Genomic DNA, 227,874 nt, shown 5'->3' with positions numbered 1-227,874 from the left:
CGCCAGCAGATGGAGGCGGAGAAAAAGCGCAGCGAGCAGCGCATTCAGGCCATTGAGGATTCTATTGCGTCCTACCGCAAAAACCTGGCGCAGCAGCTGGATCTTACCGACCGACAGATAGCGGTTTCCCGCGATAAGGTGAAAAAGCTGCGCGCGCTGCTTAAAAACAACACCGACACGTACGAAGCGTGGAAATCGGTATCGGGCAAAGGCTATGTCTCAAAGGTGGATCTCGATAAAAGCCACAACGACGTGCTCAACGCCCAGCTTAATCTGACCCTGGAGGAGAGCACCATCCTTGACCTCGAGGCGCGCAAAACCAGCCTCACCGACAGCACCCAGTCGCAAATCGACTCCCTGAGCGAGGAGCAGCTGTACGTGAAGAACCGGATCAGCGAAATCGACCGCAACCTCTCCAGCCGGGGCAGCTCAACCATGGCGATGCTGGCTCCTGCCGACGGGTACGTGGTGGCGATCAACTTCCCGCCGGGTCGGGCCATTACGCAAAACAGCGAAGTGGTGGTGGTGATCCGTAAAAATACCGCCGCGTCGATGGAGGGGTATCTCTATGTGCCTGCCACGGGCGTGGGCCGGGTGGCAAAAGGGGATAAGGTGAAGCTGCGCTTTGACTCCTGGCCGGTGGATAAATATGGCTCGGTGGAGGCAACCCTGTCTGATTTCTATGAGGTGAACATCGATGCCCATTCGGCGCTCATCCCGCTGCAGGAGGGGCAGAACTACTACCTTGCTAAAGTGCGGGTGCCTTCCTGGTTTACCGACCCGGACAAGAAAAAGCGTCTGCTGATGGGCGGGATGACGGTTAACGCCGATATCGTTATCGATCGTAAGCCGCTCATCAACCTGCTTATCGCGCCGCTGGAGCGGGTGCGCAAGCGGTTTATCGATTGACCCGATTTCATCGGTTATCGCGCTTTAACCCACATTGTTAAGTGGGGCAACGGGCTATCCTCCTTATCACACCAACCGGAGGATAGCCCATGAACATCACCCATATTCACAACGCCACCCAGCTGATTACCTACGCCGGCAGTGTCTTTTTAGCGTGACCCTGTTTTTTGCTGTTTAATGCTGATGTACCAGACGTGTTACAAGACGCAGCTCTTCCGATTAAGATATTCCACGTTACTTTCCAGAAGAAAAGGTAGTGGCATGAACAATATTGAAACGCAGTTACTTGAATCAGGTTTCACCGTAAAAGAGTTAGCGTATCTGAACCGAAACATCAGTCGTTATGGTTCATCCTTGCTCGAGGTCGTGCTTGAGTTAGGTAAGCGATTTATCATGGTTCTGTGTATTACTGCGGCTGTGGCTATGATTTTCCTGGCGCTTCTTTTTTTCGCTGAACATTACAATCTTGTTTCCGGGGGCATTTCTCTTTTCATCGTGTTGGTGATTGTCTGGTTTTTTCAACCCCCGATCGTTACCTACAAAGCCTGGCGTTACAGGAAGAAATACACGCGTTCTAACCTGACGCACTAAATTTTAAATCCAAACAGGCTTATGCAGAGCTACCCCAGCTTCTCCACCCTCGTCTCTCCCTCCACCATCGACAGCTGATACAGCGAAAACGATCTCTGTTTCTCAATCAACGTCGCCAGCTCCGGCGAGTGGCTGGTGAGCCAGATCTGCGAGTAGCGGCTGGCCTCGGCGATTAAGCTCGCAAGGGCGGGCAGCATCTGCGGGTGCAGGCTGTTTTCCGGTTCGTTCAATGCGATAAACGCCGGTGGGCGCGGGCTTAACAGCGCCACCGCCAGGCACAGGAAGCGGAGCGTGCCGTCAGAGAACTCCGCCGGTTCAAGCGGCCTGCTCAGCCCTTCGCGCTGCATCATCATCCGGAAGCGCCCGCCAGCGTTGTCGCTGTAGAACACGCAGCCGGGGAACGCCTGGTCGAGAATGCGCATCAGCAGCAGTTCGTCGCCAATCTCGACGATGGTCTGGAACGCCGCCGCCAGGTTGGCGCCGTCGCTGGCCAGCACCGGGGAGCGGAAGCCGACCTGCGGGGCGCGCATTGCCGAGCCGGATGAGACGGAAAACTCATGATAAAAGCGCCAGTTCCGCAGGGACTCGCGCATCTGCGACACTTCCGGGTAAAGGTGCGGCTCGCCGAGCTGGCCGAATACCGATTCGTTTTCATAAAGCGTGCCGCTGTGGGTCACTTTCTCGTGATGCACGTTATTCAGAAACACCGCCTGATTCCTGCGCTTCATCAGCTGGGACGACGGGCGTCGGTGCTGGCCGCTCAGCCAGATGGACTCTTCTTTGATCACCGGGTCGAGCTGGAACTGCGAAGGGTAAGGCAGCTTCTCGACAAACCCTACCTGCAGCTCGTATTCGTAGGTCTCTGTTTCAACCGCCAGGTTCATCCGTCGCAGCTGGTCGCTGCGGGTTTTGCCTGCCCAGAACACCTTCAGAATGCCGCCCTCGTTCGCCAGCGCCTGGGAGAACTGCCCCTGCGCCGCGCTGTGCATCAGGTAAATCGCCTTGTAGATATTCGATTTCCCGGTGCCGTTCGGCCCGAAAACGATGTTGAGCTGCTCCAGCTCCAGCGACATATCGCGGATGGAACGGTAGTTTTGGATGTGAAGGGTGTTAATCACACGCAGGTCCCTTTTTGCAGAACAGGCCTGTATATAATCACAGCCTTTTAGATAAAATGCAAAAAAGAGACGACAGTGAGGATGTCGTCTAAACGGGGTACTGCTTTGGGCCTCTACGGGTCAATGGGGCCTTCGCATTTTTATGATCACTTGACTGCCAGACGCAGACCCAAATCATCAGGATAGGGATCAAAGTAGTTTTGCGTCATCAGATACCGGTCGGGGTATTCGGCCAGGTAGTGCTTCAGCAGCGTGATCGGGGCAAGGATAGGCAGCTGTCCGTTGCGATAGTGCAGAATAACGTCGCGCAGCTCGCCGCGCTGGCGGGTGTTCAGCTGGTTACGGAAATAGCCCTGAATATGCATCAGCACGTTGGTGTGATTCTTCCGCGAGGCGGGTTTTTTCAGGATGGTCATCAGCTTTTCCCGGTACGCCACGAAGAAGGCGTCCAGGTCTTCCCACTCGTGCAGCGAGGCAACGAACGGGCCGATTTCACGGTAGCCCGCCTGATGGTGCGCCAGCAGCTGGAGCTTGTAGCGGCTGTGGAAGTCCAGCAGCGCGCGGCGCGTCAGGCCATTTTTACGCAGTATGTTCAGCTCGTGCAGCGCAAAAACACGCTCGACGAAGTTTTCCCGCAGCACCGGGTCGTGCAGGCGTCCATCCTCCTCAACGGGCAGCCACGGCCAGGTTTCAAGGAGGGCAGCGGTGAACAGCCCAACCCCCTCCTTGCGGCCCCGGTTGCCGTTTTCATCATACAGCCGAACGCGTTCCATGCCGCAGCTTGGGGATTTCGCGCAGACGATAAAGCCGGAGAGATCGCCGATTTTCGGCAAAAAGTCTGCCGCAAAGTCCGCCATTTTCTGCGTAACGTCTTCGTGAGGCGCATGGCTGAAGCGCATCTGCGTTTCACCGTTCGTCGTCACGATCAGGCGCAGCGCCGGGCGGGGCGTCGGCAGACCAATGGCCATTTCCGGGCAGACGGGGCGGAAATTCACCCACTGGGCCAGCTCATCCATGACGAAGCCCATACGCTTGTGTCCGCCGTCAAAGCGTACGGCGGAGCCGGTCAAACATCCGCTTATACCGAGCACAGGTTTCGTTGTCATGGTGTGGTCCTCCCGTTCATATACTTAAAACTTACACAACATGACTAATTTGTCCAAGTATTCGCGGAATTATTTTTTATATTCCTTTAAAATCAACAGGTATTAACTGCCCTTGTAGGTCGAGTAGCCGTACTGGCTCAGCAGAAGCGGAATATGCAGCTTCTCGTTGGTGCGGGTCACGGTAAACAGCACCGGGACTTCCGGGAAGAAGGAGTCCAGCTTTTTACCGTGGAAGTAATCTGCAGTTTTGAAGGTCACTTTGTACACGCCGGGCTGCATGTCCTGATCCTGCGGATAGAGCGATTTGATGCGTCCGTCCTGGTCGGTTTTACCGCTGGCAATCTGGGTCCATTTATCCTGCTCCTGCTTTTCCAGGGTAACGGTCACGTCCGACGGCGGCATACCGGTTTGCTGGTCGAGAACGTGTACGCTCAGCGTGCCAGCCGGGGCGGCGCTGAAGGCGGCAGGGGTAAAGGCCATCGCGGCCAGGATCAGCAGAGGGGTGGTTTTTTTCATGATGTTTTCCTGTGGAGTTAGTCGTCACAGGAAAACGTTAGCATTCGCAGCGCGGGAAAATATTCAACTTTTCGTGACAATTCCCACAGGAGAAAATCGTCAGAGGATAATCACCTCAAGGGAAACCTGCTGCTGCCACTGCGCCACCTGCTTTTTCCGCGCCGCGGTGAGCTTGCCGCTGGTGACCAGAAGCCATTTGCGCTCCGGGAAAATTTCCGGTGCCAGTGCGTCAGGGGGCGAGGGCAGAATGTCGATCCGGTGGCCCTGTCCGGTGCGCGTTAAGGCTTCAAGCCAGATCTCGCACGGGTCGTTCAGGTGCCAGCCGCTGAGCAGAATATTATCGCCAGGCGCTTTTTTATCACCTTCGAGGCAGAACGAGGCGTAGGCGATGATGATGCCGTCGAGAATTGCGCGCAGGGTCATGGCGGCGGCGACGTTAGCCGAAACCTGGCTGCGCAGCGGGCGGAGCACGTTCGCGACCAGTTCGGGTCTCGGGTACTCGCGTCCGGCGTCGTAAATCATCTGGCGCAGGGACTCAACTTTGCCGTCCTGCAGGCGTTGCAGCATGTTCTGTTGCAGAGTTTGCCAGTTGTTAGTTCTGCCCGGCGTCGGGCGTTCCAGCAGCGGTTTGACCTGGCCGATCGGGACGCCTTTTTTTACCCAGTCGAGGATTTTTAGCGCCTGCTGGACGTCTTCATCGCTGTACTGGCGGTGGCCGCCTTCCGTGCGCTGTGGCTTGAGTAAACCATAGCGACGCTGCCACGCCCGCAGGGTGGTGGCGGTGATGCCGCTGAGTCTGGCGAATTCGCCGATGGAGTAAGCCATGTCCGTGTCCAGAGTGGAGGAATACTCTCAATATACTACGAATTTTCCCGAACGGGATGAAGCGCCGAAACGGTGCACTACACTTAACATCCAACCGTGCAAATGAAAGGAATTCTCATGAAGCTATGGCCAGTTGTGACCGGTGTTGCCATTGCCCTGACCCTGGTCGCCTGTAAATCTCCTACGCCGCCGAAAGGCGTACAGCCTATTTCCGGTTTTGACGCCAGCCGCTATCTCGGCAAATGGTACGAGGTCGCCCGCCTGGAAAACCGCTTTGAACGCGGTCTGGAGCAGGTGACCGCCACCTACGGCAAGCGCAGCGACGGCGGCATTAGCGTGCTTAACCGGGGTTACGACCCGGTGAAGAACAAGTGGAATGAGAGCGAAGGCAAAGCGTATTTTACCGGTGAACCGACCACGGCCGCGCTGAAGGTGTCGTTCTTCGGCCCGTTCTACGGCGGCTATAACGTGATCAAGCTCGACGATAAGTACCAGTACGCGCTGGTGAGCGGCCCGAATCGCGATTACCTGTGGATCCTGTCGCGCACGCCAACCCTTCCTGAGGCGGTGAAGCAGGATTACCTGAACACCGCGCGCAGTCTGGGCTTCCGGGTTGACCAGCTGGTGTGGGTGAAGCACTAGCCCCTACTGGTAGGAAAACGTAATGCTTGCCAGGGCGTTCGCCGAGCCGGGAACCAGTTCGCCGGTGCGGATGTACTGCGCCTGGAACGGCAGCGACAGGGTTTGCGCCGCGGTGGTGCTTTGGATAAAGAACTGGTTCGTCGCGTTCGCCGCCGAGCTGTCTGGCCCCATCATCAGCGGGCCGGTGCCGTTATAGAAAAACTGCACTCCCACGCCGGACGCCGTGGAGTCGCCGGTCAGCGTCACCACCGACGAGGTATTCGACGGCGTGGTCTGATCGGTCATCACCGCGTTAACCGCCACGTTCGCATCGCAGGTCAGGCTGACGTTAAACGACCCGGAAGGGGACGTGCTGCCCACGGTGTTCAAGGTGCGGATATCAATCGTGCCTAGATCGACATGCGCGCTTTTGGTGCCCACCGTACAGCCGCTCGCCGTGACGGTGATGGTGGTAGGGTTAATAATGACCTTTGCCGTTTTGACCTCGTTGTTATACGCGGTCAGGACCGCGGCGTTGATGGTTGGGATCTGATAAACCCCTGATTTCAGCGCCGTGCCGGTCTTAATAAAGGTCACCTTGGCCGACCAGCCTAAATCGGTGGCATAGCCATTGGTACCGTCCGCCGGGTAGCTTTGTGTGATACCGCTCTGCAGCGGAATCCAGGCGGAGCCGTTGAAATCCTTCAGCCCGATGATATACCCCACCCCCGGCACGCCGGTTTCAAAAATGGTGTAGTTCACGCCATCGATGGTAACCGTCATGCCGCTTGAAATTGCGCTGCTGCTCGGCTCCAGCGTGCCTTTGGAGCAGGTAAACACCCAGCCGCACCAGAATACCTGCTGCACGCTGGCGGTGGCGCTCCAGGTCGAACCGATGATGTTGCCCGGCACTACCGAATCCGCGGGCCCGCTGTAGGTCATCGGCTGAGGGGAGAGGGTAATATCCGATTTCCACTCCATCGCCTGCACGCTGGCGCAGAGGAGTAATCCGGTGATTAAAAAAGCTAAACGCATCATTGATACTCCGTGGTCCAGGTGGCGAAAGCAGAGACGTCTCCGGCATTGACGGGCGCGCCCGTGGCGGCCAGTCGGGCATAGAAGGTCATCTCTACGCTGTCATCGCCCGGCGTGCCCCAGGCGGTGGTTTGCGTGTTCAGTGGAATCAGCGCGCTGTCTTTATCGAGGATTTGCACCGCCACGCCGGTTGCGCCGCCGTCGGCAATTTTTACCAGCTGCGGGTCGTCATCGTCCGGCGTGCCGCTGAAGCGGATTTTTACCCCGGCAAAGGTCGGCCCGCAGGCTTCAAGCCTGATCGTGAAGGGCGTTTTGATGTTGCTTACCGCGCCTGCGCGGGGGAACTGCTTAATCCCAATGGTCCCCAGCGGTACCTCCTGCTCTTTAGAATCCGCGGCGACCACGCAGGTATTGCCGATCAAATTGCCGGTGACGGAAACCAGCACGTCATAGCCGCGAACGGGGAGAGTAAAACACAGCAGGACGACGATGCTGGTCATCCGGAGCGTTACTGACATACCACCTCCTGTGAATAAAGGCCGGTGCGGGCATTATAATTTTGCTTATTTAACGCATAGTTAATGGTGCAGCGCTGGTCGCTGCTGCGGCCCCACACCGCGCTCAATGCGCCCTTAACGGGCAGGCCGGACAGATACAGGCTGCCGCCGTCGCCGACGATGCCGCTGGTTTTGTCATCACTCAGTGAGACCAGCGTGCCGAAGGGGAGCACGTCGTTGCCGTGACGCACGATAAACATCGCTTTTGCCCCCTGACGCGTGACGAGGGTGGCGCGGACCAGCGCGCCGTCGGTGGGCGTTTTGTTGACGATGGCGTTGTCCAGCTCCATGTCGTTGCCCACCGTGGTGACGTCCAGCGCAACCTGATTGACGCGATACGGCGTGGCGTACGGGATCACCGCATATCCCCGGCTGTCGGTTTTGATGCCCTTGTGATTAAGCACGGAAACGTTGCTGGCCCCGGGAGCTTTAACCAGAATATTGGTATTGCCGAGCGGCTGGCTCAGCGTCAGTCCATCTTCATGTAGCACCGCGCCGCCGCTCATCCCGTAGCTGAGGTTTTGGGAATCGCGGGTGTAGCTGTAGCCGAGGTTATAGTCCCCGCGCGCGCCTTCGTACTGTAGAGCGACATCACCGCCGTACTGTTGCTGCCTGCTGTAGCGCTGGTTAACGCTATAAAAAAGGTTCTCCTGGCCCGGCAGATAACCGCTCACGCCGGTGCTGGCGGTGGTGCCGGTAGAATCCGCATGGGTGGTCGTAAAGCGGGCGCGCGTGGCGAGCTGCGGGTTGCCAAACGGCACCGACAGGGAGAGCGCCAGAAGGTTCTCTTTCTTGTTGTCGTACAGGCTGGCGCTGCGCTGAACGCTGACGCCAAGCGACACGTTACGAAACGTGGCGTTCCACGCGACCTGCAGGCTTTGCGTGGTATTTGACGTGTTCCAGTAGGATTGCTGATCCCACGACAGCGACAGCGAGCCGTATTGGCCCATTGGCTGCGACAGCAGCAGCTGGTTTTTGGCTTTACGCGACATCCGCAGGTTATATACCGTGTCGTAGTGGGTGGTGACGGTGCCATCGTCTTCTACAATCTGCTTAGGCGTCCCGCCCGCCATCCCTTTGTACGTGGTATCGCTGAGGGTATAAAACCCCTCCGTGGAGTAGCGCAGCGAGAAGAAGTTTATCCGCGTGCCGGTGTCGTTCAGCAGCTTGCTGTAGCGCAGGCGCACGGAATCGCCGGTGTAGTGCCGATCGTCCGCCAGCTGGCTGCGGGCGTGGGTCAGGTCAATGGAGTAGGCACCAAAGCGGCCGAGGTTTTGCCCAACCCCGAAAGCCAGACCGTTATAGCGATCGGCAAACTGCGCCCCGCCGTAAAACGTCAGGCCGTACCGCCAGCCGTAGAACAGCTCGCCCTGCGCGAAAGAGGGCGACGCCTGATCGCCCATCGGGCGGTAGGTGCCGGCACCGAAGGCATATTTCACCTGACCGTTACGCACCAGGTTCGGCACGCTGGCAAAGGGAATCGTGTATTGCGTCTGGCTGCCGTCGTTCTCCTGAATGGTGACCGCAAGATCGCCACCTGACGACGTCGGGTAGAGATCTTTCAGCACAAACGCTCCCGGCGGAACGGAGGTTTGGTAGATGATGTTGCCGTTCTGGCGAACCGTCACGGTGGCGTTGCTTCGCGCGATGCCGCGGACTTCCGGCGCGTAGCCGCTCAGGCTGGCAGGCAGCATGTTGTCGTCGGTTTTCAGGGCGACGCCGCGCAGGCCCACGGAGTCGAAGACCTGTGACGAGGTATAGGTTTCACCGGCATACGCCTGGGCATTCAGGCCGGGGATATCCCTCTGCAGCCAGGTTTGCACGTGGGTAAGCTCGTTGCTCTCTTTGGTCCACGTGGTGAAATCACGCAGCCGCCACGCGCCGAGGTTGATGGCGCTGTTCAGACTTGCGAACAGCTGCCGATCGCGCGTGCGCGTCTCGCCCTGATATTCATTGTTCGAACCGTTCACCACATAATTCAGCCACGCGGCGGGGATGCCTGCCTCCCAGCTTTCCGGGCTGACGTACCCGCGCGGTAAATTGCGCATCGCACTTTGCGGTACGGTGAAGTTCAGGGTGAGCGTCTGCTGGTCAAAATCAAACCGGCTATCGGCAAATGCCTGTGTCAGGAAGATGCAGCGCTGCGCCAGCGGCAGCGCGCCGCCTTTAGCCTGCTGGCTGTCGATACCCAGCGCGGCGATTTGTTCAGGGGTGAGGCACGGCAGGGCTTCTCCCGCCGTATTTTCAGCAATGCGGAACGTGACGTTGCCTGTGAACGCGTAGTTGTTATTGATATACACGTTGAGGTTGTAGTCTCCCGGCGGCAGCGCGCTCCCGGCGTTAACCCAGGCGAGATCGGCGCTGTTTGCGCTCTCGCCGTTAAGGAACGCGGGGTTAAATTGCAGTTCGCTTTCGGCAGCCACGGCTTGCCGAATCACCAGGGAGATCACCGTGGCGCACAGGATTTTTCTTTTCACGTGGTCACGCCTTACTGTTTTTATTATTGGGATAACGACGCGCGCGTGGCGGGGGTCCATGCCCCGTAATCGTTAATGGTCTGATAGCTCATGCTGCTTGCATGGCTGAAGGCTTCGGCCAGCGTCACGCTGGATTTCGGCGGTACCATCACCGGCTGCACCGGCATACCATCAATTTTCACGTTGATAGTGGTGAGGTAGTACGGCGTTGGGTTCGTTAGCGTGACTTTCCCGGCGCGATAGGTGCCAGAAAGTTTTTTCCATGCCTCGCCTGCGCCTTGTCCGAGGCTCTCCGGGCGATAAAAGACCTTAATGCGGTTTGCCGACGCAAACTGCAGCGAATTGCCGGAACCGCTTTTGGTCTGCTGCGGAATCGCTTTGACCGTCATCCAGTAGAGCGTTTCGCGATCTTCTGGCAGGGCTTTGCCGTTAAACATGATTTTTACCGCGCTTTCGCTGGCGGGCTTCATGACGTACAGCGGTGGTGTAATCACGAAATCGTTGGTTTTTTGCCCTTTCTCGTTTTCCATCCATGACTGGATCAGGAACGTGGCGTCGGGATGCGTGTTTCTGACCTGCAGCATGGACTGGTTGGTAGCGCTGGAGTAGACCATTCGCGTTGCGCCCAACCCCACGCCGCCGGCGTACGCGGCGGTTGAACATACTGTGGCAGCCAGGCAAATCCATGTGTTTACGCGCATAGTGATGCTCCTCAAAGCTGAGTCAGGCCCGGCCAGCAGACCGGGCCTGAAAATTACGAATAGGTAACGGTGTAGGTCGCGACAGCGCTGGCATCACCCGCGGTGGCACCGCCCTGCGGCGAGTAATATTTCGCGCTGAAGTTCAGGGTGTTGGCACCCTTACGCAGCGGGATGGCCGCAGCAGGTTCACCCAGCTTCACTACGTTGCCCTGTTCGTCATAAAGACGAATCGCCACATGCTGCGCGGAGGTGGTGCTGCCGTTTGCTCCAGCGGCCAGGCTATTGGCATCGGAGGAGTCCGGCGTACCGGTGAAGGTAACGGCCACGGTTGTTGCGGCAATCGGGTTGTCTTCCGTTGAGGCCGAGGTATCGGCGATTTCGCAATCTTCCAGGGTGATGGCAAACGCTTTTGCGGTGCTGGCTTCGCTGCCTGCGGCCGCCAGCGTGGCGGTACGCACTTCGCCCATATCAACGTCAATGTTGGCGCTGCCTGCGCTGATGGCGCAGGCGGAGGTCACGACTTTGCCGCTGAAGTTCACCGTGCCGCCGCTCGCGGTTGCCGCCATGGCGGAACCGGCAGGCAGCAGAGCGGCAATGCTTAATGCCAGCAGTGAGTTGTGTTTTACGCGTGCTTTCATTTTCTTAATTCCTTTGTTTTTATTGATGAGATTTGCTCTGAAAGCGGCAGGTCTAACTGGTTAAAAAGACCAGCAAATCTGTCTTATTCCTGAGCCCGAGTTTTCGTATCGCGGAGTTTTTTAAAGCGCTTACCCGGCGATATGAAAGCTTCTCTGTTTCTGCGATGTAACTCATATCCAGTCCGTTCCTGAGTTCCTTCAAGACCCTCCACTCTCCTGGCGTCAGCGATAACGCCGTTGGTTTCTTTTGCGGGCGATAGCGGCTATCGACCATTTTTAATAATTTCGTCCGCCAGCAATAAACCGACTCATGCAGCGAGATATAGGCATCGATATCGCCTCTGATCCATTGCGATGAATGCGCAGGGGCGGAATACATACAAACAATCACGCCGGGATATTTCGCTTTGATTCTTTTCAACCCATTAAGATAATCATATCCGGTGTGGTACTTGTCAGATCCTGATAACAGGAGAATGTCAATTGGCGTAGTCGATAATACGTTATCAAGCTGCTGGAAATTCCCGGCTGTCATTTCAATCTGAGATTCCGGCGTAATGCTCCTTAATAATGTGATGATGCCCTTTCGTGCATAATGGTCGCCACCCATTAACGCGATACGTAAATGTTGTTGTGTTTCGTTCTTATTCGCCATGTTAGTCCCTCGATTTATAATAATAATAAGACAAACCGATACGGTTAAGGTTGGTCTAAGTTCTCGAAGTCATCACGCTATGCATGGAGTAGGCCTACTATACGCCGGCCATAAAAGAGGTAATCTGAATTAATCTTAATTTGTATTAATTGTCGATTTTGATACCGCTGTCGATCGGTTCCTCTGTTGATGTTTATCCTCTTTATTGCCTGTAAATAATGATAACCGGTTTTTTTTATTAATCTTTGTCTTTGTTAAATGTTGTGTAAGGGAAGTGTCTGTTAGCGTCAGTACGGGGGCTGAAGTGCTGACGGAGGATAACAATTTCCGAGTGTTATCATCGATTTATACTGATGATACCGCAGGGTAAATATCGGCAAAAATAGCGTTATCTATTGATATTAAAGGAGGCTAAGAAAACTTAAGCGTTAGCCGTTCTGTATATTTCAGACGTCCATGTCCACGCTGTTCAATTATGGTTTTTGTAGGGTTTTGTCAATGTCAAGCGTGGCGGGTTACTCCTTCTCTGCTACCGTGTTCATTCATTACTTCAGAAAAGTTAAGAGAGATGATATCCAGCCAGTCAGAGTGCGGCAGAGCAGCGTTTAACGCGCCTCACGCTTCAGTGAAGCAATAGAGAGAAGAGAGGAAAATAAGATTTTTCGCCAATGGCTGATATATACAGCATAATCTTTATCAGCCACATTAATCCTTATGTTACGTGGCGAACGTATTCAACATTCGCCGGTGTACTGACAGGCCGTCGTGAAAAACGGCGCAATTGAACGGAGAACACTCACCAAGGCTATGCATAAGCATTACATCATCAATAATATGGTTGAGTTTCATCCCGCGACCAGCACGCTGAGGGATATCGCCAGCCCCGATCGGGTTGTGGTTTTAAATTCTCCGGCAGGCCGATGTCTGTTGTTATTAATAGAAAGAGCCGGGACCATTGTCACGCAGCAGGAGTTTCTGGATATTGTCTGGCAGCGCCGCGGTATGCTGGTCTCGCCCAATACTTATTATCAAAACATCTCTATTCTGCGAAAAGGGCTGAAAAAGAGTGGTTTTGAAGTTGACCCCATTGTCACTATTCCGCGCATTGGGTTAACGCTGGCGAGCGATACGCAAATCGTGATCAAAGACGCCCATCCCCGCGCAGCAAAGCTACCTGAGGACGATGCGCCTGAGCCACGCGTCATGGCCTTGCCTGCCGCGATGCCACCGCTGTCGGCGGAACCGGTAGCCGTAACCCGCGCGGACGGGCATCGCTCCCGGTGGCTTCCTGGCATGCTGATTGCACTGCTGATGCTGGTTGGGGCAGGCATCGTGACGCACAGCAGCGCGCGTGAAAACCGCTTTATCGATGATTATCGGTTTACTGCCCTGGTCGGGGCGTGTCACGTCTACCTTGCTCAGGATATTCAGACCCAGGACGAGCGGTCAAAAGCCCTGGCGTATGTGACGCAGTTTAAGGACGCGTGCACGAGCTATCCGTGGGTGTACATCAGCTGGTACCCCCTGCTGCCACGTGCGTCCGTGATTCGGTGCGACAGATCGATGAAGGAGCCGAATCGCTGCATCTCTGACTATTTTATTGAGGAGCGCTAGCATGGCCCGTTTTCGTCAGCTGCTGTATCTGTTCACCGCATGTCTGCTGGTGGGGGTAATGCTGTCGGGTTATTACCTGTGGCACCGGTATTACGTGCAGCCTTTTTCATGTCAGGCGAACCTGATACAGCATCATCCCGAAGAGAAGCTCTCCCTGTGGCTGAATTACATCTTTGACGGCAACAGCGGGACGCTCAGCATGAATGCCGGCGTTGATAGCGATCCGACAAAAATTATCGACCGGAAAATATTCTTTCGGGTGGAGCGCAAGGATAATGTCTTTTTACTGACTTCCTTACGGCATATGAAATTTCCGGACGATAATGTTACCGATAGCTGGCTTGAAAAATATGAGCCGCAGTTCTTCGTATACCCCGAAAAAAGTATTTATATTCGGATCAATGAACAACAAAATGATAACTATATTTTCACGTTAGGAACATTACCGACATATGTATGCCGCAGTTCAAAAAATGGATGAGCGTATTTAGTAAAAAGTTATCAAAGCCGCCGTTTTCATTTATGCTTGATTTAGAGCTTAAGGATTATCTTAGGAATATAAATAGCAGCCACGCGTTGCAATAATGTTGTTCTTATTCAAATTTGGCAAGAAAATGAAAACTCTCTTTGACTCTTCCGGTGGAGGTATATCTGCGTCGGAAACGCAGCTGCATATTGGGTTACTGCTGTGGCCCCGGTATTCACTGCTAGCCTTGTCCGGCTTGCTGGAAGCGTTGCGATACGCAACCAAAGCCCATAAGAAAAAAGCATTCAAAATCAGTTTACTCAGCGAGCAGCCTGATAACCCTGTTACCAGCAGCTCCGGGGTGAGCATCAGGCCCGATGCCCCGCACGCGCCGCCGGAGACGTTTAACTATATTGCGACCATCGGCGGCGAGCTGGAGTACCTGTCGCAGGGTTATCCGGGGGACAGAGACTACCTCGCCCATGCCCACCATATGAAGGTCCCGCTGATTGGCATCGGCACCGGCAGCTTTGTGCTGGCGCAGGAGGGGTTGTTGAACGAGCGACGCGCATCGATTCACCCTTTCCACCTTGAGCGATTCCGCCAGGCGTTCCCGCAGGTTTACGCCGAACAGGGCTATGATTTTATTGACGAGGGGGATGTCCTGACCTGCCCCGGTGGGATCTCAACCATCACCCTTGCGACAGAGCTTATCCGCGCCCACGCCGGCAGTGAGATCGCCCATAGCGCCTGTCAGCGCCTTTCCCTGACGCCGCATGAGACGGCCACGCCCCGGCCTGCCAACATTGCCCTGATCCCTGACTCGCGCCTGCGCCGTGCGGTCATGATGATTGAGCAGTATCTGACGCGCCCGCTCAGCACCGCCGGGCTGGCCAGCGAAGTGGCGCTCAGCGAGCGTCAGCTTAACCGGCTGTTTCACGCCGAGTTTGGCAAAACGGCGCGGGAATTTATCCGCAGTGCCAGGCTGCGCTACGCCTGCTGGCTGCTGAAGAACTCGCAGCAAAGCGTCACGGACATTGCGCGGCGGATGGGCTTTAGCGACTGCGCGCACTTTATCCGTCACTTCCAGACCGAGTACGGCTGTACGCCTGGGGCATGGCGCACGTCGCAGAGCTAATGCCCCGATTTCGTGCTTTCTTCGTAGGGTATTACTGGCTCGCCTGGATAGACTTCCGTTAAAAGCCCAACGGAGGGAAGACGACATGAACTGGCAGCCTTTTCGCGGCGATGCACCGGCAAATATGACGATTTTCAGTGCGTCATTTCCCGACATCAGCGACCAGTGGCCAATGAAAGACGATGCTGCCCGTGAGATCGCCACCCTCGACCGGGCGCTGAAAGCCGAGCCTGCGCTCCGGCCCCCGCGCGTTGAATACGACGAGGGGGGACAGGCCGTACTTGTCCCGCAGAACCGCTATTCCGAGCAGGCCTTTCGCAACCGTCCGGCGCTTACCGCGTGGCGAACCCGGCTGGTGCCCTCCGCGCTGGCGCTGTTTGTGGTGCAAAATCCGCTGGAAGACCGCCTGCCCGACGGAACCAAAATGGACAGCGACAGCCGCCAGTGGTTTATCCATGCTAACGATGCGGTAGGCGTGCGCTCTCGCGCCCGGGTGCTGGCCGCGCTGGTGGATACGTACATTCATAATGAAAGCGAGAACAACTGGGTCAGCCTGGCGAGCGGGGCCGCTATTCCGGTACTGGAGGCGCTGCGCGAGGCAAAGCTCGACGGCCAGCAGGTGTATCTCACGCTGGTGGACAAAGACCCCGTGGCGCTCAGCTGGGCGGAAACCATGGCGGCACAGGAGGGGATTGTGGTGGGCGAGCAGCTGACCCTGCTCCGGCGCAACCTGGTCCATACCCTGGTGCGTAACGAGGACTTACTGCTGGAGCTGGGCGAGCATCAGGCCGAACTGGTCGACGCGCTGGGGATTTTCGAATACTTCAACGATACCGATGCGGTGGTTTTCCTCCAGCGCGCGCTGCGGCTGGTAAAGCCCGGCGGCGCGGTGATTGTGTCGAACATGCTGACCAACAGCCCGCAGATTGACTTTGTTCTGAGGGGTATCGGCTGGGAGGATATTCACCCGAGGTCGTTACAGCAGCTGCAGAATATCCACCTCGCGGCGGGCGTGCCGGTGGAAAACGTCACCGTGGTGGTGCCGAAGGACGGGGTGTATGCGGTGATGGAGATTAGGGTAGGGGATGAAAAACCGCACGGTCAGTTCCCTCTCCCTGAGGGAGAGGGTTAGGGTGAGGGGGGACAGGGCGCTACAATATTTACCGTTCCTCAGTTGTTCGGGTAAACCGAACAACTTCCATGAAGGATTAGCTGGTTTCTTTATTCTCACTGTATGTTGGGGATTCTAGCTTTTCATGCTCTATCTGCTGACCCGTCTCCTGAACCAACTTCCGGGCCATTTCCCTGATATGTTCTCGACTTTCAGATGTACGAGAGTTTATAACTTCATTTAAGGTCTTCAGTTTATTGCCTCCATGCTTCTGGATACTTGATTTAATCGCTGCGTTCTATGATGATCCCCCCATGAATATAGAAACTGCACTCCCCTCACACTTCGAACGTCTGGTCGCGATCTGGGAATCCTCCGTTCGCGCCACGCATCACTTTTTACAGGAAAGCGATATTGCGGCGCTGCGCCCGCTATTGCTCAACGCCTATCTGCCTAACCTTAAGGTCGTGATCGCTCGCGATGACGCAGGCGTTATTCACGGCTTTTTAGGCGTGGATGAAAACCGCATTGAAATGCTGTTTGTTGACGATGCGAGCCGCGGGAAGGGCGTCGGGAAATTGCTGCTGCAACACGCCATCGCAGAGTTTGGCGCGAACGAGGTGGACGTGAATGAGCAGAATCCGCAGGGCGTCGCGTTTTATCGCCATATGGGGTTTGAGCAGGTCGGACGCTCGGAACTGGACGGGCAGGGGAATCCATTTCCGCTGTTGCATATGCGGTTGGGTGGGCAGGCTTAACGCCCTCTCCCTCTGGAGAGGGAGTCTGCAAGCTAGTTACTGGTAATTTGCCCGATGATTACGCCTCGCACTATATCGCCATCGAAGTAATAAGAGACCGTATTACTCTGGATGAATCCATTCTGTACTGGCGTCTCCTGATAAAAAAGCATCGCTTTCTTTTTGGCGGTTTCTTTCTCGCCGAACAATGCGACTAAATTGCCATGCGTCGCATTTAATAATGGAACATTAGCGACTGAGACTCTGACAGGTTCCGTTGTTTTAGCACACTCGTGATGGATGCCATCTTTGGCTATAACTAGCGCGGTTAGCAATCCTGCACCCATTTCGTTATCAGAAATGAACCAGTAATTCGTGTCATCGTCGTCATGAAGGCAGACCCAGCGTGCGGAACTGTCTTTGTTAACTGGTGTGCTGGAGATGTCTGCCAGATGAGTAACCTCCATTTGCACGGTTTTCTTACCGATGGTGATGATTGGAGTAAGGGGCATTGTTGTTGAAATTTGCGTCAGCGAGCCGTCTTCATCGTAATATCGGGTCGCGAAGCCGGTCATTTCCGTTGCTGAGACGTGCGAACTGACTGCAACGAGTAATGGCAATAAACAAAATAAATGCTTCATTTGACAATCAATACCGTATCGTTGCTTTTCCAGATACTCCTTCTGGCACTAAGGGGAGCAATGATGCAGCCCTCTGAAGAGTCGTCGGGGTGCAAACTGCTTTTACCATGTATTTTAAATGAGTCTCTACCACACATATCATTTGTCGAGTAGGGCGTGAGGCTGAGAGTATATTTCCCAGTATGGGCTGAATTATGAGGGGACCCAATAGTGTAGGTACCTCGTGGCAGCGGTCCGCTGTTTTTTACACATTCTTGTGACGGATCGTTTTTGTAACCACTAGCTCCTGCGTAATCTGCATCAAATTGGTAGACACCATCCAGATAAAATTTATGCTCTTTTACATCATATTCCCAGGACATACTTTCTCCTTAAGCGCGTTCTTTCCATGTATCATAGTGAATGATGTTTCCATCAATGTAGTGCCATGTGATTTTTTCGTATGTCATATCAACATATTCATGGTGTGTATAGTGTTCGTTTTGCGGATGTTTAATATCAAACATGATAGGTTCAATTTGAACAACTCTTGCGTTTTCTAAAGTTGTCTTAAAGTAAGCCTCTTCAAGACCGTTATAGTTTATCCTGTAAAATATGAATTCTGCCTTTTTTAGTGTTTGCCCAGTGCACAAGGCTTTGTATAGATAAGAGGATGATGAATCAATCTCTTTCATGAATGCATAGGTACTATAAATACGTTTTGCAGTGATTTTTCCGGAGAATTTATCTATAGGCTGTTCTATAGAATGCATAAATTCAATCACTTCTATTGAACCCTCGCGATCTTTAATATCGACAGATCCATTAATCCTCCGGCCTGAATCATCCTCGAGCCATAAGTAAACAGGTATAGCCATCTCAATCTCCTTTTATAGACTGAAGGAAACTACTCTTCATTATGGATTTAAATTGTGACTTTCATTTCAAAATAGAAAAGCAAATAAAATATTGGAGTGGGACTTAACATTGCTCTTTGCAATGTATTAGTTTCTTGGATAGATTTTTTGAAATTATAACGTTGAATTATGATCTCTTTGCCATCGTAAGTTAACATAGCATCAGGTATTGAAATGATGAATGTCATCAAATATTGAACTTGTAAGTTAGCATTACATGTTGGGTTCGATTGCTTTTTGGATGTTATGGAAGAAATCTGGCATTACATATTGTTTTTTATGTTGGCTGCATGCAGCAGCCAACTTGATAACAACGGGAACGGTTATGATAATTGCAGGCTCGCCAGCGTGCTCTCGATCTAGCATAACTTTGCTTTAGTGCGTTTGTAATCGTCCAGAATCCTTTGTTCCTGCTCGTTATACGCCACCAGAACGATACACCCTTTCATGATCTTTACCGTGACCTGCTGTCCGGTATCAAAACCCGCTGCGCGCAGCCACTTGCCGGAAAGGATGATTTTCGGCGTGGACTTGTCGAAAACATTCGGGCGATATCCCACAATTAACGAACGCTCGGTTCCGGATTGGTCGGTGTCTGGGGTAGAATGCGAATCAGCCATAATCAACTCCTTGATAGTTGGTGAGGTTAGACGCTCCGGTTGTGTTCCCGCACATCGGAGCGTTGCAAATACAGGGGGGTTAGGTGGCCTCCTATATGTATCAGAGTAGATAGATAGGTGGCCTCATGTCAATCATATCGCGCGAAAAAAAACCAAAAGGCGGTGGGCAGTCTCCGCAGTTTAAGATGCGAATTGATCCGGCATTGAAGGAGCAGTTGGATGCAGTGGCGGCTGAGGAAGGGGTGAGTCTCGCCAGCTGGTTGAAGGAACTGGCGAGGGAGGCGTTACGAGCTAAGGGTATCTCACCGAAAGCATGAACATGTCAGCGTGTTTCTGTATTGAAATCAGTTATAGTATCAGGCATGACCTCATCGTTCTGATTTGATTTATTCATGGGGGCATTAGCTATGAACATAGGTAAGGCTATATCGCCAGAGAAAACTTTCTCTAGCCCTTTTAAGATATTTGCTTGTGTTGTTTCTAAATCGCCATGAGCAATTGCCTATAGCGGTCTCTTTGTAATTGTACTTTATCAAAATCGTAATTAATTGCTTGAGAAAGAGCGTAGAGCAAGTCAGTAAAAAGATCATTGGATTTGGATATCCAAATATTAATGCCTGGGTAGTCGTTAGTTTTATTTAGATGGCTATTTATAACTTTTCCAGGCATGAGTAACAGTTTGTTCTTTCTTGGTTTGATATCTGATTCTTATTATTGAGAGTTTTCTTCCATAAAACACTAAATCGATCATATTTAATGCTTGCACATGTTCTCTATGCAATCTTTGAGCTCTGGTAGACATTAGAGTTCTGAAAATCGATAAGCGGCTTTGTTTTCTTTCTCTGAATTGCTCTAATGTTTTTGTATTTGAACAGCAAGGACATGGCCTACAATAACTGCTGCTGTCATAATCATATCTTTTGATTCCATGCCAAATAATATATTCCTATTACACTTACTGAGTGATAGTTATAAAAATATTATATGCTTTAAGAATGGATAGTTGAAAAAATTAATTTATATGAATTTTGGCGGAAGATCACAGGAGTCGAACCTGCCCGGGAACGCTGGCGTCCCCAACTGGATTTGAAGTCCAGCCACCTCACCGGAGATGACGATCTTCCGCGCCTGCATTGCTACATGGAGGCGGGGCGCATTATAGCTACTTTCAGGCATTTACCACATACCCCGACACACTTTTTTCACCTCTCTTTTGACCTGTACACCCCTGTTTCAGTTAATTCCTAAGAAAATCCTCATGTTAGCCCTTCGTGCTATCAACATTTACCGCGATCACAAAAAACAAGAAACGTAATCTGCTAACCAGAAAACGCAATACCCGCTCCTGAAACAATGGTTTAAAACTCTGTAACCGGTCTCAGCGCACCCTACAGCGTGAAGGATAAAAAAAGATGAGCGAAGTATTGTCAGTAAAAGAGAAGATTGGCTACGGCATGGGAGACGCCGCCAGCCACATCATTTTCGATAACGTCATGCTTTACATGATGTTTTTTTACACCGATATTTTCGGCATTCCCGCCGGGTTTGTCGGTACCATGTTCCTGCTGGCGCGCGCGCTGGATGCGATCTCCGACCCGTGCATGGGGCTGATTGCCGACCGCACCCGCAGCCGCTGGGGCAAGTTCCGTCCGTGGATTTTGTTTGGTGCCATCCCGTTCGGGATCGTCTGCGTGCTGGCCTACACCACGCCGGACCTCAGCCTCAACGGTAAAATGGTTTACGCCGCCGTTACCTACACCCTGCTGACCCTGCTCTATACCGTGGTCAATATCCCCTACTGCGCGCTCGGCGGCGTGATCACCAACGACCCGACGCAGCGTATCTCCCTTCAGTCCTGGCGCTTTGTGCTGGCGACGGCGGGCGGCATGCTCTCCACGGTGCTGATGATGCCGCTGGTGAACCTGATTGGCGGCGACGATAAGGCGTTCGGCTTCCAGGGCGGGATCGCCGTGCTGTCGGTGGTCGCGTTCCTGATGCTGGCGTTCTGCTTCTTCACCACCAAAGAGCGCATCCAGGTGCCGCCGAGCACCACCTCCATGCGGGAAGACCTGCGCGACATCTGGCACAACGACCAGTGGCGCATCGTTGGCGTGCTCACCATCCTCAACATCCTCGCCGTCTGCGTGCGCGGCGGCGCGATGATGTATTACTGCACCTGGATCATGGGTTCGCCGGAGGTGTTCGTCGCGTTCCTCACCACCTACTGCGTCGGCAACCTGATTGGCTCCGCGCTGGCGAAACCGCTCACCGACTGGAAATGCAAGGTCAGCATCTTCTGGTGGACCAACGCCGCGCTGGCGGTGGTCAGCGTGGCGATGTTCTTCGTGCCGATGCACGCCACCGTACTGATGTTCGCCTTTATCTTCGTCATCGGCGTGCTGCACCAGTTGGTGACCCCGATTCAGTGGGTGATGATGTCCGATACCGTCGACTACGGCGAATGGACCAACGGCAAGCGTCTAACCGGCATCAGCTTTGCGGGGACGCTGTTCGTGCTGAAGCTCGGCCTGGCGCTGGGCGGAGCGATGATCGGCTGGATGCTGGCCGGCGGCGGTTACGACGCGGCAGCCAAGACCCAGAACAGCGCGACCATCAGCATCATTATCGGCCTGTTTACCCTGGCCCCGGCGGTCTGCTACGTGCTGAGCGCCATCATCGCCAAACGCTACTACACGCTGAAAACCCCTTTCCTGACCAAAATCCTGAGCGAGCTGGCGCAGAGCGCGCGCCGCAATCAGCAGGAGTTTGAAAACCTGCCGGTCAGCAAAGAATTACAGAACTAAGAGGACGAGAGTATGAAAATCAGTGATGGAAACTGGCTTATTCAACCGGGGCTGAACGTGACGTATCCGGTGCAGGTGTTCGAGGTGGAGCAGCAGGGCAATGACCTGGTGGTCTACGTGGCGCCGCGCGACGTGCGGGAACGCGCCTGGCAGCTCGATACCTTGATGTTCACCGTCCGGCTTTTCGCACCGCAGGAAGGGATTGTCGGGGTGCGCATCGAGCACTTCCAGGGCGCGTTGAATAACGGCCCGCACTATCCGCTCAACGTGCTGAAAGAGGCGAAGGTCGAGATTGAAAACAACGTGGAGTTTGCCGAGCTGAAAAGCGGTAACGTCAGCGTGCGCGTCACCAAAGGCGAGTTCTGGGCGCTGGATTTCCTGCGCGACGGGCAGCGCATCACCGGCAGCCAGCTGAAAAACAACGGCTACGTGCAGGACGTCACTACCGACCGCAATTACGTGTTTGAACGGCTGGATCTGGGCGTGGGGGAAACGGTCTACGGTCTCGGCGAGCGCTTTACCGCCCTGGTGCGCAACGGTCAGCGGGTCGATACCTGGAACTGCGACGGCGGTACCAGCACCGAACAGTCCTACAAAAATATCCCGTTCTACTTGACCAACCGCGGCTACGGCGTGCTGGTCAATCATCCGGAAAACGTCTCGTTTGAAGTCGGCTCCGAGAAGGTCTCCAAAGTGCAGTTCAGCGTGGAAGGGGAATATCTCGAGTACTTCGTGATCGACGGCCCGACGCCGAAAGAGGTGCTGAACCGCTATACCCGCTTCACCGGGCGTCCGGCGCTGCCGCCGGCGTGGTCGTTCGGCCTGTGGCTGACCACCTCGTTCACCACCAACTACGACGAAGCAACGGTAAACAGCTTTATCGACGGCATGGCCGAGCGCGACCTGCCGCTGCACGTCTTCCACTTCGACTGCTTCTGGATGAAGGCCTTTCAGTGGTGCGACTTCGAGTGGGACCCGGTGACCTTCCCGGACCCGGAAGGGATGATCCGCCGCCTGAAGGAGAAAGGGCTGAAGGTCTGCGTGTGGATCAACCCGTACATCGGCCAGAAGTCACCGGTATTCCAGGAGCTGAAAGAGAAGGGCTACCTGCTTAAGCGCCCGGACGGCAGCGTGTGGCAGTGGGACAAATGGCAGCCGGGGCTGGCGATATATGACTTCACTAACCCGGAGGCGTGCCGGTGGTATGCCGACAAGCTGAAGGGCCTGGTGGAGATCGGCGTCGACTGCTTCAAGACCGACTTCGGCGAGCGTATTCCGACGGACGTGCAGTGGTTTGACGGGTCCGATCCGCAGAAAATGCACAACCACTACGCCTTCATCTATAACGAGCTGGTGTGGAACGTGCTGAAAGAGACGGTGGACGAGGAAGAGGCGGTGCTGTTTGCCCGTTCTGCCTCCGTCGGGGCGCAGCAGTTCCCGGTACACTGGGGCGGCGACTGCTACGCCAACTACGAATCGATGGCCGAAAGCCTGCGCGGGGGGCTGTCGATAGGCCTGTCCGGCTTCGGGTTCTGGAGCCACGATATCGGCGGGTTCGAAAACACCGCCCCGGCGCACGTCTACAAGCGCTGGTGTGCGTTCGGGCTGTTCTCCAGCCACAGCCGCCTGCATGGTAGCAAATCCTACCGCGTGCCGTGGGCGTACGATGACGAGTCCTGCGACGTGGTTCGCCACTTTACGCAGCTGAAATGTCAGCTGATGCCGTATCTGTATCGTCAGGCAGCGCTGGCCCGCGAGTTCGGCACGCCGATGCTGCGGGCGATGATGCTGGAGTTCCCGGACGATCCGGCGTGTGATTACCTCGACCGCCAGTACATGCTGGGGGATGCGGTGATGGTTGCGCCGGTGTTCTCCGAGGCGGGGGACGTGCAGTTCTACCTGCCGGAAGGCTGCTGGACGCACCTGTGGCACAACGACGAAATTCAGGGCAGCCGCTGGCATAAACAGCAGCACGATTTCATGAGCCTGCCGGTTTACGTGCGCGATAACACGCTGCTGGCGCTGGGTAACAATAATCAGAAGCCGGACTACGCGTGGAACGAGGGGACGGCCTTCCAGCTGTTTAACCTGGACGACGGCGCAACGGCGGTGAGCGAGGTGCCTGCGGCGGACGGTGCGGTAGTGTTTACGTTGAAGGCATCACGTCAGGGCGACACCGTGACCTTTACCGGCGCGGGTGACGCGCGGAACTGGTCGGTCTGCTTGCGCAACGTGCCGAAGGTGAGCGGCGTGAAAGGCGGTTCACACGCGGGAAGCGAGTGGGGCATGGTGGTGAAAGCGGAGGGGGATGAGGTGGTGGTTCACCTTTAATTTCCCTCACGCTAACCCTCTCACCAAAGGGGCGAGGGAATGGTTTGCACCCTCTCCCTTTCAGGGAGAGGGCTGGGGTGAGGGTGGTGTTGAAACTACGCCACCCGTCATTGTCTGCTGCACCTGCTGTTTATCCATATTCACCGCACTTAGCTTGCCGTTCACCGTTGGCTTCAGGGGCGCATTGGCCTGCACGCTGCCGCTGGCGGTGAGCTGAATATTGCCATCGCCCGCAATCGGCAGCGCAGGCCAGCCCCATTGTTGCAGCACGCTGAGCGGCACGCCGCGCCCGTTCAGGCTCACGGTCGCCTGACGCTGCGGAAGCTGTGAAACCGTTGCAGTTGCTTCAAGTATTCCTTTCTCGGTGAACGCGCTCAGGTCGGTAATATTCACCGTGGCGGCGTTGGCGTTCAGCGCCAGCGACGGACGACGCACGTCCACGCGGTTAAAGGTTGCCGCCGCGCCGTTCAGGGTTGCGCTGCCGCCCCACACGCCCCACTGGCGATCTTTCACCAGCTGTAAATTTGCGCCATAGCCGTCCAGGGAGGTGATCTGCCACGGGAAGGCAGGATCGATGTCGATCACCAGGTTGCGGCTCAGGCCGAATTTTTGCAGCGTGACGCTGTTCAGCCATTCCGGCAGAGGCTCCATCCACAGCGTTTTCCAGTTTTCGGGCAGGGTATACTCCAGCCCGGCGATGGCAACATCGTCCAGCACCAGCGCTTTGCCGTCGCGCAGCCAGTTACCGGAGGTACGCACCATGCCGCCTTCCCAGCGGGAGGTGAACTGGCGCAGCGCTATGCCCTGCGGAGAGAATTCCGCGTTCAGGATCGGGTCGAACAGATGCAGTGAGCCGTAGATGAACTCGCTGGCGTTCATGGACAGGCGACCCTCCTGGCTCTGCCAGTCGCCTTTGCTCAGCGTCAGGTTGCGCAGGCTCAAATCAAGGTCGGTTACCGCCCAGTCCGGGCCCTGCAGCCGGGCGTCGGTAACGTCCAGACGACCAATCTGCAGAGAAGGGATCGTCGTCAGCGGCGCGAAGAACGCCATCAGCGTTTTATCACTCTGCAGGCGGATCTCATTCAGACGCAGGGTATCGATAATCCAGCTTCCGTCGGCGTTGCGCAGGGCGGAGCCGGTAAGCGAGCCGCGGGCCATATCGGCACCAATGGTGTTCAGCACCACTTCCTTACCGTTAAGCTGGCCCTCGATCAGCACGTTGGTGGCCGGTACGCCGTTCAGGGTCAGCGAGCCAGCGCTCATCTGAATCTGCGCATTTTTACCCAGCACGTTGCCCGCTTCCGGCTGCCACGGGCTGACCCCGCCCGTCACCTTTTGCGCGCTCAGATCCCACTCGGTATTGGGGCTGTTGAACGCCATATTGCTCAGCTGCAGGCGATCCGCCTGGAAGGGCAGCGGCGCGGTTTGCGGGGAGAGATTCAGCGTGCCGTCGAACAGCGTAATGGTGTCCATATGCAGCGGATCGGTGAGCTGACGGCTGCTCAGGCCAATATCAACTTTTTTGGCAACCAGCGTGGCGGGTTTACCGTCCCGACCGAAGGTGACGTTTTCCAGAATGATGTGGGAAGGCGACGAAAAGCGGTGGTTCATTTTGTCGAAACTGAGTTCGTAGTCGGTATTTACCGTCACCCAGCTGCTGACCTGAGCCGCACCCCAGCGGGTCTGGAGCAGAATATAGAGCGCCAGCATCACAATGAGCAGGGCGACAAGAAGATAGACGAGTAGCTTTCCAATAAATTTCATGGTCTTCCATCCCGCAAAACGCACATAGAGGAGTTATGCACGATTTATGCGCAATCCTCAAGGCGGGAATGGTGTAATTAGATGTCACGGCAGGCATTGACTGCCTGCCGTGAGAGAAATCAGTTTTTCTCAGGCGGGAAAACGAGGTTCAGAACGATAGCGGTGATACCGCCCGCGGCAATGCCGGAAGAGAGCAGGTTTTTCACCCAGTCCGGGGCAAACTGCAGGATCAGCGGCTGCTGAGAAACCCCCAGACCGACGGCCAGCGACAGCGCGATAATCATGATTGCGCGGCGGTTCAGCGGCTCGCGGGAGACGATGCGCACGCCGGAAGCCGCGATAGTCCCGAACATGACCAGCGTTGCGCCGCCCAGCACTGGCTCAGGAATGTGCTGCACAAAGCCGCTCACCGCCGGGAACAGGCCGAGAACGATCAGCATCAGCGCTACCACGAAACCCACGTAGCGGCTGGCCACGCCGGTCAGCTGGATCACGCCGTTGTTCTGGCCGAAGCAGGAGTTCGGGAAGGTGTTGAATACCGCAGAGACAAACGAGTTCAGGCCGTTCGCCAGCACGCCGCCTTTCAGACGCTTCATATACAGCGGGCCGGATACCGGCTGCTCGGAGACGTCGGAGGTAGCGGTGATATCGCCGATGGTCTCCAGAGAGGTGATCATAAAGACCAGCATCAGCGGCAGGAGCAGGCCCCAGTCAATGCCCAGACCGTAATAGAGCGGCGTTGGGACGGTGATCAGCGCGCTGTTGGCCGGCGCGGTGTTCTCCGGCAGCATGCCCAGCGCCCACGCCAGCAGATAGCCTGCCGCCATGGCAATCACCAGCGAGGCGACGCGCAGGTAAGGGTTACGCTGACGGTTAAGCAGAATAATGATGGCCAGCACCACGCCTGCCAGCAGCAGGTTTTTCGGTGCGCCGAAGGTGTGGTCGCTCATTGCCGCATAACCGCCGCCGATGGACGTCAGGCCCACCTGAATCAGCGACAGTCCGATAATCATGACGACCACGCCGGAAACCAGCGGGGTAATGACGCGACGCGCCAGGTGCAGAACGCGGGAGATCACCATCTCCGTGCAGCTGGCCAGCATCAGCGTGCCGAAAAGCGCCGCCATCATGGTTGGAACATCCGCCCCACCGGTTTTCAGGGCCGTACCGCCCATGATCAGCGGCGCCACGAAGTTAAAGCTGGTGCCCTGAATCGACAATAATCCCGACCCCACCGGACCCCACGCTTTAATTTGAATAATCGAGGCCACGCCGGAGGCGAAAAGAGACATACTGATGATGTGCTGCGTGTCCTGCGCCGGTAAGCCGAGCGCCTGACAGATCAGCAGCGCCGGGGTGATCACCGCAACAAACATAGCCAGAAGATGCTGGCAGGCGGCGAAAAGCGTCTGCGGCAGCGGCGGGCGGTCTTCAAGGCGGTAAATCAGTTCGCTATTTTGCTTCTGCGCAACCGGTTGCGCATCGGGCGACTCTATGGTGTTAACGGACATCAGCGGCAATCCCACGGTGGAAAAGCGGGCATTTTATCTGACCACCTGGTAAAAGCAAACGATTGCCAGCAAAAAAAGACAAGAAAATCTGCCGATGTTCGCCTGAAATCAGGCGTTGGAGTAGCGTTCGGTTTCCGGCATCCAGCGCTCAATTAGCGCTGCCGCCTGTTCGGGGTAGCGTTCGTGAATATGGCGGGCGAGGCGCTGAACCTCGGGGATCATGGCCTGATCGCGCAATAGGTCCGCGACTTTGAATTCCGCATTCCCCGTCTGGCGCGTGCCCAGCAGTTCGCCCGGGCCGCGGATCTCCAGGTCTTTTTGCGCAATGACAAAACCGTCGTTGCTGTCGCGTAGCACCTGCAGCCGCATCTGGGCGGTTTTCGACAGCGGGGCTTTGTAGAGCAGTACGCAGTGGGACGCCACCGCGCCGCGGCCAACGCGCCCGCGAAGCTGGTGGAGCTGGGCAAGGCCCAGACGCTCCGGGTTTTCGATGATCATCAGGCTGGAATTCGGGACGTCCACGCCGACCTCGATCACCGTGGTGGCGATCAGCAGATGCAAATCACCCTGTTTAAACGACTGCATTACCGCCTGTTTTTCGGCGGGCTTCATGCGTCCGTGAACCAGGCCCACGTTCAATTCCGGCAGCGCCAGCTTGAGCTCTTCCCACGTGGCTTCTGCAGCCTGCGCTTCCAGCAGCTCGGACTCTTCAATCAGCGTACATACCCAGTAGGCCTGACGTCCTTCATGCGTGCAGGCGTTGCGCACGCGGTCGATGATATCGCTGCGACGCGTGTCGGGAATGGCAACCGTTGTGACCGGCGTACGCCCCGGCGGCAGCTCGTCGATGGTGGAGGTGTCCAGATCGGCGTAGGCCGTCATCGCCAGGGTGCGCGGAATGGGCGTGGCGGTCATGATCAGCTGATGCGGGTGGAAACCCTGTTGCAATCCTTTTTCCCACAGCGCCAGACGCTGGTGCACGCCAAAGCGGTGCTGCTCATCGATAATCACCAGCGCAAGGCCGTTAAACTGCACCTGCTCCTGGAAGATGGCATGCGTGCCGACAATCATCTGCACCTGTCCGCTGGCAATGGCGTCCTGCTGCGCCAGGCGCGCTTTGCCTTTTTGCTTGCCGGCAAGCCAGCCCACTTCAATGCCCAGCGGCGCAAACCAGGCGCGGAAGTTGTTGGCGTGCTGTTCGGCCAGCAGCTCGGTCGGCGCCATCAGCGCCACCTGTTTGCCGTGGGCGATCGCACGCAGGGCGGCCAGGGCGGCCACCAGCGTTTTACCGGAGCCCACGTCGCCCTGTACCAGGCGCATCATCGGCACGTCGAGCGCCATATCGCGTTCAATCTCGGCGGTGACGCGCGCCTGTGCGCCGGTGGGTTTAAACGGCAGCGAGGCCAGCAGCTTATCTTTGAGCTCATCGCGCGGGCTTAAGGGCTGGGCATGGAAACGCTGCGCGCCCGCGCGAAGCGCCAGCATGCTCAGGTTATGTGCCAGCAATTCCTCAAGGATAAGACGCTGTTGGGCAGGGTGTTTGCCGCTTTCTAAATCGCTGAGCTGCAGCGTTGGCGGCGGGCGGTGCAGGGTACGCAGCGCCTCGGGCAGGCTCATCATCCCCTGCGCCAGCTCGGGCGGCAGCAGCTCGGTAATGGCGCAGGTATCCAGCAGCTCCAGCGCCTGATCGGTGAGTTTACGCAGCGTCGCCTGCTTGATGCCTTCCGTCGTCGGGTAAACCGGAGTGAGCGTCTCCTGCAGCTCCGGCGTGCTGAGATCGCCCTGTACCCGGTACTCCGGGTGGATCATCTCTGCGCCGTACTTCCCGCGTTTGGCCTCGCCATAGGCCAGCACCCTGCGGCCCGTCGCCAGGCTGTTTTTCATCGCCGCGTTGAAGTTGAAAAAACGCATGGTGAGAATGCCGGTGCCGTCGCTTATCTGGCAGGTCATCATCCGGCGTCCGCCGAAGGTGATATTGCAGCTCAGGACTTCGCCTTCAACGGTGGCGTAAATGGCGGGAAGGAGATCGCCAATCTTATAGAGCTGAGTACGGTCTTCGTAACGCAGGGGGAGGTGAAGCAGGAGATCCTGCACGGTGTGCAGGCCAATTTTTGCCAGCTTATTGCTTTGCGCCGCGCCCACGCCCGTCAGGCTATTGAGCGGGATGGCATCCAGCAGGCGGCCTTTCATCGCTTACCCGGCGTACTGCATGGTGGCCCACCACTCGGCATCGGCTTCAATTTCGCCCTGCGCGTTGACGTGGGGGTAAGGCAATTTTTTCTGCTTCGCAACGCGAGCCAGCACCGGATAACCACCTTCAAACAGCAGGCGTTGCTGTTCCTCTTCCGGTAGCATGCTGTTGCTGCGCTCGTACATCCCGGCGTTCTGACGCTGGCGCTGCGCTTCATACAGAATGAGCGCGGAGGCCACAGAGACATTCAGAGACTGAACCATGCCGGTCATCGGAATGATGATGTCCCGATCCGCCAGATCCAGCGCTTCCTGGGTGATCCCCGTTTTCTCCTGGCCCATCAGAATGCAGGTCGGGCGGGTGTAGTCGATCTCGCGGAAATCTACGGCTTTAGCGGACAGGTTAGTTGCAAGGATCTGCATCCCGCGCCCTTTCAGGTGCGAGACGGCTTCACCAATGGTGTGATGATTTTTGACAGACACCCAGCTGTTGCTGCCTGCCGCCGCCGAGACCGTATTGCGCATACGGCCGTCCGGCCAGACGGCGTGCACTTCATGCACACCGACGGCATCTGCGGTACGGACGATAGCAGAGACGTTATGAGGTTTATGCACCTGCTCCATGCAGACCGTCAGGTCAGGCTGACGCCTGGCGAGCATGTCGCATATACGCGCGTAACGTTTTGAATTCATACCACTAGTTTCGGTTACGGGTGACTTTAATCACGTCCGGCATGACGCGGATCTTGCGCATAATATTCGCCAGATGCACGCGGTCGCGGGCGGTCAGACGAATAAAGGCGCTGTACACGCGGCCATCTTTTTCTTCCGTATTCAGGCTTTGAATATTGGAAGAGGCCGTGTTGATTGCTGCCGTCAGATTCGCCAGGGCACCCTGGTGGTTGAACATATCCACCTTAATTTCGGTGATAAATTCCTGTGCGGTCTCTTTATCCCACTCGACCGCCATAAACTTCTCGGCTTCTTTCTGGTAGCCGCGAATGTTTCGACAGGACTCGTGGTGGATAACCAGCCCTTTACCCGGGCTGACGTGCGCAATAATCGGGTCGCCAGGAATTGGGCGGCAACATTTTGCGAACGTGATAAGCACGCCGTCCGCGCCTTTAATCGGCAGATGTCCGTGGCTTTGCGTCGTGGCAGGCACCGCTGTTGTGTCGCCTTGCTGCAGGTTCTTCGCCACCACCACGCTCATGGCGTTGCCGAGGCCAATCTCAGCCAGCAGGTCGTCAAGCGAGGCGAGCTTCATGCGCTCCAGCTCACGCTGGATGTTTTCCTGCGGGATTTCGGCCAGCTTGCGGCTGCCACCCAACGCGTGGTTGAGCAGACGACGCCCCAGGCTGACGGAATCATCACGCTTGAGGTTTTTCAGCAGCTGGCGAATTTTAGCGCGCGCTTTGGAGCTCACGACAAAGTTCAGCCAGGCCGCGTTCGGACGTGCGCCCGGCGCGGTAATGATTTCCACCGTCTGGCCGCTGGAGAGCGGCTGAGACAGCGGATAAGGTTGTCTGTCGACGCGAGCGCCCACGCAGGCATGCCCGATATCGGTATGCACGGCGTAAGCGAAGTCGACCGGCGTCGCGCCCGCAGGCAGTTCGACAATACGACCTTCTGGGGTGAAAACGTAAATCTCATCCGGGAAGAGATCGGATTTCACGCTCTCGATAAATTCAAACGAGCTGCCCGCACTCTGCTGAAGCTCCAGCAGGCTCTGCATCCAGCGCTGGGCGCGGATTTGTGCGGTCGTGCTGCTTTCGCCACCGTGCTCTTTATAGGCCCAGTGCGCGGCAACACCCATCTCCGCCATCTGGTCCATGTCTTCGGTGCGAATTTGTACTTCAACCGGCACGCCGTGTGGCCCAATCATCGAGGTGTGCAAAGATTGATAGCCGTTCGCTTTTGGAATGGCGATGTAATCTTTCATGCGACCCGGACGCGGTTTATACAGGCTGTGCATCTGCCCCAGCACGCGATAGCACGTGTCGGCGTCGTGGACGATCACGCGGAACGCGTAGATATCCATGATCGAGTGAAAACGCTGCTCTTTGAGCACCATTTTGCAGTAAATGGAGTACAGGTGTTTTTCGCGACCGCTGACGCGGCACGGGATCCCCGCTTCCTGTAAGCGCCCTTCAATCTCAGAGAGGATCTTCTGAATCATCTCTTTACGGTTACCGCGTGCGGCTTTCACCACCTCTTTAATCACGCGATAGCGGTTCGGGTACAGCGCTTCAAAACCCAGCTCTTCCAGCTCGGTTTTAATGTGATGAATACCTAAACGGTGCGCCAGCGGGCTGTAGATTTCGAGGGTTTCACGGGCAATGCGGCGACGTTTGTCCGGGCGAAGTGAGCCCAGCGTGCGCATGTTGTGGGTACGGTCAGCGAGTTTGATGAGAATGACGCGGATATCCTGCACCATCGCCATAATCATCTTGCGGAAGTTTTCGGCTTGCGCCTCTTTCTTGTCGCGGAAATTCAGCTTATCAAGCTTAGAGACCCCTTCCACCAGTTCGGCAACGCTTTTGCCAAACAGCTGTTCCATGTCCTGGTAAGTGGCTGGGGTATCTTCAATCACGTCGTGCAGCAGAGCGGCCATTAGCGTTTCGTGGTCGAGTTTCATCTCGGCCAGAATACAGGCCACCGCTACCGGGTGCGTGATATAGGGTTCACCGCTTGAACGTGTCTGGCCCTCGTGAGCGTCACGTGCAACGAGATACGCCTGCTGAAGACGCTTAATCTGGTCTTCAGGCAGGTAGGTTTGAATCAGTTGATTCAGGCTTTCAAACAGATACAAGGGCGACCCGCAGGTTTAATTAACGACGACCTTCAGCAATAGCGGTTACGGCCTGCAGTTCTGCGGCTTCCTGCTCTTGCTGCTCCTGGCGCTCACGCACGTCGAGGATCTGGTTGTTGATCAGACCTTCTTCGATTTCGCGAAGTGCAATAACGGTGGTTTTATCGTTTTCTTCCGGTACCAGCGGATCTTTACCGCCTACCTGCATCTGACGAGCGCGACGCGCGGCGACCAGCACCAGGTCAAAACGGTTACCAATTTTCTCTACAGCGTCCTGAACAGTTACGCGTGCCATACTTAAAATGCTCCACAGGTGAAGAAATGACTGGGCATGATACTGAAAGTGGGTTCAGTCTGCCAACAGTTTGGTGATTAATGCGTCATGTCGCTGCTTCTGGCGGCTCATACGCAGACGTTCTGCGCGAAGAATGGTTTTGAGATCGCTCAGCGCGGCATCAAAATCATCATTCACAATAAGGTAATCATATTCCGCGTAATGGCTCATTTCTGCAACAGCCTGTTCCATACGCTTTGCGATGACTTCTTCGCTGTCCTGACCGCGGCCACGCAGGCGGCGATCGAGCTCATCTTTCGATGGCGGTAAAATAAAGATACTGCGCGAGTCAGGCATTTTCTTGCGAATTTGCTGCGCGCCCTGCCAGTCGATATCCAGGAACACGTTTACGCCGGTTGCCAGAACCTGCTCAATGGTTTCACGCGAGGTGCCGTAGTAGTTACCGAACACTTCAGCATGTTCAAGAAACGCGTCTCTGCCGATCATCGCTCTGAACTCGTCGTGATCCACAAAGAAATAGTGTTCACCGTGCACTTCACCTGGACGCGGCGCTCGCGTGGTGTGAGAAACAGAAACCTGTGTGTCGTACAACGGTTGGGTTTTTAACAGTGCCTGAATAAGGCTGGATTTACCCGCGCCACTAGGGGCAGAAACAATATAAAGCGTGCCTTGAGCCATGAGAGTCTTTTGTATGTGTTAGCGAAGAAGTCCTACATACGGGCTTATTATACACGTCACCGCCGTGTGACGTAGCCTTTGTCACACTTTTTCCCCTGGATTATTGAATTTTGCGTACCGTTTTCAGGTTTTATCTGTGGTTTACAGCAACAAAAAAGAAATACCGGATGGCACCTCGCGCGGTGAAACGTTGTCGTTAGCGTTGTTTTAGACATCGCGGTATATCTCCTGCAACACAAAGGAGGGGTAGCGATGTGGCGATGGATAAGCGGGTTAATGCTGTTGTGGTGTGGCTATGGCGCGGCGGTGTGTCCGGTGTGGTCGCAGGCCAAAGCAGAGAAAGAAATCGCGTCGTTAAGCGCGCAAATCAAACGCTGGGATGAGGCTTACTGGAAGCAGGGCGTGAGTGAGGTCAATGACGAGATCTATGACCAGCTTAACGGGCGGCTAACGCAGTGGCAGCGCTGCTTTGGTACCGATCTTCCTGAGAATACCCTTCCTGCGCTGACGGGCAACGTAAAACATCCTGTCGCCCATACGGGAGTTCATAAAGCTGCCAGCAAAGAAGCACTTTATCAGTGGATGCGCGGCCGGGACAATCTCTGGATGCAGCCAAAAGTCGACGGCGTAGCGGTAACTCTGGTTTATCGCGACGGAAAGCTAACCCAGGCCATTAGCCGTGGAAATGGGCTAAAAGGCGAGGACTGGACTGCGCAAGTACGCTTAATTCCTTCAGTGCCTCAAGAGGTGTCCGGCGTGCTGGCAAACAGCGTCTTGCAGGGAGAGCTTTTTTGGTTGCGTGACAATCACATTCAGCAGCAGATGGGCGGCATGAATGCGCGCGCAAAAGTGGCGGGAGCGATGATGCGACAAAAGGACAACACGCTTCTGAACCAGACAGGGATATTTATCTGGGCCTGGCCGGACGGGCCAAAAGACATGCAAAACAGGTTGTCTGAGCTTTCCAGGGCCGGATTTTCTCTGACGGCACGCTATACCCTGCCGGTTGAAACCGTTGATGCCGTCGAAAAACAGCGTTCGGCATGGCAAAACACCGCATTACCCTTTGCCACGGATGGCATTGTGGTTAGGTCTGCAGACGCACCCCCTGGTGAAAATTGGTTGCCCGGAGAAGGCAACTGGGTCGTCGCGTGGAAATATCCTCCTGCGGCACGGGTCACTGAGGTAAGCGATATTCATTTTACCGTGGGGCGAACCGGCAAAATTTCCGTTGTTGCGGCGCTGGAACCTGTACAGCTGGATGATAAACAGGTGCAGCGGGTGAGTCTGGGCTCGGTGGGGCGCTGGCAGAGGCTGGATATTGCCCCGGGCGATCAGATACAGGTCAGCCTGGCCGGGCAGGGTATTCCCCGGTTTGATAGGGTGGTCTGGCGGGGGATGGACAGGCATAAAGCCGTGTCTCCGGCCTCGCGTTATCATGCTCTTAGCTGTTTTTATGCTTCGCCGGATTGCATGGAGCAGTTCTTTGCCAGGCTGACGTGGCTCAGCTCAAAGCAGGTATTTAATATTGAAGGATTAGGCGAGTCAGGATGGCGAACCCTCTGGCAGGCGCATCGCTTTGAACATCTCTTCTCATGGCTGTTATTAACCCAGTCTCAGCTGCAGGCGACACCCGGATTTTCTTCAGCGCGCGGGCTGGCGCTCTGGCATCGATTTAATCTGGTGCGTGAGCAGCCGTTTATCCGCTGGCTCATAGCGCTCGGCGTTCCGCTGACGCAGGCTTCGCTGAAGGCGATGGGTGACCTATCGTGGCAGGAGATGAGCGGGCGTAACGCAAGGGACTGGCAGACCTTGCCGGGAACGGGAGAGGAGAAGGCCAGGCAAATTGTTAACTGGATACACGCGCCAGAAATTGATGTGCTGGTCAGGTGGCTTGCTCAGCAGCACATCAACGGGTTCTGAAATCAGTGTGCGCTGTGCTTGTAGTGAAAAACGGGAAGCCCGAGCTTCAGACGCAGCGCAAGCATGCGGGCCGTAAAGCCAAACAGCAGCGTGGAGATGACCACCACATCCTGGTTAGAAACGTAATGCTGCAGGGCGATATAGAGCACCGCTGCAGCAAAGGAGATGCCCGCATACAGTTCTTTCTGGAAAACCAGGGGAATACGTTTGCAGAACATATCGCGCAGCACACCACCGAACACCCCCGTGACTACGGCAGCAATGGTGGCGATGACCGGCCCTTCGCCCATATCGAGCGCGATTTGCGCGCCGATGATCGAAAAGACGATCAGCCCCAGCGCATCAAGCACCAGGAACAGGCGGCGCAGGTGGGGCATAACGGGCGCCACAATGGTCGTTAATACGGCCGCCGTCGCCACGATAATCACATACTCAGGGTGTTTCACCCAGCCGAGCGGGTAATGACCCAGCAGGATATCGCGCACGGAGCCGCCGCCCAGCGCGGTTGCTGTGGCAATAATGATCACGCCGAAGGTGTCCATCCGGCGACGCCCGGCGGCCAGTGCGCCGGTCATGGCTTCTGCGGTGATACCAATGAGATAAAGAATGTGAAGCAGCATATATCCTCCGGTGTGAACGCGAGGAGGTTAGCGATTTGTGCGCACGATCACGATTGAAATTTTCTAAGGTGAGTCATTTGGGATAAATTTAACTAATGAATTCATTTCGCCATGATGTGCGCTAATGCCTTGTTTTCTAATGTAGATTGCCTTTCTTTTAAGGTGCGGCCATGACGTTTTTGGCGCAGCTCTGGCTTATAAAAAGTAATCTTTAATGCGCGAAAGACTTTTTATAACAATATACTCGATAATGAATTTATTAAATAAACAATTAATAAGAGTTGGCTACAATAAAAACGATTCCTTAATTATTTATTATGTGAATTATTTATAACCTTTTATTGCAATGAAAATATCTTTTAGACAAAATATGCGCCCTTTTTGATTAAAAAACATCCTACATGATTAAGTGTCTGATTAAGTTATTTATTATTACAGCGGCATTAACCAGCACCAGCGTTTTTGCCGTCAATTGCCAGCGCGCCGCAACGCCGCTGCAGAATACAATTTGTAATAATGCCAATCTGCACTGGCTGGATGACACCATGACGAACGTCTACCGGGCGATGCTGGTTTATCGTGATGCCGGGCAGGTGCATCAGGAGTTTGAGGCATGGGAGAAGTCGCTCAGTGAGTGTGCCTCAGACGACTGTATTGAGCGCGCTTACTACACCGGCATCAGCAGGATTGCTGACGTGCCGTCTGACTTCTCCTGGGAGGGGCGCTGGTGGAATACCAGTGCCGCCAACGTCAGCGGCGGTGTGATCCAGTTCAGCCATAGTGCGGACTGGTCAATCATTGCTGATATACGTATCTGGGCGGGATTGAATAAAGATGAATTCACCGCAGAAGCCCGAAAATTAAACGGTATGGTGCTGATCGATAATATGGTCGACAGCAAGCATTGTAAGGTGCTGTTTATTCCGCGGATAAGCGGCGCTATACAGGCATACAGCAATGCGGACTGGGGTTGCCGTCTGTTGATGCCCAGCGGCGCGTTTATTGATGGCCGCTATGTGAAGTCCGACCAGGATCCGCGACCGAAAGCGACCCTGCAGTCGCTGGAGATCTTCCGGGATGCGAAGGTAGACGAACGCTTCCGTGCGCTGGTGGGTGACGAGTACCAAAAGTTTGTGGATACCGCCAATATTTATATCTATCAGGACGATATTGATAACATCGGCGCAACGGTCGTATCAATGTGGGTTCGCGGCGCCGCCAATACGCGTACGGCGATTATTATGTACACCGCTAACGACATCTGGGCGGCGCGGATTGAGCCTGACGATAAGGGCAAGCTGGCGTTTTCCTACTTCAGTACACAGGGTAACGATACGGCTAAAATGCCGCGTACCCTGGCGGAATGGAAATTGCGCTACCTGTCTCAGTAAATCAGGCGAGCGTGCCCACCACGTTAAGATCGGCGTCATCCGGCACTTCATTGTAGGAAAGCACGTGTAGCCCGCTGGCAAACAGCCTTCCGTAGCGCGAGATGACCGGCCGCAGCTGTGGCGTGACCAGCAGCAGCGGCGGCAAGCCTTTCGCTTTCATCTGCTCATAAATCATCGGCATCGTATTTTGCAGCTGGGTCAGGATATTCGGGTCAACCGGAAAGCTGTCCAGCGCCACTTTTCCTGCCTGCTGCGCCTGGTTGAGCGCGTTCAGCAGCATGTTTTCCAGCTGGCTATCGATGGTGTAGGCCGCCAGCTGCGGACGCTCGCCGTTGATGCTGTGAACGATAGCGCGACGCAGCGCGTAGCGCACATCTGAGGTGAGCAGTATCGGATCTTTTGTCACCGCCGAACTTTCAAGCAGCGTTGACGCGATGGTGACGATATCCTTGAGCGACACCTGCTCCAGCAGCAGCTGACGGTAAACGCGCAGCAGCTGGCTGTAGTTGAGCGCGGCGCTTAAATCTTCTGCAAGCTTCGGTGCCTGCTGCGCCAGGCGGGCATGAAGATGGGTAATGTCGTCGTAGTTAAACAGCTCCGGCAGATGTTCGCGGGCGACTTTATTAATATGGGTTGCCACCACGCTGGCGCAATCCACCACCTGATAGCCAAGGTTCAGCGCCTTCGCTTTCTGCTCCGGGTCAATCCATACAATTGCCATCCCGTAGGCGGGGTCGGTGTCCAGCACCCCGTCGATTTCACCGTACAGTTCGGTACCGGGGATCGCCATCAGCTTGTCGGCGTTAACATCCCCTATCGCCGTGCGGATGCCGTTAATATGAATGGCGTACTGCGCAGGCTTGAGGCGGAAGTTCTCGCGGATGCGAATTTCAGGCAATAGCACGCCGCATAGCTCAGAGATCACCTGGCGCACCCCGCGCACGCGTAGCGACAGCGGGCTGCCCCTGGATTCATCAACCAAAGAGACCAGCTTATAGCCCAGATTCAGGCCTATCGGCTCTACCAGCGGAATGCTGTCCCAGGTAATCGGCGGGTTGGCGTCAGGTGCCAGCGCGTCGTTGATGGCCTCCATGTCCGTCTCTTGCGGCGCAGGTTGCACCGCCTTGCTTTGTCGCCAGGCGGCAAATAGCAGCAGAGCGGTAAAGCTCAGGAAGGCAATGTGCGGCATACCCGGCACGACCGCGAGGATAAACATCACGAATGCGGCGGTGTACAGCACCCTCGGTTTGGACAGCAGCTGGCCTTTAATTTCGTCGCTGATGTCGTTACCTTCACTGACGCGGGTAACGATGATGGCGGCGGCGGTGGCCAGCAGCAGCGACGGAATCTGGGCGACCAGGCCGTCACCAATCGTCAACAATACGTACTGGCGAAACGCATGGCTGGCATCCAGATCGTATTTAAAGATACCGATACAGATACCGCCGATCACGTTGATGATCAGCACCATGATGCCGGCGATGGCGTCACCGCGCACAAACTTCGAGGCACCGTCCATCGCGCCGTAGAAGTCCGCTTCTTTCGCCACTTCCTGACGACGCGCTCGCGCCTGTTGCTGATTGATGAGCCCCGCATTCATATCGGCGTCGATCGCCATCTGTTTGCCCGGCAGCGCGTCCAGCGTAAAGCGCGCGGAGACTTCTGAAATACGTTCCGCCCCCTTGGTGACCACTACAAAGTTAATGATCATCAGGATGATAAACACCACGAAGCCGACGACGAAGTCGCCGCCGATCACCACCTGACCGAAGGCTTCAATGACCTTACCGGCCGCTCCTTCACCCAGATGACCGTTCAGCAACACGACGCGCGTCGAGGCCACGTTCAGCGTCAGGCGCATCAGCGTGGTAATCAGCAGCAGGGTCGGGAAAACGGCAAAATCCAGCGGACGCTGCATGTTTACCGCCACCAGCAGCACGACGACCGCCAGCACGATATTGAATGTAAACAGGATGTCCAGCATCAGCGGCGACAGCGGTAGGATAACCATCGCCAGCACGCAGAGAAGCAGGACAGGCACCGCAACTTGCCCCTTGCGGAGCACGCTCAGCACGTTGTGCAACTTACTGTTCGCCATTGGCTTTTAATACCTCTTGAGGAATATCAATGTGCCTGTTCAGGCGGGGTTTTTGCTCAACGCGACCCTCGCGCCAGGATTTGAGCTGCATGACGTAGGTCAGCACGTGAGCGATGGCGCGAAACAGCTGCGCCGGAATTTGTTGATTAACGCGGGTGGTGTAGTACACCGCGCGCGCCAGCGGCGGGAATTCCACCACTTCGATGCTGTGGCTGGCACCCACTTCACGGATCCACAGCGCCACGTCGTCGATGCCTTTCGCAACGATATACGGCGCTTCCGCCTTCTGCGGGTCGTATTTCAGCGCCACCGCGTAGTGGGTTGGGTTAGTGAGGATGACGTCGGCGGTGGGCACGGTTCGCGAGATCTGCCCCATCGCCATCTGGCGCTGTAGCTGGCGAATACGCCCTTTAATCTGCGGATTACCGTCGTTGTTCTTGTACTCTTCTTTCACCTCCTGCTTGGTCATGCGCATCTTTTTGGTGAACATAAACTTGCTCAGCGGCACGTCAAGCAGGGCAAAAATAACGATAACGGCGACAAAATAGCTGACAACGTGATGGAAAATAGAGAAACCGTGCGTGATCGCCTGGTTCAGGTACAGCCGCTGCAGGTGCAGAAGATCGCCCATCTGGCTATGTACCATCGTGTAAAGCACGGCGAGGATGGTCGCGCATTTGAGCAGCATTTTGCCGACTTCCGCGTAATGGCTGGCGGAAAACATGCGCTTGATGCCGCTTATCGGGCTGAGCTTTTTAAAGTCCGGCTTGAGCTTCGTCGGGGTAAATATCCAGCCGCCCGGCACCAGGCTGGCCACGATGCAGGCCAGGGGAATCGGGGTTAACGTAGCGATAAAGCGCAGCAGCACGCTCAGGTTGAGCATCAGGAACTGGTTCAAAATGGTCGGGTTATCAAGATCCTGCGCCATCGTGCCGGCGGCGGCGAACGACTCGACGATCAGCTGTCGGTAATAGGGCAAGAACGTCGCCAGAGTGAAGAAGGACGCCATCAGCCCGACGGCCATGGTCAGATCTTTTGAACGGGGAATATCCCCCTTTTCCCGCGCTTTGCGCAGCTTCCCGGGGGTGGGTTTTTCGCTTTTATCGCCGCCGGAGGCCATCACTGCACCCTTATGGCGTCGAGTTTCGCCAGGATTTCATTGGTCAGATTGAGATAGTGATCCGGAATGTTGGTCACCAGCATTGAAATACACAGCAGCCCAAACAGCATGCTGATAGGGAACCCGAGCGAGAACAGGTTTAGCGTCGGAGATACCCGGTTAAGCAGGCCGAAGCCGCCCTGCACGATCAGCATCACGAAGGTGGTCGGCAGCGCAATCAGCGTTGCGGAGGCCATAATCCAGCCCAGACCCTGAACGACCAGCATGAGCGACGGCTGGTTAATGGCCTGCCCGATGGGCCAATAGCTGAAACCCTTGAACAGAATGGTCACCAGCAGCAAATGCCCGTCCATAATGAAAAACAGCAGGCCGCAGAAGATATAGATAATCTGTGAGATAACCGTAGTGGAGCTTCCGTTGACCGGGTCGTTCATCATCGCCATCCCGAGCCCCATGTTCATCGACAGAATATGCCCGGCCGTTTGAAGCGCCACGAACACCAGCTGCAGCGCCGTGGCGAAGACAAACCCCCACAGCAGCTGTTCACCAATCAGCAAAATACTGCGCAGGGAAATCAGTTCGTTTAGCACCACGTTATGCGGCAGCATCGGCGTAATGATGATAGCCAGCGCCAGCGCGGTGCCGATTTTGATGCGTCGGGAAAAGACGCGGTTATCGAGCACTGGCGCAAACTGTAAAAAGGCGAGGATGCGGAAGAAGGGCAGCACCAGCGCCATGACCGGCGTCCACAGCGCCTGAATATCGATTTCCATGACGCCTTAGCCCACCAGTGCCGCCGCCTGATGAAAAATCTGGACGGTGAAATCCACCAGCTGCGTCAGCATCCATTTTCCGGCGAATATCAGTACGCCCAGCGTCACGACCAGGCGCGGCAGGAAGCTCAGCGTCTGTTCGTTAATCTGCGTGGTGGCCTGGAAAATACTGACGCACAGGCCGACGATAAGGCTGGGGATAATCGCGACGGCGGAGATCACCAGCACCAGATGAATACCGGAGGCCATGATGTCGCCCGCCGTGTCCATGTTCATCATCGCTACAATCCCTGCACGCTGGAGGTGAGCGTACCGACGATCAGCGTCCAGCCGTCGCACAGCACGAACAGCATCAGCTTAAACGGCAGCGAGACGATGAGCGGCGATAGCATCATCATCCCCATTGCCATCAGAATACTGGCGACAATCAGGTCGATAACCAGGAAGGGGATGTAGATCATAAAGCCAATCTGGAAGGCCGTTTTTAGCTCGCTCAGCAGATAGGCCGGGGTGACGATGGTCAGATCCTGCTCGCGGGCATCGCCCTCCACCCCGGCGATGGTCATGACCTGCGCCATCGCTTTAGTGTTAGTTTGCGCCAGCATGTACTTTTTCAGCGGTGCTTCGGCGTTGACCAGCGCCTGTTTGAGGGTGATCTGGTCATTCTGGAACGGCTCGACGGCGTCGGCATAAATTGTTGTCCATACCGGACGCATCACCAGCAGCGTTAGCGCCAGCGCAATGCCGGTAAGGATTTTGTTGGGTGGACTCTGTTGCAGGCCCAGCGCCTGACGCAGGATCGCCAGTACGATGATAAAGCGGGTGAAACAGGTCATCATCAGCACCATGATCGGCAGCAGGCCGAGCAGGGTCATCAGGATCAGGATTTCAATTTTGACGTTGTAATCCTGCCCGGCACCGTTCGCCGTGGTGCTGAACAGCGTAATGTCACCGTTCGCCGCCAGTACCGACGGGGCAAACAGCAGGCTGGCCAGGAGCAGCAGCGAGCAGCCGCTGCGGTAAAACGCGCGGTTCATCGGGTGAGCTCGCCCAGTTCTTTTGCGTTGAACTCGATAATGCGCAGGCCGTATTTGTCGTTCAGGACGACCACTTCCGCTTTACCGAAGGGAATGCCGTTCACTTTGATATCCAGCGGCTCGCCGGCCATTTTGTCCAGCTCAATCACGGAATCGCTGTTTACCGACATCAGCTCGGCCAGCGAGATATCCACGGAGGAGACTTCCAGGGTCAGCGTCACCGGAATGCGGCTGAACAGCGCCATGCGGCGTTCGTCGGTTTGTGGCGCATGACGAATTTCAGGCTGCATATCGAGGCGGATATTGCCTTCAACGGTCTCTTCCTGCGGCATATCGCTCAGGTTCAGGTCGTCCAGGTCCAGAGACTGGCTCAGCTCATGTTGCAAATCACTCATATTACTTCTCGGTTGTCTTGTCGTGGATATCGCATAAGAAAAGCTTGCTGCGATCTTCGGCGATTGCGGCTTCAAAAATCTGTTCTTTACCGATAAACACCGGTACCGGTTCATTTATCGCGATGGGGATGATATCCCCGGGTTTGATGTCGGCAATCTGGGCAACGGTCAGGTTAAGGCTGGCGAGGCGGCCGGTCAGCTTCAGCGGCAGGCTGTCGAACAGGCGTTCAATCTGCGCCGGGCTTAAGCTCATGCTCTGCTCAACGGCCCAAGCGCTGCCGTCCGGCGCGCGCAGCGTCGCCAGCATCTGGTCGACATGATGATTGTCGAGCAGCACGGTGAAACTGCCGTGGCTATATCCGGCCAGGGTAAAGGTGATGCCCCAGACCCACTGATTAATGACCGAGGAATAATCAACCCTGATATCCAGCTCTTCACCAAACGTTTCTTTGCAAATAATCAGCGACGTGAGTTCTTGCCCCAGCTTGCTTTTAAGGCGCTCTTCCGTTTTGGTTACCGGTAAAGATTCATCGGGCGCTATATGATTAGTGTCTTTACTCAACCCATAATAATCATGAAGGACGTTGAGTAATAAAATACGGTCAATAACAAAGCCAATATTCCCGTAAGGCGTAGAGAATATTTGCGCATTCTTATAATGCTTATCAATGACAAACGTCATGGATTCTAACGCGGCGTTGACCCGTAATTTTTTCAGAAAGTAAATGCTCAGGCGTGCATCCAGGATATCAAAGCTATCATTCATTAATTTAGGTAGCTTATGCCATGGGCGACCGAGTTTACTGACATCAAGTTTTACCAGTTCAGGAAGGTTATTCTGCTGGTGGATTCTGATTCGCTCTGAAGCAGGGTACATGATTATTCCGCTTTAATAACAATTCCTGATGTGACAATAACGCGAGGATGATGACCGTTGCGACTTATCACGAAAATTTTTCTGCACGCATTTGAGTTTTGAAAACGTTGTGACGCTTATCACTGGCATCGAAGGATCGTTGCCTGTCGAAAGCCAAATGCCTTTTTATTCAGGCTGAGGATTAGACCTTTCTCTTCTTTTTAATGCAAGACGCTGAACGTTATTAATCAATTATTTCTCCGGAAGAAATCTGATTAATAACTACGATAACTTATTGAATTATAATGATTGATTTTTTAATATGCATTAAAAATAAGACAATTCTTAGGCGATACGTATACTAGGCAACATATTTTCCAGGAAGATTCCTTTCCTCGCGATAATAAATTAGGTTTTAATTTTTATTAACATTATTTAAACGTTTTCCATTATCCAGCAGGCAATGGGAAAACGGTCATGGGTGTTAATAAAGATGTAGCGAATTCTTCTTTTTTAGTTCTTTTAATGGTACTCCAGCATGAGCATTATCATTGAACGTGAAGACCGTAATGGAGAGGGCTTTATTGCCGCCTCCCCTGCCAGCGTGGGTGTGATGTCATTAGCCCGCCGCGTTGCTAAATATAATGTGTCAGTATTGGTCACCGGCGAGACGGGAACAGGAAAAGAGTGTATTGCTAAATATATTCATGAACATGCCTGCACCCGCGGTGCGCCGTATGTTGGCGTTAATTGTGCGGCGATCCCGGAAAGCATGCTGGAAGCCATTTTATTTGGCTACGAAAAAGGGGCATTTACCGGTGCGGTCGCCAGCGTGGCCGGAAAATTTGAGCAGGCCAACGGCGGAACATTACTTCTGGATGAAATTGGCGATATGCCGCTGTCACTGCAGGCAAAATTATTACGCGTACTGCAGGAGCAGGAAGTTGAGCGTCTGGGAAGCCACAAGCGTATTCCACTCGATATTCGTCTGATTGCCTCGACGAATAAAGATCTGCAGCAGGAAATTGCGGAAGGGCGTTTTCGCCAGGATCTGTTTTACCGTATTTCCGTGGTGCCTATTCATATTACGCCGCTGCGCGAGCGTAAGCAGGATATTTTGCCGCTGGTTCAGCAATTTATTGCTAAATACCGCGCCTTTCACAAAGGCGATGTGCGTCTGAGCGACGACGCCCGTAACGCGCTGCTGAGCTATGACTGGCCGGGCAACGTGCGTGAGCTGGAGAACGTGATTCAGCGGGGCATGATCCTCGGTAACGGTGACGAAATCAAAGCCGCCGATCTTGGCCTGGTAGCGCGCGTACCGCTGCCGGAAAACCCGGCAGTCGGCATGATGCCCGCCTACCGGGAGCAGGACAGCAGCTCTGCCATTCGCGACGTCAAGCTGCATGGCCGCATGGCGGAGTACCAGTACATCATCGACCTGTTAAAACGCCATAAAGGCAACAAATCGAAAACGGCGGCGTTCCTGGGCATTACCCCTCGCGCGCTGCGCTATCGCCTTGCGTCGATGCGCGACGAAGGCATTGATATTGAATGTTATTCCTGAGGCAAGAAGGAACAAATCATGGACAAAATAGCTGCCGCAGGTATTAACACCGCGCAACAGGCGCTGCTGGAACGTATGCAGCGCACGGCCTCGCTGGCGTCTGCCGGTGCGGTAAACCTCTCCCCGACGATAGCGCCAGCGAATGACGCGTTTACCCGTACGGATCCGGTCTCTTTCTCGCGCGTGCTGAACAGCGCTATCGACAACGTCGATGCGTTGCAGCACAGCGCCAGCGCAAAGCAAACCGCGATCGATATGGGACAAAGCGACGATTTAGCCGGTGCCATGATTGAGAGCCAGAAAGCCAGCGTGGCCTTTTCGGCCATGATGCAGGTGCGCAATAAGCTCAATAGCGCGCTGGACGAAGTGATGAATATTTCGCTGTAAGGTTTGTACCGTGTTAAACAAAATCAAAGCTCGTCTCCCCGCGCTCTCTCTGCCCTCTGGCGTCAACAACCGCAAACTGCTGGCGATTGCCGGCGGCGCGGTGCTGGCGCTCGGGATCGTCGCCTCGCTGTGGAACCACAATCAGGGTTACGTTGCCCTTTACGGCAACCAGGAACAGATCCCGGTTTCACAGGTGGTGGAGGTGCTGGGCGCGGAAAATATTGCCTACCGCGTTAACCCCGATAACGGCCAGATTCTGGTCAGCGAAAGCAAACTTCCGCAGGCGCGCATGGCGCTGGCGGCAAAAGGCATCAGCGCCGCGACGCCGGACGGCTACGAGCTGATGGATAAAGAAGAGATGCTCGGCAGCAGCCAGTTCATCCAGAACGTGCGCTACAAGCGCAGCCTGGAAGGCGAGCTGGCGAAAAGCATCATGGCGCTCGATCCCGTGGAACACGCCCGCGTGCATCTTGGCCTGAGCGAGTCCAGCTCGTTTGTCCTGACCAACAAACCGAGCAGCAGCGCGTCGGTGATCGTGCAGCTGCGCTACGGCAAACGGCTGGATGACCAGCAGGTGGCCTCTATCGTGCAGCTGGTTTCCGGTTCGGTGCCGGGCATGGCCCCAGGCAGCGTTCGCGTGGTCGATCAGGCGGGCAACCTGCTTTCAGACGGTATTGAAGGCCCGGATGGAAAACTCTCGGGGTCGCGCGCCGGCGACGACGTCGTGCAGCGCATCCGCGAAGATACCCGCAAGAACATCACCACGCTGCTGACCTCCCTGGTGGGCGAAGGGAACTTCCGCATCAGCGTTGCGCCGACCGTGGACTTAAGCCGCGTGGAGGAGACGCAGGAGCGGCTGGGTAAAGACCCGCGCGTGAGCGACGAGCAGATAAGCCAGGAAAACAGCACCAACGAAATGGCGTTTGGCATTCCCGGCTCGTTAAGTAACCGCCCGGTGAACCAGAACCCGCAGACGGCCGCAGCTCAGGCCACCGGCCAGGCAGCGCCTGCCGCCGCGGCTAACACCAGCACGACCACCAGCGATCCTCGCTCCCTGAGCAACCGCAGCCAGGAGCAGCGCAAGTATGCGTTCGACCGCGATATCCGTCATATCCGCTATCCCGGCTATAAGCTCGAGAAGCTGAGCGTGGCCGTGGCGCTTAATCAGACCGCCCCCGCGCTGGCAAAAATCACCCCCGAACAGTTGACCTCCATTACCCGCCTGGTGGAAAGCGCCGCCGGGATCGATAAACAGCGCGGTGATGCGTTAACGCTGGACGTGCTGGCCTTTAGCGCGCCTCAGAGCGACGGCCCGCTGGCCGAAAAATGGTGGAAGGATCCGGATATGCAGTACTGGGGGCAGAACGGCGGTATTGGCCTGCTGCTTCTGCTGACCCTGTTCTTCGGCGTCCGCCCGCTGGCCCAGCGTATGGGGCGCCGCGAGCGCGTTGTGAAAGATGTCGCACAGGACGACGCGGTGCTGCTGACGGACGAGGCGTATGTGGCTGAAAACGGGCTCTCCACGCTGTCGAAAGCGGGCTTCAACAATAATGACGATTTGCTGCCGCCGCAAAGCTCCGGCCTGGAAACCAAAGTCGAGTATCTCCAGGTTCTGGCCCAGAGCGAAACGGAGCGGGTAGCAGAAGTTCTGAAACAATGGATTAACAGCAATGACCGAAGCAATAGCAAACCGGACCAGTAGCGCCAAAGGGCGTAGCCGCCTGGAGCAGGCGGCGATCTTGCTGATGAGCGTGGGCGAAGAAGCGGCCGCGCAGGTGATGCAGAAACTCACCCGCGAAGAGGTGGTGCTGCTTAGCGAAACCATGGCGCGCCTGCACGACGTGAAGGTCAGCCACGCGCGCCAGGCGATGAACAACTTCTTTTCCGACTACAGCGAGCAGAGCGGCATCAACGGCGCGTCGCGCTCCTACCTGCGCAGCATTCTGGAAAAAGCGCTGGGCGGTGAAATTGCCCGCAGCGTGATAAACGGTATTTATGGCGACGAAATCCGCTACCGGATGGCGCGCCTGCAGTGGGTCGACATTCCCCAGCTGGCCGCGCTGATTGAGCAAGAGCACCTGCAGCTGCAGGCGGTTTTCCTGGCCTTCCTGCCGCCGGACATTGCCGCCAGCGTGCTGAGCGTGCTCCCGCGCGAGCGCCAGGATGAAATTATCTACCGCGTCGCCCGCCTGGACGACGTGAACCGCGACGTGATCGACGAGCTGGATCGCCTGATCGACCGCGGCATCGCGGTGCTCTCTGAGCATGGCTCAAAGGTGGCGGGCATCAAGCACGCGGCCAATATCGTCAACCGTATTCCCTCCAATCAGCAGCAGCTGCTGGAGCAGCTGCGCGAGCGCGATGAAAGCGTTGTCGACGATCTGCAGGACGAAATGTACGAATTCTTTATTCTCAGCCGCCAGACGCCAGCAACGCTGCAGCGCCTGATGGACGAAGTGCCGATCGAAGAGTGGGCCGTGGCGCTGAAGGGTACCGAGCCGGTGCTGCGTCAGGCCATTTTCAACGTGATGCCGAAGCGCCAGGTGACCTTGCTGCAAAGCACCACCAGCCGCATGGGGCCTGTGCCGGTCAGCCGTATTGAGCAGGTGCGAAAAGAGATTATGCAGACCCTGCGCCAGCTGGTGGAAGAGGGTGAGATCCAGGTGCAACTCTTCGCAGAACAGACGGTGGAATAACCATGTTCAAAAAAAGGAGTCCCGCGCTGGAGGCATTAACCTCCCGACGCCAGGCGGTGGTTAAGCCACGGCTGCATAAATTCCCGCCGTTACGTAAACGCTGGGCGGCATCGCAGGCCTCGGCTGAGAGCGATGCAGCGGTTATGCAGGACCCGGGTGAACATCAGCGGCAGATGGAAGAAGGCTTCCGCGACGGTATGAACCGCGGCTTTGCGCAGGGAATGGAAGCGGGCAAACAGGAAGGCTACCAGGAAGGGGCGCGACTCGGCTTTGACGAGGGGATGCGTAAAGGGCTGGCGGAAGGCAAACAGCAGGCTCGCCAGCAGTTTCTTGAGGCCGCCGCGCCGTTTGAACGTATGACCGCCGACGTTCAGCGTTTCCTCGAGAGCTATGAACAGCGTCGTCGTGAAGAGTTAATGCAGCTGGTGGAGAAAGTGACCCGCCAGGCGATCCGCTGCGAGCTGGCGCTGCAACCGACCCAGATGCTCGCGCTGGTGGACGAGGCGCTGGCCAGCCTGCCGCAGCCGCCGGAGCAGATCCGCGTGGTGCTGAACAGCGAAGAGTTCCGCCGCATCAGCGAAGCGGAGCCGGAAAAAGCCCGGGAGTGGGGGCTGAGCGCCGATCCGGCGCTGGAGCCGGGGGAATGCCGGGTGATCACCGATACCACTGAAATCGATGTGGGCTGTCAGCACCGGCTCGACCAGTGCGTGGCGGTGCTGAAGGACAACCTGCTGCCGGACGCGACCCATGAGCAGCCTTGATTTCGAACAGGCGTTACGCTCCATCGAAGAGATTGATCTGGCGCGCGTCGCCGGGCGTCTGGTGCGGGTGAACGGCATTCTGCTGGAGTGCGTGGGCTGTCGGCTGGCGATCGGCCAGCTGTGCCACGTTGAAAGCATCGATCAAGAGATGATGGACGCGCAGGTGGTGGGGTTTGACCGTGAGGTTACCTACCTGATGCCGTTTAAACAGCCGTCCGGGCTGATTGCCGGGGCGCGCGTTTTTCCCGCCGGTAAAAGCGAGGGCGTGATGATTGGCGACCAGTGGCTTGGGCGCGTCGTGAACGGCCTTGGTGAACCGCTGGACGATAAGGGCAAACTGGCCGGCGACACGCTGCTGTCGCAGCAGCTGCCGCAGATCCACCCGCTGCGTCGACAGCCGGTTGAGACGCCGCTGGACGTGGGCGTACGGGCGATCAACGGCCTGCTGACCGTCGGTAAAGGCCAGCGCGTAGGGCTGATGGCGGGCAGCGGCGTCGGTAAAAGCGTGCTGCTGGGGATGATTACCCGCTACACCCAGGCCGAGGTGGTGGTCGTGGGGCTGATTGGCGAGCGCGGGCGCGAAGTTAAAGAGTTTATTGAGAATTCGCTGCAGGCCGAGGGCCTGGCGAAATCGGTCATTGTCGCCGCACCGGCGGATGAATCCCCCCTGATGCGCATCAAGGCCACCGAGCTGTGCCACACCATCGCCAGCTATTACCGCGACAAGGGCAAAGACGTTTTGCTGCTGGTGGACTCCCTGACCCGCTACGCCATGGCCCAGCGCGAGATTGCTCTTTCGCTGGGGGAACCGCCCGCAACCAAAGGTTATCCGCCTTCTGCGTTCAGCATGATCCCCCGCCTGGTGGAGAGTGCCGGTAACAGCGGGAGTAACGGTTCGATGACGGCGATTTATACCGTGCTGGCAGAAGGCGACGATCAGCAGGATCCCATCGTCGACTGCGCGCGTGCGGTGCTCGACGGCCATATCGTGCTGTCGCGCCACCTGGCGGAGGCCGGGCACTATCCGGCCATCGACATCGGCCAGTCTATCAGCCGCTGCATGAGTCAGGTGACGACGCGCGAGCATCAGCTTGCCGCGCGCACCCTGAAACAGCTGTACGCAGAATACCAGAATATAAAGCCACTGATACCCCTGGGGGGCTATGTGGCCGGCGCCGATCCGCTGGCGGATAAAGCCGTACGGCTTTCGCCGGCCATCATGCACTTCTTACAGCAGGAAGTGCACGACGCGGCGCTGATTGAGGCCACCGTGACTGACTTACGCGCGCTGGCGCAGGCAGGATAACGACCATGAGCAAACTGATTTCTACCCTGGAACAGCTGCAGCAAATGCGCACCCGCGCCGTGGACGATCTTACGCTGAAGCTGGCCTCGCAAAAGCAGCTCTGTCAACGCTTTGAGAAGAACATTGATGCGCTGACCGCGCTGGCATCGGACACGATGATGCAGAGCGCGAACAGCGCCGCGATGATGATCAACCAGTCAAAATATAAGCAAAATATTCAGCGCGTCATCGACTGGCAGAAGCAAGAGCAGGCGCTGGCCTCACTCGAAGCGGAAAAGATCCAGGGTAACCTGCTGGCCGAAGCAAAGCGGGAAAAAAGCCTGGCGATCGTGCTGGATGCTAAACGCAGCGACCGACGGATGGAGATAGCCCGTCGAGAACAAAAAATGACCGATTCTGTTTCTGTTCAGTGCTGGCTTCGCCAACGGCAGGCCGCCGCTCGCCAACGATAAACGCTATGACGACCACACATAAAAACACGACATCCTCCCTGATGAACGCTCTGCTGGCGCGCCAGAAACGCGCGCAGCCGCTGCCGACGCCGTTTGTCAGCGTCATCTGCCCGACCTACAACCGCCGGGAGTTTCTGCCCTATCTGCTCTATATCTGGCAGTACCAGGACTACCCGGCGGACAGGCGCGAGCTGATTATTCTCGACGACTCGACCACCAGCAATGCCGATCTCATTGAGATGATGAGCGACCCGTCGCAGCCGAACGTGCGGTATATCCACAGCCCGGAGCGGCTGACGCTGGGTAATAAGCGTAACCGGCTCAACGCGCTGGCGACGGGGGAGTACATTATCTGCTTCGATGATGATGACTATTACGCGCCGGATAAGATTTCGCATCAGGTGGCGCAGATGCAGACCCACCGCGCGCTGTTTTCCGGCAGCGACCAGATTTATATCTGGTACAGCCATCTGGATAAAATCTATCTGACTCATTCCTTCGGGGCCCGTCACGCGCTCAACGGGACCTTTGGCTATCACCGTAACCTGCTGAAAAACCATCGTTATGACGATGAGGCGATGAAGGCGGAGGAGGTGGGCTTCCTGAATAACTTTACGACGCCGGTGCAGCAGATTGACCCGAAGCGAACCATCCTCTGCATCTCGCACAGCAGCAATACCTACGATAAAGATTTCATTCTGGACAGCTCAACGCCGGTCGATCTGACGCTGGAAGATTTTGTCAGCGACCCCAACCTGCTGGCCCATTACCGTCGCCTGAGCACCGCGCCGCTCGCGACCCGGGTCAACTGGTCGGCGTTTGAGAAAATCGCCGTCCTGTATGACTCGCAGCAGGAAGACCCGCTTCCGGCGTGCCGTGAAGCCCTGCTGGCGCTGGGCGCTGAGGCGGGACAGCTCTGGCCGGTGGCAAAAGCCAAGGCAGAAACGGCAGAAGCCGCCGAGCGGGCGACCCATACCCAGGTGATTTCCCATGCAAAGCTGCAGGGCTGGAAAAACGTCGTGCTGCTGGACGCGGAACTGCGCTTTGTCAGAAAAGAGAACGCGATCCACAACGTCAACAAACTGCTCAACGGGCTCGACCAGGTGGACTGGCAGATGCTGCTCCTGGGCGGCCGTTATGAAAACTTCACGCCAACCCAGTCACTGCCGGGAGTGGCACGGATCTTTAATGCGGGCTGCGCGTGCGCCTATGCGGTAAATGCCGGCTACTACGATGCGCTGCTGGATGCCTACCGTCAGGCGACGGAACAGCACGTCAGCCTCGACCGCTGCTGGGCTGCGCTAATGAGCAGAAACGCGCTGTGGCTGGGCTTCAGCCCGAGCTTCGCCTTTCTGCAGCATTACCCCGATCCCAAAAGCGGCGAGCCTGTCGACTGTACGCACTGGTTCTTCCGTAAACACCGTTAACCCGCGACTGCCAAAAGAGAACGAACATGGAACTGATTGATCATTACCTACCTGAATTTGTGTCGCGTTTTGACGCGCGGGAAGCCGCATGCGAATGTCCGGCCTGCCAGCGCGGCGGCGAGGGCTGGCCGCATATCAGCGTGAAGCTGAAAAACCAGCAGCGCGAGAGCCTGGATATCGGCTGCGCAACGGCGGCCAGCGAGATGCTGTTCAGTCCGGACGCGTTTGTTTTGCATACCGCTCAGCGGGCAGCGCAGAGTGAAGCGACCCTTTCTCCCTGGATCGCGGCGCTCAATCAGCAGTGCGTTAACCTCGCCATACACCCGGCGCTGACGCTGGAAGCGAGCCTGTACGGCATTGGCGTATTGCTCAGTAAAGCACAGCAGTATCTGGATAACGGCGACAGCGACCCGGCGCAGCTGGTGAGCATGGGAGAGCAGCTGGCTACGCTTGCGGAACAGGGCGTATTAACGCAGCAGTTCGCGATGCTGCCGCCGATTGCCGTGAACCGCACGGCTGCGCTGAACGCGATGGGCACGATGCGCCTCAACCTGAACCTGCCAATGGTGGAGAAGATGGGGATGGCGCTCAAGCTGAGCGAGCTGTCGATCATGCAGCCTGCGCGCCTCGCGGAGCGTCTGCAGACGCTGGAAGCCGAGTGGGCAAGTATCGCGCTGTTGCATGAGCATCCCTATATCCTGCGCAATATGTTGATTTATAGGCTGTATAACGATGTGTTCCCTGGCGTGAACTGTACCAACTGCGGCGAAGCGCTGCTGGGGCTGGCCCGGCAGTTCTTCCACATCAAAATGCTGTGCGCCATGCGCAGCGAGCAGGGCGCGTTAACCCAGGACGACGTGGCGCTGCTGATTAGCGCGCTTCGCGGCTGGCAGCAGGAGAATCCTTTTGTCGCCGACGAAGATAATACGGCGGATTACAGCCTGCTGTGCGGGCTGTCGCTGTTGTAACCTCACTGCGCTGGCGGCGTAAATAGTGACGAACGACCATAACGTAATCCGAAAAAATGAATAATTTTGCAGAGCCTGAATAAATGAATATGGAATTGCCTTCTCGCTTACATCGACTCTCGGAAAAAGTGCCTAAAGAAAGAATAGTGCTTTTTTTTGGGCGTGAAGAGTTTAGTGATAATACTAAATATCTTTATTTAAAGGCTCTGGAACAGCAGGGAAACTTTCGTTGTATATGGTGTAGCTGTCAGGAAACATTAATTGCAGAGCTGCAGAAAAAAGGGTTGCCTTGCCAGTTGATTTCGCAGGATACGCTATCGGAAACGATTCGGTTATTCCTCTCTGCCGCGGTTGCCGTGTTTTCGGTTAACCCTTCGCAAAGCCTGAATGGCAGCGAAGAGCTATTTTCCTGCCTTCAGGGGGCCAGACAAATTCAGCTATGGCACGGCGTATCGGTGAAACACCTTCTTTTAGAATTGGTGCAACATCTGGACGTCGGTGACTATGATTTCAGAAGGCCCCTGGATTTTGCAACCCGTGCCGATTGTGTCGTGAGTACATCCCCGCACCTGGACGCTTTTTTCCGTCGCGCCTTTGGCTGTAAGCGAATCATTCGAGCGGGGTATCCACGTAATGAGGTATTGGTTCGTCCTGCAACGGAAAATGAGTATATAGGCGCTGATATTCCGGGCAGTATTCTTAGCGAATTATTGAATCCACAGCGTAAGAAAGTGTTTTTCGCACCCACATGGCAGCGTAGTGAGAACACCCTGATCACCAATAGCATGGCATTCATCACGCAATTAGCAAAAGCCTGTAAGGTAAATAATGCATCGCTTTTTATTAAGAGCCATCCGCTCTATATAAACGATCAGGAATGTAAGGCGCTTAGTCAGAACTGCTTCTACATTAATCCAGGTCTCGATCTTTACCCGGTGATGCGTCACTTCGATGTGCTTGTTACAGATTATTCATCAATCATGTTTGACTTTCTTCTGACAGGAAAACCGGTGATGCGCTTAGACTTTAACGGTCAGACGCATCGCTCGTTTGAACCTGATTTTACGCTGATTCCTGAAGTTGATTTCGCCTGGTTGTTTACGGATGAAAACGTAGAAGACGTTCTCAATAACGCACTGTATCGTGATGATAAACAGGCTCTGAGAAAGAAAATGGCGGATTTACTGTTTACGGGAGATAATGCAGACGCCTGTTCCGGCCTTATTAATCTTCTTAACAGTGAGGTGGATTCAGTCATGGCAAATAACGCTTATTATAGCGTTGAGGAATATGATGGATGAAAAATATAATCACGTTTGGTACTTTTGACGTTTTTCACGTTGGTCATCTGAACATTCTCAGGCGAGCAAAGGCGCTGGGCGATCGTCTGATCGTTGGCGTTTCTTCAGATGCGTTAAATGTAAAAAAGAAAGGCCGCTTTCCAATTTATAGTGAAGGTGACAGGTTATCTATTATTCAGGGGATTAGATATGTTGACGATGTTTTCCTGGAGGAGTCACTGGAGCTAAAGGCTGAATACATTAAGGAACATTCTGCCGGCGTGCTGGTCATGGGCGACGACTGGGAGGGGAGATTTGATTATCTTTCCGACATCGTTAAGGTTGTGTATCTGGCACGAACGCCTTCCGTGTCGACAACGTCGGTCATTGAAATCATCCAGGACACCAGAGCCGCCTGTTGAAGGTAACCGACATCGATCAATATTGGCTCGACGTCGGCTTGTAATAAATGGGGCGTGCCGCGCTAGCTATATATCGAATCGATAATCACCTGCGCGGCTCTCTGACCCGCCATCCCGTCATTAAAGGCGTCACAGTACTCTGTTTTTATATGCTGAAGTTGGCCGGCGTGCTCCTGCCAGGGGTAGTCATCGGCAAGGTAGCGACGAAGATCGACCATATCGCGAGCGACGGGCATAAACGCTCGTACCTGCTGTTCGGGGCTATCAACGGAACTGAATGATTTTCCCTCCGCGAGCAGCGTCTCCATGCCTGGCCAGTCCAGCAGAATTATCTTTTTATCAGCATTGATAGCATCAAAGATAAACCCGCTATTATCGGTGATAACGTAATCGGCTTTTTCGAGCAGGGAAAAGGTCACAGTGCTGTCGGTGACAATGTTCTTGATGTGTCGTCTGACGGTTTTAAGGGCGATTGCTTCAGATTTTTTACACAACGTACCATGATGTAATTTTGTAATTATATTATATTCATGGTTTAACCGGCTTAGCTTTTCGGCCCAGGGAATAATTGAGCTTAGCTCACCGTAAGTCGGTGCATAGAGAATAGTCTTCTTCTCTGGCTGAATGCTGATATTTTCCGGTAACGTGTTGGCGTAATTACTATTGTGCCAGTCATCAAACCTCGGATTACCAACAATATACGTTTTATCGTCCAGCGACAGTGATTTTTTTGTATAGTGGCTATAACATAATATAGCACTGTAATTTTTATTCCAGGGTGCATGGTTCCACTGGTTTTTCGCTAACCCATACAGCGTTCGTACATGAACACTCGCGATACCCTCCAGATATTGCAGATAGTAGGGAGTGACCATACAGCTGTATTTTTTTGAGTGATTTAAGACTGCCGACAATAGCGTACAGTCGAGTCCGGCAATCTTTATCTTTTCCAGCGATGTCAGCATTTCGCTAACAAATTCCGGCTCGATTACGTCATTAATGACAAGTTCACAGCGGATGTTTTGCTTCAGCAATGCGGCAATAATATTACGGTAAACTTCAAAGTGAAACGACGTTTCCATGAAGAAACCAATGCAAATATCTTTGCTAATAATAGGCATTTTTATCATGTTATTTAGCGGGGGCGGTCGGCGATAGTACATCCTGATACAACCAATTCTCCGGCGCGCTGCTGTTCAGCAAATTCCCCAAGATCTCCTGTTGCATACTCATCAGCGCACCGTTGTAGTCGTTGGCGCGCTGGCAGGCTGTGGCCTGCTGCTGGAGTCCATACCAGAGGGTCGACACGGTTGACCGGTGGGCGGCGGGCAGACGGGCGATCAGCAGCTTCATGCCTTCGGCATTCGGGCTGATGCCCAGTTCGTTCAGCAGCGTGTGGCGCTGCCGGCTGTTTTTTGAGAGCTGCTGGTAAAGCACCATTACCTGCGCGTTGAGCGTATCCAGCGCCGCAGCATCGTGGGCGACAATATGGCGGCGCTGTGTTTCAAGCAGGGCGGTCAGGGCATGGTAGTGCTTACGATCTTCAGCCATAGCCTGAATCAGCGTTTTAACGCGCTGGGCGGCGTTAGTCATCATTACCTCTGGAAATACTTCTGCATTGCATCGGCCAGCGAATCAATATTGATGCTGATTTTGCCGCTGCTGATGGCATCTTTCATTTCGGCGACACGCGCCATGTCCACGTCAGGCAGCGCGTTTAGCTGTTTTTGTGCGTCACCCAGTACCGGATCGATAGCGGCGCTGCGCGTCACGCGGGACCCTTCCTGCGCCACGGTGCGCGTCTGTTCTGCACTGCTGGCGTTATTGATCGCGGTGGCCAGGTTGTACTGTGTTGCTGCTACTTTCATCGCTTCGCCCTCATGCTCAAAGTGTGGGTCAGGTTGTGTATGAACCTTACCCTGCGGAATCCTGCTTCCTGTGCCGTTGTCTGTAAAGAGCGGCCAGGCAGACGGAGAACTTAAACGTGGCGGCAAGATTTTTACCTGCCGCTGGCATACACCATCGTTACCACGCCACTGTCCGACACAATGGCGCTTACCACGCGTCCGCTGGCCTCATTTTTTACCTTAATGATTTCGCCTTTGCGGCCCTTCTTCATGGCCTCGCCCATCGTCCGGGCCTCCACGCCGTTTTGCGCGGCGATCATCAGCACGCGCTGGCCGCGTTCAACCAGCAGCGGTGATTCCAGCTGCGAAAGCGTAATCGGCTGTCGGTCACGGATGCGGCGTTTGGCGGTCATGCCGATGACGTCGTTCGGCTCGGTCACATACTCTCCGCGCAGGCTGCTGACGTTGAGCTTTTTGATCGTGATGCTGTCGGCGCTGATCGCCTGGCCGCGTTCGAGCGGGCTTTTAGCCACGAGCACCGGCAGATAAATATCCGGCTTCACGGTAACGGGAATATCCCAGCCGCCGGGTCCCTCACAGCGTACGTCAAAGCGCAGGCGGTTGATGTCAAGACGGTCGCCGGCAGGCAGAGAGACGGCCAGTTTTGCCGGGCATGCGGCGTACTGCGTGGCTTCAGAAGGGATAAACAGATTCATCTTCGCCTGGTAGTCAGGCCACCGACGGCGTTTGGCTTCCTGGCGAATGATGTCCGTCGCGTGCTGCTGGACGGTGGCAAAAATCTGCTTGCGTGCGCTGACGGGTTGTACGCCCTCGGCTGCGGCAAGGCCAGAAAACGACAGCAGGAAAAGCGCCGCGAGGAAGCGGAAATACCGTTTCACCCTGAGGCTAAAAAAAAGACGAAAAGCATTATAAATCATGTGATTAAAACCTTGGCATGGAAATTGCTATTAAATCGCAGAGCATGCAGGTTTTAGCATCACGAGGGTGTGAATTGTGAGTATTACTTTTGACAAAGCATTGGGCGTTCATCCACAGGCTGTAGCACTTCGACTTTCCCGAGCAGAGTTGCTTTCAGCCAACCTGGCGAACGTTGATACCCCCAACTTCCAGGCTAAAGATATTGATTTTGCCTCCGAGATGCAACGCTCACGGTCGAGTTTTTCCTTTCAGTCGACCCCGCAGGAGATGTATCGGGTGCCTTATCAACCGGCGTCGGACGGCAACACCGTTTCGCTGAACGTCGAGCAGGCCGAGTTTGCGAAGAACACTCAGGACTATCAGATGAGCCTGGCTTTTTTAAACATGAAGTTCACTGGCCTCAAGAAGGCCATTGACGGCAAGTAATCCAACGCAGGTAACCACGAAATATGGCTTTTTCGGATATTTATCGCGTATCGGGATCGGCGATGACGGCGCAAACCGTTCGTCTTAACACCATCGCCAGTAATCTCGCCAACGCAGAAACCGCCTCTGCTACCGAAGACGGCACCTATAAGGCGCGTCGCCCGGTGTTTGCGGCGGTTTATAAAAATGACGAGTTAATGAATCACCAGGCGTTAACCGGTGCCCGCGTGCAGGTAATGGATGTCGTGGAAACGGGTAATGCGGTGCAGCGTTACGAACCGCACAACCCGATGGCCAACCCCGACGGCTATGTCTACTACCCGGACGTCAACGTGGTGGAAGAGATGGCGGACATGATGTCGGCATCGCGCGGTTTTGAAACCAACGTCGATGTTCTTAACAGCGTGAAAAGCATGCAGCAAAGCCTGCTGCGACTTGGAGAAGCATAAGCATGGACATGAACGTAGACAGCGCGTACGCCAGCAGCCGTTCCGGCAGCACGACGGACGGCATTGCCAGCAACAGCACCGCCTCCGGCATGAACACCATGTTTATGCAGCTGCTGGTCGCGCAGATCCAGAATCAGGACCCGCTCAACCCCACCGACGGCACCGAGTACGTCAGCCAGCTGGCGCAGCTGACCCAGGTGCAGTCAATGGAGACGATGTCGCAGCTGATGGCGAACAACTCCGTGCTGATGGACAACCTGCAAACGCTTACTACCGGCAATCTGGTTGGGCAGCACGTCATGGTGCAGACCGACTCGGTGAACAGCGATGGTGAAAGCACGCTGGACGGACGCCTGACGCTGGAACATGCCGCTGGCGTGGTCACCGTGGTCGTGAAAGATGCCGCTGGCGTTGAACATAAAATCGAGCTGGGCAAGCAGGAAGCGGGCCAGGTGGACTTCACCTTCAATCCTGAAGAGCTGGGGCTGAGCGAGGGCAAATACACCCTGAGCGTGGTGACCGACACCGGTGAAGAGAAGGTACCGATTGAAATGGGCGGGACAGTAAACAACGTGCGTATCCCGCTCGACGGCAGCCCGACCGTGCTGAATATCGACGGTCTTGGCGAGGTTGCCTACAACAACATTAGCCAGTTTGGCACTGCCTCTAAGAACAAAGCCTGAAGTGAATCAGGATATTAATTAAACAGGAACGATTATGAGCTTTAGTATTGCAACTACCGGCCTGAATGCCATCACCGAGCAGCTGAATGCCATCTCAAACAACATCGCGAACTCCGGCACCGTGGGGTTTAAATCGGGCCGTGCGGAATTCTCCGCGCTGTACGCCGAAAGCCAGCCGCTGGGGGTGGGTGTCTCCGCCGTGACCCAGAGCATTACCAAAGGAGGAAGTATTACTTCCACCGGCACCGCGCTGGATCTGGCGATCAACGGCAATGGTTTCTTTATGGTACGCGACAGCGCGGGCACTACCGCCTATACCCGCGCGGGTTACTTCGGGACCGACAGCAGCGGGCACCTGGTAAACAATAACGGAATGTATCTTCAGGGCTATCCCGTTGATGCCAGCGGAAAGCTCCAGGTGGGGACCATCGGTAACCTGACCATCAGCAGCGGCTCTATTCCGGCGAAAGCCACCGGGAGTATTGATTTCACGGCTAATATGGACGCGCGCGCGGAAATCCCGGAAACCACGCCGTTCAGCCCGAAGGACAACACCTCCTACAACAACTCCTACACCACCCAGGTTTATGACTCGCTGGGCCGCGAACACACTCTGAATCAGTACTTTGTTAAAACGGGCGAAAACGCCTGGGAAGTTCACTACTACATGGACGACGCGCCGGTAACCAGCGGCGGCGCTGAGCAGGTGCAGAAGCTGACCTTCAACAGCCAGGGCGTTCTGACCGATCCAAGCGGAGCGGTGGGTCTGACCGCAGATATTGCGGGCGCGAACGCCATTACTATCGACATGACCTACAGCGGCACCAGCCAGTACGGTTCCGACTTCTCGGTCAGCAAAAACAAAGGCGACGGCTATGCCTCCGGCGAGCGCACCGGCCAGGCTATCGATCAAGACGGCTGCGTGTATGCGACCTTCTCCAACGGCGAACGCCTGCTGCAGGGGCAGCTGGTGCTGGCGAACTTCGCCAATCCGAACGGCCTGGCCGCGCAGGACGGCACCACCTGGGCACAAACCGCCAGCTCCGGCGCGCCGTTGACCGGCACGCCGGGCACCGGCCTGCTGGGTTCTGTCGTTTCCGGGGCGCTGGAGTCGTCAAACGTGGATCTGACCTCTGAACTTGTCGGGCTGATGACGGCCCAGCGCAACTACCAGGCGAATACCAAGGTGATCAGCACCAACGACAACATGATGAATTCGCTCTTCCAGGCGGTGTAATCGATGGATCGTCTACTTTTCACCGCCGTCAGCGGCGCGTCGCGCAGCCTGACCCAGCAGGAAATCCACGCGAATAACCTGGCGAACGTGAACACCCAGGGGTTTCGCAGCGATCTCGACAACGCGCTCACGCAGCAGATTAACGGCGAGGGATATGCCTCGCGTTATCTGGTGAAGCCCACGCAGGGCGGCGTGGATATGACGCCGGGAGCGATGCGTGAAACCGGCCGCGATCTGGATATTGCCGTGAAGGGTGACGGCCTCATTGCGCTGCGCAGCGGCACCCGCGAGGTCTATACCCGCAACGGGCAAATTGACATTAACGCCGACGGCGAGCTGTCGGTGAACGGCCTGCCGCTGGAAGGCGATAACGGGCCGATCGTGCTGCCGCCTTACTCCTCCGTCTCTATCGCTGAGGATGGGGTGATCACCATCATGCCGGAGGATGGGGATATCGCCGCACCGATGGATATTGACCGGGTGAAGCTGGTGAATATTCCGGCCAGCGAACTCAGCAAAAACGAGGCCGGTTTTCTGGTCACCCGCGCGGCGTTTAACCCGCGGGATGAAGAGGTAACGGTGGCCGCCGGGCATCTTGAATCCGCGAACGTGTCGGCCATCAGCGAGATGGTCTCCAGCATCGCGCTCAACCGTCAGTTTGAAGCGCAGATCAAGATGATGAAAGCGGCGGAAGATCTCGCTAACGCCGGTAACCGCCTGATTCGCGGCACCTGACAACACTTTTGAGGAATACAGATGAATCCCGCTTTATGGATCAGTAAAACTGGGCTAGCGGCGCAGGACGCCAAAATGACCGCCATTTCCAACAACCTGGCGAACGTCAATACCACCGGTTTTAAACGCGATCGCGCCATGTTCGCCGATCTGTTTTACCAGAATCAGCGCACGCCGGGCGGCCAGCTTGACCAGGAAAATACCTCCCCAACCGGCATTCAGTTCGGGACCGGCGTCAAGATCGTGGGAACCCAGAAAGAGTTCACCGTCGGCAGCATCCAGAACACCGGGCAGACCCTGGACGTGGCGATTACCGGTCAGGGCTTTTTCCAGGTGGAGACGGCCAATGGCGATATCGCCTATACCCGTGCCGGTAACCTGCAAAAATCGCCTGACGGCGTGCTGACCAACGCGCAGGGCCTGCCGCTGGTTCCGCAAATCGAACTGCCGGATAACGTGAAGGATCTCCAGATCGGCAAAGACGGCACTATTACCGCCACGGTGGCGGGCGAAACCGATCCGGTTGAGCTGGGCCAGCTGACGCTGGTGAATTTTGTGAATCCGGCCGGTCTCGAAGCCATGGGCGGCAACCTCTATCGTGAAACGGCCGCCAGCGGGCAGGCGGTGGAAGGCGTCCCCGGTGAAGAGGCCTTTGGTCAGCTGGAGCAGGGATCGCTGGAAGGCTCTAACGTGCAGGTCGTTGAGGAGATGGTCGACATGATCACCGTCCAGCGCGCCTATGAAATGAACGCCAAGATGGTTTCTGCCGCAGACGACATGCTGAAGTTTGTTACGCAGTCGATGTAACGGCAGAGCCGTAAAGTGAAAGAGATGAAAAAGCAGGTAGCGATCGGTTTACTGGCGCTGGTGCTGTCGGGCTGCGAAAGCCCGGCAATGCTGGTGCACAAAGACGATGCGGCGTACGCGCCGCCGGAAGATTTCGCCATGCCGGAGACGCACGTCCGCGGCGGTGGCGTCTATAACAGCGGCTATAACTGGTCGCTTATTCAGGATCGCCGCGCCTATCGCGTTGGCGACATCCTGACCGTTAAGCTGGACGAATCCACCCAGGCGAGCAAGCAGGCGCGCACCAACTTCGGCAAGAAGAACGACGTGTCTCTCGGCATCCCGGAGGCCTTTGGCCACTCGGTCGATAAGCTGTCAGGGTCGGTTGACGGCAGCCGCAACTTCAACGGCAACGCCACGTCGCAGCAGCAAAACAGCCTGCGCGGGGCGATCACGGTGGCGGTGTACAAAGTGCTGCCTAACGGCGTGCTGGCCATTCGCGGTGAAAAATGGCTGACCCTCAACCAGGGCGACGAGTACATGCGGGTAACCGGGCTGGTGCGGGCTGACGATATTGAGCGCGATAACTCCGTCTCATCACAGCGTATCGCTAACGCGCGTATCTCCTACGCCGGACGCGGCGCGCTCAGCGATGCGAATGCGGCCGGCTGGCTGGTGCGCTTCTTTAACCATCCCCTGTTCCCTATCTGACGGAGTTGCGCGTGTTTAAACGAATTTTATTGCTCCTGAGCCTGTACAGCATCGGCGTCGCCGCGCAGCCGCTGCGCGACGTGGTGGACATTCAGGGCGTGCGTGGTAACCAGCTGATCGGCTACAGCCTGGTGGTAGGGCTGGACGGTACCGGGGATAAAAACCAGGTGAAGTTCACCAGCCAGTCGGTCACCAATATGCTGCGCCAGTTTGGGGTTCAACTGCCGACCAAAATTGATCCGAAGGTGAAGAACGTCGCGGCCGTAGCCATTAGCGCGACGCTGCCGCCGGGCTACTCGCTCGGGCAAAGTATTGACGTTACCGTCTCGTCGATTGGCGATGCCAAAAGCCTGCGCGGCGGGACGCTGCTGATGACCCAGCTGCGGGGCGCCGACGGCGAAGTTTACGCCCTGGCGCAGGGCAACGTGGTGGTGGGCGGCGTGAAGGCGCAGGGCAATAGCGGCTCCAGCGTGACCATCAACACGCCGACGGTGGGTCTCGTGCCGAACGGTGGCTCGGTAGAACGTGAAATTCCGAGCGATTTTCAGCAGGAGCCGATGGTGATGCTGAACCTCAAGCGGCCGAGCTTTAAAACCGCCAACGCCGTAGCGGTGGCGCTGAACAACGCGTTTGGCGCGGGAACCGCAACCGCCCAGAGCGCCACCAACGTTTCCGTGCGCGCGCCGATGGGCGCAGGCGAGCGGGTGGCGTTTATGTCATCGCTGGAAGATGTGCAGATTAACGCCGGGAAACAGCCGCCGCGGGTGGTGTTTAACGCCCGTACCGGTACGGTAGTGATCGGCGATGGCGTGATCGTCCGCGCGGCGGCGGTATCACACGGCAACCTGACGGTGACTATTCGTGAATCCGCTAACGTCAGCCAGCCAAACGCGTTTGGCCAGGGGCAGACGGTGGTCACGCCGCAGAGCGACGTTAGCGTCAACCGGGGTCGTGGACAGATGGTCACGATCTCCGCCGGCACCAGCCTGCGCAGCATCGTGAATACCCTTAACAGCCTGGGCGCCGCCCCGGATGACACGATGGCGATTCTGCAGGCGCTGCACGAGGCGGGCGCCCTGGATGCTGAGCTGGTGGTGATGTAATGCTGAATGCGATCAACCGACAAACCGCCATTCTGCCGGGTGATATCACCGGCCAGGCGAAGCCGCAAAACCTCGAGCAGGCCGCCGAGCAGTTCGAGGCGCTAATGCTGCGCGCCATGCTGTCGCAGATGCGTAAAGCCTCCGACGTGCTGGGGGAAGACAACCCGTTCAACAGCAAGCAGCAGCGCATGATGCGTGATTTCTATGATGACAAAATGGCCTCTGAACTGGCGTCCCAGCGCAGCACCGGCATTGCGCAGATGATTGTTAACCAGCTTTCTCCGCAGGCGAAGGCCCCGCTTAAGAATGAGGTGAAAGCGGCCGCTTTACATGGACAATCGCAGGAACGTCATACGGTATCGTTCCGCAGAAACGAAGGACAGGAGTAAGCCATGAGTATGTTTGATATCGCCTACAGCGGACTGCAGGCGGCTAACATGGGGATGCTCGTCACGTCGATGAATACGAATAATTTGCTGACGCCGGGCTATACCCGTCAGGGAATTGTTCAGAGCGCCATCGGCCCGATGGGCGAAGCCGGGCTCTCGCCGGGCAACGGCGTACAGGTGAACAGCATCCGCCGTATCTCCAGCCAGTACCTGGTGAATCAGGTCTGGCAGACCAACACCAAAGCCAGCTACTTCAGCATGGGTAATGAGTACATCAGCTCTCTGGAGAAGGTGATCGGTACCGACTCGACGAGCCTCGGCAATGGCCTTGACGATTTTGTGAGTGCACTAAGCGCCCTGACGCAGGAGCCAGAATCTCCGGCGCTGCGCCAGCAGCTGTTGAACCAGGCGAAGACGCTGTCAACCCGCTTCAACAGCATGAACAATTTTATCTCCAGCCAGAAAGAGTCCATCAACACGCAGCGCGGGGCGATGGTTGATCAGATCAACACCCTGAGTAGCAACATTGCCGAGTACAACAAGAAGATTGTTGCGCTGGATTCCACGGGCGGTAACAGCAGCGTACTGCGCGATCAGCGTGACGAGCTGGTGAAGACGCTGAGCGCGATGGCGGATATCAAAGTAACTGACGACAGCAGCGGCTATACCGTCTCGTTAAGTAACGGTCAGCCGCTGGTGAGCGGTAAGACGGCGGGCACGCTGAGCACCGGTAAGGACAGCAACGGCAACACCACGCTGACGCTGAAATTTTCGACCAGCGAGTTTTCCCTGAACCCGTCAACCGGCGGTCAGCTGGGTGCGCTCTACGACTATGAAACCGGTACGCTGGGACAGATGAGTGACGCCGTACAGGGTATGGCGCAGGCGGTGGCGGATCTTTTCAACGACCAGCTGGCGCAGGGATACGATCTCAATGGCCAGCAGGGGAAACCGCTGTTCACCTTCGACGCGTCCAACCCGGCGGGCATCCTGCAGGTAAACGATTTGTCTCCCGACGAGCTGGCGCTCTCAGGCGATCCGAAAGAGCCGGGCAATGGCGACAACCTCAACGCCCTGCTTGAACTGAAAAATCAGAAAACCGATATTCCAGGCCTGGGCAATATGAGCCTGAACGAAGGGGCGGCGGCCATTATCTCGACCATCGGTATTGCCAGCAAACAGAGCAAAACGGAGATGGAGGCGGCCGTCGCGGTAAGGGATGATGCACAAACGCAGCGCGATAACATGAGCGGTGTGAATCAGGATCAGGAAGCAATGAATCTGCAAACCTATATGCAGGCTTACCAGGCGAGCATGAAGGTGATTTCCACCGGCAACCAGGTGTTTAGCGATCTGTTAAGCATGTTTTAAGCGCAACCACGGAATCTGATATATGCGAGTAAGCAGCCTTTATCTCTATAACGCCATGGCGTCGCAGATGGGTATTAATAGCACCCAGATGGGTAAGCTGATGGAACAGCTGTCGACGCAAAAGCGCGTTAACGTGCCGTCTGACGACCCGGTCACCGCCAGCCGCCTGGTGCAGCTTAACCGCGAGCAGTCGGCCATTAAGCAGTACCAGAGCAATATCACCCGCCTGAGCGGCGCGCTGTCGGTGCAGGAATCCCATATTAACGCCCTCAGCAACCAGGTGCTGTCCGTCAGCGACAAGCTGAAGCTGGCGAATAACAGTTCCCTGAGCCAGAAAGATCTGGCGGGCTACGGCGCGGAGCTGGGCTCCATGCTGGACTCGCTGGTGGCGACGATGAACAGTAAAAACGAGAACGGCAGCTACCTGTTCTCCGGGACCATGACCGACAGCAAAACCGTGACGCTGGACGACAACGGCCAGTACGTGTTTGGCGGCAACGAGAAGACCCGTGAAACCACGGTGGCCAACGGCGTGAGCATTACCGAAAACACCAATATTTCGCACGCCTTTTCCAGCACGGGTAACGATCTGGATATGCTGAACAAGCTCAAAGCGTTGAGCGAAAAGATGCAGGATCCAAACGCCAGCTATGCAGATTACAAGGACGATTTGTCCGCGATGATCGACATGACCCAGTCGACCAGCGATAGCCTGGGCGCGCTGTTTACCGATCTCGGGGGCCGTCAGAACCGCCTGACGCTGATTAACGATGCCCATACCGACGTCAGCCTGTCTAACGGCCAGCTAGAGACTGACCTTAATGAGGCTCCTGTGGCGGAGTCATACACGAAACTACAGCTGTATAACACCTCGATTCAGATCTCATATAAGGCCTACAGCATGGTCAGCAATCTCAATCTTTTCAGTTTGTTGTAAAATGATATGCAAGTCGGTTTAAAAACATCCTCATCGATTGCGACCACTCCGGGCACCACCGGGCGCGGGAGTATTGATGCTCCGCAGACCGTCGGGCGGATCAATGCACCCGACGCCGGGTTAACCCGTCATTCGTTCCCCGAGTCCGCGCTGCTGTCGCGCCGTCCGATGCGCTATAACGTGCAGCTGAATCAGCAGCTTACCGCTGTTCAGCAGGCCGACAGCTATCTGGCAAAAACGGAAACGCAGCTGCTTCAGCTGCGCCACGCGTCCGGACGCAGCGGGGACGCCGGCGCGCAGACAGCGGCGCTGCAAAAACACCTTTCGCGCCGCATGCAGCTTTCCGGCGGCACGGTGGATCGCCACCTTAACGTGTCGCTGGAGCAGAAGAATACGGTTAATTTCACCCTACCGGGCAGCGAGAAGCTCCTGTATGCGTCAGGCGGGGAAACGCTGATTTTCTCCCTGGGAGGCGGTCCGAGGGAAATGGCAGCCGTCGCGCTGCCGGAAGAGGCGACGCCGCGACAGACGATAACGAAGCTAAACGTTGGGCTGGGGCGTTTAGGGATCCATGCCAGCCAGACGGGCAGCGGCCAGCTGCTGTTCAGCGTTGATGAAAGCCAGTGGGAGCGGGTGAAGCAGCACTTTACCGTACGGGGTGAAGGCAACCTCTACCCGGCGGACGCCTTTACCGTGCTGGCGCCTCAGGCGGAAAACGCCAGCAGCGACGAGGTGATGACGCTGTCCACGCGCCGGGAGCGAGAGGGGCAAATAAAGCTGCAGGAGACCCTTAACCACATCACCGGCCAGCGCGGAAAATTGCGCCAGCAGCAGGATCGCGTCAGCGCCCGCATCAACGATATGGCGACGGTATTCAGTTCCCGGCAGGCGCTGGAAGCCTCGCGTAACCTGGGGGCGGGGCTGGCCGGCAGCGCCAGCAGTTTTAGCAAGATGTCGCAGGCGCTGGGCGCTCAGGCCAACGTGCGGCTGGCGACGGTGAAAAACCTGCTGGGATAACGCGCCCAAAAGCCCGGTTTACCGGGAGACAGGGTAGAGGAAGATCGCGCCGTTTTGCCCGACAACCAGCGACTGTTGATTAAAAGAGATGGGCTCCATCCAGTAGTTGGAGTACATCAGCTGGTCGACAAGGCCGTCTATCATCAGCCCCTTCTGCTCGGTGCTGTAATAAATGGGGGTGAGGGTAAAGTAGATCCGGCCGTTTTTTTTCTGCGTCGGCGTAAACTTCCCCTTGAGCACAAAGCGGTTATCATCCGGGCTGGTGATGTTCGTCATCAGCACGCCGCGCGTGGTTTTAAGGCTCACGTCGTAGATCTCTTTTTGCTGCGACATCAGGTCGTAGAACCCCATCTGGAAGTCATCCTTCACGTTGCCATACTGCAGCGTCGATGTCGTGGTGAAAAAGTTAAATGCCAGAGCGACGAGTGCCGCCAGAACGGCGATGGCGATCGCCTGATTACGGCGTTTTGCATGTAGCCAGTTCATGAAGCTTCCTTCGGGTTTCTCGCAGGATCAGGTTATTCAGCTGCACCGTATCGGTACGCCAGTGATAAATGGCCATCGCCAGCTGCTTGCTGTCGCATTTATTGGCCAGCGTGAAGCTGTAGTTCAGCGTCGCATTGGTGCTATGAAAGAAGATCTGCATCGTGGCGGACTGCATCTGGATCTGCTGGTTGATGGCATACAGCGAGTCCTTTAACTTGCCGTACAGATTCACGGAAATATAGGGCGGATCGCCTGCCGTCTCGACGGCATAAATATGAATGTTGCTGTAAACGCCGGCCTGGATCTCCCGGGAAACCAGATGCTCGCTGTATCCGCCAAGCAGATGCCAGCAGGCGCCAGCCGTAACGATGGCGGTGACGAACATCACCAGCAGAAAGCTGAAAATGCTGTGACGGCGTTTTTCAGGTGCCGCCACCGCTACCGGCTCGGCGCTCACCGCAGGTGCGGGTTCGTCGCCTGCGGCAGGCTGCTCCGGTTCAACCAGAGAGGCAGCATTGAGCGGCGCTTCGGCAGGCGCTGTTTCAGCCTCCGTCTCGTCTTCCTTAACGGTGGCATCGTCTTTTTCGACAAAGCAGCAATACTCGGCTTCGATCAGATAGCCTTTGCGCGGGATCGTTTTGATGATGCGCTGGTTTTTACCATCATCTTCTAATGCGGTACGCAATGCGTGAATGGCATTTGGCAAACTATTATTGCCGATGACCCGGCGTTCCCAGACCAGAGTGGTTAACTCTTCGCGGGTAAATATTTTACCGGGATCCTGAACCAAAATATCCAGCAGCTTGAGCTGATATTCCCCCAGGCGCTTTCGTTCCCCGGTGGTTAAATGGAGAATCGATCCTGAGGTGACGTCAACCAGCCAGTTGTTTACGGAGCAATAACGTTTATTCATTTATATAGTATGGATTCTTCCACCTCAGCAGTATGGCGATAATCTATTGGGCACCTGAAGGTATCAGAGATTATCCGATTGAGTTGTTAACTCCATTTAGAATTCTTAATGAATGCCGCCTGCCTGCGGGAGAGTATACGTGGGCGCTGAGGTTTTCCGTTGTCGTTCAATTTTATGCGGCACCGGAAAGGGTTTCACCTGCTTTACGCCCCTAAGGGAAGGAATAATCTTTTCCTGCCCTCTTTTTACGCGATAAAAATGTGATGCGCAACACCATTTTTAACAATATGAGAGGGAGTAAATGAACGCTATTGCCTGAACGTTAATAATAATAATTAAATAAAACTTATGTTATTTCGATGATCATAAAGTGAATATATTGTGTTGATGTCGTGATCTGTTTGATAACGATCATGATTTCAGTATGGCGCTTAAAAAAATAATAAACCGCGTTTAATTTATTTGTTTTTTGGTCGCTCTGTTAATGGTTTTATATTTTATCGTCTCGCATAAGGCAAATGAGAACGGTACTTTTTATATTAAGTATTATTAATAAAATATGAAATGGCCGGTGTCGGCAGTTAAATCACGACATAAGAATTTTAAACGCTTTTAAATCAAGCTGATAAATTCATTTTTGTTCAAATAATGAACGTTCAGATATTTTCGATTTAATCTTCGGGAGTGCCGTGTCGTCTTTACTCAGTACAACATCTGAATCACCAGGACAAAAAAAGGAATCATTATGTCATTCTCTATCTTCACCAGCGCTTCCTCCATGTCATCCATCAATGCGATGAACAAATCCAACAACATGCTGTCCACCGCAATGGAACGTCTGGGTACCGGTAAACGCATTAACTCCGCTGCTGACGATGCGGCAGGTCTGCAGATCGCAACCCGCCTGCAGGGCCAGAGCAACGGCATGAACGTGGCAAAACGTAACATCTCTGATGCGACCGCGCTGCTGCAAACCTCTGAAGGCGCGTTCGATGAGGTGAGCAACATCATGTACCGCATGAAAGACCTCGCCACGCAGGCAGCGAACGACACCAACACCCAGAAAGACCGCGATGCCATCAACTCCGAGCTGAACGACCTCAACTCTGAGCTGGGCAACATCATGAACAACACCTCTTACGCGGGTGACAAACTGTTCGGCGCCTCCGGCAAATTTGCGAAAGCGCTGAACTTCCAGATCGGTTCTTCTACTGATGAAACCATGAAGGTTGACCTGTCTAAAGAGCTGAGCGGCGGCACAGGCGCGCTGACTAACGCCAGCGGCCAGTTCAGCAAAATTCAGGCGCTGGCTGGTGCGAGCGGCCTGAATCTTACCTCCGCTGACGATGCGAAGAAACTGATGACCGCGCTGGAAGGTTCTCTGGATGACGTGGGTTCAGTACGTTCCAAAATGGGTGCAAGCATTAACCGCCTGAGCCACACCGCGGCGAACCTGGCGAACATGAAAGACAACACCGATCTGGCGCTGAGCAACATCCAGGATGCGGACTACGCCACCGAAGCGTCAAGCATGACCCGTAATCAGATGCTGGCACAAACCGGTATGTCCATGCTGAAGCAGTCCAACAGCATGTCCGGCATGGTTATGAATCTGCTGGGCTAATCCATCCCGGAATAAAGATGAAAAAAACACCGCTGCATGGCGGTGTTTTTGTATCTGCTCCTTCCTTTCCCTCTGACGGAAAAAGCGGAAGCATACATTCCTTCTCATATCTAATTCATTGAAAGTAAACAACTTAAAAATTGGCACGATAGTTGCTATGTCTAATGCATACCGTTCATAACTTGCGTGTCAGGAGAACCGACTATGTCTGATTTCGATCCCTCTCAGATGGCTACAACATTAGCAGGCTACGATATCCTTGCACTGCAAAACGCAATCAAAACGCAGAAAACGACCTATGACGCGCAGACGAAAGCGCTCGCGTCGCTGCGTACGGCCCTGACAACCTTCCGTAGCTCTATTACCGCCCTGAACGCCAGCAGCGCCAGCGTCCTGAAAAACATCGCCACCATGAACCAGGAAGGCATTGCGACGATCAGCGCCAGCGCCAGCGCGCGTAAAGGGACCTACAGCCTGAACGTCACACAGCTGGCGACCGCCCAGCAGAAAAGCTTCGCAGGGCTGGACGATGACGCCATCAAAAACGCGAGCGGTACGCTGAAGATCAACCTCAACGGTGAAAGCATTGAGGTTGATATGGACGGCCTGAACAGCCTCGCTGATTTTGCCGATGCGATTAATAAAACCGACTTCCCGAGCGCGTCGGATAATTCCTCTACCACGGCGACCAGCGCGCAGAATGGCGTCACTGCCTCGCTGATGCGCATCGACGGCAACGTTTCGCTGATGCTAAGCAGCGACCAGAGCGGCGCGAAGTACGATATCCAGCTGGACACCAGCGGGATGACGGCCGGGCAGAACATTTTCGATAACCCCCAGACGATCACAAACGGGAAAGATGCGCTGTTTACGCTGGGGGATTCGCCGACACAATATTCCAGCAGCTCCAATACGCTGGACGATTTGGTTGACGGCGTCTCCATTAAGCTGACCGGCACCACGGAGGCGAATAAGCCGCTGGTGATCTCTATCGATACCGATACCACCGAAACAAAGAATCAGATCCAGGCGTTTCTCGACGCCTACAACGCCCTGCGCGACACCCTCACGGACATGACGAAAAGCGGTACCAGCGCAGATACGCGCGGCGCGTTCGCGGGCGATGCCAGCATGTCCTCGCTTAGCAGCAGCCTGGGTAATTTGCTGCGCGGCACGTTTGGCGACCAGAACATGAGTAAGTTCGGTATTGCCGCAGATAAAGACGGCAAGCTCACCCTCGATTCTGACGTGCTGGAAAAGCAGCTCAAAAATGACCCGCAGACGGTCGCGCAGTTCTTTAACGGCAACGACGGCCTGATTAAGGCGATGGATAAGTCGCTGGATAAATACCTCAGCACCAGCAGCGGCCTGTTGAAAAGTCGCCAGGACACCCAGGATCGCCAGAAGACGGAAATCGATAACAAAACCGAAAAAATGAATACGCGTTATGAATCCTCCTACAACCGCTATCTCAAGCAGTTTACGCAGCTGCAGAAGATCATGACGCAGATGAACAACACCATGAGCATGTTTGTTTAATTCTAAGGGAACCGACGTTCAATGTACGGAAATGATCAGGAAGGCTACGGCCTGTATCAACAATCCGATCTGGCCATTCAGGCCTCGGCGGCGAATCCGCACCAGCTGGTGCTGATGCTGTTTAACGGCCTGATGGATGAGCTGGTCCGGGCCAAAAGCCATATTGTTGCCCGTCGCTACGAGCGCAAGGCGCAGAGCATCAACAAGTGCATCGACATTCTCAATGCGTTGACCAGCTCGCTGGATTTCGAAAAGGGCGGCGAGCTGGCGCTGAGCCTGGCGAACCTGTACGACTACTGCGTTTATCGTTTGTATGACGCCAGCCATAAGCTCTCGGTCGAGATTATTGACGAGGTGGAAGTGATCCTCGGCAATATCCAGGACGGCTGGCAGCGAATGGGCCAGACGGCATGAGCATGCAACACGTCATTCAGGTCTTAACGCGCGGGTTACGCCAGGCGACGGAAGATCACAACTGGTCCGCCGTGATGAACGTGGATGCCAAAATCGCCGAGCTGCTGACCGCGATCCGGGGAAAAACGCTGACAGCAGACGAGCGTCAGGCGCTGGACGAGCTGAAAAAGGTTCACCGGCAGGCGCGCGATTATTGCCAGGGCGAGAGCGATAGGGTTGAGGCCAAACTTAACCTCGCGATGCGCAATCGTGAAGGGGCGGCGGCCTACGCTCTGTTTTCTAACGATGGAGGCGTGCGCTGATGGATATCCTCAACCTGGCGCAGGGAATGGTCAACGGTTCCGGCCTGACCATGCAGGCAGAACCGATTGCCGGCCCGAAAGCGGTGGAGACCCCCGCACAGACGCCGGCGGCGTTTAACGACGCGCTGCTGAACGTGATTAATTCTCTCATGGTCGGGCAGACTAAAACGACGCGCGACACCACCGTGAGTGCGGTGCCGCTTCCACAACGCAGCGACGATGATGACGACGAGACCGCCGACGCGCCGGCGCCGGGCGATTCCCTGCTGAAGGCCGATGCCCCGCAGCAGCTGCTGGAAGCGCTGCTGATGACCAGCCAGATGCCGGTGCAGCCTTCTTCTGGCTACCTTGCGAAGGCGCAGCCCGCCGCTGACGCCGTGATGCAAAACCTGCAGCCGCAGCTGGCGGCGCAGGCACTGCCGATGGGCATTTCTCCCTCGCTTTCACCATCACATCAGGCGACGCCGGTGGGCCCTGTCGACCCCGCGGCGAGCCCGCTGCCTGCCGTACAGTCCGTCACCCCGACGCTGATGGCGGCGATGGCACCGGTGGCTCAGACGACCCTCATTACCCCGCAGCCGGGAAGCGACATTGCCGACGCCCCGACGTCCGCACCGATGCCGGTAGCGACCACAACATTGAAAATGGATCCCGAGCCCGGGCGCTGGGGGGAACAGCTGCAGCGCGCGCTGGGCGAACGTTTGCAGGTGCAGGTGAAGCAGCAAATTCAGCATGCGACTATCCGCCTTGACCCGCCGGATATGGGGAAAATCGATATTTCAATGCAGGTCGATAACGGGCGGGTGCAGGTGCAGATCAACGCCAGCCATGCCGAGGTGTATCGCGCCCTGCAGCAGACGAGCAACGACCTTCGTCAGAGCCTGACGGAGCAGAATTTTGTCCAGGTTAACGTGCAGGTGTCATCCCAGTCCGGGGGGCAGCAGCAGGGCCGAGGACAATCATTCACCGGGCAGCACAACGCCATCCTGGCGGGAGCGGAAATCGCGGCCAATACAGCGGATTCGCCGGACCTCCGACGCGATGACTCGGTACTACTAACGGTTTAAACAAAACGATATGAATGTAAAAACACTCTCTTTCGGCCTCGTTATCGCCCTCTTTACCGCCATGCTGGCGGCGGGGATGACGGTAGTGGGTACTCATTTGCTGCGCATGGATGAAGCGACGGGCAGCAGTTTCTTATCCGGGATATTCAGCAGCTCTGACAAGGGAGCCGTGGAGTTTGTGGAGATTAAAAACGTCGTGATTACCCTGAAGGGAAACGGGGAGACGGAGCGCTACCTGCTGCTGGAGCTGAACCTGGCGACCAATGGCCCGGAAGAGGCAGCGAAAGCGAAGGATATGATCCCGGCGGTGCGTGGCGCAACGGTTAGCCTGCTCTCCGATCTCGACTACGACGAAGTGCGCGCCATGAGCGTGAACCAGCTGCACGATAAGCTGCAGGCCGCCTACCGCGAGCGGTTCAAGAGCCTGAAGATGGACGTCCCTTTTAACGACGTCATCATCAGCAAAATGGTCTTCCAGTGACGGTTAAGCCGTAATGGACATGATGGACTTTATTGCGAGTGACACCCTGACGGCCGCAGACGAAGCGCGCTACGTCAGCGCCTATTTGCCGCTGGTGAACAAGGTGGTGAAGCAGCTCGCCTATCAGACCAGCAGCGTGATCGATCGCGAAGATATGGAGCAGATCGCCCTGATGGGGCTACTGACCTCTTTGCGCCGCTATGGGCACCCGGACGCGCAGTTTGCCGCCTACGCCGTGCAGCGTATCCGCGGGGCGGTGCTGGATGAACTGCGTCTGCTGGACTGGCGCCCTCGCCGCTTGCGGCAAAAGACCCACAAGCTGAACGACAGTATCCGCGAGATGGCGCGCCAGCTCGGGCGGACGCCCACATTTGAGGATCTTAACCGCCATCTGTCCATCTCGGCGGAGGAGTATCAGGAATATTTATTGCTGGACTGCGCCAAAACGATAGAGAGCCTGGATGAACTACTGGGCAATGATGCCCACACCGGGGCGCTGAATAGCCGACAGCTGGAAGACGAAGTCGTCACCAGCCGGACGCTGCGCAGCGCGCTGGCCTCGCTGGACGAGCGTGAACAACTGATTGTGACGCTTTATTACCAGCATGAGATGAGCCTGAAAGAGATCGCTCTGGTGCTTGATTTAACGGAAGCCAGGGTGTGTCAGCTCAATAAAAAAATCGCCCAAAAAATTCAGTCTTTTTTCCAGAAGTGAAAGGTTTATGCAGAAATTCTTCGGTATCGTAATCATCATGAGCTGCGTGGTTGGCGGCTTCCTCATGTCCGGCGGCCATCTCGGCTCGTTCTGGCAACCTGGTGAAATTATCATCATCCTTGGCGCAGGTTTAGGCGCCATGGTGCTGGCTAACCCTCGCGCCGTTCTGGCGGAAATGTACCGCCAGTTTCGCGGCATCATGCGCAAAAACGAATACACCAACGAGTACCAGCGCCAGCTTCTGATGCTGTTATATGAACTGCTGGAGCTGGTGCAGGACGGCGGCCTGAAGGTGCTGGACGAGCACATCGAGTCGCCGGAAAACAGCCCGCTGTTCCAGCGGTATCCGCTCATGCTCCACGATAAGGCGCTGGTGACCTTTATCTCCGATAACTTCCGCCTGATGGCGATGGGCAAGATTAACGAGCACGAGCTGGAAGGGATCCTCGAGCAGGAGCTGGTGGCGATGGAGGAAAACCTGCTGCAACCGTCCCGCTCCCTGCAGCGTACGGCGGAGGCGATGCCGGGCTTCGGGATCTGTGCCGCGGTGCTTGGGATCATCATCACCATGCAGTCTATCGACGGTTCCATCGCGGTGATTGGGGTAAAAGTGGCCGCCGCGCTGGTGGGTACCTTCCTCGGCGTCTTCTTCTGCTACTGCTTAATGGATCCGGTGGCGAACGCCATGGAACAGCGTACCAAAAAACAGCTGGCCGTGCTGGAGTGCGTGCGTACGGTGCTGGTTAACCACGTGGCCGGTAAGCCGACGCTGCTGGCGGTGGATGCGGGTCGCAAAATGCTGCCGATGGATTCCAAACCAACCTTCGCGACGCTGGACGGCTGGGTGGAACAGATGACGGGTGAAGCCTGATGCGCAGCCGCAACAAAGAACATACCACCATCATCAAACGCTCCTCGCGCAAAAGCCATGACACCTTTCATGGCGGCGCGTGGAAAGTCGCCTTCGCCGATTTTACGCTGGCGATGATGGCGCTGTTTATGGTGCTGTGGATTATGGGCGCGGTAACGGAAGAAGAACGTAAAGAGATTGTCTCGCTGCTGAACGGCGAGTCTATTTTTGAAGGCAATTCGATGACGCCTGTTACCCAGAAAGAGGGGAACGGCGGCCAGCTCGCGCTGCTTGATACGCGTCACGCCAGGAAAAAAGAGCACCTTAAAGAGCAGGCGAAGAAAGATGCCGCGCTCGCGAGCCAGAATAAAAAGACGGAGAGCCTGGAAGAGGTCAGCGCGCGTTCTCAAAACGAGATTGAAGACCTGGCGCGCATCATCATGAAGATCACGTCAGCCTACGACGCGCAGGCCAACCTGAAGATGGAAATCGTGCCGCAGGGGCTGCGTATTCTGATCACCGACGATCGGAAACGGGAGATGTTCCAGCGCAGCAGCGCGATCCTGACGCCGTTCTTCAAGCGCCTGCTCACCGAGTTTGCCCCCGAGCTGAACAAAATCAATAACAAAATCATCATCACGGGCCATACCGATGCCACCTGCTTTCGCGATCAGGAGCTTTACAACAACTGGAATCTTTCCGGCGAGCGCGCAATGCAGGCGCGTTCGGTGCTGACCCGCAGCGGCCTGGATCCCAACAAAGTTCTGCAGGTTAGCGGTATGGCCGATCAGATGCTGCTTGACCCGGAGCACCCGCTCAGTTCGGCCAACCGCCGGATTGAAATCATGGTGCTGACGCATTCGGCCAGCGATTCGCTGTATCAGTTTTTTGGCCAGCACGGTGAGAAGGTGATTAAGCCGCTGACCGAAAAACTCGCTCAAAACCCTTAATTCGACCGTCGCGCTGTGAACCTGTTCCGCCTCATCATCACCTTTGTACCTGTCCGGACTGTCACCCGGCAGGTACGCTTTTTTTTCCTTTTCCTGATGCTGATGGTAACGACAGGCTACGCCAGCGCAGCGCCAGTGCCGGTAAAAACACCGGAGGCTAAAACCGTCAGCGATGCGAAAAAGCGCGAACAGAACCGCCAGCGTCTGATGGCGAAGGCAAAAAAGCATGTGGCCGCGGTGCCAGCAGCGCCGGAGCAGAAGCGCCAGGAAATGGCGCTACGTCTGGCCGAACGCGCCAGAAACCGGGAAAGGCTGGCGATGCATTCTCGCTGGTCACCCGGTAGCCTGGGCCGCTCTGAAGCATTGTGGCGCGACGTGCAGGATGACGCCGCTATTGCGACGCGCCGTACACAAAAGTCCGTCAGCAAGCTCCGAACCGTGATCCATCGCCTGGAGAGCCAGCTCGGCAAGCCCTACCTGTGGGGAGGAAACAGCCCCAGCGACGGTTTCGACTGTAGCGGGCTGGTGTTCTACGCCTTCAATGATGTGCTGGACCGCAAGCTGCCGCGCACGGCCAACGGAATGTTTCAGGACAGCGCCCTGAAGCCCGTTCACCAGGAAAAACTGCGGCGTGGCGATCTGGTCTTTTTCAATATCAACCAGCGCCCTGGCGCGGACCACGTGGGCGTTTATCTCGGCGATGGGCGCTTTATTGAAGCGCCGCGTACCGGACTGACGATCCGTATCAGCCAACTTTCTGACAATTTCTGGCAATCACATTATCTGGGTGCCCGGCGCGTGTTTTAGGCCCGCGTAACGCCCGTTAACCCCCTTTTGGACTGAAAAATCATGACCGTAACCCGAATGAAATTCGCCATTGATGATGGCTCAACTAACGTAAAAATTAGCTGGATTGAGAACGGCACGCTGAAGACGGTGGTATCGCCGAACTCTTTCCGCAAAGACTGGAAAAGCGCGGCGCTGCTGCGCGGGCAGTCGGTGTACAACTACACCATCGGCACGACCAAATATACCTACGATGCGACGTCCGATAAGGCGCTATCCACGACCCACATTGACTATCAGTATGACGATCTCAACCTGCTGGCCGTTCACCACGCCCTGCTGCTCACCGGCATCGCGCCGTGCGACGTGGAGGTGATCGTCACGCTGCCGATCACCCAGTTCTACAACCCGGACGACTGCCAGCGCAACGAAAGCCGCATCGAGGCCAAGCGTCGTAACCTGATGCGCGACATCACCCTGAATAAAGGCGAACTGTTCCGTATTGTGGATGTCCAGGTGATGCCGGAAAGCCTGCCCGCCGCGCTTTCCCATCTGCTGAACTCCAACGTCACCGAATTCACCCGGTCGCTGGTCATCGACTGCGGTGGTACTACGCTGGATATGGGAGTGATTGTTGGCGAATTTGACGACGTCTCCGCGATTTACGGTAACAACGAAATCGGCGTCGCGATGGTCACGGATGCAACCCGAAAGCTGCTGGCTGCCGCTGACAGCGACTCCAGCTATCTGGTAGCGAACGAGCTGATTAAACGCCGCCACGACGGGGATTTTGTCAAAAGCGTCATTAACGATGAATCGCGTATCGAAGAGATCCTCGAGCGGGTGGAGATTAAGATTCAGGAGCTGGGCGACCAGGTGGCTTACGAAGCGAAGAAGTTCGCCAAGAACCCCAACCGCGTCTACCTGGTTGGCGGCGGTGCGCACCTGGTTGAATCCGCCGTCCGCGAGGCCTACGCCACGCTTGGCGACCGGGTGATTGCGATTGATAACCCGCAGAGCGCGCTGTCGCGCGAAATTTGCCTCTACCATGCCGACGCCGGGGTGGAGACGATAGCCGCGCCGCGCATGGCCGAGGTGGGCGACGATGAGTAACAGGCGCATTCGCCGCGTTGATCTCTCGCTGCATTTGTCGCCGGAGCAAACGCGCGCGGACCTGCGCGCGATGCTGGAGCTTAAAAAGTGGCATCAGGCGCTGAGCCAGGCGGGCAGTCCGGGTGATGTGAGTATGGAAATGCGTCGCTTCCATCGCAACGTTTACCTTGCCGGATTACAGCTCCAGCTGATGAGCCCGCCGCTGTGCAGCCATATTGCCGAGTCGCTGGGACGTGACGCGTTAACCCTTGATGAGCTGTGCAGCGAGCTGGCGAGTGCCGGGCTGCTGCCGGTAGCCACGGCCCCGTCAACGCCGCCTGTGCCAGAACAGCCCGCGGCAGGTGGAGATTTTAGCAAGCAGCAGTTGAGGCAGATGCGCGCGCTGATGTCGGATGCGCTACAGCGACAGGCCACGCCGGACGATGCCTCCCGTCAGGCACTGAATCAGCTGCAGGGAGAAGTGGCGCAGCTTAAGGTCCTGCTTGAACAGCAAAACCTGCTGCTGCAGCAGTTGCGCACGTCTGGCCGTGCCGTCGAGCCCGAAAGTACCAAAAAAGGGCAGGCGGAAGCGCTGGACGTGAGCGCGCTTAATGCGCCAACGGAGAAAATGAAGGAAATTCGCAAGAAGGGGATTTTTTAGAACAGGGCGTGGCTGACGAAGTGCAAAAAAAAAGACCATCATTTCCATGGTCTTTTATTTTGATAAGTCATGCGTGAAACGTTACTCGATATTCTGGATCTGCTCGCGCATCTGCTCAATCAGCACTTTCAGCTCAATCGCTGAGTTAGTGACTTCCGCATTAATCGACTTAGACGCCAGGGTGTTCGACTCGCGGTTGAACTCCTGCATCATAAAGTCGAGGCGGCGGCCTACGGCTTCTTTCTTCTTAAGAATGTTGTAGGTCTCTTTAACGTGCGCTTCCAGACGGTCCAGCTCTTCAGCGACGTCAACGCGCTGCGCCATCAGCACCAGTTCCTGTTCCAGACGGGTGTTTTCCAGCTGAACTTCCGCTTCTTCCAGCTTGGCGACCAGGCGCTCGCGCTGCCACTGCAGCACTTCTGGCATATGGGTGCGTACTTTGGCGACTTCAGCGCTTACGCCTTCAAGGCGCTGCTCAATCATCCCTTTCAGTGCCTGGCCTTCGGTTTCACGGGCAACGATAAAGTCGTCCAGGGTACCGTCGAGGGCTGCCAGGATTTCGGCGGCAATGGCATCCAGATCCTGCTCGCCGGCGGCCATAACGCCAGGCCAGCGCAGAATATCAACCGGGTTGATTTCGCCCTCATCGCTCTGCATTTTGACCCAGTTCGCCGCATTGACGAGCTGTTTCGCCAGTTTTTCGTTGAGGATCAGCTCGCCCTGCGCGCTGGCATCAGGCTCGAAACGCAGGTTACATTCCACTTTACCGCGCGTCAGGCGCGTACGGATACGCTCGCGTACAACAGGCTCAAGGCTGCGGAACTGCTCCGGCATGCGGAAATACGTTTCCAGGTAACGCTGGTTTACCGAGCGCATTTCCCATGTGGCGCTACCCCAGCTACCCTTGATTTCACGCCGGGCGTAGGCGGTCATACTGCGGATCATAGACATTCCCGTTTTTAAAGGAGAGATGGGGGGATTATAGCTTTCGGGGGCTTCTCAGGATAGGAATAAGCGTCCTTTATCCGTATAATGCGCAGCCACATTCGTTTCAAGCCGGAGAATCCATCATGCGTCCATCAGGCCGTAGCGCCAATCAGGTGCGTCCCGTCACCCTGACCCGTAACTATACAAAACACGCTGAAGGCTCCGTGCTGGTTGAGTTTGGTGACACGAAGGTTCTGTGCACCGCGTCCATCGAAGAAGGCGTTCCACGCTTCCTGAAGGGTCAGGGCCAGGGCTGGATCACCGCAGAGTACGGCATGCTGCCGCGTGCGACCCATACCCGTAATGCCCGCGAAGCGGCAAAAGGCAAGCAGGGCGGTCGTACCATGGAAATTCAGCGTCTGATCGCGCGTGCGCTGCGCGCCGCCGTTGACCTGAAAATCCTCGGCGAATTTACCATCACGCTGGACTGCGACGTGATTCAGGCAGACGGCGGCACGCGTACCGCCTCCATTACCGGCGCATGCGTTGCGCTGGCGGATGCCCTGAATAAACTGGTCGCGGCCGGTAAGCTGAAAACCAACCCAATGAAAGGCATGGTTGCGGCGGTCTCCGTGGGCATCGTTAACGGTGAAGCGCTTTGCGATCTGGAATACGTTGAAGATTCCGCTGCCGAGACGGACATGAACGTGGTGATGACCGAAGACGGTCGCATTATTGAAGTGCAGGGCACGGCAGAAGGCGAGCCATTCACCCATGAAGAACTTCTTGCCCTGCTGGCTCTGGCCCGAGGGGGAATCGAATCTATCGTAACGACGCAGAAAGCGGCGTTAGAAAATTGATTTTAAAGGCGACCAATGAGTCGCCTTTTTTTTGCCTGTAAGACAGAAAAACCAAAGGAGCAAATCCATGAAATCGTATCAGCGCCAGTTTATTGAGTTTGCGCTTAACAAGCAGGTACTTAAGTTTGGCGAGTTTACGCTGAAATCCGGGCGTAAGAGTCCCTATTTCTTCAACGCCGGGCTGTTTAATACCGGGCGCGATCTGGCACTGTTAGGCCGTTTCTATGCCGAAGCGCTGGTGGATTCCGGGATTGATTTTGACCTGTTGTTTGGCCCGGCCTACAAAGGCATTCCAATTGCGACCACCACCGCGGTGGCGCTGGCGGAACACCATGACCGCGATGTGCCGTACTGCTTTAACCGCAAAGAGGCCAAAACCCACGGTGAGGGCGGGAATCTGGTCGGCAGCGCGCTGCAGGGCCGCGTCATGCTGGTCGACGATGTCATCACCGCAGGCACGGCGATCCGTGAATCAATGGAGATTATCCAGGCCAACGGCGCGACGCTGGCGGGCGTACTGATTTCTCTGGATCGTCAGGAGCGCGGTCGCGGTGAGATTTCCGCCATTCAGGAAGTGGAGCGCGACTACAGCTGCAAAGTGACGTCGATTATCACCCTGAAAGACCTGATTGCGTATCTGGAAGAGAAGCCGGAGATGGCGGACCATCTGGCCGCGGTACGTGCATACCGGGAAGAATTCGGGGTTTAATTGCATTGCCCGGTGGCGCTACGCTTATCCGGCCTACCAATTCGTAGGCCGGATAAGGCGAAGCCGCCGTCCGGCAACGCTGTTACTGCAGCTGCGCAGCCACTAACGGCCAGCGGGCGTCAAAATCGTCCGTTGGACGGTATTTGAATTCGCTGCGCACAAAACGTGAGAGCATGCCTTCGCAAAACGCCAGTATCTGGCTTGCCAGCAGCGTTTCATCAATGCTGTATCCTTCGCCTTCACGCATTTTCTTCTCGCGCAGCACCTGACGCAGCTGGGCTTCAATACGTTCGAAAAGCTGGTTAATGCGGCCCTGCAGTCTGTCCTGCTCGAACATCAGCGCGTGACCGGTCAGGATACGGGTTAAACCCGGATTGCGTTCACCAAAGCCCAGAATTAACAGCACAATCAGACGCAGACGCGCGGTCGTGTCTTTTTCGTCTTTCAGAATCAGGTTGATGCGCGTGATCAGGCTGTCTTCAATAAATTCGATCAGGCTGTCGAACATCCGGGTTTTGCTCGGGAAATGACGGTACAGCGCCGCCTCAGACACGCCTACAGAGGCGGCCAGTTTAGCGGTGGTGATGCGTTGACTGCCATCGCTGGATTCAAGCATCAGAGCCAGAGATTGAAGTATTTCTTCGCGACGATTCCTTTTCGCGGTTTGTTTTTCTGCCATGTTACAAAATACCCCTGAAAATAAGCACTTGCCAGGCTGGCATCCACACAGCGACCGCAAACTGACGTTTGCGGTTTGTTATTGCATTATGGCGCTGTGGGATACGTCTCTGTCGGGCGGTTATTTGCGCCCTGAATGGCCGAAGCCGCCTTCGCCACGGTCGGTGGCGTCAAAGTCTGCCACCAGGTTAAATTCTGCCTGTACCACCGGTACAAAGACCATCTGCGCGATACGTTCGCCGGGCTCAATGGTGAAGCTGTCCTGACCGCGGTTCCAGACGGATACCATCAGTTGACCCTGGTAGTCAGAGTCAATCAGGCCAACCAGGTTACCCAGCACAACGCCATGCTTATGGCCCAGGCCAGAACGCGGCAAGATCACCGCCGCCAGAGACGGGTCAGCAATGTGAATGGCCAGGCCAGTCGGCACCAGGGTAGTGACACCCGGCGCCAGTTCTACGGCGTCATCGAGACAGGCGCGCAGGTCAAGTCCGGCAGAGCCGGAGGTGGCATAGGTTGGCAGCGGGAATTGCTCGCCAACACGCGGGTCCAGAATCTTAACGTCGATTTTTTTCATCATAACGGGTAACGATCTCGTCGAGTAATTGTTGGCCCAGGAGTTCCTTGCGCTCAAGCGGTAAGACTTTATCTCCATCCTGCCAGAAAAGGTGCAGTGCGTTGCTGTCGCTGTTAAATCCTTGTGTGGCCAGCGATACGTCGTTCGCGCAAATCAAATCGAGGTTTTTGCGGGTACGTTTTTGCCGGGCATATTCTTCCACATTATTTGTTTCTGCGGCAAACCCAACAACGTAAGGGCGATGGCTTTTTAGTGCGGCGACGCCGGCGACAATGTCCGGGTTTTTCACCATTTTTAGTGTTAATTCATCGCCTTGCTTTTTAATTTTAGCCTCGGCGATGGTTTCCGCGCGATAGTCCGCGACGGCCGCACAGCCGATAAATATTTGCTGATTTTGCGCGTTTGCCTGCACGGCAGCGTCCATCTCCAGCGCGGTGGTGACGTCAATCCGCTTTACGCGCGCGGGCGTAGGCAGCGAGACCGGGCCGCTCACCAGCGTGACGTTCGCGCCGCGCTTTGCCGCTGCGGCGGCAATCGCAAAGCCCATCTTACCGGAGCTGTGGTTGGTGATATAGCGCACCGGATCCAGCGGCTCGCGCGTGGGGCCCGCGGTAATCATGATGTTGAGATGTTGCAGATCGTTGACAGGCGAAAAATGGGCGGCGGCCAGCTCGACAATAGTCAGCGGGTCAAGCATACGCCCGGGGCCAACGTCACCGCAGGCCTGGCTGCCGCTGTCCGGTCCCCAGATAAGCAGGCCGCGTGAGGTCAGCGTCTCCAGATTGTGCTGGGTGGCCGCGTTGCGGTACATCTGCTGGTTCATGGCAGGCACGACGGCAACGGGCGCAGGCGTGGCCAGACAAATGGTGGAGACCAGGTCGTTTGCCATACCGGCTGCCACCCGGGCGATTAAATCCGCCGTGGCGGGAGCAAGAATGACCAGGTCTGCCCATTTCCCCAGCTCAATATGGCCCATCGCGGCTTCGGCGGCCGGATCGAGCAGGCTGTCAGATACCGGGTACCCTGAAACCGCCTGCAGGCTCAGGGGCGTGATAAAGGCTTTACCGCCTTCGGTGATCGCGACCCGCACATCTGCCCCGCGCTCGCGCAGACGACGCACCAGCTCCGGCGCTTTATAGGCAGCAATACCGCCGCTTACGCCAAGAACGATTTTTTTACCGGCCAGGCTCATCATGATTCTTTCCTGTTGGGTTTCACCAGAGAGCGGGCATTTTATCACAATCCCTAAAACGAGGTGATTTTGTCCTTCGGTCGCTTTGCGAGGCGCTACGCAAGAACGCAACGTGGTCGTCGAGCGGCTGACTGGCCTGTGGCAGCATGCGGTAAAAAAAGGAGAAGAGCATGGATGAAGAGGATGAGCAGCTTCTGCCGCGCGAAAAACTGCTGCGCTATGGCGTCACCCTGTTAAAAGACGATGAGCTGCTGGCGCTTTTTTTACGTACCGGAACGTCCGGGAAGACGGTGTTTACGCTGGCAAAAGAGCTGATAGCGCATTTTGGCTCACTGCATGGGTTGCTGACCGCCGAACTGGCGCAGTTTAAGCACGTTGAGGGGATCGGCGTGGCAAAATATGCCCAGTTGAGAGGCATTGCCGAACTGGCCCGCCGTTTTTACAGGGTCCGCATGGAGGAGGAAGACCCGATCCTGACGCCCGCGATGACGCGCGAATTCCTGCAAAGTCAGTTAACCGATGCCGAGCGTGAGATCTTCATGGTGATCTTTCTCGACAACAGAAACCGGGTGCTGAAACATAGCTGCCTCTTTGCCGGCACGTTAAGCCACGTTGAGGTGCATCCGCGTGAAATTGTGCGGGAAGCGATAAAAGTGAATGCAGCGGGCGTGATCCTCGCGCATAATCACCCCTCTGGCTGTGCAGAACCGAGCAGAGCGGACAAAGAAATCACCGAACGCATTATCAAATGCTGTCAATTCATGGACATTCGTGTGCTGGACCATTTGATAATTGGCCGCGGAGAGTACATTTCTTTTGCAGAACATGGCTGGATTTAGGCTATTTCTCGCGATCCATCGGGATCTTTGTCTGTTCGGGACTTGAGCACACCGCCGAGTCAGCGTATACTACGCCACCTTTGAGAATCTCGGGTTTGGCATTTGGGCCTGGCAATCGAGAGTTCACTTAGAACTATGCGATGACCGGGCTGTAAAGCCTGACGAGGCGCCGATACCCCATACGAAGCTCGAGCTAATTTGATTTTTGGAGAATAGACATGTCCCGAGTCTGCCAAGTTACTGGCAAGCGTCCGGTGACCGGTAACAACCGTTCCCACGCACTGAACGCGACTAAACGCCGTTTCCTGCCGAACCTGCACTCTCACCGTTTCTGGGTTGAGAGCGAGAAGCGTTTTGTCACCCTGCGCGTATCTGCTAAAGGTATGCGTGTAATCGATAAGAAAGGCATCGATACAGTTCTGTCTGAACTGCGTGCCCGTGGCGAAAAGTACTAAGTACTTAAAGAGGAAATAAATCATGGCTAAAGGTATTCGCGAGAAAATCAAGCTGGTTTCTTCTGCTGGTACAGGTCACTTCTACACCACCACGAAGAACAAACGTACTAAGCCGGAAAAACTGGAACTGAAAAAATTCGATCCAGTTGTACGCCAGCACGTACTGTACAAAGAAGCTAAAATCAAATAATTTTAGCCTCCTTGTATAGAAAAACCCCGCAACTGCGGGGTTTTTTGCATTCTGCATCTCAACGGAGGAACCATGCCTGAATTACCTGAGGTAGAGACCAGCCGCCGCGGCATTGAGCCCCATCTGGTCGGTGCGACTATTCTTCACGCGGTTGTCCGTAATGGGCGTTTGCGCTGGCCGGTGTCCGATGAGATCCATGCCCTGAGCGATAAACCCGTCCTTAGCGTGCAGCGTCGCGCTAAATACCTGCTGCTGGAACTGCCCGACGGCTGGATTATTATTCATCTGGGAATGTCCGGGAGCCTGCGCATTCTGACCGAAGAACTGCCTGCGGAAAAACACGACCACGTCGATCTGGTGATGAGCAACGGCAAAGTGCTCCGCTACACCGACCCACGGCGCTTTGGCGCGTGGCTGTGGACGAAGGAGCTGGAAGGGCATAACGTGCTGGCGCATCTGGGCCCGGAGCCGCTCTCAGACGCGTTTAACGCGGAATATCTGAAAGCGAAGTGCGCAAAGAAAAAGAGCCCGATTAAGCCCTGGCTGATGGACAATAAGCTGGTGGTCGGCGTGGGGAATATCTATGCCAGCGAATCGCTGTTTGCGGCCGGGATCCATCCCGATCGGCTGGCCTCTTCGCTGTCTGCGCAGGAGTGCGAGCTGCTGGTCAGAGTCATTAAAGCGGTACTGCTGCGCTCGATTGAGCAGGGTGGGACAACGCTGAAGGACTTCCTGCAAAGTGACGGCAAGCCGGGCTATTTTGCCCAGGAGCTGCAGGTGTATGGCCGGAAAGGCGAACCGTGCAGAGTCTGCGGCACGCCAGTTATTGCCACGAAGCACGCCCAGCGCGCGACGTTCTACTGCCGGCAGTGCCAGAAATAGCGCTACTTTAGCTTTTCCATCAACGCCTGGTGGACGTTAGCCGGCAGGAAATGGGTAACGTCCCCGTGATGGCGCGCCACCTCTTTTACCAGCGTGGAAGAGATAAACGACCACTCTTTGGAGGGCATCAGGAATACGCTCTCCAGCTCCGGCATCAGGTGGCGGTTCATGTGCGCCAGCTGCATCTCATATTCGAAGTCTGCCACCGCGCGTAAACCGCGAATAAGGATGTTTGCCTGCTGAGCGCGGGCGAAGTTGGCCATCAGATCGCTAAACCCGACCACTTCAACGTTCGGCAGATGCGAAATGGCATCGGTGGCGAGCTGGACGCGCTCGTGCAAATCGAACATCGGTTTTTTGCTGGGGCTGGCGGCAATGGCCAGGATCACCTTGTCGAACATGCACGCCGCACGGGTGATGATATCAAGATGACCGTTAGTGATCGGATCGAAGGTACCCGGATAAATCGCTTTTGTGCTCATGGCTCACGTTTTCTCTGAGTAGCCGCGGCAAAGCGCCCACAGCTCGGTGTATTTGTTGAAAGTATACTGGGCATTCACCACCGCCAGTAGCCACCCCTGTTTACCGTCCAGCACGCCACCACGCAGCAGGAGCGTTTTCAGAAACGCGCCCAGCGTATGGGTGAAGATACCGCTCAGCGTGGCCTTCTTGCCGCGCTGGTGGCGCTCCTGCGCCCATGCGGTGGCATAGTTAAGCTGTTTACGCTGGAAGCTGGCGAAATCCCGACAGGTCAGGTGCAGCAGGTCGCCCGTCAGGGGAACCACCTGGGCGCTGTCGCAGGCCAGGGATTCATGGACCAGGCTGTCGTTGTACTGATACCGCTCGCGCTCGTAGAGACGCATCACGCGGTCTGGATACCAGCCGCTGTGGCGCATAAAACGGCCGAGGAAATAGTTGCGGCGCGCAATACTGTATACCGCGCCAGGCTGGGGCGAGGAAAGCACCGCCTGAATGGCCTGCTGAAGTTCCGGCGTGACGCGCTCGTCGGTGTCGAGCATCAGGACATAATCGCCTGTGGCGTATCCCTGCGCGCGCTGGCGCTGGATGCCATAGCCTTGCCAGTCGGTGTTAATAAAGACCTTTGCGCCCGCTGCGCGGGCAACGTCCACCGTTTTGTCCGTGCTGCCGGAATCGAGCACGACGATTTCGTCAGCCCAGGCGACGGAGGCCAGGCAGTCCGGAAGCAGGTCGGCGGCGTTTTTGGCGATCATCACGACCGACAGACGCGTTGACATTAGTGGCTCCGCTGAGGCAGATAAGGTTGCAGAAGTTGCAGCAGACGGGTCAGTGCCCCCTGGTTCTGATGCAGCACTTCAACGGCATGACGCCCGTACCACAGGCGATAATCTTCGTCAGTCAGAAGGGTCGAGACCTCTTTGACCACCGAATCCGCATCGGTCACGGTAATTAAGCCATCGGCCTGCTGCAATTTCGCGCAGATATCTTTGAAGTTAAACGTGTGCGGCCCCATCAGCACCGGAATGGCGTGGGCTGCCGGCTCCAGCGGGTTATGACCGCCGCGTTCGACCAGGCTGCCACCGACAAACGCGAGGTCAGCAATGCCGTACAGCAGCATCAGTTCGCCCATCGTATCGCCAATCACCACCTGGGTGCTGCCGGAAGGAATTTCACCGCTGCTGCGCAGGGTGAAGCTGAAACCGCCTTTCTGCACCATGTCGCGGGCATCTTTAAAACGCTCCGGATGGCGAGGCACGAGGATCAGCAGTAAATCAGGGAATTTTTCCAGCAGCTGACGGTGAGCCTGCAGGATAATTGCTTCTTCGCCATCGTGGGTACTGGTCGCAATCCAGACCTGACGACGCGGAGCCCACTGGCGACGCAGCGTGATTGCGCGGGCGGCGAGTTCAGGAGTAACCGAAATATCAAATTTCAGGCTGCCCGTCACCGCAAGCTGGTTGCGTTTGAGACCGAGGGAGACAAAGCGCGCTGCGTCTTCTTCGTTTTGCGCGGCAATCAGCGTGATTTTGCTGAGCAGGCGGCGCATAAATTTACCCAGCTTGCCGTAGCCTTTCGCCGAGCGCTCTGACAGGCGCGCGTTGGCAATTACCAGCGGAATTTTACGGGCATGCAGAGCGGAAATCATGTTCGGCCACAGTTCGGTTTCCATCACGATCACCAGCTTCGGGCGAACGGTATTCAGGAAACGATTCATGGCGCAGGGCAGATCGTAAGGGAGATAGACGTGTTGCACGTCTTTGCCAAAAGCGGATAACGCGCGCTCTGAGCCGGTCGGCGTCATCGTCGTGACGGTGATCGGCAGAGACGGATAGCGGTGACGCAGGGCGCGAACCAGCGGGATCGCCGCCAGCGTTTCACCAACAGAAACGGAATGCAGCAAAATACCGTCCGGTACGACTTTATTGCGGCAGAAGCCATAGCGCTCGGCCCAGCGTTTACGATACGCAGGCGCTTTACGGCTACGAAGCAACAGTCTCAACCACACCAGTGGCTGAATGATGTAGAGCAGAGCGGTATACAACAATTCCAAGCGATTATCCGTTTTTTTAGTTTCGGCGGGCAAATTCTAAGCATTTAAGCCAGGTAAAGCTATCTCTTATGCCAGATACCGTTTCAAACGGAAATAACGGCGGCCAAGTCGCCAGCGCAGACGCGGGCTTTTTGCACTTTTCCAGATGAGTCTCCAGATGCCTTTTTCGAAGAACTCTTTAATAATCATGGATTTCTTCTTCTCATCTTTCATGTTGTCGAAGGTGTGAATAATCCCCAGTCCCTCTTTGGCGATTTGCCAGTGGCAGGCCGGGATACCTTTCACTTTATCCGGGTAGCGCTGATTGATGGCATCAAGCATCTGCAGGATTTTCATGTAATGGCGCGCCGAGCGAATGAGCGTGTCGTCATTGTCCGGCATATGGGACACCGATGCGGAGTGAATGTAGTAGTCATAATAACGTTCACTGGTGTACTGAACCCGCTCAGCCGCGAGAAGCACTTCAGTCGTCCACGGAATATCCTGATGGCGCAGGCCGGGTTCGAAATGGAAGCTGTGTTTACGGATAAACTCGTGGCGATAGATGTTCAACCAGGTGACGTGGAGGAACTTACGAGAATCCAGCGCCATCTTTAACCATGCAGGACCGGTCATGACGCCTGTTGATGCCAGTTTGTCTTCAGGGAAGATCGGACGTGAAGGTTTCTTGTTATTCTCCCAGACGTAGTTCCCGTTACAGGTCGCGACATCCAGATTCTGCGTGACGGCCATATCCAGCAGATGCTGATACATGCCGGGTTTAAAAATATCATCAATATCAGGGAATGAAAGATATTGGCCTGTTGCGACGGCCAGACCGGTGTTACGTGCAATAGACACGCCCTGATTTTGTTGTTCAATAACCTGCAACTGCGGCAGTTGTTCACGCCATTTTTCGACGATTTGCATCGAACCGTCAGTAGAGCCGTCATTGACAATGATGACTTCCATATTATCAATGCGTTGAATTACAAGGCAGGTAAAGAACTGATCCAGGAAAGCTTCACCGTTATAAACGGCAACCACCACGCTTAACAATGGCGCTGAATTTTGCATAAGAAACCTGATTATTTTTGATTGTCGACCAAGGCGATGTATTGCTGGCAAATGGCGTTGATACCGAATGATGCGATCGTTGCACGGTCAACAACCGGCGGAGCGGCATAAATATCTGCCAGCGTATTCGCCAGTGACTCGTCATTCATTTCCGTCAACCCGCGCGCCAGAACGCCCGTTAGGATTTCGGCTGGCCCACCCGGACAGTTAGTGCTGACGGGCGGCGTCTGGCAAATGATCGATTCGACCAGCACATTACCAAAACCTTCGCAGTCTGAGCTTAACACTAAGAGCCGCGCCCCTTTAATCCACGGGTATGGATTGGGCTGAAATGGACGGAAAATAATCTTATTTTCGATCCTCAGTTCGGCGGCAAGCTGTTTGAGCGCCTGAATTTTTGAATCAGAGCCATTGCCCATCATCACGAGCGACGTATCAAGATTGCTCAGCGCGAATGCACGCAGAAGACGGTCATGGCGTTTATGCTCGTGGAAGCGACCCACATGAATAATGTAATCCTGCCCCTCCATCTCAAAAGGCGCGTCCGCAAGGCGCTGTATCTCGGGGATATCAAAGGGATTATGGATGACCGCTTTGCGCCGAAGATTGATGGCCAACGTCTCTGAAAGGTCATGCAGCACGGCGGCGGAGACAGTGACAACGTTGCGGTTTTCGTAGGTATGACGAATTTTAAGATGTTTAAACCAGCGTGAAAGTCCGCTGCGATGGCGAAGGTAGGAGAACGAGAACATGCCATGCACGCAGAACCAGACTTTGTCCCGTTCCAGCGCGCGGCAGTGCGACACAATGCGGTCAGTTTTATGCAAATGAGAGAAAACAACGTCAAACTTGCCGCTGCGCTCAGCCCGTTCAATGGCCTGATCCAGCAATCGGGCGCGGCGTGGGATCTCCGTCAGCTTTCGCCACGGTTTTTTACATGTGTCCTGAACAACCTGATAATCGATGCCTTCCGGGATGGCGTAATCACACACTTTCCGCAGCGAGAAGAGAGAGACCTGATGCCCCATCTCTGTTAATCCGCGGGAGAGTGTAAGAACCGTTTTTTCAGCTCCTCCACCGGGTAAACCATCAATAATCATTAGGATGCGCATTTTTAATCCAGTAATTTTTGATAAAGCGAAATAAGCTGACTTGACAGTTTTTCAGGGGTGGCGTCTTTTATACGTTCACGTGCCGCCCGTCCCATATCGTTATTTTTTTCCAGCGAAGGGGTGGCAGCTACCGCCTCCTTCAATGTGCTGATATCAAGTGCGTCACAGTAAAATCCGTTCTTGCCCTGCTGAATGAATTCTGCACCACCGCAGCTTTCTGAAGTAATGACGGGCAAGCCGCAGGCCATCGCTTCAAGAATGACGTTTGGAAAAGGATCATACAGCGTTGGCAACAGTAAACCATCAGATAGCTGATAAAATGGTAGCGTCTCTTTTTGCATCCCCAGAAAACGGATTTGCCCCTCGCAGCCTAATGAACGGGCGAGGTCGCGATAGCGACGTTCTGCTTTATCCTGCCCAACCACAATCAGCCACGCCTCGGTTCCCGCAATAGCGCGGATGGCGCTGGCCAAACCCTTGCGTTCAAAACCTGATCCGACGAAACAGAACACGACGGCATCGGCTGGTAAACCAGCTTGCCGACGCAGCACGGCACGTTGCGCCTCTTCTGCAGGAATAAAGCGGCTGGAATCAATTGAATTATAAATCACATGTATCTTTTTTGCGTCAATATCAAAGTCTTCGACGATCTCACGTTTGATCATCTCCGCATTGCATATCACCGCTTTTAGCTCGGGTGCCTGATACATTTCACGTTCAGCGTTCATCACGTAACGGTGATAACGATCGTGCATGAGTAGCTTCGCACGCCAGGCTGGCAGGATCCGCGCGCGTTGTAATAGCCAGCGACGATGTACCCCATCCCCTGCGCGATAAATGTCGCAGCCCGGGATACGCTCGTGACTTTGTACAATATCAAACTGTTGCTGCTGCCAAAGCGCTCGTGCAGCATGCGCAAATCCGCGTTCTCGGCTGATCCTGCCCCACTTGCGCGGGTCACATATGTGGATATGCCAGTCGTCTTGTTTTTCACCCTGCCATTCACGCGTGATGACGTTGAGTTCAAGGTTTTGGTTGCTCAGTGCGGTGAGTGCTCTGGAAACGAAGCGTTCTGCCCCGCCATCAGGACGATATTTTTGGCGAACAATGGCCAGACGATGGTGTTTCATGACAGATATCTCCTTGCCGCGGAGACGACAGCATCAACGGGAATGGCGTCGAGATAGCGCTCTTTAGTTTTAGTATCAATCTTGTCTGGATCGGGAAGTGGACCATAGTTACCTGCCCAGATCACTTCTCCGTTGACCTGCCACGGTGACCAGAACGTCAGTTTTGAGGGGCCAAATAATGCCACGCATGGGGTTTGCAGCGCGGCAGCCATATGCATAGGAACGGAATCAACGCCAATAAACAGCGACGCATGATCGATAAGAGACGCTAGCTGACGCAAGGTCAATTGTCCCGCCAGGGATACCACACCCGTTTCCGGTGAGGCCGCGCGAATGCGAACGATCATCGCCAGCTCTTTTTTATCCGGACCGGCTGTGAGCACAACTGTATGGCCATCCTGCTGAAGGGCGGTGATGGTTTGTGCCATCTTGTCTTCGTCCCAGCACTTAAAGAACCAGCGTGACGTCGGCTGGATCACAATAAAGCGCTCTCCCACACCATTTTGCGCCAGCTTTTGACGGGCGTGATCCCAGTCTTCTGCGCTGTAGGCCATGGTAACTGCAGGCAGGGGAACGACCGGTAACGGCCTCAGAATTGAAAGATTCTGTTCAACGGTATGCAGCGCCTTATGATTCTCTACTGAGACCAAATCGCTATGGCAGAAACGCCAGAATGCATTTTTACGCTTATTAAATGCGAACCCCAGTCGGACGGGGGCGCCGGTGAAACGGGTGACGATGGCGCTACGCCACTGATCGGCAAGGTTAATCACCAGGTGATAATGTTGCGCTCGTAGCGCGCACAGCAGTTGCCACTCTTTTTGCAGGTGCTTCAACGTGCCTAACTGCTTCCATTTACGATCGATCCCATAAATTGTCCCGATCGCCGGATGCGCGGCGAGCATGTCGCGCGTTTCTTCATACAGCAGCACATCAATCTGTGCCTGCGGCCATTTTTGACGCAACGAATCAATAACAGGTGTGGTGAGTAACATGTCGCCATGATGGCGGAGTTTGATCAGTAAAATGCGCAAATCAGGCGTATCAGGTAAGTTATTCATCATCATCTTATCGGCGTTGTTCTATTGGCAATTCTAATAGACCTGATAGCGACTTGCACTCTTTCTCCATAATCTCAGGAAATTCCCTGGAAGGGTTTACTCATGGTTTGGAGAGTGCGTAACATAGCGCTAACTTCCCTGTCTTGCGGACTCATTATGAAAAAACCAGCGTTTATCATCACGATTGATACTGAGGGCGATAATCTCTGGCAAAATCACCGCGTCATTAAAACCGAAAACGCGCGCTATCTGGCGCGATTCCAGACGCTTTGTGAGCGTTTTGGCTTTAAGCCGGTGTGGCTGACAAATTACGAGATGGCGATCGAACCCGTCTTCATTGAATTTGCCAGAGACGTCATCGCCCGCGGTCAGGGGGAAGTGGGAATGCACCTTCATGCATGGAATAGCCCACCGGAGCACGATCTTACCGGAGATGACTGGCGCTGGCAGCCTTATCTGATTGAGTTTTCAGACGAGGTGATGCGTGAAAAAGTGCTGTTCATGACCCGCCTGCTGGAAGAGACATTCCAAACCAAAATGTTAAGCCACCGTGCCGGGCGTTGGGCATTTGATAGCCGCTACGCCAGACTATTGATTGAACTGGGCTATCAGGTTGATTGCTCTGTCACGCCGCGCGTGAACTGGCGCAACGCGAAAGGCGCTCCGCAGGGGAATGGCGGAACCAATTATCAGCACTTTCCAGACCACGCCTACTTTATTGATACAGACGATATCTCACGGGCGGGCAATAGCCCCTTACTCGAAGTGCCGATGAGCATTCAGTATAAGCATCCGGCCTGGTTGAATACCGTCAAGCAGGGCTACGATCGGCTTCGCGGTAAATACCGCTCACCGTCCGTAAACTGGCTACGACCGTCTGGTGGAAACGCCGCGCAGATGATTCAGGTCGCGCAACAGTGCTTATCGCAGGGGAATGATTACGTGGAGTTTATGCTTCATTCATCTGAGTTTATGCCTGGCGGGAGCCCTACGTTTAAGGATGAAGCGGCGATTGAGGGCTTGTATCGCGATCTGGAAGCGCTGTTTACGTGGTTGTCAGATAAAACTGTAGGGATGACGTTAGCGGAGTTTTATCAGTACAAAAAAAATTAATGCCCGCGTAGCGGGCATTATCATCAGCGTTGTCTAGTTTGCGAAAAGGGTGTACTTAAGGCAAACAGGGTAACAAAGAAGATCAAGGCTTCTGAGCTCAACAATATAACGTCGGTCAGGCCATACAGTAAAAGCAGGAGCATGGTCGTTAGCAACAGGCCATTGTTATTTTTAAGCGCGTAAACGATCATCGACGCAAAGAAAAAGAATAATATCACCAGCCCAGGGATACCCTGCAGCGAGTATTTCTCAATAAATTCATTGTGCAGATGAACATTGATATATGTTAGTGCAGTAACCAGATGTGGATGTCCCTCTTTTATATAACGCTGCGTCCATGCCTGGCGATCTTCAACTGACTGCCCCAATGGATGCGCGAGCCCGTTCTGAATACCCACGGTCCACATGGAAAAACGCGCGCCGAGTGAGGTTTTGTCATACCCTTTCTCATAGTTTGCTATTTCGATTTGCGTTTGCGTTATCTTCGGCGCAATCAATGGCTTGTAGCTAACGATAATAATCCCCGCCACAATACATAAAAAGATCAGCGTCGATTTAAGATGAATTCGTCTGAAGTGGTAAAGCGTGAGCACAATGGCCAAAAGCAAATACAGGCCCATTGCGGCACGCGTCCCCGTCAGAAGAATGATGAAATAAGAAATTAAAATGGTGAGACCCGCAGCCACATACAGCTTAACGTTTTTCTGCAGATAAAGACTGTATACGAAAGCGAGAGATAACACAGAGTATACGTAAGCTGATACGGTCGCACGATTAATGGCCATCTCAATACGTACCATTCCCTGCGATGCCTGCCATAAGCCATAACCCGTGGCGAGGACAAACCCCGCGCCTGAGGCATAGAAGAAATACTTCTGGAAGGAGGCCTTATCAACGTAAGACTTAAACCGGTCAAGATAGAAAATAAGAAAACTGGCTAAAATCAGCTTCTTACTTGAACCGAGATAATCGCTGTATGCGTTCAAACCTTCACTATGGTATTCATAAACCATGTACCAGGCAAAATTAAGTAACCCAACCAACAAAATGGGAAGTGCTATTGAAAAGGGGCGCAGTGTGATTTTTTTATATTCGAGCGCTAAGCCGATAATGCTGGCATATATCGCGATATAGAAAAACTCTCGCTGCTTACCCGAACTGATCAAGGCCAATGCAAGCGAGATAAGGCTCAGAATTAGCGTCAGTTGATAAAGACGCAATTTTACTTTTTCCATAATGCCTCAATAACCCTTTTTTTATAGCTGAAACGAACATCACTGGATAAGAAAAATGATAGCGAATAAAGCGCATTTACCCGTGATTTAACGAATTTGAGCTGTTGATCGGTAAGGTGTTGCCGATGGTTGCTGTAGATATCAAACCAGTGACAATTAATCAGATTTTTAAACGCTTGCGGAAACGTTTTTTCCATCTTTAATGTACATTCAACAAGTGTCGTGATTTTACTGGCGTCGAGACGACTCGACAAACTTTCGCTACGTTTGATGTAATAGTAATGGCCCCGGCGTTGATAGCAGATTTTTTCTGCCTGCATGAGCATGGCAGGAAATACCGCAAAGTCTTCGTAACAGACCATCGAGGGAATAGGGTTGCTCTCGTACAACTTCCGATGAATAAATTGACCGATGAGATGTGCCTGAAACTCTTTATGCTGCAAGAAACGCTTTATCGCCTCATTCTGTGAAAAAGAGACGGGCGTAAAGCCCTGCCAGAATGCGGTGATTTTCCTGATATCACGGGTTTCCAGCAAGCGCGTCAGTAGCATATCTGGACGCTGTGCTTTCAAAAAAGCCACTGCATCCCTGAGGCTGCAAGGCTTCAGTCGATCATCACTATCGAGCATCGTGATGTAATCGCCTGATGCCAGAGACACTGCACTGTTTCGAACATGACCGACGTTACGGTACTCAACGTACCGGGATTGCGCGTGCGGGAACGCAGGCAACCATTTTTCGATAATATCCTGTGTGGCATCATCGGAACTGTCATTAAAGATAATGACTTCAACAGCATCGCCCGCATTATCAATCGCGGCGTGCAGGCTTTCTAACGTAGCATGAAGCGTATCTTCGGCGTAATGCGCGGCAATAATGACGCTAAGAAAAGCCATAGAAATTAGTTTCCTTGAGCATCAATAGCATAGGTGGTTGCGTTAACGTTAGGTGACTCGCAGATAAAATGTTTAAGCTCGCGTAGCGCGTCTTCTGTTACCGCGAATAATGCTTCGCGTTCTTGTGAAAAATAATAACGTGTTTCAAACACATAAGAACAAATATTGTCGTCATTACCAATCAACAACACATTGCCAAGCGGACGCTGTTCATGGTGACAGCATGGTCCAAACAGCAACACCACCGGCACACCTACCGCGTCGGCAATATAAACGTTCCCCGAATCCGATGCGATATAACAATCCATCTTTGAAATCGCCCAAGGAAGCTCTTCAAGGGAAATTTGCCCGATGAGGTTGGTGAAATTGGGCATTTCACCATAAGCACGGGTGATATCATCCATCCACGGCTGCTCATTGGGCGCACCAAACACATAAAATTCGCAGGGCAAGTCGGCGAGATGATCCACAATCCGCTTCCAGATGACCGGCGGAACGGTTTTTGCCTTATTCCCTGCGGCAATACTGATACCGATACGTATAACGTCGGGTTTATCAAGGATTGCCGGATACGTTGCAGGTTTGAAAAGTGGTTTTGTGGCGTGCTTTGGAGAATCTTGCCAGGTAAGCGAGCGGTCTGCCAGCTTCAGATAGTTGGTTACCGACAGCGTCTGTTTGCCGTGCTCAACAGTACCGTCCGCCGTTGTATAAAAAATCCCGTGGTACCATCTGCGCGTGTAAGTGCTCAAAAACTGTTTGTTTTTAGCATTGCAGACGGAGGCGAAAAAGAGATTAACGCTGTTGGGTTGCAGCAAATACACATTGTCGTAGCGATTCATGATCCTGCAGGCAAAGCAGAGCTTATGCCACAGATTACGCTTATGCTGCTCAATAAAGAAAATCTGTTCGATAGTGTCATCATGCTTCGCAAGCGCGCCAACGCTGCGACTGATCAACACATCGCTTTTTTGCAGATACGCCAGTAGAGGCGTTGCATTAATAAAGTCACCGATTTTAGCTGTCTGGATGACAAGGTTTTTCCCCGAGTCTTTGCGGAACAGCTTCCGGACGAGTTTCACCGGAAAGAGTAAAATCAGCAGAAATACGTAACTCATGGGTTAAATATCCCTGTTGGAAAGCCAGCGGCTGCCCTGTAAAAATGAAAATATAGCATCTGCGCTAATATCCTTCGTTTGCTGACTCGGGCTGACCATTTGATGCTGGTTTTTGCCGTAGCCCCCGATCAGACCCGGATCGGTAGGGCCAAAAATTGTGATATTTGGACGATCCAGCGCCGCGGTTAAATGGCTTAAACCCGTATCAACGGAAACGACAGCGTTAGCCCCAGCGAGCTCTGCGGCGACTTGCGCCAGCGTGAGTTTAGGCAAAACTTCTACATGCGAAAAACCGGCTGCCAGGCGTTCTGCACGCTGCCGCTCATGTTCCGCACCCCACGGCAGTTTAATATGGATGCCGGCAGGTTGCATTAGTTCAATCAGCCTTCGCCAGTGCGTTTCCGGCCAGTGTTTATCATCGCGCGTTGTGGCATGCAGGAAAACCAGATAAGGCTGTGCAGACTTATCTGCAGCGCGCAAAAAATGCTGCGCAATGGCGTAATCGCCCTGCGTCTCGGGCTTTGCATAGCCAAGACTCTTTGCAAACAGCTCGCGGGTACGTTCCACCGCGTGCTGTTGCTTCGCGATGTGGTGGCGGCAGTTATAGAACAGGCTCGCCAGCGGTTCGCGGGCGGTTTGCCAGTCCATGCCGTGTTTTACGCCGTGCGCCAGACGCGTCACCAGCGCGGCGCTTTTGACCAGCCCCTGCGCGTCGATGATGGCATCGTAGCGTTGCGCCTGTACCGCCTCGCGGAAGGCTTTGCGTTCGGCTTTAATCGGGGCAGAGAACCACGCTTTGCGCCAGCGGCGAATCGCCACCGGGATCGCGCGGTCGACCGCTTCATGCCAGGTAGGAATTTGCGCGAAGCCCTCTTCCACTACCCAGTCAAAACGAATGCCGGGAATGGCCTGCATGGCGTCCGTTAGTGACGGCAGCGTATGCAGAACATCACCCATTGACGAGGTTTTAACGATCAATACCCGCATCCGTTATCCTTCTTCGCTCAACAGCAGTTCGTTAAGCTCTTCCAGAACGCGCTGCGGGGTAATGTCGATCAGGCTCTGGTGATAGCCTTCTGCGGCATCGCCTTTGCGCACTTTGTGATAACCGGTGATGAGGCGAATGACGCGCGCTTTATGGGAAAGCGGAGGCGTGAAGTCCGGGCTGCTTGGGCCATACAGCGCAACCAGCGGGCGGTCGAGCGCAGCGGCGACGTGCATCAGGCCTGAGTCGTTGGTAACCACGGCTTTACAGGCGGCAATCAGGATAACCGCCTGCTCAAGCTGGGTTTCTCCCGCCAGGTTGCGGCACCATGCCTGTTGTTCATTACTGAGCGTCGCGAGAATCTCATTGCCTGCCTCGTGGTCTTTTGCCGAACCGAACAGGACTATCTGGTAGCCTTTGTCAATCAGCTGTTTCGCCAGCTCCGCATAGTGATAGTGCGGCCAGCGTTTCGCCGGACCGAACTCGGCGCCAGGGCAGAAGCCAATCATCGGGCGTTCAGACGAAAGTCCAAACGCGTTGCAGGTGTGGGATTTTTCACCGTCGTTAACCTGAAGCTGTGGCCAGAGCAGCGGCTGCGGCAGGTCTTTCGCGCTGCGCATCACGCCTTTGTCGTAGGCCAGCGCCACGTAGCGCTCCACCATCAGCGGCCAGGCCTCTTTATCCAACACGCGCGCATCGTTCAGCAGGCCGTAACGCATTTCACCGCGCCAGCCGGTACGGTGCGGGATGCCCGCAAAGAAAGGCACCAGGGCAGATTTAAAGGAGTTTGGCAGGACATACGCGCGGTCATAGCGCTTCTCGCGCAGACTATGGCCGAGCTTGCGGCGTTCGCCAATTTCCAGCGCCCCGTGGCCGAGCGGCATCGGGATAGCTTCATTCACTTCCGGCATACGCGATAACAGCGGACGGCACCATGCGGGTGCCATCACGTCGATTATCGCCTGGGGATAGCGCGCCTTGAGCGTGCGATAGAGACTTTGCGACATCATCATGTCGCCCACCCATGACGGGCCGATCACCAGAATCTTCATACTTATGCGTCGCGGTTCAGCCAGGCCATATATTCCGTTACGCCTTCGGCAACGGTCTTGAACGGCTTGTCGTAGCCTGTGGCGCGCAGGTTGGTCAGATCGGCCTGAGTGAACGCCTGGTAGCGGCCTTTCAGCTTGTCCGGGAACGGAATGTACTCAATGCTGCCTTTCTTGTGGTACGCCAGCGTCGCGTCTGCCACCGCCTGGAAGGATTCCGCGCGGCCGGTACCCAGGTTGAAAATGCCGGAAACACCGTTTTCCCAGAACCACAGGTTTACGGCGGCAACGTCGCCCACGTAGACGAAGTCACGCTTGAAGCCGTCGCTACCTTCGAACAGTTTCGGGCTTTCGCCATTATTCAACTGGGTATTCAGGTGGAATGCTACGCTTGCCATACTGCCTTTGTGACCTTCGCGCGGTCCGTAGACGTTGAAGTAGCGGAAGCCAACAATCTGGGAGTTCGCTTCTGGCAGAACCTGACGCACGTATTCGTCGAACAGGAATTTAGAGTAGCCGTAGACGTTCAGCGGCTGCTCATATTCGCGGGACTCGATAAAGTCCGAGGTGCGCCCGCCGTAGGTTGCCGCAGAAGAGGCGTACAGGAAGGGGATTTCACGCTCCAGGCAGTAGTGCAGGATCTCTTTGGAGTACTGATAGTTGTTGTCCATCATGTACTTGCCGTCCCACTCGGTGGTGGAGGAGCAGGCACCTTCGTGGAAAATGGCTTCGATCTCGCCGAACTCTTCACCCGCCATAATCTGGATAAGGAAGTCTTCTTTATCCATGTAGTCAGCGATGTTCAGATCCACCAGGTTAACGAACTTGGTGCCGTCTTTCAGGTTGTCAACCACCAGGATGTCGGTGATGCCTTTGTCATTAAGAGCCTTAACAATATTGCTGCCGATAAAGCCCGCGCCGCCGGTAACGATGATCATAACAGTAACCTTTGAAGTGTTGAGCCCGGGGACAATCCCGGACGCTAATGTCTTTATCATATCATTACAATGCCCGGTCTTCAGCCATTCACCGATATGCAGCAGGGGTACACGTGATTTATGCTGCAAAAACGACAAGAGATAATGTGTCATCTCGTCATGAACTATAGGTTTGGGTAATATGTCCCGAAATTTGCCGAGTCTGGAGAATTGCAATGCGTGGTGATTTTTACAAACAGTTAAATAGCGACCTCGACACCGCACGTGCGGAAGGGTTGTTCAAGGAAGAGCGTATTATCACGTCTGCTCAGCAGGCGGACATCACCGTTGCCGACGGCAGCCACGTGATCAACTTTTGTGCGAACAACTACTTAGGTCTTGCGAATCACCCTGAGCTGATTGCCGCTGCGAAAAACGGCATGGACACCCACGGTTTCGGCATGGCCTCCGTACGCTTTATCTGCGGTACCCAGGACAGCCACAAGCAGCTTGAGAAAAAGCTGGCGAACTTCTTAGGAATGGAAGATGCCATTCTGTACTCCTCCTGCTTCGACGCTAACGGCGGTCTGTTTGAGACCCTGCTTGGCGCAGAAGATGCGATTATCTCCGACGCCCTGAACCACGCCTCTATCATTGACGGCGTGCGCCTGTGTAAAGCGAAGCGTTTCCGCTACGCCAACAACGACATGGTTGAGCTGGAAGCACGCCTGAAAGAGGCGCGTGAGGCGGGGGCTCGCCACGTGCTGATCGCCACCGACGGCGTGTTCTCCATGGACGGCGTGATCGCCAACCTGAAGGGCGTGTGTGACCTGGCAGACAAGTACGACGCGCTGGTGATGGTCGATGATTCTCACGCGGTTGGTTTTGTCGGCGAAAACGGCCGCGGCTCGCACGAATACTGTGACGTGATGGGCCGCGTGGACATCATCACCGGTACGCTGGGCAAAGCGCTCGGCGGCGCATCCGGCGGCTATACCGCCGCGCGTAAAGAGGTGGTTGAGTGGCTGCGCCAGCGCTCCCGTCCATACCTGTTCTCCAACTCTCTGGCACCGGCGATTGTTTCTGCCTCCATCAAAGTGCTGGAGATGGTGGAGTCCGGTGCCGGGCTTCGCGACCGCCTGTGGTCCAACGCCCGCCTGTTCCGGGAAAAAATGAGCGCAGCAGGGTTCACCCTCGCCGGTGCTGACCACGCGATCATTCCGGTGATGCTGGGCGATGCGGTTATCGCGCAGAACTTTGCCCGCGAACTGCAAAAAGAAGGGATTTACGTCACCGGGTTCTTCTTCCCGGTGGTGCCAAAAGGTCAGGCGCGTATCCGCACCCAGATGTCTGCGGCGCATACGCCTGAACAAATTGAACGTGCGGTGGAAGCCTTTACCCGCATCGGCAAACAGCTGGGCGTCATTGCCTGAGGACGTGTGATGAAAGCGTTATCCAAACTGAAAGCGGAAGAAGGGATTTGGATGACCGACGTGCCGGAACCGGAAGTCGGTCACAACGATCTGCTGATCAAAATTCGTAAAACGGCTATCTGCGGTACTGACGTTCATATTTACAACTGGGACCAGTGGTCACAGAAAACCATTCCGGTACCGATGGTTGTCGGTCACGAGTACGTCGGCGAAGTGGTGGGTATCGGTCAGGAAGTGAAAGGCTTCAAAATTGGTGACCGCGTCTCCGGTGAAGGTCATATCACCTGCGGCCACTGCCGTAACTGCCGCGGTGGGCGTACCCACCTGTGCCGCAACACCGTTGGCGTGGGCGTGAACCGTCCGGGCTGTTTCGCGGAATACCTGGTGATCCCGGCGTTTAACGCGTTCAAAATTCCGGATAACATCTCTGACGATCTGGCCTCTATCTTCGACCCGTTCGGCAACGCGGTACACACGGCGCTCTCCTTCGATCTGGTCGGCGAAGATGTGCTGGTCTCCGGCGCGGGCCCCATCGGCATTATGGCGGCAGCCGTAGCAAAGCACGTTGGTGCACGTAACGTCGTGATCACCGACGTGAACGAGTACCGTCTGTCGCTGGCGCGTAAGATGGGCGTTACCCGCGCGGTGGATGTCTCGAAAGAGAACCTGACCGACGTGATGGAAGAGTTGGGCATGACCGAAGGCTTTGACGTGGGTCTGGAAATGTCCGGTGCGCCGCCGGCGTTCCGCACGATGCTGGATACCATGAACCACGGTGGCCGCATCGCGATGCTGGGCATTCCGCCGTCAGATATGTCCATCGACTGGAACAAAGTCATCTTCAAGGGGCTGTTCATCAAAGGCATCTATGGCCGTGAGATGTTCGAGACCTGGTACAAGATGGCGGCGCTGATTCAGTCTGGTCTGGATCTGTCCCCGATTATTACTCATCGTTTCTCCATCGGTGAGTTCCAGCAGGGCTTCGACGCGATGCGTTCAGGGCAGTCCGGGAAAGTTATTCTGAGCTGGGATAAATAATGAAAAAGGGGCCTGAGGCCCCTTTTTTCACTGATTTTTTTTCTCTTCATCCGTCAGATAACGCACCTTGCGGGTGTAGTCCTGACCTTTGAACAGCAGCGCGTTATCCGGCGATTCAAGATACTTCTGCCATTCGGAGAGAGGGAAACCGCCGTGCGCGCCAATCACCTCTTTCGGTACAACGGCTTCCTGACCACCGATCTTCTTGGAGACCGGCCAGTTCATCCAGTCGCCCAGATTAACGGTTTTCAAATCCAGCATATCCAGCAGTGCGGCGAGCGGTAGCTGATCGGTCGGCGGCTGCGTGTCGTCCATCAACTCCCAGGTATCCTGGAACAGCGTCAGCCACAGCGGGCAGACGCGGCGCCAGGTTTTTTTGGTTGCCGCAAGAAACGCGCCGTTAACGTGATCGACCAGATACGGACGCACCGTCTCCTTGTAATACGCCGGCACTTTCTCCGCTGGCGCGCCGTCCAGCTTTGCAATCATTTTGCCCTGACGGAAGCTGGAGTAGATGTGCATGTCGACCATGTTAATCTCGGGCATCTTGAGCAGGTTGAGATCGGAGTCGATCATCAATACGCCTTCACCGCGCGCCTGCAGCGGGGCGTTAAGCTTCACCAGACGGCTGAGGTAGATCTGCTTATAGCGGTAACCTTCCTCACGAACCGGAAGATTCAGCGTCACTACGCGGGTTTTCGGCGGCAGTACCCCGAAGGCGGATTCAGGCTGATCGCTGACGATGACGATCTCGCTGACGCCAGTGGCGTAACGTTCTGCAAACGTCGCTGATAATAACGCTTCTTCGACGAAATCTGCGCCCGTACATGGGATCACGATGGAATCCACCGCAACGAGATCGCGCGTGACCGGAAGGGAAGCATACGGAATGTTATGTCGCCCGGTGATGTGGCGGTAGCGAGCATTCAGGAATTTAAACATGTTCTTCTCGTTTGGTTAGTGCGCGCCAAGAACGGCTTCGACACCGCTGACATAGTTTTCGATAGCGTAGGTATGGCAGACGTTCTGGTATGCAGCCGCAGCCAGTCGAGCCCGCAGGTCTGCATTCGCCCAGATATTATCCAGATGCTGAGCAAGCTGTGAAACATCGCTCCAGGGGAAGAGCAGCCCCGTTGACTCATGATCAATCAATTCAGCCGTACCCGTCACCTGAGAGCCAATAACAGGGATTTTAAGCAGCATCGCTTCCAGCACTACGCGAGGCAGCCCTTCGCTTTTTGAGGCGAGTATAAACGCGTCAAACGTGGCAAGGTAGTCAAATGGCGTATTCTGGAAGCCCGTGAAAATCACGTTGTTCTCAATGCCCAATTCTTTGGCTTGCGCGGTTAATGCGGCACGCTCTGCACCTTCACCCACCAGCACCATCTTCCATTTTGCGTCGGGTTCCCTGCGGCTGAACTGTGCCAGCGCCGCCAGCGTGTGGTGGTTGGCTTTGCGAGGAATTAACGATCCAATGCTGCCAAAGACAAACGTATCGTCGTCAATGTTCAGGCGATGACGCATGGCGCGTCGATCCGGTAAAGGCTGGTGGATGTCGATGGCATTGTTTACCGTTGTGCACAGCTCAGGCCGGACGCCATGCTGAAGTAACACGCGCTCAACGCCGTGCGAGACGGCGATGATTTTTGTGGCATGGGCATTCACCAGCTTTACCAGCGGCGGCGTCAGCACCGGTTCAATGCGGCAGTGCTGGATGATCCGCGCACGCAGTTTAGCTCCCGCCAGGTAACCCTCTTCGTTAGAACCTGGCTGGTTGTTCATGTACAGCGTATCGAAACCGCCTTCCCTGAAAATCGTCTCGATTTTGCTGACGTTGGGGCGAATACGCCAGAGCGTATCAATATGGCGCGTGACGGCCTTGCGGCCGCTGCGCGAAAAGAAAAGCAGGCTGCGACCCAGTTCTTTTGCAATCTTCGCCCACGCGGGCTGCTTATGCTGAGGGATGACAATTAACGGGATGCCAATGCCATTCAACACCTGACCGATGGTTTGCCCTTCTGCTCGGCTGTAGTCGGAGTAAAAACAACAGGTGATATCAAACTTCTCGCGATTAATGCGCTTCAGAAGTTCGAGCATGCTGTTGGTGCCTCCTCCCCATTCTTTACCGGTATCGAGGAGCAGGATTTTGTGTCGTTGCGGCATCTTTCTACCTTAGTCACCTGTCGCGGGGAAGGGCTTTTTACCCCAACCTTGCCACTGATGCTGGAAATATTGCACCAGCGTACTCTGGCTCACGCTTTCGCTAATTACTGTGAAGAAGCGGGTTGCATGCACCGGTTCAAGCGGCCGTTTTGGCTTGCAGTTTTTTACACCGCTGAAAGGATTACGCGGCTGCGTTGCTGGCGGCTGTGCGCTGCCAGGACGAGACGTATCCACCTGCGGTTCATTGAGCAGATCGCTCGGCCGCACCAGCGTGATATCAGCAGGTAAGGTCGGCAGCATCTGTTGCAGCACGCGTACCGTTGAAGGATGCGGATGGCCGATGGCAATGGCTGAGCCGTTGCGGCGGGCTAGCTGTACAGCACGATTAAACTGCACCCGAATATCCGCTTCATTTTGCGTGTCATCCAGGAACACCTTGCGCTTGATCACCTTCACGCCGGTTCCCTGAGAGGCTCGCAGGGCCTGGCTGTTGCCGATGGTCATGCTGTCGAGGAAATAGAGGTTGTAGCGTTCCAGCGCCTGCATCACCTTCAGCATCCCGTACAGGCTGGACGTCATCGCGCTGCCCATATGGTTATTCAGGCCGACGGCATATGGCACTTTATTGTAGGCGTCGCGGATGATGCGGTCGATCTCATCGCTGCTCATGTCCGGACGAAGCGTGTCTTTTTCCAGCGGCTGTTTGCTAAGCGGTGCCATAGGCAGGTGGATCAGGACCTGATGACCGCTGTTATGGGCCTTGGTCGCCATTTCCCGCGCGTGAGGCGCATTGGGGAGGACCGCAACGGAGATGGCTGACGGCATCGCCAGTACCTGGTTTTCATAGTGCGGACGATAACCGAAGTCATCAATCACGATTGCGAGCTTACCTGCGTATACCGGAGCAGCCAGCGCCAGCGCGCTGACGACGGAGAGAACTATTCGACGAAACTGAAGCAAAACTTATCTTCCCAACCACGGCTGTGGATTGACCGCCTGACCCTGGCGACGAATTTCGAAATAGAGTGACGGGCGGCCCTGACCGCCACTGCTGCCCACAAGGGCGATGGGTTGGCCCGCGCGCACCTGCGTGCCGACGCTGACCAGCGCGCTCTGGTTGTAGCCGTAAAGACTCATATCGCCTTTACCGTGTTCGACTACCACCACCAGCCCGTAACCCTGCAGCCAGTCGGCCAGAATCACGCGGCCATCGGCGATGGCTTTCACTTCGCTACCTTCAGACGCACCGATAACTATCCCTTTCCAACGTAGCTCACCCTGTAGCTGTTCGCCATAGCGATGCAGAATTGAGCCGCGAACCGGCCAGAAAGCCTGACCGCGAGGAGAGCCTAAACCGCCGGTGCGCGACATCAGGGAACGTTCGCTTTCGCTTGGCTTGTAGGTGGTCCCTTTGCGGGACGCTTCCTGCTGCTTGTCGCGAACGGCCTGCGCCTCGCGAGCCTCTTTTTCGGCGCGCGCTTTCGCCGCGGCTTCCGCACGGGCGATGCTGTTACGCAGTTTTGATTCGTTGGCGCGCATTTCGCTCAGCTGGCTCTGACCTTCCTGAATGGAGGACTCAAGGCCGGAAAGGGTTTTCTTACGCTCGTTGCGCGCCTGCTCAAGTTTCGCCTGCTGGGCCTGCTGATCGTAAAGCAGAGTCTGCTGCTGGCTCTGCTTCTCTTCCAGCTCGGCTTTTTGCGTGGTGACCTCTTCGCGCGTCTGCTTGAGCTGCGCGATCGTTTCCTGACGCGCCTGATTCAGATAGCCAAAGTAGGCCTGCAGACGCTGGCCGCGCTGGCTCTCTTCACCGCTGAGGATCAGCTGCAGGCCGGTGTGTTCACCCTGGCGGAATGCGGCATCAAGCTGAGCCGCAAGGTTGCGCTCTTGTGCATCACGCTGGCGTTCCAGTTTGGCAATCGACGCGTTCATCTCGTCAATCTGTTTATTCAACTGGGTGAGGGTGTTTTGCGTTTCACGTAATTGACGTGCGGCGGCGGAGATGGCCTCTTCCTGCTGCTTAAGCTGGGCGAGCAGGGTGGCGCGCTGCTGCTGCTGCTGGCGAACCGCACGCTCTTTAGCGGCGATATCGGCCTGAATGGATTTCAGCTGGTCGCGGTCATCCGCGTGGGCGGATGCGGCGCACAGCAATACGCCAGCGCTGAGTGCGCTGGCGCAAAGCAAAGGTCTGACTGATAACCTAAGCGGCTTCACGACCCATGTGATTGAAAAAATCGCCTTTCCCCTCATGGGGAGCGATTATTCCACGATGAACAGCGGCTTACCAGTCATCTCTTCAGGGATCGGCATACCCATCAGCGACAACATGGTTGGCGCGATGTCAGAAAGCTTGCCGCCTTCTACTGCTTTCAGTGATTTATCGCCAACATAAATCAGCGGAACAGGCAGGTTGGTGTGGGCCGTGTGCGCCTGGCCGGTCGCCGGGTCACGCATCTGTTCAGCGTTGCCGTGGTCAGCGGTGATCAGCAGCTGACCGCCAACGGATTCCACCGCTTTCGCGACCTGCTCAACGCAGTTGTCCAGCGCTTCAACCGCTTTCACCGCCGCTTCCATCACCCCGGTATGACCGACCATGTCGCCATTCGGGTAGTTACAGATGATGGTGTCGTATTTGCCGCTTTCGATGGCCGCAACCAGTTTTTCAGTCAGCTCGGCAGAACTCATTTCTGGCTGCAGATCGTAAGTGGCGACTTTCGGCGAGTTAATCAGAATACGGTCTTCGCCTTTGAACGGCTCTTCAACGCCGCCGTTAAAGAAGAAGGTCACGTGCGCATATTTCTCGGTTTCAGAGATGCGCAGCTGTGTCTTATCGTTCTTCGCCATCCACTCACCGAAAGTGTTTGCCAGCGAGGCCGGTGGGTAAGCGCATGGAGCTTTGATATCGGCAGCGTATTCGGTCAGCTGGATGAAGTCGAGATTCACCACTTTCTTACGGGCGAAGCCGTCGAAGTCGCCGTTGACGAACGCGCGGGTAATTTCGCGCGCGCGGTCAGCGCGGAAGTTCATGAAGATCAGCGCGTCGCCATCTTCCATCACGGCATCCGCCTGACCTTCAGCGCGAATCACGGACGCTTTCACGAATTCGTCGTTTTCATCGCGTGCGTAAGCGGCTTCCAGTGCTTCCACGGCGGTCGCGAACTGGAATTCACCTTTTGCCAGGGTCATCAGGTCATAGGCCTGTTCTACGCGATCCCAGCGGTTGTCGCGGTCCATGGCGTAGTAGCGGCCAATGATGGACGCCACGCGGCCTTTACCCAGCGCGGCGAATTTGTCTTCGAAGGCTGTCAGGGAGCCTTTTGCGCTGCGCGGTGGCGTATCGCGACCGTCCAGGAAGGCGTGCAGATAGATTTTTTCCGCACCGCGCTCAGCGGCCAGCTCAACCATCGCCATGATGTGATCTTCGTGGCTGTGAACGCCGCCTGCAGAGAGCAGGCCCATGATGTGTACGGCCTTGCCAGCGGCAACGGCTTTATCAACCGCGCCAGACAGCGTTGGGTTGGAGAAGAAGGTACGTTCTTTAATTTCAACGTCCAGACGCGTCAGATCCTGATACACGATACGCCCGGCGCCCAGGTTAACGTGACCCACTTCAGAGTTGCCCATCTGGCGGTCCGGCAGGCCCACTTCCAGGCCAGACGCGTCAATCAGCGTATGCGGACGTTTTGCCCACAGCGCATCCATGACCGGGGTTTTGGCGTTGAAAATAGCGTTATCCTGGCTGTCTTCACGGTAGCCATAGCCATCCAGAATCACCAGTACCATAGGTTTTTTAGAAACCGACATTGCGACAACCTCATGCTCAAGAGTCAAAATTTGCGTAATTTTACTACAGCTGAATCGATCAAATAGCCGCAGAAGATCAAAGAAAGCGCAGGGGCAAGGGGGTGACCAGACCATTTTGAGGCATTTTTTTAGGTGGCATGCCGCAGAAAATGGATTAGGTTATGGTCGCTGGCTGTATTTGCCAGAACGCACAGGTATACTCCTGTCCTGGTTTTTTTTATCACTTAGTCGGGAGTAGTTACCCTCCATGCAAGAAATTATGCAATTCGTTAGCCGCCATCCGGTACTGAGCATCGCGTGGATTGGCCTGCTGGCTGCTGTGCTGTTCACCACATTTAAGAGCCTGACGTCTAAGATTAAGGTTATCACCCGTGGTGAAGCGACGCGTCTGATTAACAAAGAAGATGCCGTCGTCGTCGATCTGCGTCAGCGTGACGATTTCCGTAAAGGTCACATTGCGGGTGCAATCAACCTGTTGCCAGCTGACATCAAAGCGAACAACGTCGGTGAGCTCGAGAAACACAAGGCCCAACCGATTATCGTTGTTGATGCAACCGGCATGCAGGCACAGGAATCTGCCAGCGCGCTTCATAAAGCGGGCTTCGAAAACGTAACGGTGCTGAAAGAAGGTATTTCCGGCTGGAGCGGGGAGAATCTTCCTTTGGTTCGCGGTAAATAAGGAGTTCAGTCATGGCCAATATTGAGATCTATACCAAAGCGACGTGCCCGTTCTGCCATCGCGCGAAAGCGCTGCTGAACAGCAAAGGCGTCACGTTCCAGGAACTGCCGATCGACGGTGACGCGATCAAACGCGAAGAGATGATCAAACGTAGCGGTCGTACGACGGTTCCGCAGATTTTTATTGATGCGCAGCACATTGGTGGCTGTGATGACTTGTATGCGCTCGACGCCCGTGGTGGACTCGATCCGCTGCTGAGCTAAGAGACTTTAGGACAATTAAAAAGGGTTTTTCCATGTCAGAACAAAACAATACCGAAATGACTTTCCAGATCCAGCGCATCTACACCAAAGATGTTTCTTATGAAGCGCCAAATGCGCCACATGTTTTCCAGAAAGACTGGCAGCCAGAGGTTAAACTTGATCTGGATACCGCATCTACCCAGCTGGCAGATGACGTGTATGAAGTCGTACTGCGTGTGACCGTTACCGCGTCTCTGGGCGAAGAAACTGCATTCCTGTGTGAAGTACAGCAGGGCGGCATCTTCTCTATCGGCGGTATCGAAGGTAACCAGATGGCGCATTGCCTGGGTGCGTACTGCCCGAACATTCTGTTCCCGTACGCGCGTGAATGCATCACCAGCCTGGTTTCTCGCGGTACATTCCCGCAACTGAACCTTGCGCCAGTTAACTTTGATGCGCTGTTCATGAACTATCTGCAGCAGCAGGCTGGCGAAGGTGCTGAACAACATCAGGATGCCTGATGAGCACTGTTAATGCGTCAATGACTGTGATCGGTGCCGGCTCATACGGCACCGCTCTTGCTATCACGCTGGCAAGAAATGGTCACGACGTGGTCCTGTGGGGCCACGATCCAAAACATATCGCCACGCTGCAGCGCGACCGTTGCAACGTGGCGTTTCTCCCGGACGTTCCGTTCCCCGACTCCCTGCACCTTGAAAGCGACCTTGCGACCGCGCTGGCGGCCAGCCGCAACATTCTGATTGTGGTCCCGAGCCATGTATTTGGCGACGTGCTGCGTCAGATTAAGCCGCTGATGCGCCCGGATGCGCGCATTGTCTGGGCGACAAAAGGGCTGGAAGCCGAGACCGGACGCCTGCTGCAGGACGTTGCCCGCGAAGCGCTGGGTAATGACATCCCGCTGGCGGTTATCTCCGGCCCGACCTTTGCCAAAGAGCTGGCCGCTGGCCTGCCAACGGCGATTTCGCTGGCATCAACCGATCAGACCTTCTCCGACGATCTGCAACAGCTGCTGCACTGCGGCAAGAGCTTCCGCGTCTACAGCAACCCCGATTTTATCGGCGTACAGCTGGGCGGTGCGGTGAAGAACGTGATTGCGATTGGTGCCGGGATGTCCGACGGCATTGGCTTCGGTGCCAACGCGCGTACCGCGCTGATCACCCGAGGGCTGACCGAGATGTCCCGCCTTGGCGAAGCGCTGGGCGCCGATCCGGCCACCTTTATGGGAATGGCGGGCCTGGGCGACCTGGTGCTGACCTGTACCGACAACCAGTCTCGTAACCGCCGTTTTGGCATGATGCTCGGACAGGGCAGCGATGTAAAAGGCGCGCAGGAGAAGATTGGTCAGGTGGTTGAAGGCTACCGCAATACCAAAGAAGTTCGCGAATTGGCGCACCGGTTTGGTGTCGAAATGCCAATAACCGAGGAAATTTATCAGGTATTGTATTGCGGAAAAAATGCGCGCGAGGCAGCATTGACCTTATTAGGCCGTGCGCGCAAGGACGAGCGCAGCAGTAACTAGTCGGAACCGTTATCACCTGAATGACCCAGCCAGCGCAGAACTGGCTGGTCATTATACTATCGTCTGGAGTTAGCAATGCCGTGTGAAGAACTGGATATCGTCTGGAATAATATTAAAGCCGAAGCCCGGGCGTTGGCCGACTGCGAGCCGATGCTGGCCAGTTTCTACCACGCAACGTTACTCAAGCATGAAAACCTGGGCAGCGCGCTCAGCTACATGCTTGCCAACAAGCTGGCTTCCTCGATCATGCCTGCTATCGCCATTCGTGAAGTGGTCGAAGAGGCTTACGCCGCAGACCCGGAGATGATCGCCTCTGCCGCCTGTGATATCCAGGCCGTGCGCACGCGTGACCCGGCGGTCGATAAATATTCTACGCCGCTGCTGTACCTGAAAGGCTTCCACGCCCTGCAGGCTTACCGCATCGGCCACTGGTTATGGAACGAAGGCCGCCGCGCGCTGGCTATCTTCCTGCAAAATCAGGTTTCCGTGACCTTCCAGGTGGACATTCACCCTGCGGCGAAAATTGGCCGCGGGATCATGCTCGACCACGCCACCGGGATTGTTGTTGGTGAAACGGCGGTGATTGAAGATGACGTCTCGATCCTGCAGTCGGTTACCCTGGGCGGTACCGGTAAAACCAGCGGCGATCGCCATCCGAAAATTCGTGAAGGGGTGATGATAGGCGCGGGTGCCAAGATCCTCGGCAATATCGAAGTTGGGCGTGGGGCGAAGATTGGTGCGGGTTCGGTTGTGCTCCAGCCTGTACCGCCGCACACCACCGCCGCTGGCGTGCCGGCGCGCATCGTCGGCAAACCCGACAGCGATAAGCCGTCCATGGACATGGATCAGCATTTCAACGGCATTCACCATACCTTCGAGTATGGTGACGGCATTTAACTTCTGAGAATGGCGCCCGGATACCCTAGCTGGCGCCAGGCTTCATAGACCACCACCGACACCGCGTTCGACAGGTTCATGCTGCGGCTGTCCGGCATCATCGGAATGCGGATTTTCTGCTCAGCGGGCAGGGCATCGAGAATCGTGGCGGGCAGGCCGCGCGTTTCCGGACCAAACATCAGATAGTCACCTTCCTGATAGCTTACGGCGCTGTGCGCTGGCGTACCTTTGGTGGTCAGGGCAAACATGCGCTGCGGCTTTTCGGTCTCCAGAAACGCGGCGTAATCATGATGGCGAACCACGGCGGTAAATTCGTGATAATCCAGCCCCGCGCGGCGCAGGCGTTTGTCGTCCCACGTAAAGCCCATCGGCTCAATGATATGCAGGCGAAAACCGGTGTTTGCACACAGGCGGATGATATTGCCGGTATTCGGCGGAATTTCTGGTTCGAATAAAACGATGTTAAGCATGCTGCCCCCTTAATTGCGGGGGCAGAATAGCAGAAAAGAGAGGGACTACGCGACGCCGGGTTCCTGCGAACGGCTGTACAGCATTTTGTAGACGGTTGCCGCAGCGGCCACCAGGGCGGGCACGCTGAGGATCATTAAAATACTGTCGGCCTGCCACTGCATGGAAAGAAGCTGGGCGCTGGTCATGGTTCCCGCCACGCCGCCAAAGCGGCCGATCCCCTGCATCCAGGCGATGCCCGTCGCACGACACTCGGTAGGGTAAAAGGTAGCGGCCAGGGTTTGCATGCCCGATTGCGCACCGTTCATCGCGATCCCCATCAGGAAGATCAGCCCGCCAAACAGGGCGATATGGTTATGCTCCATGCCGAGCAGCAGGATCAGCCCCATCGTCAGGACAAACCCGCCCGCGACCACCTTGTGCGCTTCCCAGCGGTCCATCATCCAGCCTGCGAGCAGAATGCCTGCGGTACCGCCGAAGGTGAACAGCGAAGTCAGCCATGCGGATTCCGCCAGGGCATAGCCCATCCCCTGCATCAGCGTCGGCATCCAGCTCAGCAGAACGTAGTAAATGACCAGTCCCATAAAATAGGTCACCCACAGCATCAGGGTGCCGGGCAGCCAGGGCATGGAAAACAGCTGCGACACGCTCCCCTTTTTAGACGCGGTTTTCTCCTCCGCCAGGAAAAAGCCCGTGACGCTCTCCAGCGTGCTGCGGGAGAACCGGCTGGCGATACGGCGGATCTGCATAACGTCTTTTCCGCGCTGCACCAGAAACTTCACCGACTCCGGTAAAAGCAGCGCCAGCAGCAGCGTTAAAATCAGCGGAGCAATTGCGCCGGTCAACAGCACGCTTCGCCAGCCGTGGTGGGGGATAAGCCATGAAGAGATCGCGCCACCGCCAGCCGCACCCAGGGGGAAGCCGCAGTACATGGTATTAATCGCCATGGCGCGACAGCGCTGGGGAGCAAACTCGGAGATAAGCGTAATGGCGTTCGGCATGGCGGCACCCAGCCCGAGGCCGGTCAGAAAGCGCCACAGCGTCAGGGTATTCAGGCTTTGCGCCCAGGCCGTCCCCAGGCTCGCGAGGCCGAAGAACAGGCAGGAGAAGACCAGCACGCGCTTGCGTCCCACCCGGTCCGATACCGGACCTGCAATCAGCGCGCCCAGCGACAGCCCCAGCAGCGCCGCGCTCAGTACCGGGCCCAGATCCTGTTTATGGATCCCCCATTCTGCCGACAGCGTAGGCGCAATGTAGCCCATCGCGGCGGTATCGAAACCATCGATCGCCAGAACCAGAAAGCCCAGCACGACGAGAAGCCAGTGAAACCCTGAAAAGCGACTTTCATCGATCACCTGCTGAATATCCACCTTACCTGAATACGTCATACGCTCCCCTCTGATGTGATGTTGTTTTTGTGTTCTTGTATTTGCTTGTCTATACAATTGCGGACGGCAGGTGGATGTCAAATTTTCTTATCCAATATGTTACCTGGATGTTATTTTTGACGTAAAAAAAGCGCCCGAGGGGGAGTCGGGCGCGTGAAAAAGAGGTGTTAAGGGGGGAAGATTCAGGCCGCGTTACCCTGAGCAAGCGGAGCCAGCGCCGCCGGTAACTGGCGTAATTCCTGCACCAGGGAGTCTTTGCTGATTTCACCGATCGTTTTCGCACCGGTCAGCGTCATCGCGACCTTCATCTCTTTTTCGATCAGGTTAAGCAGGTTCGCCACGCCGGCCTGGCCGCTGGTGGCCAGAGCATACAAATACGCACGCCCCAGCAGCACGGTGTCAGCACCGAGCGCAATCATGCGCACCACGTCCAGCCCGTTTCGGATGCCGCTGTCGGCCAGGATCGCGATATCGCCTTTCACCGCATCGGCTATCGCCGGCAGGGCTCGCGCGGAAGAGAGCACCCCGTCAAGCTGGCGTCCGCCGTGGTTAGAAACCACAATCCCGTCTGCCCCAAAGCGTACCGCGTCGCGGGCATCTTCCGGGTCGAGGATCCCTTTGATCACCATCGGGCCGTCCCAGAACTCGCGGATCCACTCCAGGTCTTTCCAGGAGATGGACGGATCGAAGTTGTTCGCCAGCCAGCCGATGTAATCTTCAAGCCCGGTAGGTTTACCGAGGTAAGCCGAGATATTACCAAGATCGTGAGGGCGACCGTTCAGGCCGACATCCCAGGCCCACTGCGGGTGGGTCACTGCCTGCCAGTAACGACGGATCGCAGCATTTGGGCCGCTCATGCCGGAGTGGGCATCGCGGTAGCGCGCGCCGGGTGTCGGCATATCGACGGTAAAGACCAGCGTGGAGCAGCCCGCCGCTTTGGCGCGCTCCAGCGCGTTACGCATAAAGCCGCGATCGCGCAGGACGTACAGCTGGAACCACATTGGGCGCTTGATGGTCGGGGCGACCTCTTCGATAGGGCAGACGGATACGGTTGAGAGGGTAAACGGGATGCCTTTGGCATCCGCCGCCGCGGCCGCCTGGACTTCGCCACGGCGGGCGTACATACCGCACAGGCCTACGGGCGCAAGGGCCACGGGCATGGAGAGCGTCTCGTTAAACAGCGTTGTCTCAAGGCTCAGGTCAGACATATTTTTCAGCACGCGCTGGCGCAGAGCCACCTCAGACAGGTCTTCCACATTGCGGCGCAGGGTGTATTCGGCGTACGCCCCGCCGTCGATATAGTGGAACAGGAACGGCGGCAAAATGCGCTGCGCCGCGGCGCGATAGTCACTTGCTGCTGAAATGATCATGCTTTGTTCTCCCTGGAAATATCACTGTCGCCAGGCAGGCGGGTAATACGCGCCTGTCGGGCCTGGTCTTCATCGAATCGTTTAATCGTGGTGTGCACGAAGCCCAGATGCGCCATCATCGCTTTGCGCGCGGCCTCGGCATCACCGGTCAGAATGGCGTTGAGCACCGCCTCGTGTTGTTCTGTGAGCTGGGCAAACACCGGCGGGACCAGATACATCCGCTGGCGGCTCTGCTTCACGGAGGATTGCAGCAGGTCGAAGAACCCGCGCATGGTCTGGAGCAGGACCACGTTGTGCGACGCCTCGGCAATCGCCAGGTGAAAGCGCACGTCCGCCTGGGAGGCGATATCCGGATCGCTGCTTTGCGTGGCCTCAAAGCAGGCTTTGAGCTTCTCTTTGTCGGCCTCGGTTGCCCGCATGGCAGCGTGCCAGGCGGTACTGGTTTCGATGGCGTGACGTGCTTCAAGGATGTCGAAGCTGTAGTCCGGATCGTTCTCCATCAGCGTTTTCAGCGGCTGAACGATGTTTTGCTCGGACCAGTCGTCATGCTGCCAGCGCACAAAGGTGCCGCCGCCACGACGGCTCAACAGTACTCCTTCACTGACCAGCGTGGCCAGGGCTTCACGCAGGGAGTTGCGTGATACGCCAAGCTGGGCGGCGAGCTGGCGTTCAGCGGGCAATTTCATGCCCGCTTCCAGCTGTTGTTCTTCAATCAGCGCCCGCACGCGAGAGGCAATCTCGTCGGACAGGCGTCTGGGCATCACTATCATGGGATCATCCAGGTTAAGACATAGGCCTGCAGGGTGGTGATCACCCCGACCATGCAGGTGAATATCAGGCTGTGTTTCACGGTAAAGCGGAACAGATCCGACTCTTTACCGACCAGTCCCACCGCCGCACAGGCAATGGCGATGGATTGTGGAGAGATCATTTTCCCGGTCACGCCGCCGGTGGTATTCGCGGCCACCAGCAGGACGTCCGACACGCCAATCTGCTGGGCTGCAGTTGCCTGCAGCGCGGCAAACAGGGCGTTGGACGAGGTATCTGACCCGGTCAGGAACACCCCCAGCCAGCCGAGGAACGGCGAGAAGAAGGTGAAGGCGTGGCTGGTATGGGCCAGCGCCAGTGCCAGCGTCGATGACAGGCCGGAGTAGTTCGAGATAAACGCGAACGCCAGCACCATGCCGATGGAGTAAATCGGCAACAGCAGCTCTTTAATGGTCGCCGCAAAGGTCTGCACCGCGGCCCCAGGCTTCATGCGCAGCCACACTACGGAAAGGAGTGCGGCAAACAGGATGGCGGTACCGGTGGCAGAGAACCAGTCGAATTTATAGACCGCGGCATAGGGCGTGGCGGCGTGCACCACCGGTGGCATACGGGCGACCATCTTGTCGAGGAACGGCACAGAGATATTAATCACCATGTCGTACAGCGCGCCGCCCGGGGCGAACAGGGCTTTAAACGGCGGGATACTCCACAGCGTGACCGTTGCGGTCAGGAACAGGAACGGCGACCAGGCGCGGATAACCTGGCCTGCGGTATAGCCTGTACGCGCCAGAGTTTGATCGACCTGTGAGGCGCCCATATCGACGAAGCGGAAAATACGCACCGGCTGCCAGCGCTTCAGGAACAGCGTCAGGCAGACCAGAGAGACCAGCGAAGAGATAATGTCCGGCAGCTCCGGGCCGAGGAAGTTCGAGCTGAGGTACTGGGCGATAGCGAACGAACCGCCCGCCACCATCACCGCAGGCCAGGTCTCCTTCACGCCGCGCCAGCCGTCCATAATCGCCATGATCCAGAACAGGACGATAATGGTCAGGAACGGCAGCTGGCGGCCAACCATCTGACCAATCTCAAAGCTGTCCAGCCCGGTCACCTGGCCCGCGACCAGAATCGGAATACCCATTGCGCCAAACGCCACCGGCGCGGTGTTCACAATCAGGCACAGGCCCGCAGCATACAGCGGGTTAAAGCCCAGGCCAACCAGCAGTGCGGCGGTGATCGCCACCGGAGCGCCAAACCCTGCCGCCCCTTCCAGAAATGCCCCGAAGGAGAAGCCAACAATCAGCATCTGCAGGCGCTGGTCCGGTGTGATGGAGAGAATAGACGAGCGAATAATGTCGAACTGCCCGGTTTTTACCGAGATTTTATAGACAAAGACGGCGGCGATGATGATCCACGCAATCGGCCACAGGCCGTAGAAGAAGCCATAGACGACGGAGGCCAGCGCGCGATCGACCGGCATTTTGTAGAAGAACAACGCCACCATCAGGGCGATGGCAACGGTATACGTCGCGGCAAGGTAGCCCTTCAGCTTGAGCTTAATCAGCGCAAAGAAGAAGAACAGGATCGGAAGCGATGCGATCAGGCTCGACAGCCAGATATTGCCGGCCGGGTCGTAGTTTTGTTGCCAGAGGCTCATGCAGGTCTCCTGGGGACCAGACAGCCTGCGCTGCGGGCGAGTCTCCGCTCATCTCTGCGTCACAGTCTGTGTAAAAGTGGTCCTGCCAATGTTGTGTTGTAGGGGTAATGACAACAAATGGTTAATCAGCTGTTGCATTAAGGCAATGCTTTTGTGAAGTAAAGCTTCTGAAGTGTGAACGTTGGACGAGTTTTAATGCTAATTGGTAGGACCAAATCGTGAAGGGTGCTCAATGAGGATCTCTGTCGGCAGTGGGCATCATCCGGGCAAAAATGAAGCGTGCTGTAATGAATGGAGGGAGTAGAAAATATAATTCTGGAAAATATTTTTTGCGTTAAGTTAATTAGAGGTTTTATTTGTGTTTATTTTTTGTTTTTGTTAAGTGTCTTATATGTGAGAAACTCAAATTATTTTCCTAAAAATAATTTTTTTTTGGTTAAAAGTGCGAATTCTAAGATGTAGCAAAAAATTTTAATTAAGGTAAATTTCACATATAGCTTTTAACAGCGTATTACAAACGATCAATTGCTGATCAATGAGTAATTATTCTGAATTTAGTTGTCTTTTTAGAATAAATTAAAGGTTCATGCATTAAGTTTGATCGTTTATTCTGGGGATGAGTTGAAAAAAATTGATCAATGTTTGATCAAATCTTTATTTTTATAATTTCGGAAAGAAATTAGGAGGAAGGTAATTATTTTCTGGGCTACGTAAAAAGCGTTAAATTTGTTATTTGTCTGTTAATAGTGTGACTTTGTCAGGTTTGCCTGTTCACCTTCAGAGCGTAGACGTTAAAAGGTAATTGTTTTACTATTTATCCAGATGTAATGTTGTTGAATTATTTAATTATGATGTGTGGATTATTCTTTTCTTCCTAAAGATGTGCCCCTTTTAATGGGTGCTTATATCTTGCTGTACGGATGAATAAAATATACGGATTGTCACGCTGGGATGGACCCCATTTAATACCATGAGGTCGCGTCACCAATTCTATTAATCCTCCTTCGGGTGGTGCCCTGCGAACTTCATAGTAATTTTCATACCTGGTGTAATATGCCTGTATCTGTTTAATTTACAGAGGAAAAGTCATTTCAAATGAAACTTAAAAATGCGGCGTTGGCCCTTGCAGCGACGGGCCTGCTTTTATCTGTCGAGCCGGTTCTGGCAAACAGTGATTCAGGAGTTGATACCTCGCTGAATACCGATGCTGGTTCGCAGAGTACCGGTGGCGTAATCAATTTCACCGGAAAAATTACCCTTATATCTTGTGATATTACTCCGGCATCCAAAAGCAAAACGGTAGACCTCGGTGCATGGGCGGCAAACTACTTCGACGAGCATAGCGAAACGACGCCGCGTGAATTCAAAATCAACGTAGAAAATTGTCCGCCTGCGGTTCAATCCGTTGCGGTACTGTTTGACGGTACAAAAGATACGTCTAACGATACCTTGCTACAGGTCACTCCTGGTGACGGCATGGCGACGGGGGTTGGCGTTAAGCTGTACAACAGCAATCGCAGCACCTCTATTAAGCCGGGTACGGTATCAGAAACAACGAAACCAGATGATGAAGGCAATGCAGAATTAACCTTCTATGCCTCCCTGACTAAAGATGGAACTGACATTGCGGCCGGTGATGTTAATGCCGTTTCCAACTTTCTGATGGTTTATAACTGATATTATTTTTAGCCACCTCCAGAGATAATAGTGATGAAGCATTTGTCGTATATTATGCTCACTGCATTAATGTTTAGCTCTGCGTCAGCTTCTGCAGGCGTGGTCATGGGCGGTACACGGATCGTATACCCACAAAATAGTAAGGAGGTGGCATTTTCTGTTGCAAATAAGGAAAGTGCGACCCCTTATCTTATTCAGTCGTGGGTTGAAGGTGATATAAAAATCAACAACCACGCGACGCCTTTTATCGTTACGCCACCGCTGTTCAGGATCGATCCTGACCAAACAAATACGCTGCGTATTCAATATACCGGTGCGCCGCTGCCCGCCGATCGTGAGTCTGTATTTTGGTTAAATGTAAAAGCTATTTCGCCAAAGCCAAAAGAGAGTAGCAACGAATTACAAATTAACGTCAAATCGAAGTTTAAAATTTTTTATCGCCCTTCCAGCCTGAAGGGTGATGCAGCAACCGCCTGGCAGAAAGTCACGTTTTCACGCACGGATAAAGGACTCAAGGCCGTTAATCCGACACCTTACTATGTTTCGTTTTTCCAGCTGAGCGTGGCAGGACATAAGATTGATCAGCCGGGCATGATCGGCCCGGGGGAAACCCGCGAATGGCCGGTGGCCGCCTCCGGCAGCGTCAGCTGGTCGGCGATTAATGATTTTGGCGCCATCACCTCCACCCAGTCACAGCCGCTTTAATATCATGGCTTTTCGCCTGCTTCGCTATGCGCCCATCCCTGTACTCCTGTTCGGGTTCAGCCGTACGGGGCTGGCTGAGGATTACTTTGATCCCGCCGCGCTGGAACTGTCCTCTTCCGAGCAGAAAACGGCTGATTTGCACTACTTCTCCGAAAAAGGCGGCCAAATGCCGGGCACATGGTCTGTGACGCTGGAGATTAACGGGCGTGAAGAACGGTCGCAGGAGATGGCCTTCGTGAGTGAGAAGGGCAGACTGCAGCCCGTTTTTACCGTGGCTCTGCTGGACGATCTCGGGGTGAACGTAGGCGCAATACCGGCATTCTCCCGGCTTCAGGAGGGGGAGACATTCACACGCCTCGGCGATTTCATACCCGCAGCGCGTGCTTCCTATGATTTTAACCAGCAACGCCTTTTTCTCAGCCTGCCGCAGGCGGCGATGAAAAACCGTAGCCGCGGCTACGTCCCCCCTTCGCAGTGGGATGACGGTATTCCGGCTGCATTTATTGATTACAGCCTGTCGGGAGCAATGGCTCATCGCCAAAGTGGGGATACAACTTCCAGCTATCTCAGCCTGCGCAACGGCGTGAATCTGGGACCGTGGCGGGTACGCAATACTTCCGCCTGGAGCCACAGCGACGAAGGCGGCGATCGTTTTCAGTCACAAAGTACCTGGTTGACGCGAGATATCCGGAGCCTGAGCAGCCAATTGCGTGTGGGCGATGCCTGGACCGCAGGGGATGTGTTCGACAGCGTGGCGTTTCGTGGCGTTCAGCTCGCCTCCAGCGAAAGCATGTTACCCGACAGCCAGCGCGGCTTCGCGCCAACAATTCGCGGCGTCGCGCACAGCTTTGCCAAAGTCTCTGTGGCGCAGAATGGCTATGTGATTTATGAAACCTGGGTTTCAGCAGGGCCGTTTGTCATTAACGATCTTTTTCCCGGTGCGCAGAGCGGTGATTTGCAGATTACGGTGACGGAAAGCGACGGCACGAAGCGCATCTTTACCCAGCCTTATTCTGCGGTACCGTTTATGCGACGCCAGGGCAGTCTCAAATACAGCCTCAACGCCGGACGTTTTCATTCTGGCTCCGACGAGGCGCAGGCACCCGGTTTTGTTGAAGGTGCTTTCTTTTACGGTCTCCCCTCCCAGATGACGGTATATGGAGGTGTTCGCGCGGCGGATAATTATCAGGCCGCTGCGCTTGGCATCGGCCGGGGCTTTGGTGCGTTTGGCTCGCTGGGCATTGACGATACCCTGGCAAAAAGTCGTTTGCCCAATGGCGAACGCGCGATGGGGCAGGCGTGGCGCATTCAGTATCAAAAGAATTTCAGCACCACCGGCAGCGCGTTTAACCTGGCAAGCTATCGCTATGCCTCACGCAACTACTACGAATTTAGCGAACTGAACCAGTCCGACAGTCATCAGCTGCAGCTCAATAATCGCCGTAGCCGTTCGCAGATTACTTTTACCCAGACGTTGGGTCAGCTAGGCAGCCTTAATGTTTCTGCATGGATGCAGGATTACTGGCACACCTCCGGCCAGGATAAAACCATCCATATTGGCTGGTACTCCAGCTGGCGGGGGATTTCCTGGGGGGCGGGCTACTACTACACCGATTCTGCCCTTGAGCAGCACCCCGAGCGCACCGTGTCGTTTAACGTCAATATCCCGTTTGGCCGCTGGCTGCCGAACAGTTCGGTCAGCTACTTTACCAACCACAATAACCGCGGGATGTCGACGCAGCAGCTGTCGCTCAACGGAAGCGCGCTGGAAAACCGAAACCTTAACTATAGCGTCCAGCAGAGTATTGCCAGCGGCGGGCAGACCGACAGCACGAGCATGGCGATGCAATACAACGGCGGCTACGGCAACGTCAGCCTCGGCTATGACCACAGCCGTAGCAATAGCAACGCAACTCTTGGGTTAGCCGGAGGCGTGCTCGCCACGCGGTATGGCATCACCCTCAGCCAGCCTCTCGGCGATACCGTCGCGCTGATAAGGGTGCCTGGTGCTGCAAACGTTGAGCCGGAGGGATACAGCGGCATTCACACCGATAGCCGCGGCTATGCGGTTATGCCGACGCTTTCGGCCTATCGCAAGAACACGGTCAATCTCAACACGGCAACGCTTGGGGAAAATGTGGACGTCGAGCAGAGCGGGCTGACGCTCATTCCCACCAGCGGCGCGGTGGTGCTGGGAAATTACAAAACCCATATCGGCTACCGCGTGCTGTTTTCCCTGCGCTATCGCGGCGGACCGCTGCCGTTTGGCGCCCAGGCCGAGGTGGTGGAGCAAAATCGCCGATCTGCAAACCGCAGCATGGTCGCTGACGGCGGTCAGGCATACCTCAGTGGGGTGCCGGAGCGCGGCACGCTACGTGTGACCTGGAATGAAGACGGGGAGCAGCATCAATGCCAGACGCCTTTCAAACTGGGAGCCGTGCACATGGCCCCCGGCATCGCCACGCTCTCTCTTGAGTGTCATTAGAGGAATATCATGCGTCATATGATGAAATGGTTTATCTATCTCGGCCTGCTTTCGCTGTTTGGCATGCTGAGTTTTCACGCTCATGCAGACACGTCATCCTGCCGCACCACGCGCGATCAGTGGGTTGTTCAGGTACCTTATGCCATTGGATTTGCCCCGGGCACGGCGGACTGGACGCCTGTCTCCGCACCAATACAGTCCACCGGGGAAGATTTTTACAGCTGCGACGGCGGGAGTGATGCATGGCGCAGCATTGGATTTGTCGAAATGGATAACGCCGTCGGTACTGTGGTTGGTGAAGACGGTGCGCCACGCCACGTCTATAAAACCCAGATCGACGGCATCGGCTACGCGCTGGGATTTCGCGAGCAACAATATTGTGGCGCGGACGCGGTGCGCTATATTGACGGCACCAGTCCGGTGAGCGGCAATGAGTCGCGGCGCATTTGCGATGCGTCACAAAACCCCGCTTTTGCCAGCGCCTCATCGTACAAACTGCAGTTCTACATTGTGTTTTACAAAATTCCGACGACCGGCGCCATGCCCGACGACAATGCTAATTCACAGGAACAACCGGTCGGATCGCTGGTGCTGCAGGCGGGAGACAGCGAGGCCAGCGCGGCCAACGTGGCCACGCCGGTGCAGATCCATCTTGCCAGTTTCACGGTCAGGCGCACCAGCTGTACGGTTGGCACGCGCAGCATTCTTGTTCCTATGGGTACCGTAAGCCAAAATGAGTTTCACGGCATCGGCTCACGAGCGGGAGGCGGACACTTCAGTATCCCGGTCACCTGCGAAAATAATACGGCGGTTAAGATTGGCTTCTTCGGCGATACCGCACCCGCCAATACGCAAGCGCTGGCACTCACCAAACAGCAGGATGGCGCCAGCGGCGTCGGGATTGAGCTGGTTTATGGCGATAATACCGGTTCGGTTCAGGGGCAAACGGTTCAGTGGAATACGCCGCAGGTACCGGTAATGGGGCAGGTGGGCGATAATCAAACGCAGATATTCTGGTTTGATGCGCACTATATCCAGACGGAAGATAAGATCACGGCGGGAAAAGCGGACGCGATGGCGACCTTTAACCTGATTTACAACTGATTTTTCCCCCTGCCATGGCGGCAGGGGAAAGCCATCAGAACGCGGTCTTACAAAAACCCGTCATCTCTTTCAGGCCCATTTCGCGGCCAAGTTCGGTCATCGGGTGCACGACCACCAGACCACGGACGCTTTTCTTCAGCTTGCCCATATCGGCCTGTTCTTTTTTGGTGATCGCACGGCGGTGCGGCATGCCCATCAGCTTCTGCGCTTCTTTGCTCAGCTTCTGACCTTTGACTTCGCGCAGGCGCTCGATCTCTGTCTCCAGCGTGGCAGCCTCTTTTTCCAGCTCGGCGTACTTTTCGGCGGACTCGACCAGTGACAGACCCGCCATCTGGTGGCGGATCAGATCCAGGCGGTCGCTCAGGCGTTTAATTTCGTTCTTTTCGACTTCTTTCATGACAAATAACTCTGAAAACGGGGAATTTACAGGGAAGGATACACCAATGTGAGCAGGCTTACTTCTGAAACGCTTTTTTTAAGCTGATTCGTGAAATCAGCTCAGTCAGGGAAAGAACCATTGTGGAACGGACAACCTGTTGATAACGCAGCTTCTGCATCGCATAGAGCTCAGGATCGCTGTTATCAAAATGGGGAGCAGGGGGCAGCGCGGTGACGCAGTGCAGCTCGCCGAAGGGCCCCAGTATCTCATCGTCGGTAAAGGTGTACTCGTTACCGTCATGATTGAGCTCTTCGCGCAGCGCCATTAACAGCTCCGCATCTTCATACTCTTGCCGGTTCAGCACGCCAAGACCATAAATTAGCTTCAGACGCACGGAGAGATCGCCCAGCGGTCCGTCTCCGTCCAGTAACGGTTCTACAGCATATTTTACCGCGTAGTCGTCTTTGCGAAACACCTGAAGCACCAGGATATTTACCGCCTCGGTTAACAGCTCGACGGCGGCAATCAGGAAACTTCGTACGGTTTTGCCAGCATTCAGACGCTCAAGCACACGATTTTCAAAGGCCTGGGTTTGTTCCATTATTGCCTGCATATCTGACAATCTGTTATCTGGGCGCAGGCTAACCTGCGCCGCATTCTGCATCATTTGGTTGCGTTGTATGCGTTAACCGCCTCCACAACCACGTCGCTGTTGGCGTCCAGACCGGAAATCTGCGCCAGCGCAGCCTGCGCGCCTTTGTCATCAATCAGCTGAGCCAGCTCAATCGCCTGCGGGTCCTGCTCGCTGCGGTAGTGCATCGCGGCGGCAATCCCTTTCACCAGGTTGGCGTGCGGCAGGCCGTATTCCAGCGTGCCGAGCAGCGGCTTAATCAGGCGGTCTCCGGCGCTCAGTTTACGCAGCGGCTGGCGGCCTACGCGCTCAACGTCATCTTTCAGATACGGGTTTTCAAAGCGACCGAGGATTTTCTGGATGTATGCTGCGTGTTTCTCAGCATCAAAACCGTAGCGTTTGATCAGCACCGCGCCGCTCTCTTCCATTGCCCCTTTTACCACCGCACGGATCTTCTCATCGAGGATCGCGTCACGAATGGTCTGATGACCGGCCAATTTTCCGAGGTACGCGGTTATAGCATGCCCGGTGTTCAGCGTGAAGAGCTTGCGTTCGACAAATGCCATCAGGTTATCGGTTAATTCCATGCCCGGAATGGTCGGCAGCGCGCCCTTAAACTGGGTTTTATCGACGATCCACTCGCTGAAGGTTTCGACGGTCACTTCCAGCGGGTCGTTGGTGGCGGATTCTGACGGCGGAACAATGCGGTCAACGGCGGAATCCACAAAACCCACGTGCGCTTCAACCCAGGCTTTATCTTCGTCTGCTACGGCGTTGAGTACGTGGCCTTTCAGCTGCGTGGTGCCGCGCACCATGTTTTCACAGGCGATGATGTTCAGCGGGGTGTCGATACCCTGCGCTTTACGTTTTGCCAGACCTTTTGCGACAGCAGGGGCGATGCGCTCCAGCACGACCGGGCCCACGGCGGTGGTCACCAGATCGACGCTGGCGATCAGGTCAATAACGTCTTCGCCGATGCTGCTTACCGCATTGACGCCAGATACCGTCTCAACCTGCTCGTTTTCGCCCACCACGTGTACCTGATAGCTATGACGGGCATTCAGGGCATCCAGGACGACCTGATTCACATCGGCGAATGTCAGCGTAATGCCCGCGTCTGCCAGCAGTTTACCGATAAAACCACGACCGATATTACCTGCGCCAAAATGTAATGCTTTCATAGTGTTAACCTTCATCAATGTTTTTACCCGAGAGGGCTGGGGTGAGGAACGTTTCCCCTCACCCTAGCCCTCTCCCCGGGGGGAGAGGGAAGAGAACTTATTTGTTCAGCAGAGCCAGCACTTCTTCCACGCTGGTGGTATTGGCCAGACGCTCAATGACAGACTCATCATCCAGCGCGTTGGTCAGGCTGGTAATCACCTGAATGTGCTCGTTGTTGCGAGCGGCGATACCAATCACCAGACGGGCGATGTCGTCTTCTTCTTCACCGAAGCGCACGCCCTGCGGGTACTGACAGAATACGACGCCGGTCTTCAGGACGCGATCTTTCGCTTCAACCGTACCGTGCGGCACCGCGATGGATTCGCCCAGGTAGGTTGGCGTCAGCTTTTCGCGTTCCAGCATTGCGTCAACGTATTCAGGCTGAACGTAGCCGCCTTTCACCAGCTGCTCACCGGCAAAGCGAATCGCTTCTTCTTTGGTCGCCGCAGTGCGGCCGAGGAAGATGTTTTCCGCACCCAGTTTGAACAGGTGGGCATTGCTCTCGTCAAAGCTGTCCTGCAGGCTGGAGCGCACTTTCACTTCGTTGTCTTCGTGACGCTGCGCCGCAACCAGACGTTCGGTCAGGCTGGTGTACAGACCGCTGTCGAGGAAGTTGGTCAGCGAAATGTGCTGTGCCTGCGGTACCTGACGCATGGCGCGTTCGGTCAGGTCGCGGTGCGTAATCACCAGGTCAACATCCGGCGGCAGGCTGTTAATGGCGCTGTTGGTCACGGAGATGTTGGTGAGGCCGGCATCCTGCACTTTCTTACGCAGCACGCCTGCACCCATTGCGCTGGAACCCATACCGGCATCACAGGCAACGATGATTTTACGCACGTGGCTCAGGTCGTTGGAGACGTCGCCCGCCGTCAGTGGGGTCGCGCCTTTGGATTCGGCTTTCATGTCGTGCATACGACGGGTCGCCGCTTCAATATCGTCGTCTTCTTTCACTTTGCTGGTTTTCAGCAGGATGGAAGAGACCACGAAGGAGACGGCCATGGCCGCACAGATGGCCGCGATGTTCGCGAAGTAAGCCCCTTTTGGCGTCATTGCCAGCACCGCCAGGATAGAACCCGGAGAAGCAGGAGAAACCAGACCGCCGCCCAGCACGCTCAGGGTGAACACGCCGGTCATACCGCCGAGGATGACGGCCAGGATCAGACGCGGGTTCATCAGCACGTACGGGAAGTAAATTTCGTGGATACCGCCCAGGAAGTGGATGATAGCCGCACCGCCAGCAGACTGTTTCGCGCTGCCGCGGCCAAAGAACATGTACGCCAGCAGAACGCCCATACCCGGACCTGGGTTCGCTTCAATCAGGAAGAAGATGGACTTGCCGAGATCGTGAGACTGCTGAATACCCAGCGGTGAGAAGATACCGTGGTTGATGGCGTTGTTCAGGAACAGGATTTTCGCCGGTTCAACGAAGATAGACGCCAGCGGCAGCATGTCGTGCGCCACCATAAAGTTAACGCCTGCCGCCAGAATTTTGGACAGCACTTCAACCGCAGGGCCAATGCCGAGGAACGCCAGAATCGCGAGGATCATCCCGATGATGCCCGCAGAGAAGTTGTTCACCAGCATTTCGAAGCCGGATTTGATCTTACCGTCAACCCAGACGTCGAATTTCTTGATCGCCCAGCCGCCCAGAGGACCAGCAATCATCGCGCCGAGGAACATCGGCATATCCGCACCGACGATAACCCCCATCGTGGTGATGGCACCCACAACGCCACCACGGTCACCGCCCACCAGACGACCACCGGTGAAACCGATGAGCAGCGGCAGAAGATAGGTAATCATTGGGCCAACAAGTTTTGCCAGCGTTTCGTTAGGCAACCACCCTGTCGGAATGAACAATGCGGTGATGATACCCCACGCGATAAACGCGCCGATATTTGGCATCACCATGTTGCTGAGGAAACGACCAAAGCTTTGAACTTTGATCTTGAAATCGGATGACATAAAACACCCCTTCTTCTGTTTATGCTTAGGCTTGCGGCCCGAGGTTTATCGTTAATGTGCGGCGGCAGAGGTAGCCGGGCCCTGTTCTGATGCTGTGAAATCTGGCACTGAATCGTTCAACTGTCCAGATAGTGAAAATTTGTGTGATGTACATCACGTAAAAATAGGGGGTGAGGCATTCAATGAGGTGATCTGAATCACAAAAATGGTGGGCAAAAAAAAGACGATGGCGAAAGATGACGCAAAAAACACCTATTTCTGTGACTATTATCACATTTTACTTTTGTGAGTTTGTTTCTGGATTGTGACTGGTTTCACAAAATATTTTTATGCAGATTTCTCCGGCTGCGATCGGCATCAGGATGGCGGAGCGCGACACGTAAAGCTAAAAAACCACTTTTGATGTGTGGTATGGCGAAAAGCTAAAAGGTGGATTACGCTCATATTGTAAGGTTAAGTCTATTATTATTCAGGATATATTTTGACACGCTTATAAACTTGCATGGAGATATTATAAAAACCCATACTCCCCGGCTCTGGAAATAATAAGCACCTCCCTGTGTTTATAAAAATTAATTAGGTTGCGTACCGTTTTATTAATTTAATGAGTTGACGTTGTTTAAGTGAGGAGAATATGTTTCTCAACTATTTCGCGCTGGGCGTATTGATTTTTGTATTTCTGGTTCTTTTTTACGGAATCATCGCCATTCATGACATCCCTTACAATATGGCCAAAAAGCGTAACCACCCGCATGCCGATGCGATTCATACGGCAGGGTGGATTAGCCTGTTTACGCTTCATGCCATCTGGCCGTTCCTGTGGATTTGGGCCACGCTGTATCGTGAAGACCGCGGCTGGGGCATGCAGAACCATATAACGAAGCCTGACGAGGTCCCGGGCATGGATGCGCTCGCCAAACGCGTGGCGGAACTCGAACAAAAGCTGGCGGCAGCACAGCCTGCTGCTGATAAGAACACGCTGGAGCGCTAATCATGGATCTGTTGATTATTTTGACCTATGTGGCATTTGCCTGGGTGATTTTTAAAATATTCCGTATTCCGGTAAACCAGTGGACGCTTGCCACCGCGACATTAGGCGGCGTGTTTATTGTTGCCGGGCTTATTCTGCTCATGAACTATAACCACCCGTATACCTTTACGGCGCAAAAAGCAGTTATTTCTATTCCGATTACGCCGCAGGTAACAGGTGTGGTCAGTGAAGTGACGGATAAAAATAACCAGCTCATTAAAAAAGGCGAAGTGTTATTTAAATTGGATCCAGGCCGCTACCAGGCGCGCGTTGACAGACTTCAGGCCGACCTGGTGACCGCGACGCACAACATCGATAATCTGAAAGCGCAGCTGGCGGAAGCCGTCGCCAATACCACGCGCGTCTCCGCCGAGCGCGATCGCCTGTACAAAGATTATCAGCGCTACCTGAAAGGCAGCCAGGCGAAGGTGAATCCGTTCTCTGAAAGCGATATCGACAACGCGCGGCAGAATTACCTGGCACAGGATGCGCTGGTGAAAGGCTCCGTTGCTGAACAAGTGCAGATTCAAAGCCAGTTAGACAGCATGGTGAACGGCGAGCAGTCGCAGATTGCCTCCCTGCGCGCCCAGCTTGCTGAAGCCAAATACAACCTGGATCAGACCGTGGTGCGTGCGCCCAGCAATGGCTATATCACCCAGGTGCTGATTCGTCCGGGGACCTATGCCGCCGCGCTGCCCCTGCGTCCGGTGATGGTCTTTATTCCAGAACAGAAGCGCCAGATCGTGGCCCAGTTCCGTCAGAACTCGCTGCTGCGCCTGAAGCCGGGCGATGAAGCGGAAGTGGTGTTTAACGCATTGCCGGGCCAGGTGTTCACTGGCAAGCTCACCAGCGTTCTGCCGGTGGTGCCAGGCGGGTCGTATCAGGCACAGGGTGCGCTGCAGGCACTGACGGTCGTGCCGGGTACGGATGGCGTACAGGCGCTGATTGAGCTGGAGCCTAACGCCGACGTCGATGCGCTGCCAGACGGTATTTACGCCCAGGTGGCCGTCTATTCGGACCATTTCGCCCACGTGTCGGTCATGCGTAAAGTGTTGCTGCGTATGACCAGCTGGATGCACTACCTCTATCTCGATCACTAATCCCTCCAGGGCAGGAATGCGACGCGTATACCTGCCCTTTTTTCATCGCTTGATCCATACTGACTTTTTTCCGGCATCAAGGATCAGGCAATGAAACTCATCGGTAGCTATACCAGTCCCTTCGTGCGAAAGATCTCGATTCTCCTGCTGGAGAAAGGGATTGAATTTGAATTTATCAATGAACAGCCTTATAACGCCGAAAACGGCGTCGCGCAGTACAACCCGCTGGGGAAAGTCCCGGCGCTGGTGACGGACGAGGGTGAATACTGGTTTGATTCCCCGATTATTGCGGAGTATATCGAGCTGCTGGACGTTGCCCCGGCAATGCTTCCGGCTGACCCAAAAGCGGCGCTGGCGGTGAAGCAAATTGAAGCCCTGGCCGATGGCATTATGGATGCGGCTCTCACCTCGGTGCGCGAACAGGCAAGGCCCGCCGCCCAGCAGTCAGAAAACGAGCTGCTGCGCCAGCGGGAAAAAATCAGCCGCAGCCTGGACCGGTGCGAACAGCTTATCCGGGACGGAAAGATCCACACCGACGACCTGAACCTGGCGACCATCGCCATCGCCTGCGCCATTGGCTATCTCAACTTCCGCCGCGTTTCCCCGGGCTGGTGCGTCGACCGTCCGCTGCTGGTGAAGCTTGCAGAGACGCTCTTTAGCCGCGAGAGCTTTGCCCGTACCGAACCGCCAAAGGCTTGATGCGGGTTATAACACTTCGCCGCGGGAGGCGGTACAATCTCTCCACATGTTAACTCCCTCTCCCGTCGGGAGGGGGGAAGATATTTACTCGCCAGGCGCTTTCATGACTACTCATCATTCGCTGTACAGCCAGATCCCCGCGACCGATCGTCTCCTTCGCGAGCCCCGCATTCATGCTGCCGTTGAGCGTTTCGGTCATACCGCGACGGTTGAGATGCTACGTCTGCTTCAGGACGAAGCTCGCCGCACTATTCAGTCAGAAAACGCCTTGCCCGACTGGTGTGCAGCCTGGGAGCAGGAAGTTGAACACCGGCTGGGTGAGAAAGCGCAAAGCGCGTTACGCCCGGTGATTAACCTGACGGGAACCGTCCTGCATACCAACCTGGGCCGCGCGCAGCAGGCGGAAGAGGCTATCGCGGCGGTCGGGCAGGCCATGCGCTCGCCTGTGACGCTGGAGTACGATCTGGACGGCGCCGGGCGCGGGCACCGCGATCGCGCGCTGGCGGAGCTGCTGTGCCAGCTGACCGGCGCGGAAGATGCCTGCATTGTAAATAACAACGCAGCGGCAGTGCTGCTGATGCTGGCGGCTACCGCCAGCGGCAAAGAGGTGGTGGTTTCCCGCGGCGAGCTGGTGGAGATTGGCGGGGCGTTTCGCATCCCGGACGTGATGCGCCAGGCGGGCTGTACGCTGCATGAAGTGGGTACCACCAATCGCACCCATGCGAAAGATTATCGCGCGGCGGTGAATGAAAATACCGCCCTGCTGATGAAGGTTCACACCAGCAATTACCATATTGAAGGCTTTACCAAAGCCGTTGACGAGGCGGAGCTGGCGGCGATGGGGCGCGAGCTGAATGTACCGGTGATTGCCGATCTCGGCAGCGGCTCGCTGGTCGACCTGAGCCAGTACGGTCTGCCAAAAGAGCCGATGCCGCAAGAGATGATTGCGGCGGGCGTCAGCCTGGTGAGCTTTTCCGGCGACAAACTGCTGGGTGGGCCGCAGGCCGGGATTATCGTGGGTAAACGCGAGCTGATTGCGACGCTGCAACAGCACCCGCTCAAGCGCGCCCTGCGCGCCGATAAAATGACCCTTGCCGCGCTGGACGCGACGCTGCGTATCTATCTGCATCCGGAGAAGCTGGCCGAGAGACTGCCCACGCTGCGTCTGTTAACCCGCGATGCCGCCTCGATTCGCGCCCAGGCTGAGTTACTGCTCCCGCGCGTAGCCCCGCATTACCCCGATTTTGACGTGCGCATTGAACCTTGCCAGTCGCAGATTGGCAGCGGTTCGCTGCCGGTGGACAGGCTGCCGAGCGAGGCGCTTACGTTCACCCCGCGCGACGGGCGCGGCAGCCGCCTTGATGCCCTGTCGTCGCGCTGGCGTGGTTTACCGACGCCGGTTATCGGGCGGATTTACGACGGCCGAATGTGGCTGGATCTGCGCTGCCTGGAAGATGAAGAGCGATTTCTGGAGATGTTGTTGAAATGATTATTGCCACTGCCGGTCACGTCGACCACGGAAAAACCACGTTGCTGCAGGCGATTACCGGCGTAAACGCCGACCGCCTGCCGGAAGAGAAAAAGCGCGGTATGACCATCGATCTGGGCTATGCCTACTGGCCCCAGCCCGATGGCCGCGTTCTGGGTTTTATTGATGTACCGGGGCATGAGAAGTTTCTGTCCAACATGCTGGCGGGTGTGGGCGGCATCGATCATGCCCTGCTGGTGGTGGCCTGTGATGATGGCGTCATGGCGCAAACCCGCGAGCATCTTGCGATCCTGCAGCTGACCGGCAACCCGCAGCTAACCGTGGCGCTGACCAAAGCCGATCGCGTGGACGACGCGCGCGTCAGCGAGGTGCGCGAAACGGTACTGGCAACCTTGCGGGAATATGGTTTTGCCGATGCAGCGCTTTTTGTCACCGTGGCGACAGAAGGGCGAGGTATCGACGAACTTCGCCATCATTTACAGCAGCTTTCATCACGTGACCACGCCAGCCATCACCGTTTCCGTCTGGCCATTGACCGGGCCTTTACCGTGAAAGGTTCGGGCCTGGTGGTCACCGGTACGGCGCTCAGCGGCGAAGTAAAGGTCGGCGATAGCTTATGGCTGACGGGCGTTAACAAACCGATGCGCGTGCGCGGCCTGCATGCGCAAAACCAGCCCGCGGAGCAGGCCCACGCCGGGCAGCGGATCGCGCTTAACATTGCCGGAGATGCGGAAAAAGAGCAGCTTAGCCGCGGCGACTGGCTGCTGGCCGATGCCCCACCCGAACCGTCTGAACGCGTCATTGTCTCCCTGCAGACGCACGCGCCGCTGACCCAGTGGCAGCCGCTGCATATCCACCACGCGGCCAGCCATATCACCGGGCGGGTGTCGCTGCTGGAGAACGACCTTGCCGAACTGGTTTTCGATTCGCCGCTCTGGCTGGCAGATAACGATCGTCTGGTACTGCGTGATATTTCCGCGCGCGAAACGCTGGCCGGAGCGCGGGTGGTGGTGCTTAACCCACCGCGGCGCGGCAAGCGTAAACCTGAATATCTGCAGTGGCTGGCGGCGCTGGCGCAGGCCAGCGATGATAACGCCGCGCTGCGGGTGCATCTTGAGCGCGGTGCGGTGAGTCTTAAGGATTTTGCATGGGCACGCCAGCTGAGCGAAGAAGGCTTACGTCAGCTGACCCAGCAGCCGGGCTTTATTCAGGCCGGCAACAGCCTGCTCAATGCCCCGGTTGCGGCAAACTGGCAGCGTAAAATACTGAACACGCTGGCAACCTACCATGAACAGCATCAGGATGAGCCTGGCCCGGGTCGTGAGCGTCTGCGGCGCATGGCGCTGCCGATGGAAGACGATGCGCTGGTGCTGCTGCTGATTGAAAACATGCGCGAAAGCGGGGCGATCAAAAGCCACCACGGCTGGCTGCATCTGCCGGATCACAAGGCCGGGTTCACCGCGGAGCAAGAGGCAGTATGGCAAAAAGTGGCCCCGCTGTTTGGCGATGAGCCGTGGTGGGTTCGCGATCTGGCTCGCGAAACGAACGCCGACGAGCAGGTAATGCGTCAGGTATTGCGCCATGCGGCGCAGCAGGGGCTGATAGTCGCGATCGTGAAAGATCGTTATTACCGTAACGATCGGATTGTTGCGTTTGCAAACCTGATCCGCGAGCTGGATCAGGCGCGGGGCTCTACCTGCGCCGCCGATTTCCGCGACCGGCTGAACGTGGGCCGCAAGCTGGCAATTCAGATCCTGGAGTATTTTAACCGCATCGGCTTTACCCGCCGTCGCGGTAACGATCATCTCCTGCGAGATTCGCTGTTATTTCCTGAAACTCCGTGACCCCCGTCGTAAACACCGTTACCGGCTGGCGAGAAAATCGCCAGCCGGAACTACCCTTGTTGTACACCAACAGCAAGGAGACGGTCATGACAAACAATCCTCCCTCATCGCGTATCCAGCCCGGCGAGTATGGTTTTCCCCTCAAGCTGAAGCCTCGTTATGACAACTTTATTGGCGGCGACTGGGTGGCACCCGTCGACGGCGAATACTATTCCAACCTGACCCCCGTTACCGGCCAGCCGCTGTGTGAGATAGCCAGCTCCGGCAAGCATGATATCGACCTGGCGCTGGATGCGGCGCACAAAGCGAAAGATAAATGGGCCCATACCTCCGTTCAGGACCGCGCGGCCATTTTGTTCAAAATTGCCGATCGGATGGAGCAAAATCTGGAGCTGCTGGCGACGGCAGAAACCTGGGATAACGGCAAGCCGATCCGGGAAACCATGGCGGCAGACGTGCCGCTGGCCATAGACCATTTCCGCTATTTCGCCTCGTGCATTCGCGCTCAGGAGGGCGGAATAAGTGAGGTAGACAGCGACACCGTGGCGTATCACTTCCATGAACCGCTGGGCGTCGTCGGGCAAATTATTCCGTGGAACTTCCCGCTGCTGATGGCGAGCTGGAAAATGGCGCCGGCGCTGACGGCTGGAAACTGTATTGTTCTGAAGCCGGCCCGTCTGACACCGCTCTCGGTTCTGCTGCTGATGGAAATCGTCGGCGATCTTCTGCCGCCGGGCGTGATTAACGTGGTGAACGGCGCGGGCGGTGAGATAGGCGAATATCTGGCCACCTCAAAGCGTATCGCCAAAGTGGCGTTTACCGGCTCGACGGAAGTGGGTCAGCAGATCATGCAGTACGCCACGCAGAACATCATCCCGGTGACGCTGGAGCTGGGGGGGAAATCCCCGAACATCTTCTTCGCGGACGTGATGGAAGAAGAAGATGCTTTCTTCGATAAAGCGCTGGAAGGGTTTGCGCTGTTTGCGTTTAACCAGGGCGAAGTCTGTACCTGCCCAAGCCGCGCGCTGGTGCAGGAGTCTATCTATGAGCGCTTTATGGAACGGGCCATTCGCCGCGTCGAATCTATCCGCAGCGGTAACCCGCTCGATAACGTCACGCAGATGGGCGCGCAGGTCTCGCACGGACAGCTGGAAACTATCCTCAACTACATCGATATCGGCAAGAAAGAGGGCGCGGATATTCTGACCGGCGGTCGCCGTAAAGTGCTCGGTGGCGATCTGCAGGAAGGGTACTACCTTGAGCCGACGATCCTGTTCGGTCAGAACAACATGCGCGTTTTCCAGGAGGAAATTTTCGGACCGGTGCTGGCCGTGACCACCTTCAAAACGATGGAGGAGGCGCTGGAAATTGCCAACGACACGCCGTATGGCCTGGGGGCGGGCGTCTGGAGCCGCAACGGTAATCTGGCCTATAAAATGGGCAGGGGCATACAGGCCGGGCGCGTCTGGACCAACTGTTACCACGCCTATCCGGCGCACGCGGCTTTTGGGGGGTATAAGCAGTCGGGCATCGGGCGTGAAACCCATAAGATGATGCTGGAGCATTACCAGCAGACGAAATGTCTGCTGGTCAGCTATTCCGATAAACCGCTGGGGCTGTTCTAATCGCCCAGCTCAGGCCGTCCATGGGCGGCCTGAGCAATTTGCTGGCGCAGGCAGTTGAGGACGCCATCCAGGACGTATTGCACGCGCCAGGGCTGATATTCGCGTTTGCGGAAGATGGCGGTCAGATCGAGCCACCACTCCTCCTGATGCGGAAAGCAGGGGACCAGCATGCCTTTTGTTAATTCTTTTTTCAGACTCTCTTTGGGCGCAAACACAATTCCGAGATTATTTCTTGCCAGCTCAAGGGCCGTCTGCGTATTGTCACAAATATAATTCCCGGTTACCCGGTAATCATGCACGTTATCACTGCCGTGCACGCGGAAGCGCCAGATGTTTGCCTCATCGACCAGCATGGAGTCAATAAGAATACAGGAGTGGTTAATTAAATCTTCAGGTCCTGCTAAGGGATGTTTATTTAAATATTCAACGGTTGCGAATGCCGTGACGGAATATTTTGTCAACACGCTGGCGACCAGGCTTTCGTCTTTCGGCTGCGCATAGGTAATTAGAATATCGCAGTCATCCGGAAAGGAAACACCTTCTGAAAATTCATTACGGTCCAGGTTGTAGGTTTTTAGGGAGATGCGAATGTCGCCGATGTCCTCAATCTGATGGATCACGTGGCGCGCAAGATAGGTCACGATCCCTGTTGGGGCGTATATCGTGACTTTACCGCGCTTCTCATGCTTATAATCAGCAATGAAATTAACGAGTTGAGTGTTCTTATCCAGCGTGGCATTCACGTAGGGGAGTAACGCTTCGCCAAACTGGGTAAGGGCCAGCTGGCGAGTGGTACGCTCGAAAACCTTGAGTCCAACCCGCGTTTCAAAATCAGACAGATATTTACTGACGTTGGCCTGCGCCATGCCCAGCAGGGCGGCAGCATCACCAATGCTGTGGGTTGCGGCGATGACGGAAATAATTTTTAACTCGCGTGGCTTTAGCTGTAATTTACTCATCATGCACACCCATCTATATGATTTTATATATAATATTATATAAACCGCAGCGTTGCATTGGCAAATTTGTAACCATTATTATTCGCCTCGCTTGTTTGGCATTTAAATGGATTACATGTAATGACTATTAAATACAATTTACTCATCGCTGCCACGTTATTTGCAACATCCTCTGCAATGGCCGGTGACTTTTCACTTGGAGCGGGGGCTGTATTTAATGAGTCTCCTTACAAAGGGTATAACGAAAATACCAGTGCAGTACCGTTAATTAGCTACGAAGGCGACAAATTCTATGTTCGCCAGACCACGGGCGGATGGATCCTGTGGAAAGACGCAAAAAATGAGTTCAGCCTGACCGCATCGTGGATGCCGCTGCATTTTGATCCTGATGATAATGACGACCATCAGATGAAGCAGCTGGACGAGCGCAAAGCGTCTGCCTTCATCGGCGGCGCCTACTACCGCCACGAAAGCTGGGGCTCTCTGAAAGTGGCCGTCTCTGGCGATGCGATGGATGAAAGCGGCGGCGTGATGGGCGAAGTATCGTACTTCCGTCCAATCAGGATGGAACGCCTGACCCTGACGCCATCGGTCGGGATTTTCTACAGCGACGAAAGCTATAACGACTACTACTACGGCGTATCCGGCAGCGAGTCTCGCCGCTCGGGTATGGATGAATACACCGCCGGCGACAGCTGGACGCCATACGTTGGCCTGGCCGCTAAATATCAGTTAACCCAGAAGCTGTATCTCAACGCCAGCGCGGTCTATACCGTATTACCTGACGACGTGAAGAACAGCCCGATGATCGACCGCGACGACAGCTTCGCGCTGATGACCGGCCTGACCTGGCGTTTCTGATGCAGTAAAGCCGGGTGGCGGCTTCGCCTTGCCCGGCCTGCGTATTTACTCCCTCTCCCGTGGGAGAGGGCTGGGGTGAGGGTATCAGGCCGCAGATAATCAGCTTTCATCCACCCAAATCCGCATTTCCCCTTCTCCCCGGTTTGCCCAACTGAACCAGGGAATAAAGGTCAGCGTCTGGGGCTGACGTTGTACCGGCGAGCGATCGTACTGCCACAGCGCATCCGTGTCCTTCACCTGACACCCCATCCCCTCTGCCTGAATCAGCATCTTGTGTGCGAATATCCCTTTCCCTTCAAAGACCCGAAACTTGCTGTCAGCGGGCAGGGAGAGGTTATGTAAGTTCGCACCGTTATCGGCCTCTTCCAGGCAGTAGACCAGTGGGCCGCGCTGGAGGGCGACTTTGCCTGCCTGCTGGCGGACCAGCGGGTTGCCATACACGCGGCGAACCGGCATTGGTAGCGTCAGCGTGACGACATCCCCTTCCTGCCAGGTACGGGTAAGGTAGAGATATCCCCGGGAGACTTCACCCGCAACGGCTTCACCGTTTAACGACATGCCAGGCGCCGCGCACCAGTCCGGCAGACGCAGGGCCAGCGTATGCGTGACGGGAACTGGCGAGGTAATTTCGATCTTTACCTCTTCCTGCCACGGATAATTGCCGCTAATTCGCAGCGCCAGGGTTTCGTCGCCAACCGGAATGGTGGCATCGTTGCCCACGTAGAGATTTATAAAAAGCGCATCCGGGCGAACGGTGTAAACGTAATGCCCCAGCGACGTCAGCACGCGCGCGATATTCGGCGGGCAGCAGGCGCAGCCAAACCAGCGCTGGCGGACGGGTTTTACGTGATCGTAGATATGGTTGAACGCCAGGGTTTTCGGATGTACCTCCAGCGGATTCACGTAGAAGAAGTGTTTTCCGTCCAGCGCCATACCGCCAAGCACCGTGTTGTATAGCGCGCGCTCCATCACGTCGGCATAGTGGCCATCGGCCTCCATCTCCAGCATCCGGCGGGCAAACATCATCAGACCGATGGAGGCGCAGCTTTCGGCATAGACCGTATCGTTGGGCAAATCATAATCGCTGCTGAAGGCTTCACCGCTGCTTTGCGACCCGATCCCGCCGGTAATATACAGCTGGCGCTGCGCCATATTTTTCCACAGCCGCAGACAGTCCTGTCGTTTACCCTCGTCATGGCTCAGGCGAGCCAGATGCGCCATGCCCGCCATCAGGTAGACAAAACGCACCGCGTGGCCGATAGCCGTTTGCTGTTCGGCAAGCGGCTGATGCGCCTGGCTGTAGGCTTTGTCTTTGACCATCCATGCCGTGCCATAGGTGTTCCAGTATGACGTTCTGCCGCGCTTCTCATATTCGATATCGTAGAAGTGTGGCTGCACGCCGCGTTGTTCAACGAAATATTTCACCAGCGTGAAATAGCGTGGCTCCTGCGTGACGTCGTAAAGCCGCATCAGCGCCAGCTCGATTTCCGGGTGGCCAGGATAGCCGTGAAGCTGGCTCTCACCGGGGCCAAACACGCTGTCGATATGGTCCGCCAGCCTGCACACCACCTCCAGCAGACGGCGTTTTCCGGTTCCCTGAAAATACGCCACGCCGGCCTCCATCATATGGCCGGCGCAGTACAGCTCGTGGCATTCGGCCAGATTGGTCCAGCGCTCGTTGGGGGCTTTTACCGTAAAATACGTGTTGAGATAGCCATCTTCACACTGCGCTGCGGCAATCAGTTCGATGACCTCGTCGGCGGTTTTTTCCAGTTCAGCATCCGGTTTCTGGCACAGCGACCACGCCACGGCTTCCAGCCATTTCGCGACGTCGCTGTCCTGAAACACCATACCGTAGAATTCGCCCTGCTCCTGGCCCGCCGCAATGCGGAAGTTGGTGATGGCGTGGCTGGGTTCGGCTTCCGTGACGCGATCGTTAAGCGCGTCCCACTGGTAGGGGATCACTACCTCTCGTACCAGTCGTTGATACTGCCCGAGAAACGGGTCGTTAATTTTCAGTTGATGCAGGTCGGCTTCCATTATGGACATAGCGTTCTCCTCAGGACGGTACGTGACGCAGGTGCAGGTCGGTGGCAATGCGCGACATCATGGGGTTAGTGAGTCTGCACCAGCGAATGGATACCGCCAGCAGCAGGTGGAAAAGGGCGGGCAGCAGCGTCTCCATGGCGGTGATGCCCTGCAGTGAAGCAGGCGTCTGGTTGCCCGCACCTGGCTGGTAGGCCACGGCGATAAATACCAGGCTGACGATCCCGGCGCTGGATGCCCACGCGAGCTTGATGAAAAACAGGTTAAAGGCGAAGTTCATGCCCGACGAGCGCACGCCGGTTTTCCACTCGCCGTAGTCGTCGGCAAACGCCATCAGCGAGAAGTGCAGCGGCAGGGTAAACCCGAGAATGACGCCGTTGCTTAAAATGACGATCAGCCACAGCGTCTGGTGGGCCGGGCCGCCGGGCAGAAACCACATTCCCAGCGCGAGCGCGGCGAGGGTCAGGTTGGTGTAATAGTAGAGTTTGACGGTATCAATGCGGCGAGAAAGAGGGTTTACGATTACCGCGCCCAGAATAGCTGCAAAGGTCACCATGGTGAAAAACAGCGAGGTATAGGCGGTGCTGCCCTGCAGCACGTAGGTGATAAAGTACATGTATCCGCCGCCGCGAATGTTAAACACGTTGATCAGCAGGAACGACATCACCAGCATCAGCAGCAGCTGATCGTTTTTACGCAGGCCGGCCAGATGCTCGCGTAGGGTAAATTTCCCCATCAGCGCCAGCGGAACGCGCTCACGTACCCAGAAAAAGCAGCAGAGGAACATCACCACGGCGATGGCGCACAGTACGCCTACACCCAGCTGATAGCCACGCGCGGCGTTGCCCTGGCCCAGCGTTGCGACCAGCCACGGCAGGCCGACGGAGACCAAAAAGCCTGCCACACCGCACAGCACAAAGCGCCATGACTGGCAGGAGATCACCTCGCTGTGGCGGGTCGTCATGGTGTTAATCAGCGCGCAGTAGGGCACGTTGATGGCGGTATAACCGACGGACAACAGCAGATAGGTTCCGAACGCCCAGGCGATTTTCACGCCCATGCTGGCTTCCGGTACGGTGAAGGTCAGCACGCCGATGACGCCGATGGGAAGCGCCACCCACAGCTGCCAGGGGCGAAAACGTCCCCAGCGGCTTTGTGTGCGGTCTGCAATCACGCCCATCACCGGATCGGAAATGGCATCGAACACGCGCAGGGCGATAAACAGCGTACCGACGAGCGCAGGCGTCAGACCAAAAATATCGGTATAGAAGAAGGTCAGAAAATTCATGATCAGGCAGGTAATCACCGTCCCGCCCGCATCGCCCAGGCCGTAGCCAATTTTTTCGCGGACGGACAAGCGGCTATCTGTTGCCTCTTGCGTCAGGTCTGATTCTGTAATCGGTGTGGAAGTCATCGGGTAACTCCTCGTTAAGCGAATTTATTATCGTCGTTGTGCAAGGTACGTATTTATTCTGCACCGAACGGAGAGGCCAACAAGGGAAGGGAAAAGTATAAAAAGGTGACGATTCCGACCTGATGATAAAAATGTGATTCCGATCGGACAGCCATTCGAATATTGATTAATAATCAATGTGTAAGTCGAATATCAGCGGCAATAAAAGCGGAATGGTGAATATCCATGCTTGAATTATCCATAGCGCTTCCGATTAAGGTCCAAAATGGTGGGTTATTTATCTCCCGGGGCGTGGGCCGCCATCCTGCGCGAAAATTAACATCATGGGAGATTATATTTGTCGAAAAAGGGACATTAACGATTCAGGAGGAACAGCGTATTTTTGAGGTTCACGCGGGAGAAAGTTTACTTCTCTGGCCGGGCCGTCGGCATGTCGGCGTGGAGGATTTCCCGGCTGACCTGCGCTTTTACTGGCTCCATTTCGAGGTTGAAACGCCAGATGCAACGTTACCCAATGCTGCCCCTCTGGCAATAGAACAGCACTGTCGCGTAAGGGATGCACAATATGTCATTGCGCTATTTCGGCAGTTTCTCAGCGAGCAGGAGAAATTACAGCGAAGCGTGGCGCTGGAGATGATTTTATTACTTATTTTGCAACAAGTATCCCATTCTTCAGGCTATGAGGACAGTGCAGATGAAGCCGGTGCGGCGATGGCGTGGAAGGCGAAGCAGCTTATTCGCACGCAGTTTCATTTACCGCTTTCTACGTCGCAGCTGGCAAAAGCGTTGCACTGCAATGCCGATTACCTCGGGCGCGTGTTTCGCCGGACTTTCCATTTAACCCTGACGGAGGCGATACATCGCCAGCGCGTCAGGGCCGCAGAAAAGCTGTTGCTGGATGGCTCTGCCTCGCTCACCGAAGTGGCAACCCGCTGCGGTTTTAATGATGTGGGCTATTTCCGGCAGATATTTTCAAAGCACACGGGCTTAACCCCCGCCGTCTGGAAACGGCGGTACTGTAAAGAGCATATTAATTCCGGATGATCACTGGCCGTAATAGGCATTCGCCCCGTGCTTGCGCAGATAATGCTTGTCGAGCAGCTCCTGCTGCATAACCGGTAGCTGTGGCGCGAGCTGGCGCGAGAACAGGCCCATGTACGCGCACTCTTCCAGCACGACGGCATTGTGTACCGCATCGGCGGCATCTTTACCCCAGGCGAACGGGCCGTGGGAGTGAACCAGAACTGCCGGGATTTGCATCGGACTGAGATCGCGCTCCTCGAAGGTTTTGATGATGACTTCACCCGTCTGGTATTCGTACTCCCCTGCAATCTCGGCCGTGGTCATCAGACGCGTGCAGGGAATTGGCCCGTAGAAATAGTCGGCGTGCGTAGTGCCCCACGCCGGTAAATCCAGCCCCGCCTGCGACCAGATGGTGGCGTGGCGGGAATGGGTGTGTACGATGCCGCCAATCTCCGGGTAACGGCGGTACAGCGCAAGGTGGGTCGGCGTGTCTGATGAGGGTTTCTTGCTGCCTTCGATCACCTCACCGGTGGCGATATTCACCACCACCATATCCTTTGCCGTCATCACCTCGTATTCCACGCCGGAGGGCTTGATGACCATCATGCCACTTTCCCGGTCGACCGCACTGACGTTGCCCCATGTAAACGTCACCAGCTGGTGGGCAGGCAGCGCCAGGTTTGCCGCCAGCACCTCGTCTTTGAGTTTTTCTAACATGCCATGCCTCCTTCCTGCATACGGGCTTCAATCCAGCGGCGCGCCTGGATAATCTCCAGCACCGGCTCTTTTGCTTTTTCAGTCCACATTTCAATCAGAAACGCGCCGCGATAGTTCAGCTTATTCAGCGTGTTAAACACGCCAACGAAATCGACGCAGCCTTCTCCAAACGGCACGTCGCGGAACTGGCCGGGGCTTTGTGCGGTGACGGGCTGGGTGTCTTTCAGGTGAATTGCCGCAATGCGGTCAATGCCCAGCGTCAGCTCGGCGGTGACGTCGTTGCCCCACGCGCTCAGGTTGCCGACGTCCGGGTAAACGCTGAACCACGGCGAGGCGAGCATGTCGTCCCACTTTTTCCATTTGCTGATGGAGTTCATAAACGCCGTGTCCATGATCTCCACCGCCAGCATCACCTGCGCGGCAGCGGCTTGCTCGACGGCCCACGCCAGCCCTTCGGCAAAGCGCTGCTGCGTGCCTTCGTCGTGCTCTTCGTAGTACACGTCATAACCCGCAAGCTGGATGGTGCGAATGCCTAAGTCACGCGCCAGCCTGATGGCTTTGGTCATGATCTCGCGGGCGCGTTGGCGCACGGTTTCATCCCGGCTGCCAAAGGGAAAACGGCGGTGGGCAGAAAGACACATCGACGGGATCGCCACGCCGGTCTCCAGCATCGCTTCAACCAGCGAAGCGCGCTGCGTGGTGTTCCACTCAAGGCGCGATAAGCGATCGTCGGTCTCGTCGACAGACATCTCAACAAAATCGAACCCGCAGCTTTTCGCCAGAACCAGGCGCTCGGGCCAGGAGAGATCTTTCGGCAGCGCTTTTTCGTAAATACCTAACGGATGTTGACGCATGGTTACGCTCCCCAGATGTCGCAGATTTGCGCGTGAAATGCTTGTGCCACCTGCGGTGGATTGGCGGCGCCTGCCAGCGCGCGTCCGGCAATGAAGGCTTTAACGTTGATCTGCTTAAACAGCGGCAGGTCGGCAGGGGTGATACCGCCGGTCACCGAGAGCTGCAAACCGATGTCGGAGAGCGCTTTCATTTTCGCGAGATCCGCTTCGCCCCACTGCTGACCGCTGGCCTGCGCGTCGCGCCCGCGGTGGTAGATAGCCTGCTTCACGCCGATGCGATGCCACGCGCGCGCGTCGTCCAGCGTCCAGTTGCCAAAGAGCTCCATCTGGATTTCCCCCCCGCAGCGCAGTGCGACCTCGTGGCCTCGTTCAACGGTGGCCAGCGGCGCGGCGCAGATGATGGTCATCCAGTTCGCGCCGGCGCCAAACGCCTGCTCAGCCAGCGTTTCTCCGGCATCGGCCACCTTCCAGTCCGCCACGACGATCTTATCCGGGCACTGCTCGCGCAGGGCGCGTACGGCGTTTAGCCCTTCGGTCAGGCACAAAATGGTGCCCGCTTCGACGATATCGACGTGATCTGAAAGCGTCGCGACATCGCGCTGCGCCGCTTGAAGCGAGGTGTGGTCGAGCGCCAGCTGCAGTAATGGTCGGCTCATAGGTCGTACTCCTTAATTCGGGCGTGGTAGCCCTGTAATGCTGAAATCAGTAACTGGTAGCGGTGATATTTGCGCTGGTAGGCCGCATGGGCGTGCATATCGGGCTCGATGACCCGAATGTCATGCTTAAGCGCGTGCTGTGCGGAGTGGAAGTCGGTGAAAACGCCGGTGCCAACCATCGCCGCCAGCGCCGCGCCGGAACAGCCCGTCTCTTCCACCTGCGGCAGTTCAATGGCCAGCCCGCTGACGTCGGCGAGCATTTGCATCCACACGTCAGAATGGGTTGGGCCACCCGTCACGCGCAGGGCATGAACGTGGGTAAAACGTTCAAGCATGCGGTTGAGGTGGGTCATATGGCTAAATACCACGCCCTCATACACCGCCTGAAGCAGGTGCGCGCGAGTATGCAGCGCCTGCATGCCGTAGAAGCCGCTGGTCATCTCCAGCCCGGCGTTGCTGCCGTAGAGGAACGGCAGGAAGAGCAGATCGCTTTCGGCTTTCGGCAGGCTGGCCACGGCGCGGTTGATTTCGCTGAACGGCATGTCCCCCCACTGCGCGGTCAGCCACTCCAGGTTGCCGGAAGAGGTGGGGCTGGCTTCGTGGACGATGTACTGCTGCGGGTGGACGTAACGGCCATACACATAGGGGAACGGCTCGTTATCGCGAAGCGCATTGGCGATCCCGCTGGTGACGGCCCAGGTGCCCATCACGGCATTCAGCGTATGTTCGTCGTGCAGTCCGGCACAGATCGCGGTGGAAACCACATCAAACAGTCCGCCAACGACGGGCGTACCCGCCGCGAGACCGGTAAGCGCGGCTGCCTGAGCGGTGATTTCCCCGCAAATTTCTGCTGAACCGACAATCGGTGACAGTGCGCCATCAATCTCGCTGATACCGAGCCAGCGCGTAAGCTGCGGGTCGTACTGGCCGGTATTCATGTTGTAGAGATTGGACTCGGAGATGTTGCTCTCTTCGCAGCCTTTCACGCCGGTCAGACACCAGCGCAGATAGTCGTGCGCCATCATCACGCAGCCAATGTGCTGATAACGCTGCGGCTCGTTCTCTTTGACCCAGCGCAGAAGTGAGGCCGGATGCCCGGTCCATAGCGTCTGGCGCGTATGCGGGTAGAGCTTTTCGGGGATACCGTCCTGCTGCCAGCGCTGCACAATGTCCAGTGCCCGGCGGTCAGAGGAGAGGATGGCGTTGCCCAGCGGTTGGTCCTGTTTATCGAGAAGAAACAGCCCTTTGCCCTGTGCAGAAATACCGACACCTTTGATCTGTTGTCCGTCTACCCCTGAATTTTTGAGCAGCAAGGCGACGGTCGCGTGGCAGTACTGCCATAGCTGATGCATATCCCGCTCGGCGTAGCCCGCTCGCGGGCTGAGCGTGGTAACGGAGCGGCGTTCGATACTGACTTCTTTGCCCTGGCTGTTGTATAAACCGGCTTTCAGATAAGTACCGCCACAATCGATACCCAGCCAGTAGGGCTCTTTTTCACTCATCTTCTTCTCGCTTATTCGCCGGGTGGCGCTGCGCTTACCCGGCCTACGGTTTGGTTTAGTGGGTTAGGCGAGGGCATCAGGCCGCACGCTTGTGTGGGGTCACCGTGGGGTTGGGCTCTGCGCCGGCATCGCATTTCGCCGGCAACAGCAGGGCCAGCAGAGACGCCAGCGCCAGAGAGACCGCCAGGCAGTAAACGCCCGCATCTTTGCTGTACAGGGTGATCAGCACGCCTACGGCATAAGGACCACAGAACCCACCGAGGTTCCCCAGGGCGTTGATCACGCCGCGCGCACCGCCCGCCATTTCGGCGCTGAACAGACGCGCCGGAATGGTCCAGAACACGCCCGCGGCGGACTGCAGGAAGAAACCGCAGCCCACCAGTGCGGCATAGGCCAGCCAGGTGTTTGCTTTCAGCGCCACGGAGAGGAACATGCAGAGCGCGAAGCCAATCAACGGCAGGGAGACAAACAGCTTGCGCTTGCCGGTGCGGTCAGAGAGCGTAGAGAACAGGAACATGCCCGCAATGGCGCCGATGTAAGGCAGAATGGCGAGCATCCCCACCTGGCCTATGCTGGTGTGCGTCAGCTCCTTCAGAATGGTGGGCAGCCAAAGGGTGTAACCGTAAATCCCGGTCTGATAGAAGAAGTTCAGGGCGATCAGCTGCCACATGGTTTTGTCAGACAGCACTGCGCTGAGCGAGGCATTTTTTACCTCTTTTCCGGCGATGGCCTGCTGTTCCGCCGCCAGCGTTTGCACCAGATAGTTTTTCTCGGCGTCTGAGATCCAGCGGGCTTCCTGCGGACGGTCGTAAACGGTGAACGCCCAGAGCACCAGCACCACAACGGACATCAGCCCTTCAATAATGAACAGCCAGCGCCAGTCGAGTGCGGTAATAATCCAGCCCGACAGCGGGGCGGTGATGATCCCGGCGATGGGCACAAACATGATCACGATGGCGTTGGCGCGACCGCGCTCGGCGTCCGGGAACCAGTTGCTGATCATCGTGAGCACAACGGGCAGCATCCCGCCTTCCGCCACGCCGAGCAAGAAGCGCAGCACCAGAAGCTGATACTGGTTAGTGACAAGCCCGGTCAGAACCGAGATCACCGCCCAGGCGACCAGCGACCAGCCGATAAACTTCTTGCCGCTGCCGTGCACGGCAATCTTGCCGCCGGGAACCTGCAGGAAAAGATAGCCAATAAAGAATATCCCACCCGCCAGGCCTGCCATCGTCGCGGTAATACCTAATTCCTCATCCATACCACCCGGCATCGCAAACGCGATATTCACGCGGTCCATATATGAAATAATGCAGGCGATAAGAATGGGAGGAATGATTCTTAGCCAGCGCTGACGCGGAATATCCGCATGTAGGGCTTGAGTAGACGTATTCATATTTAATCTCTCAGTGTAGGTAACCGGAATAAGATTTTTTTATTGTTATTGTGTTGCTTTTTTCATGGCGCTAATGCCGTCACGCAAAATAGCGATGCGGTGGCTGACGTCAGCATTAGCATTTATTTCAAGTAATTTAATACCGGAGAATTTCAATGTTGCGGCGCTCGCCGCAGTAAAGAGTGATTTTGCGTGTTCAGTGGACATCAAACTGTCAGTGCAGAACGAAGAAAACGGCGCGTGCAGATCCTGCCATTCTCCGTACTCGCCGCTGGTGGTGGTACCCGAAAACATCAAGGCCTCCAGTTTCCCGGCAGCGAGCGCGGCCTGAACATGTTCAAGCGGTAGGGTCGTATTACGGCCTTCAATGGCCGAGCGCGCCCAGTTGATACAGACGCTGATATCCGTTCCTTTCACCACCTCCAGCACCTGCTCCAGGGGTAAAAACCCCTTACGCGGTGCGGGTCCCGTCATGGCGTCGCAGTGTTCCAGCACCAGATCGCAGTTCCAGTCCCAGCCCGTGATTTCGCGGACCGAGCGAGAAAACGCCTCGGTAGCCTGCTCAACTGAAGCATTGCCCGCCTGCGGCGCGGCCTGCATCTCCAGAGCAATGACTTTCCCGGGAAAACGGGCGTTAACGGCAGCAATCTTCTGGCGCAGATGGCGGTAAAATTCGACGCAGGCTTTACGCTGATCTTCATCGGCGGAGGCCAGGCCAAACGCACCGTTTGTGCCGCGGCGGCGCATGGTTTCCATCACGGCGGTCACCACGATTTGCCATTCACCCGGCGTATGGCGGAACAGCCATTCATCCCCATAAGGATGGAGATGTTCAAGGCAGGGTTGTTCCAGCCCGCGAATGTGTGGCGTGTCAGAAAGTTCCCGCCAGAAGGTGTGTTCTTCTTGTTCCCCTTTCTGGTGAAACGAGGGTGCGCAGGGGTACGCACCAATAATAAAACCGGTGTTGGTCATTTCGCGTTCCTGTATTTATCAGAAAATTAATCTAATTCGCTGATTGCCACTTTCACCACAATTTTACGAATTGCAGCTTCCTTGTTTTTAATACAGGCAGGACGGTGTACATCCTGCGGGAAAAATATGGCATAACTGCCGGGTATCATTTCGATAAACGATTCGTGTTCGCTGTCGTGATAAAAAATAATATCCCGCTGTTCCAGTAATGATTCGCTGATTTTGTTATTGCCGGTATCAATGGCGATACCGATTTTCTCTTCACCCCAGGCCAGAAACTGTATATCCAGATAACGGCGATGCACCTCCGGGCGATTCTCGTGCTGTTCCCGGGTGGTGAGATCGAGCACCTGGGCAAAGATGTTGCGTCCCTCAATTTCAACCACACCCGGCTTTAGCATGCTGAAATCCGTGGTACGCAGAAAATCTAACGCCTTTTCAATTGCCCGCGGCAGGCGACACGGATTTGGCTGTGAAATATGTCCAAATATCATGGTCCACTCCTTACAGAGACTGGATTTTCGCCCACACGCTGTCGTCAATCGTGATGCCGTTGCGGCGGTTCTCTTCAAGCAAACGGGTGAACTCATGCCCCGGCAGGCGAACGGCGACATTGTCATCAGCGCGTTCGGCGGTGGTGATGAAGTCCATGATGCGCTGCAGCTTGGCATCGCGGGTCGGGGCGTCGATCAGGCGATCGACCTCGATAGCGATAAAGATCTGAGACACGCCGTATTCGTCACTGTTGTCCTGCGTCACTTCCGCAACGGAAGCGCCGTTGGAGAGCAGGGTGGCGATCATGTCGAGCACGATGGATAAGCCTGAACCTTTCCAGTAACCCATTGGCAGAATCCGGCGGTTTTTCTCAATCACGCCGGGCTCTCTGGTGAGATTGCCTTCGTCGTCAAAGCCGCCGTCTACCGGCAGCTCGCGCCCGGCCAGGCGATTCACTTCCAGCATGCCGTAGGAGAACATCGACATCGACATATCGACCATGGTGATCGGGCTGGTGGGAATGGCGACGATCAGCGGGTTGGTGCCGATGCAGCACTCTTTTGATCCCCACGCGGGCATGACGGCAATGGAGTTGGTCCAGCAAATGCCGATGTAGCCCTTCTCCGCCGCCTGCCAGCCGTAGCTGCCGCCGCGCATCCAGTGGTTAGCGTTACGCAGTGCCACCAGACCAATGCCGTGATCGGAGGCCAGCTCGGTGGCGCGGTCCATCATCTTTTTCGCCGTCAGGTTTCCTATGGATCGCTGAGCGTCCCACTGTTCGATAGCCCCTAATGTCGTCACTCGCTTGGGCTGGGCGTCGGGAATGATGTCCCCGGCATCAAGCTGCTGAATAAAGCGCGGGAAGCGGTTGACGCCATGTGAATAGACGCCGGATTCCGTGGTGCGGGCAAACATTTCTGCGCAGGCATCTGCAGTATCCGCGTTGACACCGCGATCGAGCAGAACCCGATTGAACGCCGCTTTCAACTCTTCGTAGGTCACTTTCATCCCTGTTCTCCTGTTTTTTTAGGGCAAGTGCGAGTGCTTTTTTAGCGCTAAATTTCACTATGCGAAATATGATTTCAAATATAGCGATCAAATTTTGCCAGATCAACGACATTCATGCTTTTCAAAAACGATTAAAATCAAACGGTTGTGTTTTTTCTGTTGAGATCGTGAACTGAACCACACTTTGCGCTACCATCAGGGCGCGATAAAAAGGAGCCATTTAATGAGCATGAAAGAGAGCGAAATGACGCAAGAAAAAGAGAGGCCAGCAGGCAGCCAGAGCTTGTTTCGCGGCCTGATGCTGATTGAGATCCTCAGTAACTATCCGAACGGGTGTCCGCTTGCGCATTTATCGGAACTGGCGGGGCTGAATAAGAGCACCGTGCACCGCTTGCTGCAGGGATTGCAGTCGTGCGGGTACGTTACGCCGGCACCCGCGGCGGGCAGCTATCGCCTGACCACCAAATTTATCGCCGTCGGGCAAAAGGCGCTGTCGTCGCTCAATATCATCCACGTGGCGGCGCCGCACCTTGAAGCGCTGAATATTGCCACTGGCGAAACGGTGAACTTTTCCAGCCGGGAAGACGACCACGCCATCCTGATTTATAAGCTTGAACCGACAACCGGTATGCTGCGCACGCGTGCTTATATCGGTCAGCATATGCCGCTCTACTGCTCTGCGATGGGCAAAATTTACATGGCGTTTGGTCATCAGGATTACGTGGCGAGCTACTGGGAAAGCCATCAGGAACAGATCCAACCTTTGACGCGCAACACCATCACCGAACTGAGTGCGATGTATGATGAGCTGGCGGAAATTCGCGATCGCAGCATGGCGATGGACAAAGAAGAGAACGAGCTGGGCGTCTCCTGCATTGCCGTGCCGGTCTTTGATATCCACGGCCGCGTGCCGTATGCGATCTCTATATCGCTATCGACGTCGCGCATGAAGCAGGTGGGTGAGAAAAACTTACTCAAGCCACTGCGCGAAACGGCAGAGGCTATCTCAAAAGAGCTGGGTTTTAACGTGCGCGAGGCGTAACACATGAACCGATTTATCATGGCGGAGGCGGAAAAATGCATAGGGTGCCGCACCTGTGAAGTGGCCTGCGCGGTGTCGCATCAGGATGCCGTCTCCGCAAATGCCTTTACGCCCCGCCTTCGGGTGGTTAAGGGAAGTTCATACACGACGGCAGTGGGTTGCCATCAGTGCGAGGATGCGCCGTGTGCCAACGTCTGCCCAACCCGTGCCATTCGCCGCACGGCAGGCGCCTGGCTCGTTGAGCAGAAGCGCTGTATTGGGTGCAAAAGCTGTATGGTGGCGTGTCCGTTTGGGGCGATGCAGGTTCGTCTGGCGGGAAACAAGCCGCAGGCGTTGAAATGTGATTTATGCATGCATCGCGAAGGCGGACCGGCCTGCGTGGAGGCCTGTCCAACCCACGCGTTGCGCTGTGTTGACCCCGCCAGACTCCGCGCCGAGCGGCAACGTCATCTGGCGTAAGGCTTTACTAACCGTCTTCGCGCCAGGCTTTCTCGATTTCTTCAGCCAGAATTTTGACGCCCGCTTCGATTTTTTCTGGATCGGGCACGTAGTTCATGCGCATGCACTGGTGCGTATGCGGCCAGGGCTTATCCAGACCCGGGAAGAAGTAGTCGCCCGGCACCATCAGCACGCCGCGCTTTTTCAGGCGCTGGTAGAGCAGTTCGGTGGTGATAGGCAAATCCTTAAACCACAGCCACAGGAAAATCGCTCCTTCAGGTTTGTGGATCAGGCAGCGTTCTTCCGGTAAGTAGCGGCGAAGTGTCGCAATCGTCTCCTGAACGCGCTGGTAATAGAACGGTTTAATCACATCATTCGACAGACGCAGCAGGTCGTTGCGTTTGATCATTTCGCACATCATCGCCGGGCCAATGCCGCCCGGTGAAAGGCTTATGATGCCGTTCATATTGGTAATGGCGGTGATGATTTTCTCATTAGCGATGATGATGCCGCAGCGGCTGCCCGGCAGTCCCAGCTTAGAGAGGCTCATGCACAGGACAATGTTCGGGTTCCACAGCGGACGTGCTTCGCTGAAGATAATGCCCGGGAACGGCACGCCGTAGGCGTTATCGATCACCAACGGCATGCCGTGCTGATTCGCCAGCGCGTCCAGCTTCATCAGCTCGTCGTCGGTGATCACGTTGCCCGTTGGGTTCGTCGGGCGTGATACGCAGATCATGCCCGTCTCTTCGCCAATATGCAGGTGTTCAAAATCGACGTGATATTTGAATTGCCCTTCCGGCAGCAGCTCAATGTTCGGGCGCGCGGAGACGAACAGATCCTCTTCCAGGCCCGAATCAGCATAGCCGATATACTCCGGGGCCAGCGGGAACAGCACTTTTTTGGTGGTGCCGTCGGCGCGACGTCCTGCGAACAGATTAAACAAGTAGAAAAACGCGCTCTGGCTGCCGTTTGTCAGTGCAATATTCTGTGGTTCGATATCCCAGCCCAGCTCTTTACGCAGCATTTCGGCGAGGAGTGCCAGCAGTTCGGTTTTACCCTGCGGGCCGTCGTAATTGCAAAGCGCATCGGTTGCTTTGCCGCTTTCCAGCATCTGAGCGAGCAGGATCTGGAAATAGGTATTCATCTCCGGGATTTGAGCCGGATTTCCGCCGCCGAGCATGATTGCGCCCGGTGTGCGCAGCCCGTCGTTGAGGTCCTCCATCAGGCGAGTAATGCCTGAATGGCGGGTAAATTTATCGCCGAAAAGTGAAAACGTCATAGCAGGTGATCTGTCGAGCTTATTTTGAAAGTGGGTAACCATAACGCTAGCACCGTGTTGGTGCAAATCGGGTGGTGTGGTCGGATTTGTCGTTTTATAGGGTGGAAAAGGGTTTATTCAGTGAATTATTCTTGTGTATTTCCGCCCCTCACCCTAACCCTCTCCCCACAGGGGAGAGGGGACCGCATGGAGCCGTCTTTTCACCCTCGCCCCTTTGGGGTGTACGGTCCGGGGTGAGGGGTGTGGTCTATTGGTTACCTGCCCATACCACCAGCACCTTATCGCCATTGTGTTCGCGTACGAAGCCATACCCTTCTTTCAGCGACAGCGTAGTTTGCTTGCCTTCACCTATCGCGGGATGTCGGGCGCGGAACTGACCCAGCGTCTGCCAGTGGGCGACGGTTAAGGCCTGTTTGCCCGTCACGTCCTGCCAGTTCATATCTGAGCGGGTGCCCTGCAGCGGGTCGGAACCCGTCGGGCCGAACGGGCGTTCAGATTCATCCCCGTAATAGATTTGTACGCTACCCGGCGCTAACAGAAGCAGCTCGGCCGCACGCTGACCGCCTTCACGGAACAGGCGCGTGTCATGCGAAGAGATATAGCTCAGAACGTTGAAGCTTTGCAGCTTTTCCGCCATCTGCTGCCACGTGAGGTCGATATCGGCCAGGCAATTGACCGCTTTTGACGCCTGCTCCTGATAGTCAAAGTTGATCATCGCATCAAAACCGTGGCGGTAATAATCGCTCTGCATGACCCCGTGACCCCAGGATTCGCCGGTCATCCAGAATGGCGCGTTGTCGAGCTTTTTGTCCGGGTTCGCGCCTTTCCAGGCGGCCAGCGCCTGGCTTGCCTGGTCTTTCAGCTGCTGCCATGCCGCAAGCTCAACGTGCTTCGCGGTATCCACCCGGAAACCGTCGATGCCATAGTCACGTACCCACTGGCTGAGCCAGTGGGTCAGGTAGTCGCGCGGGGTATATCCCGGAATAGCTTTCGCATGGGTATCGGGCTTGTGTTGATAGAAGTTGGGTAGCCCGGAAGGCGCGGTGGATTCCGTTTTGAGATCGGGTAAGAATGCCAGCGACATGGTTAAATCATCAAAGCCCGGGTTGTCGTAATCGCCAATGTCGGTGCGGATCCACTTTTTACCCCACCATTTTTCCCATGCGGCTTTGTCGCTAAAGTTGATGTAGTCGTTAAAGCTATGCCAGCTTTGGCCCGCGCCTGGCTTCCAGTCCGTCCAGCGTTCTCCCAGCGTTTTTTTGAGCTCATCGCCCTGCAGGTACAAGGCGCCAAACTGATACTCCTGCATGTCCGCAAGCGTTGCGTAGCCCGTGTGGTTCATCACGATGTCAAACAGGATGCGGATGCCGCGTTTATGCGCTTCATCAACAAGATGGCGTAAATCGTCTTCGGTCCCCATGTTGGCGTCGAGCGTTGTCCAGTCCTGGGTGTAGTAGCCGTGATAGGCGTAGTGCGGGAAATCACCTTTGGTTCCACCACCAACCCAGCCGTGGATCTGCTCAAGCGGAGAGCTTATCCAGAGGGCGTTCACGCCCAGCTGCTGTAAATAATCGAGCTTGCCGGCAAGCCCCTTAAGGTCGCCACCGTGGAACGTGCCGATCTCCTGCATGCCGTCTTTATGACGGCCATAGCTGTTGTCGTTGCCAGGATCGCCATTGACATAACGGTCGGTCAGCACGAAATAGACGGTGGCGTTTTGCCAGCTAAACGGTGCAGGTTTGTCGGTTTCGGCGCCCTCAAGCAGCAGCAGGCCGTTACTGTTGGCGGCTGGCTGCAGGGTGATTTTTCCATTTTGCACCGTCGCCGTCTGTTTACTGTAGTAGTCGCGCACCGCGGAGCCTTCCGGGAAGGTATGGCTGACGTCCAGCGTCAGCGGTTTACCGTCCCACTTCGGGCACTGGCGGATAACGTTTGTCACCGATTGTTCTGCGGCACTCTGGATGGTCAGCAGCAGGGTGGGCGTGCCGGAGCGGGTATCAATCCGCATCTGGTATTCGCCGTCGCGGAACAGGCGCCACTGCGGCGGCGTGGCGTCACAGGGTTTGAGCGACAGCATCTCATTGAGTTTTATCGCTTCTGAGGGCTGCCAGCACGTGTTGTCAAAACTCACGGTCAAAGGACGCGTACCCTTCGCAAGCTTTGCCTGGCTGGTGAAAATCCCCGTGCCTTCGGGGCTGAATGCAGTAAATCCTGGTGATGACCAGTCAGCATGTGCCAGTGCGGGTAACATCAGAAAGGCTATTGCGGTGCGTTTCATTCCATTTTCCTGTCGCGGCATTTTTAACCAGTTTGCCATCAGGCGAAGGTTAAAAACTCATCCCCCATCGCTTTCTGCCAGGAGGATGCGTGAGGATGAGTGATCTCGCGCAAAATTAAGCAGTTAACTGCGATACCGCACACATTTTTTCGGAAATGGTGTTTTTGTGAGCAAGTTTTAGATGACATAGTTTCGGAATTGGACTATTTCTATACGTGCTCTTGAAGTCTATTTTTGTTATGATTTGAGATTCCGCTCTCAAATTTGTGAAAAAAATAAGGTGTTGGGATGATTACATCCGACCAGGAGACCTAATGATATCGACTCCCATTCGACGATATGGGGCTGCGATACTCATGTTACTCACCGCGGCATTTTCGGGTGAGGTGCTTGCGAAGACGCACACGGATACAACGAGTAAGAAAGCCCACGTAATAAAGACGACAAAGACGACAATTAGTAAGGTTAGCAGTAAACAAGAGTATTCTCGCAATAGTGCAAAGAGTAGTTCACTTCCTGATTTGCGAAAATACCCTTCCGGAACACCAAGGAAAAAAGCGTTTCTCCGGACGGTAATGCCTTACATCACGAGTCAAAATGCCGCGATTACTGCGGATCGTAACTGGCTAATTTCCAAACAGTACGATAGCCGCTGGTCGCCGTCAGAACGCGCGCGTCTGAAAGATATCACGAAGCGCTACAAGCTGAGCTGGAACGGTAACACGCGTCGTGTGCCGTGGAATGCTCTCCTTGAGCGTGTGGATATCATCCCGGGTAGCATGGTTGCGACCATGGCTGCTGCCGAAAGCGGCTGGGGTACTTCAAAGCTGGCGCGCAGCAACAACAACCTTTTCGGTATGAAGTGTGGGAAAGGTCGTTGTAATAATGCGCCTGGCAAGGTGAAAGGCTATTCTCAGTTTGAATCCGTGAAAGATTCCGTGAGCGCCTACGTGGTGAACCTGAACACGCACCCGGCTTACTCCTCATTCCGTAAATCACGCGCGCAGTTGCGTAAAGCGGATCAGGAAGTGACGGCCAGCACGATGATCCACAAGCTAAAAGGTTATTCGACGAAGGGACAGAGCTATAATAACTATCTGTTCGCCATGTATCAGGATAACCAGCGCTTAATTGCCGCCCACATGTAATCTCAAAAAAACGCCTTCCTCTGGAAGGCGTTTTCTTCTCTAAATCAGCACCTCGCTGTGGCGATCCCGATACTCTTTTGGCGTGGTGTCATACTCTTTGCGAAATACCGAATAGAAATATTGCAGGGACGGGTATCCGCACATCTGCGAGATTTCGTTGATCGACAGTGACGTGGAGATGAGCAGACTGCGGGCTTTCTCCAGCTTCTCAGCATGAATGACGGCATGAATGGTTTCGCCCACTTCTTCTTTGAACCGCTTCTCCAGATTCGAACGCGAAATGCCTACCGAATCCAGAACCTGATCGACCTTAATCCCTTTGCAGGCGTGGTTGCGAATATAGTGCATGGCCTGAATGACGGCAGGGTCGCTTAAGGAGCGATAGTCGGTTGAGCGACGCTCTACGACGCGGACAGGGGGCACGAGCAAGCGCTGAAGCGCCAAGGATTCTTTATCCAGCAGACGATGCAGCAGCTTCGCCGCCTGGTAGCCCATCTGACGCGTTCCTTGCGCTACCGAGGAGAGCGCCACGCGAGACAGATAGCGGGTCAGTTCTTCGTTATCAATCCCAATCACGCACAGTTTTTCGGGCACCGGGATGTGTAAATGTTCGCAGACCTGCAGCACGTGACGCGCGCGGGCATCCGTCACGGCGATAATGCCGGTTTGCGGCGGCAGCGTTTGCAGCCAGTCCGCCAGGCGGTTTTGCGCGTGCTGCCAGTTTTCCGGTGCGGTTTCCAGCCCCTGATAGACCACGCCGCGATACTTCTCCTGGGCGACCAGCTGGCAAAACGCGTGTTCGCGCTCAACGGCCCAGCGCTTGCCGCTGGTGGCGGGTAGGCCATAAAACGCGAAGCGATGAACGCCTTTCTCTTTTAAATGGAGAAAGGCGGCCTCGACCAGGGCATGGTTATCGGTAGCAATATAGTGGACCGGCGGGTAGTGTTCGGGCGAATGGTAAGAGCCGCCGACGCCCACTATCGGCACGTCGACGTCGGTCAGCAGTTGCTCGATGACGGGATCGTCATAGTCGGCGATGACGCCGTCGCCCAGCCACTCTTTGATGTTCTCGAGACGGGTGCGGAAATCTTCTTCAATAAAGATATCCCACTCGGATTGCGACGCCTGCAAATATTCACCAACGCCCTCCACCACCTGACGGTCGTAGGCTTTATTGGCATTGAATAACAACGTAATGCGGTGACGCTTTTCAAACATGGCTCACTTCCCAATTAGTCACAATACCGTTATCAGGCCCGTCGCTTGGTTGCCGAGTCCATCCAGACTGCCAGTAAAAGAATGGCCCCCTTGACGATATACTGCCAAAACGTCGGGACGTCCATCATACTCATCCCGTTATCCAGCGAAGCCATAATAAAAGCCCCCATGACCGCCCCCGCCACGCTGCCGATACCGCCTGCGAGGCTGGTGCCACCAATCACGCAGGCGGCGATAGCATCCAGCTCGGCAATGTTACCGGCGGAAGGCGAACCGGCTCCCAGACGCGAGCTGAGGATCAACCCGGCGATGGCGACCATCAGGCCGTTAATGGCAAAGACCGCGAGTTTGGTGCGTTCGACGTTGATACCCGACAGACGGGCAGCTTCAAGGTTGCCGCCAATCGCATAAATACGTCGGCCAAACGCGGTGCGCGTGGCCATAAACATGCCGCCCAGCAGTAGAAGCGCCAGCAGCAGTACGGGTGTCGGGACGCCGCGATAGTCGTTAAGAAGCCAGATTGCGCCCAGCACAATGACTGCCGTGAGCGCCTGACGCCCCACCACCGACGTTGGCGCTGGAGAAGCCAGCCCCAGCGCCTGACGGCGCATACGGCCACGCCACTGCCACGCGACAAACGCCAGCAACCCAATCACACCGATCGTAAAGCCTATGCTATCAGCGAGGTAACTCTGGCCAATCTGCGACATAGCCGCGCTGGTGGGGGAGACGGTGGTACCGTTGGTGATACCGATTAAGATCCCACGGAAGGCCAACATCCCCGCCAGAGTGACAATGAACGAGGGCACTTTACGGTAGGCGACCCACCAGCCGTTCCAGGCTCCCAGAACCAACCCCAACACCAGCGTGACCGCGACGGTCAGCGGCAGCGGCCAGCCGAGCCAGACGTCAAAAATGGCCGCCACGCCGCCGAGCAGCCCCATCATCGAACCGACTGACAGGTCGATTTCCGCAGAGATAATCACGAACACCATGCCCACGGCCAGAATGCCGGTGATGGCGGTCTGGCGGAGCAGGTTCGAGACGTTACGCGCGCTTAGGTAAGAGCCATCGGTCATCCAGGTAAAGAACAGCATGATGACGATAATTGCCGCGATCATCACGAAAACCTGCAGGTTCAGCGCTTTTAACCCCGCGAACGCACCGGGCGTCGGAACAGCGACTTTGATATCAGACGGATTGCTTTTCGACATGACGTTCGCTCCTTAAAGCGGCTTCCATCACCTGCTCCTGCGTCAGGTTCTGGTTAATCAGGTTGGCTTTCAGTTTTCCCTCGTGCATGACCAGCACGCGGTCGCTCAGGCCGAGCACTTCGGGTAACTCAGACGAGATGACAATGACGGCAATCCCTTGCTGTACAAGCTGATTAATCAGCTTGTAGATTTCATATTTGGCACCGATATCAATTCCGCGCGTTGGCTCATCAAGGATCAATATGCGTGGATTGAGCAGCAGACAGCGCGCCAGAATCGCCTTCTGCTGGTTGCCGCCGCTCAGGCGGCCAATGGCCAGTTCCGGTGAGGATGTTTTTACCTTCAGTCTGGCAAGCGACTGAAGAATGCACTGCTGCTCTGCGGCATCGTCCAGGCTGCTCAGCGCACCGGAGAACCGATCGAGTGCCGCAAGCGTAATGTTTTTACCTACCGCCATGACTGGCACGATGCCGTCTTTTTTACGATCTTCCGGCACCATGGCAATGCCGCGGGCAATTGCCTGCTGGCAGCTGTCGATTTTCACCGGCTGGCCGTCGATATAAATCGTGCCCTCCCAGCGCCCCGGCCACACGCCAAACAGGCACTGTACGGCTTCGGTACGCCCGGCGCCGACGAGCCCCGCAATGCCGAGGATTTCGCCGCTGTGAAGAGAAAACGAGACGTTATTGACGCGCTTGATGTGGCGGTTAACGGGGTGCCACGCCGTCAGGTTTTCCACGCGTAATACTTCATCACCCGTTTCGTGGGGCTCATTCGGGTAGAGCGCCGTCAGCTCGCGGCCCACCATCATGGTAATGATGTCATCTTCACTCATGCCCGCGGCTTCACGCGTGCCGATATGCTGCCCGTCGCGGATCACGCAAATGGTGTCCGAAATGGCTTTAACCTCGTTCAGCTTGTGCGAAATGTAGATGCAGGCGATACCGTGGTTTTGCAGATCGCGGATGATATTGAGGAGAACCGCGGTTTCCTGTTCGGTGAGCGAGGCCGTTGGCTCGTCAAGGATCAGCAGCCTGACCTGTTTATTGAGCGCTTTCGCTATTTCGACCAGCTGCTGTTGCCCGAGGCCCAGATCCCCCACGCGGGTATCCGGTGAAATGTTGAGACTCACCTGCGCCAGCAGCTTTTCACAGCGGAGCGTCATGGTGTCGTAATCCAGTACGCCATGGCGGGAAATTTCGGCCCCAAGGAAGATGTTTTCCAGCACGGTGAGATGCTTCACCAGCGCCAGCTCCTGGTGAATGATGGCGATACCTTTGCGTTCGGTATCGCGAATGTGTGTCGCCTGGATAACTTCACCGGCAAAGACGATTTCGCCTTCGTAGCTGCCGTGCGGGTAGATCCCGCACAGCACTTTCATCAGCGTTGACTTGCCCGAACCGTTCTCGCCACACAGCGAAACCACTTCGCCGGGGTTCAGCCGGAGACTGACGTTGTCGACGGCTTTCACCGTACCGAAGCGCTTGGTGATGCTTTTCATTTCAAGTAAATAAGGCATAACTGCTCCACATAACCCGAGGGAAGAACAGTACAACGTGATGCGCCCCCGCAGTGCAGGGGCCGCGCTGGATTACAGTTCGCTCTTCTTGTGGAAACCATCTTTGATGACGGTGGCGTCAATGTTCTCTTTATTGACTTCAATTGGCGTGAGCAGACGAGCCGGAACGTCTTTAAGCCCGTTATTCAGCGTCGCGTCTGCTTTAGGTTGCTTACCATTGCCCAGCTCCACGGCGATTTCCGCCGCCGTATTGGCAAGCTGGGTAATCGGTTTGTAGACCGTCATGGTTTGGGTGCCTGCGATGATGCGTTTTACCCCGGCCAGATCGGCGTCCTGCCCTGAGATGGCGACTTTTCCGGCCAGCCCCTGGGCGCTCAGAGCCTGAATCGCGCCGCCAGCGGTGGCATCGTTGGAAGCCACGACCGCATCAATTTTGTTGTTGTTGGCCGTCAGCGCGTTTTCCATAATTTTCAGCGCGTTTTCTGGCAGCCAGCCGTCGGCCCATTGATCGCCAACCACTTTAATTTTTCCGTCGTCGATGTACGGCTTAAGGACTTTCATTTGCCCTTCGCGGAACAGCTTCGCGTTGTTATCCACCGGCGAACCGCCCATCAGGAAATAATTGCCCTGAGGCACTTTGTCGATCAGGCTTTGCGCCTGTAATTCCCCGACTTTTTCATTGTCGAACGAAATATAATAATCAATATCCGCATTATTAATCATGCGGTCATAGGCCAGAACTTTTATGCCTTCTTGTTTGGCTTCTTTCACCACGTTACTTAATACCTGGCCGTTGTAGGGGATAATGACCAGAACATCAACGCCGCGGTTGATCATATTCTCAATTTGCGACATTTGTGTTTCTTCGTTGCCGTTAGCCGACTGAACAAACACGCTTGCGCCAAGTGATTCTGCTTTTTTAACAAAAATATCGCGATCTTTTTGCCAGCGCTCCAGGCGAAGGTCGTCAATCGCCATGCCAATTTTGACCTCTTTGGCATGACCGGCAAAACTGGCAAGGAGGAGCGTAGTACAGAGCGTTAGAGTCAGGTTCTTTATCTTCATAATTATTAGGCCTTTTGTAGGGTATGTGTTGCTGAGATAAAAGAAACATTCACTGCTGAGACGCAGCAAATTTTTAACGCGGAAAGGCGGGCTGGCAATTACAGATTTTTATCTTCCCATTATGATATTTGGTTTATTTCTGAATTTATGACCGCGATCGGATTTTAAAATACGTAACGTCTTAATTACATTTGATTCTGGAATGTGCACCGAAAAATAGTTTGTCTGCGCATTATTTTGCGAGCCAGCGCACAGTTGCGCATTCTCTCAATAGCAGTGTGAAATAACGTAATTGAGCAACCCAAAATGTCTATTCACTATTACTCCTGTATCAACGACTCGCCGCATACCCTGATTATGGAGCTCAATATGCAAGCTTATTTCGACCAACTCGATCGCGTTCGTTACGAAGGCCCAAAAACGACCAATCCTTTAGCATTTCGTCACTACAACCCGGATGAGCTGGTGCTGGGTAAGCGCATGGAAGATCATTTGCGCTTTGCCGCCTGTTACTGGCATACCTTCTGCTGGAACGGCGCCGATATGTTCGGCGTGGGTTCCTTTGACCGTCCGTGGCAACAGCCGGGGGAGGCCATCGAGCTGGCGAAACGTAAAGCCGATGTCGCGTTTGAGTTCTTCCACAAGCTGAACGTGCCGTACTACTGCTTCCATGACGTTGACGTGTCGCCAGAAGGCGCGTCGCTGAAAGAGTACCTGAACAATTTCGCGCAGATGGTGGATGTGCTGGCGGCGAAACAGCAGCAGAGCGGCGTGAAGCTACTGTGGGGCACGGCAAACTGCTTCACGAACCCTCGCTACGGCGCGGGAGCGGCAACCAACCCGGATCCGGAAGTGTTTAGCTGGGCGGCCACGCAGGTGGTGACGGCAATGAACGCCACGCATCAGCTGGGCGGCGAAAACTATGTTCTGTGGGGCGGCCGCGAAGGCTATGAAACCCTGCTCAACACCGACCTGCGTCAGGAGCGCGAACAAATTGGCCGCTTTATGCAGATGGTTGTCGACCATAAGCACAAAATCGGTTTCCGCGGCACGCTGCTGATCGAGCCGAAACCGCAGGAACCGACGAAGCACCAGTACGACTATGACGTGGCGACGGTGTATGGCTTCCTGAAGCAGTTCGGTCTGGAAAAAGAGATTAAAGTTAACATTGAAGCCAACCACGCTACCCTGGCGGGCCACTCTTTCCATCATGAGATCGCGTCTGCGATTGCGCTGGGTATCTTCGGCTCCGTTGATGCTAACCGTGGTGATGCGCAGTTGGGCTGGGACACCGATCAATTCCCGAACAGCGTGGAAGAGAATGCGCTGGTGATGTACGAAATCATCAAAGCGGGCGGCTTCACCACCGGCGGCCTGAACTTTGACGCCAAAGTGCGTCGGCAGAGTACCGATAAATACGATCTGTTCTACGGCCATATTGGCGCGATGGACACCATGGCGCTGGCGCTGAAAGTGGCCGCGCGCATGATTGAAGACGGTGAGCTGGACAAACGCGTAGCGAAGCGTTATAGCGGCTGGAACAGTGAGCTGGGCCAGCAAATCCTGAAAGGTCAGTTATCGCTGGCGGAAATTGCGAAGTACGCTGAACAACATCAGCTGGCACCGCAGCACCAGAGCGGCCACCAGGAACTGCTGGAAAATCTGGTCAATCACTATTTGTTCGACAAGTAAAAACGTAGGCCCGGTAAGCGGCAGCGCCACCGGGCATTTCTGTCAAAGGAGCCACCACAATGTATATCGGGATTGATCTTGGCACATCGGGTGTGAAAGCCATCCTGTTAAGCGAGCAGGGCGACGTGTTAGCAACGCAGACGGAAAAGCTGCAGGTTTCACGTCCGCATCCTCTGTGGTCGGAACAGGATCCGGAACAGTGGTGGCAGGCGACGGATCGTGCAATACAGGCCTTAGGTGAACAACACAGTCTGCGTGACGTTAAAGCGCTCGGGATTGCCGGCCAAATGCACGGCGCTACGCTGCTGGACAGTCAGCATCGTGTGCTGCGTCCCGCTATTCTCTGGAATGACGGCCGCTGCGCAGAAGAGTGTGCGCTGCTTGAGACGCGTGTGCCTGCCTCTCGCGAGATTACCGGCAACCTGATGATGCCCGGCTTTACAGCGCCTAAATTACTGTGGGTTCAGCGCCACGAACCGGACATTTTCCGTCAGGTGGCGAAAGTCTTACTGCCAAAAGATTATCTGCGCTTTCGCATGACGGGCGATTTTGCCAGCGACATGTCCGATGCCGCCGGCACGATGTGGCTCGACGTGGCGAAGCGTGACTGGAGCGAGGCAATGCTGGATGCCTGCCATCTGACCCGTGAGCATATGCCCACATTGTTCGAAGGCAGTGAGGTGACGGGCACATTGCTGCCGGCGGTTGCTGAACGCTGGAATATGCCTGCCGTACCGGTGGTTGCCGGGGGCGGTGACAACGCGGCGGGGGCCGTCGGTGTCGGTATGGTTGCGGCAGGGCAGGCCATGCTTTCGCTGGGAACGTCTGGCGTCTATTTCGCCGTCAGCGACGGGTATCGCAGCAATCCTGAAAGCGCTGTGCACAGTTTCTGCCATGCCCTTCCGGGGAAATGGCATTTGATGTCGGTGATGCTCAGTGCGGCGTCCTGCCTGGACTGGGTGGCGAAGCTCACCGGCATGGCCGACGTACCGGCGCTCATTTCCGCGGCCCAGCAGGCGGATGACGATGCGGGAACCGTCTGGTTTTTACCGTATCTTTCCGGCGAGCGTACGCCGCATAACAACCCGGAAGCGAAAGGGGTCTTCTTTGGCTTAACCCATCAGCATGGCCCGGCAGAACTGGCGCGTGCGGTTCTGGAAGGCGTGGGGTATGCGCTGGCCGACGGGATGGACGTGGTGCATGACTGCGGCCTGAAACCGGCAAGCGTCACCCTGATTGGCGGCGGCGCGCGAAGCCCGTACTGGCGGCAGATGCTGGCCGATATCAGCGGATTGCAGCTGGATTTTCGCACCGGTGGCGATGTCGGGCCTGCGCTCGGCGCAGCGCGACTGGCGCAGATAGCGATGAACCCGGAAAAACCGCTTCCTCAACTGTTGCCACAGCTTACGCTTGAACAGGCGCATTTGCCTGACGCGGCACGCCATGCGCGTTACGCGGAAAGGCGCGACGTGTTCCGCAAAATCTATCAGCAGCTGCTGCCGCTGATGTCGTAAACACGCTTGTCCGGCAGAGGCACGATGATGTCCTTTTTTGGTCTGGGCGTGCCTTCGTTTCCTTGCCAGTATGGTGTCACACCCACTGGCGAGGAGATCCATCATGCCACGCATTGCATTAATCAATATCGATACTCAGCAGTCATTCCACCATCGCAATTACTGGCAGGAGGACGATATTCCTGCCTTTCAGCAGGCCATGCTGGGACTGATTGAAGGCTGCAAAGCGCGCGGCATTCCGGTCGTTGATATTTTTCATGTTGATGAAGATGGCCCTTTCACGCTGCAAAGCGGCTATGTCAAACCGATGACCTTTTTGCGTCATCAGCCGGATGTGGTTTTCCAGAAACACGTCCATAACGCCTTCACGGATACCGGGCTTGACCGCTGGCTGCGCGAGCGTGATATCAACCAGCTGATCGTGTGCGGCATTCGCACTGAACAATGCTGTGAAACCACCGCACGGGTGGCATCCGATCTGGGTTATGCTGTGACCTTTGTGCTGGCTGGCGACGCGTTTCGCCTGCACTACATTGGCCCGCAGCCTGAGGTTCCGACGTCGATAGGCCTGACGATGAGCGGCATTAAGCCGCTGCCCGAAAGCCTGCCTCCCGGCAGCCTGCTGGTACTGCCGGGGGTGAGCGACTCCCGCTGCCAATTCTCCACGCCGCAGGCGCAGCAGATTCAGCACTGGCTGATGCGCCTGCAGCCGCAGATCCTGCGCCAGGATATCACCGTGATGTGCGTCTGTTCAGGGGCGCTGTTGGCGGCGAAATCAGGCCTGCTGAACAACCGACAGTGCACAACCCACCATGACGTTATTAGCCGTCTGCGCACCGCGGCTCCCACGGCGACGATTAAAGAAAACCGGATATTTGTGCAGGATGAGAATATCTGGACCAGTGCCGGGATCACGTCGGGCATCGATCTGGCGCTGCATATGATTAACCGCCTGTGCGGCCCCGAAAAGGCGCTAACCGTGGCGCGTGAGATGGTGGTCTGGTTCCGCCGTTCCGGTGACGATCCTCAGCTTTCTCCATGGCTACGCTACCGCAATCATCTTCATCCGGCCATCCATCGGGCGCAGGATGCGCTTACCGCCGAGCCGCAAAAAGCATGGAGCGTGCCAGATATCGCCGGGCTGGCGCACGTCAGTCCGCGTCACCTTACCCGGCTTTTCCAGTCACATTTAGGGATTAGCGTTCGCGATTACCTGGAGCAGCTGCGTCTGGCGGTGGCGGAGCAGTGGCTTTTGCAGGGGCGCGGCGTGGAGCAGGCTTCACTGGCGGCAGGGTTTTCCTCCCCGCGCCAGTACCATCGCGCCCGGCAGCGAAGCGTTAACTGACGAAGCGGCGCGTGTCTATTTTTTGCAGCAGCATCGACAGCAGCAGGCTGATAACCAGCGTGGCGGCAAAAATCCATATAATATCCAGCACCGGCCAGCTTTTTAGCTCAACGCCCCTCGTCCGCAGGGCGTGGATCACCAGCGCGTGAAAACCGTAAATTCCGAGAGAGTGCCGCGAGATCATACTCAGTAAGGGCAGGGGACGCGCGTTCAGGGTGTTTTTGACGAGCGTGAGCAGCGAAACGGCACAAATAAAGACCATCGGGCCACAATACAGATACCAGGTATCGGCAAAATTGCCGCGCCACTGCAGCTCATGCAGCGTCCCGCGCGCTATCACCGCCACGCCAGCGATAAACAGCACCGCGCAGAGCCAGTTCAGACCGCGTTTTTGCGTGTCCATCATGCCGATAGCGCGCCCCAGCATGCCGTAAAGCACGTAGTAAAAGGTATCGCCGTTGATATAAAGGTTAACCGGCAACCATTCAAATCCGTCGATTTTCTGCGAAACCGTATTCGGGTTGGCAATAATGCCAATCACCACCATCAGGGCCAAAAGCATTTTTCCGCTGACGTTTTTTACCTGGACGAGGGGAGAGACCAGATAGATAACGATAATGGCGAAGAAGAACCACAGATGATAGAACACCGGTTTTTGCAGCACGTATTTCAGCGATAGCCCGGCGTTAATTGAGGTGAACAGGGTAATATAGAGTAAGGCAATGGCACTGTAGAATCCCAGGCAGGCCGCGATGCGAATGAAGTGCCTCGGCTGCGCGCTACGCTCGCCAAAAAAGAGAAAGCCGGAAATCATAAAGAACAGCGGCACGCTGACGCGTGAAGCAGAGTTGAGAATATTGGCGATATCCCAGTTAACGGGGCTGATGCTGTGCGCATTGGTGATATACCAGGTCGTCGTGTGGATCATGACCACCATCAGACACGCTATTCCTCGCAGGTTATCAATCCAGTTAATTTTTGACTGCATCAGATCCTCGTATTCCCTGTAAATTGAGTGTGACTACCATTGTCCAAAAGTCTTCGTTTGGAAAATTCTGAGTTTTATTCAGCAGGCTTGTAGGGAGGCCGCGAGATTCGCAGAATGCCGGACCTTAATCTATAAAAGCTTTGATACTAAAAATAACAGCCACTGACCAGGGCGGTAATAAAAATGATGATGAAGCGTGCGGCGTCACTCTTTCTGCTGGTAATCCTGGCGGGATGCAGTGCCCCACAAGAAGCCCCTGTGCAAAAAGCGCAGCAGGGTAAAATGAGCCCGGAACGTTCACTGAATATGGAAGCGCTCTGCAAAGATCGGGCTGCCCGACGCTATAACTCGGACGTTCAGAACATTGATGTCACCGGGTTTGTGCGTTTTCAGGGAAGCTATGAGCTGCGGGGCCATACGTCACGTAAAGAGGGCTTTGTCTGCTCGTTTGATGCGGACGGCCAGTTTTTACACCTCTCCATGCGCTAGCCTGCTCGTATAATCAACAGCCAGACGCCCACAACGTTCTGGCTTAACTGCTTATTTCCCAATTTTCCCTAAACAACCCCGTTTCGTACTGTATATCTTGCAGCCAGCGGGTATACTGGTCCCTTCCATTTAAAACCACACGTATCCAGCACGAAATACTATGCAAAAGTTTGATACCAAGACCTTCCAGGGCCTGATCCTGACCTTACAGGATTACTGGGCTCGTCAGGGCTGTACCATTGTTCAACCTTTGGACATGGAAGTCGGCGCCGGCACTTCACACCCGATGACCAGCTTACGCGCGTTGGGGCCAGAGCCAATGGCGACCGCGTATGTGCAGCCTTCCCGTCGTCCGACCGATGGTCGTTACGGTGAGAACCCGAACCGTCTGCAGCATTACTATCAGTTCCAGGTGGTGATTAAGCCATCACCAGACAATATTCAGGAACTGTACCTCGGGTCGCTGAAAGAGCTGGGTATGGATCCAACCATTCACGACATCCGTTTCGTGGAAGATAACTGGGAAAACCCAACGCTGGGTGCCTGGGGTCTGGGTTGGGAAGTGTGGCTGAACGGAATGGAAGTGACCCAGTTCACTTACTTCCAACAGGTTGGCGGTCTGGAATGTAAACCGATCACGGGTGAAATCACCTACGGTCTGGAACGTCTGGCCATGTACATTCAGGGCGTAGACAGCGTTTACGACCTGGTCTGGAGCGACGGCCCGCTGGGTAAAACCACTTACGGCGACGTGTTCCATCAGAACGAAGTGGAGCAATCCACCTATAACTTCGAATACGCGGACGTGGACTTCCTGTTCACCTGCTTCGAGCAGTACGAGAAAGAAGCGCAGCAGCTGCTGGCGCTGGAGACTCCGCTGCCGCTGCCTGCTTACGAGCGTATTCTGAAGGCCGCCCACAGCTTCAACCTGCTGGACGCCCGCAAAGCCATCTCCGTGACTGAACGTCAGCGCTACATTCTGCGTATTCGTACCCTGACCAAAGCCGTTGCAGAAGCTTACTATGCGTCCCGTGAAGCCCTTGGCTTCCCGATGTGCAACCGAAACAAATAAGAGGCGGCCATGTCTGAGAAAACTTTCCTGGTGGAAATCGGCACCGAAGAGCTGCCACCAAAAGCCCTGCGCAGCCTGGCTGAATCTTTCGCTGCGAACGTGACCGCCGAGCTGGATAACGCTGGCCTGGCACACGGTAAAATTGAGTGGTTTGCCGCCCCGCGTCGTCTGGCGCTGAAGGTGGCAAATCTGGCGGCGTCTCAGCCGGATCGTGAAGTCGAAAAACGTGGCCCGGCAATTGCCCAGGCGTTCGACGCCGAAGGTAAGCCGAGCAAAGCGGCTGAAGGCTGGGCGCGCGGTTGCGGTATCACCGTTGACCAGGCTGAGCGTCTGACCACCGACAAAGGCGAGTGGCTGCTGTATCGCGCCCATGTAAAAGGCGAGAGTGCAGAAGCGCTGCTGCCAAACATGATCGCAACCTCGCTGGCGAAGCTGCCAATTCCTAAGCTGATGCGCTGGGGCGCGTCCGACGTGCATTTCGTGCGTCCGGTTCACACCGTGACCCTGCTGCTGGGCGATACCGTTATTCCGGCAACCATTCTGGGCGTGGCGTCCGATCGCGTGATCCGCGGCCATCGCTTTATGGGCGAACCAGAGTTCACCATCGACAATGCCGACCAGTACCCGCAAATCCTGCTGGAGCGCGGTAAAGTTATTGCCGACTACGAGCAGCGTAAAGCCAAAATCAAAGCGGACGCTGAAGAAGCGGCGCGCAAGATTGGCGGTAATGCCGATCTGAGCGACAGCCTGCTGGAAGAAGTGACCTCGCTGGTGGAATGGCCGGTAGTGCTGACCGCGAAGTTTGAAGAGAAATTCCTGGCCGTTCCGGCTGAAGCGCTGGTGTACACCATGAAGGGTGACCAAAAGTACTTCCCGGTTTACGCCAGCGACGGCAAACTGCTGCCAAACTTCATCTTCGTGGCGAACATCGAATCGAAAGATCCGATCCAGATTATCTCCGGTAACGAAAAAGTGGTGCGCCCGCGTCTGGCGGATGCCGAGTTCTTCTTCAATACCGACCGTAAAAAACGTCTGGAAGATCATCTCCCGCGCCTGCAGACCGTGCTGTTCCAGCAGCAGCTGGGAACGCTGCGCGACAAGACCGACCGCATCGCGGAGCTGTCTGGCTGGATCGCCCGTGAAATCGGCGCGGACGTCAACCACGCGACGCGTGCGGGCCTGCTGTCCAAGTGCGACCTGATGACCAACATGGTGTTCGAATTTACCGACACCCAGGGCGTGATGGGTATGCACTACGCGCGTCACGATGGCGAAGCGGAAGACGTGGCTGTAGCCCTGAACGAGCAGTATCAGCCGCGCTTTGCGGGTGACGAACTGCCGTCCAACCCGGTTGCCTGTGCGGTGGCGATTGCCGATAAGATGGACACCCTGGCGGGTATCTTTGGTATTGGCCAGCATCCGAAAGGCGACAAAGACCCGTTTGCGCTGCGTCGTGCTGCGCTGGGCGTGCTGCGTATCATCGTTGAGAAGAACCTGAACCTGGATCTGCAGACCCTGACCGAAGAAGCGGTGCGTCTGTACGGCGACAAGCTGACCAACGCGAACGTTGTGGATGACGTGATCGACTTTATGCTCGGTCGTTTCCGCGCGTGGTATCAGGATGAAGGCTACACCGTTGACACCATTCAGGCGGTGCTGGCGCGTCGTCCGACCCGTCCGGCTGACTTCGATGCGCGCATGAAGGCGGTTTCTCACTTCCGTACCCTGGAAGCGGCATCTGCCCTGGCTGCGGCCAATAAGCGCGTATCCAATATCCTGGCGAAATCCGACGAGACGCTGAACGAGCGTGTTAACGCTGCAACCCTGAAAGAGCCGGAAGAGATTGCCCTGGCGATGCAGGTTGTGGTTCTGCGCGACAAGCTTGAGCCGTTCTTCGCGCAAGGTCGCTACCAGGAAGCGCTGGTGGAGTTGGCTGAACTGCGTGACGTTATCGACGCCTTCTTCGAGAAAGTGATGGTGAACGTAGAAGATAAAGAGCTGCGTATTAACCGTCTCTCGATGCTCGAGAAACTGCGCGAGCTGTTCCTGCGCGTAGCGGATATTTCGCTGCTGCAGTAACGTGACCGTTGTTACAAATGCTAAAAACCCGCTTCGGCGGGTTTTTTTATGGAGCTTTCGTAGGCCGGATAAGCGCAGCGTCATCCGGCAGGTTTAGCCGATCGCGACTGTACCTTCATCCGTTTTCAGCCAGCGTGGTGCCTTCAGCGTATCGGCAAAGTAGCTGACCAGTTCGCACAGCAAATCTTCCATCACGATTGCAGATTGTCGCGGCAGTGAGCCGTTCATCAGCAACTGCGTAATCTCCTGACAGTAGCGCCCCAGCTGGTCGCATTCGGGTTCGAAAGCCGGAAGACGTGACGGGAGTTCCTCCACGGTCAGGCTGGCTTTTAAATAGTCCGGAACAGGATCCAGAAGCGTGGGTTGCAGAAGATTCAGACAAGCATAGAGTCTGCCGTAAAGCGCCATTTTTGGGGCGGGTTCTTCGCAATCTAACAGTGTGTCGGTAAAACGTTCGCAGTTATCCGCCAGTTCGGTGAAGTCGGTGGCGTGGTTGAAGGGCAGGGTGAATAAAGAATGAGCTTGGGTTGGGGTAGTAGTCATATTGGCAGCCTCCGATAAGTGATAAAGCTTCCACCACCGGAAATGCTAACTTCGCTGGTGGTGGACTGAACAGAGCTAGCATTACCGGCCTTATCGGATACCGGCGCATCTTTCGATGCCCCTGCTCAGCCCACCATTGAGATGTAGCAAAGCATGCTGCACATCATGTGCCGCCGATAAGATAAGCCAGGATGCTAAACCCGGCACCTGATTTTGCAGGTGCAAAGAGAACTTACTGCTCATCAAAACAGGCGGCAATAGATTTGAGCTATGCCACTGAGGATATTACCATTTCTGGAAAGAGACTCGCAAAATTACCGCAATGAAAAGCATACTGCGGGCAGAGGTCTTACAGCGACGCTATGGTCCGGCTGTAAATCGCTGAGGCGTTTCCTGCAGGCCGGGGCGAGGCGCATGGATGCGCCGAGAGGGCGGGCTTTACAGGGATGTTACCTCCGCCCGTCCCCGATAAGCCGGAAGGAATAAGCCGAAGGTACCGCGTAGCGGCGATTTACCGCCGGGAGCCCGGGTAGCCAGGGGGGTGGCGACTGAGCCACCCTGGCACGTTCACGGGTATTGTCGTTACAGAGTAGCAAGGAACATAAAGTGAACGGAATGACCACCAGAGCCGTATGCTTCCCCTCGCCCCAGCCCTCTCCCTCAAGGGAGAGGGGGCCGTCTGTGCAGGCAATATTTGGTGGGGATCCCTCAGCCCAAAGGGAGAGGGAGTACAAATCGTCCAAAATTTAACCTTGAAACGTTCAACACATTACCGCTATCCTTATCCGCGTTAACTTTCTCGCTCTGGAGCGCCCCCCAAAAATGAACAAACACGACTGATGAATTTCGATCCTTGCTAAACGCCACCGCGTCGGCAGGGGATGTTTTGATTTCATTCAGGAGTGCTTATGGCTCATTTTGCGCAGTCCCCTTCTTTTATTTTGCATCAGATCACCTGTCAGTTTCCGACGGGCGATATCCTTTTTGGTCCGCTGAATCTTACGCTGGAACCCTCCCTTTGCGCGCTGGTTGGCCGCAACGGCAGCGGGAAAACGCGTCTGCTGCGCTTGCTGGCGGGGCTGGATGAACCGGCTGCTGGTCATATTGAACGCTTTGGCTCGCATTTCTATGTGGCGCAGCAGCACGCCATTTCTCCGCAGACGACGGTTGCGGAACTGCTCGGGTACGACGCGATATTTGCGGCGCGTAAGCGCATTGATAGCGGCGATTACCAGCCTGGCGATCTGGACGCGCTCGACGGCCACTGGGATGTCGCCGAGCGTCTGAGCGAGGCGTTTATCAATGCGCAACTGCCACCGTTTGATCCGGATAAGCCTGCCGCTGAACTCAGCGGCGGCGAGCGCATTCGCGCCCTGCTGTGCGGGGCGTTTACGGCGGATGCGGACTTTCTGCTGCTGGACGAACCCACTAACCATCTGGACCGGCAGGGCCGGGCATGGTTCTACGACCAGCTTAGACGATATCAGGGCGGCGTGCTGGTGGCCTCTCATGATCGTGAACTTCTGGAGCAGGTGCCGCGCATTCTTGAACTGAGCTCCTCGGGCCTGCGCAGCTACGGCGGCAATTATGCGGATTATCAGACCCAGCGCGATGCTGAGCAGCAGGCTGCCCGTGCGGCGCTGGAGCATGCAGCAACCGAGCGCAAACGTACTCGGGCACGCATGCAAAAAGAGCATGACGATAGCCAGCGGCGGTCGGCAAAGACATTACGCACCGTCGATACCCTGAACATCGCCTCGTTTGAGCGGGTCAAATATAAAGGCGCGGCAAAGGAACGGATCGGCGCCTGGAAAAAACAGCACAGCGAGCAAAATGCGGAGCTGAACGCCGCGGTCAACAAGGCTCGTGAACGGGTTGAAGACGATAATCCGGTGATGTTTACCCTACCGGGAAGTCAGATCCCGGAAGGCAAACAGGTGCTGGTGCTGGAGGATGTGGTATTGCCGCATGTGCTCGTTCCACCTGTCACCATGCGCATGGACGGACCGATGCGCGTAGCGTTAAAGGGGCCAAACGGCTGTGGGAAATCGACGCTGTTAAAAACCATCCTCGGTGAGATTGCCCCTCGTTCAGGTACCTGTAAGATGTCCGTCAGCTGTGCCTATCTCGACCAGCATTTGTCACAGCTCGATCTTTCACAATCGGTCATGACGCATCTCAATTTGAGCCATACGCCTCTGGAAGAGGGGGTATTGCGAACCCGTTTAGCGCAGCTGCAGCTGGGTGCCGACAAAGTGACGCTCCCGCTGGCGGAACTCAGCGGCGGCGAGCGTCTTAAGGCGGCGCTGGCCTGCGTGCTTTGGCGCGCTGAAGCCACGCAGCTTCTGCTGCTGGATGAACCGACCAACCATCTTGATCTGGCTTCGGTACAGGCGATTGAAGCGGCGCTGGCCGGTTTCCCCGGAGCGCTGCTGGTGGTATCACACGATGAGGCTTTTTTAAGAGGCTTAACGTTAACGCATGAATGGGTGTGGGAAGAGGCGGGCTGGCGTTGTGATAGCCTTTAAAACATAAGCCCCCGCAAAGGCGGGGGCATTCAAACTTCACTACGCTATCTGTTTGCTGAGTGCAGGGTTGGCCTGAATCAGGCGCATCAGCCTTAACTCGGTTGGGGTGGGTTTTTCACGTTTTGACTCCCACTCCTGCACCATAGCCACGCTGACACCCATCGCTCTGGCGAATTCTTCGGTTTTCAGTCCTGTCCCTTTGCGCAATTGCTCATATTCTGTAAAGGGATTGGATTTTTGTTGCAGGGTAATCGTCTGCGGTACATCTTTAAAAATGATCTGTTCCAGGCTGCTCAGCAGCTCAAACTCAGGATCTTTATATTCCATTGAGGACTCCTCTTAAATCTCACATCGTGATCAAGAACATCAGAGAGCCAGTTAAGAATAGTCCCTAATACCAACCCAGGATCGTCACGGTTGTGATTAATCGTGCGGTAACGATCGCTTTACGCGATTCAGCGAGATGGATAGTTATGCTAATTACCTGATTAGTCATATGTCGGCTTCGCCAGGTATTTTTTTGTAAATGGTAAGAAATAAATCGGCAATAGCCGTTTTGCATGAAAAGAGTATCTTGCAAGGCTGACCTGGACTATCCTTGTCAGCGTCGGGCACGCGTGTGCCGGTGTGCGCTTTTTTGGGTGAAAGGAGTAATAAAATGGCGACAGGAAAGTCCTGCTCTCGCTGGTTTGCGCCTATTGCGGCGTTGTTGATGGTTGTTAGCCTGAGTGGGTGTTTTGATAAAGAAGGCGATCAGCGCAAAGCGTTTATCGATTTTCTGCAGAATACAGTGATGCGCAGCGGCGAACGGTTGCCGACGCTGACTGCGGATCAGAAAAAACAGTTTGGCCCCTTCGTGTCCGATTACGCCATTCTTTATGGTTATTCACAGCAGGTGAGCCAGGCAATGGATTCCGGTATCCGTCCCGTGGTGGATAGCGTGAACGCCATCCGCGTTCCACAGGATTATATGACGCAGCGTGAACCGCTACGCCAGTCCAACGGTGCGCTTGGCGTGCTGAGCCAGCAGCTGCAAAATGCGAAAATGCAGGCTGATGCGTCACGTTCTGCGCTGAAGCAGGGCGACGATCTCAAACCGGTCTTCGACAAAGTGTATGAGAAAGTGGTGACCAAACCGTCTGAAGCACTGCAACCGTTAATTCCAGCCGCGCAAATCTTCACGCAGCAGCTGGTCCAGGTGGGGGACTTTATCGCCCAGCAGGAGACTCAGGTGAGCTTTGTTGCTAACGGCATCCAGTTCCCGACCTCGCAGCAGGCAAGCCAGTACAATACGCTGATTGGGCCGTTGGCCTCCCAGCATCAGGCCTTTAGCCAGGCCTGGAGTGCCGCAGTCACGGCCACAGAATAAACCAAAAAACCCCGCTTCTTGCGGGGTTTTTTATGCGTATCGAAAATAACGCTTGTCATTCTTCTACCACATCGGTATAACTATCCCCGTCGGTTTGTTACACAGACCTAAAGCAGTTTAGTAAAGCAGTCCAGATTGTTATCCATAGATACCCTTCGTTGTGACCCTTCCTTCATCGCTTAGAAATCTGTAACGCAATCCATCAAGCCGGAAGGCTCAATATATTTTTAATAAGGTAATTTCTATGTCTGGTAAAATGACTGGTCTGGTAAAATGGTTCAACGCTGATAAAGGTTTCGGCTTCATCACTCCTGACGATGGCTCTAAAGACGTGTTCGTACACTTCTCTGCTATCCAGAACGATGGCTACAAATCTCTGGACGAAGGTCAGAAAGTGTCCTTCACCATCGAAAGCGGCGCTAAAGGCCCAGCAGCTGGTAACGTTGTAAGCCTGTAAGCTTCCAACCCAGTAGCACAAAATTCAAAAACCCGCCTTCTGGCGGGTTTTTTCGTTTCTATCGTTGCACCTGCGGGTTCACGCAGTTTATCTCTACCTTGCCGCTGAGGGCAGCGATGAGATTGTCTACCGCCGTGGCCGCCATGTTGTAGCGCGTTTCATGGGTGGCTGAGCCGATGTGGGGCAGGGCGACCACGTTGGGTAGCGTTAGCAGCGGAGAATCCACCGGCAGCGGCTCCTGCTCAAATACGTCCAGACCTGCGGCGTGGATCTCACCGTTTTGCAGGGCTTGAATCAGCGCCTTCTCATCTACTACCGGGCCACGACCCGCGTTGATGAAAATGGCTGTCTTCTTCATTTTCTCAAATTCCTCTTTACCAATCAGGTGACGCGTTTCATCCGTCAGCGGCAGGACCAGGCAGACAAAATCGGCTTCCTGCAGCAGGGTATCCAGCTCGCAGTAACGGGCGTTGAAACGTTCTTCGGCTTCACTGTGATTACGACGCGCGTTGTACAGAATCGGCATGTTAAAACCAAAATGCGCGCGCTGCGCCAGCGCCAGCCCGATACGCCCCATGCCCACAATGCCCAGCGTTTTACCGTGAACGTCCACGCCGAACCAGTCCGGGCCAATGCTTTTTGTCCATTCGCCCGCTTTGACGCGCTCAGCCACTTCCACCACGCGACGGGCCGTTGTAAGCATCAATGCCATCAGCGTGTCGGCCACGGTTTCCGTCAGGGCATGTGGCGTGTGCATCAGCAGGATCTTGCGGGCGTTAAGGGCATCTACATCGAAGTTGTCATAACCTACGGAAACGGTAGAAGTAGCACGAAGCTTCGGCATTTTCTCCAGCAGGGCGACATCCACTTTTTCGCTTGAACCCAGCAGGCCTTCGGCGCTGGCGAACGCCTCGGCGTGCTGTGCCACGGTCTCCGGGCTCAGGTTCTTCACCTGCGTGACGGTGAAGTGTTCTTCCAGGCGTTTCTGCAGATCTTCCGGCAGGGCTTTATACAAAATGACGGACGGCTTCATGCTAATCTCCGTTGATTTTTAAGGATTCAGGCGTGGCGAGCGCCGACAGGGTGTTGTTGATTATTAGCAGGCTTAACAATCAGAGTAAGCCACACGGAAGCGAAAAGCGCCACCCCCATAAAGATGTATGAGGCTGACGGACTGCCGGTAGCACCGTTCAGGTAACCGACGAACCAGGAGCCGCAGAACGAACCCAGTGCGCCCATACTGTTAATCAGCGCCATCGCGCCACCTGCCACGTTACGCGGCAGCATTTCAGGGATGATGGCAAAGAACGGACCGTACGGAGCGTACATAGCGGCACCGGCAATGACCAGCAGGGCGTAAGAGGCCCAGAAGTGGTTAGCGCCCACGGCCCATGAGCCAATGAACGCAAAGGCAGCGATCAGCAGCAGCGGCCAGACAAACAGCTTACGGTTCTGCAGCTTGTCCGATGCCCACGATGCGACGATCATAGCGATGGTTGCCGCCAGATACGGTACGGAAGAGAGCCAGCCCACCTGTACCATACCGAGGTTTTCGCCGCCGCTGCGGATAATGGACGGCAGCCACAGCACAAAGCCGTACACGCCAATGCTCCAGGTAAAGTACTGCGCGCAGAGCAGGATCACGTTGCGGGAGCGGAAGGCTTCACCGTAGTTGCGTACCGCCTTCAGGCCTTGCTGTTCTTTATCCAGCTGCGCCTGCAGCGCCGCTTTTTCATCTTCGGAAAGCCATTTCGCCTGCGCCGGTTTATCCTTCACCAGCACCCACCAGCAGAATGCCCAGATCACCGCCGGGACCCCTTCGATGATAAACATTTCGCGCCAGCCGAAGGACTGGATCAGGTAGCCAGACACCACCGACATCCACAGTACCGTGACCGGGTTACCGAGGATCAGGAAGGTATTCGCGCGCGAGCGTTCAGATTTGGTGAACCAGTTGCTGATGTAGATCAGCATCGCGGGCATAACCGCCGCCTCAACGACGCCGAGGATAAAGCGGATGGCAGCCAGGGCAGGAATATTGTTCACCACGCCGGTCAGTGATGCGCAGGCGCCCCACAGGATCAGGCAGATGAAGATCAGCTTACGCACGCTGCGGCGTTCCGCATAGATAGCGCCGGGGATCTGGAAGAAGAAGTAGCCCAGGAAGAAAAGGGCACCCAGCAGGGAGGAGATACCTTTGGTGATCCCAAGGTCTTCGGTGATCCCTGCCGCGGACGCGAAGCTGAAGTTGGCACGATCGAGATACGCCAGGCTATACGTGATAAACACGATTGGCATGATGTACCACCAGCGTTTTACTGCATTGGTCGAACTGTTCATAGGCTTGCCTCTGTTGTTGAGGTTGTTACCGCCGTTGTCTGTAGGGTACACGGTGGCTTAATTATGTGGTGCGGCTTGCTGCCCTCACCCTGGCCCTCTCCCACAGGGAGAGGGAATTTAAACGCCGAGCTCTGCTCGCGTTGGTAATCCTTCGCTATCGCCCTGCACCTGAATGGCCAGCGAGCCAATCTTGTTGCCCCGCGCCACGGCCTGCTGCAGCGTTTTGCCTTCCAGCAGAGCGCTAATGACGCCCACGGCAAAACCATCGCCCGCGCCGACGGTGTCGACAACGTTTTCAACCTTCACCGCAGCGACCGCGCCCTGTTCGCCGTCGGATGTTTTAAACCATGCGCCGTCGGCACCGGTTTTCAGCACCACCGCTTTTACCCCTTTATTCAGGTAGAAGTCGGCAATGCCCTCCGGCGTGCTTTCGCCGGTCAGGATCATCCCTTCTTTCAGGCCTGGAAGAACCCAGTCCGCCCTGAATGCCAGACGGTTGAGCTTCTCGACCATTTCCGCTTCGCTTTTCCACAGCACCGGGCGCAGGTTAGGATCGAAAGAGATCGTTTTGCCCTGGGTCTTCATTGTCGTTGCGGCATGATCCAGCAGCTCATACGAGCTGGCAGAGAGCGCTGCCGCCACGCCGCTCAGGTGCAGATGGCGCGCGGAGGCGAAATAGTCGGCGTGGTAATCCGCCACGGAGAGATGGCTCGCTGCCGATCCTTTACGGAAATACTCCACGATGGGATCGGTTCCATTTTCGACTTTCGATTTAAGCTGAAAGCCTGTGGCGAAGCGCCCGTCGAGGGTAACGCCTGCAGCATCAATGCCCTCTTTTTTCAGCGAATCGAGAACGAAGTGGCCAAAGCTGTCGTCCCCCACGCGGCTGACCCAGCCGACGTTCAGACCAAGGCGCGCAAGTCCCGTCGCGACGTTCAGCTCTGCGCCTGCCACGCGTTTGATAAAGTGCTCCACCGCGCTCAGCTCGCCCGTTTCGGTGGCGACGAACATCGCCATGGCCTCGCCGATTGTGATGACATCCAGCGTCTTGTGCATGGTTTACTCCTCGCGCAGCAGGTTGACGTAATGGCGGGTAACGGCGGTTAAATCCGCCCCTTCCAGCGGGAACTCGATACCGCGCGGGGCATCGGCTGGCAGCTGGCTAAGCAGATCCAGCCAGCGCGCATCGGCGTGGTCCGGTGCCACGGCGCGGAAGTTATCTTTATGCGGCACGGCGGCTTTCACGTGGATATAGCTCACGGCAGAGGCCAGATGGCGTGCGGCCTCTTCAGGCGAATCGCCAACCCACAGCCAGTTACCCATGTCGAAGGTCAGCGTGACGGGGAGCGCCATTTCCCGACAGGCGGTCTGGAAGTGCTGCATGGGTGCGAGCTGGCCGCAGTCGGTCTGATCGTTCTCCACGACCAGCGCCATGCCGCTTGCGTTCAGTAGCGTACGCAGAGCTTCGAGAGGCTGCGCGTCGCTAAAATGGCCCAGGGAAACCTTGAGCCACAGCGCGTTCAGGGTGTTGGCCTCAGAGAGGTAGCGGGGCAGGTCCGGGTTGAGGGTGCCGTCCGGCATAAACAGGGCCGCAGGGGCGGAGTAGCACGCCAGCAGGCCCAGCAGCTCAATGGATTCACCCAGCGCAGGCAGTGCCAGCAGCTCTTCGCTGTTGAACAGTTCGCGGCGGATCTCCACGCCGTCTGCCCCCGCGCCGGCAATAACGGGAAGCATCGCCCGCTGACCGCCTGCCTGTCGCACCTGTTCCGCCCCATACGCGGCGGTGACTACCATAATTTTCCTGTCCATCGTCGGACTCCATCGCAACCTGTCAATACTATTACGCTAGATGGAACCGGTTCCAAAGAAAAGGTCAGGATGTTGAATTTATGATCGGTATCACAAGGGAAAATTAACGCGCGGTGGAGCCGCGAACGATCAGCTCGCCGGAGAAGACCTGCTCGCGAACGGCATCGCTGGTGCCTTCAATACGACGAACCACTTGTTCTACAGCAGCATAGCCAATCTGCCAGGTGGGTTGTTTGAGGGTGGTAATGCCGACGCCGGCGAGTTCCGCCCACTCCAGTTCATCAAACCCCAGCAGACCGATGTCGCTGCCCCAGTGCAGGCCAATGCGCTTGAGCGAGCGGGCGACCTGAAGGGTTAGCGCCCCGTTGGCGGAGATAACGGCTTTGCGCATCCCGCGATGGCGAGTGTGGAACTGGCGCAGGGTATTGTCGAGCTGCCCGGCTTCGTGAAGCGGGGTTTCGGCATTTTCGGCGATCACGCCGGGATATCGCTCCAGCGTGGCGCGAAATGCGCCCAGACGTTCGCGACGGGTGTTAACCATGCCTAACGGCTCGCTCAGAAAGAGAATCGCTTCGAAGCCCTGTTCGATCAGATGTTCGGTGGCGGTTGTGGCTGCCTGAACGTTATCCAGGCCGACCACATCGCAGGCAAATTCCGGAATTTTACGGTCGATGAGGACCATGGGTAGGGAGGACTGCTGCAGGCGATTTAAACCCTCTTCACGCATGCCCACCGCGTTGACCACAATTCCTTCCACCTGGTAGCTGCGCAGCAGATCGAGGTAGTGCAGCTCCTGGTCGACTTCGTTGTTGGTATTACAGACCAGCGGCGTGAAGCCCTTCTCGCGACAGGCCGCTTCGATACCGCTAAGCACGTTAACGGAATAGGGGTTAGTGATATCGGCGATGATAAGGCCAATAAGGCGGGTGCGGCCGCGTTTGAGCCCGCGCGCCATGAGGCTGGGACGGTAGTCGAGGTCGGCAATCGCCTGTTCAATACGCGCCAGCAATGCGTCGGACAACAGGTGTTTCTCGCCGTTAAGGTAGCGCGAAATACTGGTTTTACCGGTTTTGGCGGCTTTCGCCACGTCGCTGATGGTGGCCCGGGCTGGTTTGCTCATCGCTGATTTCCCTGAATTTAGTGAGAATACCTTAGCGGGAAAATCTGGCGAATCAAGTAATTTGCCCGGTGGCGCTGCGCTTACCGGAGGTTGCGGTCTGATGCCCTCACCCCAACCCTCTCCCCCGGGAGAGGGCGCAAACACTAAAAACGGCAACGGGGTTGCCGTTTTGCTTTTACCTACTGAATTGGACTTAACGTAATTTCAACGCGACGGTTCTGCGCTTTGCCTTCCGCCGTGCTGTTGCTGGCGATAGGGTTGGCAGGGCCCATGCCGCTGGTGCGGATGCGGTTCGCTTCAACGCCCTGGGCGATCAGCGAGCTGGCCACGGAATCGGCGCGCTGCTGGGACAGACGCATGTTCAGATCCTGGCTGCCGGTGCTGTCGGTATAGCCCGTCACGTTCACGGCGGTCTTGTTGTACTCTTTGAGCACCATCGCCACGCCGGTCAGGGTGTTCGCGCCGGCCGGTTTCAGCGTCGCGCTGCTGCTGTCAAAGGTCACGTTGTTTGGCATGTTCAGAATGATGTTATCGCCGCTGCGCGTTACGCTCACGCCGGTGCCCTTCATTTTGTCGCGCAGCTTCGCTTCCTGCACGTCCATGTAATAACCCACGCCGCCGCCCAGCGCTGCGCCTGCCGCTGCGCCAATCAGCGCGCCTTTGCCGCGGTCTTTCTTGGAGGAGGAGAGCGCCCCAACGCCTGCGCCTACCAGCGAGCCGATACCTGCGCCGATACCGGATTTACCCGCTTCGCGTTCGCCGGTGTAAGGGTTGGTTGTGCAGCCAGAAACAGCCAGTGCACCGCTCACCAGAGCGGCAATAACGAGTACGCGTTTTTTCATCTTCTTTCCTTAATCCTTTTTATTCTTTGCCACGGCGAGCGTGGCAGTTGATTATGACGTCCAGATACGGAGAAAATTCCGGGTATAACTCTGAAATTTGTGACAAACCATAAACTGCCTCAACAAGAAGGCCGTAAAACCTGCACGCAACCAGGAGCGCACGCTTGAGCACCTCAACGAAAACCATTCTGACCGCCGCCCACTGGGGGCCGATGCTGGTCGAAACCGACGGCAAAAATGTTCTGTCGTCTCGCGGGGCATTGCCAACCCAACATCCCAACTCCTTACAGACCGTCGTTCGCGATCAGGTGCACAGCAAAACGCGCGTGCGCTGGCCGATGGTGCGTAAAGGTTTTCTGGCCTCGCCGGACAACCCGCAGGGTATTCGTGGTCAGGATGAATTTGTTCGCGTGAGCTGGGATGACGCGCTGGCGCTGATCCACGCCCAGCACAAGCGCATTCGCGACAGTTACGGTCCGTCCTCCATTTTCGCCGGATCCTACGGCTGGCGTTCTAACGGCGTGCTGCACAAGGCCTCGACGCTGCTGCAGCGCTATATGAGCCTGGCGGGAGGCTATACCGGTCATCTGGGGGATTATTCAACCGGTGCGGCGCAGGCGATCATGCCGTACGTCGTGGGGGGGAACGAAGTGTACCAGCAGCAGACCAGCTGGCCTCTGGTGCTGGAGCATACCGACGTGGTGGTGCTGTGGAGTGCCAACCCGCTGAATACGCTGAAAATTGCCTGGAATGCCAGCGATGAGCAGGGCATTCCCTATTTCGACGCGCTGCGCAAAAGCGGCAAGCGCATCATCTGCATTGACCCGATGCGTTCTGAAACCATGGAGTTCTTCGGCGACAGCGCCGAGTGGATTGCCCCACATATGGGCACCGACGTGGCGATGATGCTGGGTATCGCCCATACGCTGATCGAAAACGGCTGGCACGATGTCGAATTTCTGACGCGCTGTACCACCGGCTTCGATAAATTTGCTGAATATCTGACGGGGCAATCCGATGGGGTAGCGAAAACAGCAGAATGGGCGGCCGGGATTTGCGGCATTCCTGCGGACAAACTCCGCGAGCTGGCGACGTTGTTCCATAAAAATACCACGATGTTAATGTCTGGCTGGGGGATGCAGCGCCAGCAGTTTGGCGAGCAAAAACACTGGATGCTGGTGACGCTTGCCGCGATGCTTGGACAGATCGGTACGCCGGGCGGGGGTTTTGGGCTTTCCTATCACTTTGCGAACGGCGGTAACCCCACCCGTAAAGCCGCCGTGCTGGCTTCTCTTCAAGGCTCGGTGCAGGGAGGCGTGGATGCCGTGGATAAAATCCCGGTGGCGCGTATTGTTGAAGCTCTGGAAAACCCGGGTGGTTTTTATCAGCACAATGGTCTGGACCGCCACTTCCCGGATATTAAGTTTGTCTGGTGGGCGGGCGGGTCGAACTTCACCCACCATCAGGATACCAATCGCCTGATCCGTGCCTGGCAAAAGCCGGAGCTGGTGGTGATCTCAGAGTGCTTCTGGACCGGCTCGGCTAAGCATGCCGATATTGTGCTGCCGGCGACCACCTCGTTTGAGCGTAACGATCTCACCATGACCGGCGACTACAGCAACCAGCATATGGTCCCGATGAAGCGCGTCGTGGCGCCGCGTGATGAAGCACGTGATGATTTCGACGTGTTTGCTGAACTGAGCGAGCTGTGGGAAGCGGGCGGCCGGGAGCGTTTCACCGAGGGGAAAACTGACCTCGAATGGCTGGAAACCTTCTATCAGATTGCCGGGCAGCGCGGTGCGGCGCAGGGGGTAACGCTTCCGCCATTTGCCCAGTTCTGGGAGGCGAACCAGATCGTCGAGATGCCGGAGAGCGAGCAGAACGCGCAGTTTGTCCGTTTTGCCGATTTCCGCCGCGACCCGGAGAATCACCCGCTGAAAACCGAAAGCGGAAAGATAGTGATCTACAGCGAGCGCATTGCCAGCTTTGGCTATGCCGACTGCCCGCCGCATCCTACGTGGCTCGAGCCGGACGAGTGGCACGGTAACGCTCAGCCGGAGCAGCTGCAGGTGTTGTCAGCCCATCCCGCGCATCGTCTGCACAGCCAGCTTAACTACACGTCGCTGCGTGAGCAGTATGCAGTTGCAGGACGAGAGCCGATTACGCTAAATACTCTTGATGCAAAAGCCCGCGGGATTGTCGGCGGTGACGTGGTGCGTGTATGGAATCAGCGTGGACAGGTGCTGGCAGGGGCGGTGGTCAGCGACGGGATTAAGCCGGGCGTTGTCTGTATTCACCAGGGCGCGTGGCCTGATCTGGAGCCAACCGAAGGCGGGATCTGTAAAAACGGGGCGGTTAACGTGCTGACCAAAGATCTCCCCAGCTCGAAGCTGGGGAATGGTTGCGCAGGAAACACGGCGCTGGCCTGGGTTGAGAAATATGAGGGTCCCGAGCTTACCTTAACGGCGTTTGATCCGCCTGCCAGCTCATGATCCAGGTCGGGTGCTGGGTGTCATCCTGCCAGGCGCTGTCTTCAATACGAAAGCCCTGAGCGTGGTAGAAATTCACCGCCCGGATATTTTTCTGATACACCTCCAGGCTTAAGTGCGGGAAGCGCTGTTGAACGTGGTTCAGCAGCGCGCGCCCGATGCCTTTGCCGATATACGCCGGTGCGACAAACAGTGCGCCGACAAACTGCGACTGCATCACGCTGATAAAACCGCAAGGTTCGCCATCCTGTTCCCAGACCCAGGTTTCAGCTGACGGCAGGTAAACGTCCCGCACCATCGCCTCGTTCTCTTTCCAGTAGCTCGCCTCAATAAACGGATGCGCTTCTGCAGTGCTTTCCAGCCATAGGCGCAGAAGCGGCGCGGTATTCTCACTTTGCCATTTGCGGATCATGATGGTCTCCCGGATGACAGAAGCAGCCGGTAACATGGTCGTTGACCAGGCCACAGGCCTGCATAAAGGCGTAACAGATGGTGGAGCCGACAAACTTAAAGCCGCGTTTTTTTAGCGCTTTCGAGAGCGCATCCGAAGCCGGGGTGGAGGCGGGAATTTCCGCGAGCGTGGCGGCCTGCGTGATTTGCGGATCGTTATTCACAAAGGTCCAGACAAAGTCTGAGAACGGTTCGCCGTTTTGTTCCATTGCCAGGTAAGCGCGTGCGTTACCGATGATGGCCTGGATCTTACCGCGATGGCGGATGATGCCGGCATCCTGCACCAGTCGCTCCACGTCCTCATCGGTCATGGCGGCGACGGCGACAGGATCGAACTGGTGAAAGGCGTTACGATAGTTTTCGCGTTTCTTCAGTACCGTAATCCATGACAGGCCCGCCTGCTGGCCCTCCAGGCAGATCATCTCAAAGAGTTTTTTACCATCGGTTTCCGGCACGCCCCATTCCCGATCGTGATAGTCGATATAAAGCTGATCCTGGCTTACCCAACCGCAACGTTCCATCCGTAATCTCCCTTATTGATACTGATTTCGCAAAATTTTCATCCTGACTGGCTTGACGTGTTTACTATAAAGACAATAGTTAATACAGGGCTATAAGCTCTTCCTGAATAACGACAAATATCGCCGAATTCGGCTCTCTCTGGGGTCGCGTTGATGATGATAAAAAAAATCAGTGGTCGCCATGCTGTTTCTGGCCTGGTGGGGATTTCAGCCTGCCTGTTTATATGTAATTCAGCGTATGCCTGGCAACAGGAATATATCGTTTCAGACGCACAAAATAATACGGCGGAACGCTATACATGGGACGCGGATCACCAACCGCGTTATGAGGATATTCTTGCGGAGCGTATTCAGACTTCACAAAATGCGCCAGGCCTTGCCCTGAATGTACCGTCTGGCACGACGATGGACGGTGCAATGAGCGTGGGCTGGAATTTTCCGGTTTCAGCGCGTATCACCACCGGCCCGGTGGTGGCGTGGCGTTATGACGGCACGGTTCCCATGATGATCAACGAGTTTGGTGATAGCGTGACGACGCAAGCGCTCACCGACCCGCTCTGGCATGCCAGCGTCAGCACGCTCGGGTGGCGAATGAATACCCAGTATGGCGATCTGCGTCCCTGGGCGCAGATTAGCTACAACCAGCAGTTTGGTGAAAACCAGTGGAAATCGCAGTTTGGCATGCCGCAAACGCCAGCCCCAGCGCAAAACGGTAGCTGGATGGATGTGACCGTTGGAACGGATATGCCGTTTACCACTCATGTTGCGGCTTATGCATCGCTCGCTCAGGGGGAACATGCCGCTACCGGTGAGGAGTTTTTGTACTCCCTGGGCGTCAGTGCAAATTTTTAGAGTTGTTACTTTTTTAAACGTTACGATAACATCCTGAATACAACAACCGCGGGGGGTACAGCGATAGCGGGCACTAACACACTGTCGCTTTATTCCCGCGCCAGGTCATTCATTCCCGATTCCAGGCATTTCATTCCGTTCCGCCTGCATTTCATGCCGTTTTACCCCAGGCGTTTTAAGGTTTTGTTTATCGTTGTCCTCAGCGAACTTCCTTAATTTTTCTTGCAGGACAACTGCCATGAACACATCAACTTATAACCGCACGCGCTGGCTTACGCTCTTTGGCACCATCGTCACCCAGTTTGCGCTGGGTTCGGTCTATACCTGGAGCCTGTTTAACAGTGCGCTTTCCGACAAACTCGGCGCACCGGTCAGCCAGGTCGCGTTCTCCTTTGGTCTGCTGAGCCTGGGCCTGGCGATTTCGTCTTCCGTTGCGGGCAAGCTGCAGGAGCGTTTTGGCGTGAAGCGTGTGACCATGGCGTCCGGCATTCTGCTGGGTATTGGCTTTTTCCTCACGGCGCACTCCAGCAACCTGATGATGCTGTGGCTGAGCGCCGGCGTGCTGGTGGGGCTGGCCGATGGCGCAGGTTACCTGCTGACCCTGTCGAACTGCGTGAAGTGGTTTCCGGAGCGTAAAGGTCTGATCTCCGCGTTTGCGATTGGTTCTTATGGTCTGGGCAGCCTCGGCTTCAAATTTATCGACTCCCACCTGCTGGCGTCCGTTGGCCTCGAAAAAACCTTTATGATCTGGGGCGCAATCGTTCTGGTGATGATCCTGTTCGGCGCCACGCTGATGAAAGATGCGCCGCAGCAGGAGGTCAAGTCCGTGAACGGTGTGGTGGAGAATGACTTCACCCTCGCGCAGTCCATGCGTAAACCGCAGTACTGGATGCTGGCGGTGATGTTCCTGACGGCCTGCATGAGCGGTCTGTATGTCATCGGCGTGGCGAAGGACATTGCCCAAGGGATGGTGAAACTGGATGCGGCCACGGCGGCCAATGCGGTGACCGTGATTTCCATTGCCAACCTCTCCGGTCGTCTGGTGCTTGGTATTCTCTCTGACAAAATCGCCCGTATCCGTGTGATTACTATCGGGCAGGTGGTTTCGCTGGTCGGTATGGCGGCTCTCCTGTTTGCCCCGCTGAACGAAGCGACCTTCTTTGCGGCGATTGCCTGCGTGGCCTTTAACTTTGGCGGTACCATTACCGTCTTCCCGTCACTGGTGAGCGAGTTCTTTGGCCTGAACAATCTGGCGAAAAACTACGGCGTGATCTATCTGGGCTTCGGGATTGGCAGTATCTGCGGCTCGCTGATTGCTTCCCTGTTCGGTGGGTTCTATGTCACTTTCTGCGTGATATTTGCCTTGCTGATTATCTCTCTGGCGCTGTCGACGACGATTCGTCAGCCGCAGCGAGAAGTATTTAAAGAAGCGCATGCTTAACGAATAAGGAGAGGCCGTAATGGCCTCTTTTTTTTGCGCTGTGGGATACGCTTTCTGACTTGCTTTTTTGTAAAAATTTGCACGGATCACATTCTCTGCTGCCACTTTTCTCTCCCGCTGTGGTCTACTTACCGCGCTTGTAGACGTTTCTGATAACGCTTTCCTACGCACATACTTACTCTGTCTGTTTTCTCAATGAGAGTCGGCGGGTCTCTATACCCCTTCCCCCAGGGTTGTTTGCATGAAATACATTAGGTCTCTTACCCAGCAAAGATTGTGTCTGATGCTGGCTGTCTATATCGGTTTATTTCTGAATGGCGCGGTGCTGTTCAGACGAGTGGAAGGTTATTTCGAGCACCTCACCGTAAGAAATGGAATTTTTGCTGCAATTGAAGTGTTCGGTTCCATCCTCGCTACCTTCTTCCTGTTACGTCTGCTTTCCCTTTTTGGCCGACGCCCTTGGCAAATTCTGGCTTCACTGGTTGTCATTATTTCTGCCGCCGCAAGCTATTACATGACCTTTATGAATGTGGTCATTGGCTATGGGATTGTGGCGTCAGTCATGACCACCGATATCGATCTCTCGAAAGAGGTCGTAGGTAAGGGCTTTATCGTCTGGACGGTTTTAACCTGTCTGATACCGCTCTTCTTTATCTGGAGTAATACCTGCCGCTATACGTTGTTACGCCAGCTGCGCACGCGCGGGCAGCGGATCCGGAATATCGCCGTTGTCCTGTTGGCCGGATTACTGGTCTGGGCACCGATTCGCTTGATGGAAAAACAGCAAAAGCGCATTGAAAAAGCGACGGGTGTGGATATGCCAAGCTATGGCGGCGTGGTGGCGAATTCGTATTTGCCGTCCAACTGGCTGTCAGCATTAGGACTGTATGCCTGGGCGCAGGCGGATGAATCCAGTGATGTGAAATCGCTGTTCAACCCGGTGAAAAAATTTAAATACCAGCCGCCAGCCGATGGAGTGGATGATATGTACGTCGTCTTTGTCATAGGTGAAACGACGCGCTGGGATCATATGGGTATTCTGGGATATGACCGCGATACCACGCCAAAACTGGCGCAGGAAAAGAACCTGGTGGCTTACCGGGGGTATTCGTGCGATACCGCCACGAAGCTCTCACTGCGCTGTATGTTCGTGCGTGAAGGCGGTGCCAGCGATAATCCGCAGCGTACCCTTAAAGAGCAGAACGTCTTTGCCGTGCTGAAGCAGCTTGGATTTAGCTCCGATTTGTACGCTATGCAAAGTGAGATGTGGTTCTACACCAATACTCTGGCAGATAACATCGCGTATCGTGAGCAGATTGGAGCCGAGCCTCGTAACCGAGGTAAAAACGTGGATGACATGCTGCTGCTTGATGAGATGGCCCAGTCTCTGAAGAATCATCCGCAGGGCAAACATCTTGTCATTTTGCATACCAAAGGGTCACATTACAGCTATTACCAGCGTTACACGCGCGATTTTGCGAAGTGGCAACCTGAGTGCGTCGGTATTAACAAAGACTGTAGCAAGCAGGAACTGATCAATGCCTACGATAACTCGGTGCTTTATGTTGATACTTTCCTGAGCCGCGTGATTGACCAGCTGCGCGATAAAAAAGCGATTGTTATCTATGCGGCGGACCACGGTGAGTCCATCAACGAGAAAGAGCATCTGCACGGTACGCCACGCAAGCTGGCACCACCGGAACAGTTCCGCGTGCCGATGATTATGTGGATGTCGGATAAGTATCTTGAGAATCCTGACAAAGCGAAGATGTTTGCTCAACTGAAGAAAGAGGCGGATATGAAGGTGCCGCGTCGTCACGTTGAGCTGTACGACACCATTTTAGGCTGCCTGGGCTATACCTCTCCGAACGGTGGTCTTAACGAAAATAACAACTGGTGTAAACTGCCTGAAAGCAGCCAGAAAGCCGCGCAATAGCTCGCCTGGCGAGAATATCGCCAGTTGAATGGCTTTTTGAAAATAAGGGATTGACGGGGGCGCACCCCAGCAGTAAGATGCGCTCCGCATTCGGCGAGTAGCGCAGCTTGGTAGCGCAACTGGTTTGGGACCAGTGGGTCGGAGGTTCGAATCCTCTCTCGCCGACCACATTCTGAAAAGGGCTAACCGTAAGGTTAGCCCTTTTTGCATTATGACCTTAGCCCGCCAGAGTCATCAAAATACCCCTTAGACCTGCTTCCCCCTGCCTGTTAACGATTTTGTGACATAATCCATTGTATTTTTTTATATATAGATTGATCTTTTTTCGCGTTGCTTATAGATAACCTCAGCATTTTTCGCTGTGCGCTTTAACGTTCGCGGTATTTAGTGCTCAGATAATCACCATTCTGCAAGAAAATTTACCCATTCTGAATAAAAGTTAATCACTGATTGTTGCGAAATATGAAGATATTTGTGCTGCAAGATGGCGAGTAGCATAAATTTCCCTGCTGAAAACTGGCGTACATAGTTTTTTTAATCTTTGTTTGCGGTTTCTCACACTCAGCGTAAATCCCCGTCACCTGTATTGACGTTTTCACATTCTGTTGACAGATTGTAGGGCATGAGGGGCATTTCAGGGACGATCTGCGCTGCAACTCAAACGCTCTTCTGAAAGGATTCTCCATCCCTTTAAAGCCTTCGGGCATCACCGACCGGACCGGGTAAAAAATAAATAAAGGTCTGGCGGCGTAACACAACAAAGCAAAACATCACATTGGAGCAGAATAATGAGTATTTCCTTGAAGAAGTCAGGGATGCTGAAGCTTGGTCTGAGCCTGGTGGCTATGACCGTGGCAGCAAGCGTACAGGCAAAAACCCTGGTTTACTGTTCTGAAGGCTCGCCGGAAGGCTTTAACCCACAGCTCTTTACCTCTGGTACGACTTACGACGCAAGCTCTGTACCGATCTATAACCGTCTGGTTGAATTCAAAACCGGTACCACGGAAGTGATTCCGGGTCTGGCCGAGAAGTGGGAGGTCAGCGAAGACGGTAAAACCTATACCTTCCACCTGCGCCAGGGCGTGAAGTGGCAGGACAGCAAAGATTTCAAACCAACGCGCGACCTTAACGCCGACGACGTTGTGTTCTCCTTCGATCGTCAGAAAAACGCCCAGAACCCGTACCACAAAGTGTCTGGCGGCAGCTATGAGTACTTCGAAGGGATGGGTCTTCCCGACCTGATCTCTGAAGTGAAAAAAGTTGACGATAAAACCGTTCAGTTCGTGCTGACTCGCCCGGAAGCGCCATTCCTGGCTGACCTGGCCATGGACTTCGCCTCTATTCTGTCCAAAGAGTACGCGGACAACATGCTGAAGGCCGGTACGCCGGAGAAAGTTGACCTGAACCCAATCGGTACCGGTCCATTCCAGCTGCTGCAGTACCAGAAAGACTCCCGTATTCTGTACAAAGCGTTCGAAGGCTTCTGGGGCACCAAGCCGAAGATCGACCGTCTGGTCTTCTCCATCACGCCTGATGCGTCAGTGCGCTATGCAAAACTGCAGAAAAACGAATGCCAGGTTATGCCATACCCGAACCCGGCTGACATCGCTCGCATGAAGCAGGATAAGAACATCAACCTGCTGGAGCAGGCGGGTCTGAACGTGGGCTACCTCTCCTTCAACACCGAGAAGAAACCGTTTGATGACGTGAAAGTGCGTCAGGCGCTGACCTACGCGGTGAACAAAGAAGCGATCATCAAGGCGGTTTACCAGGGCGCTGGCGTTGCAGCTAAAAACCTGATCCCACCAACCATGTGGGGCTATAACGACGACGTTAAAGACTACAGCTACGATCCTGAGAAAGCGAAAGCGCTGCTGAAAGAAGCGGGTCAGGATAAAGGCTTTACCGTTGAGCTGTGGGCGATGCCTGTACAGCGTCCGTACAACCCGAACGCACGCCGTATGGCAGAAATGGTTCAGGCTGACTGGGCGAAGATTGGCGTTCAGGCCAAGATTGTGACCTACGAGTGGGGCGAGTATCTGAAGCGTGCCAAAGCGGGTGAACACCAGGCGGTAATGATGGGCTGGACCGGTGATAACGGGGATCCGGACAACTTCTTCGCCACCCTGTTCAGCTGTGCTGCTGCGAAAGACGGCTCTAACTACTCTCGCTGGTGCTACAAGCCGTTTGAAGACCTGATCCAGCCGGCGCGTGCAACCGACGATCACAACAAACGTATTGAACTGTACAAGCAGGCTCAGGTTGTTATGCACGATCAGGCTCCGGCGCTGATTGTTGCTCACTCCACCGTGTACGAGCCAGTGCGTAAAGAAGTGAAGGGCTACGTGGTTGATCCACTGGGCAAACACCACTTCGAAAACGTATCTGTTGAATAATCAGTAGGGTGTTCTCCCTCTCCCTGTGGGAGAGGGCAGGGGTGAGGGCCGTGCATGCATCCCCTCATCCTAACCCTCTCCCACAGGGAGAGGGAATTTACATTTGTGAGCAATACAGACGTCACGCCATTGGTTGGGCGTCATCAGAGAGAATCCGGGTTATGTTGCAGTTCATCCTCCGACGTCTGGGACTTGTTATCCCCACGTTTATCGGTATCACCCTTCTCACTTTTGCCTTCGTCCATATGATCCCCGGCGACCCGGTAATGATTATGGCGGGTGAGCGTGGTATTTCCCCTGAGCGTCATGCACAGCTGCTGGCTGAACTCGGCCTCGATAAGCCGATGTGGCAGCAGTACCTCCATTATATTTGGGGCGTCATGCACGGCGACTTAGGCATTTCGCTGAAAAGCCGTCTTCCGGTGTGGGACGAGTTCGTGCCGCGTTTTAAAGCGACACTGGAGCTTGGCGTCTGCGCCATGATTTTCGCCACTGCGGTGGGTATTCCTGTTGGGGTGCTGGCTGCCGTTAAGCGTGGATCTATTTTTGACCATACTGCCGTGGGCCTGGCGCTGACCGGCTACTCCATGCCTATCTTCTGGTGGGGCATGATGCTGATCATGCTGGTGTCGGTGCAGCTTAACCTGACACCGGTCTCCGGGCGCGTCAGCGATATGGTCTTCCTGGATGACTCCAATCCACTCACCGGATTTATGCTAATTGATACGGCTATCTGGGGTGAAGAGGGCAACTTCATTGATGCCGTCGCGCATATGATCCTGCCTGCCATGGTGCTGGGTACCATCCCTTTGGCGGTGATCGTGCGTATGACCCGTTCATCCATGCTGGAAGTGCTGGGCGAGGATTATATCCGCACCGCGCGCGCCAAGGGCCTGACGCGTATGCGCGTCATCATCGTTCATGCGCTGCGTAACGCCATGCTGCCGGTGGTGACCGTTATTGGTCTGCAGGTGGGGACACTGCTGGCGGGGGCGATCCTGACCGAAACCATCTTCTCCTGGCCGGGCCTGGGTCGCTGGCTGATTGACGCGCTGCAACGCCGTGATTATCCGGTTGTGCAGGGCGGTGTACTGCTGGTCGCGACGATGATTATCCTCGTCAACCTGCTGGTCGATTTGCTTTACGGCGTGGTGAACCCGCGTATTCGTCATAAGAAGTAAGGGGCCATCATGTCACAAGTCACTCAAAATAAAGTGGTCGCAGCTCCGGTGCCAATGACGCCGCTGCAGGAATTCTGGCACTACTTCAAACGCAATAAAGGTGCGGTAGTCGGGCTGGTGTATGTCGTCATCATGATCCTGATCGCGGTGTTTGCGAACGTCCTGGCGCCGTATAACCCGGCGGACCAGTTCCGCGATGCGCTGCTGGCCCCCCCTGCGTGGCAGGACGGCGGTAGCCTGACGCACCTGTTAGGTACCGATGATGTGGGCCGCGATGTGCTGTCGCGTCTGATGTACGGCGCGCGTCTGTCGCTGCTGGTCGGCTGCCTGGTGGTGGTATTATCCCTGATCATGGGGATCGTGCTCGGTCTGGTTGCCGGTTACTTCGGCGGTATTGTTGATAACATTATCATGCGTATCGTCGATATCATGCTGGCGCTGCCAAGCCTGCTGCTGGCGCTGGTGCTGGTGGCAATCTTCGGCCCGTCAATTGGTAACGCCGCGCTGGCGTTGACCTTCGTGGCGCTCCCTCACTATGTACGTTTAACCCGTGCGGCGGTGCTGGTAGAAGTAAACCGAGATTACGTCACGGCATCTCGCGTGGCGGGTGCGGGCGCGATGCGCCAGATGTTCGTCAATATCTTCCCTAACTGCCTTGCGCCGCTGATTGTTCAGGCGTCGCTTGGTTTCTCTAACGCCATTCTTGATATGGCCGCTCTTGGCTTCCTGGGCATGGGTGCGCAGCCGCCAACACCGGAGTGGGGCACCATGCTCTCCGACGTGTTGCAGTTCGCACAAAGCGCCTGGTGGGTTGTCACCTTCCCGGGTCTGGCAATCCTGCTGACGGTGCTGGCATTTAACCTGATGGGTGATGGTCTGCGTGATGCACTTGACCCCAAACTGAAGCAGTAAGAGGCACGAGATGGCGTTATTAAATGTAGATAAATTATCGGTGCACTTCGGGGATGAAGGCACTCCGTTTCGCGCCGTGGACCGCATCAGCTACAGCGTCAATCAGGGCGAAGTAGTTGGCATTGTCGGGGAGTCCGGTTCTGGTAAGTCGGTCAGTTCACTGGCGATCATGGGGCTGATTGATTACCCGGGCCGCGTGATGGCGGAAAACCTGCAGTTCAACGGTCAGGACCTGAAGCGCATTTCTGAAAAACAGCGCCGCCAGCTGGTGGGTGCGGAAGTGGCGATGATTTTCCAGGACCCGATGACCAGCCTGAACCCGTGTTACACCGTTGGTTTCCAGATTATGGAAGCGATTAAGGTGCATCAGGGCGGGAATAAGAAAACCCGTCGCCAGCGTGCTATCGATCTGCTGAACCAGGTGGGGATCCCTGACCCGGCATCGCGTCTGGACGTTTACCCGCATCAGCTTTCCGGTGGGATGAGCCAGCGCGTGATGATCGCGATGGCGATTGCCTGTCGACCAAAACTGCTGATTGCAGATGAACCGACGACGGCGCTGGACGTGACCATTCAGGCGCAAATCATCGAACTGCTGCTGGAGCTGCAGCAGAAAGAGAATATGGCGCTGGTGCTGATTACGCACGACCTGGCGCTGGTGGCCGAAGCGGCGCACAAAATCATCGTGATGTATGCCGGCCAGGTGGTCGAGACCGGAAGTTCGCACGATATCTTCCGCGCGCCGCGTCATCCGTATACCCAGGCGCTTTTACGTGCGCTGCCGGAGTTTGCTCAGGACAAAGCGCGTCTGGCGTCGCTGCCGGGCGTGGTACCGGGTAAATATGACCGTCCGCAGGGCTGTCTGCTTAATCCGCGCTGTCCGTATGCGACAGATAAATGCCGGGCAGAAGAGCCAGAGCTGAATCAGCTTGCTGACGGCCGTCAGTCGAAATGCCACTACCCACTCGATGATGCCGGGAGGCCAACACTATGAGTACGCAACAGGCCACCACGCAACAGCCGCTGTTGCAGGCTATCGACCTGAAAAAATACTACCCGGTGAAGAAGGGGCTGTTTGCCCCTGAGCGCCTGGTGAAAGCGCTGGACGGTGTCTCCTTTAATCTCGAACGCGGTAAAACGCTGGCGGTGGTGGGGGAGTCAGGCTGCGGTAAATCCACCCTGGGCCGTCTGCTGACGATGATTGAAGTACCGACCGGCGGGGAGCTTTATTACCAGGGGCAGGATCTGCTCAAGCACGATCCGCAGGCGCAGAAGCTGCGTCGCCAGAAAATTCAGATTGTGTTCCAGAACCCGTATGGTTCTTTGAACCCGCGTAAAAAAGTGGGGCAGATTCTGGAAGAGCCGCTGCTGATTAACAGCAATCTGAGCAAAGAGCAGCGCCGTGAAAAAGCGCTGGCGATGATGGCGAAGGTCGGCCTTAAAACCGAGCATTATGACCGCTATCCGCATATGTTCTCCGGTGGGCAGCGTCAGCGTATTGCTATCGCGCGGGGGCTGATGCTCGATCCGGACGTGGTGATTGCCGATGAGCCGGTCTCGGCGCTCGACGTTTCCGTCCGTGCGCAGGTGCTGAACCTGATGATGGATCTCCAGCAGGAGCTGGGGCTGTCTTATGTGTTCATCTCCCACGACCTGTCGGTGGTGGAGCATATTGCCGATGAGGTGATGGTGATGTACCTGGGGCGCTGCGTGGAGAAGGGGAGTAAAGATCAGATCTTTAATAACCCTCGTCACCCGTATACCCAGGCGCTGCTGTCTGCGACGCCGCGACTGAACCCTGACGATCGTCGTGAGCGCATTAAGCTGACGGGCGAGCTGCCAAGCCCGCTGAATCCACCTCCGGGGTGTGCATTCAACGCCCGCTGCAGTCGCCGCTTTGGCCCTTGCACCCAGCTACAGCCACAGCTGAAGGATTATGGCGGTCAACTGGTCGCCTGCTTCGCGGTCGACCAGGACGAAAATGGCGAGAAGCCACAGGCATAAAGTAAAAAACCGGCGCTAAGCCGGTTTTTTTTATGTCTGCTTTATTATTTCCGCAAGCGAATCTGATCCACAGCGTGCTTCTCGCTCTTGGTGAGGATCAGGCTCGCGCGCTCGCGCGTTGGCAGGATGTTCTCTTTGAGGTTCACGTAGTTGATCTCATTCCAGAGTCCCGTCGCCACGTTGATCGCTTCTTCTTCAGAAAGCTGAGCATAGTGATGGAAATAGGAGTCCGGGTCGGTGAACGCCCCTTCACGGAACTTCAGGAAGCGGTTGATGTACCAGTTCTGCAGCAGGTCTTCCGGCGCATCGACATAAATAGAGAAATCGACGAAATCCGAGACAAAGACATGATGGGGATCGTGAGGATAGTCCATCCCGCTTTGCAGCACGTTCAGACCTTCCAGAATCAGAATATCCGGCTGAACTACCGTTTTATCCCCGTCCGGGATGCGATCGTAAATCAGGTGCGAATAGACCGGCGCAGTCACGTGTGGCACGCCAGATTTCAGGTCGGAAACAAATTTCACCAGACGGTGCATATCATAAGAAAGCGGGAAGCCCTTCTTCTTCATCAGCCCGCGTTCTTTTAATACTTCGTTTGGATGCAGGAAGCCGTCTGTCGTGATCAGCTCTACGCTGCGATGTTCCGGCCAGCGGCTCAACAGCGCCTGCAGGACACGCGCGGTGGTGCTTTTACCTACGGCCACGCTGCCGGCAATACTAATAATATAAGGAATGCGTTGACCGTTCGTCCCGAGGAACTGCTCCAGCACAGCCTGACGGCGCAGGTTAGAGCTGATATAGAAGTTAAGCAAGCGAGAGAGGGGGAGATAAATCTCTGCCACCTCTTCCAGGGACAGATCTTCGTTTATCCCTTTTAACCGTGCGATTTCACCTTCCGTCAGCGTCATAGGGACGGAATCACGCAGGGCAGCCCACTGGCTGCGGTTAAAGTGAAGATAAGGCGTCATTAACGTTTGCTCTTTTTTGCTCATAAGCATGCTTCAGTGAGCCAGCATCACACTGCCGGATCGTGGCTCATCACACAGTTAATTTTGGACAATGGGCAGGAGGTTAACACCAGATGACGGGAATAATAAGAAAAAAGATGGATAGCGCTGCGTTACGCGGAAGCCGTCACGCTACGGTGTATACGATGCAAATCACGCTAATATGTTGAATATTTGACCGTGAATGACTACTTTTACAGCGCCTGGCACGTTGTTCGCATAAAATGTGAGCGAAAGAACGTTTTATGCAATTTTTTAGTTGCATGACTGCGCAGGTATCCATAGAATGCGCGCTACTTGATGCCGACTTAGCTCAGTAGGTAGAGCAACTGACTTGTAATCAGTAGGTCACCAGTTCGATTCCGGTAGTCGGCACCATCAAGTCCGGTGGGGTTCCCGAGCGGCCAAAGGGAGCAGACTGTAAATCTGCCGTCACAGACTTCGAAGGTTCGAATCCTTCCCCCACCACCACTTTCTGGCAGCGTAAATGCCGCCGGAGCTGGTTGGAAAAATTAGCCAGCTCAAACTGAAAAAGAGAGAAATCTCTTTTTTTGTTACAGAAAGAACTGGGTAGCCGAGTTTCAGGATGCGGGCATCGTATAATGGCTATTACCTCAGCCTTCCAAGCTGATGATGCGGGTTCGATTCCCGCTGCCCGCTCCAATACGTGCTGATATGGCTCAGTTGGTAGAGCGCACCCTTGGTAAGGGTGAGGTCCCCAGTTCGACTCTGGGTATCAGCACCACTTCACTTCTCCTTCCCGTTTCTCTCTGTTTCAATTTTACTGTATTCAACAATTCAGGCATTTCGCCTGGTTGATGTGGTGATATCACCGATTTATCCGTGTCTTAGAGGGACAATCGATGTCTAAAGAAAAGTTTGAACGTACAAAACCGCACGTTAACGTCGGTACTATCGGCCACGTTGACCATGGTAAAACAACGCTGACCGCTGCAATCACTACCGTTCTGGCAAAAACCTACGGTGGTTCTGCTCGTGCATTCGACCAGATCGATAACGCACCAGAAGAAAAAGCTCGTGGTATCACCATCAACACTTCCCACGTTGAATACGACACCCCGACTCGCCACTACGCACACGTAGACTGCCCAGGCCACGCCGACTATGTTAAAAACATGATCACCGGTGCTGCGCAGATGGACGGCGCGATCCTGGTTGTTGCTGCGACTGACGGCCCAATGCCTCAGACTCGTGAGCACATCCTGCTGGGTCGTCAGGTAGGCGTTCCTTTCATCATCGTGTTCCTGAACAAATGCGACATGGTTGATGACGAAGAGCTGCTGGAACTGGTAGAGATGGAAGTTCGTGAACTGCTGTCTCAGTACGACTTCCCAGGCGACGATACCCCAATCGTTCGTGGTTCTGCTCTGAAAGCGCTGGAAGGCGATGCAGAGTGGGAAGCGAAAATCATCGAACTGGCTGGCTTCCTGGATTCTTACATCCCAGAACCAGAGCGTGCGATTGATAAGCCATTCCTGCTGCCAATCGAAGACGTATTCTCCATCTCCGGTCGTGGTACCGTTGTTACCGGTCGTGTAGAGCGCGGTATCATCAAAGTTGGTGAAGAAGTTGAAATCGTTGGTATCAAAGAGACTGCGAAGTCTACCTGTACTGGCGTTGAAATGTTCCGCAAACTGCTGGATGAAGGCCGTGCTGGTGAGAACGTTGGTGTTCTGCTGCGTGGTATCAAACGTGAAGAAATCGAACGTGGTCAGGTACTGGCGAAGCCAGGCTCAATCAAGCCACACACCAAGTTCGAATCTGAAGTGTACATCCTGTCCAAAGACGAAGGCGGCCGTCATACTCCGTTCTTCAAAGGCTACCGTCCACAGTTCTACTTCCGTACAACTGACGTGACCGGTACCATCGAACTGCCAGAAGGCGTTGAGATGGTAATGCCAGGCGACAACATCAAGATGGTTGTGACTCTGATCCACCCAATCGCGATGGACGACGGTCTGCGTTTCGCAATCCGTGAAGGTGGTCGTACCGTTGGTGCTGGCGTGGTTGCTAAAGTTCTCGGCTAATTGCTGATAACATTTGACGCAATGCGCATGAAAAGGGCATCATTTGATGCCCTTTTTGCACGCTTTCACATCAGAACCTGGCTCATCAGTGATTATTTTTGTCATAATCATTGCTGAGACAGGCTCTGCAGAGAGCGTATAATCCGTAAAGGGATTAAGCGTATCGATTTGGTCGCCTCGCAATCGCGGGGTGAAATTATTTGTAGAATTCTTCTGACAGGTTGGTTTATGAGTGCGAATACCGAAGCTCAAGGGAGCGGGCGCGGCCTGGAAGCGATGAAGTGGGTCGCTGTTGCCGTGCTGCTGATTGTGGCAATCGTTGGCAACTATCTTTATCGTGACATGATGCTGCCGCTCCGCGCGCTGGCAGTGGTGATTCTGATTGCTGCAGCGGGCGGTGTCGCGCTGTTAACGACTAAAGGTAAGGCAACCGTTGCTTTTGCACGTGAAGCGCGTACCGAAGTCCGCAAGGTGATTTGGCCAACTCGCCAGGAAACACTGCACACCACTCTGATTGTGGCTGCTGTGACTGCGGTAATGTCACTGATCCTGTGGGGACTGGATGGTATTCTGGTTCGCCTGGTTTCCTTTATCACTGGCCTGAGGTTCTAAGATGTCTGAAGCCCCTAAAAAGCGTTGGTACGTCGTTCAGGCGTTTTCCGGTTTTGAAGGCCGCGTAGCAACGTCGCTGCGTGAGCATATCAAATTACATAATATGGAAGAGTTGTTTGGCGAAGTTATGGTCCCGACCGAAGAAGTGGTCGAGATCCGTGGCGGCCAGCGTCGCAAAAGCGAGCGCAAATTCTTCCCGGGTTACGTGCTGGTTCAGATGGTGATGAACGACGCGAGCTGGCACCTGGTGCGCAGCGTACCGCGCGTGATGGGCTTTATCGGCGGCACGTCTGACCGTCCGGCGCCAATCAGCGACAAAGAAGTTGATGCGATTATGAACCGCCTGCAGCAGGTGGGTGATAAGCCGCGTCCGAAAACGCTGTTTGAACCGGGTGAGATGGTTCGTGTTAGCGACGGTCCGTTTGCTGACTTTAACGGTGTGGTTGAAGAAGTGGACTACGAGAAGTCCCGCCTGAAAGTTTCTGTTTCTATCTTCGGTCGTGCGACCCCGGTAGAACTGGACTTTGCTCAGGTAGAAAAAGCCTAAGCAGCGATCAAAAAAGCGACGATTTAATCGTTGCACAAGGCGCGAGATTGGAATACAATTTCGCGCCTTTTGTTTTTATGGGCCCGGCCCGTAAAACGAATTTTATTCACGGGGAGCCTTCCTGAGGCGCTATTACCCAATCAGAGGATTTTAGAATGGCTAAGAAAGTACAAGCCTACGTCAAGCTGCAGGTTGCAGCTGGTATGGCGAACCCAAGTCCACCAGTTGGTCCAGCTCTGGGTCAGCAGGGTGTGAACATCATGGAATTCTGTAAAGCGTTCAACGCAAAAACTGAATCCCTGGAAAAAGGTCTGCCAATCCCAGTCGTAATCACTGTTTACGCTGACCGTTCTTTCACTTTCGTTACCAAAACCCCTCCAGCAGCAGTTCTGCTGAAGAAAGCGGCTGGTATCAAGTCTGGTTCCGGTAAACCGAACAAAGACAAAGTGGGTAAAATTTCCCGCGCTCAGCTGCAGGAAATCGCGCAGACCAAAGCTGCCGACATGACTGGTGCCGACATTGAAGCGATGACTCGCTCAATCGAAGGTACTGCACGTTCCATGGGCCTGGTAGTGGAGGACTAAGAAATGGCTAAACTGACCAAGCGCATGTCCGTGATCCGTGACAAAGTTGATGCGACCAAACAGTACGACATCAACGAAGCTATCGCTCTGCTGAAAGAACTGGCAACTGCTAAGTTCGTTGAAAGCGTTGACGTTGCCGTTAACCTCGGCATCGACGCGCGTAAATCCGATCAGAACGTTCGTGGCGCAACTGTACTGCCACACGGTACTGGCCGTTCCGTTCGCGTAGCTGTATTTGCTCAGGGTGCAAACGCTGAAGCTGCTAAAGCTGCCGGCGCTGAACTGGTAGGTATGGAAGATCTGGCTGATCAGATCAAGAAAGGCGAAATGAACTTTGACGTTGTTATTGCTTCTCCAGATGCAATGCGCGTTGTTGGCCAGCTGGGCCAGGTTCTGGGTCCACGCGGCCTGATGCCTAACCCGAAAGTAGGTACTGTAACGCCTAACGTTGCTGAAGCGGTTAAGAACGCTAAAGCAGGTCAGGTTCGTTATCGTAACGACAAAAACGGCATCATCCACACCACCATCGGTAAAGTGGACTTTGACGCTGACAAACTGAAAGAAAACCTGGAAGCTCTGCTGGTTGCGCTGAAAAAAGCAAAACCAACTCAGGCGAAAGGCGTGTACATCAAGAAAGTTAGCATCTCCACCACCATGGGTGCAGGTGTTGCAGTTGACCAGGCTGGCCTGAGCGCTGCTGCAAACTAATGCCTTTACGTGGGCGGTGATTTTGTCTACAATCTTACCCCCACGTTTGCTAACAAAAGTTAGCGGCTAAAAGATTTGTTCGTTGGAGCCTGGCCTAATCCAGGCCTCCGTCGAAGACCGCAGGTGTTTCGCAAGAGACTTAATCCCCTGCGTAGACGGTGACAGAACGCTAAGATTATTTTTGGATACTCTGGCTTGTTTCTGCTCACCGTATTAAGACGCTCTTCCCGTTGGGTTGAGTGAAGTGAGTTCCGGAGCATGAGTTCCGGCAAACATCCAGGAGCAAAGCTAATGGCTTTAAATCTTCAAGACAAACAAGCGATTGTTGCTGAAGTCAGCGAAGTAGCCAAAGGCGCGCTGTCTGCAGTAGTTGCGGATTCCCGTGGCGTTACTGTAGACAAAATGACTGAACTGCGTAAAGCAGGTCGTGAAGCTGGCGTATACATGCGTGTTGTTCGTAACACCCTGCTGCGTCGCGTAGTTGAAGGTACTCAGTTCGAGTGCCTGAAAGACACGTTTGTTGGTCCGACCCTGATTGCATACTCTATGGAACACCCGGGCGCTGCCGCTCGTCTGTTCAAAGAGTTCGCGAAAGCGAATGCAAAATTTGAGGTCAAAGCTGCAGCCTTTGAAGGTGAGTTGATCCCGGCATCGCAAATCGATCGCCTGGCAACCCTGCCGACCTACGAAGAAGCAATTGCACGCCTGATGGCAACCATGAAAGAAGCTTCGGCTGGCAAACTGGTTCGCACTCTGGCTGCTGTTCGCGATGCGAAAGAAGCTGCTTAATCGCAGTTATCTTTATAAAGCATTCGCTTACGTATAAACTTATTCTGATTTTCAGGAACAATTTAAATGTCTATCACTAAAGATCAAATCATTGAAGCAGTTGCAGCTATGTCCGTAATGGACGTTGTAGAACTGATTTCTGCAATGGAAGAAAAATTCGGTGTTTCTGCTGCTGCTGCTGTAGCTGTAGCTGCTGGCCCGGCTGAAGCTGCTGAAGAAAAAACTGAATTCGACGTAATTCTGAAAGCTGCTGGCGCTAACAAAGTTGCTGTTATCAAAGCAGTACGTGGCGCAACTGGCCTGGGTCTGAAAGAAGCTAAAGACCTGGTAGAATCTGCTCCAGCTGCGCTGAAAGAAGGCGTGAGCAAAGACGACGCAGAAGCACTGAAAAAATCTCTGGAAGAAGCTGGCGCTGAAGTTGAAGTTAAATAAGCCAACTTTTCTGGTTGCAGCCTAAGTCATTAGGCTGATGGCTGGTGACTTTTTAGTCACCAGCCTTTTTGCGCTGTAAGGCATCAGTAGCATTTCACACTGTTTGACTGCTGATTGTCCTGACAATGCATGTTTCTATCGACGACTTAATATATTGCGACAGGGTGCTCGCTCTGTGTAAATCGCGACGAAATGGTTTAAGCGTGATAGCAACAGGTATTGCGGAAAGTATTCAATTTTCCGGTCCACAAAATGGTGTTGCACAAACTGTCCCTTCGTCGGACAGATGGGTCGACTTGTCAGCGAGCTGAGGAACCCTATGGTTTACTCCTATACCGAGAAAAAACGTATTCGTAAGGATTTTGGTAAACGTCCACAAGTTCTGGACATTCCATATCTCCTTTCTATCCAGCTTGACTCGTTCCAGAAGTTTATCGAGCAAGATCCTGAAGGGCAGTACGGTCTGGAAGCAGCCTTCCGTTCCGTGTTCCCGATTCAGAGCTACAGCGGTAATTCCGAGCTGCAGTACGTCAGCTATCGCCTTGGCGAGCCGGTGTTTGACGTTCAGGAATGTCAGATCCGTGGCGTGACCTATTCCGCACCGCTGCGCGTAAAACTGCGTCTGGTGATCTACGAGCGCGAAGCGCCAGAAGGCACCGTAAAAGACATTAAAGAACAAGAAGTCTACATGGGTGAAATTCCACTCATGACAGACAACGGTACTTTCGTTATCAACGGTACTGAGCGTGTTATCGTTTCCCAGCTGCATCGTAGCCCGGGCGTCTTCTTCGACAGCGATAAAGGTAAAACACACTCTTCCGGTAAAGTACTGTATAACGCGCGCATCATTCCTTACCGTGGTTCATGGCTGGACTTCGAGTTCGATCCAAAAGACAACCTGTTTGTCCGTATCGACCGTCGTCGCAAACTGCCTGCAACCATCATTCTGCGTGCGCTGCAATATACCACTGAGCAGATCCTGGATCTGTTCTTTGAGAAAGTGATCTTTGAAATCCGCGACAACAAGCTGCAGATGGAGCTGGTGCCGGAACGTCTGCGTGGTGAGACCGCGTCGTTCGACATCGAAGCCGACGGCAAAGTGTATGTGGAAAAAGGTCGCCGTATCACTGCGCGTCACATCCGTCAGCTGGAAAAAGATGATATCAAACACATCGAAGTTCCGGTTGAATACATTGCAGGAAAAGTAGCCGCGAAAGATTACGTTGATGAATCAACTGGCGAGCTGATCTGCCCGGCGAACATGGAACTGAGCCTGGATCTGCTGGCTAAGCTGAGCCAGTCTGGCCACAAACGTATCGAAACGCTGTTCACCAACGATCTGGACCACGGTCCTTATATCTCTGAGACTATCCGCGTCGACCCAACGACCGATCGTCTGAGTGCGCTGGTTGAAATCTACCGCATGATGCGTCCTGGTGAGCCACCGACTCGCGAAGCGGCTGAAAGCCTGTTCGAGAACCTGTTCTTCTCTGAAGACCGCTACGATCTGTCTGCGGTTGGTCGTATGAAGTTCAACCGTTCTCTGCTGCGTGATGAGATCGAAGGTTCCGGTATCCTGAGCAAAGACGACATCATCGAAGTGATGAAGAAGCTCATCGATATCCGTAACGGTAAAGGCGAAGTGGACGATATCGACCACCTCGGTAACCGTCGTATCCGTTCCGTAGGCGAAATGGCGGAAAACCAGTTCCGCGTTGGCCTGGTACGTGTAGAGCGTGCGGTGAAAGAGCGTCTGTCTCTGGGCGATCTGGATACCCTGATGCCTCAGGATATGATCAACGCCAAGCCGATTTCTGCAGCAGTGAAAGAGTTCTTCGGTTCCAGCCAGCTGTCTCAGTTCATGGACCAGAACAACCCGCTGTCTGAGATTACGCACAAACGTCGTATCTCTGCACTCGGCCCAGGCGGTCTGACCCGTGAACGTGCAGGCTTCGAAGTTCGAGACGTACACCCGACGCACTACGGTCGCGTATGTCCTATCGAAACGCCTGAAGGTCCAAACATCGGTCTGATCAACTCCCTGTCCGTGTACGCACAGACAAACGAATACGGCTTCCTCGAGACCCCGTATCGTAAAGTGACTGACGGTGTTGTAACCGACGAAATTCATTACCTGTCTGCTATCGAAGAAGGCAACTACGTTATCGCTCAGGCGAACTCCAACCTGGATGACGAAGGCCACTTTGTAGAAGATCTGGTTACCTGCCGTAGCAAAGGCGAATCAAGCTTGTTCAGCCGCGATCAGGTTGACTACATGGACGTTTCCACCCAGCAGGTGGTATCCGTCGGTGCGTCCCTGATCCCGTTCCTGGAACACGATGACGCCAACCGTGCATTGATGGGTGCGAACATGCAACGTCAGGCCGTTCCAACTCTGCGCGCTGATAAGCCGCTGGTTGGTACCGGTATGGAACGTGCTGTTGCCGTTGACTCCGGTGTTACTGCGGTTGCTAAACGTGGCGGTACTGTTCAGTACGTGGATGCCTCCCGTATCGTTATCAAAGTTAACGAAGACGAGATGTACCCGGGCGAAGCAGGTATCGACATTTATAACCTGACCAAATACACCCGTTCTAACCAGAACACCTGTATCAACCAGATGCCATGTGTGTCTCTGGGTGAGCCAGTTGAGCGCGGCGACGTGCTGGCAGACGGTCCGTCCACCGACCTCGGTGAACTGGCGCTCGGTCAGAACATGCGCGTAGCGTTCATGCCGTGGAACGGTTACAACTTCGAAGACTCCATCCTCGTCTCCGAGCGTGTGGTTCAGGAAGATCGTTTCACCACCATCCACATTCAGGAACTGGCATGTGTGTCCCGTGACACCAAGCTGGGGCCAGAGGAGATCACCGCTGACATCCCTAACGTGGGTGAAGCTGCGCTCTCCAAACTGGATGAATCCGGTATCGTTTACATCGGTGCGGAAGTGACCGGCGGCGACATTCTGGTTGGTAAGGTTACACCGAAAGGTGAAACCCAGCTGACGCCAGAAGAAAAACTGCTGCGTGCCATCTTCGGTGAGAAAGCGTCTGACGTTAAAGACTCTTCTCTGCGCGTACCAAACGGTGTTTCCGGTACGGTTATCGACGTTCAGGTCTTCACCCGTGACGGCGTTGAAAAAGATAAACGTGCGCTGGAAATCGAAGAGATGCAGCTCAAACAGGCTAAGAAAGACCTGTCTGAAGAACTGCAGATCCTCGAAGCGGGTCTGTTCAGCCGTATCTATGCGGTGCTGGTTGCCGGTGGCGTTGAAGCTGAGAAGCTCGACAAACTGCCACGCGATCGCTGGCTGGAACTGGGCCTGACCGACGAAGAGAAACAGAATCAGCTGGAACAACTGGCTGAGCAGTATGACGAACTGAAACACGAGTTCGAGAAAAAACTCGAAGCGAAACGCCGTAAAATCACTCAGGGCGACGATCTGGCACCAGGCGTGCTGAAGATTGTTAAGGTGTATCTGGCTGTTAAACGTCAGATCCAGCCTGGTGATAAGATGGCAGGTCGTCACGGTAACAAGGGTGTTATCTCTAAGATCAACCCGATCGAAGATATGCCGCACGATGCTAACGGTACGCCGGTAGATATCGTACTGAACCCACTGGGCGTACCGTCTCGTATGAACATCGGTCAGATTCTGGAAACCCACCTGGGTATGGCTGCGAAAGGTATCGGCGACAAGATTAACGCCATGCTGAAGCAGCAGGAAGAAGTCGCGAAACTGCGCGAATTCATCCAGCGTGCCTACGATCTGGGTACCGATGTGCGTCAGAAAGTCGACCTGAACACCTTCAGCGATGAAGAAGTGCTGCGCCTGGCTGAGAACCTGAAAAAAGGTATGCCAATCGCAACGCCAGTATTCGATGGTGCGAAAGAAGCTGAAATTAAAGAGCTGCTGCAACTGGGTGGTCTGCCAACGTCTGGTCAGATTACGCTGTTTGACGGTCGTACCGGTGAACAGTTCGAGCGTCCGGTAACCGTAGGTTACATGTACATGCTGAAACTGAACCACCTGGTCGACGATAAGATGCACGCTCGTTCTACCGGTTCTTACAGCCTGGTTACTCAGCAGCCGCTGGGTGGTAAGGCACAGTTCGGTGGTCAGCGCTTCGGGGAGATGGAAGTGTGGGCGCTGGAAGCATACGGCGCGGCATACACCCTGCAGGAAATGCTCACCGTTAAGTCTGATGACGTGAACGGTCGTACCAAGATGTATAAGAACATCGTGGACGGCAACCATCAAATGGAACCGGGCATGCCTGAATCCTTCAACGTACTGTTGAAAGAGATTCGTTCGCTGGGTATCAACATCGAACTGGAAGACGAGTAATTCTCGCTCAAACAGGTCACTGGTGCCGGGTTAACCCCCGGCACCAGATTGTGCTAACTCCGACGGGAGCAAATCCGTGAAAGATTTATTAAAGTTTCTGAAAGCGCAGACTAAAACCGAAGAGTTTGATGCGATCAAAATTGCTCTGGCTTCGCCAGACATGATCCGTTCATGGTCTTTCGGTGAAGTTAAAAAGCCGGAAACCATCAACTACCGTACGTTCAAACCTGAGCGTGACGGCCTTTTCTGTGCACGTATTTTCGGGCCAGTAAAAGATTACGAGTGCCTGTGCGGTAAGTACAAGCGCCTGAAACACCGTGGTGTGATCTGTGAGAAGTGCGGCGTTGAAGTGACCCAGACCAAAGTGCGTCGTGAGCGCATGGGCCACATCGAGCTGGCGTCTCCGACCGCTCACATCTGGTTCCTGAAATCTCTGCCGTCCCGTATCGGTCTGCTGCTGGATATGCCGCTGCGCGATATCGAACGTGTTCTGTACTTCGAATCTTATGTAGTTATCGAAGGCGGGATGACGAACCTGGAACGTCACCAGATCCTGACTGAAGAGCAGTATCTGGACGCGCTGGAAGAGTTCGGTGACGAATTCGACGCGAAGATGGGTGCGGAAGCTATTCAGGCCCTGCTGAAGAGCATGGACCTGGAGCAAGAGTGCGAGCAGCTGCGTGAAGAGCTGAACGAAACCAACTCCGAAACCAAGCGTAAAAAGCTGACCAAGCGTATCAAACTGCTGGAAGCGTTCGTTCAGTCTGGTAACAAACCAGAGTGGATGATCCTGACCGTTCTGCCGGTTCTGCCGCCAGATCTGCGCCCGCTGGTTCCGCTGGATGGTGGTCGTTTCGCAACGTCCGATCTGAACGATCTGTATCGTCGCGTTATCAACCGTAACAACCGTCTGAAACGCCTGCTGGATCTGGCTGCGCCGGACATCATCGTACGCAACGAAAAACGTATGCTGCAGGAAGCGGTAGATGCCCTGCTGGATAACGGTCGTCGCGGTCGTGCGATCACCGGTTCTAACAAACGTCCTCTGAAATCTTTGGCCGACATGATCAAAGGTAAGCAGGGTCGTTTCCGTCAGAACCTGCTCGGTAAGCGTGTTGACTACTCCGGTCGTTCTGTAATCACCGTAGGTCCATACCTGCGTCTGCATCAGTGCGGTCTGCCGAAGAAAATGGCACTGGAGCTGTTCAAACCGTTCATCTACGGCAAGCTGGAACTGCGTGGCCTCGCCACCACCATCAAAGCCGCTAAGAAAATGGTTGAGCGTGAAGAAGCTGTCGTTTGGGATATCCTGGACGAAGTTATCCGCGAACACCCGGTACTGCTGAACCGTGCACCAACCCTGCACCGTCTGGGTATCCAGGCATTTGAGCCAGTCCTGATCGAAGGTAAAGCTATCCAGCTGCACCCGCTGGTTTGTGCGGCATATAACGCCGACTTCGATGGTGACCAGATGGCTGTTCACGTACCGCTGACGCTGGAAGCCCAGCTCGAAGCGCGTGCGCTGATGATGTCTACCAACAACATCCTGTCTCCAGCGAACGGTGAACCAATTATCGTTCCTTCTCAGGACGTTGTATTGGGTCTGTACTACATGACCCGTGACTGTGTTAACGCCAAAGGCGAAGGCATGGTGCTGACTGGCCCGAAAGAAGCTGAGCGTATTTATCGCGCTGGCCTGGCCTCTCTGCATGCGCGCGTTAAAGTGCGTATCACCGAATACGAAAAAGACGCTAACGGCGAATTCGTTGCGAAAACCAGCCTGAAAGACACGACCGTTGGCCGTGCCATTCTGTGGATGATCGTACCGAAAGGTCTGCCTTTCTCCATCGTCAACCAGGCGCTGGGCAAGAAAGCTATCTCCAAAATGCTGAACACCTGTTACCGCATTCTGGGCCTGAAGCCGACCGTTATCTTCGCTGACCAGACAATGTACACCGGCTTTGCTTATGCAGCGCGTTCAGGTGCATCTGTTGGTATCGATGACATGGTCATCCCAGAGAAGAAACACGAGATCATCTCTGAAGCGGAAGCCGAAGTTGCTGAGATCCAGGAGCAGTTCCAGTCTGGTCTGGTTACCGCGGGCGAACGCTATAACAAAGTTATCGATATCTGGGCAGCGGCGAACGATCGTGTATCCAAAGCGATGATGGATAACCTGCAGACCGAAACCGTGATTAACCGTGACGGCGTAGAAGAGCAGCAGGTTTCCTTCAACAGCATCTACATGATGGCCGACTCCGGTGCGCGTGGTTCCGCAGCACAGATTCGTCAGCTGGCAGGTATGCGTGGTCTGATGGCGAAGCCAGATGGCTCCATCATCGAAACGCCAATCACCGCGAACTTCCGTGAAGGTCTGAACGTACTCCAGTACTTCATCTCCACGCACGGTGCGCGTAAAGGTCTGGCGGATACCGCACTGAAGACAGCGAACTCCGGTTATCTGACGCGTCGTCTGGTTGACGTTGCGCAGGATCTGGTTGTGACCGAAGACGATTGTGGCACCCTCGAAGGTATCACCATGACTCCGGTTATCGAGGGTGGTGATGTTAAAGAGCCACTGCGCGATCGCGTACTGGGTCGTGTTACCGCGGAAGACATTCTGAAGCCGGGTACTGCAGACATTCTGGTTCCACGCAACACGCTGCTGCACGAGCACTGGTGTGACCTGCTGGAAGCGAACTCTGTTGACTCCGTAAAAGTACGTTCCGTTGTATCTTGTGACACCGACTTTGGTGTATGTGCGCACTGCTATGGTCGTGACCTGGCGCGTGGCCACATCATCAACAAAGGTGAAGCTATCGGCGTTATCGCGGCACAGTCCATCGGTGAGCCGGGTACACAGCTGACGATGCGTACGTTCCACATCGGTGGTGCGGCATCTCGTGCGGCTGCTGAATCCAGCATCCAGGTGAAAAACAAAGGTAGCATCAAGCTCAGCAACGCGAAGTCTGTTGTTAACTCCGCTGGCAAGCTGGTTGTGACCTCTCGTAACACCGAGCTGAAGCTGATCGACGAATTCGGTCGTACCAAAGAGAGCTATAAAGTGCCTTACGGTGCTGTTATGGCGAAAGGTGATGGCGAGCAGGTTGCCGGCGGTGAAACCGTAGCAAACTGGGATCCACACACCATGCCGGTTATCACCGAAGTGAGTGGTTTCATCCGCTTCACTGACATGATTGACGGCCAGACCATTACTCGTCAGACCGACGAGCTGACCGGTCTGTCTTCTCTGGTGGTTCTGGATTCTGCAGAGCGTACTGCGGGTGGTAAAGACCTGCGTCCTGCACTGAAAATCGTTGATGCTCAGGGTAACGACGTTCTGATCCCGGGTACCGACATGCCTGCGCAGTACTTCCTGCCGGGTAAAGCGATCGTCCAGCTGGAAGATGGCATTCAGATCGGTGCGGGTGATGCTCTGGCGCGTATTCCACAGGAATCCAGCGGTACCAAGGACATCACCGGTGGTCTGCCACGCGTTGCTGACCTGTTCGAAGCACGTCGTCCGAAAGAGCCTGCAATCCTGGCTGAAATCAGCGGTATCATCTCCTTCGGTAAAGAGACCAAAGGCAAACGCCGTCTGGTTATCACCCCAGTAGATGGCAGCGAGCCGTACGAAGAGATGATTCCTAAGTGGCGTCAGCTCAACGTGTTCGAAGGTGAACGTGTAGAACGTGGTGACGTGGTTTCCGATGGTCCAGAAGCACCGCACGACATTCTGCGTCTTCGTGGCGTACACGCGGTAACGCGTTACATCACCAACGAAGTACAGGACGTATACCGTCTGCAGGGCGTTAAGATTAACGACAAGCACATTGAAGTTATCGTTCGTCAGATGCTGCGTAAAGCAACCATCGAAAACGCGGGCAGCTCCGAGTTCCTGGAAGGCGAACAGGTTGAATACTCTCGCGTCAAGATCGCTAACCGCGAACTGGAAGCGAACGGCAAAATCGGTGCGACCTTCTCGCGCGATCTGCTGGGTATCACCAAAGCGTCTCTGGCAACCGAGTCCTTCATCTCTGCAGCATCGTTCCAGGAAACCACGCGTGTCCTGACCGAAGCCGCTGTTGCAGGTAAACGTGATGAACTGCGCGGCCTGAAAGAGAACGTCATCGTGGGTCGTCTGATCCCGGCGGGTACCGGTTATGCGTACCACCAGGATCGTATGCGTCGTCGTGCTGCAGGCGAACTGCCAGCTGCACCGCAGGTGACTGCTGAAGATGCATCCGCGAGCCTGGCAGAACTGCTGAACGCAGGTCTGGGTGGTTCCGACAACGAGTAATCGTTGAGTCCGCTAATAAAAAACCCGCCTCGGCGGGTTTTTTTACATCTGCGTTTTATCAGTTAATCAGCGGCAGCCGACGATACAGCTCAATCATGTCGCCCGCCAGGTCCTGAATGACCATCGCATTCATCAGGTGATCCTGAGAGTGGACGGTAATCAGGTTAACCGGAAGTTTCCCGGTGCCTTCATCAAGTCCAATGAGCTGCGTCTGTATAGTGTGGGCATGCTTCACGTATTCGCGCGACTCTTCCATCGCCTTTTCGGCTTCGGTAAAGTCACCTTTACGCGCCAGCTGTAACGCGGTGAGGGCAGCGCTGCGCGCCGCACCCGCGTTGACCAGCAGTTCCATGATCGTTGTTTCTAAATCTTCCACGGGTCACTCCAGAAGTTTAAGCGCTTTTTCCAGTACGGCATCGCCTTTCATCATGCCGTAATCCATCATGTCGATCACCGCGACCTTTTTACCCAGCGGGTCGGCCTGTGCCTGCAGTTTCGCCTGCTCGTATTTAACCTGTGGCCCCAGCAATACGATGTCGGCCGTCGCGATGTTGTCTTTAAACTCCGCAACCGGAACGGCTTTAATGGTGACTTCAACCCCTTTTTTCTGTGCGGCGTCTTTCATACGTTGAACCAGCATGCTGGTTGACATTCCCGCGGCACAGCATAAAACGATGTTCTTCATAATCAGCCTCGATCTACATGTGTTTACTGATAATTATCCCGTGCAGAACGCTTCAACAACCGCTTTACCGCGATTGTGTGTCAGGCATCACAAAGAAACCGATGATTTTCTGAAACCGGTTACAATTTTGTATTGGTGTGTGCCCGGCCCGTCGAAACGGGCAGGGTGAAAGAGGGGGAATTAGCTGATAGACGTGCGAATAATGCGGTTTTTTCCCTGCTGCTTCGCGCTGTAGAGGGCGTTATCAACGCTTCCTACAAACTGCTCCAGCGGTTCGAAATGCCACTCTCCAAGACCGCCGCTGAACGTCACCCGCAGGTTCTCTTCACGCCAGACGCGTTTTTCAACGGCGGTACGCCACGCTTCCAGCAATGAAAGCGCGGAGGGTATCTGCTCAGCCAGGAAGACCACCGCGAACTCTTCTCCACCGTAGCGGTAAACCGAGACGTGATGTGGCTGCATTATCTGGATCCCTTCGCGGGCGACGTTGCGCAGGACGATATCACCGGTCAGGTGGCCCAGCGTATCGTTAATCGATTTGAAGTTATCAATATCCACCAGCGCCATCGCGAAAGGCTGCTGGGTATTCATCAGCTCTGCAACGTCGCTATCGAACGCGCGACGGTTTTTACAGCCCGTCAGCGCATCGTGCGTTGCCTGGCGCACATACGCCATCTCGCGCTCTTTATTGGACTGAATGGTGTGGCTCAGCATCGCTTCCAGACGCGGAGCTTCGCTGACTTCGCCGGTTTTGATGGCGTTGATAATGTGCATCAGCACGCTACGCGAGGCGTGGCGGAGGTATAGGCCGAAGAGGATGATGATGATGGCCGCCAGCGCGAACCCCCAGCCAACGATCGTCGTTTCGTGGCGGGTAATATCGGTGAGCGTCTCACCCGATACCCGGTAAATAACAAACCAGTCCGGGTTGGTAAACGAGTAGTAGTAATACCAGGCGTTGCTTTTGTTGTCGTAAAAATGGCCTTCACCGCTGGTCATTTTGTCCATCAGCGCTTCGCTCACGTACTGTTTGAAGAGCGCGCCTGTATCAGGGTGCAGCACGACGGCGCCATCGCGTTCGACGACAAAGAATTCCCCCTGAACGGGCGCCACCATCTGACGCAGGGTGTAGCCCATTGACGTCAAATCAAGATGAAACGCGATCGTTCCCTTCAGTCTGCCTTCAGGAGAAATCAAAGGCTTATAAAGCGTGACCGTTGGATGACCGGTAAAGTAGTCCATGTAGGGACGGGTATAGTGGCTGAAGATGCTGGCTTCCGCCTGGGCGACAAACCATGGCCGCGTCCGCGGATCGAAGGTTTTACTTTTCTCAGTAGGGAGCACTTCCGGTGCGCGGAGATAATGCCCCTGCGTGTCGGCCAGCGAGATGGAGGATACGGTCGGCATCAGGTTCTGCAGATGCATCATCATCTGTAGCCCCTGGGTCGGGTTGACGTTGAGCGTCTCGTTTAACCTGTCGTTGCGCGCAAAATACATGGCAGAGCGGCCAAGGATATAGTCGTTTTCACGTAGGATAGATTCGGTGTAGTTCACCGCCAGGTTATGCGTGAAATTGCTATTAATTTTATGATAATCCTCAAGAAAATCCTTTCTCTGTGAAAGCGTCACGGCGATCGCGATCACCGCAAAACTGCAGAGGATCCCCGCGAAGCTGAGCATGATTGGCCGGGTAAAAGAGAGCTTTTTGCTGTGAAGTGCCATGGGCTGTGCATCGTTCCTGATGGTGAATACTTTTCGTCTGCCGATATCCTCTCAGCATAGTCGCTGTCCTGCGGTTAACGGTGAATTATACGGAACACGATTTTTGATGGGATGATTTATCTTAAGAATCACTAAGAAAATACTTATCAAACGAGCGGGCGCTTTTTGTGCAATAAAATAAATCAGAGGCAGGGCGAAACGAGGAAGAAGCTTTTCGCCCTGGTCAGCATCCGTTGCTAACGCGGTGACAATAAAAAACCGGATGAGTGCTGGCAATCATCCGGTGGTGACTTTCCGTAGTCCCTCGACAATTTTTAACCGCGTTGCGGTGCGTTGCAACGTTATTGCGAGGCTCTTCCCAGCCAGCTGTCCCAGTCTTTCCAGACGGGCTGAAGGCCCTGTGCCGTCAGGGCCGCGGCGACCGCTTCCGGACGCCGTCCGTCATGCGGGACAAACTGCTCCAGCTCCGGACGATCGTCGGCATAGCCGCCAGGCTGCGTTTTGGAAAAGGCGCTGACGTTGTTAATCGCAAGCGGGATCACGCGATCGCGAAACGCCGGGGACTCACGCGTTGAGAGGGATAATTCAACCTCCGGCGCCAGCAGGCGAAACGCGCAGATGGTCTGTACCAGCTGGCGTTCATCCATCAGCGAGGCCGGTTCAATCCCTCCCGCGCAAGGCCGCAGGCGGGGGAAAGAGATGGAATAACGGCTCTGCCAGTAGTGCTGCTGAAGCCACAGCAAATGTTCCGCCACCATGTAACAATCCACCCGCCAGCTGTCGGAGAGACCGATCAGCGCGCCCAGACCGATTTTGTCGATCCCCGCGCGACCCAGCCTGTCCGGCGTTTCCAGCCGGAAAAAGAAGTCTTGTTTCTTGCCCTTCAGGTGGTGTCGGGCGTACGTCGCCTCGTGATAGGTTTCCTGATAGACCATCACCCCGTCCAGCCCGAGCGTTTTTAGCTCCGCGTACTCGTCCTGTGACAGGGGCTGCACTTCCATCTGCAAAGACGCAAACTGACGACGAATGGCGGGAAGATGCTGACGGAAATAGTCCATTCCCACCTTTCCCTGATGTTCGCCCGTAACCAGCAGAAGATGCTCAAAGCCCATCTCACGTATGGCCGCACACTCGTGGGCAATCTCATCCTCATCGAGCGTTTTTCGCCTGATGCGGTTGCTCATAGAGAAACCGCAGTAGGTGCAGTCATTGGCGCACAGGTTTGAGAGATAGAGCGGCACGTAGAAGCTCACCGTGTTGCCAAAGCGCTGACGGGTAAGCCTCTGGGCTCGCTGGGCCATCGGTTCGAGGTACGCGCTGGCCGCCGGGGAGAGCAGGGCCATCAGATCCTCGCGGGTCAGATGACGGGCATGCAGCGCGCGCTCCACGTCGGCAGCCGTCTTGCTGTTGATCCGCAGGGCAATGTCGTCCCAGTTTAGCTCCCGCCAGCGCTCGGTAAACGTGCTCATGAGATCGCCTCCAGAAAGCCGGTCAGCGGGCTGGTGGCCTGCGCCTGAAAACTGCGCGAACCCGGGCCAGACTCCCTTGCCAGCAGGCCGGCCTCTACGGCCATGCGGAACGCACGCGCCATCATGACCGGATCGTCGGCAACCGCAATAGCCGTGTTCACCAGCACCGCGTCGGCACCCATCTCCAGCGCCTGCGCGGCATGGCTTGGCACGCCAATACCCGCATCCACCACCACCGGTACGTTGGCCTGTTCGATGATGATCTCCAGCATCGCCCGGGTTTCCAGCCCCTGGTTGGAGCCGATGGGGGCTCCCAGCGGCATGACGGCGGCGCAGCCGACCTCTTCCAGCCGTTTACACAGGACCGGGTCGGCGCCGCAGTAAGGCAGGACCGTAAACCCTTGCTGCACCAGCTTTTCAGCGGCCTTCAGTGTTTCGATGGGGTCAGGCAGCAGCCAGCGGGCATCCGGATGTATTTCCAGCTTCAGCCAGCGCGTGCCGAGCGCCTCCCGGGCCAGCTGTGCGGCGAAAATCGCCTCTTCGGCGGTTTTCGCGCCGGAGGTATTGGGCAGCAGCGTGACGCCCGCTTCCAGTAAGGGAGCCAGAATAGCGTCGCTGTGGTGGCGCAGATCCACGCGCTTGAGCGCCAGCGTCACCAGCTGGCTGCCGCTTTCACGAATGGCATCCACCATCAGCTGCGGCGAGGCGAATTTTCCGGTTCCGGTAAACAAGTGCGAGTCAAAAACTTTATCGGCAATACGTAACATCTCAGCCCCCTGCGATAACCTGAAACAGCAGGATCTGGTCGCCTTCGTTGACCTGCTGATGTTCCCACTGCTCGCGCGGCAGGATCTGTTGATTGAGCGCCAGCGCCGTTCCCGGCTTGAGTTGGCGCAGCTTGTCGAGCAGTACGGCAACGGTGAGCCCGTCGTCGCATCTCATCGGCTCATCGTTAAACAGAATGCGCATCGCGGCCTCCACATACCGGACAACGGCTGGCGCGGCGTAACGCCAGATGGCGCCAGCCGCTGGAGCGGGCATCAAACAGCCGCAGCGTATTGCGTTCCGCCTCCATGCCGCTGAGCAGCTTGATGGCCTCCAGCGCCTGCATCGTGCCCATCACGCCGACCACCGGACCAAGAATGCCCGCCGTGCGGCAGTTGCGCGCCGGCTCGGCATTATCCGACCACAGGCAGCGATAGCAGCCCTGCGCCCACGGTGGCGTCAGGACCATCATCTGCCCGCCGAACCCTACCGCGCTGGCGGTGATAAGCGGCGTGTTAGTTGCCACGCAGGCGGCGTTAATCGCCTGGCGCGTCGCCATGTTGTCGGTACAGTCCAGCACCACGTCGGCAAGCGCGACTTCACGGTGCAGGCTCTCGCCGCAAAGACGTTCCTGTCGCGCAACCAACTCGATGTCCGGATTAAGCTGGTGTAGCCGCTGCCGGGTGATGTGCGCTTTAGGCTGGTTGATATCGCCGGTGGTAAAGAGGATTTGTCGCTGCAGGTTGCTGAGATGAACGTCGTCATCGTCGGCCAGCACCAGCGTGCCGATACCGGCACCTGCCAGATAGAGCGCCGCGGGCGCGCCTAATCCGCCCAGGCCGACAATCAGCACCCGGCTGGCAAGCAGCTTTTGCTGCCCGTCGATGGCGATATCCTCCAGCAGGATCTGACGGCTGTAGCGCATAAAATCACGATCGTTCATCGCCAGCTCCTGCCAGCTGTAACAGCTGTTGGGTGGCAGACTGCCAGTCTGCGGCCTGGGTGATGGCGCTGACGACGGCGATGCTGCCGACGCCCGTCTCCAGCACGGACGGAGCCCGTTCCAGGCTAATCCCACCGATAGCAACGGTGGGATAATCGGCAAGGCGTTTGACGTGACTCGCCAGCTGCGTCAGTCCCTGCGGTGCGGAGGGCATCTGCTTGGTCTGCGTCGGGAAAACGTGGCCCAGCGCGATGTAAGAGGGGCGGGCCGCCAGCGCCACGTCGATCTCCATGTCATCGTGTGTTGATACCCCCAGCCGTAATCCGGCTTCGCGGATAACACTCAGATCCGTTGTTTCTAAGTCCTCCTGGCCCAGATGCACGCCGTAGGCCTGGTGCTTAACGGCCAGTCGCCAGTAGTCGTTGATAAATAGACGGGCGTTATATAGACGCCCCAGCGCAATGGCGGCGATAACATCAGCCTCCACTTCGTCATCGCGTTTATCCTTGATGCGCAGCTGGATCGTGCGAACGCCTGCCTCCAGCAGACGTTCGATCCACGCTACGCTGTCCACCACCGGATAGAGTCCTAAACGGTAGGGAACGGGTGGGAAATCGGGCTGGTACATTACGCCTCCTCTTTTTTGAGGTAGATTTCGCCACCTTTGGCGCGGAAGGTTTCAGACATGTCCGCCATGCCCACTTCAATGGTTTGCGCGGCGGCGTAGTCGCGCACCTCCTGGCTGATTTTCATCGAGCAGAATTTCGGTCCGCACATGGAGCAGAAGTGTGCGACTTTGCCCGATTCCTGCGGCAGGGTCTCATCGTGATAGGCGCGGGCGGTGAACGGGTCCAGCGCCAGGTTGAACTGGTCTTCCCAGCGGAATTCAAAACGCGCCTTCGACATGGCGTTATCGCGGATTTGCGCGCCCGGATGGCCTTTGGCCAGATCGGCGGCATGGGCGGCAATTTTGTAGGTAATCAGCCCCTGCTTTACATCCTCTTTGTTTGGCAGGCCGAGGTGCTCTTTCGGCGTCACGTAGCAGAGCATGGCGCAGCCGAACCAGCCGATCATCGCCGCACCAATCCCGGACGTGAAGTGGTCATAGCCTGGCGCAATATCGGTGGTCAGCGGCCCCAGGGTATAGAACGGCGCTTCGTGGCAGTGCTCCAGCTCTTCCGTCATGTTGCGGCGGATCATCTGCATCGGCACGTGTCCCGGGCCTTCAATCATCACCTGCACGTCATACTCCCAGGCGATTTTGGTCAGTTCACCCAGCGTGTGCAGCTCGGCAAACTGCGCCTCATCGTTGGCATCGCGAATGGAGCCCGGACGCAGGCCGTCGCCCAGCGACAGAGAGACATCGTACGCGGCACAGATTTCGCAAATCTCGCGGAAGTGTTCGTAGAGGAAGTTTTCCTGGTGATGCGAGAGGCACCACTTCGCCATGATGGAGCCGCCGCGCGAGACAATACCGGTCAGGCGTTTCGCCGTCATCGGCACGTAGCGCAGCAGTACGCCCGCGTGAATGGTGAAGTAATCTACCCCCTGTTCAGCCTGCTCCAGCAGCGTGTCGCGGAAGGCTTCCCAGGTGAGGTCTTCAGCAATGCCGCTCACTTTCTCCAGCGCCTGATAAATCGGGACGGTGCCGATTGGGACCGGGCTGTTACGCAGGATCCACTCGCGGGTTTCGTGAATATAGCGGCCTGTGGAGAGGTCCATCACCGTGTCCGCGCCCCAGCGCGTTGACCAGACCAGCTTTTCCACCTCTTCTTCGATGGAGGAGGTAACGGCCGAGTTGCCGATGTTAGCGTTGACCTTCACCAGGAAGTTGCGGCCGATAATCATCGGCTCGGATTCCGGGTGGTTGATGTTGGCGGGGATAATCGCGCGGCCGGCGGCCACTTCATCACGCACAAACTCCGGCGTGATGTTCTCCGGCAGGCGAGCGCCAAAGCCCTCGCCCGGATGCTGGTGGCGCAGTATTTCGCTGCGGATGCGCTCACGGCCCATGTTTTCACGGATGGCGATGAACTCCATCTCCGGCGTGACGATCCCCTGACGCGCATAGTGCAGCTGGGTCACGCGTTTGCCCGCTCTGGCGCGTTTCGGCGTCAGCAGCCCGGCGAAGCGCAGCTCGTCCAGACCGTCGTCGGCCAGGCGTTCTTGGGTATATGCAGAGCTACGCACGCTCAGTTCTTCGCAGTCGTTACGTGCATCAATCCACGGCTGGCGCAGCTTTGCCAGACCCTGCTGGACGTTGATAGTCACAGAGGGATCGCCGTACGGGCCGGAGGTGTCATACACCGGTACGGCTTCGTTGTCTTCATACTGCGGGTTATCTTTGCTGCCGCCGATAAGCGTCGGGCTAAGCTGGATTTCACGCATCGGGACGCGGATATCGGCCTGCGAGCCGGAAATGTAGATGCGTTTAGAGTTCGGGAAAGCGGTGCCTTCCAGGGTATCAATGAAGCGTTGGGCCTGTGCGCGCTGTTCGCGGCGGGTCAGTTTTGCAGTAGACATAGCTCATTCCAAAAGTGAAGGACATGGCTTGTCAGACGACGGATGAAGCAAGAGAGGATCGCCCGGGGGCGATACAACAGCAGTGTGACTCTTGTTCCCTTCGCAGGTATTAGCCTGATCAGGTTCCGCGGATCCCGAATTAACGGTCTCAGCCCGTGCTTTCACACTGGGCACTCCGACAAGAAAAATCCCCCTCGTGAGAGGGGCGAATGGTTGTAAATTACTCGTTAACGATTAAGAACTCAAGCAGGGCGCACGATGTTATCTTCGTGGCTGACATCCAGGCCGTTATCCAGGGCCAGGGCGATCAGCTTATCTTCCAGCGTGAATCGCTCTTCCAGCGCTTCACCAAGGTCGGAAAGCGCCCGCTGGAACTCAAGATAGTTGTCGTGATCGATGGCGTTCTCAAGCGTGGAATCGTAGTAATCCATGATCTGCTGGGTGTTGGCTTCCAGCAGCGGATAGAGTTTGCTGGCCGCTAAATACGGCGTTGTCCCTTCCATTTCGCGGATAATGCGTTCATAAATATTGAAATGGCCGTCGGACAGATAGTCGACCAGGCCCTGACAAAAATCATCCAGCGATTTTTCATTCAGTCGCATAAACGATTCTTTGCCAGGCTTAATACCGACCAGATTGTAATAAGCCACGAGTAGATGCTTGCGCACGTGTAGCCAGCGATCCACCAGTTTGTTACTTCCTCTAACGCGCTCAGTCAGGCTCTCTAGCTGGTTTAACATGGTCGACTCCGCAAGGTTTAGGATTGAATCTGCTTATCCAAAATGTAACCACAATGCTAACAACATGTCAGTGAAGCGAAGGTAGTGCAATAGATATGGATCGTATTATTGAAAAATCAGATCTGGGTTGGTGGATCGTCAGTCACGAACAAAAATTATGGCTTCCTGGCGGAGAGATCCCTTATGGCGCAGCAGAGGCGTTCGATCTTGTGGGACTCCCTGCGCTGAAGATCGGCGAATGGCAGGGGGATGCGGTGTGGTTGATCCAACAGCCTCGCCGCCAGGATATGGGATCGGTGCGCCAGGTGCTGGATCTGGACGTGGGTCTGTTCCAGCTGGCGGGGCGCGGCGTGCAGCTGGCGGAGTTTTACCGCTCGCATAAATACTGCGGCTACTGCGGTCATACCATGCACCGGAGCAAAACCGAGTGGGCGATGCTCTGCAGCCACTGCCGCGAACGCTACTATCCCCAGATTGCGCCGTGCATTATCGTCGCTATCCGCCGGGAGGATTCCATCCTGCTGGCGCAGCACACCCGTCATCGCAACGGCATTCACACCGTGCTGGCCGGCTTCGTCGAGGTGGGCGAAACGCTGGAACAGGCGGTGGCGCGCGAAGTGATGGAGGAGAGCGGGATTAAGGTCAAAAACCTGCGCTACGTCACCTCTCAGCCGTGGCCGTTCCCGCAGTCGTTGATGACAGCCTTTATGGCCGATTACGACAGCGGTGAAATTGTTATCGACCAGAAAGAACTGCTGGAAGCGAACTGGTATCGCTATGATGATTTACCGCTGTTGCCTCCGCCGGGCACCGTAGCGCGTCGGCTGATAGAAGATACCGTGGCGATGTGTCGGGCCGAGTATGAGTAGTGTTACACTGAGGCCATGACGCTTAAGGAACTGCAAAAATGACCGAACTGAAGAACGATCGTTATCTGCGTGCGCTGCTGCGCCAGCCCGTTGATGTCACCCCGGTGTGGATGATGCGCCAGGCGGGACGCTATCTGCCAGAGTACAAAGCCACGCGCGCGCAGGCGGGTGATTTTATGTCGCTGTGCAAAAACGCCGAGCTGGCCTGCGAAGTCACGCTGCAGCCGCTGCGCCGCTTCCCGCTGGATGCTGCCATTCTCTTTTCGGACATTTTGACCATTCCGGATGCCATGGGCCTTGGGCTCTATTTCGAAACCGGCGAAGGCCCGCGCTTCACCTCCCCAATCAAAAGCAAAGCCGACGTGGATAAGCTGCCAATCCCCGATCCGGAAGGTGAACTGGGCTACGTGATGAACGCCGTGCGCACCATTCGCCGCGAACTGAAAGGCGACGTGCCGCTGATTGGGTTCTCCGGCAGCCCGTGGACGCTGGCGACCTATATGGTTGAAGGCGGCAGCAGCAAAGCCTTCACCATGATTAAAAAGATGATGTACGCCGAGCCGCTGGCCCTGCATGCGCTTCTCGACAAGCTGGCGAAGAGCGTCACGCTCTACCTCAACGCGCAGATTAAAGCGGGTGCACAGTCGGTCATGATTTTTGATACCTGGGGTGGTGTGCTGACCGGGCGCGATTATCAGCAGTTCTCCCTGTACTACATGCACAAAATTGTCGACGGCCTGCTGCGCGAGAACGAAGGTCGCCGCGTGCCGGTAACGCTGTTCACCAAAGGTGGCGGTCAGTGGCTGGAAGCCATGGCGGCAACCGGCTGCGACGCGCTGGGTCTCGACTGGACTACCGATATCGCCGATGCCCGCCGCCGCGTGGGTGACAAAGTGGCGCTGCAGGGAAACATGGATCCCTCCATGCTCTATGCTCAGCCTGCCCGCATTGAAGAAGAAGTGTCGACTATACTGTCTGGTTTCGGCCAGGGTGAAGGCCACGTCTTTAACCTCGGCCACGGCATTCATCAGGATGTGCCGCCAGAACACGCTGGCGTCTTTGTGGAGGCGGTGCATCGGCTTTCTGCCCAGTATCACAAGTAAGGAGTGGTTATGGATCTCGCGTCGCTACGCGCTCAGCAAATCGAACTGGCTTCATCGGTGATCCGCGAGGATCGTCTGGATAAGGATCCTCCGCAGTACATTGGCGGAGCAGACGTCGGATTCGAGCAGGGTGGTGAAGTAACGCGAGCGGCGATGGTGGTCCTGAAATACCCTTCGCTTGAGCTGGTGGAATACAAGGTGGCGCGTATCGCCACCACCATGCCCTATATCCCCGGTTTTCTCTCCTTCCGCGAATACCCCGCGCTGCTGGCAGCGTGGGAGCAGCTCTCGCAAAAACCTGACCTGCTGTTTGTCGATGGACACGGTATCTCACACCCGCGCCGTTTAGGCGTTGCCAGCCACTTTGGGCTGCTGGTGGATATGCCGACCATTGGCGTCGCCAAGAAACGCCTGTGTGGCGCGTTTGACCCCCTTTCCGCCGAGCCGGGCGCGCTGGCACCGCTCATCCATAAAGGCGAGCAGCTGGCGTGGGTCTGGCGCAGCAAAGCCCGCTGTAACCCGCTCTTTATCGCTACCGGGCATCGGGTAAGCATGGACAGCGCCCTGGCATGGGTGCAGCGTTGTATGAGGGGCTACCGCTTGCCGGAGCCGACGCGCTGGGCAGACGCCGTGGCCTCATCGCGTCCGGCTTTTGTTCGTTGGCAGGAAATTCAGCGATGATTCAGGTAAACTGCGCCTAATTTTCGATTCGAGAGATCATCATGCTACAAAACCCGATTCACCTGCGCCTTGAAAAGCTGGAAAGCTGGCAGCACGTCACCTTTATGGCTTGCCTGTGCGAGCGCATGTATCCCAACTATGCCGCGTTCTGCAAGCAAACGGGCTTTGGCGATGGGCATCTTTATCGCCGAATTCTGGACCTGATCTGGGAAACGCTGACGGTGAAAGACGCGAAGGTGAATTTCGACTCTCAGCTGGAAAAGCTGGAAGAGGCGATTCCGGCTGCGGATGATTTTGACCTTTATGGCGTCTACCCGGCGATTGATGCCTGCGTAGCGTTAAGCGAGCTGCTTCACTCACGTCTGAGCGGCGAAACGCTGGAGCATGCTATCGAAGTCAGTAAGGCATCTATCACTACCGTGGCGATGCTGGAAATGACCCAGGAAGGACGCGAAATGACCGACGAAGAGCTTCGTGCAAACCCGGCCGTTGAGCAAGAATGGGATATTCAGTGGGAAATTTTCCGCCTGCTGGCAGAGTGTGAAGAACGCGATATTGAGCTGATAAAAGGGCTGCGCGCGGACTTACGTGAGGCCGGTGAGAGTAATATTGGTATAATTTTTAACCAATGAGACAATAAATCTTGAGATAACGCCCGTTTTGTCGCTCCTCGACTCTTCCCTTTCGACCCTTGTCTGGTCTACATTTGGGGGGCGAAAAAAAGTGGCTATCGGTGCGTGTATGCAGGAGAGTGCTTTTTTGGCATTTTCGTCGCACTCGATGCTTAGCAAGCGATAAACACATTGAAAGGATAACTTATGAACAAGACTCAACTGATTGATGTAATTGCGGACAAGGCTGATCTGTCTAAAGTGCAGGCTAAAGCTGCTCTGGAATCTACCCTGGCTGCTATTACTGAGTCTCTGAAAGAAGGTGATGCTGTGCAACTGGTTGGTTTCGGTACCTTCAAAGTGAACCACCGCGCTGAGCGCACTGGCCGCAACCCGCAGACCGGTAAAGAAATCAAAATCGCCGCAGCTAACGTGCCGGCATTTGTTTCTGGTAAAGCACTGAAAGACGCTGTTAAGTAAGACGCGTGGCAGTGAACAGTTTTAGCGAAGGGGCGGCAACGCCCCTTTTGTCTTTCTGGCGTGGAACGCTCGCGCTGGCAGGCATGCTGTTGCTGTCAGCCTGTAGCCACGATACCTCTCTGCCGCCGTTTACCGCCAGCGGTTACGCGGACAACCAGGGCGCGGTCAGGATCTGGCGCAAAGATTCCGGCGATGAAGTTCATCTGCTTTCTGCTTTTAGCCCGTGGCATAACGGAAATACGTCGACCGCGGAATATCGCTGGCAGGGCGATGACCTGACGCTGATTGAACTCAACGTCTATAGCAAGCCCCCCGAACACGTGAAAGTGCGTTTTGACGACCATGGCGAGCTGAGCTTTATGCAGCGTGAAGTCAGCGGTCAAAAACAGCAGCTTTCCAGCGATCAAATCGCCCTCTACCGCTATCGTGCTGAACAAATCCGCCAGACCAGCGATGCGCTGCGTCAGGGACGCGTCGTGCTGCGCCAGGGGCGCTGGCATGCCGATGGGACGGTGACGACCTGCGAAGGGCAGACTGCCAAGCCTGAGCTCGAATCCTGGGCGACTGAACATATTCAACGTCGTCAGCGTCATTCATCAATGGAAGTGAGTGTGGCGTGGCTTGAGGCGCCGGAAGGCTCTCAGCTGCTGCTGGTGGCGAACGAAGACTTCTGTACCTGGCAGCCGACAGAAAAAAATTTTTAATGGGATTGCGATCGGTCCCCTCTCCCCGTCGGGGAGAGGGTTAGGGTGAGGGGTAAAGACGGCTCCCTTACTCGCCCTGCTCACGCGCAATCGCGCGATAGCCGATATCCTGACGGCTAAAGCTACCGTTCCAGTGGATATCCGCCATCAGCGTGTAGGCGCGTTTCTGCGCTTCTGCAACGGTATGGCCCAGCGCGGTTGCACACAGCACGCGTCCGCCGTTGGTCAGTACGCGGTCATCATCAGCCAGTTTCGTTCCGGCGTGGAATACCTTCGCGCCTTCAATCTCTTCCAGCGGTAAGCCGTGGATCTCATCACCGGTGTTGTAGTTGCCAGGGTAACCACCCGCAGCAATCACCACGCCCAGAGACGCGCGCTCATCCCATTCCGACGTTTTCTCATCCAGCTTGCCTTCGCAGGCCGCCAGACACAGATCGACCAGATCGGATTTCATGCGCAGCATGATTGGCTGGGTTTCCGGATCGCCAAAGCGGCAGTTAAATTCGATAACCTTCGGGTTACCCTGCTTGTCGATCATCAGACCTGCGTAAAGGAAACCGGTATAGGTGTTGCCTTCTGCCGCCATGCCTTTCACGGTTGGCCAGATAATGCGATCCATCGTGCGCTGGTGGACTTCGTCAGTCACGACCGAAGCAGGGGAGTAAGCGCCCATCCCGCCGGTATTCGGGCCTGAATCACCATTGCCCACGCGCTTATGGTCCTGGCTGGTGGCCATCGGCAGAACGTGCTCGCCGTCGACCATCACGATAAAGCTCGCCTCTTCACCGTCGAGGAACTCTTCGATCACGATGCGGTGGCCTGCATCGCCAAAGGCGTTGCCCGCCAGCATATCCTGAACCGCGGCTTCGGCTTCTTCGAGCGTCATCGCCACGATCACGCCTTTGCCGGCGGCCAGACCGTCGGCCTTGATGACTATCGGCGCGCCTTTTTCACGTAAGTAGGCCAGAGCAGGCTCCACTTCGGTGAAGTTCTGATATTCCGCCGTCGGGATGTGATGACGTGCGAGGAAATCCTTGGTGAAAGCTTTGGAGCCTTCCAGCTGCGCAGCACCTTCCGTAGGGCCGAAGATTTTCAGGCCAGCAGCGCGGAACGCGTCCACCACGCCAATCACCAGCGGCGCTTCCGGGCCCACAATCGTCAGATCGATTTTCTCGTTCTGGGCAAAGCTCAGCAGCGCCGGAATGTCGGTCACGCCGATAGCCACATTCTGCAGCGCGGGTTCCAGTGCGGTACCGGCGTTGCCCGGCGCCACGAAGACCGTTTTCACCAGCGGAGACTGAGCCGCTTTCCACGCCAGTGCGTGCTCGCGTCCGCCGTTACCAATGACTAATACTTTCATTTTCTGCTCCGGGAATTAATGGCGGAAGTGACGCATGTCGGTGAAGATCATCGCAATGCCGTGTTCGTCGGCGGCGGCAATCACTTCGTCGTCGCGGATTGAGCCACCAGGCTGGATCACGCAGGTAATGCCGACAGCAGCCGCCGCGTCGATACCGTCACGGAACGGGAAGAAGGCGTCAGAAGCCATGGCGGAGCCTTTCACTTCCAGGCCTTCATCGCCTGCTTTAATACCCGCGATTTTCGCAGAATAGACGCGGCTCATCTGGCCTGCGCCTATCCCAATGGTCATGTTCTCTTTCGCATAGACGATGGCGTTGGATTTAACGAACTTTGCGACCTTCCAGCAGAACAGCGCGTCGCGCAGTTCCTGCTCGCTCGGCTGACGCTTGGTCACCACGCGCAGGTCGGCTTCTGTCACCATACCCAGATCGCGGTCCTGTACCAGCAGGCCGCCGTTCACGCGTTTGAAGTCCAGGCCCGGAACGCGTTCCGCCCACTGGCCGCAAACCAGGACGCGCACGTTCTGTTTCGCCGCGGTGATTTTCAGCGCTTCTTCAGAAGCTGATGGCGCGATGATCACTTCGACAAACTGGCGGGAGATGATGGCCTGTGCGGTTTCGGCATCCAGCTCGCGGTTGAAGGCGATAATGCCGCCGAATGCGGAGGTCGGGTCGGTTTTGTAGGCGCGATCGTAGGCATCCAGAATGGAGGTGCTCACGGCAACGCCGCATGGGTTCGCGTGCTTGACGATAACGCAGGCAGGTTCGCTGAACTCTTTCACGCATTCCAGCGCCGCATCGGTGTCGGCAATGTTGTTATAGGAGAGCGCTTTGCCCTGAACCTGCTGGGCGGTCGCAACAGAGGCTTCTTTTACCTCTTCTTCTATATAGAAGGCAGCCTGCTGGTGGCTGTTCTCACCGTAACGCATATCCTGCTTCTTAATGAAGTTCAGGTTCAGGGTGCGCGGGAAGCGGCCGGAAGGATCTTTGCTTTCACCGTGGTAAGCCGGTACCAGGCTACCGAAGTAGTTGGCGATCATGCTGTCGTACGCGGCGGTGTGTTCGAAGGCTTTGATGGCGAGATCGAAACGTGTTTCCAGGGTCAGTGACCCTTCGTTGGCATCCATCTCATTAATAATGGTTTCGTAATCGCTGCTCTTTACGACGATGGCGACATCTTTATGGTTCTTGGCCGCGGAGCGCACCATGGTCGGGCCGCCGATATCAATATTCTCTACGGCATCTTCCAGAGAGCAGCCTTCGCGGGCAACGGTCTGGGCGAACGGGTAGAGGTTAACGACAACCATGTCGATTGGCGCGATGTCATGCTGTTCCATAATGCCATCGTCCTGACCGCGACGGCCAAGAATACCGCCGTGGACTTTTGGATGCAGGGTTTTGACGCGTCCATCCATCATTTCCGGGAAACCGGTGTAATCGGACACTTCGGTTACCGGCAGACCTTTATCTGCTAACAGGCGAGCGGTGCCACCTGTAGAAAGCAGCTCCACACCGCGTGCAGAAAGTGCCTGAGCGAATTCGACGATACCGGCTTTATCAGAAACACTGAGCAGAGCGCGGCGGACTGGACGACGTTGTTGCATGGTAAATCCCCTGGATTTCACGATTACAGAGAGCGTTAGATGAATTTTCCTGCGAAAAACTCATCTAACACACCTGACGAGGCATCCTTGTGAAGCGCGAGCATTTTAACGAAAACGTTTGCGCAACGCTCGCACATTTTCACTTTTTCGTATCATTGTGGATAAGTCTGTGTGTAAAAAGGTATAAGGCGGGGTTTTGCTGTGGAATGCAGCAGTCAGTCATTTTTCTGTCATTTAGCGGTTGCGGCCTGCGGAGAACTCCCTATAATGCGCCTCCATCGACACGGCGGATGTGAATCACTTCACAAACAACCCGGTCGGTTGAAGAGAAAAAATCCTGAAATAACGGGTTGACTCTGAAAGAGGAAAGCGTAATATACGCCACCTCGCAACGGTGAGCTGAAAGCCGCGTTGCAACTGCTCTTTAACAATTTATCAGACAATCTGTGTGGGCACTCAAAGTGACATGGATTCTTAATGTCTTCGGACAATAAATGAATACCAAGTCTCT

Annotated in this window: 219 protein-coding genes, 6 tRNA genes, 1 pseudogene and 1 riboswitch (1 of these 227 only partly in view); of the genes and pseudogenes, 115 read left to right on the top strand and 111 right to left on the bottom strand. The window is 55.5% G+C overall.

Annotated features, from left to right (window positions below; translation table 11 throughout):
• Window positions 1–909, top strand: the 3' portion of a protein-coding gene (locus M2433_RS16035; protein ID WP_429055296.1) for an HlyD family secretion protein. It extends 342 nt beyond the left edge of the window; only the last 909 of its 1,251 coding nucleotides appear in the window; its start codon lies beyond the left edge, outside the window; the stop codon is at window positions 907–909.
• 261 nt (window positions 910–1,170) lie between these two features.
• Window positions 1,171–1,500, top strand: coding sequence for a hypothetical protein (locus M2433_RS16030; RefSeq protein ID WP_429055299.1), 330 nt, complete (start codon window positions 1,171–1,173; stop codon window positions 1,498–1,500).
• Window positions 1,501–1,529: 29 nt separating this feature from the next.
• Here the strand turns inward: M2433_RS16030 and M2433_RS16025 are convergent, their stop codons facing one another.
• From M2433_RS16025 to M2433_RS16010, 4 genes are all read right to left on the bottom strand, one after another.
• Entirely contained in the window at window positions 1,530–2,618 is a 1,089-nt protein-coding gene (locus tag M2433_RS16025) for an AAA family ATPase (RefSeq protein ID WP_429055301.1), read from the bottom strand.
• Between the two features lie 146 nt (window positions 2,619–2,764).
• Window positions 2,765–3,724 (bottom strand): YbgA family protein, encoded by a 960-nt coding sequence (locus tag M2433_RS16020; RefSeq protein WP_429055303.1) that lies wholly within the window; start codon window positions 3,722–3,724, stop codon window positions 2,765–2,767.
• A 102-nt stretch (window positions 3,725–3,826) separates the two neighbouring features.
• Entirely contained in the window at window positions 3,827–4,240 is a 414-nt protein-coding gene (gene uraH / locus M2433_RS16015; protein WP_429055305.1) for a hydroxyisourate hydrolase, read from the bottom strand.
• 99 nt (window positions 4,241–4,339) lie between these two features.
• Window positions 4,340–5,065, bottom strand: coding sequence for a MerR family transcriptional regulator (locus tag M2433_RS16010; protein ID WP_429055306.1), 726 nt, complete (start codon window positions 5,063–5,065; stop codon window positions 4,340–4,342).
• 117 nt (window positions 5,066–5,182) lie between these two features.
• Between M2433_RS16010 and M2433_RS16005 the strand changes: the two genes are divergently transcribed.
• On the top strand, window positions 5,183–5,707 hold the full coding sequence (locus M2433_RS16005; RefSeq protein WP_047347496.1) for a lipocalin family protein: 525 nt from the start codon (window positions 5,183–5,185) through the stop codon (window positions 5,705–5,707).
• 3 nt (window positions 5,708–5,710) lie between these two features.
• Here M2433_RS16005 and M2433_RS16000 read toward each other — a convergent pair whose 3' ends face one another.
• From M2433_RS16000 to M2433_RS15975, 6 genes are read right to left on the bottom strand one after another with little or no spacing between them, the layout of a single operon-like run.
• Window positions 5,711–6,721, bottom strand: a complete 1,011-nt coding sequence (locus tag M2433_RS16000) for a fimbrial protein (protein WP_429055674.1) — start codon at window positions 6,719–6,721, stop codon at window positions 5,711–5,713.
• The gene (locus M2433_RS15995) at window positions 6,721–7,239 is read right to left on the bottom strand and encodes a fimbrial protein (RefSeq protein WP_429055310.1); all 519 of its coding nucleotides are present in this window, start codon (window positions 7,237–7,239) and stop codon (window positions 6,721–6,723) included. Before M2433_RS15995 ends, M2433_RS16000 begins: the two co-directional genes overlap by 1 nt.
• A complete protein-coding gene (locus tag M2433_RS15990; RefSeq protein WP_429055313.1) occupies window positions 7,230–9,755 on the bottom strand; it encodes a fimbria/pilus outer membrane usher protein in 2,526 nt (841 codons plus the stop codon). The genes M2433_RS15995 and M2433_RS15990 overlap by 10 nt, the downstream gene beginning before the upstream one ends.
• A gap of 23 nt (window positions 9,756–9,778) precedes the next feature.
• Window positions 9,779–10,456: a fimbrial biogenesis chaperone gene (locus M2433_RS15985; RefSeq protein WP_429055316.1), complete on the bottom strand. Its 678-nt coding sequence runs from the start codon at window positions 10,454–10,456 to the stop codon at window positions 9,779–9,781.
• Window positions 10,457–10,509: 53 nt separating this feature from the next.
• On the bottom strand, window positions 10,510–11,094 hold the full coding sequence (locus M2433_RS15980) for a fimbrial protein (protein WP_429055319.1): 585 nt from the start codon (window positions 11,092–11,094) through the stop codon (window positions 10,510–10,512).
• Between the two features lie 52 nt (window positions 11,095–11,146).
• Complete coding sequence (locus tag M2433_RS15975; RefSeq protein WP_047347501.1) at window positions 11,147–11,749, bottom strand: DNA-binding response regulator; 603 nt, start codon at window positions 11,747–11,749, stop codon at window positions 11,147–11,149.
• An 807-nt stretch (window positions 11,750–12,556) separates the two neighbouring features.
• On the opposite strand from M2433_RS15975, the gene M2433_RS15970 reads away from it, so the two are divergent.
• The 5 genes from M2433_RS15970 to M2433_RS15950 all read left to right on the top strand — a co-directional run bounded on the left by M2433_RS15970 (window position 12,557) and on the right by M2433_RS15950 (window position 16,836).
• Window positions 12,557–13,363 (top strand): winged helix-turn-helix domain-containing protein, encoded by an 807-nt coding sequence (locus M2433_RS15970; protein ID WP_429055321.1) that lies wholly within the window; start codon window positions 12,557–12,559, stop codon window positions 13,361–13,363.
• 1 nt (window position 13,364) lies between these two features.
• Window positions 13,365–13,844, top strand: a complete 480-nt coding sequence (locus M2433_RS15965) for a hypothetical protein (RefSeq protein ID WP_429055323.1) — start codon at window positions 13,365–13,367, stop codon at window positions 13,842–13,844.
• Window positions 13,845–14,085: 241 nt separating this feature from the next.
• Complete coding sequence (locus tag M2433_RS15960; protein WP_429055676.1) at window positions 14,086–14,967, top strand: GlxA family transcriptional regulator; 882 nt, start codon at window positions 14,086–14,088, stop codon at window positions 14,965–14,967.
• Between the two features lie 85 nt (window positions 14,968–15,052).
• Complete coding sequence (locus M2433_RS15955) at window positions 15,053–16,099, top strand: class I SAM-dependent methyltransferase (RefSeq protein ID WP_429055326.1); 1,047 nt, start codon at window positions 15,053–15,055, stop codon at window positions 16,097–16,099.
• Window positions 16,100–16,392: 293 nt separating this feature from the next.
• A complete protein-coding gene (locus M2433_RS15950) occupies window positions 16,393–16,836 on the top strand; it encodes an acetyltransferase (RefSeq protein WP_429055329.1) in 444 nt (147 codons plus the stop codon).
• Window positions 16,837–16,868: 32 nt separating this feature from the next.
• Here M2433_RS15950 and M2433_RS15945 read toward each other — a convergent pair whose 3' ends face one another.
• From M2433_RS15945 to M2433_RS15930, 4 genes are all read right to left on the bottom strand, one after another.
• Window positions 16,869–17,456: a hypothetical protein gene (locus M2433_RS15945; RefSeq protein WP_429055331.1), complete on the bottom strand. Its 588-nt coding sequence runs from the start codon at window positions 17,454–17,456 to the stop codon at window positions 16,869–16,871.
• On the bottom strand, window positions 17,453–17,818 hold the full coding sequence (locus tag M2433_RS15940) for a tlde1 domain-containing protein (protein ID WP_072051083.1): 366 nt from the start codon (window positions 17,816–17,818) through the stop codon (window positions 17,453–17,455). Before M2433_RS15940 ends, M2433_RS15945 begins: the two co-directional genes overlap by 4 nt.
• A gap of 9 nt (window positions 17,819–17,827) precedes the next feature.
• Window positions 17,828–18,313, bottom strand: a complete 486-nt coding sequence (tssD, locus tag M2433_RS15935) for a type VI secretion system tube protein TssD (RefSeq protein WP_429055334.1) — start codon at window positions 18,311–18,313, stop codon at window positions 17,828–17,830.
• Between the two features lie 398 nt (window positions 18,314–18,711).
• Entirely contained in the window at window positions 18,712–18,972 is a 261-nt protein-coding gene (locus M2433_RS15930) for a SymE family type I addiction module toxin (protein ID WP_429055336.1), read from the bottom strand.
• 125 nt (window positions 18,973–19,097) lie between these two features.
• On the opposite strand from M2433_RS15930, the gene M2433_RS15925 reads away from it, so the two are divergent.
• Entirely contained in the window at window positions 19,098–19,289 is a 192-nt protein-coding gene (locus M2433_RS15925; RefSeq protein WP_032644386.1) for a toxin-antitoxin system HicB family antitoxin, read from the top strand.
• Between the two features lie 163 nt (window positions 19,290–19,452).
• Here M2433_RS15925 and M2433_RS15920 read toward each other — a convergent pair whose 3' ends face one another.
• The 3 genes from M2433_RS15920 to M2433_RS15910 form a co-directional block, all read right to left on the bottom strand.
• Window positions 19,453–19,641 carry a DUF6680 family protein gene (locus M2433_RS15920; RefSeq protein ID WP_429055339.1) on the bottom strand — a complete coding sequence of 63 codons (189 nt, stop codon included), beginning with the start codon at window positions 19,639–19,641 and terminating at the stop codon, window positions 19,453–19,455.
• Window positions 19,619–19,897, bottom strand: coding sequence for a DUF6680 family protein (locus M2433_RS15915; RefSeq protein WP_429075901.1), 279 nt, complete (start codon window positions 19,895–19,897; stop codon window positions 19,619–19,621). The genes M2433_RS15920 and M2433_RS15915 overlap by 23 nt, the downstream gene beginning before the upstream one ends.
• A 104-nt stretch (window positions 19,898–20,001) precedes the next feature.
• Window positions 20,002–20,096 (bottom strand) — tRNA-Sec (locus tag M2433_RS15910).
• 288 nt (window positions 20,097–20,384) lie between these two features.
• Here M2433_RS15910 and M2433_RS15905 point away from each other — a divergent pair.
• Entirely contained in the window at window positions 20,385–21,776 is a 1,392-nt protein-coding gene (locus M2433_RS15905) for a glycoside-pentoside-hexuronide family transporter (RefSeq protein WP_429055341.1), read from the top strand.
• A gap of 12 nt (window positions 21,777–21,788) precedes the next feature.
• Window positions 21,789–24,107, top strand: a complete 2,319-nt coding sequence (gene yicI, locus M2433_RS15900) for an alpha-xylosidase (protein ID WP_429055344.1) — start codon at window positions 21,789–21,791, stop codon at window positions 24,105–24,107.
• A 60-nt stretch (window positions 24,108–24,167) separates the two neighbouring features.
• Here yicI and M2433_RS15895 read toward each other — a convergent pair whose 3' ends face one another.
• The 7 genes from M2433_RS15895 to gmk form a co-directional block, all read right to left on the bottom strand.
• Window positions 24,168–25,871 carry an AsmA family protein gene (locus M2433_RS15895; RefSeq protein ID WP_429055346.1) on the bottom strand — a complete coding sequence of 568 codons (1,704 nt, stop codon included), beginning with the start codon at window positions 25,869–25,871 and terminating at the stop codon, window positions 24,168–24,170.
• 119 nt (window positions 25,872–25,990) lie between these two features.
• Window positions 25,991–27,382 carry a xanthine/proton symporter XanP gene (gene xanP / locus M2433_RS15890; RefSeq protein WP_429055347.1) on the bottom strand — a complete coding sequence of 464 codons (1,392 nt, stop codon included), beginning with the start codon at window positions 27,380–27,382 and terminating at the stop codon, window positions 25,991–25,993.
• A 108-nt stretch (window positions 27,383–27,490) separates the two neighbouring features.
• Entirely contained in the window at window positions 27,491–29,572 is a 2,082-nt protein-coding gene (recG, locus tag M2433_RS15885) for an ATP-dependent DNA helicase RecG (protein WP_429055348.1), read from the bottom strand.
• Between the two features lie 3 nt (window positions 29,573–29,575).
• Window positions 29,576–30,265, bottom strand: a complete 690-nt coding sequence (trmH, locus tag M2433_RS15880) for a tRNA (guanosine(18)-2'-O)-methyltransferase TrmH (protein WP_429055350.1) — start codon at window positions 30,263–30,265, stop codon at window positions 29,576–29,578.
• A gap of 4 nt (window positions 30,266–30,269) precedes the next feature.
• Window positions 30,270–32,384, bottom strand: coding sequence for a bifunctional GTP diphosphokinase/guanosine-3',5'-bis pyrophosphate 3'-pyrophosphohydrolase (gene spoT / locus M2433_RS15875; RefSeq protein ID WP_429055352.1), 2,115 nt, complete (start codon window positions 32,382–32,384; stop codon window positions 30,270–30,272).
• Window positions 32,385–32,403: 19 nt separating this feature from the next.
• Entirely contained in the window at window positions 32,404–32,679 is a 276-nt protein-coding gene (gene rpoZ, locus M2433_RS15870) for a DNA-directed RNA polymerase subunit omega (RefSeq protein WP_000135058.1), read from the bottom strand.
• A gap of 54 nt (window positions 32,680–32,733) precedes the next feature.
• A complete protein-coding gene (gene gmk, locus M2433_RS15865) occupies window positions 32,734–33,357 on the bottom strand; it encodes a guanylate kinase (protein WP_010426438.1) in 624 nt (207 codons plus the stop codon).
• 252 nt (window positions 33,358–33,609) lie between these two features.
• Between gmk and ligB the strand changes: the two genes are divergently transcribed.
• On the top strand, window positions 33,610–35,280 hold the full coding sequence (gene ligB / locus M2433_RS15860; RefSeq protein WP_429055376.1) for an NAD-dependent DNA ligase LigB: 1,671 nt from the start codon (window positions 33,610–33,612) through the stop codon (window positions 35,278–35,280).
• 2 nt (window positions 35,281–35,282) lie between these two features.
• Here ligB and M2433_RS15855 read toward each other — a convergent pair whose 3' ends face one another.
• On the bottom strand, window positions 35,283–35,900 hold the full coding sequence (locus tag M2433_RS15855) for a trimeric intracellular cation channel family protein (protein ID WP_047347516.1): 618 nt from the start codon (window positions 35,898–35,900) through the stop codon (window positions 35,283–35,285).
• Window positions 35,901–36,445: 545 nt separating this feature from the next.
• On the opposite strand from M2433_RS15855, the gene M2433_RS15850 reads away from it, so the two are divergent.
• Entirely contained in the window at window positions 36,446–37,291 is an 846-nt protein-coding gene (locus M2433_RS15850) for a hypothetical protein (RefSeq protein ID WP_429055378.1), read from the top strand.
• Window position 37,292: 1 nt separating this feature from the next.
• Here M2433_RS15850 and M2433_RS15845 read toward each other — a convergent pair whose 3' ends face one another.
• Genes M2433_RS15845 through M2433_RS15815 form a run of 7 tightly spaced genes read right to left on the bottom strand, consistent with a single transcriptional unit; the run spans window position 37,293 to window position 43,591 of the window.
• A complete protein-coding gene (locus M2433_RS15845; RefSeq protein ID WP_429055379.1) occupies window positions 37,293–39,389 on the bottom strand; it encodes a flagellar biosynthesis protein FlhA in 2,097 nt (698 codons plus the stop codon).
• Complete coding sequence (gene flhB / locus M2433_RS15840) at window positions 39,376–40,512, bottom strand: flagellar biosynthesis protein FlhB (protein ID WP_429055380.1); 1,137 nt, start codon at window positions 40,510–40,512, stop codon at window positions 39,376–39,378. Before flhB ends, M2433_RS15845 begins: the two co-directional genes overlap by 14 nt.
• Window positions 40,509–41,282 carry a flagellar biosynthetic protein FliR gene (fliR, locus tag M2433_RS15835; protein ID WP_429055381.1) on the bottom strand — a complete coding sequence of 258 codons (774 nt, stop codon included), beginning with the start codon at window positions 41,280–41,282 and terminating at the stop codon, window positions 40,509–40,511. Before fliR ends, flhB begins: the two co-directional genes overlap by 4 nt.
• 6 nt (window positions 41,283–41,288) lie before the next feature.
• Window positions 41,289–41,561 (bottom strand): flagellar biosynthesis protein FliQ, encoded by a 273-nt coding sequence (gene fliQ, locus M2433_RS15830; RefSeq protein WP_047347521.1) that lies wholly within the window; start codon window positions 41,559–41,561, stop codon window positions 41,289–41,291.
• A 2-nt stretch (window positions 41,562–41,563) separates the two neighbouring features.
• Window positions 41,564–42,319 carry a flagellar type III secretion system pore protein FliP gene (gene fliP, locus M2433_RS15825; RefSeq protein ID WP_429055383.1) on the bottom strand — a complete coding sequence of 252 codons (756 nt, stop codon included), beginning with the start codon at window positions 42,317–42,319 and terminating at the stop codon, window positions 41,564–41,566.
• The gene (gene fliN / locus M2433_RS15820; protein ID WP_047347523.1) at window positions 42,316–42,714 is read right to left on the bottom strand and encodes a flagellar motor switch protein FliN; all 399 of its coding nucleotides are present in this window, start codon (window positions 42,712–42,714) and stop codon (window positions 42,316–42,318) included. The genes fliP and fliN overlap by 4 nt, the downstream gene beginning before the upstream one ends.
• 1 nt (window position 42,715) lies before the next feature.
• Window positions 42,716–43,591, bottom strand: a complete 876-nt coding sequence (locus M2433_RS15815) for a FliM/FliN family flagellar motor C-terminal domain-containing protein (RefSeq protein WP_429055385.1) — start codon at window positions 43,589–43,591, stop codon at window positions 42,716–42,718.
• Between the two features lie 517 nt (window positions 43,592–44,108).
• On the opposite strand from M2433_RS15815, the gene M2433_RS15810 reads away from it, so the two are divergent.
• From M2433_RS15810 to M2433_RS15760, 11 genes are all read left to right on the top strand, one after another.
• Window positions 44,109–45,137 carry a sigma-54 interaction domain-containing protein gene (locus M2433_RS15810; RefSeq protein WP_063957937.1) on the top strand — a complete coding sequence of 343 codons (1,029 nt, stop codon included), beginning with the start codon at window positions 44,109–44,111 and terminating at the stop codon, window positions 45,135–45,137.
• Window positions 45,138–45,155: 18 nt separating this feature from the next.
• Complete coding sequence (gene fliE / locus M2433_RS15805; RefSeq protein ID WP_429055386.1) at window positions 45,156–45,524, top strand: flagellar hook-basal body complex protein FliE; 369 nt, start codon at window positions 45,156–45,158, stop codon at window positions 45,522–45,524.
• A 10-nt stretch (window positions 45,525–45,534) separates the two neighbouring features.
• Complete coding sequence (fliF, locus tag M2433_RS15800) at window positions 45,535–47,226, top strand: flagellar basal-body MS-ring/collar protein FliF (RefSeq protein WP_429055387.1); 1,692 nt, start codon at window positions 45,535–45,537, stop codon at window positions 47,224–47,226.
• Window positions 47,195–48,220, top strand: a complete 1,026-nt coding sequence (locus M2433_RS15795) for a flagellar motor switch protein FliG (RefSeq protein ID WP_429055389.1) — start codon at window positions 47,195–47,197, stop codon at window positions 48,218–48,220. The genes fliF and M2433_RS15795 overlap by 32 nt, the downstream gene beginning before the upstream one ends.
• A gap of 2 nt (window positions 48,221–48,222) precedes the next feature.
• Window positions 48,223–48,981 carry a flagellar assembly protein FliH gene (gene fliH, locus M2433_RS15790; protein WP_429055391.1) on the top strand — a complete coding sequence of 253 codons (759 nt, stop codon included), beginning with the start codon at window positions 48,223–48,225 and terminating at the stop codon, window positions 48,979–48,981.
• Window positions 48,968–50,287: a flagellar protein export ATPase FliI gene (gene fliI / locus M2433_RS15785; protein ID WP_429055393.1), complete on the top strand. Its 1,320-nt coding sequence runs from the start codon at window positions 48,968–48,970 to the stop codon at window positions 50,285–50,287. Before fliH ends, fliI begins: the two co-directional genes overlap by 14 nt.
• A 5-nt stretch (window positions 50,288–50,292) precedes the next feature.
• Window positions 50,293–50,739 carry a flagellar export protein FliJ gene (gene fliJ / locus M2433_RS15780; RefSeq protein WP_429055395.1) on the top strand — a complete coding sequence of 149 codons (447 nt, stop codon included), beginning with the start codon at window positions 50,293–50,295 and terminating at the stop codon, window positions 50,737–50,739.
• A gap of 5 nt (window positions 50,740–50,744) precedes the next feature.
• On the top strand, window positions 50,745–52,166 hold the full coding sequence (locus M2433_RS15775) for a glycosyltransferase family 2 protein (RefSeq protein WP_429055397.1): 1,422 nt from the start codon (window positions 50,745–50,747) through the stop codon (window positions 52,164–52,166).
• Window positions 52,167–52,192: 26 nt separating this feature from the next.
• Window positions 52,193–53,134 carry a hypothetical protein gene (locus M2433_RS15770; protein WP_429055399.1) on the top strand — a complete coding sequence of 314 codons (942 nt, stop codon included), beginning with the start codon at window positions 52,193–52,195 and terminating at the stop codon, window positions 53,132–53,134.
• Window positions 53,135–53,217: 83 nt separating this feature from the next.
• Window positions 53,218–54,435, top strand: coding sequence for a CDP-glycerol glycerophosphotransferase family protein (locus M2433_RS15765; protein WP_429055401.1), 1,218 nt, complete (start codon window positions 53,218–53,220; stop codon window positions 54,433–54,435).
• A complete protein-coding gene (locus tag M2433_RS15760) occupies window positions 54,432–54,836 on the top strand; it encodes an adenylyltransferase/cytidyltransferase family protein (protein WP_059310342.1) in 405 nt (134 codons plus the stop codon). Before M2433_RS15765 ends, M2433_RS15760 begins: the two co-directional genes overlap by 4 nt.
• Before the next feature lie 62 nt (window positions 54,837–54,898).
• On the opposite strand, the gene M2433_RS15755 is transcribed toward M2433_RS15760, so the two are convergent.
• The 4 genes from M2433_RS15755 to flgA form a co-directional block, all read right to left on the bottom strand.
• Window positions 54,899–55,957 (bottom strand): CDP-glycerol glycerophosphotransferase family protein, encoded by a 1,059-nt coding sequence (locus tag M2433_RS15755; RefSeq protein WP_429055403.1) that lies wholly within the window; start codon window positions 55,955–55,957, stop codon window positions 54,899–54,901.
• 10 nt (window positions 55,958–55,967) lie between these two features.
• Window positions 55,968–56,432 carry a flagellar protein FlgN gene (locus tag M2433_RS15750; RefSeq protein ID WP_429055406.1) on the bottom strand — a complete coding sequence of 155 codons (465 nt, stop codon included), beginning with the start codon at window positions 56,430–56,432 and terminating at the stop codon, window positions 55,968–55,970.
• Window positions 56,432–56,704, bottom strand: coding sequence for a flagellar biosynthesis anti-sigma factor FlgM (gene flgM, locus M2433_RS15745; RefSeq protein WP_047347537.1), 273 nt, complete (start codon window positions 56,702–56,704; stop codon window positions 56,432–56,434). Before flgM ends, M2433_RS15750 begins: the two co-directional genes overlap by 1 nt.
• Before the next feature lie 131 nt (window positions 56,705–56,835).
• Entirely contained in the window at window positions 56,836–57,621 is a 786-nt protein-coding gene (gene flgA / locus M2433_RS15740; protein WP_429055409.1) for a flagellar basal body P-ring formation chaperone FlgA, read from the bottom strand.
• Window positions 57,622–57,697: 76 nt separating this feature from the next.
• Here flgA and flgB point away from each other — a divergent pair, with 76 nt between their 5' ends.
• From flgB to M2433_RS15680, 12 genes are read left to right on the top strand one after another with little or no spacing between them, the layout of a single operon-like run.
• Window positions 57,698–58,048, top strand: a complete 351-nt coding sequence (gene flgB, locus M2433_RS15735) for a flagellar basal body rod protein FlgB (RefSeq protein WP_047347539.1) — start codon at window positions 57,698–57,700, stop codon at window positions 58,046–58,048.
• A 23-nt stretch (window positions 58,049–58,071) separates the two neighbouring features.
• Window positions 58,072–58,497, top strand: coding sequence for a flagellar basal body rod protein FlgC (gene flgC, locus M2433_RS15730; protein ID WP_059310347.1), 426 nt, complete (start codon window positions 58,072–58,074; stop codon window positions 58,495–58,497).
• Between the two features lie 2 nt (window positions 58,498–58,499).
• Window positions 58,500–59,180, top strand: coding sequence for a flagellar hook assembly protein FlgD (flgD, locus tag M2433_RS15725; protein WP_429055413.1), 681 nt, complete (start codon window positions 58,500–58,502; stop codon window positions 59,178–59,180).
• A gap of 34 nt (window positions 59,181–59,214) precedes the next feature.
• Complete coding sequence (gene flgE / locus M2433_RS15720) at window positions 59,215–60,417, top strand: flagellar hook protein FlgE (protein ID WP_429055416.1); 1,203 nt, start codon at window positions 59,215–59,217, stop codon at window positions 60,415–60,417.
• 3 nt (window positions 60,418–60,420) lie between these two features.
• A complete protein-coding gene (locus M2433_RS15715; protein ID WP_429055418.1) occupies window positions 60,421–61,152 on the top strand; it encodes a flagellar basal body rod protein FlgF in 732 nt (243 codons plus the stop codon).
• Between the two features lie 21 nt (window positions 61,153–61,173).
• A complete protein-coding gene (gene flgG / locus M2433_RS15710) occupies window positions 61,174–61,959 on the top strand; it encodes a flagellar basal-body rod protein FlgG (RefSeq protein ID WP_429055420.1) in 786 nt (261 codons plus the stop codon).
• Window positions 61,960–61,983: 24 nt separating this feature from the next.
• A complete protein-coding gene (gene flgH, locus M2433_RS15705; protein ID WP_429055422.1) occupies window positions 61,984–62,649 on the top strand; it encodes a flagellar basal body L-ring protein FlgH in 666 nt (221 codons plus the stop codon).
• A gap of 11 nt (window positions 62,650–62,660) precedes the next feature.
• Complete coding sequence (locus tag M2433_RS15700) at window positions 62,661–63,752, top strand: flagellar basal body P-ring protein FlgI (protein ID WP_063957930.1); 1,092 nt, start codon at window positions 62,661–62,663, stop codon at window positions 63,750–63,752.
• On the top strand, window positions 63,752–64,141 hold the full coding sequence (locus M2433_RS15695) for a rod-binding protein (RefSeq protein ID WP_429055425.1): 390 nt from the start codon (window positions 63,752–63,754) through the stop codon (window positions 64,139–64,141). Before M2433_RS15700 ends, M2433_RS15695 begins: the two co-directional genes overlap by 1 nt.
• 3 nt (window positions 64,142–64,144) lie before the next feature.
• A complete protein-coding gene (gene flgK, locus M2433_RS15690; protein ID WP_429055427.1) occupies window positions 64,145–65,512 on the top strand; it encodes a flagellar hook-associated protein FlgK in 1,368 nt (455 codons plus the stop codon).
• 22 nt (window positions 65,513–65,534) lie between these two features.
• Window positions 65,535–66,449 (top strand): flagellar hook-associated protein FlgL, encoded by a 915-nt coding sequence (gene flgL / locus M2433_RS15685; RefSeq protein ID WP_429055430.1) that lies wholly within the window; start codon window positions 65,535–65,537, stop codon window positions 66,447–66,449.
• A 6-nt stretch (window positions 66,450–66,455) separates the two neighbouring features.
• Window positions 66,456–67,466, top strand: a complete 1,011-nt coding sequence (locus M2433_RS15680; protein WP_429055432.1) for a hypothetical protein — start codon at window positions 66,456–66,458, stop codon at window positions 67,464–67,466.
• 18 nt (window positions 67,467–67,484) lie between these two features.
• Here M2433_RS15680 and M2433_RS15675 read toward each other — a convergent pair whose 3' ends face one another.
• On the bottom strand, window positions 67,485–67,952 hold the full coding sequence (locus M2433_RS15675; RefSeq protein WP_429055434.1) for a hypothetical protein: 468 nt from the start codon (window positions 67,950–67,952) through the stop codon (window positions 67,485–67,487).
• Entirely contained in the window at window positions 67,924–68,865 is a 942-nt protein-coding gene (locus M2433_RS15670; RefSeq protein WP_429055436.1) for a winged helix-turn-helix domain-containing protein, read from the bottom strand. Before M2433_RS15670 ends, M2433_RS15675 begins: the two co-directional genes overlap by 29 nt.
• Window positions 68,866–69,610: 745 nt before the next feature.
• Here M2433_RS15670 and M2433_RS15665 point away from each other — a divergent pair.
• From M2433_RS15665 to M2433_RS15610, 12 genes are all read left to right on the top strand, one after another.
• A complete protein-coding gene (locus M2433_RS15665) occupies window positions 69,611–70,489 on the top strand; it encodes a flagellin (protein ID WP_429055439.1) in 879 nt (292 codons plus the stop codon).
• Between the two features lie 204 nt (window positions 70,490–70,693).
• Window positions 70,694–72,028 carry a flagellar filament capping protein FliD gene (gene fliD, locus M2433_RS15660; protein ID WP_429055441.1) on the top strand — a complete coding sequence of 445 codons (1,335 nt, stop codon included), beginning with the start codon at window positions 70,694–70,696 and terminating at the stop codon, window positions 72,026–72,028.
• A 21-nt stretch (window positions 72,029–72,049) separates the two neighbouring features.
• Complete coding sequence (gene fliS / locus M2433_RS15655) at window positions 72,050–72,442, top strand: flagellar export chaperone FliS (RefSeq protein ID WP_047347551.1); 393 nt, start codon at window positions 72,050–72,052, stop codon at window positions 72,440–72,442.
• 2 nt (window positions 72,443–72,444) lie between these two features.
• Window positions 72,445–72,744, top strand: coding sequence for a hypothetical protein (locus M2433_RS15650; RefSeq protein ID WP_429055443.1), 300 nt, complete (start codon window positions 72,445–72,447; stop codon window positions 72,742–72,744).
• Window positions 72,744–73,811, top strand: a complete 1,068-nt coding sequence (locus M2433_RS15645) for a flagellar hook-length control protein FliK (RefSeq protein WP_429055446.1) — start codon at window positions 72,744–72,746, stop codon at window positions 73,809–73,811. Before M2433_RS15650 ends, M2433_RS15645 begins: the two co-directional genes overlap by 1 nt.
• 10 nt (window positions 73,812–73,821) lie before the next feature.
• Window positions 73,822–74,292: a flagellar basal body-associated FliL family protein gene (locus M2433_RS15640; protein WP_429055448.1), complete on the top strand. Its 471-nt coding sequence runs from the start codon at window positions 73,822–73,824 to the stop codon at window positions 74,290–74,292.
• A gap of 13 nt (window positions 74,293–74,305) precedes the next feature.
• Entirely contained in the window at window positions 74,306–75,007 is a 702-nt protein-coding gene (locus tag M2433_RS15635; RefSeq protein ID WP_047347553.1) for a FliA/WhiG family RNA polymerase sigma factor, read from the top strand.
• Between the two features lie 7 nt (window positions 75,008–75,014).
• Window positions 75,015–75,878, top strand: coding sequence for a flagellar motor stator protein MotA (gene motA, locus M2433_RS15630; protein ID WP_429055449.1), 864 nt, complete (start codon window positions 75,015–75,017; stop codon window positions 75,876–75,878).
• Window positions 75,878–76,807: a putative lateral flagellar export/assembly protein LafU gene (gene lafU / locus M2433_RS15625; protein WP_429055451.1), complete on the top strand. Its 930-nt coding sequence runs from the start codon at window positions 75,878–75,880 to the stop codon at window positions 76,805–76,807. The genes motA and lafU overlap by 1 nt, the downstream gene beginning before the upstream one ends.
• 102 nt (window positions 76,808–76,909) lie before the next feature.
• On the top strand, window positions 76,910–77,614 hold the full coding sequence (locus M2433_RS15620) for a C40 family peptidase (RefSeq protein WP_429055453.1): 705 nt from the start codon (window positions 76,910–76,912) through the stop codon (window positions 77,612–77,614).
• A 42-nt stretch (window positions 77,615–77,656) separates the two neighbouring features.
• The gene (gene parM / locus M2433_RS15615) at window positions 77,657–78,706 is read left to right on the top strand and encodes a plasmid segregation protein ParM domain-containing protein (RefSeq protein WP_429055455.1); all 1,050 of its coding nucleotides are present in this window, start codon (window positions 77,657–77,659) and stop codon (window positions 78,704–78,706) included.
• Complete coding sequence (locus tag M2433_RS15610; RefSeq protein WP_429055457.1) at window positions 78,699–79,346, top strand: hypothetical protein; 648 nt, start codon at window positions 78,699–78,701, stop codon at window positions 79,344–79,346. The genes parM and M2433_RS15610 overlap by 8 nt, the downstream gene beginning before the upstream one ends.
• 81 nt (window positions 79,347–79,427) lie before the next feature.
• Here the strand turns inward: M2433_RS15610 and M2433_RS15605 are convergent, their stop codons facing one another.
• Window positions 79,428–80,291, bottom strand: a complete 864-nt coding sequence (locus tag M2433_RS15605; protein WP_047347559.1) for a YicC/YloC family endoribonuclease — start codon at window positions 80,289–80,291, stop codon at window positions 79,428–79,430.
• A 125-nt stretch (window positions 80,292–80,416) separates the two neighbouring features.
• On the opposite strand from M2433_RS15605, the gene rph reads away from it, so the two are divergent.
• Window positions 80,417–81,133, top strand: a complete 717-nt coding sequence (gene rph, locus M2433_RS15600) for a ribonuclease PH (protein WP_059310368.1) — start codon at window positions 80,417–80,419, stop codon at window positions 81,131–81,133.
• A 67-nt stretch (window positions 81,134–81,200) separates the two neighbouring features.
• The gene (gene pyrE / locus M2433_RS15595; protein WP_010426430.1) at window positions 81,201–81,842 is read left to right on the top strand and encodes an orotate phosphoribosyltransferase; all 642 of its coding nucleotides are present in this window, start codon (window positions 81,201–81,203) and stop codon (window positions 81,840–81,842) included.
• 82 nt (window positions 81,843–81,924) lie between these two features.
• Here the strand turns inward: pyrE and slmA are convergent, their stop codons facing one another.
• The 3 genes from slmA to coaBC form a co-directional block, all read right to left on the bottom strand.
• Complete coding sequence (gene slmA / locus M2433_RS15590; RefSeq protein WP_008502690.1) at window positions 81,925–82,521, bottom strand: nucleoid occlusion factor SlmA; 597 nt, start codon at window positions 82,519–82,521, stop codon at window positions 81,925–81,927.
• Window positions 82,522–82,641: 120 nt separating this feature from the next.
• Window positions 82,642–83,100: a dUTP diphosphatase gene (gene dut, locus M2433_RS15585; protein ID WP_047347561.1), complete on the bottom strand. Its 459-nt coding sequence runs from the start codon at window positions 83,098–83,100 to the stop codon at window positions 82,642–82,644.
• Window positions 83,078–84,289, bottom strand: coding sequence for a bifunctional phosphopantothenoylcysteine decarboxylase/phosphopantothenate--cysteine ligase CoaBC (coaBC, locus tag M2433_RS15580; protein WP_429055679.1), 1,212 nt, complete (start codon window positions 84,287–84,289; stop codon window positions 83,078–83,080). The genes dut and coaBC overlap by 23 nt, the downstream gene beginning before the upstream one ends.
• Window positions 84,290–84,459: 170 nt before the next feature.
• On the opposite strand from coaBC, the gene radC reads away from it, so the two are divergent.
• From radC to mutM, 4 genes are all read left to right on the top strand, one after another.
• On the top strand, window positions 84,460–85,128 hold the full coding sequence (gene radC, locus M2433_RS15575; RefSeq protein WP_059310370.1) for a RadC family protein: 669 nt from the start codon (window positions 84,460–84,462) through the stop codon (window positions 85,126–85,128).
• A gap of 218 nt (window positions 85,129–85,346) precedes the next feature.
• Window positions 85,347–85,583: a 50S ribosomal protein L28 gene (rpmB, locus tag M2433_RS15570; protein ID WP_002436699.1), complete on the top strand. Its 237-nt coding sequence runs from the start codon at window positions 85,347–85,349 to the stop codon at window positions 85,581–85,583.
• Between the two features lie 22 nt (window positions 85,584–85,605).
• Window positions 85,606–85,773: a 50S ribosomal protein L33 gene (gene rpmG, locus M2433_RS15565; RefSeq protein WP_003024094.1), complete on the top strand. Its 168-nt coding sequence runs from the start codon at window positions 85,606–85,608 to the stop codon at window positions 85,771–85,773.
• Between the two features lie 72 nt (window positions 85,774–85,845).
• A complete protein-coding gene (gene mutM, locus M2433_RS15560) occupies window positions 85,846–86,655 on the top strand; it encodes a bifunctional DNA-formamidopyrimidine glycosylase/DNA-(apurinic or apyrimidinic site) lyase (protein WP_023309890.1) in 810 nt (269 codons plus the stop codon).
• 2 nt (window positions 86,656–86,657) lie between these two features.
• Here mutM and coaD read toward each other — a convergent pair whose 3' ends face one another.
• The 7 genes from coaD to rfaQ form a co-directional block, all read right to left on the bottom strand.
• The gene (gene coaD, locus M2433_RS15555) at window positions 86,658–87,137 is read right to left on the bottom strand and encodes a pantetheine-phosphate adenylyltransferase (protein WP_047347565.1); all 480 of its coding nucleotides are present in this window, start codon (window positions 87,135–87,137) and stop codon (window positions 86,658–86,660) included.
• Window positions 87,138–87,140: 3 nt separating this feature from the next.
• Entirely contained in the window at window positions 87,141–87,911 is a 771-nt protein-coding gene (locus tag M2433_RS15550; protein WP_429055466.1) for a glycosyltransferase family 2 protein, read from the bottom strand.
• Window positions 87,911–89,185 carry a lipid IV(A) 3-deoxy-D-manno-octulosonic acid transferase gene (gene waaA / locus M2433_RS15545; protein WP_429055469.1) on the bottom strand — a complete coding sequence of 425 codons (1,275 nt, stop codon included), beginning with the start codon at window positions 89,183–89,185 and terminating at the stop codon, window positions 87,911–87,913. Before waaA ends, M2433_RS15550 begins: the two co-directional genes overlap by 1 nt.
• Before the next feature lie 66 nt (window positions 89,186–89,251).
• On the bottom strand, window positions 89,252–90,241 hold the full coding sequence (locus M2433_RS15540) for a glycosyltransferase (protein WP_429055471.1): 990 nt from the start codon (window positions 90,239–90,241) through the stop codon (window positions 89,252–89,254).
• Window positions 90,242–90,252: 11 nt separating this feature from the next.
• Entirely contained in the window at window positions 90,253–91,353 is a 1,101-nt protein-coding gene (locus M2433_RS15535; RefSeq protein WP_429055473.1) for a glycosyltransferase, read from the bottom strand.
• A gap of 2 nt (window positions 91,354–91,355) precedes the next feature.
• A complete protein-coding gene (locus M2433_RS15530; protein WP_429055475.1) occupies window positions 91,356–92,483 on the bottom strand; it encodes a glycosyltransferase family 4 protein in 1,128 nt (375 codons plus the stop codon).
• Window positions 92,480–93,550 (bottom strand): putative lipopolysaccharide heptosyltransferase III, encoded by a 1,071-nt coding sequence (gene rfaQ, locus M2433_RS15525; RefSeq protein WP_429055478.1) that lies wholly within the window; start codon window positions 93,548–93,550, stop codon window positions 92,480–92,482. The genes M2433_RS15530 and rfaQ overlap by 4 nt, the downstream gene beginning before the upstream one ends.
• 150 nt (window positions 93,551–93,700) lie before the next feature.
• Between rfaQ and M2433_RS15520 the strand changes: the two genes are divergently transcribed.
• Window positions 93,701–94,657, top strand: coding sequence for a polysaccharide deacetylase family protein (locus tag M2433_RS15520; protein WP_429055481.1), 957 nt, complete (start codon window positions 93,701–93,703; stop codon window positions 94,655–94,657).
• A gap of 23 nt (window positions 94,658–94,680) precedes the next feature.
• Here the strand turns inward: M2433_RS15520 and M2433_RS15515 are convergent, their stop codons facing one another.
• From M2433_RS15515 to rfaD, 6 genes are read right to left on the bottom strand one after another with little or no spacing between them, the layout of a single operon-like run.
• Complete coding sequence (locus M2433_RS15515) at window positions 94,681–95,892, bottom strand: O-antigen ligase family protein (RefSeq protein WP_429055483.1); 1,212 nt, start codon at window positions 95,890–95,892, stop codon at window positions 94,681–94,683.
• Window positions 95,880–96,788 carry a glycosyltransferase family 2 protein gene (locus M2433_RS15510; RefSeq protein WP_429055485.1) on the bottom strand — a complete coding sequence of 303 codons (909 nt, stop codon included), beginning with the start codon at window positions 96,786–96,788 and terminating at the stop codon, window positions 95,880–95,882. The genes M2433_RS15515 and M2433_RS15510 overlap by 13 nt, the downstream gene beginning before the upstream one ends.
• Window positions 96,789–96,793: 5 nt before the next feature.
• The gene (locus tag M2433_RS15505) at window positions 96,794–97,903 is read right to left on the bottom strand and encodes a glycosyltransferase family 9 protein (RefSeq protein ID WP_429055486.1); all 1,110 of its coding nucleotides are present in this window, start codon (window positions 97,901–97,903) and stop codon (window positions 96,794–96,796) included.
• Window positions 97,904–97,906: 3 nt separating this feature from the next.
• Entirely contained in the window at window positions 97,907–98,890 is a 984-nt protein-coding gene (rfaC, locus tag M2433_RS15500) for a lipopolysaccharide heptosyltransferase RfaC (protein ID WP_429055489.1), read from the bottom strand.
• 3 nt (window positions 98,891–98,893) lie between these two features.
• Complete coding sequence (gene rfaF / locus M2433_RS15495) at window positions 98,894–99,940, bottom strand: ADP-heptose--LPS heptosyltransferase RfaF (protein ID WP_429055491.1); 1,047 nt, start codon at window positions 99,938–99,940, stop codon at window positions 98,894–98,896.
• Between the two features lie 2 nt (window positions 99,941–99,942).
• The gene (gene rfaD / locus M2433_RS15490; protein WP_429055492.1) at window positions 99,943–100,875 is read right to left on the bottom strand and encodes an ADP-glyceromanno-heptose 6-epimerase; all 933 of its coding nucleotides are present in this window, start codon (window positions 100,873–100,875) and stop codon (window positions 99,943–99,945) included.
• Window positions 100,876–101,090: 215 nt separating this feature from the next.
• On the opposite strand from rfaD, the gene kbl reads away from it, so the two are divergent.
• Window positions 101,091–102,287 (top strand): glycine C-acetyltransferase, encoded by a 1,197-nt coding sequence (gene kbl / locus M2433_RS15485; RefSeq protein ID WP_429055493.1) that lies wholly within the window; start codon window positions 101,091–101,093, stop codon window positions 102,285–102,287.
• A gap of 9 nt (window positions 102,288–102,296) precedes the next feature.
• The gene (gene tdh / locus M2433_RS15480; protein ID WP_429055496.1) at window positions 102,297–103,325 is read left to right on the top strand and encodes an L-threonine 3-dehydrogenase; all 1,029 of its coding nucleotides are present in this window, start codon (window positions 102,297–102,299) and stop codon (window positions 103,323–103,325) included.
• Window positions 103,326–103,352: 27 nt separating this feature from the next.
• Here the strand turns inward: tdh and M2433_RS15475 are convergent, their stop codons facing one another.
• Genes M2433_RS15475 through gpmM form a run of 5 tightly spaced genes read right to left on the bottom strand, consistent with a single transcriptional unit; the run spans window position 103,353 to window position 109,289 of the window.
• Complete coding sequence (locus M2433_RS15475) at window positions 103,353–104,267, bottom strand: hypothetical protein (RefSeq protein ID WP_429055497.1); 915 nt, start codon at window positions 104,265–104,267, stop codon at window positions 103,353–103,355.
• A gap of 15 nt (window positions 104,268–104,282) precedes the next feature.
• Window positions 104,283–105,488, bottom strand: a complete 1,206-nt coding sequence (locus tag M2433_RS15470; RefSeq protein WP_429055499.1) for a glycosyltransferase — start codon at window positions 105,486–105,488, stop codon at window positions 104,283–104,285.
• Between the two features lie 9 nt (window positions 105,489–105,497).
• On the bottom strand, window positions 105,498–106,448 hold the full coding sequence (locus tag M2433_RS15465; RefSeq protein ID WP_429055501.1) for a divergent polysaccharide deacetylase family protein: 951 nt from the start codon (window positions 106,446–106,448) through the stop codon (window positions 105,498–105,500).
• A gap of 3 nt (window positions 106,449–106,451) precedes the next feature.
• Window positions 106,452–107,711, bottom strand: coding sequence for a murein hydrolase activator EnvC (gene envC / locus M2433_RS15460; RefSeq protein WP_429055680.1), 1,260 nt, complete (start codon window positions 107,709–107,711; stop codon window positions 106,452–106,454).
• A 33-nt stretch (window positions 107,712–107,744) separates the two neighbouring features.
• A complete protein-coding gene (gpmM, locus tag M2433_RS15455; protein ID WP_429055503.1) occupies window positions 107,745–109,289 on the bottom strand; it encodes a 2,3-bisphosphoglycerate-independent phosphoglycerate mutase in 1,545 nt (514 codons plus the stop codon).
• A gap of 247 nt (window positions 109,290–109,536) precedes the next feature.
• Here gpmM and M2433_RS15450 point away from each other — a divergent pair, with 247 nt between their 5' ends.
• From M2433_RS15450 to cysE, 5 genes are all read left to right on the top strand, one after another.
• Complete coding sequence (locus M2433_RS15450) at window positions 109,537–109,968, top strand: rhodanese-like domain-containing protein (protein ID WP_429055505.1); 432 nt, start codon at window positions 109,537–109,539, stop codon at window positions 109,966–109,968.
• Window positions 109,969–109,979: 11 nt separating this feature from the next.
• Entirely contained in the window at window positions 109,980–110,231 is a 252-nt protein-coding gene (gene grxC / locus M2433_RS15445; protein WP_023309914.1) for a glutaredoxin 3, read from the top strand.
• A gap of 32 nt (window positions 110,232–110,263) precedes the next feature.
• Window positions 110,264–110,731 (top strand): protein-export chaperone SecB, encoded by a 468-nt coding sequence (secB, locus tag M2433_RS15440; RefSeq protein WP_047347582.1) that lies wholly within the window; start codon window positions 110,264–110,266, stop codon window positions 110,729–110,731.
• The gene (gpsA, locus tag M2433_RS15435; protein WP_429055507.1) at window positions 110,731–111,750 is read left to right on the top strand and encodes an NAD(P)H-dependent glycerol-3-phosphate dehydrogenase; all 1,020 of its coding nucleotides are present in this window, start codon (window positions 110,731–110,733) and stop codon (window positions 111,748–111,750) included. The genes secB and gpsA overlap by 1 nt, the downstream gene beginning before the upstream one ends.
• Window positions 111,751–111,825: 75 nt before the next feature.
• On the top strand, window positions 111,826–112,647 hold the full coding sequence (cysE, locus tag M2433_RS15430; RefSeq protein ID WP_008502718.1) for a serine O-acetyltransferase: 822 nt from the start codon (window positions 111,826–111,828) through the stop codon (window positions 112,645–112,647).
• Here the strand turns inward: cysE and trmL are convergent.
• The 5 genes from trmL to lldP all read right to left on the bottom strand — a co-directional run bounded on the left by trmL (window position 112,644) and on the right by lldP (window position 118,295).
• Complete coding sequence (gene trmL, locus M2433_RS15425; RefSeq protein ID WP_125366588.1) at window positions 112,644–113,117, bottom strand: tRNA (uridine(34)/cytosine(34)/5-carboxymethylaminomethyluridine(34)-2'-O)-methyltransferase TrmL; 474 nt, start codon at window positions 113,115–113,117, stop codon at window positions 112,644–112,646. The two genes, cysE and trmL, sit on opposite strands and share 4 nt — an antisense overlap.
• Before the next feature lie 45 nt (window positions 113,118–113,162).
• The gene (locus tag M2433_RS15420) at window positions 113,163–114,503 is read right to left on the bottom strand and encodes an MFS transporter (RefSeq protein ID WP_429055511.1); all 1,341 of its coding nucleotides are present in this window, start codon (window positions 114,501–114,503) and stop codon (window positions 113,163–113,165) included.
• A 182-nt stretch (window positions 114,504–114,685) separates the two neighbouring features.
• Entirely contained in the window at window positions 114,686–115,873 is a 1,188-nt protein-coding gene (gene lldD / locus M2433_RS15415) for a quinone-dependent L-lactate dehydrogenase (RefSeq protein WP_429055513.1), read from the bottom strand.
• Complete coding sequence (gene lldR, locus M2433_RS15410; protein ID WP_429055515.1) at window positions 115,870–116,643, bottom strand: transcriptional regulator LldR; 774 nt, start codon at window positions 116,641–116,643, stop codon at window positions 115,870–115,872. The genes lldD and lldR overlap by 4 nt, the downstream gene beginning before the upstream one ends.
• Window positions 116,640–118,295, bottom strand: a complete 1,656-nt coding sequence (lldP, locus tag M2433_RS15405) for an L-lactate permease (protein WP_429055517.1) — start codon at window positions 118,293–118,295, stop codon at window positions 116,640–116,642. Before lldP ends, lldR begins: the two co-directional genes overlap by 4 nt.
• A 1,095-nt stretch (window positions 118,296–119,390) precedes the next feature.
• On the opposite strand from lldP, the gene M2433_RS15400 reads away from it, so the two are divergent.
• From M2433_RS15400 to M2433_RS15385, 4 genes are read left to right on the top strand one after another with little or no spacing between them, the layout of a single operon-like run.
• On the top strand, window positions 119,391–119,972 hold the full coding sequence (locus M2433_RS15400; protein ID WP_429055520.1) for a fimbrial protein: 582 nt from the start codon (window positions 119,391–119,393) through the stop codon (window positions 119,970–119,972).
• Between the two features lie 30 nt (window positions 119,973–120,002).
• On the top strand, window positions 120,003–120,677 hold the full coding sequence (locus M2433_RS15395) for a fimbrial biogenesis chaperone (RefSeq protein ID WP_429055521.1): 675 nt from the start codon (window positions 120,003–120,005) through the stop codon (window positions 120,675–120,677).
• Window positions 120,678–120,681: 4 nt separating this feature from the next.
• A complete protein-coding gene (locus M2433_RS15390) occupies window positions 120,682–123,162 on the top strand; it encodes a fimbria/pilus outer membrane usher protein (protein ID WP_429055522.1) in 2,481 nt (826 codons plus the stop codon).
• Between the two features lie 9 nt (window positions 123,163–123,171).
• Window positions 123,172–124,266: a fimbrial protein gene (locus M2433_RS15385; protein WP_063429433.1), complete on the top strand. Its 1,095-nt coding sequence runs from the start codon at window positions 123,172–123,174 to the stop codon at window positions 124,264–124,266.
• Between the two features lie 34 nt (window positions 124,267–124,300).
• Here M2433_RS15385 and M2433_RS15380 read toward each other — a convergent pair whose 3' ends face one another.
• The 4 genes from M2433_RS15380 to M2433_RS15365 all read right to left on the bottom strand — a co-directional run bounded on the left by M2433_RS15380 (window position 124,301) and on the right by M2433_RS15365 (window position 128,462).
• On the bottom strand, window positions 124,301–124,663 hold the full coding sequence (locus tag M2433_RS15380; RefSeq protein WP_429055524.1) for a YibL family ribosome-associated protein: 363 nt from the start codon (window positions 124,661–124,663) through the stop codon (window positions 124,301–124,303).
• A 58-nt stretch (window positions 124,664–124,721) separates the two neighbouring features.
• Window positions 124,722–125,312 (bottom strand): mannitol operon repressor MtlR, encoded by a 591-nt coding sequence (gene mtlR, locus M2433_RS15375; protein ID WP_047347596.1) that lies wholly within the window; start codon window positions 125,310–125,312, stop codon window positions 124,722–124,724.
• Entirely contained in the window at window positions 125,309–126,472 is a 1,164-nt protein-coding gene (mtlD, locus tag M2433_RS15370; protein ID WP_080471886.1) for a mannitol-1-phosphate 5-dehydrogenase, read from the bottom strand. Before mtlD ends, mtlR begins: the two co-directional genes overlap by 4 nt.
• Before the next feature lie 82 nt (window positions 126,473–126,554).
• Window positions 126,555–128,462 (bottom strand): PTS mannitol transporter subunit IICBA, encoded by a 1,908-nt coding sequence (locus tag M2433_RS15365; RefSeq protein WP_059311831.1) that lies wholly within the window; start codon window positions 128,460–128,462, stop codon window positions 126,555–126,557.
• 634 nt (window positions 128,463–129,096) lie between these two features.
• Between M2433_RS15365 and M2433_RS15360 the strand changes: the two genes are divergently transcribed.
• From M2433_RS15360 to aldB, 6 genes are all read left to right on the top strand, one after another.
• Complete coding sequence (locus tag M2433_RS15360; RefSeq protein WP_032644441.1) at window positions 129,097–129,453, top strand: DUF3302 domain-containing protein; 357 nt, start codon at window positions 129,097–129,099, stop codon at window positions 129,451–129,453.
• Window positions 129,454–129,455: 2 nt separating this feature from the next.
• The gene (locus tag M2433_RS15355) at window positions 129,456–130,592 is read left to right on the top strand and encodes an HlyD family secretion protein (RefSeq protein WP_059311830.1); all 1,137 of its coding nucleotides are present in this window, start codon (window positions 129,456–129,458) and stop codon (window positions 130,590–130,592) included.
• 90 nt (window positions 130,593–130,682) lie between these two features.
• Entirely contained in the window at window positions 130,683–131,291 is a 609-nt protein-coding gene (locus tag M2433_RS15350) for a glutathione S-transferase (RefSeq protein ID WP_429055529.1), read from the top strand.
• 103 nt (window positions 131,292–131,394) lie between these two features.
• Window positions 131,395–132,780 (top strand): L-seryl-tRNA(Sec) selenium transferase, encoded by a 1,386-nt coding sequence (selA, locus tag M2433_RS15345; protein WP_429055531.1) that lies wholly within the window; start codon window positions 131,395–131,397, stop codon window positions 132,778–132,780.
• The gene (gene selB, locus M2433_RS15340; RefSeq protein ID WP_429055533.1) at window positions 132,777–134,624 is read left to right on the top strand and encodes a selenocysteine-specific translation elongation factor; all 1,848 of its coding nucleotides are present in this window, start codon (window positions 132,777–132,779) and stop codon (window positions 134,622–134,624) included. Before selA ends, selB begins: the two co-directional genes overlap by 4 nt.
• 86 nt (window positions 134,625–134,710) lie before the next feature.
• Entirely contained in the window at window positions 134,711–136,249 is a 1,539-nt protein-coding gene (aldB, locus tag M2433_RS15335) for an aldehyde dehydrogenase AldB (RefSeq protein WP_429055535.1), read from the top strand.
• On the opposite strand, the gene M2433_RS15330 is transcribed toward aldB, so the two are convergent.
• The gene (locus M2433_RS15330; RefSeq protein ID WP_429055538.1) at window positions 136,246–137,211 is read right to left on the bottom strand and encodes a LysR family transcriptional regulator; all 966 of its coding nucleotides are present in this window, start codon (window positions 137,209–137,211) and stop codon (window positions 136,246–136,248) included. The genes aldB and M2433_RS15330 overlap by 4 nt on opposite strands.
• 117 nt (window positions 137,212–137,328) lie before the next feature.
• On the opposite strand from M2433_RS15330, the gene M2433_RS15325 reads away from it, so the two are divergent.
• Window positions 137,329–138,069: a MipA/OmpV family protein gene (locus M2433_RS15325; RefSeq protein ID WP_429055540.1), complete on the top strand. Its 741-nt coding sequence runs from the start codon at window positions 137,329–137,331 to the stop codon at window positions 138,067–138,069.
• Window positions 138,070–138,168: 99 nt separating this feature from the next.
• On the opposite strand, the gene M2433_RS15320 is transcribed toward M2433_RS15325, so the two are convergent.
• Together M2433_RS15320 and M2433_RS15315 are read right to left on the bottom strand one after the other, a co-directional pair.
• Window positions 138,169–140,118 (bottom strand): glycoside hydrolase family 127 protein, encoded by a 1,950-nt coding sequence (locus M2433_RS15320; protein WP_429055543.1) that lies wholly within the window; start codon window positions 140,116–140,118, stop codon window positions 138,169–138,171.
• A gap of 10 nt (window positions 140,119–140,128) precedes the next feature.
• Complete coding sequence (locus M2433_RS15315; RefSeq protein ID WP_429055546.1) at window positions 140,129–141,529, bottom strand: MFS transporter; 1,401 nt, start codon at window positions 141,527–141,529, stop codon at window positions 140,129–140,131.
• Window positions 141,530–141,754: 225 nt separating this feature from the next.
• Here M2433_RS15315 and M2433_RS15310 point away from each other — a divergent pair, with 225 nt between their 5' ends.
• On the top strand, window positions 141,755–142,573 hold the full coding sequence (locus M2433_RS15310; RefSeq protein WP_010436715.1) for a helix-turn-helix domain-containing protein: 819 nt from the start codon (window positions 141,755–141,757) through the stop codon (window positions 142,571–142,573).
• Here the strand turns inward: M2433_RS15310 and araD are convergent, their stop codons facing one another.
• From araD to yiaK, 8 genes are all read right to left on the bottom strand, one after another.
• The gene (gene araD, locus M2433_RS15305) at window positions 142,574–143,269 is read right to left on the bottom strand and encodes an L-ribulose-5-phosphate 4-epimerase (protein WP_429055548.1); all 696 of its coding nucleotides are present in this window, start codon (window positions 143,267–143,269) and stop codon (window positions 142,574–142,576) included.
• Window positions 143,263–144,123, bottom strand: coding sequence for an L-ribulose-5-phosphate 3-epimerase (locus tag M2433_RS15300; protein WP_429055551.1), 861 nt, complete (start codon window positions 144,121–144,123; stop codon window positions 143,263–143,265). Before M2433_RS15300 ends, araD begins: the two co-directional genes overlap by 7 nt.
• 2 nt (window positions 144,124–144,125) lie before the next feature.
• Window positions 144,126–144,779, bottom strand: a complete 654-nt coding sequence (gene ulaD / locus M2433_RS15295; RefSeq protein ID WP_429055553.1) for a 3-keto-L-gulonate-6-phosphate decarboxylase UlaD — start codon at window positions 144,777–144,779, stop codon at window positions 144,126–144,128.
• Window positions 144,776–146,281 (bottom strand): FGGY-family carbohydrate kinase, encoded by a 1,506-nt coding sequence (locus M2433_RS15290; RefSeq protein ID WP_429055556.1) that lies wholly within the window; start codon window positions 146,279–146,281, stop codon window positions 144,776–144,778. Before M2433_RS15290 ends, ulaD begins: the two co-directional genes overlap by 4 nt.
• Before the next feature lie 76 nt (window positions 146,282–146,357).
• Window positions 146,358–147,677, bottom strand: a complete 1,320-nt coding sequence (locus M2433_RS15285) for an MFS transporter (protein ID WP_047347614.1) — start codon at window positions 147,675–147,677, stop codon at window positions 146,358–146,360.
• Window positions 147,678–147,722: 45 nt separating this feature from the next.
• Window positions 147,723–148,649, bottom strand: coding sequence for a DUF4862 family protein (locus M2433_RS15280; RefSeq protein ID WP_429055558.1), 927 nt, complete (start codon window positions 148,647–148,649; stop codon window positions 147,723–147,725).
• A gap of 26 nt (window positions 148,650–148,675) precedes the next feature.
• Window positions 148,676–149,143, bottom strand: a complete 468-nt coding sequence (locus tag M2433_RS15275) for a YhcH/YjgK/YiaL family protein (protein WP_429055561.1) — start codon at window positions 149,141–149,143, stop codon at window positions 148,676–148,678.
• A gap of 10 nt (window positions 149,144–149,153) precedes the next feature.
• Window positions 149,154–150,152, bottom strand: a complete 999-nt coding sequence (yiaK, locus tag M2433_RS15270; RefSeq protein WP_429055562.1) for a 3-dehydro-L-gulonate 2-dehydrogenase — start codon at window positions 150,150–150,152, stop codon at window positions 149,154–149,156.
• 223 nt (window positions 150,153–150,375) lie between these two features.
• Here yiaK and yiaJ point away from each other — a divergent pair, with 223 nt between their 5' ends.
• Both yiaJ and M2433_RS15260 read left to right on the top strand, forming a co-directional pair.
• Entirely contained in the window at window positions 150,376–151,194 is an 819-nt protein-coding gene (gene yiaJ, locus M2433_RS15265; RefSeq protein WP_021242452.1) for an IclR family transcriptional regulator YiaJ, read from the top strand.
• A 3-nt stretch (window positions 151,195–151,197) separates the two neighbouring features.
• Window positions 151,198–151,653, top strand: coding sequence for a 4Fe-4S dicluster domain-containing protein (locus tag M2433_RS15260; protein ID WP_429055564.1), 456 nt, complete (start codon window positions 151,198–151,200; stop codon window positions 151,651–151,653).
• Window positions 151,654–151,660: 7 nt separating this feature from the next.
• Here the strand turns inward: M2433_RS15260 and avtA are convergent, their stop codons facing one another.
• Complete coding sequence (gene avtA / locus M2433_RS15255) at window positions 151,661–152,914, bottom strand: valine--pyruvate transaminase (protein ID WP_429055567.1); 1,254 nt, start codon at window positions 152,912–152,914, stop codon at window positions 151,661–151,663.
• 247 nt (window positions 152,915–153,161) lie between these two features.
• Window positions 153,162–155,192 (bottom strand): alpha-amylase, encoded by a 2,031-nt coding sequence (locus M2433_RS15250; protein ID WP_429055570.1) that lies wholly within the window; start codon window positions 155,190–155,192, stop codon window positions 153,162–153,164.
• A gap of 314 nt (window positions 155,193–155,506) precedes the next feature.
• Here M2433_RS15250 and M2433_RS15245 point away from each other — a divergent pair, with 314 nt between their 5' ends.
• Window positions 155,507–156,340 (top strand): protein bax, encoded by an 834-nt coding sequence (locus M2433_RS15245; RefSeq protein WP_429055572.1) that lies wholly within the window; start codon window positions 155,507–155,509, stop codon window positions 156,338–156,340.
• A gap of 39 nt (window positions 156,341–156,379) precedes the next feature.
• Here M2433_RS15245 and xylR read toward each other — a convergent pair whose 3' ends face one another.
• The 4 genes from xylR to xylF form a co-directional block, all read right to left on the bottom strand.
• Window positions 156,380–157,558: a D-xylose utilization transcriptional activator XylR gene (xylR, locus tag M2433_RS15240; RefSeq protein WP_429055575.1), complete on the bottom strand. Its 1,179-nt coding sequence runs from the start codon at window positions 157,556–157,558 to the stop codon at window positions 156,380–156,382.
• A 32-nt stretch (window positions 157,559–157,590) separates the two neighbouring features.
• Complete coding sequence (gene xylH, locus M2433_RS15235) at window positions 157,591–158,772, bottom strand: xylose ABC transporter permease XylH (RefSeq protein WP_429055577.1); 1,182 nt, start codon at window positions 158,770–158,772, stop codon at window positions 157,591–157,593.
• On the bottom strand, window positions 158,750–160,291 hold the full coding sequence (locus M2433_RS15230) for a xylose ABC transporter ATP-binding protein (RefSeq protein WP_429055579.1): 1,542 nt from the start codon (window positions 160,289–160,291) through the stop codon (window positions 158,750–158,752). Before M2433_RS15230 ends, xylH begins: the two co-directional genes overlap by 23 nt.
• A gap of 72 nt (window positions 160,292–160,363) precedes the next feature.
• Complete coding sequence (gene xylF / locus M2433_RS15225) at window positions 160,364–161,356, bottom strand: D-xylose ABC transporter substrate-binding protein (protein WP_028018251.1); 993 nt, start codon at window positions 161,354–161,356, stop codon at window positions 160,364–160,366.
• A gap of 369 nt (window positions 161,357–161,725) precedes the next feature.
• Here xylF and xylA point away from each other — a divergent pair, with 369 nt between their 5' ends.
• From xylA to M2433_RS15210, 3 genes are all read left to right on the top strand, one after another.
• Window positions 161,726–163,048 carry a xylose isomerase gene (xylA, locus tag M2433_RS15220; protein WP_123138914.1) on the top strand — a complete coding sequence of 441 codons (1,323 nt, stop codon included), beginning with the start codon at window positions 161,726–161,728 and terminating at the stop codon, window positions 163,046–163,048.
• A 59-nt stretch (window positions 163,049–163,107) separates the two neighbouring features.
• Window positions 163,108–164,562 carry a xylulokinase gene (gene xylB, locus M2433_RS15215; protein WP_429055581.1) on the top strand — a complete coding sequence of 485 codons (1,455 nt, stop codon included), beginning with the start codon at window positions 163,108–163,110 and terminating at the stop codon, window positions 164,560–164,562.
• Window positions 164,563–164,632: 70 nt separating this feature from the next.
• Entirely contained in the window at window positions 164,633–165,907 is a 1,275-nt protein-coding gene (locus tag M2433_RS15210; RefSeq protein WP_429075898.1) for an isochorismatase family protein, read from the top strand.
• Here M2433_RS15210 and M2433_RS15205 read toward each other — a convergent pair.
• Window positions 165,900–166,895 carry an acyltransferase gene (locus M2433_RS15205; protein ID WP_429055586.1) on the bottom strand — a complete coding sequence of 332 codons (996 nt, stop codon included), beginning with the start codon at window positions 166,893–166,895 and terminating at the stop codon, window positions 165,900–165,902. The genes M2433_RS15210 and M2433_RS15205 overlap by 8 nt on opposite strands.
• Window positions 166,896–167,078: 183 nt before the next feature.
• Between M2433_RS15205 and M2433_RS15200 the strand changes: the two genes are divergently transcribed.
• From M2433_RS15200 to glyS, 3 genes are all read left to right on the top strand, one after another.
• The gene (locus tag M2433_RS15200) at window positions 167,079–167,384 is read left to right on the top strand and encodes a YsaB family lipoprotein (protein WP_047347629.1); all 306 of its coding nucleotides are present in this window, start codon (window positions 167,079–167,081) and stop codon (window positions 167,382–167,384) included.
• Between the two features lie 160 nt (window positions 167,385–167,544).
• Entirely contained in the window at window positions 167,545–168,456 is a 912-nt protein-coding gene (glyQ, locus tag M2433_RS15195) for a glycine--tRNA ligase subunit alpha (protein WP_003860141.1), read from the top strand.
• 9 nt (window positions 168,457–168,465) lie between these two features.
• Window positions 168,466–170,535 carry a glycine--tRNA ligase subunit beta gene (glyS, locus tag M2433_RS15190; protein ID WP_429055591.1) on the top strand — a complete coding sequence of 690 codons (2,070 nt, stop codon included), beginning with the start codon at window positions 168,466–168,468 and terminating at the stop codon, window positions 170,533–170,535.
• Window positions 170,536–170,628: 93 nt separating this feature from the next.
• Here the strand turns inward: glyS and M2433_RS15185 are convergent, their stop codons facing one another.
• On the bottom strand, window positions 170,629–171,078 hold the full coding sequence (locus M2433_RS15185; protein ID WP_429055593.1) for a hypothetical protein: 450 nt from the start codon (window positions 171,076–171,078) through the stop codon (window positions 170,629–170,631).
• Window positions 171,075–171,152 (bottom strand): annotated as a pseudogene (locus M2433_RS15180) (hypothetical protein); the annotation flags it as partial. The pseudogene M2433_RS15180 and the gene M2433_RS15185, both read right to left, overlap by 4 nt.
• Before the next feature lie 834 nt (window positions 171,153–171,986).
• On the opposite strand from M2433_RS15180, the gene M2433_RS15175 reads away from it, so the two are divergent.
• Window positions 171,987–173,606, top strand: a complete 1,620-nt coding sequence (locus M2433_RS15175) for an ABC-F family ATP-binding cassette domain-containing protein (protein WP_429055595.1) — start codon at window positions 171,987–171,989, stop codon at window positions 173,604–173,606.
• 39 nt (window positions 173,607–173,645) lie between these two features.
• Here the strand turns inward: M2433_RS15175 and M2433_RS15170 are convergent, their stop codons facing one another.
• Complete coding sequence (locus M2433_RS15170; RefSeq protein WP_008502755.1) at window positions 173,646–173,933, bottom strand: HTH-type transcriptional regulator; 288 nt, start codon at window positions 173,931–173,933, stop codon at window positions 173,646–173,648.
• Between the two features lie 331 nt (window positions 173,934–174,264).
• Between M2433_RS15170 and M2433_RS15165 the strand changes: the two genes are divergently transcribed.
• Complete coding sequence (locus tag M2433_RS15165; protein ID WP_047651743.1) at window positions 174,265–174,975, top strand: DUF3053 domain-containing protein; 711 nt, start codon at window positions 174,265–174,267, stop codon at window positions 174,973–174,975.
• Between the two features lie 244 nt (window positions 174,976–175,219).
• Window positions 175,220–175,432: a transcription antiterminator/RNA stability regulator CspE gene (cspE, locus tag M2433_RS15160; RefSeq protein WP_032615822.1), complete on the top strand. Its 213-nt coding sequence runs from the start codon at window positions 175,220–175,222 to the stop codon at window positions 175,430–175,432.
• 58 nt (window positions 175,433–175,490) lie between these two features.
• On the opposite strand, the gene ghrB is transcribed toward cspE, so the two are convergent.
• The 6 genes from ghrB to M2433_RS15130 form a co-directional block, all read right to left on the bottom strand.
• Window positions 175,491–176,465 carry a glyoxylate/hydroxypyruvate reductase GhrB gene (ghrB, locus tag M2433_RS15155; protein ID WP_429055599.1) on the bottom strand — a complete coding sequence of 325 codons (975 nt, stop codon included), beginning with the start codon at window positions 176,463–176,465 and terminating at the stop codon, window positions 175,491–175,493.
• A 26-nt stretch (window positions 176,466–176,491) separates the two neighbouring features.
• Complete coding sequence (locus M2433_RS15150) at window positions 176,492–177,772, bottom strand: MFS transporter (protein WP_047347634.1); 1,281 nt, start codon at window positions 177,770–177,772, stop codon at window positions 176,492–176,494.
• 117 nt (window positions 177,773–177,889) lie between these two features.
• Complete coding sequence (locus tag M2433_RS15145; RefSeq protein ID WP_063957894.1) at window positions 177,890–178,828, bottom strand: sugar kinase; 939 nt, start codon at window positions 178,826–178,828, stop codon at window positions 177,890–177,892.
• Window positions 178,829–178,831: 3 nt separating this feature from the next.
• Entirely contained in the window at window positions 178,832–179,581 is a 750-nt protein-coding gene (locus M2433_RS15140; RefSeq protein WP_429055603.1) for a sugar phosphate isomerase/epimerase family protein, read from the bottom strand.
• A 103-nt stretch (window positions 179,582–179,684) separates the two neighbouring features.
• A complete protein-coding gene (locus tag M2433_RS15135; protein WP_047347637.1) occupies window positions 179,685–180,701 on the bottom strand; it encodes a LacI family DNA-binding transcriptional regulator in 1,017 nt (338 codons plus the stop codon).
• A 179-nt stretch (window positions 180,702–180,880) separates the two neighbouring features.
• Window positions 180,881–181,543, bottom strand: coding sequence for an OmpA family lipoprotein (locus M2433_RS15130; RefSeq protein WP_429055607.1), 663 nt, complete (start codon window positions 181,541–181,543; stop codon window positions 180,881–180,883).
• A gap of 212 nt (window positions 181,544–181,755) precedes the next feature.
• Here M2433_RS15130 and M2433_RS15125 point away from each other — a divergent pair, with 212 nt between their 5' ends.
• The gene (locus tag M2433_RS15125; protein ID WP_429055682.1) at window positions 181,756–184,035 is read left to right on the top strand and encodes a molybdopterin guanine dinucleotide-containing S/N-oxide reductase; all 2,280 of its coding nucleotides are present in this window, start codon (window positions 181,756–181,758) and stop codon (window positions 184,033–184,035) included.
• On the opposite strand, the gene M2433_RS15120 is transcribed toward M2433_RS15125, so the two are convergent.
• Complete coding sequence (locus tag M2433_RS15120; protein ID WP_429055609.1) at window positions 183,998–184,444, bottom strand: N-acetyltransferase; 447 nt, start codon at window positions 184,442–184,444, stop codon at window positions 183,998–184,000. The two genes, M2433_RS15125 and M2433_RS15120, sit on opposite strands and share 38 nt — an antisense overlap.
• Entirely contained in the window at window positions 184,422–185,003 is a 582-nt protein-coding gene (gene tag, locus M2433_RS15115; RefSeq protein ID WP_047347640.1) for a DNA-3-methyladenine glycosylase I, read from the bottom strand. The genes M2433_RS15120 and tag overlap by 23 nt, the downstream gene beginning before the upstream one ends.
• Window positions 185,004–185,156: 153 nt before the next feature.
• Here tag and M2433_RS15110 point away from each other — a divergent pair, with 153 nt between their 5' ends.
• From M2433_RS15110 to dppF, 9 genes are all read left to right on the top strand, one after another.
• Window positions 185,157–185,855, top strand: a complete 699-nt coding sequence (locus M2433_RS15110) for an autotransporter domain-containing protein (RefSeq protein WP_429055612.1) — start codon at window positions 185,157–185,159, stop codon at window positions 185,853–185,855.
• Between the two features lie 238 nt (window positions 185,856–186,093).
• The gene (locus M2433_RS15105) at window positions 186,094–187,296 is read left to right on the top strand and encodes an L-lactate MFS transporter (RefSeq protein WP_429055615.1); all 1,203 of its coding nucleotides are present in this window, start codon (window positions 186,094–186,096) and stop codon (window positions 187,294–187,296) included.
• A gap of 241 nt (window positions 187,297–187,537) precedes the next feature.
• Window positions 187,538–189,232, top strand: a complete 1,695-nt coding sequence (eptB, locus tag M2433_RS15100; RefSeq protein ID WP_429055617.1) for a kdo(2)-lipid A phosphoethanolamine 7''-transferase — start codon at window positions 187,538–187,540, stop codon at window positions 189,230–189,232.
• Window positions 189,233–189,323: 91 nt separating this feature from the next.
• Window positions 189,324–189,400: transfer RNA gene (locus M2433_RS15095), tRNA-Pro, on the top strand.
• 620 nt (window positions 189,401–190,020) lie between these two features.
• Window positions 190,021–191,628, top strand: a complete 1,608-nt coding sequence (dppA, locus tag M2433_RS15090; protein ID WP_429055619.1) for a dipeptide ABC transporter periplasmic-binding protein DppA — start codon at window positions 190,021–190,023, stop codon at window positions 191,626–191,628.
• 161 nt (window positions 191,629–191,789) lie between these two features.
• Complete coding sequence (dppB, locus tag M2433_RS15085; protein ID WP_045285992.1) at window positions 191,790–192,809, top strand: dipeptide ABC transporter permease DppB; 1,020 nt, start codon at window positions 191,790–191,792, stop codon at window positions 192,807–192,809.
• Between the two features lie 9 nt (window positions 192,810–192,818).
• Window positions 192,819–193,721 (top strand): dipeptide ABC transporter permease DppC, encoded by a 903-nt coding sequence (gene dppC / locus M2433_RS15080; RefSeq protein ID WP_047347645.1) that lies wholly within the window; start codon window positions 192,819–192,821, stop codon window positions 193,719–193,721.
• 10 nt (window positions 193,722–193,731) lie between these two features.
• Window positions 193,732–194,715, top strand: coding sequence for a dipeptide ABC transporter ATP-binding protein (gene dppD / locus M2433_RS15075; protein WP_013094994.1), 984 nt, complete (start codon window positions 193,732–193,734; stop codon window positions 194,713–194,715).
• On the top strand, window positions 194,712–195,725 hold the full coding sequence (gene dppF, locus M2433_RS15070; RefSeq protein WP_047347647.1) for a dipeptide ABC transporter ATP-binding subunit DppF: 1,014 nt from the start codon (window positions 194,712–194,714) through the stop codon (window positions 195,723–195,725). Before dppD ends, dppF begins: the two co-directional genes overlap by 4 nt.
• A gap of 44 nt (window positions 195,726–195,769) precedes the next feature.
• Here dppF and coaA read toward each other — a convergent pair whose 3' ends face one another.
• A complete protein-coding gene (coaA, locus tag M2433_RS15065) occupies window positions 195,770–196,720 on the bottom strand; it encodes a type I pantothenate kinase (protein ID WP_032654569.1) in 951 nt (316 codons plus the stop codon).
• Window positions 196,721–197,037: 317 nt separating this feature from the next.
• Here coaA and M2433_RS15060 point away from each other — a divergent pair.
• The 13 genes from M2433_RS15060 (at window position 197,038) to rpoC (ending at window position 211,103) form a co-directional block, all read left to right on the top strand.
• A tRNA-Thr gene (locus tag M2433_RS15060) sits at window positions 197,038–197,113 on the top strand.
• Between the two features lie 8 nt (window positions 197,114–197,121).
• Window positions 197,122–197,206: transfer RNA gene (locus tag M2433_RS15055), tRNA-Tyr, on the top strand.
• Between the two features lie 117 nt (window positions 197,207–197,323).
• Window positions 197,324–197,398 (top strand) — tRNA-Gly (locus tag M2433_RS15050).
• Between the two features lie 6 nt (window positions 197,399–197,404).
• Window positions 197,405–197,480: transfer RNA gene (locus M2433_RS15045), tRNA-Thr, on the top strand.
• A 118-nt stretch (window positions 197,481–197,598) separates the two neighbouring features.
• Window positions 197,599–198,783, top strand: coding sequence for an elongation factor Tu (tuf, locus tag M2433_RS15040; RefSeq protein WP_023309456.1), 1,185 nt, complete (start codon window positions 197,599–197,601; stop codon window positions 198,781–198,783).
• A gap of 228 nt (window positions 198,784–199,011) precedes the next feature.
• The gene (secE, locus tag M2433_RS15035; RefSeq protein ID WP_014068449.1) at window positions 199,012–199,395 is read left to right on the top strand and encodes a preprotein translocase subunit SecE; all 384 of its coding nucleotides are present in this window, start codon (window positions 199,012–199,014) and stop codon (window positions 199,393–199,395) included.
• Window position 199,396: 1 nt separating this feature from the next.
• The gene (gene nusG, locus M2433_RS15030) at window positions 199,397–199,942 is read left to right on the top strand and encodes a transcription termination/antitermination protein NusG (RefSeq protein WP_002438628.1); all 546 of its coding nucleotides are present in this window, start codon (window positions 199,397–199,399) and stop codon (window positions 199,940–199,942) included.
• A 155-nt stretch (window positions 199,943–200,097) separates the two neighbouring features.
• Window positions 200,098–200,526: a 50S ribosomal protein L11 gene (rplK, locus tag M2433_RS15025; protein WP_008503452.1), complete on the top strand. Its 429-nt coding sequence runs from the start codon at window positions 200,098–200,100 to the stop codon at window positions 200,524–200,526.
• 3 nt (window positions 200,527–200,529) lie between these two features.
• On the top strand, window positions 200,530–201,234 hold the full coding sequence (gene rplA, locus M2433_RS15020; RefSeq protein ID WP_006810530.1) for a 50S ribosomal protein L1: 705 nt from the start codon (window positions 200,530–200,532) through the stop codon (window positions 201,232–201,234).
• Between the two features lie 291 nt (window positions 201,235–201,525).
• Window positions 201,526–202,023 (top strand): 50S ribosomal protein L10, encoded by a 498-nt coding sequence (gene rplJ / locus M2433_RS15015; protein ID WP_001207203.1) that lies wholly within the window; start codon window positions 201,526–201,528, stop codon window positions 202,021–202,023.
• A gap of 66 nt (window positions 202,024–202,089) precedes the next feature.
• Window positions 202,090–202,455, top strand: a complete 366-nt coding sequence (rplL, locus tag M2433_RS15010; RefSeq protein WP_006176746.1) for a 50S ribosomal protein L7/L12 — start codon at window positions 202,090–202,092, stop codon at window positions 202,453–202,455.
• A 319-nt stretch (window positions 202,456–202,774) separates the two neighbouring features.
• A complete protein-coding gene (rpoB, locus tag M2433_RS15005; protein WP_047345341.1) occupies window positions 202,775–206,803 on the top strand; it encodes a DNA-directed RNA polymerase subunit beta in 4,029 nt (1,342 codons plus the stop codon).
• A 76-nt stretch (window positions 206,804–206,879) separates the two neighbouring features.
• Complete coding sequence (rpoC, locus tag M2433_RS15000) at window positions 206,880–211,103, top strand: DNA-directed RNA polymerase subunit beta' (protein WP_047345342.1); 4,224 nt, start codon at window positions 206,880–206,882, stop codon at window positions 211,101–211,103.
• 58 nt (window positions 211,104–211,161) lie between these two features.
• Here the strand turns inward: rpoC and M2433_RS14995 are convergent, their stop codons facing one another.
• The 10 genes from M2433_RS14995 to rsd all read right to left on the bottom strand — a co-directional run bounded on the left by M2433_RS14995 (window position 211,162) and on the right by rsd (window position 219,950).
• Window positions 211,162–211,479, bottom strand: a complete 318-nt coding sequence (locus M2433_RS14995) for a PTS lactose/cellobiose transporter subunit IIA (RefSeq protein ID WP_429055644.1) — start codon at window positions 211,477–211,479, stop codon at window positions 211,162–211,164.
• 3 nt (window positions 211,480–211,482) lie between these two features.
• Window positions 211,483–211,788 (bottom strand): PTS sugar transporter subunit IIB, encoded by a 306-nt coding sequence (locus M2433_RS14990; RefSeq protein ID WP_014882067.1) that lies wholly within the window; start codon window positions 211,786–211,788, stop codon window positions 211,483–211,485.
• Window positions 211,789–211,968: 180 nt separating this feature from the next.
• Complete coding sequence (locus M2433_RS14985) at window positions 211,969–213,510, bottom strand: sensor domain-containing diguanylate cyclase (protein ID WP_429055648.1); 1,542 nt, start codon at window positions 213,508–213,510, stop codon at window positions 211,969–211,971.
• A 341-nt stretch (window positions 213,511–213,851) separates the two neighbouring features.
• A complete protein-coding gene (gene thiH / locus M2433_RS14980; protein ID WP_429055651.1) occupies window positions 213,852–214,979 on the bottom strand; it encodes a 2-iminoacetate synthase ThiH in 1,128 nt (375 codons plus the stop codon).
• Window positions 214,976–215,746 carry a thiazole synthase gene (gene thiG, locus M2433_RS14975; protein ID WP_429055653.1) on the bottom strand — a complete coding sequence of 257 codons (771 nt, stop codon included), beginning with the start codon at window positions 215,744–215,746 and terminating at the stop codon, window positions 214,976–214,978. The genes thiH and thiG overlap by 4 nt, the downstream gene beginning before the upstream one ends.
• Window position 215,747: 1 nt before the next feature.
• Window positions 215,748–215,948 carry a sulfur carrier protein ThiS gene (gene thiS / locus M2433_RS14970; protein ID WP_059312260.1) on the bottom strand — a complete coding sequence of 67 codons (201 nt, stop codon included), beginning with the start codon at window positions 215,946–215,948 and terminating at the stop codon, window positions 215,748–215,750.
• Entirely contained in the window at window positions 215,932–216,687 is a 756-nt protein-coding gene (locus M2433_RS14965; RefSeq protein ID WP_429055656.1) for a HesA/MoeB/ThiF family protein, read from the bottom strand. Before M2433_RS14965 ends, thiS begins: the two co-directional genes overlap by 17 nt.
• Window positions 216,674–217,315 (bottom strand): thiamine phosphate synthase, encoded by a 642-nt coding sequence (thiE, locus tag M2433_RS14960; protein WP_429055659.1) that lies wholly within the window; start codon window positions 217,313–217,315, stop codon window positions 216,674–216,676. Before thiE ends, M2433_RS14965 begins: the two co-directional genes overlap by 14 nt.
• On the bottom strand, window positions 217,315–219,210 hold the full coding sequence (gene thiC / locus M2433_RS14955; protein WP_429055660.1) for a phosphomethylpyrimidine synthase ThiC: 1,896 nt from the start codon (window positions 219,208–219,210) through the stop codon (window positions 217,315–217,317). The genes thiE and thiC overlap by 1 nt, the downstream gene beginning before the upstream one ends.
• 78 nt (window positions 219,211–219,288) lie before the next feature.
• Window positions 219,289–219,398: riboswitch (TPP riboswitch) on the bottom strand.
• 54 nt (window positions 219,399–219,452) lie between these two features.
• Window positions 219,453–219,950: a sigma D regulator gene (rsd, locus tag M2433_RS14950; RefSeq protein ID WP_264440524.1), complete on the bottom strand. Its 498-nt coding sequence runs from the start codon at window positions 219,948–219,950 to the stop codon at window positions 219,453–219,455.
• 95 nt (window positions 219,951–220,045) lie between these two features.
• On the opposite strand from rsd, the gene nudC reads away from it, so the two are divergent.
• The 6 genes from nudC to M2433_RS14920 all read left to right on the top strand — a co-directional run bounded on the left by nudC (window position 220,046) and on the right by M2433_RS14920 (window position 224,398).
• The gene (gene nudC / locus M2433_RS14945) at window positions 220,046–220,819 is read left to right on the top strand and encodes an NAD(+) diphosphatase (RefSeq protein WP_047345351.1); all 774 of its coding nucleotides are present in this window, start codon (window positions 220,046–220,048) and stop codon (window positions 220,817–220,819) included.
• A gap of 38 nt (window positions 220,820–220,857) precedes the next feature.
• Window positions 220,858–221,922 (top strand): uroporphyrinogen decarboxylase, encoded by a 1,065-nt coding sequence (gene hemE / locus M2433_RS14940; protein ID WP_325828585.1) that lies wholly within the window; start codon window positions 220,858–220,860, stop codon window positions 221,920–221,922.
• Window positions 221,923–221,931: 9 nt separating this feature from the next.
• A complete protein-coding gene (gene nfi, locus M2433_RS14935; RefSeq protein ID WP_429055663.1) occupies window positions 221,932–222,603 on the top strand; it encodes a deoxyribonuclease V in 672 nt (223 codons plus the stop codon).
• 41 nt (window positions 222,604–222,644) lie between these two features.
• The gene (locus M2433_RS14930) at window positions 222,645–223,235 is read left to right on the top strand and encodes a YjaG family protein (RefSeq protein WP_429055664.1); all 591 of its coding nucleotides are present in this window, start codon (window positions 222,645–222,647) and stop codon (window positions 223,233–223,235) included.
• A gap of 186 nt (window positions 223,236–223,421) precedes the next feature.
• The gene (gene hupA, locus M2433_RS14925) at window positions 223,422–223,694 is read left to right on the top strand and encodes a nucleoid-associated protein HU-alpha (protein ID WP_002445246.1); all 273 of its coding nucleotides are present in this window, start codon (window positions 223,422–223,424) and stop codon (window positions 223,692–223,694) included.
• Window positions 223,695–223,705: 11 nt separating this feature from the next.
• Window positions 223,706–224,398 (top strand): DUF1481 domain-containing protein, encoded by a 693-nt coding sequence (locus tag M2433_RS14920; RefSeq protein ID WP_429055684.1) that lies wholly within the window; start codon window positions 223,706–223,708, stop codon window positions 224,396–224,398.
• 67 nt (window positions 224,399–224,465) lie between these two features.
• On the opposite strand, the gene purD is transcribed toward M2433_RS14920, so the two are convergent.
• Complete coding sequence (purD, locus tag M2433_RS14915) at window positions 224,466–225,758, bottom strand: phosphoribosylamine--glycine ligase (RefSeq protein WP_429055667.1); 1,293 nt, start codon at window positions 225,756–225,758, stop codon at window positions 224,466–224,468.
• Between the two features lie 15 nt (window positions 225,759–225,773).
• Complete coding sequence (gene purH / locus M2433_RS14910) at window positions 225,774–227,363, bottom strand: bifunctional phosphoribosylaminoimidazolecarboxamide formyltransferase/IMP cyclohydrolase (RefSeq protein ID WP_429055669.1); 1,590 nt, start codon at window positions 227,361–227,363, stop codon at window positions 225,774–225,776.
• Between the last annotated feature and the right edge of the window lie 511 nt (window positions 227,364–227,874).

It is taken from the genome of Enterobacter sp. AC1 (assembly GCF_050434705.1).
Lineage (GTDB): Bacteria > Pseudomonadota > Gammaproteobacteria > Enterobacterales > Enterobacteriaceae > Enterobacter > Enterobacter cloacae_L.
The sequence above is the reverse complement of the archived record's forward strand: the minus strand, read 5'-3'. Positions and strand labels throughout refer to the sequence as shown.

Excerpts from the sequence above, each read along its gene's own strand:
- eptB (WP_429055617.1), top strand. The coding sequence starts at position 187,538 with ATGAAATACATTAGGTCTCTTACCCAGCAAAGATTGTGTCTGATGCTG.
- M2433_RS15125 (WP_429055682.1), top strand. The coding sequence starts at position 181,756 with ATGCTGGTCGAAACCGACGGCAAAAATGTTCTGTCGTCTCGCGGGGCA.
- M2433_RS15170 (WP_008502755.1), bottom strand. The coding sequence starts at position 173,933 with ATGGAATATAAAGATCCTGAGTTTGAGCTGCTGAGCAGCCTGGAACAG.
- M2433_RS15940 (WP_072051083.1), bottom strand. The coding sequence starts at position 17,818 with ATGTCCTGGGAATATGATGTAAAAGAGCATAAATTTTATCTGGATGGT.
- slmA (WP_008502690.1), bottom strand. The coding sequence starts at position 82,521 with ATGGCAGAAAAACAAACCGCGAAAAGGAATCGTCGCGAAGAAATACTT.
- M2433_RS16005 (WP_047347496.1), top strand. The coding sequence starts at position 5,183 with ATGAAGCTATGGCCAGTTGTGACCGGTGTTGCCATTGCCCTGACCCTG.
- M2433_RS15925 (WP_032644386.1), top strand. The coding sequence starts at position 19,098 with ATGTCAATCATATCGCGCGAAAAAAAACCAAAAGGCGGTGGGCAGTCT.
- M2433_RS15365 (WP_059311831.1), bottom strand. The coding sequence starts at position 128,462 with ATGTCATCCGATTTCAAGATCAAAGTTCAAAGCTTTGGTCGTTTCCTC.
- M2433_RS15280 (WP_429055558.1), bottom strand. The coding sequence starts at position 148,649 with ATGACCAACACCGGTTTTATTATTGGTGCGTACCCCTGCGCACCCTCG.
- M2433_RS15120 (WP_429055609.1), bottom strand. The coding sequence starts at position 184,444 with ATGATCCGCAAATGGCAAAGTGAGAATACCGCGCCGCTTCTGCGCCTA.
- M2433_RS15775 (WP_429055397.1), top strand. The coding sequence starts at position 50,745 with ATGACGACCACACATAAAAACACGACATCCTCCCTGATGAACGCTCTG.
- grxC (WP_023309914.1), top strand. The coding sequence starts at position 109,980 with ATGGCCAATATTGAGATCTATACCAAAGCGACGTGCCCGTTCTGCCAT.
- aldB (WP_429055535.1), top strand. The coding sequence starts at position 134,711 with ATGACAAACAATCCTCCCTCATCGCGTATCCAGCCCGGCGAGTATGGT.
- flgM (WP_047347537.1), bottom strand. The coding sequence starts at position 56,704 with ATGAAAGTAGCAGCAACACAGTACAACCTGGCCACCGCGATCAATAAC.
- dppD (WP_013094994.1), top strand. The coding sequence starts at position 193,732 with ATGGCGTTATTAAATGTAGATAAATTATCGGTGCACTTCGGGGATGAA.
- coaA (WP_032654569.1), bottom strand. The coding sequence starts at position 196,720 with ATGAGCAAAAAAGAGCAAACGTTAATGACGCCTTATCTTCACTTTAAC.
- M2433_RS15675 (WP_429055434.1), bottom strand. The coding sequence starts at position 67,952 with ATGAACTGGCTACATGCAAAACGCCGTAATCAGGCGATCGCCATCGCC.
- cspE (WP_032615822.1), top strand. The coding sequence starts at position 175,220 with ATGTCTGGTAAAATGACTGGTCTGGTAAAATGGTTCAACGCTGATAAA.
- M2433_RS16020 (WP_429055303.1), bottom strand. The coding sequence starts at position 3,724 with ATGACAACGAAACCTGTGCTCGGTATAAGCGGATGTTTGACCGGCTCC.
- dut (WP_047347561.1), bottom strand. The coding sequence starts at position 83,100 with ATGATGAAAAAAATCGACGTTAAGATTCTGGACCCGCGTGTTGGCGAG.
- M2433_RS15810 (WP_063957937.1), top strand. The coding sequence starts at position 44,109 with ATGAGCATTATCATTGAACGTGAAGACCGTAATGGAGAGGGCTTTATT.
- coaBC (WP_429055679.1), bottom strand. The coding sequence starts at position 84,289 with ATGAGCCTGGCCGGTAAAAAAATCGTTCTTGGCGTAAGCGGCGGTATT.
- M2433_RS15315 (WP_429055546.1), bottom strand. The coding sequence starts at position 141,529 with ATGACTTCCACACCGATTACAGAATCAGACCTGACGCAAGAGGCAACA.
- kbl (WP_429055493.1), top strand. The coding sequence starts at position 101,091 with ATGCGTGGTGATTTTTACAAACAGTTAAATAGCGACCTCGACACCGCA.
- rplA (WP_006810530.1), top strand. The coding sequence starts at position 200,530 with ATGGCTAAACTGACCAAGCGCATGTCCGTGATCCGTGACAAAGTTGAT.
- fliE (WP_429055386.1), top strand. The coding sequence starts at position 45,156 with ATGGACAAAATAGCTGCCGCAGGTATTAACACCGCGCAACAGGCGCTG.
- flgD (WP_429055413.1), top strand. The coding sequence starts at position 58,500 with ATGGACATGAACGTAGACAGCGCGTACGCCAGCAGCCGTTCCGGCAGC.
- fliJ (WP_429055395.1), top strand. The coding sequence starts at position 50,293 with ATGAGCAAACTGATTTCTACCCTGGAACAGCTGCAGCAAATGCGCACC.
- ulaD (WP_429055553.1), bottom strand. The coding sequence starts at position 144,779 with ATGAGCCGACCATTACTGCAGCTGGCGCTCGACCACACCTCGCTTCAA.
- parM (WP_429055455.1), top strand. The coding sequence starts at position 77,657 with ATGACCGTAACCCGAATGAAATTCGCCATTGATGATGGCTCAACTAAC.
- M2433_RS15540 (WP_429055471.1), bottom strand. The coding sequence starts at position 90,241 with ATGCAAAATTCAGCGCCATTGTTAAGCGTGGTGGTTGCCGTTTATAAC.
- M2433_RS15245 (WP_429055572.1), top strand. The coding sequence starts at position 155,507 with ATGATATCGACTCCCATTCGACGATATGGGGCTGCGATACTCATGTTA.
- M2433_RS15765 (WP_429055401.1), top strand. The coding sequence starts at position 53,218 with ATGAATATGGAATTGCCTTCTCGCTTACATCGACTCTCGGAAAAAGTG.
- M2433_RS15150 (WP_047347634.1), bottom strand. The coding sequence starts at position 177,772 with ATGAACAGTTCGACCAATGCAGTAAAACGCTGGTGGTACATCATGCCA.
- M2433_RS15535 (WP_429055473.1), bottom strand. The coding sequence starts at position 91,353 with ATGCGCATCCTAATGATTATTGATGGTTTACCCGGTGGAGGAGCTGAA.
- fliP (WP_429055383.1), bottom strand. The coding sequence starts at position 42,319 with ATGAACCGCGCGTTTTACCGCAGCGGCTGCTCGCTGCTGCTCCTGGCC.
- fliS (WP_047347551.1), top strand. The coding sequence starts at position 72,050 with ATGTACGGAAATGATCAGGAAGGCTACGGCCTGTATCAACAATCCGAT.
- xylH (WP_429055577.1), bottom strand. The coding sequence starts at position 158,772 with ATGTCGAAAAGCAATCCGTCTGATATCAAAGTCGCTGTTCCGACGCCC.
- M2433_RS15680 (WP_429055432.1), top strand. The coding sequence starts at position 66,456 with ATGCAAGTCGGTTTAAAAACATCCTCATCGATTGCGACCACTCCGGGC.
- xylR (WP_429055575.1), bottom strand. The coding sequence starts at position 157,558 with ATGTTTGAAAAGCGTCACCGCATTACGTTGTTATTCAATGCCAATAAA.
- M2433_RS15850 (WP_429055378.1), top strand. The coding sequence starts at position 36,446 with ATGACGAACGTCTACCGGGCGATGCTGGTTTATCGTGATGCCGGGCAG.
- M2433_RS15390 (WP_429055522.1), top strand. The coding sequence starts at position 120,682 with ATGGCTTTTCGCCTGCTTCGCTATGCGCCCATCCCTGTACTCCTGTTC.
- gpmM (WP_429055503.1), bottom strand. The coding sequence starts at position 109,289 with ATGTCGGTTTCTAAAAAACCTATGGTACTGGTGATTCTGGATGGCTAT.
- glyS (WP_429055591.1), top strand. The coding sequence starts at position 168,466 with ATGTCTGAGAAAACTTTCCTGGTGGAAATCGGCACCGAAGAGCTGCCA.
- secE (WP_014068449.1), top strand. The coding sequence starts at position 199,012 with ATGAGTGCGAATACCGAAGCTCAAGGGAGCGGGCGCGGCCTGGAAGCG.
- flgG (WP_429055420.1), top strand. The coding sequence starts at position 61,174 with ATGAATCCCGCTTTATGGATCAGTAAAACTGGGCTAGCGGCGCAGGAC.
- rph (WP_059310368.1), top strand. The coding sequence starts at position 80,417 with ATGCGTCCATCAGGCCGTAGCGCCAATCAGGTGCGTCCCGTCACCCTG.
- dppB (WP_045285992.1), top strand. The coding sequence starts at position 191,790 with ATGTTGCAGTTCATCCTCCGACGTCTGGGACTTGTTATCCCCACGTTT.
- M2433_RS15260 (WP_429055564.1), top strand. The coding sequence starts at position 151,198 with ATGAACCGATTTATCATGGCGGAGGCGGAAAAATGCATAGGGTGCCGC.
- yiaJ (WP_021242452.1), top strand. The coding sequence starts at position 150,376 with ATGAGCATGAAAGAGAGCGAAATGACGCAAGAAAAAGAGAGGCCAGCA.
- M2433_RS15965 (WP_429055323.1), top strand. The coding sequence starts at position 13,365 with ATGGCCCGTTTTCGTCAGCTGCTGTATCTGTTCACCGCATGTCTGCTG.
- M2433_RS15530 (WP_429055475.1), bottom strand. The coding sequence starts at position 92,483 with ATGAAACACCATCGTCTGGCCATTGTTCGCCAAAAATATCGTCCTGAT.
- flgH (WP_429055422.1), top strand. The coding sequence starts at position 61,984 with ATGAAAAAGCAGGTAGCGATCGGTTTACTGGCGCTGGTGCTGTCGGGC.
- M2433_RS15795 (WP_429055389.1), top strand. The coding sequence starts at position 47,195 with ATGACCGAAGCAATAGCAAACCGGACCAGTAGCGCCAAAGGGCGTAGC.
- M2433_RS15945 (WP_429055331.1), bottom strand. The coding sequence starts at position 17,456 with ATGAAGCATTTATTTTGTTTATTGCCATTACTCGTTGCAGTCAGTTCG.
- tag (WP_047347640.1), bottom strand. The coding sequence starts at position 185,003 with ATGGAACGTTGCGGTTGGGTAAGCCAGGATCAGCTTTATATCGACTAT.
- M2433_RS15310 (WP_010436715.1), top strand. The coding sequence starts at position 141,755 with ATGCTTGAATTATCCATAGCGCTTCCGATTAAGGTCCAAAATGGTGGG.
- M2433_RS15470 (WP_429055499.1), bottom strand. The coding sequence starts at position 105,488 with ATGCCGCAACGACACAAAATCCTGCTCCTCGATACCGGTAAAGAATGG.
- M2433_RS15980 (WP_429055319.1), bottom strand. The coding sequence starts at position 11,094 with ATGAAAGCACGCGTAAAACACAACTCACTGCTGGCATTAAGCATTGCC.
- M2433_RS15175 (WP_429055595.1), top strand. The coding sequence starts at position 171,987 with ATGGCTCATTTTGCGCAGTCCCCTTCTTTTATTTTGCATCAGATCACC.
- M2433_RS15230 (WP_429055579.1), bottom strand. The coding sequence starts at position 160,291 with ATGCCTTATTTACTTGAAATGAAAAGCATCACCAAGCGCTTCGGTACG.
- gpsA (WP_429055507.1), top strand. The coding sequence starts at position 110,731 with ATGAGCACTGTTAATGCGTCAATGACTGTGATCGGTGCCGGCTCATAC.
- M2433_RS15360 (WP_032644441.1), top strand. The coding sequence starts at position 129,097 with ATGTTTCTCAACTATTTCGCGCTGGGCGTATTGATTTTTGTATTTCTG.
- M2433_RS15200 (WP_047347629.1), top strand. The coding sequence starts at position 167,079 with ATGATGATGAAGCGTGCGGCGTCACTCTTTCTGCTGGTAATCCTGGCG.
- M2433_RS15975 (WP_047347501.1), bottom strand. The coding sequence starts at position 11,749 with ATGGCGAATAAGAACGAAACACAACAACATTTACGTATCGCGTTAATG.
- M2433_RS14990 (WP_014882067.1), bottom strand. The coding sequence starts at position 211,788 with ATGAAGAACATCGTTTTATGCTGTGCCGCGGGAATGTCAACCAGCATG.
- M2433_RS15550 (WP_429055466.1), bottom strand. The coding sequence starts at position 87,911 with ATGTCAACGCGTCTGTCGGTCGTGATGATCGCCAAAAACGCCGCCGAC.
- hupA (WP_002445246.1), top strand. The coding sequence starts at position 223,422 with ATGAACAAGACTCAACTGATTGATGTAATTGCGGACAAGGCTGATCTG.
- M2433_RS15320 (WP_429055543.1), bottom strand. The coding sequence starts at position 140,118 with ATGTCCATAATGGAAGCCGACCTGCATCAACTGAAAATTAACGACCCG.
- M2433_RS14930 (WP_429055664.1), top strand. The coding sequence starts at position 222,645 with ATGCTACAAAACCCGATTCACCTGCGCCTTGAAAAGCTGGAAAGCTGG.
- M2433_RS15210 (WP_429075898.1), top strand. The coding sequence starts at position 164,633 with ATGGTGTCACACCCACTGGCGAGGAGATCCATCATGCCACGCATTGCA.
- tssD (WP_429055334.1), bottom strand. The coding sequence starts at position 18,313 with ATGGCTATACCTGTTTACTTATGGCTCGAGGATGATTCAGGCCGGAGG.
- fliQ (WP_047347521.1), bottom strand. The coding sequence starts at position 41,561 with ATGATGAACATGGACACGGCGGGCGACATCATGGCCTCCGGTATTCAT.
- fliD (WP_429055441.1), top strand. The coding sequence starts at position 70,694 with ATGTCTGATTTCGATCCCTCTCAGATGGCTACAACATTAGCAGGCTAC.
- purH (WP_429055669.1), bottom strand. The coding sequence starts at position 227,363 with ATGCAACAACGTCGTCCAGTCCGCCGCGCTCTGCTCAGTGTTTCTGAT.
- fliR (WP_429055381.1), bottom strand. The coding sequence starts at position 41,282 with ATGGAAATCGATATTCAGGCGCTGTGGACGCCGGTCATGGCGCTGGTG.
- fliH (WP_429055391.1), top strand. The coding sequence starts at position 48,223 with ATGTTCAAAAAAAGGAGTCCCGCGCTGGAGGCATTAACCTCCCGACGC.
- M2433_RS15665 (WP_429055439.1), top strand. The coding sequence starts at position 69,611 with ATGTCATTCTCTATCTTCACCAGCGCTTCCTCCATGTCATCCATCAAT.
- xylF (WP_028018251.1), bottom strand. The coding sequence starts at position 161,356 with ATGAAGATAAAGAACCTGACTCTAACGCTCTGTACTACGCTCCTCCTT.
- rfaF (WP_429055491.1), bottom strand. The coding sequence starts at position 99,940 with ATGAAGATTCTGGTGATCGGCCCGTCATGGGTGGGCGACATGATGATG.
- M2433_RS15985 (WP_429055316.1), bottom strand. The coding sequence starts at position 10,456 with ATGCGCGTAAACACATGGATTTGCCTGGCTGCCACAGTATGTTCAACC.
- flgL (WP_429055430.1), top strand. The coding sequence starts at position 65,535 with ATGCGAGTAAGCAGCCTTTATCTCTATAACGCCATGGCGTCGCAGATG.
- M2433_RS15185 (WP_429055593.1), bottom strand. The coding sequence starts at position 171,078 with ATGACTACTACCCCAACCCAAGCTCATTCTTTATTCACCCTGCCCTTC.
- M2433_RS15605 (WP_047347559.1), bottom strand. The coding sequence starts at position 80,291 with ATGATCCGCAGTATGACCGCCTACGCCCGGCGTGAAATCAAGGGTAGC.
- yicI (WP_429055344.1), top strand. The coding sequence starts at position 21,789 with ATGAAAATCAGTGATGGAAACTGGCTTATTCAACCGGGGCTGAACGTG.
- M2433_RS15250 (WP_429055570.1), bottom strand. The coding sequence starts at position 155,192 with ATGAAACGCACCGCAATAGCCTTTCTGATGTTACCCGCACTGGCACAT.
- M2433_RS15905 (WP_429055341.1), top strand. The coding sequence starts at position 20,385 with ATGAGCGAAGTATTGTCAGTAAAAGAGAAGATTGGCTACGGCATGGGA.
- hemE (WP_325828585.1), top strand. The coding sequence starts at position 220,858 with ATGACCGAACTGAAGAACGATCGTTATCTGCGTGCGCTGCTGCGCCAG.
- M2433_RS15330 (WP_429055538.1), bottom strand. The coding sequence starts at position 137,211 with ATGATGAGTAAATTACAGCTAAAGCCACGCGAGTTAAAAATTATTTCC.
- ligB (WP_429055376.1), top strand. The coding sequence starts at position 33,610 with ATGTGGCGATGGATAAGCGGGTTAATGCTGTTGTGGTGTGGCTATGGC.
- M2433_RS15275 (WP_429055561.1), bottom strand. The coding sequence starts at position 149,143 with ATGATATTTGGACATATTTCACAGCCAAATCCGTGTCGCCTGCCGCGG.
- nusG (WP_002438628.1), top strand. The coding sequence starts at position 199,397 with ATGTCTGAAGCCCCTAAAAAGCGTTGGTACGTCGTTCAGGCGTTTTCC.
- gmk (WP_010426438.1), bottom strand. The coding sequence starts at position 33,357 with ATGGCTCAAGGCACGCTTTATATTGTTTCTGCCCCTAGTGGCGCGGGT.
- M2433_RS15205 (WP_429055586.1), bottom strand. The coding sequence starts at position 166,895 with ATGCAGTCAAAAATTAACTGGATTGATAACCTGCGAGGAATAGCGTGT.
- flgK (WP_429055427.1), top strand. The coding sequence starts at position 64,145 with ATGAGTATGTTTGATATCGCCTACAGCGGACTGCAGGCGGCTAACATG.
- M2433_RS15760 (WP_059310342.1), top strand. The coding sequence starts at position 54,432 with ATGAAAAATATAATCACGTTTGGTACTTTTGACGTTTTTCACGTTGGT.
- rplJ (WP_001207203.1), top strand. The coding sequence starts at position 201,526 with ATGGCTTTAAATCTTCAAGACAAACAAGCGATTGTTGCTGAAGTCAGC.
- dppF (WP_047347647.1), top strand. The coding sequence starts at position 194,712 with ATGAGTACGCAACAGGCCACCACGCAACAGCCGCTGTTGCAGGCTATC.
- M2433_RS15520 (WP_429055481.1), top strand. The coding sequence starts at position 93,701 with ATGAAAAAACCAGCGTTTATCATCACGATTGATACTGAGGGCGATAAT.
- M2433_RS15110 (WP_429055612.1), top strand. The coding sequence starts at position 185,157 with ATGATGATAAAAAAAATCAGTGGTCGCCATGCTGTTTCTGGCCTGGTG.
- trmH (WP_429055350.1), bottom strand. The coding sequence starts at position 30,265 with ATGAATTCAAAACGTTACGCGCGTATATGCGACATGCTCGCCAGGCGT.
- M2433_RS15380 (WP_429055524.1), bottom strand. The coding sequence starts at position 124,663 with ATGAAAGAAGTCGAAAAGAACGAAATTAAACGCCTGAGCGACCGCCTG.
- M2433_RS15845 (WP_429055379.1), bottom strand. The coding sequence starts at position 39,389 with ATGGCGAACAGTAAGTTGCACAACGTGCTGAGCGTGCTCCGCAAGGGG.
- fliN (WP_047347523.1), bottom strand. The coding sequence starts at position 42,714 with ATGAGTGATTTGCAACATGAGCTGAGCCAGTCTCTGGACCTGGACGAC.
- M2433_RS15640 (WP_429055448.1), top strand. The coding sequence starts at position 73,822 with ATGAATGTAAAAACACTCTCTTTCGGCCTCGTTATCGCCCTCTTTACC.
- M2433_RS15515 (WP_429055483.1), bottom strand. The coding sequence starts at position 95,892 with ATGGAAAAAGTAAAATTGCGTCTTTATCAACTGACGCTAATTCTGAGC.
- mtlR (WP_047347596.1), bottom strand. The coding sequence starts at position 125,312 with ATGATGCAGAATGCGGCGCAGGTTAGCCTGCGCCCAGATAACAGATTG.
- M2433_RS16010 (WP_429055306.1), bottom strand. The coding sequence starts at position 5,065 with ATGGCTTACTCCATCGGCGAATTCGCCAGACTCAGCGGCATCACCGCC.
- M2433_RS16000 (WP_429055674.1), bottom strand. The coding sequence starts at position 6,721 with ATGCGTTTAGCTTTTTTAATCACCGGATTACTCCTCTGCGCCAGCGTG.
- tdh (WP_429055496.1), top strand. The coding sequence starts at position 102,297 with ATGAAAGCGTTATCCAAACTGAAAGCGGAAGAAGGGATTTGGATGACC.
- rfaC (WP_429055489.1), bottom strand. The coding sequence starts at position 98,890 with ATGCGGGTATTGATCGTTAAAACCTCGTCAATGGGTGATGTTCTGCAT.
- rpoZ (WP_000135058.1), bottom strand. The coding sequence starts at position 32,679 with ATGGCACGCGTAACTGTTCAGGACGCTGTAGAGAAAATTGGTAACCGT.
- thiG (WP_429055653.1), bottom strand. The coding sequence starts at position 215,746 with ATGTTACGTATTGCCGATAAAGTTTTTGACTCGCACTTGTTTACCGGA.
- flgC (WP_059310347.1), top strand. The coding sequence starts at position 58,072 with ATGGCTTTTTCGGATATTTATCGCGTATCGGGATCGGCGATGACGGCG.
- M2433_RS15995 (WP_429055310.1), bottom strand. The coding sequence starts at position 7,239 with ATGTCAGTAACGCTCCGGATGACCAGCATCGTCGTCCTGCTGTGTTTT.
- flgA (WP_429055409.1), bottom strand. The coding sequence starts at position 57,621 with ATGATTTATAATGCTTTTCGTCTTTTTTTTAGCCTCAGGGTGAAACGG.
- M2433_RS15325 (WP_429055540.1), top strand. The coding sequence starts at position 137,329 with ATGACTATTAAATACAATTTACTCATCGCTGCCACGTTATTTGCAACA.
- mtlD (WP_080471886.1), bottom strand. The coding sequence starts at position 126,472 with ATGAAGGTTAACACTATGAAAGCATTACATTTTGGCGCAGGTAATATC.
- selA (WP_429055531.1), top strand. The coding sequence starts at position 131,395 with ATGACTACTCATCATTCGCTGTACAGCCAGATCCCCGCGACCGATCGT.
- M2433_RS15670 (WP_429055436.1), bottom strand. The coding sequence starts at position 68,865 with ATGAATAAACGTTATTGCTCCGTAAACAACTGGCTGGTTGACGTCACC.
- uraH (WP_429055305.1), bottom strand. The coding sequence starts at position 4,240 with ATGAAAAAAACCACCCCTCTGCTGATCCTGGCCGCGATGGCCTTTACC.
- M2433_RS15970 (WP_429055321.1), top strand. The coding sequence starts at position 12,557 with ATGCATAAGCATTACATCATCAATAATATGGTTGAGTTTCATCCCGCG.
- ghrB (WP_429055599.1), bottom strand. The coding sequence starts at position 176,465 with ATGAAGCCGTCCGTCATTTTGTATAAAGCCCTGCCGGAAGATCTGCAG.
- M2433_RS15955 (WP_429055326.1), top strand. The coding sequence starts at position 15,053 with ATGAACTGGCAGCCTTTTCGCGGCGATGCACCGGCAAATATGACGATT.
- M2433_RS15355 (WP_059311830.1), top strand. The coding sequence starts at position 129,456 with ATGGATCTGTTGATTATTTTGACCTATGTGGCATTTGCCTGGGTGATT.
- lldR (WP_429055515.1), bottom strand. The coding sequence starts at position 116,643 with ATGATAGTGATGCCCAGACGCCTGTCCGACGAGATTGCCTCTCGCGTG.
- rpmG (WP_003024094.1), top strand. The coding sequence starts at position 85,606 with ATGGCTAAAGGTATTCGCGAGAAAATCAAGCTGGTTTCTTCTGCTGGT.
- M2433_RS15610 (WP_429055457.1), top strand. The coding sequence starts at position 78,699 with ATGAGTAACAGGCGCATTCGCCGCGTTGATCTCTCGCTGCATTTGTCG.
- thiH (WP_429055651.1), bottom strand. The coding sequence starts at position 214,979 with ATGAGCACGTTTACCGAGCGCTGGCGGGAGCTAAACTGGGACGACATT.
- M2433_RS15715 (WP_429055418.1), top strand. The coding sequence starts at position 60,421 with ATGGATCGTCTACTTTTCACCGCCGTCAGCGGCGCGTCGCGCAGCCTG.
- M2433_RS15770 (WP_429055399.1), top strand. The coding sequence starts at position 52,193 with ATGGAACTGATTGATCATTACCTACCTGAATTTGTGTCGCGTTTTGAC.
- M2433_RS15140 (WP_429055603.1), bottom strand. The coding sequence starts at position 179,581 with ATGGACAGGAAAATTATGGTAGTCACCGCCGCGTATGGGGCGGAACAG.
- trmL (WP_125366588.1), bottom strand. The coding sequence starts at position 113,117 with ATGCTTAACATCGTTTTATTCGAACCAGAAATTCCGCCGAATACCGGC.
- radC (WP_059310370.1), top strand. The coding sequence starts at position 84,460 with ATGGATGAAGAGGATGAGCAGCTTCTGCCGCGCGAAAAACTGCTGCGC.
- M2433_RS15930 (WP_429055336.1), bottom strand. The coding sequence starts at position 18,972 with ATGGCTGATTCGCATTCTACCCCAGACACCGACCAATCCGGAACCGAG.
- M2433_RS15620 (WP_429055453.1), top strand. The coding sequence starts at position 76,910 with ATGGTAACGACAGGCTACGCCAGCGCAGCGCCAGTGCCGGTAAAAACA.
- M2433_RS14985 (WP_429055648.1), bottom strand. The coding sequence starts at position 213,510 with ATGGCACTTCACAGCAAAAAGCTCTCTTTTACCCGGCCAATCATGCTC.
- coaD (WP_047347565.1), bottom strand. The coding sequence starts at position 87,137 with ATGAGCACAAAAGCGATTTATCCGGGTACCTTCGATCCGATCACTAAC.
- M2433_RS15750 (WP_429055406.1), bottom strand. The coding sequence starts at position 56,432 with ATGATGACTAACGCCGCCCAGCGCGTTAAAACGCTGATTCAGGCTATG.
- M2433_RS15350 (WP_429055529.1), top strand. The coding sequence starts at position 130,683 with ATGAAACTCATCGGTAGCTATACCAGTCCCTTCGTGCGAAAGATCTCG.
- M2433_RS15165 (WP_047651743.1), top strand. The coding sequence starts at position 174,265 with ATGGCGACAGGAAAGTCCTGCTCTCGCTGGTTTGCGCCTATTGCGGCG.
- rfaD (WP_429055492.1), bottom strand. The coding sequence starts at position 100,875 with ATGATCATCGTTACCGGCGGCGCGGGCTTTATCGGCAGCAATATTGTT.
- xylA (WP_123138914.1), top strand. The coding sequence starts at position 161,726 with ATGCAAGCTTATTTCGACCAACTCGATCGCGTTCGTTACGAAGGCCCA.
- M2433_RS16030 (WP_429055299.1), top strand. The coding sequence starts at position 1,171 with ATGAACAATATTGAAACGCAGTTACTTGAATCAGGTTTCACCGTAAAA.
- rfaQ (WP_429055478.1), bottom strand. The coding sequence starts at position 93,550 with ATGATGATGAATAACTTACCTGATACGCCTGATTTGCGCATTTTACTG.
- rpoB (WP_047345341.1), top strand. The coding sequence starts at position 202,775 with ATGGTTTACTCCTATACCGAGAAAAAACGTATTCGTAAGGATTTTGGT.
- M2433_RS15635 (WP_047347553.1), top strand. The coding sequence starts at position 74,306 with ATGGACATGATGGACTTTATTGCGAGTGACACCCTGACGGCCGCAGAC.
- thiS (WP_059312260.1), bottom strand. The coding sequence starts at position 215,948 with ATGCGCATTCTGTTTAACGATGAGCCGATGAGATGCGACGACGGGCTC.
- M2433_RS15645 (WP_429055446.1), top strand. The coding sequence starts at position 72,744 with ATGGATATCCTCAACCTGGCGCAGGGAATGGTCAACGGTTCCGGCCTG.
- M2433_RS15300 (WP_429055551.1), bottom strand. The coding sequence starts at position 144,123 with ATGCGTCAACATCCGTTAGGTATTTACGAAAAAGCGCTGCCGAAAGAT.
- araD (WP_429055548.1), bottom strand. The coding sequence starts at position 143,269 with ATGTTAGAAAAACTCAAAGACGAGGTGCTGGCGGCAAACCTGGCGCTG.
- M2433_RS15145 (WP_063957894.1), bottom strand. The coding sequence starts at position 178,828 with ATGCACAAGACGCTGGATGTCATCACAATCGGCGAGGCCATGGCGATG.
- selB (WP_429055533.1), top strand. The coding sequence starts at position 132,777 with ATGATTATTGCCACTGCCGGTCACGTCGACCACGGAAAAACCACGTTG.
- M2433_RS15285 (WP_047347614.1), bottom strand. The coding sequence starts at position 147,677 with ATGAATACGTCTACTCAAGCCCTACATGCGGATATTCCGCGTCAGCGC.
- M2433_RS15815 (WP_429055385.1), bottom strand. The coding sequence starts at position 43,591 with ATGTACCCTGCTTCAGAGCGAATCAGAATCCACCAGCAGAATAACCTT.
- M2433_RS15130 (WP_429055607.1), bottom strand. The coding sequence starts at position 181,543 with ATGAAAAAACGCGTACTCGTTATTGCCGCTCTGGTGAGCGGTGCACTG.
- tuf (WP_023309456.1), top strand. The coding sequence starts at position 197,599 with ATGTCTAAAGAAAAGTTTGAACGTACAAAACCGCACGTTAACGTCGGT.
- M2433_RS15420 (WP_429055511.1), bottom strand. The coding sequence starts at position 114,503 with ATGACGTATTCAGGTAAGGTGGATATTCAGCAGGTGATCGATGAAAGT.
- cysE (WP_008502718.1), top strand. The coding sequence starts at position 111,826 with ATGCCGTGTGAAGAACTGGATATCGTCTGGAATAATATTAAAGCCGAA.
- M2433_RS15855 (WP_047347516.1), bottom strand. The coding sequence starts at position 35,900 with ATGCTGCTTCACATTCTTTATCTCATTGGTATCACCGCAGAAGCCATG.
- fliI (WP_429055393.1), top strand. The coding sequence starts at position 48,968 with ATGAGCAGCCTTGATTTCGAACAGGCGTTACGCTCCATCGAAGAGATT.
- M2433_RS15475 (WP_429055497.1), bottom strand. The coding sequence starts at position 104,267 with ATGTTTAAATTCCTGAATGCTCGCTACCGCCACATCACCGGGCGACAT.
- recG (WP_429055348.1), bottom strand. The coding sequence starts at position 29,572 with ATGAAAGGCCGCCTGCTGGATGCCATCCCGCTCAATAGCCTGACGGGC.
- nudC (WP_047345351.1), top strand. The coding sequence starts at position 220,046 with ATGGATCGTATTATTGAAAAATCAGATCTGGGTTGGTGGATCGTCAGT.
- M2433_RS15650 (WP_429055443.1), top strand. The coding sequence starts at position 72,445 with ATGCAACACGTCATTCAGGTCTTAACGCGCGGGTTACGCCAGGCGACG.
- M2433_RS15105 (WP_429055615.1), top strand. The coding sequence starts at position 186,094 with ATGAACACATCAACTTATAACCGCACGCGCTGGCTTACGCTCTTTGGC.
- M2433_RS15505 (WP_429055486.1), bottom strand. The coding sequence starts at position 97,903 with ATGAGTTACGTATTTCTGCTGATTTTACTCTTTCCGGTGAAACTCGTC.
- xylB (WP_429055581.1), top strand. The coding sequence starts at position 163,108 with ATGTATATCGGGATTGATCTTGGCACATCGGGTGTGAAAGCCATCCTG.
- rplK (WP_008503452.1), top strand. The coding sequence starts at position 200,098 with ATGGCTAAGAAAGTACAAGCCTACGTCAAGCTGCAGGTTGCAGCTGGT.
- lldD (WP_429055513.1), bottom strand. The coding sequence starts at position 115,873 with ATGATCATTTCAGCAGCAAGTGACTATCGCGCCGCGGCGCAGCGCATT.
- rsd (WP_264440524.1), bottom strand. The coding sequence starts at position 219,950 with ATGTTAAACCAGCTAGAGAGCCTGACTGAGCGCGTTAGAGGAAGTAAC.
- mutM (WP_023309890.1), top strand. The coding sequence starts at position 85,846 with ATGCCTGAATTACCTGAGGTAGAGACCAGCCGCCGCGGCATTGAGCCC.
- M2433_RS15450 (WP_429055505.1), top strand. The coding sequence starts at position 109,537 with ATGCAAGAAATTATGCAATTCGTTAGCCGCCATCCGGTACTGAGCATC.
- avtA (WP_429055567.1), bottom strand. The coding sequence starts at position 152,914 with ATGACGTTTTCACTTTTCGGCGATAAATTTACCCGCCATTCAGGCATT.
- M2433_RS15755 (WP_429055403.1), bottom strand. The coding sequence starts at position 55,957 with ATGCCTATTATTAGCAAAGATATTTGCATTGGTTTCTTCATGGAAACG.
- secB (WP_047347582.1), top strand. The coding sequence starts at position 110,264 with ATGTCAGAACAAAACAATACCGAAATGACTTTCCAGATCCAGCGCATC.
- M2433_RS15895 (WP_429055346.1), bottom strand. The coding sequence starts at position 25,871 with ATGAAATTTATTGGAAAGCTACTCGTCTATCTTCTTGTCGCCCTGCTC.
- M2433_RS15135 (WP_047347637.1), bottom strand. The coding sequence starts at position 180,701 with ATGAGCAAACCAGCCCGGGCCACCATCAGCGACGTGGCGAAAGCCGCC.
- M2433_RS15400 (WP_429055520.1), top strand. The coding sequence starts at position 119,391 with ATGAAACTTAAAAATGCGGCGTTGGCCCTTGCAGCGACGGGCCTGCTT.
- M2433_RS15290 (WP_429055556.1), bottom strand. The coding sequence starts at position 146,281 with ATGAGTGAAAAAGAGCCCTACTGGCTGGGTATCGATTGTGGCGGTACT.
- dppC (WP_047347645.1), top strand. The coding sequence starts at position 192,819 with ATGTCACAAGTCACTCAAAATAAAGTGGTCGCAGCTCCGGTGCCAATG.
- thiE (WP_429055659.1), bottom strand. The coding sequence starts at position 217,315 with ATGTACCAGCCCGATTTCCCACCCGTTCCCTACCGTTTAGGACTCTAT.
- M2433_RS15695 (WP_429055425.1), top strand. The coding sequence starts at position 63,752 with ATGCTGAATGCGATCAACCGACAAACCGCCATTCTGCCGGGTGATATC.
- flgE (WP_429055416.1), top strand. The coding sequence starts at position 59,215 with ATGAGCTTTAGTATTGCAACTACCGGCCTGAATGCCATCACCGAGCAG.
- M2433_RS15385 (WP_063429433.1), top strand. The coding sequence starts at position 123,172 with ATGCGTCATATGATGAAATGGTTTATCTATCTCGGCCTGCTTTCGCTG.
- M2433_RS15950 (WP_429055329.1), top strand. The coding sequence starts at position 16,393 with ATGAATATAGAAACTGCACTCCCCTCACACTTCGAACGTCTGGTCGCG.
- M2433_RS15510 (WP_429055485.1), bottom strand. The coding sequence starts at position 96,788 with ATGGCTTTTCTTAGCGTCATTATTGCCGCGCATTACGCCGAAGATACG.
- lldP (WP_429055517.1), bottom strand. The coding sequence starts at position 118,295 with ATGAGCCTCTGGCAACAAAACTACGACCCGGCCGGCAATATCTGGCTG.
- purD (WP_429055667.1), bottom strand. The coding sequence starts at position 225,758 with ATGAAAGTATTAGTCATTGGTAACGGCGGACGCGAGCACGCACTGGCG.
- motA (WP_429055449.1), top strand. The coding sequence starts at position 75,015 with ATGCAGAAATTCTTCGGTATCGTAATCATCATGAGCTGCGTGGTTGGC.
- thiC (WP_429055660.1), bottom strand. The coding sequence starts at position 219,210 with ATGTCTACTGCAAAACTGACCCGCCGCGAACAGCGCGCACAGGCCCAA.
- glyQ (WP_003860141.1), top strand. The coding sequence starts at position 167,545 with ATGCAAAAGTTTGATACCAAGACCTTCCAGGGCCTGATCCTGACCTTA.
- rpmB (WP_002436699.1), top strand. The coding sequence starts at position 85,347 with ATGTCCCGAGTCTGCCAAGTTACTGGCAAGCGTCCGGTGACCGGTAAC.
- M2433_RS15920 (WP_429055339.1), bottom strand. The coding sequence starts at position 19,641 with ATGCCTGGAAAAGTTATAAATAGCCATCTAAATAAAACTAACGACTAC.
- M2433_RS14965 (WP_429055656.1), bottom strand. The coding sequence starts at position 216,687 with ATGAACGATCGTGATTTTATGCGCTACAGCCGTCAGATCCTGCTGGAG.
- rplL (WP_006176746.1), top strand. The coding sequence starts at position 202,090 with ATGTCTATCACTAAAGATCAAATCATTGAAGCAGTTGCAGCTATGTCC.
- yiaK (WP_429055562.1), bottom strand. The coding sequence starts at position 150,152 with ATGAAAGTGACCTACGAAGAGTTGAAAGCGGCGTTCAATCGGGTTCTG.
- pyrE (WP_010426430.1), top strand. The coding sequence starts at position 81,201 with ATGAAATCGTATCAGCGCCAGTTTATTGAGTTTGCGCTTAACAAGCAG.
- dppA (WP_429055619.1), top strand. The coding sequence starts at position 190,021 with ATGAGTATTTCCTTGAAGAAGTCAGGGATGCTGAAGCTTGGTCTGAGC.
- lafU (WP_429055451.1), top strand. The coding sequence starts at position 75,878 with ATGCGCAGCCGCAACAAAGAACATACCACCATCATCAAACGCTCCTCG.
- nfi (WP_429055663.1), top strand. The coding sequence starts at position 221,932 with ATGGATCTCGCGTCGCTACGCGCTCAGCAAATCGAACTGGCTTCATCG.
- xanP (WP_429055347.1), bottom strand. The coding sequence starts at position 27,382 with ATGTCCGTTAACACCATAGAGTCGCCCGATGCGCAACCGGTTGCGCAG.